This is a genomic window from Flavobacterium sp. DG2-3, from assembly GCF_030730925.1.
Lineage (GTDB): Bacteria > Bacteroidota > Bacteroidia > Flavobacteriales > Flavobacteriaceae > Flavobacterium.
On record NZ_JAVAMB010000002.1, the window covers coordinates 288,358 to 471,383 of the forward strand.

The following is a 183,026-nucleotide window of genomic DNA, read 5'->3' on the forward strand; positions in this document are numbered from 1 at the left end:
AAAGCAGATAATATACTAAATGAAACTTTTAAATATTTGGTTGGAAAAATCAATAAAGAATACAATACGCAGGAACTAAAAATTGAGAAGCAAAATCTAAAAAATGAATTGCAAAGAAAAAATTTTAAGTACTCGGTTTTAACTGGTTTTACTTCCCTCCTTTTCTTGTCTTTTGTCTTCATGACCTACAGATATTATAAAAATAGAAGAATATATCGTCAAAAATTTGATGAGCAGATGATACAGATTTCTACCTCCGAGAATAAAGCAAAGCCCAAACAAAAAATTGAAAAACCTTTATTATCGGATATAAATCCTGAAACTGTTACAACTATCCTTAAACAGTTGGATAAATTTGAAATAGATAAGAAATTTTTAGAGAAGGATTGGAGTCTTTCTAAGCTCTCAGCTGCATTTAAATCCAATCCAACTTATCTTTCATCAATTATCCGTCATTACAAAGAAAAGGGATTTAGTGAATATATAAATGATCTTAAAATTGATTACCTAATGTCATTGCTTTATAATAATAAACTTGTACGCAATTATACAAACAAAGCGTTGGCGGAGGAGGCAGGTTTTAGCAGTACCCAAAGATTTGTAAACGCTTTTAAGACTAAGACTGGAATGCCCACTGCTTATTTTGTTGAACAGATTAAAAAAGGGAAAAACTAGTAACTAATCGAATATTACAAATCAATTAATTTATGCTTATAGTTAATTTATAGAGTTCTACGCGGATTCAAATTTTAAATTGAAAATACTTTTTGAAATTAATTATACCCACGCCTCGCTATCTATTTTTAGAGACAATCTTGGCCAATGACTTGAAGCATATTGACTAAATTCTTCTTTTGTAAAATCTATTGTAAGGTTGGACATTTTTTGTCTATAAAATTCGAAATTCTGTACACCGTTATACTTTGTCAATGAGTTTCCAAAACTCTTTAAAAAAGCTACAATAGCAGTTGACGTCAAAATTCTGCCATTTTTATTATTAAGATCCCAAAACTCTTTATATTTTACTTTTACTCCAGAAAAAAACAAGGATATTGACGCCGCGCAAAATTTGATATATTCTTGATACAATTCGTCAGTCCAGTCATCACTTAGCAAATTATTTTTATCAATGTGATTCCAATACTTGAATAGACATTCCTTAGTAGCTGAAATCTCTACTACACCCTGCAAGCCATACTTTACAATAGTAGGGGTTCTAATTCCATTCTTATCTAATGGAGATAGTAAAAATAAATTTTTAAATGGTTCGCGATTATTCATTTTCATTAAAACATTACTAGCAACACCTAGTGGTGAGGTTGGAGATTTTAATGTTTCAATATATTGTAGTAGATCAGTTTTAACTTTATTGTGATTATTGTTCATCAACAAAAATAAACTACTTTCAAAAATTCGCTTTTCTGATTCTTTATAGATTTTTTTATCGTAAAAAATACCTGTAACAAACAAGTGTCTTCTATCTCTTTGTTTTTTTATATCTGCTTCTAAATTATCCGCACCGTGATAGTGTCCAAAAACACGATGTTGTCCATCAATAATTCCAATTGAATTTATTAAATAAGGAATTCTTATTTGAACATTTGATATTTTTCCTATTTCGCTAACATCAACTTCTACAAATTTATCATTTTCATTTTTCTGAGTGAATGATGTTCCCTCTGGTAAACTTACAACAATATTATCAATAAAAGTTCGTTGGGATTTGGCAAGATATGCCCTAATTCTATCAATTTTTGGCTTTTCAACAAGTCGTTGGTAGTATTGACCTAATTCACTTTCCCAACTATCCTTTCTGAATACATATGCACAGTCTAAAAGTTCTTGAGCTTTCATAACAAAAGATACAATTGACATTCCAGCTGGAAATCCTGTACCAGCTTCTGGTATTATTACAGCGGAATCAATATGTCTATCTTGTGTACTAGAACTATCTTCACCAATATCGCAATGTTCATATCCTAAAAATTTATAAAATTCATTTCGTGCTGAAAATCTAATACTTTTTGAAAGATGCAAAAAATATCGTAAAACAGATGGACCAAGATATTTTATTACTGGATACCTCTCTTTTACTTCATCATCAACCGCAGATTCTGATGCGTAACAATATGAAATTTTATATCGAGCTACTGGATACTCTAAAGGAATTTTAAATTTATCAACAGATATTTCTGCCACCCAATTCAGAAACAATTGTTTATTTTCAAGAATTTTTTCAAAATAATCAACCTTTTTACGCAAATGATCATTATCAGATGAAATAGTTTCTTCAATAATTACAATTATATTTTCTTTAAAATATAAACCATCAATATCTCCTGGTATTCCACCAAATTCCTTTGTTTTACCATTTGTAGAAATATAGTCAAAACCCATTGTTTTAAGCATACTAAGTACGTCACTATGAAGTTTTTTCTCACGTTTTAACTTCAATTTTTCCTCAGCTGAAAGTACTTTTCGCTTCTTTAGAGGTGTGCTTTTTTTCGATGGATTATTTTTTTTTTGCATAACTATTCATTAGGAACCTTGATTGAAATATTAGAATAAATATAATCGTATTTACTTTCTGATTTCAGTATTTTTTTATTACTGCATTTAGAAGTATATGCGAAAAACTTCCCCCTTTTATAACGAAATACATCCTCATTTCCAATCGATTGCAATAGTAAAGATTCATTCATAATTTGGATATCAACTTTAATTTTTGATTGATGAATTAATGATAATAAAGATTTATCCTCAATGTTAACATCTGGACTTACAGTACTCTTGTAGAAAATTAAATTTAATTCATTGTTAATACTATCTTGAGCGTACATTAAAAATTCGTAATTATTTTTCTTTGTTATATATTCGAAAATACCATTCGCTACTTTGAGTTTTCTTAATTTATTGTTTGTCTCTTTAAAGTTTTTAATTAAAATACTTGTCTCTCTTATTTCAACTTTTCTTTTAATCCAATATTTTTCTGCACCGTCTTTAACTTGATTAAAAAATCGATCCCTATAATCAGCATTTACATCGATTCCTGCAGAATTTCTTTCCATTAAATTTGCCATCGCTAACACTGCCCCTGATCCTGCAAAAGGATCAAAAACAAAATCATTTTTGTCTGAAGAGATGGAAATTATTTTTTCAACTAATGGAAACGGGAAAGGACAAAAATGCTTTTGTGAATTTTCACCCCATCCCCTAATAGGAGTTGTAAAATTCCAGACATTTGATGGAGCTTTTCCATCTGGATTGTATCTCTCTGGATATGTTTTCCACCATTTCTTAAGATCAGTTATTTCTCTAACACTATCAATATTAAATTTATAATTATCACTTTTAGTAAAAAATAAAATATATTCATGTTGATTTTTAAAATTACCTTTTTGGTTCCATGGCAAATTTTTCTCCTTGTCCCAAATGATAATATCTTTTAACTTCCAAGTATCTTCTTTTATATTTTTTAATTTGTTTACTATATCAAAAGGAAATAGCTTTCTCTCTCCCTCTTTTTTAAATGTGTCAGCAACAAGCCAAAATGTTGCATCATCAGTTGCAGAATTATAACATTGATGATAAATATCACATATAGTTTCTAAAAAATCTTCATAACTAACACTGCCGTGGCCAATTTGATTTTCATTGTCGTCATAATTAATTAAATCGTAATAAGGTGGTGATGAAATTATTAGATTAGGATTAGGTAGTTTATTCTTGATTATTATTTTAGAAGTGTCTACAGCGTTCCCAAGTATATAATTTTGAATTATGTTAGTCATTGATAAAAATTGAAGTAGCTTAATTAAATTGCCCAACAATAATACTATTTTTTTACTATAAAATACTCATGTATTTTGCTCTATAATAGATTTAATTATTAATAAAATTATGTATGATGATAAAATTATTTTTACATCACTTTATATTTAAAGATATACTACTGTGTCAAAAGTGAATATAAATCATTTTTAATGAAAAATAATTTGTCACTAATATTTAGATTCCTAAGTCAAAAGGAAAATCGAACAATTCTTTTGGTGAAATTTCTAGTCCCTTCGCAATAGAAATAATTGTCCCCATTGATGCACCATGTTCACCATTAAGAACACGATATACTTGTTTTGGTTCCAGTTTGCCAATAGATGCAATTGTCATAACATCTTTATTATGATCCGCTATTAACTTCTGCAAATTCTCGCCAAAAGCTATAAAATATTTTTTTCTAATTTCCTTCACAAAGTGAAATTGAGACAATTAAAAGAAAATAAATTGTCAAATTTGACAATTTTGTGATTTTTATTCATATATTTGATGCTTTAATCAATATTTAAACAAATTTTAAATATGATTTACTAATTTTGCGATTCTTCAATAAAAATATTTGAAGCATTCGCTTTGAATCTCGAACAGAAAACTGGCGTTTTTAAACCACGAGAGGATAAGTAAGATGCTCACGTCATTGGCGTGGGCTCACTTATTGTGGTTGGTGCCGCCAGTACCTCTGTTCGATAAGATGAGTTCCATGCCTTTTTTTATGCATAAAACTCTTCAGCTATTCTAAGCGATTGAATTCTCCTAAGTATATAAAGTTTCGCTCCAAACACCTAAAAGTCGAACCTATAAAATTATTTCTATTGAGTTAAAATTTTCTTTATGACTATTAAGCCGTTTACTTAATACATAAAAATGGCCCTCTATCTCGTCGCCAAACTAACATAGAGGACCTTAGCTAATCAAACTAACGTTTAAACTAACCAATCCAATATTATGAATAATTTTTCATTTTACAAGGGTGGAAGAGATCTTTATTGCCTAATTTTTATAGGTATTATTTTGTCTTTTTCATCTGTTCGAGCCAAAGATGCCAGACGGGATCTTTCTTCAATCTTGCAGCAAATGCAAATTCATGGTACAATTACTGATGGAACTAATCCACTGCCGGGAGTTACAGTATCAATTAAAAATAAAGCTAATGGTGCCACTATATCGGATTATAATGGTCATTACAGCATTTCTGCTTCGCCTGATGAGGTTTTGATTATTTCTTTTCTTGGATTTAAAACTGCTGTAATTCCAATACAAGGCCGCACTACGATAGATATTAGGCTGCAATACGATACCACAACGCTGCAGGAAGTAAAAGTCAATGCAGGATATTATTCCGTCAAACAAAGCGAACGTACAGGAAGTATTTCCAGAATTACGTCTAAAGAAATCGAAACACAACCTGTTTCAAATGTGCTTGCAACTATGCAGGGACGCATGGCAGGAGTGAATATTGTACAAAGTACAGGGGTTCCCGGTGGTGGTTTTGATATAAAAATACGCGGACAAAACAGTATTCGTTCTGATGGAAATGCACCGTTATATATAATCGATGGCGTTCCGTATGCTTCCGATCCTATCGGTTCAAATTATACCGGCACAACATTCCCTACTGTAACTAGTCCCTTAAACAGTATTAATCCAGATTCCATAGAAAGCATTGAAATCCTTAAAGATGCCGATGCAACATCCATCTACGGTTCAAGAGGCGCCAATGGTGTGGTTCTGATAACCACTAAGAAAGGAAAAGCAGGAAAAACAAATTTCAGCATAACAGCCTCAACTGGTGCCGGCACCGTGACCCGATTTTTGAAACTGATGGATACTAGCCAATATTTAGCCATGAGAAAACAAGCATTTATTAATGATGGCCTGACAGAATATAATTTTTGGGACTATGACGTCAATGGCACTTGGGATCAAAACCGTTATACCGACTGGCAAAAAGAACTTTTGGGAGGAACTGCCCAGATAACCGATCTGCAGGGCAGTGTTTCAGGTGGATCCGATAATACTCAATTTCTGCTCAGCGGAAGTTATCATACAGAATCAACTGTCTTTAAAGGCGATTTTCTATATAAAAAAGGTGGTGGACAGATTAATATAAATCATCATTCTGACGACCAAAAGTTCAGATTAACCTTTTCAGCAGGTCTGAATGCGCAAAGAAATGACCAGCCCTCCTATGATTTTTCATACGATGCACGCTCCCTTGCACCAAATGCACCCGCACTTTATCAGGCAAATGGTGAACTAAACTGGGAAAATGGAACTTGGGACAACCCTCTAAGAAACCTCAATACCAAATTCGAATCTGCGACAAATGATCTAGTTGCTAATACAGTCTTATCCTATGAACTACTGCCGGAATTAATATTTAAAAGCAATCTGGGATATACTGATCTTAGCAATAAGGAAACTCGTGTGATTCCTTCAACCATTTACAATCCTGCCTATAATGTCAGTCCATCCAACTCGGCTATCTTTCTCAATTCAACCGACCGGTCTTCGTGGATAATCGAACCGCAGATCAATTGGAAAAAGGAACTATGGAATGGAAAAATGGACTTTCTTGCCGGTGCCACCTTTCAAAATCAAACAACAGACAGAAACTTCCAGAGCGCTTCCGGTTTCAGCTCCAATAGTCTTATCTACAATTTTTCAGCAGCTTCAATAACGCGTATTTTATTAAGCGATGAAAGCCAGTATATATATCAGGCTTTTTTTGGAAGGCTAAATTACAACTGGCAGCAGCGCTATATCATAAATCTTACGGCAAGGCGTGACGGCTCGAGCCGTTTCGGACCGGGAAATCAATTTGCCAATTTCGGAGCCGTTGGCGTCGCATGGCTTTTTTCAAATGAAAGTTTCTTTCGTGACATCTCATGGCTCAGCTTTGGAAAAATCCGTTCCAGTTATGGCACTACAGGAAATGATCAGATAGGAGATTATCAGTTTTTAGATACCTATACTACATCAGGAGTACTCTACAATGGAACTGTCGGCCTTAGGCCTTCAAGGCTTTTCAACCCTGATTTTGGCTGGGAAACTAATAAAAAACTGGAAGTTGCAATAGAACTTGGCCTCCTTAAGGACCGTATTTTTACTACAGCAGCATGGTACCAAAACCGTTCTTCCAACCAGCTTGTTGGTGTTCCACTTCCAGGTACTACGGGTTTTACTTTATTACAGTCCAATTTGGATGCGACTGTTGAAAATACAGGACTTGAGTTAACGCTTCGTACAATAAATTTTAAAGGCGGCTCATTCAATTGGACGACAAATTTAAATCTGACATTCGCAAGAAATAAACTGCTGCGTTTTCCAGGACTTGAAAGCTCTCCTTACAATCAGCAGTACCGTATTGGTCAACCGTTAAATATTGAGTTGCTATACAGCTACAAAGGGGTTAATTCCCAAACGGGAGTTTATGAGTTTGAGGATGTAAACAAGGACGGCAGAATATCTTTTCCTGAAGACCAGCAGACTATAGCAGACTTAAATCCAAAGTATTATGGGGGGATGCAAAATCAGCTGTCCTATAAAAACATTACACTCGATTTCCTGTTTCAGTTTGTAAAGCAAAAAAACAGAACCTATCCCATGGGTGCTGCCGGTATGATGTCAAATCAACAGGCACGAATCACAGACAGCTGGACAAGGCCAGGCGATATAAAACCTTATCAAATCGCTACCACAGGGTACAACACTGATGCCTTGACAGGTGACTACTTGTATTCTGAAAGCGATGCTTCGATTACGGATGCATCCTTTATCCGTCTTAAAAACATTTCACTCACTTATAATGTGCCGTTGCACTTAAAGGAAATGCAATGCAAGATCATGTTACAGGGACAGAATCTTTTGACTTTTACAAAGTACGAAGATGGTGATCCTGAGTTTACAAGCTATGGTTTTCTGCCGCCATTAAAAGTTATAACAGCAGGGATACAATTAACATTCTAAATAAGTTATCATGAAAACAATATATCGTACCACAAAATTTATTCTGTTCCTCTGCATCACAACTAATTTTGCATCCTGCGATTCATTCGTAGAAGTAGATCTCCCAAAATCACAATTAACAAGTGTGGCCGTATTTGAAGATTATGCCACCGCAGATGCTGCCCTGACTGATATTTATTCCAAAATTAGGGATATCGGAATGCTTTCAGGATCCGGCTATGGCATTTCGAATCAACTGGGAAATTATACTGACGAATTGACCAGCAATGAAAACCCCGGCAATACAAGTATCCCCTTTTTCCATAATTCCCTTCTTCCTTCAAATACTGTCGTAGCAGGCTACTGGAATTCGGCTTATAATCAAATATATGCAGCCAATGCAATAATTGAGGGCTTGGAAGCAAGTACAACTCTTTCTTCAGAGCAGAAAAATCAGTTAAAAGGAGAAGCACTTTTCATTCGATCTTTACTGCATTTGTACCTTCTAAATATATTTGGCGATATCCCCTATATTACCCAGACTGATTATAAAGAAAATAGAGTAGTTACCAGAATGCCGTCATCAAGGATTTACGAAAGCATAATTCTTGATTTGCAGCAGGCTGTTATGTTATTGCCTGCTTCCGATAACCTCGAAAGAACACGACCAAATCAATCTGCTGCTAAAACTTTGCTTGCCAGAACATATCTTTACAATAATTCTTATCCCGAAGCAGCAAACATGGCATCGGCTGTTCTCAATGAACAGGATTCGTATCTCTTAGAAGATATTACCGAAGTATTTCTTATAAATTCTAAAGAAACAATCTGGCAGCTGCAGTCTGGTACAGCCGGAAGAAATACAGCTGAAGCATCCTTTTTCACTTTTACCTCTGGCCCTCCTCCTCAGGTGTCACTCAGTGATAATTTTGTCAATTCATTTAGAACAGATGATCTGCGAAAAACAAACTGGGTTAAATCTGTTACAGACGGAACGATGTTTTGGTATCATCCCTACAAATACAGGGAATATAATTCTACAGCAGTTTCAAAAGAATACTCAGTCGTTTTACGTTTAGGCGAATTGTATCTTATACGTGCCGAAGCCAGAGCTCAGCAGGGTGAACTTACCGGGGCAAAAGAAGATCTCGATAAAATCAGGCACCGCGCCGGCTTAAATGATACAGATGCAGTTACAAAAGAAGAAGTGCTTAATTCTATAATGCAGGAAAGAAGATGGGAGCTTTTTACCGAGCAGGGACATCGCTTTTTTGACCTTAAACGTTTTGGACAAATTGATAACGCATTGAATGCATTAAAATCAGGGTGGAATACAACAGATAAACTGTTTCCGATTCCTCAGACCGAACTGAGCACAAACCCAAATCTTCGTCCTCAAAATCCGGGATATTAAAAACAACAGTGCTATATGTTTATCGATATCAACATAATTAATATCAAAAGCTTCACATGTTTTTTATTGTCTAGCTTAACGGTTTTATTTTTATTTTTTATTTTGCCATTAGTAACCTGTCCCTCTTGGGGGCAGGTGGTGCAAAAAAAACAGCTTACTCCTGCCGATTATCACCTTTGGGGAGAAGTTCATCTGGATAAGATTTCACCTGATGAAAAATGGGCAAGCTATAATTTATCCTATGAAAATGGCAGGGACACTTTATTTGTAAGAAATGTAATCAGCAATAAAACATTTGCTTTTGCTAAAGGTTATAATTCCACTTTTACCGATGACGGCTTTTTTATTTGTCAAAATGACGAGGATCTTCAAATTCTAAATTTACGCAGTGCAAAGAAACAAAACATCAGTGCGGTAAGACAATACTCCTACTCTGCTCAAAGCAGTCATTTGATACTTTTAATGGGCGATGGCCCAAAAGAAAACACACTAATCATTCGTAATCTTAAAGATAAAGTTATTAAGGAAATTAAAGATGTTACTCAATTTTCACTCAGTCCGGGCGGTCAGCAATTGGCGTATTCTAGCTTGGTCAACAAAGTTAATACCTTGTCAATTATGGATCTTAATGACACCAATAAGACCAACCATATTATATTGCATCAAGGAAATCAGTTTAAGGGCATTACTTGGCAAAAAGATGGCCGATCAATGGCTTTTCTTACCAGTTCTTCAGATCTTCTAATAAATCAACTTTTTTATTATAAGGTGCAAGGTGGTAAGCTTTTTAAATTTGATTCTCTTTCGCATTCAAACTTTCCGCCTGAATCTACTATATGCTATGATGACTTTTACAAATTAGTAATCTCGGACGATGCTAAAAAAGTTTTTTTTTATATTAAAAATAAGGGGGCGACATCAAAATTAAAACCGGACTCTGATGTTGAAATCTGGAATGCAAATGATAAACTGATTTACACAGAACAAAAACGAAATGGTGATTTTAAGACAATTCCCAAAATTACCCTGTGGCAGCCGGATCTAGGCGCATTTAATCTCATCAGTTCTGAAAAACTTCCTTATTTTCAAATCTCAAGAGACTTTAAATATGCAATTTTATCAAATCCGACCGACTATGAGCCTCAATTCGATTATGAAGGCCCAAGGGATTATTATATTATGAATCTTAGCACAATGGAAAAGAAACTTTTCCTACAGAAACAGTCCAGTACTGACGGTGAAATAATATTTTCTGCTGCAGGGAAATACATTGCCTGTTTCAGGGAAAAGAACTGGTGGATTTACGATATTTATTCAGATTCACTCAAGAATATTACAGCCAATATTGATGTGAAATTTATAGCCAAAGAACGAACTCTTGAGCCAGAATCTGTTTGCGGAAGTCCCGGGTGGAGCCTTGATGACAAAGAAATTCTGATTTATGACCAATACGATCTTTGGTCTGTTTCCCCTAAGGGAGCTTCCGCCAAAAGACTGACCCGAGGCAGAGAATCAAATATCCGCTTCCGCATAGCCGATTATTCTAATAATTCAGTAACCAGTACGATATTTCACGGTCTTGATTCACGAAGCTTTGACTTAGAAAAAAATATGTTTTTGCATGCTACTGGGCAGGATGAAAAAACTGGTTTTTTTAAATGGAATAATAAAACTGGAGAAATACCAATTGTATATGGAAACAGCTTTTTGGATGAACTAAAATATAATTCAGAGGGAAGAAATTTTTATTTTCGAGAACAAAAATTTGATCAGTCACCTGTGCTTGTAGCAAAACAATTGACCTCTGAGGCAAAGCCTTTTTTTAAGAGCAACCCGCAGCAGCAAAATTATTTTTGGGGTAGGTCCGAGTTAATTGAATTTGAAAATTCAAAGGGGAAGAAATTAAAGGCTGCACTCTTTTATCCGGCAGGATATGATTCCAAAAAAAAATATCCAATGGTAGTAAACATTTATGAAATTGAGTCGGATCAACTTCATATTTATGATAATCCTAGTCTTTATAATGAGAATGGATTTAATATTTCTATTTTTACCACTAATGGCTATTTTGTCTTGTTACCTGATGTTACATTAGAAGAACAAAACCCTGGCTTATCAGCAACAGACTGTATAGTGTCGGCAACAAAAAAAGTAATAGAAAAAGCAATAATTGATCCTGATAAAATTGGACTGATGGGACACTCCTTTGGAGGCTACGAATCTGCCTTTATTGTTACCCAAACTCCGATGTTTGAAGCCGCTATTGCCAGCGGCGCTATTACCGATTTAAACAGCTTTTATCATACAGTGAGCCAGCATAGTGGAAAACCTGACATGTGGAGATTTCAGAGCGTGCAATGGAATATGAAAAACACACCCTATGAAGCTTTATCATTGTATAACGCCAATTCTCCTATTATACATGTGGATAAAATTACGACACCTCTTCTTTTATGGACAGGAAAGCAAGACAAAACGGTTGATACACATCAAAGTTTAGAGTATTATCTGGCGCTTCGCAGACTAGGTAAAAAAAGTATCATGTTATTGTACCCTAATGAAAGCCACCTCATTACCAAACCGCAAAACCAAAAGGATATTACAATTCGAATGCTTCAATGGTTTGATTACTTTCTTAAAGATGATCATACTGTTCAATGGGTAGCAGATGGAATAAAATAATTTATTTTAAAGGCTGATAGAGTTTAAAAAACTGTATCAACCTTAATTTTTTTTTAAAATTATTCAGCACGATACAATGGCTGGACACAATTATTCTGAGCATCTTTATCGTATGCAATTGGACCTGATGTGATACCCAAACGGCATAAAAATGGGCTGGGAAGATCGCTACAAATAACACTTACATCCGTACATTTACCCTGTGCATTTACAATATATCCTATTCTTGCTGATGCACTTTTTTTAGAAGTGTTTTGCATCGATGTAGTTACAAAAGCACCGGTAATTCCCAATACAGCGACAACAACTGGAACTATCTTTTTTAATAATACTTTCATGATTTTTGATTTTAAAATTTAAGGGATAAGTTTTAATTCAACCAAAAAACAATGCAGCTCCAAATGAAGCTGCATTGCCCGTTTGATCTAAATTCTGTAACACCATATTATGGACGATACAAAGGCTGTACACAATTATTAGTTGCTACATCTTTATCGTATGCAACAGCTCCTGACGTACCGCCAATACGGCAGAGAAAAGCACTTGGTGTATCATCACAATTCACAGGAGTATTTATACATTTGCCCTGAGAATTTGCAAGATAACCGATCTTCGGGTTAAATGCACTTTTCGAAGCACTCTGCATAGATGTTGTTACAAAAGCTCCGGAAATCCCCAATGCAATAACAGCTATGGGTACCATGTTTTTAAAATTTAACGTTTTCATGATTTTTCATTTTAAGTTATAATTTGATCTACTTTTTTTTACAGGTGTTCGATCTTTTTCCTGACACTTGCAAGTATATTTTAAAATCTTATTAAGCAATTTTAGTTGCCTTTCATTTCTTTTTTTAATGCCTCTTTCAGTTCATAAACAACCAAATTGTTGCCAATCAAAGCATATAAATGTGTGGGTGTTACAATAAAGGAATTAAGTTTTTTGTTGGTGGTATGGTAAACAGGAAAACTCATGATGTAAGTATTCTTGTTGAGGTCATAGACATCAATTATAAAAGATTGTTCCCAAAGCTTATTGTTCTCAAATTTTCCCTTTACTTCTGAGTGAACAAACAATAAATTTTTACACACAGCTGCATGTGCGTTCACTACAAAAGGAGGTGCAGACATCGCATACTCTGATCCGTTGTCCAGAGCTGAAACTTTTATTTTTACATGCTCGATTGTATCTATAGTGTGCGCTCTGTGATCCAATTTTCCTGTCTTATCAGCTATAATGAATTCATTACGGTAATAGTACAAGTAGACGATTTTTTTTAATCCTTCACTATAAAGCAACGTGCCGTCAGTATCAAAAATACCGTCTATCTGCCGCTGCAGTAAATCCCTGCTGTATTTTATTTTGGGCATATCCTGATCATTAAAAATACCCAGAACATTTGCCGCCTTTTTTGCATTATTAGATCGAAAGGCTAGCGTAATGCTGTCAAGGGGAACAAGAAGTGTAAAATAGGGAGCACCCTTGAGTTCTTTTGTAATTTTCCAGTCCTTCACATTTCCTCTAAATACAGCAGGAACATTGCCGTCTGCCAGATAAAAATAAGGTGCTTGCACTGAAATTTTAACCATTTTAAAAGGTATTTTTTTGGGATTAAAAGTAATCGTATGTATCGTGTTACTTTTTAGACTATTGTCCCAAGACTCCATGTGCAGAGGATTCGTATAATTTCCAAGATAGATTTTATGGGCATTGTAACCCGCCAGATAATATGAATTAAGCTTTAGATCTACTGCATTAGAGAAAACAACAGGATGTTGGGGATAACGTCTGATAAATGGATTCTCGTGATGCATTATATCTTCGGAACTGACAAACAAAATAATTACTATACAACTGCTGAAAAGTAATATTCCCGCAATCCATTTATATGATTTTGAAGCAAATAAGCCATACCGCTTTTCTCTATTTAAAGTACTGCCTGTAATAATAGCAACAATTGCCAAAATCATAAATACAATATTAAAAATAAGATGAGTATCCCAGCTCATTTTTTCAAGGATCCCCCCACAGGAACAAGGTACAAATGAACTGTAATTTAATATGATGAAAATATACACTGTGAACATAGTCATCATACCTAAAGATGCTTTAAGACCAACCTGACGGCACTTGGGAATAATCAATGCTGTTGCAATAACTAATTCAATAATCGGAACCAGCCAAGATACCCAAAAAGCGTATGCACTTAATAGCGGGGACTGTCCCAACTGAATCTGAAAATTTTCAAAATCAAGAAACTTAGAGATTGCTGCGTAAACAAATAATAAAACAAACAATAGGCTAACTGCTTCTATAAAAACACTTTTAAAATTGAATCGTAGTTTCATAATCAAAAAGTTTATTATTTTCCAATTGCACAATTGCCGGCAAAAGCAAAAAACATCATATACAAATGTAGAGGTGTAATTTAAAATAGCGGTTATTAAAAAGGTGCGAAAAGTTTTAGAAAAGATGCCGATTTTCATACTGAAACACTGATATAAAAAAGCGCTTAATAAACAGTTCTATTTATTAAGCGCTCATCATTTTTAAGATGCTAATTCTCGTCTTACAGACTTCCGCTGAGTGTTATCAGCTTTTGATTGAGTTCTACCAGGCCAGCTTTCTGCAGACACTCTTCAGAAAGTTTTTTCAGGTCCAGCAACCCTTCCTCAGAAATAGTGGACAGGATACTCGATTCCTCTGACTTTGGATCCAGCCCTTTACTGATAACATGGCTCAGCAGCAGTACATTTTTTCGCGAAATTTTCAAATCAATCTTCACCAGCTCACTCATTCCAGGGGTACTCAGTACAGTATCATATACCTTGGAAACTTCATTTTTTGTAATCATAATTTCTACGTTTTTAGATTAATACTATTTGATGTAAAAATAAGAAGCACCCTTGAGTTTATTCACGTCAAAATCTGGTGATGATTGCCCGGCATTTGTGGCTTTCCTACATTCGTACATTGATTTATAAAGGAAGAGCACTCTGTAGAATTATAATAAGTCCTATAACTCATAATTCTCTATGCAATTCTTTAAAGAATCTGAAAGACTGCATCGTTCCTGCAGTCGGCCAGATGTCCGGTTGTATCACAACCGCTCTCTGGCTGCCCAATGGCTCGAAACTCGCCGGCAGAGAAATTTTAGGAAAAATATGGTTTTAGAAATGAAAATGAAACAAGATGAAAGAGAAAAACACAAACCGTATCAAGTGGGTCCACCTTAGGCTTACGACAGAAGAAATGAACCTTCTTCAAAGAAGATTTGAAAAATCCCTATGTCCCAAACTCAGCGATTTTGCCAGAAAAAATATGCTGGGAAAACCAGTAATTCTAAAATACAGAAACCAGTCTGTGGATGATTTTATACTAGAAATCAGCAGGCTCAGAGCAGACCTTAATGCGGTCGGAAACAATTATAACCAGATGGTGAAAAAGCTCCATACCCTGCAGCAGATTCCTGAATTCAGGGATTGGATTTATGCATGTCTGGAGCAGAAAGAAATACTTTTTGATTCCATTGAAAAAATAAAAAACTGTGTATTAAAACTCGCTGAAAAATGGTTGCAATAATTAAAACAGGACAGTCGGTAAGAAGGATATTTCATTACAACGAAAACAAAGTTTCTCTTGGTGATGCCCTGTGTATTGGCGAGAGAAATTATCCTGCAGATCACAACCATCTGAGCAGTTCACTAAAAATAAATCAGCTGCTTAATCAATTGGAACTTAATGAAAATGTCAAGCGCGGAAGTGTTCATATATCCCTTAATTTTCATCCCTTGGAGAAAGATCTGAACCCGGAAAGACTGATGGATATCGCCAATACCTATATGACAGAAATCGGATTCAGCGACCAGCCCTTTCTGGTCTATCAGCACTTTGATGCAGCACATCCGCACATTCATATAATTTCAATAAAAGTAAAAGCAAACGGCAGAAGAATTGATATGCAGAATATTGGCCGCAACCAGTCTGAGAATGCCCGTATAAAAATTGAAAAGGATTTTAATCTCATAAAAGCGCAGGGCCGGGAAAAGCAGGTCGATTACAGCCTAGAACCTATAAACCCCTCGATAGTAAGTTATGGAAAAATCCAGTCTAAAAAAGCAGTTGCCAAAGTACTGGATTTTGTACTGAATACCTATCAGTATAAAAGCCTTCCGCAGCTTAATGCTGTCCTGAACTTATACAATGTAATGGCAGACCGCGGCTCTGAAAGTTCACGTATTTTTAAAGGCGGAGGCCTCGTTTACCGCATCGTGGATAAAGATGGAAAACAGATCGGTGTTCCTATTAAAGCCAGCGATTTTTATAACAAGCCAACCCTTAGGTTTCTTGAGGGAAAATTTGAAGAAAACAGGATTAAGAATTCCAGACCCGGTCTTAGAATAAAAAATGAGGTACGTTCAGTTTTCCAATCAGAAACCCCATCTCTGCAGGAACTAGCACTGGCTTTGGAATCCCACGGAATTACATTGGTTCAAAGGCTTGCCCAAAATGGTTCATTATATGGCCTTACGTATATAGACCATGTTTCAAAACAGGTTTGTAACGGAAGTGAGCTGGGAAAAGAATTCTCTGCAGCGGCTGTACTGCAGTGCTGCAGAAACACGAAAGCAGTTTTTTTAAATAGTGCTTTTACATCTGAATTTCTAAAAAATCCAGCGGTCAAAATCCTTTTGGAAATACATGACATTCTGGTGTCAAAGAACCTATCCCCACAGCCATTGCAGGAATTTATCAGCAGTCTTTTTGAAAAGGAATATCCTGGCATCTATCTTCCTGCGGCATTGAAGAAAAAAAAGAAAAGAAGAAAAAGAAAGGGTCTTTCAAATAATTAATAAATTCTAAAAATTACAGTTATGCAGACAGGAGAAAATGAACAGGCACTGAGAAAAATTTTGGATATGACCCGGCTGATAAGCATTATTATTTTGGGGGTCCATTTTTATTATTACGGTTACAGCTTTTTTGCTGACTTAGGACTGACATCGAAATTCAGCAACCGGATTTTGGAGAATATTTACAGGACTGGACTCTTCAGCGGCTTCCTTAAATCCAAGCTTATGGCTCTGCTGTTGGTATTTATTTCCCTAATGGGAGCTAAGGGCCGTAAGAATGAAAAATTAAGACTTAAGACGGCTGTATATTTTATTGCCTCGGGGCTTTTATTATATTTTGGAAGTCAGCTTATTCTGTTGCTAAGCTTTGTTAATTTATCTGCTTTTGGTGTATATATATGCTTGACCTCTTTTGGTTTTCTTCTGGTGATTACCGGAGGAACACTTATCAGCAGAATGATCAGCAGGACTTTAAACGGACGCGATATCTTCAATAGGGAAAATGAAACATTTCCGCAGGAAGAAAGACTTCTGGAAAATGAATTTTCAATTAATCTCCCTGCAAAGTATTATCTTAAGGATAAAGTGAGAAAAAGCTGGATCAATATCATCAATCCTTTTCGAGGTCTTCTGGTGTGCGGCTCGCCAGGATCGGGTAAATCTTATTTTGTTATCCGCCATATAATTACCCAGCATATCGCTAAAGGTTTCACGATGTTTGTGTATGATTTTAAGTTTGATGACCTTACCAAAATCACTTACAATGCTTATTTGAAATACAGACATTTGTATTTGATCGAGCCTAAGTTTTTTGTCATTAATTTTGACGATCTTACCCGCTCCCACAGATGCAATCCCCTTGAGCCTTCATCCATGACAGATATAACCGACGCAGCAGAATCTGCGCGTACTATCCTTTTGGGACTCAACCGCGAATGGATCAAAAAACAAGGTGATTTTTTTGTTGAATCCCCTATCAATTTTTTAACCGCTGTCATATGGTATTTGAAAAAATACAACAATGGTGAATTCTGCACTCTTCCGCATGTGATTGAGCTCATGCAGCTGGAATATAACAATTTATTTACGCTTCTTAGATCTGAAAAAGAAATTGAAGTTCTTATTAATCCCTTTGTCAGCGCCTATTTAAATGAGGCCTCAGAGCAGCTTGAGGGACAAATTGCTTCAGCTAAAATTGCCATGTCAAGGCTCTCCTCTCCTCAGCTTTATTACGTGCTTTGCGGCAATGATTTTACGCTTGATATTAATAATCCACTAGATCCTAAAATCGTGTGCATGGGAAATAATCCGCAGAAAATACAGACTTATGGAGCCGTACTTTCTTTGTATATCAACCGCCTTGTCAAACAGGTAAACCAGAAGGATAAATTTAAAAGCAGTCTGATATTTGACGAATTTCCAACCGTATATCTAAATAATATAGATAGTTTGATTGCAACAGCAAGAAGCAATAAAGTCAGTACCTGTTTGGGAATACAGGACTTTAGCCAGCTCAAAAAAGATTATGGCCGTGAGCAGGCCGATGTGATTATGAACATAACGGGAAATATAATCTCAGGACAAGTTTCAGGCGATACTGCCAAACAGCTTTCTGAGCGTTTTGGAAAGATCATGCAGGAACGTGAAAGCCTTTCAATAAACAGTTCAGATACTTCCATCAGCAGGTCCCGCCAGCTTGAATCTGCCGTTCCTGCCTCTAAAATTGCATCGCTGAGTTCTGGAGAATTTGTTGGTATGATAGCAGATAATCCTGACTGTAAAATTGAGTTAAAAACCTTTCACTCTGAAATTATAAATAATCATCAGTCATTAAAAAAAGAGCAGGATAATTATATGGAAATTCCTATTATAAAAAAAATAGATAATGCTATTGTACAACAAAACTATTTACAGGTGAAACAGGATACACAAGATATAATTTATTCTGAAATGGAACGCTTGCGAAATGATCCTGCACTAAGATGTATAGTAATAAAGAAATAGCTTAAGTGATGACATTAGGAAAATAATTATTTTAGGTCAAATTCGTAATATTTTCCCTCCGATAGATAGTGTATTTCGAATTGCCATTTTTTAAAAATATCATTTCCATCAATGGTAAAAATGCTGCGTAATATTTTATTATCATATGTGAAATAAAATTTATAGAATGATCCTTTTAACCTGTTTTTATTTCTTATTATCCTCGCCATTGATTCTTTTGTAGGCAAATAATCTTTATTTATTCCATTGACACTCATTAAATAGTTCTCGCAATCAATAAGATCATAAAGTTCATTAGAGTTATTTGCTTTGCTTCCATGATGTGTTACTTTTACCCAATCACATTTAATTTTATTTTTTTTCGAATAGCCCATAGCTGTTAGACTTTTTACAATATCCGAAGGATGTGAATCCGCAAGCCATAAAATTCTCTTTCCTTTAAATATAGTTAAGACACTTATACTACTTCCATTTTCTACAGATGTATCTTCAGACCAGACATCTAAATTAAAGTCTTCTAACTTAATATTGTAATCAAATGCTTTCGATCTTTTGGCTTCACTAATTTCGTTTGATTCATTTTTTTGAAATGGAACCGTTGGTAAACGATACTTCTCCCGAAGATTATTAATTTTTCCAACTGATGGTGAAAGTACTTGAAATTCCAAACCAAAAATAGTAGAAAGAGTAATTCCAGATATTATATCAAAGTTTTTTAACTTTCCAATTTGATTCAAATAATCATAGAGTTGATCTCCTTGTCCAATACTTTTTACTTCGCTGATTTTTTTTTCTTCAGTAACGACTTTTAAAGAAGGATATATTCGAGGGGGATTGTAATACCATTCTTTGACAATATCACTAAACTCTCCTCTTTTAATTGTAGTAAGATATTTTATAACTCCTCCAATATGATCATCATGGATATGAGAAATGAGCCATATATCAATGATTTCATTATTAGCTATAAGTTTTTCAATCTCTTCTGAGAGGATATGATTAAATGTTCTCTCGTATCCAGAATCAATAAAAATATTATGATTTTGGTTGTCATCTCCTTTATAACTGATTCGCGAAGCATCTCCGCATTCCGCTTGGTAAAAAAATATTTTCATATTAGTCTCTTTCATGCATAATCATTTCTCCTAAAATATTATCGTTTTCTAGATAGAAAACTCCACAAGGAACTCCAAAATCATATTTATGGCCTCCTAAATCTGAAATTTTTTCTCCTAATATAGTCCAGATTATTTCTAGATTATGTTTAGTAAGGAACTCAACCAATTTATCTTTCCGAACCAAAACTCCTTTAGGATTGATATTTGTAACAACAAGATCTCCCGTGGAATCAATAAAATCCCCATCATTGGATGCATACCGTAGCCCCAATCCTTCAAATAAAGTCTGACTGGGAATATTATAATTGGAATTTGCGTTCGATTTATCATCCTCTATATGCCCTTTTGCTGAAGTTGTAGCTACAATCAATTTATAATTTGTATCTCTAATAGAATTCCATTTCGATTCCTTTCCCTCATCCAAGTAAGCTGGTGACCAAAATTTTTCGCGATTAATTAAACGACTGAAAGAGTCATGATTTTCAGGCATCCAACGACCAAAAAAGTTTTTGTCCGATAAATAAGCAGTTATTTTCTTCTTGTCTTTCTTTTGTACTAAATAGCCTTGAATCATAAACCAAAGTCTCTTATTGGGGGCTAAATATTTGTCTTCTCCAAGACTCTTTGGCTGTCTCCATTCAATAAAATGTTCTAAATGAACCCACTCAACGCCATTCGCTTCTTTTTTAACAATAACATCTTTGGCAGTTGGGAGATCCTCTAGCTGAAGCGCCCACTGAGAAGAGGGCACGTTCCAGTGCATGTAATTTGGCTCATCCCACCATTTCCTTTCATTCAAAATAAAACCAAGTTCATCATCAGCTTCATCTTCGGGAATATTTTGGGTAGTAAAAGCAGGATCTATATTGCGCAGGTAAAGTTGCCAAGCTCCCTTATAGTAATTAGCTTTACGGGAATTCCTTCCTTTCTCCATTTCAAAATTATCTGCTACAATCGAAAGAATTTCATAATAAGCAATCCATTGATATTTTTTTCCAATTCTTTCTACATAATTATTAAGATGATTATTATATCTACTTGTGCTGGAGTCAAACTCCCCATGCCAATCTTTTTTATATCCCAGTTTAAATGCCCGTTCAACAATCCAATATTTTATTGGTTTTGTTGTAAATAATAGCCTGTTCTTGTGCTCGATATTAACTTTGATGCGGATATATGGTATTCCTATTGTTTCTATCCATTTTCTTTGTTGGGGATTAAAAGATTTAAGGAATCTATCTTGCGAACTTTCATATTTCTTAATTTGTTCTTCAATTTTTTCAGCGCTTTCATAAATTGCCATCAAAAGATGTTTCTCATGCCTATATATAAATATTAATTCAACATTTTGCGAAATGATTTTAAAAAGTTTTTTTTCAAGTTTATTAAGTGATTTATAAAATTCTTTTATTTCTTCATCCATACCTTTTTTTAAGGGTGAAAAGTAATGCAGAGAGGGATCTACAATCTTGTATCCAAAATCTCCATCTACCACTGAATGATGGATTTGATTAAATTCATGCTTGTTGGGAATTTTTTCAGTTTTCTTACTGTATTCAATCCTATATTTAGTCATATCTTTTTCTGTTGGAAAAAGCGGAACTTCACTCCTATAGGGAGGACATATAAGGGTACTATCAAACTTTACATTTGCTTTTTTATAAATAGCATATTCGCAAATGTTTCTTGCATAATCGCGAAGCAATATGTTTTTTGGGGGATTACCATTTTTAAAAATAGAGTTGTATGTATATTTTGCAATTATTGAAATGGATTCTTTTTTTGTTGTACGAAGAATACAACCATATGCAACAGCATACAATCTTTCAAATATATACATATCATTTGTTCTTCTAAAAGCCTTTAGTGTAGAAACCAATGCCTCCGGTTGATTTTCCAAAAGATTCACCATTGCTTTGGTTGTTCTGTCTCGCAAAGTTCTGTTTGTACTTGCCAAAAACCAGGATAAACTTTGGGCTGTAAGCCGGGTCGTTTCATAATCCAAACTAGAGGAAATATCTTTAGTCCATGCCCAATCTATAAGTCGCTTTATCGGATAGGCACTACCATAATCATCATAACCTCCAAAGCCTAAAAGGTAATTTTGCCAAAAGCTATCACGTTCCGCCATTGTGTATTTCTTTAATCCAAAATGTAAACGGTCACTATTTAAGGGATGGCCGGAAACAGCACTTAATTCTAAGAGCTTACAAATCCAATCATCATTTTCTACTAAGAAATCTTCACTAGATAGCCACTGATTTAATTTTTCAGAGTCAATACTGTCAATTGATCTCCAGGTAAGACTTTTAAGAAAATAGTTGCTTATCTCATTCGATTTTTCCCTGTATAAATCATGTGATTTTTCTTTTTTAATCACCCAATCAAGTACTTCGTAAATTTCAAGACTAAACTTTTCAGGTAATAGTACGGATATGGCTTCAATAATTCCGTCGTTATAGTAATCATCCAAAAGACTGGCAAGAGCCCCTTCTTTTCCAAATGCTAAAAGAATTTCTTCCTTTGATGTATATAGTTTCAACAAATCTTCAGCAATATAAAAATCACCAAATCTTTCATAAGCAAAATAAATACTCTCGTAATCTTCGCCGTCGTCATAATTATATGACATGTTTTTGACAAATACATTTTCTTGAATTAAATCATGTAATAGATTGGGGAATTTTGGAAATTCATCATCAAAAAGCTGTACCGCTTCGTCCAGAGTTAGTAGTCTTTTCTCTTTCTCAAAACAAAAAGAAGCTACTTTATTAATTGCCTCTCGTACAAGTGTTCTACGATTGGAATACTCAGTTTTAATTAATAATTTGTTGTTTAAAGCCCTAATGTAAAGGTCAAAAACTTTCTTTATTCCATGAAAACCCAAGGGAAAAGCCTTATCCAATGAATCTTTTACACCTATACAGACCAATTGAAGAAATAATGGGTTGGTAAATTCTGGAGCTAATATGGGGAAAGTAGGTTGTCTAAGACCGAAGAAATTGCAAAATAACCTTAGAGCAGCATATTCATTACCCCTGAAACCCTCGTGAGTTATAAAAGTTATTTGCTCATTTTTGATTAGACTTTCAGGAATTACAGATTTAAAGTAAGTGGAGCGTATAGTCACTACCAATCCAATAAAGGGATATTGAGAAATTTCCTTTATAAATCCAGCAAGACCATCTTTCCATAATTCAGATGTCTTACTTTCGTTTATAGCATCAATAAGAATCAAAACGCGGGAATTTATCTGATCTCCTATATCATTTAAGCTTGTCAAAAACTCGGCAAAAGTGCATTTAAGATCAAGTTGTTCAAGGATATTAGATGAAATACTTTTTGTGCTGCTAAAAAGCTGGCCAAGGAGTAAAAGAGTTGGGACATCTTTTTTTAATTTTTCTGTTGCAATATCTCCCAAGACATGCGACTTACCACAGCCAGCTTCGCCTTTTATAATAAGAAAAGGATTGGTAGCCAATTTTATATCTATATCATCTTCCAGTCGTCCTAAAAATTCTCTATTATGTTTTACAATTTCCCATAATCTTTCAATTTCCGAATCATACGGTGGGCGGTATGAATAATCTTTTTTTATATGCTTCAGTTCTTCTTCTTTTAGCCTTCTAAGTTTATATAGATCACCAATTTTATTATTAACTAATTCATTAAAAGTATTAACTTCTAAGAAAATCCAGTCCGGATCAAAAGGCTCATTGGCTCTAAAAGAAATATTAGACAGCCATTGTTTTACAGTCTCGCGCAGTTCCTCAAGTTTGATTTCGAATTCACCTACATGCTCGTTTTCAGAAAGAGTACGATAGCTTTTTTCAGTCAGCCAATCGTCAAATATTTTAAAGGTTCTAGATTTGAATGCGATGTCTTTCGATAGATTATCAAATTTCAATGCTATTGGTAATCTGAAATTTAGCCTTTCATTAAATCGAGGCCCGAGATTTACAATAGCCAATTCTGTTTTTTGGCGAAAAAATGCCGGTGTCATTCCTTGTTCTCCTAAATAAGAAAAGCCTATAGGAGACAAATAACAGCCATCAAGGAGCTCATTAATGGTATCTAAATATTGGCAATAAATTACCTTTCCAACGTCTTCAGGTCTGAAACGTGTAAAAAGACCAAAAAGGTACACCTCGTTATTGGCTTCTAAGAAAATGCCACTACCTGAAAAACCTTCAGTTGCCCATGAATTATAATCTTCATTAAGTTGTAATTGAAATTTATGAACTTCTGTCATTTCTTGTTTCCAGGTCGGAAAGATTACATCCAATTCTTTACCTTGGGTTGCGTTTGGGAATCCTTTAGTAATGAAATTGTTAAAAGACAATCTTTCTCTGACACAAAATATTTTAGGTATTTCCCCTATTAGAGTTTCAAGTTCAGCCTTATTAATCAAAAGTACCGCAACATCTTTATTTGTATCCTTAAAAACCAATCTTGGATCGATTATTTTAGTCATTGAGTAATACAAGTCGTCTTTGGGATTATAAAAATCAATATTAATTTCTTCTAAAGGGGTTTGAAAACCCTCACCATCTTGAAACAAACAATGTGCAGCAGTTAAAATATATACAGATTCCTTTAATTGTTCATTGTAGTATATAATTCCTGAACCTATACAATTCTTAGTTTCTTTATCAGTAATTCTTATTGTTAAATTAGATATGATCTTATCGTCTGTATTTTTCATTCTTTATAATCTTTTAATCTTTACTCTTTTAATTAATGATAAGAATTACTATAGATCATGAATTTCAAGTCCATTTAAACCGTGTTCCAAAATCCCAAATAGTGTTTGAGAGTAATATTGGGAAGTACCCTCAATAAGTGCCAATTCGCTAACATTTTGATTAACATCCGTTCTTATACTTGCCTGATGATTAAAGCGATCGTTATATGTTGCAAATTGCCTTAATTGCATTGGAAGTACATCAGTTCCTTTAAACAGTGTTTTTAAATGACCACAATAACCACTATCCAAATTAAAAGTTTTGACTGGCAAAACTACATTATGAAATGCTCCGATATGTTTTACTTTATTTAAGTCAATATGGGTTGACGAATACATAATACCGTCAAGGTTTTCAGAAACCCATTGCAGTAAAAGTTGTGGTATGATATATTCTGGTTTAAATGTGTCTTCTGAATTTTTAACTTTAATTGAACAGCAAGCCACTAATGGCCAAGTTAAGACCTTATATAAAGAAGTATTTGCATCTGTCCTTAGCTTATTATTTTCTAAATTGCTATTATATATATCTGTGGTTAGATCTAGTAATCGTAAATCACGCTGATTAACTAATCTAATAGCTTGAATCGAATCTACATTTGGCCTGCGCATTTCTTCCCAAGCGACATATATAGAATTTGCAGTGTAAAGTGATGGTAGCCCAGGAATACTAAATCTTTGTGATTTTACTATTCCACGTTTCTCAAATGGAATATGAAATAATTCGTCTTTGCTCAGTGGATAATTTCCATTGGCAGTTCTAATACGGTAAAGGTTATTTCCTGACTGCAGTCTTGAATTCTTATCAAGATATTCGGTTATATTTATTGCTTTCATTGTATTCCTGAAAGTTATATAAGCATGGGCCGGTTTACCTTTATAAAAATTATCAATTGTCTTAAGAAGCCCTTTAATTAGAACTCCAATCTTTTTTTTATACTCGCTTACATCAAGATAATTCAGATCCGGATCCGGATATGATGATATCATTTCTGATTTATCTACTAAAGTTTTAAAATCGGTTAATTTTGAAGCGATTGCATTTCGAAAACCTTCATTGTTATAATGTATTGGTACGTTGGTGATAGGATCATTTAATAAGGATAATAATTCCATAATAATTAAATTTTACTTTTTTGCAGTTGAACTAACCCTGGAATTTTACTTAAGTCCACAAAGAAATTTTCATTCTTGCGGTTTTTATCTTCTAAATCGGTATATCCCAGAAGACCTGCAATGGTTTGAACTGAAGGTTTACGCTTAGTAACATTATCTCTAATTTTACTGTGATAAAAGTGCTCTCTTAAACCTATAACAGCATTAACATAGAAATACATCGAACCTTTACCATCAGGATTTTTTGACAGGTTACAATATGTATCAAATTCAGGACTTATCATAATCATTTCAAATATAGAATAATCTGCTTTTCCCATATGAACAGACTGTGAATGCTCAGTGAAAATTTTATCTTTTGGTGGAATTTCATTTTTTAAGGCTTCTTCTATTTCTGGACTATGTAATAATAGAAAGATTACACACTTTTTTTCTTTCATATCATCCTCAGTAATGATTAAATCTGGTCTTTCGTGTAAGAGTAACAATAAAGATAAAGCAAGTTTTTTAGTAATAAGCTCATCTTCAAGGGTTTTAATTTCTAAATTAATCTTACCATTTATACTTACTAATATTAGAAATTCTTCGTCAATGGTTCTGCATGACAAAAAAGGGAGACATTTCTCAAGAAGAGAGAAGATAGGATCTAAATCCTCATGTGATAATAAGTCTTCAGATTGTTCGATTGCTAATCCTAGTATACTATACGAATATTTAGCTTTAAAACCGTTATCAATAATGATATTTAGGAATTCTTTAAAAAGTAACTTGCCCTCTTCCTTATTTTGCTTTTTACAAAATTCAACAAAAGATAAAAATTGCTGAATTATATTTGTTTGAACATCTGAATTAGAAAAATATTTTTTAAATAAAATTCTAAAATTCTCTACAACAGATTCATCTGAAGAATCATTGCATATAATCTCTTCAATATCATCAAAATCTTCATCAACAAATGCATTTTCGATTAATTTTGTAGTCAAAATATTGGCTTCATTATTTGCTCTGGTAGATTTATACAGAGTTATGGCTTTAGCTATATTACTTCTGTAATTTTGGTTGTATTGTTCCATTTTTGCATAATAATTAGCACAATCTTCATACGCCTGAGCCGCCTTCGTATTCTCTCCAAGTAATTCTAATATTTCTGCCTTTTCATTTAATGCATTAGCTATGCCATAATAATAATTTACTACGGAACATGCGGTAAAAGATTTTTCAGCATATTCAAGGCCAGCTTCTAAATTTCCATCCGCTGCTTCAACACTCGCCAAAATCCAATATATCCGGCCTTCATCTTTTTTTATATTATACTCAACAGTGTAAACTAATGCTTCCTTGTAAATTGCTTTAGCTCCCTCAATATTTTTCTCATCCCTTAAAATATTACCGAAATTAATTAAATTCAAAATTGCTCTGTCTTTCATCTCATATTTTTGACAAAGTTCTATTGCTCTCTTACAATATTTTTTTGCACTTTCAAATTCCTTCTTTTTTCGATAAATTGACGTTAGTGCATTTAAAACGATTACTTCAATGGAAAATTCAGTATCGTCATCTTTAATAATTTCCAATAGTTGCAAACCATATTTCTCTGCATCGTCATGATACAGATCATCATGAGCGAGGCTTGAAACTAAATTAGCTAAACTGCCGATCATTCCTCTTCGGTCTCCAAGATCTTCAAAAATTTCAAAAGCTTCCTTACTAGCTATAGCAGCTTTCGTAGTTTCGGACATATCTACATAAATTTTCGCCAGAGTAACTAATAATGGTGCTTTTACTTCTTTATTTTCTTCTTTTAAATCAGAAAAAATTTTATCAGCCATTTCTGTTGCTTCCGAAATATTTCCCTGTTCAACTAAATCAGCTGCTTTAAATATCAATGCTGCAGCAAGCATCTTTTTATTTTTTACCTTTTCAAGATAAAAAATTGAATAATCTAATTCCGTACGTGATTCTTTCTTATTTCCAAGCAGATGATTTGCATGACTTAAATGATAATATAAATATCCTTTTTCAATATTTTTCCGAACCTTACTAAGTGTTCTTTTTATAACTTTTACTGCAAAAGGAAGTTCTCCCCAATCTAGTAATCTTGGAAAAACATCAAATAAATATTTATCCACTTTTTCGGGAGCTATATCAATTAAGAGATAAGTTGCTTGTATTATTTCATTCTTGGATAAAAAGTAATCGCCAAGTTTTATCAAATAATGTTCAAGTAGTCCTTTATCTTTTATCTTATCTAAAATAAACTCTTTAAAGGTAGGATGAAAAATATGCAATAAGCCATTTACATTATTGACCAATGTAGATAAATTTTCAATTACTTTAGAAAACTCCAACGGTGATGCAAACGAAAGAGCTTCTGATAATTGAATAGTATTTATACTAAAATGAGAAGCTGAAATTAGTATTAAGATTTCTTGCTCAGATGTATTTAATTTGCTCCAAATTGCTTCTTGAAAAGCTATTAAACTTTTAGGCAATGAAGTGATTTCAAAATTAGTTAAGTAGAAGAGATATAAAGGATTACCTTTTGATGTTTTTCGAATTTTATTGAATTCTAAAGCACCAACTATCTTACCATGAGAATTCAAAAAAGTTTTTATTTCCGAATCGGTAAAAGCTTCGCACTCATAAGTTGCTATACCCGTTTGTGAAAAAAAATTTTTGTTTCGGGTTGCATACAAAAATTTATTATTGAATTTTTCGAGAGGTATAATTTTCGTTACAGTATCTGGAAGCTGCTCACAATCATCAATGATTATCGTAGCGCTCGTTTTTTGCAGACTACTTTGAAGCCATTCAACGGCTTGATCAACATCAACCACTTCAAGCAACTCCTCACCGTTTAGTTGGCGAATTTTGTTTAACAAATAAGAAAAGATACTTATGGGAGATTTATCTTTAACAGAAATATAGATAACCTTTTCAAGGTCTTTTGCAAACTGATACAATATGGTTGTCTTTCCCATACCAGGCTCTCCGTAAAAGATCAATTGATTATGTTCTTCTAAAACATTTTGAATTTTTGAAACTTTGTCTTTTCTTTCAATAAGTTTTTTTTTTGATAGTCCTTCGGACAATGCTTCAAAAAAAGGTGTGGAATATAATTCCTGAAGCTTCTCCTGTTTTTGCTTATTGAGAAGTTCAAGCATTTCAGGAGAATTATTTATATGCAAGCCTCCCGCTACATTATAGATAGTATGCGCGCGCTGTGAGGGTATATCAAATTTCATAAATTATTTCTGGTTTGGTTTATAATGTCCAGAAATATTTATGATATTTTTTTTGGCGTTTTGAACTCCAATATTAAAGCCATTGGTATTACTAAATTCAATTTTGGACACCTGTGTTAGGACAGATTCATTTTCTTTGATCCATCCTTTAATCTCTGTAAACATTTCCTCATTATATTTTTCTCCTGTTACTGATTCAAATACATCTTCAATATCTCTTTCTGGTTTTAAAGTATTTACTGATTCTTGGCTGCATATAGTTTCTAAATAGGTATCAATCTCCGTGTCATTTTTAAAGAATTTCCTAATTCTTTCTTTTAAGGACGAAAAATCAATTGTGTTTTTTAAAACATCATAGGTAGCACTGGCTATAACTTTAGTTGCGATATCAGCCTTATAAGCCAATACAAAAGCACTCACGGCTGAAAAAATTGTAAACATAGTTAGGGTTTGTTAAAATATTGTGTTAGTTCGTTTTTATCATTTTGGATTTGTTGAATTATTCTCTCTTCTGTATAAAAATCATCATCAGGATAATAGCTGTCAAATGATTCAAACGTAAATAAAAGATAATCTAAAATACGATTTGGATATCCCTGACCCGTAAAATCAGAGGAAAGATCAACGTTTTGTTTTAGCCTTTCAAATATTGTCAAATTACAAATAGCCTGAACTATTTGATCTTTTTCATATTCTTTCTCTAATTTTTCTATAATAATTTCCAGCCATTTATTTTGCAATCTGTTTAATGTTAAAGGAAGATATGACTTCATTTCCAAAAGTCTTCGCTTACCAAGTTCTTGTACTAAGTGTTCTGTGGGTTTTGGCCTGGGCTTTTTTACTAAATCAGATTGTTTTTTTACTGCATGATATACCGCCGCCATATTGTCTTCGGAAATATTGTTCTCTTCATAAAAATTAAATTCTGTTTTGAAAAAATGTTTTTCACCTTTTTTGATTATTTTTTCACCCTTAGCAATAACATATCCAATACATAAATTGTCTATATTATTTATATTATTTTTAAAGTCCAGATAACTTTTACTCAAAGTTGGAATTTCCTTGAATTGGGTAAATAACATAGCAACCGGAGAAACTTTTTCTTTATGACTCTTTGGAACCATTCTATCAATAAATCTTTTCCTATCTGGGGAAATTCCTAATGTATAACCTCCTTCATCTGTTTCAATAAAATCCATAGCGACAGCATTTCCATCTCCATTTGATTTATCAATCCAGTTTAATAATATCTTAAAAAAATCTTCAGCGGGTTTTTCATTTTCAAATATAAATGAAAGCGACTCTGGTTTGATTAAATCCTCTTTATCCTTTGAAAATTCATAACATAATCCAATGCATTTCCCAGCTAAGAATAATTTTGAAAATTCTGGATCACCAACTAGCATTAGATGAGGTTTTAATCCGTAATCAAATCCAATTTTTGAAAAATCCAATTTATTCATCATTATTACATTTTCGATTATTAACAAATATAAACAATATTAAGATTACAATTTTTCAAATTTAAAAATCTTAAGATATGAAAAGACAAGTATAAATACCCATTTTATAAAATTCCTCTATAAATTAAAGCCTTTAAATTTTAGTGCCGTAAATTCTGAATAAAGCATCAATATTGCTTTTTTCATCCACGACACAAATACTAAAAAATAAGAGGTTTAAAAAATTGTTGCTATTTATAACATATTAACACATTAAAAATGTTATTATCTGTACTAATTTTGATCTATATAAATGATATAGATAATGAACCGGGCAATTGTACATATCGATATGAACACGTTTTTCGTTTCCTGCGAAAGACTAACAAATTCTGAATTAAATGGAATCCCCCTCATCATTGGAGGTGGCGATAGAGGTGTTGTAGCATCATGTTCTTATGAAGCACGCCACTTTGGGGTGCGTTCAGCAATGCCGATTCACATGGCAATGAAACTTTGCCCGCAGGCTAAAATTATGAAAGGTGATATGGAATTATACTCCAGGCTTTCCCATGACATCACAGAAATAATTCAGGAAAAAGCACCTGTTGTGGAAAAAGCCAGTATTGATGAATTCTACCTTGACATCACAGGTATGGATAAATTTCATGGCAGTTATAAGTGGACAAATGAGCTTGCTCAGACCATTATAAAAGAAACTGGTCTGCCCTTGACATTTGCCCTATCCATCAACAAGACAGTTTCTAAAATTGGTACAGGCGAAGGCAAACAAAAACAGAACCTGGAGATACCTCAACATTTAGTTCAGTCTTTTCTGAATCCCTTGTCTGTTCAGAAAATACCCATGGTCGGAGATAAAACTTTTCAGCTTCTCTCACGTATAGGCATTCGCACTATTGAAACTCTTTCTAAGATGCCCTGCGAAGTTCTTCAGCAGATGATAGGGAAAAATGGTTCTGAGCTGTGGAAGAAAGCCAATGGAATAGATAACAATCCCGTTGAGCCATATACAGAAAGAAAGTCAATATCTACTGAACATACTTTTACCCAAGATACCATCGATATTCCAAAACTCAAAAGGATTATTTTAGGTATGGTAGAAAAACTGGCTTTTCAATTGCGCTCGGAAGAATGGCTGACCTCTACAGTAACCATCAAAATACGTTATGCAAATTTTGATACTGAAACAAAACAATGCCGGGTTCAATATACCTCAGCTGATCATATCCTTTCGAAAACTGTTACAGATTTATTTGAAAAACTATACCAACGCCGTATGCGGCTTCGCCTAATTGGAGTAAGATTCAGCGGACTGGTGCGAGGGACTTACCAGATAGACCTTTTTCAGGACACTGAGGAAATGCTGGCTCTTTATCAGGCTATGGATCGTATGAAAAGCCGTTACGGCTTTGATGCAGTAATGCGATGCGCTGGGGCATCGTTCAAACCCAATACTAAAAGTGAAATTTTAAAACGTAAATCAGATTAAATGTATCTCAACTGTCATTCTTTTCATTCTCTTCGCTACGGAACTATTCCACTCGAAGAGTTGATCTCGCAGGCCTCAGCTTGCGGTGTCACTGCAATGGCACTGACTGATATTAATACCGTAACAGGGATTTATGATTTCATAAAAGGATGTGAAGCTTTTGGAATTAAGCCTATTGTCGGAATGGAATTCCGCTCGGAACATAAACTGCGTTTTATAGGACTGGCAAAAAGCGCATCAGGTCTTGCAGAAATGAACCGTTTCTTGACCAAACATAATTTTGACAATACTGTTCTACCTGAATCTGCACCGGAATTTGAGGATGTATTTGTTATTTATCCTTTGGAGAATGCACCTCTTCTTTTAAGGGGAAATGAATACATCGGCATTCGTCCGGAACAGCTCCAGAAACTGGTTCTGTCTGATTGGAAAAACAGGCAGGAAAAAATGGTAATCCTCCAGCCTGTTACCTTCCGTACAAGAACCGAATACAACCTGCACAGGATACTTCGTGCTATTGACATGAACCTAATACTCTCCAAGCTGACTCCTGAAGATTACTGCCTGGAAACAGAAATAATGCGGCCTTTGGAATACCTCATTTCCTTTTATGCCGAGTATCCTCTGATTATTTCAAATACCGAAAAAATTATTGCTGAATGTCATTTTGAATTTGATTTTAAAACCCCAAAGAATAAGAAGTTTTACACTAACAGTAAAAAAGATGATATTATGCTGCTGACAACTCTGGCTCAGCAGGGATTGGAGTGGCGTTATGGCAAAAATAATGCAGAGGCTAAATCACGGATGTTCAAAGAACTCAAAGTAATTGACCAGCTGGAGTTCAGTGGTTATTTTTTGATTACATGGGATATCATAAGGTTCAGTAATTCTCAGGGATTTCTTCATATAGGTCGCGGAAGCGGGGCCAATAGCATCATTGCTTATTGTCTGGGCATAACCGATATCTGTCCCTTGGAACTTGATCTGTACTTTGAGCGGTTCTTAAACCTGAATCGTAAAAGTCCGCCCGATTTTGACATCGATTGGAGCTGGAAGGAACGTGATACTATTCTTGAATATATATTTTCTCGTTACGGCTATGATCACGTAGCATTCTGCGGTACAAATGTTGAATTTAAATACCGTTCTATTTTTCGTGAGGTTGGCAAAGTTTTCGGGCTTCCAAAAGAAGAACTTGATTCCCTTGCCAAAAATCCTATGGAACTGCATGCCTCCAATAAAGTGGTTCGACAAGTACAGCAGTATGGAATGCTTTTAGAGAAATATCCTAATCAGCGCAGTATGCACTCCTGCGGTATACTCATTTCCGAAGAGCCTATCACCAATTACACACCGCTGGAAATGCCCCCAAAAGGCTTTCCAATTGTTCTTTTTGATATGCATATAGCTGAAGATATTGGGCTTGAAAAATTTGATATCCTTAGCCAGCGTGGGATCGGGCATATTGATGACAGTGTAAAGCTTATTGAAAAAAACCGTGGCATACGCCTTAACATCCGTGATACTTCCATTTCAAAGAATGAAGCCAAGTGCAATGAGTTTCTTGGAATAGGAAAGACTATAGGCTGTTTTTACATTGAGAGCCCTGCCATGCGTGGACTGCTTCGCCGTTTGAATTGTGATAATTACAAAACTTTAGTAGCTGCCTCCTCTATCATACGTCCCGGTGTGGCGCAGTCTGGTATGATGAAAGAGTATATCTTCCGCCATAACCATCCAGACAAGTTTGAGTATTTCCACCCTGTCTTTCAGGAGCAGTTGGGCGAGACTTACGGTATTATGGTATATCAGGAAGACGTTATCAAAATTGCACTTCATTATGGCGGGCTACCAGCAGTTGATGGAGATATCCTGCGCCGTGCCATGTCAGGGAAAGGGCGTTCTAAAGCAGCACTGCAGAAAGTAAAGGATAATTTCTTTCTTTCTTGTGTACAACAGGGGCATCCGCTAAAGCTAAGTGAGGAAATATACCGCCAGATAGAATCTTTTGCTGGTTATTCTTTCTGCAAGGCACACTCGGCATCTTATGCAGTGGAGAGTTATCAGAGTCTTTATCTGAAGGTTTATTATCCTGTGGAGTTTATGGTGGCTGTCATCAATAATCAGGGAGGATTCTATCGCACAGAAGTATATGTCCATGAAGCAAAAATGTCAGGAGCTGCAATTCACAATCCGTGTGTAAACAAAAGTGAATTTGAAACCACACTTTACGGCACAGATGTCTATCTGGGCTTCATGCACCTTCAGAGCCTCGAATCCAAAATCGCTCTTCTCATACAGCAGGAACGTGAAAAAAACGGATCATACAAATCACTTGAAGATTTTATTAACCGCATTCCTATTGGCATCGAAGGAATACAGATCCTTATTTTCATCGGCGCATTCCGTTTCACAGGAAAATCAAAAAATCAGTTGCTTGTAATTGCTCGGCTTATTTTAGTCAACTTTAAGCCTGAGAACCGAAACCTGATGCTCATTCAGGAACCTGTAAAGGAATATGAGCTTCCAAAACTGGAACGTTCTGAATTTGAAGATGCCTTTGATGAAATAGAACTCTTAAGTTTCCCTGTATCTTGCTCCCCTTTTGATTTATTGCAGACAAAATTCAGAGGTGATGTAATGGCAAAAGATTTATTGATGTATCATAAGAAAACTGTCCGCATGCTGGCGTATCTTATCTCGCGCAAGCACGTCCCTACAAAGATGGGCGCTATGTATTTTGGGACCTGGATTGATGCTGATGGAGAATTTTTCGATACAGCTCATTTTACAGGTAGTCTGAAAGAATATCCTTTTCAGGGAGGGGGTTGTTATCTGCTGCTTGGAAATGTTGAGGTAGATTATCATTTTCCGACAATTACGGTCACCAAAATGGCTAAAATGCCCTTTATCCCTGATCCGAGATACAAGCATGAGAACGATTTGAAATATAAAATGCATCAGAAACTAAAAGAAGATGTCAGTATGACTCATCGTGCTCCTTATCCGCAGGAACATGAAATTAATATTCCGAGAAATAAAATGAAAATGTAATGTTTTATGCACTTATCATCTTTAAAGTTTTTGTGTGGGCTTCTATCCTCAAGTCATCTTCAATTTTTAAAACAAGTAGCACCAATAGCTTCAGCAGTATGCGATAGTCATTTTTTTGTGTCTCCTCATCATGGCTATTTGTTGCGTGTACATATTTATTTCTCAACCAAAGACCGTTAGAAAATCTGTTATTTAAATAGTAATTAAAAAAATCACGTTCAGCCAAAGTAAACAAGGCGCCGGAAAAAGCAACAATCTTTTGTTGTTCCATTCTATCTATTTCATTTCTGATATATTCGGGAAAGTGATAGTAGCTTATAACATCATTATTATCCAAAATTGCTATAACAGTGAAAAAAGTGTTGTTTGTAGGTTTTATCGCACCATTAGAATCAAAAATTAAATACCCTTCATTAATAAATTTATATATAATTTCTTTTTCATAACTGTCAAAATTTTTCAATACCAAATCTTGTGAAACAATCAGTTCATAGAAACAGCTGTATTTTTCACCATATTTCTGATAATTAAAAAGAATGCTGCTTCTGTTGAAAAAATAATTTCTGAGTTTTGAATATTCATTTCCGTGAGGATACACATATTTTTTCTTTACCCGAGAAGGTATCTTTTCAAAACCAGATGTTTTAGTAGTGACCTGCAACAGTTCATAGTCAATTTTACCATCAAGAATATACAACCGGTACTGCTCGATTAAAGATTCAAATTCAGGCACAATTAATCTAATCTTTTCCAGCGGTGTACCTGCGGAATTGGGAAGATACAATTTAAAAGTATCGACCTCAAACTCAGTATTAAGATAATCATTGACAAAATATCGAAGGAGTTCTTCTATACTTATATCAATAGATTCTAAAAAATGTCTGTAAATCTCAAACTTTAATTCCCCAGTTAAGGTTCTGTCACGAAAATCAAAACTGATCAAGAACTCATTTTTAGATTTCATAAAAATCCTGTCAAATGTATCGATTGTTGAAGATCTAGTGACCATATCAATACAACCTTGAAAATCAACAAACCCAAAAATATTTCTGTAATTCTTGAAAAGATCCTTTTTATCTGTTTTTTCTCTTAATCTTTTAGTACTGTACGAGTAAATCTGCCTTTCTCCTTCCATTATTACCTTTTCTATTTCATCCTGATCTTCACAAAGACTTGCTCCTTTCGAAACTGTCATGACATGTGCCGATTTAAAATGCTCATCATTAAGCTTTTTTGAAAGCCTTTTCGCTTTAAGTCTTAATTTATCACTTATCCTTAGAAACTCAGAATCTTTACTGCTTTCCACTAACCGGATGTAATTAAGATTCACATCCTCTGTATCGAGATACTTATCTATCAACAACTCCCTGTCATTGAGAGTAAGAGATTTTGGAAAATATTTTTCTTTTTGTTTATGGTCATGCTCCTGTTCATAATAACTTAAAAGATTTTCGGCATTTTTTCCATCTGCCAACAGATAAGTTCTTATTTCAGGTTCAAAAAAAAGTACAATTCTGCTGCAATAAAGAATATCATTGATATCAAATTTCTTTTTTGAGAATAAAATCTGGAGATCCGCATAAGTAATCTTTTCATAGATCTTAAACTTGTTTAGCAGAAGCCAGAATGATTCATGATAATCATATATAATATCATCATAAAATGAAGTAATCAATTCTGATGATAAACTTGCAAAATAAAGACTGATTTGTTTTTTAAATTCCTTAATCTGATCCTTATATTTCCTAATTGTCGCGTTATCCCAGTCCTGATGAGTAAATCCATTATCAAGATATTCACAGATATGATGAAGCTCAATGATATCATTAATATTATAAGAAACCTTGACGTATAGCCCATTTTTTTAGGAACTCATTTATTTTGTTCATCATAGGATATGATGCCAAATCTTGTTTTGAAAAAAATATTATTCGTTCCATAAATAATTTATTTTATAAGATTTATCTCTATTTTTTCTTATTACCCATTGGTATTTCAAAATAGGAAATATAATTAAACATCCTCAGTTCTTAAAGACTCTTAGTTATGTCTGTGCAGTATTAGGTTTTGCGTAATTGAGTATTATTGTAACAATTGTGGAAACTATTGCTTATAAACTTCAACTGACTGGAAAACTGGAAAATTTTCTAATCCGCTTTCAGCATGCAGCTCATGCATATCATCTACTTCGTCTAAACTGAAATTACGTTCTCCCCAGATCCCCCAAACTAATGTACAATTGTTTGAATTAAGGAAATGGTCTATTAGATCTTTTCGTAAATAAACTAAATTGTGGTTGTTATCATAATCCTCATAATACTTGATTTCTTGCGATGCTAAACGATTGTTAGAGTCCTTAAGATTAAAAGTATCAGGCGAATTAACTAGTTCAAGTTCTTCAAACAGCTCTTTTGAGATAACTGTTCGATGCCCCGAATAATTTGCAGTGCTATCGCTTGAAAATGAAAATTCCATAACAGGCAGAAGAATTTTAAACTTTTTCTTCACTTTTTTGGTAACTTCTATTTCATTTGGATATTCCATCTTTAATGTCTTAGAATTAAATTTTGGATAATAATCAGGATGCCCTTTTTTTACAGTAATTTTTTTAGTCTCAGCAACAAATGACAGGTTAACATAGTTATCATAAACTGCTCCATCAAAGAGATACATCTCACCAGCAAAACAATCATGGTTCTCCCGCTTCTCAGGAAGCCATCTTCCTCTGAAATCTTGCTTTTCTAGACGTGATAAAACTTTTTCCAGATCTTTATTTTTAACAATAAGTGCCCTAATAAATATAAACCTCTCTCTCTGAATTTCTTTATCCTCCTGGCTTATAAGCCCATCCATACAAATCCATTGACCACTTTGTTCATTTAAATCCGTTACCTCCAGATATTCTGAAACATCTGCACCACCTCCGTTTTTATACCATTCCATTAAGCTCAAATTCCTGTCGCCAAGATAATCGGTCTGAACAAACTTTGTTTTATTTTGTTTTACATCTTCAGGGAAACTTAGGTCTATGTCTGGATTGATTATCCTGAAATCTCCATACTCATTTTCCAACAGGCCAGCATCATCCCTTAATCCTGCCAATTCATAAAATGCAATCCATGAGTACTTTTTTCCATAGCGTTCAGTTTTGGCTCTTTGCCCTCTGCTCGAATATTCCAATCTTTGTATTCTGCTGTCCATTTCCTTGAATATAAGACCGTCCCACCCTAGCTGAAAAATACGCCAGTATATCTGGCGTCGCACCAGTTTTTTACTGTCTGGATCACTGTAATTTCTGCCGTCATTGACAATCTGTCCAATGGTATAGTTACTGAAATCCATATAAATTGGATCAGAGAAATTGCCTTTTTGTTTTTCATAATCAAATTCTCCCCAATTTCTGATGCCTCCTGTGGAATAAGGTGCTCTGATCATATCCTGTTCGGACTCGGTGAGAAGATCCGGATAGTACTTCAATGCCGTTTCTATACTCATAGTTGCATAACTTCGTGCTAGATAATGAGTCGTTCCATGCGGTGAATCTGCAGCAAACATTAAACTGTAAAGCATTTGCGCAATTGGCTTTAAATACAGTTCCCGAAATTTGGAATCCACGCTGTTATGCTCTGCAAGTATGACGCCATACATTGCTCCCAAAGTTCTTTCCCAAACATATGGATCGTTTATCGCAAGGGAATAAGAAACAAGATCAGCAAACTCCTTTGGAAATCTTCTTCCATAATAATAAAGCGCCCTAGTGGCGCGATCACGCATATCTCTGTTTGTAACGGTGAGCATCCACATCAGTTTCCGTGCAGCTATATGCACACGACCAGATACCTCACGATTTTCCCTGTTTACTTTTTCGATATAGCAGATATATCCGTAATAGTTACCATCTTGTTCCGGAAAGTAGCTATCCCTGCATTTCTCAGTCCAATAAATATCCCTAAAAGACACATTCATCGAAAGAAGAAGATCAGAAAGAAAAAGGAAATTAAGAGGATGTTCGATAACCAGCTCAGTGGTGTCAAAAAGATCAATTAAAGACCAAGTTCTGGAAGTATCATGAAAACTGTCAGTAACCATTTTTTTTGCCAACTCCTGATAAGGTAAAATAATATCAGCATTCAAATCAAATAGGGCTTCCACTGTATATTTTGAAAGTGTATAAGAATCACTAACTACGCATTCTAATCCAAAACGTTTAATTGCCAATATACAGAATGAACGCAGAATATCATCATATAAGGCATGCTTACGGTTCTCTCCAAGAAGTGATGTAGCAAATTTTCTGCTTTTTATAAGAAGCATCACTTCACTGCTGTCCTTGATCTCTTCCAAAACACTTTTGGCAATCAGATAGCCGTTAAGCAGGTCATAGGTAAATGCAACAACTTCTTTTCCATCCCAATCCCTGAAAATAAGCAGATCTTCTCCCTCAAAAGCTTGTAGTGTATCAGTATCAAGCATAGCAGGCACAACATCTTGAAGCGCTATATCCCTCTTATCGCTGTTCCAGAGCGCAGCAGAAATTTTATTTAGAATATCCTTTGTAAAAGATTTGCTGTAACGAAGCTCACGACCCAGTCTGCCAACGATATTTTCATTGCATTTCTGGAGATATTCTTCGAAAATATCAAACATATCTTCATTTTGAAATGAAACTGTCTCTCCTTTTTTGGCTTCGCAGAAAATCGTCAGATACAGTGGTTCTGTAAAATGATATATCCTCTCTGAATTATTTTGCAGGGTGATTCCATAATGTTTAAAATATCTTTCCGTTGCTTCATTTACATTGTAGTTTGTAAAACCGTCTACCTCTATCTTCTTATTCCATTTACCATCAGGATAGGAAAGGTAATTCTTAGGAAACAGTACCTCCTCATAAGAGCTTCGGTAAGTCGATAGTAAAAGAATATTAGAAAAATTTAATCTGATTTCATTAGCCAGCTCTTCTATACCCGATACCCATATTTCCTTCCAATAAGCCGACTCATTTAGTCCATCAATAGCAAATACAAGTTTAGTCTTATGCACACGTGCACAAATTTCAAGAGCTCCCAAAAAATCCTTTACAGTCCAGTCGCTTGGAATATCAAGCAGCTGCCTTATCTGTTCTTTTACTGGATGATTAGATCTGAAGTGACTGCCAAAAAGAAAGATTGCCGGTTTTCCACTATCTATCTGTTTGCGGACTGTATCAACTGCTAAATGAGTTTTCCCTTTTGAAGCATTTCCGCAAATATAGACTTCAGTCTCGTTTACTGACTGTAGAATCTCGAAAATATAAAGATAGGAATCAAATTTTCTAATAGTAAAATGCGGCCCTAACAGGCAGTCTCTGCATTCGCGTATTTTTTGTTTTACTGATTGATCCGTTTCTTTACGCTCAGCTGCCCAGCTGATATCAGCGACATCTTGATCATTGCTCAGGATAGAATATTCATCAGAATAAATTTGGTATTCCTCCACAAACTTGTCTATCTCTAAAAGCAAAAGCTGCAATTTGGAAAGTTCATTTTCTTGTAAAATAACACAAACTTTTTTTAGAAGCAGATTCCCTCTTTTTATTAGAGTAATATGACTCTCAGTCAGAACAAATTCTTTTATTTTTTTTGCTGTTTCTTCAAAACCACTACTAATATCGTAATCCCTGACTCTCTTAATATCTTCTTCATACTCAACTTTAAACCTATCTATATCAAGATTTCTTGTTCTCTCTGTGATAAGAGCAGCTAAAGAACTGCCTCCAATAAATTTTGAAATATCTTCGTCAGCTGTACCGATGATGTGGAGTTCTTCTAAATATTTTGATTTAATGACTCTGGACTCTCTTACTATTTCAAATTTATCCCTAAACCAGTCAAAATCAAGAATTTTATCTGTAAAGAAATATCGCTGTACATTTGGATACTTTCTTAAATAATTCAATATTTCACTCTCACCCCAGTGGATCAATTCTGGATTGCAGTGATGTGATAAAACTGGTTTTGCTTTATGCTTTAATATTCCTATGCCATCAAACCAGCTCTTTTCTGCTGGTGTCATTGACAGCTTACTACATAAAAACCATTTTTTTAGTTTGATGCCATGGACATCTGCTGCTTTTTGTAATGATTTTTTAATCTGTTCCTGTCTGCCGCTTTCGCTAAAGCGCCCAAAAAATTTGCACTGCCAGCCCCAGATGTCTCCATCAGGCAATTCTAAATAAAACTCAACGCCATCCCCGCCTCCACTATCATCAATAGAAGTTAGTCTTCCTTTACTCGAATATAGTTCAAAGACCAGCTGATAGCATAATTCTTCAAAACTTTTCTTTTTGTCGTCATCATATGATTTAAGGTTTTCCCAGTTGATCAGGTTACTCATTGGCAGTGTAATAAATTTAGGAGGTTATGATCTTTTCGTTGATTCTTTTTTGTAAACGATAATTAGCCACTTACAAATCTACAAAATTGGATTACAAAAAAAATTGATCAATAAAAAACACAGATGATTTTGTCGTTTCAGCTTTAGCTAACAGAAACTTAAAAGAATTTATATTGTCTTTTTCAATTCCAAACGGCATAAAAAGGCAGCCAAGATAGTGCCCGCCGTATGCTGCATGCGCATAATGGCGCCGCTTTCGCTTGCCACCCTTCGGGACTTATAGCACTCCGCATCCTCATAACCGGTCACTTGATTCTTGCTTTCTTTTTTCCCGTTTTTTCTTTTGAAAACAATTTTTGGGAAGTGCAGGGAGAAAGAAATTTTAAAAAATAGTAACGCTAAAATTTAAAATCATGGAAATCACAGGACGTATTACAAAAGATGCTCTAGCCCGTAAAGTGGGAAATGAAAAACAGGTCGTTAACTTCTCCATTGCCATCAATGATAGTTACAAACCCAAAGGAAGCACCGAGTACAAACACATTACAACTTTTCTCGACTGCTCCTATTGGCTGAACGCAAAACTAGCCGAGTGGCTTAAAAAAGGGGCGCTTGTTCAGCTCTTCGGGCGAGTGGGACTGAGTACCTACATCGGTCACGACGGCACGGCTATGGGGTCTTTGACCTTTCACATCAACAGCCTTAAAATTTTGGCTTTTGCAAAAAAAGAGGATGGGTCCGCGGGAGCTGTTTCTACGCCTAAAAAACAAAATTCCTCAGATGATCCCGATGACCTGCCTTTCTAAGGCAGGTATAGGATTGTATTTATAAACGCCAAAAAATCACATTATGAAAGCCTTAGACAAAAACGAGTACTCAGACTACGATGTAAGCCAGGTATTCAACGAAATCATTTTAAGCCATTTGGACAGCTATAGCGGAAAGAAAAAACAGCAGTTGAAGTCTTTCCTCGAAGACTTGGCTCGTGGGGGCTGTATCAGCGGTATGATAGGGGAATTTATCTACCACAATGACTGCAAAGCTTTTTACATCAAACACCTTGAAGATTTGGAAGGAATCAAGGATGATTTGGAAGAAGCATTCGGAGAGCCTGTAGCCAACCGCTACAAACTGCCCCACTACACTTTTTTATGCTGGCTCTGCTTTGAGGAGTACTGCTACGGCATTTACAGAGATGTCTTTGAACAATAGCTATTAATCAAACTTTTCCATCATGAAACCATCAGAGAACTTTAAAACCGCTATAGAGAATTATCTCAACACTACTGCACAGAAAGATACTGTTTTTGCCCGAAGCCTTGCCAAAGAAACCAAAAACATCGAAAGCTGTTTTAATTACATTTTTGGCGAGGTAAAAAAAACAGGATTGTGCGCCTTTGACAATCAGGAAATCTTTGACATGGCAATGAAATACTATACCGATGATTCCATCGGTATTCCTGCCCCTGTATCGTGCAGGGCTGTAGTGCAGACACCTGCAAAAACAGACCTGTTCTCTCAGCCTGAAATACACACGTTGTCAAGCAGTAGCGAAACCATACCTCAAGTAAAACAGGAAGTTAAACCCGTGCAGACCGCCTTAACACTTTTTGACCTATGATACCCAAAACCAGCATCGAAAAACAGCTCACGGCGTTAAGCAGTTCCCTTGCACCGATAACACCCGAGATGCAGTCTTGGGCTGAAAAAAATATTTTTCTGAAGTGGGCTGTTCTGTCAAGAGGAAAATTCTACTGCTTGGAATGTGCGCACTCTTGGAAACCCGACAATGTCAGTGCATGTTCTAAATTTACCAACTGCACAGCCTGTAAAGGAAAGCTCAAAATGCAGTCCTGTAATCAGGTACATTTCAAGGAAATAGAATATTTCTCCATATTGGAAACCTGTGCAGGTTATCAGGTCGTTAGGATAATAATAGCCTACAAGCACATGAAGAAAAATTTTGCGCCGACTTACTTCTGTAAAGAAGTGATGCAGCATTGGATAAGCCAAAAAGGGGAAGTCCGCAGTCTTTCAATAAGCACTAATGTATTTTCAAATGCAATAGATGCTTGGAAATTCTATTCCCCCCTTGAAATAAAACCAAAGGATTTTTTTCGCAATGCCAAATATTACATCAATCCCTACAAGGTATATCCAAAGATGAAAGTCCTCCCGATTTTGAAAAGGAACGGCTTTAAAAGTTCAGTCTATGATATTGCACCCCACCTGCTCTTTTCATCCCTTTTAGCCGATCCCATAGCCGAAACCCTGCTCAAAGCAAAACAGCAGAACCTCTTGCAGTATTACCTCGGCGCTTCACGTCAGCGTGTCAAATACAACTGGCAGGCGGTCAAAACTGCAATCCGAAACAGCTACAAAATCACTGATGTCCAGATTTGGGAAGATTATCTCGAACTGCTCCGATATTTCAAAAAAGACCTGTCCTGTCCTGCTTATGTCTGTCCCGAAAATCTCAGCATGGCGCACGACCATTTGGTGCAGAAAAAAAGGGAACTGCTCAGAAAGAAAAAACTGCAGGATCTGCGCCTTGAAATCGAAAAGGCGCAGAAACGGTATGCAAGTGACAAAAAACGTTTTTTCGGGCTGTTTTTCAAGGAAAAGGAACTCAGCATTTCAGTAATTGAAAACGTAAAGGATTTTATGCAGGAGGGCGACGATTTAGGGCATTGTGTTTTTACCAATGAATACTATGACAGAAAAGATTCACTGATACTGTCGGCTAAGATGGCTGAAAAATCAGTTGAAACCATTGAAATATCACTAAGCCGTATGGAAATCCTGCAATGCAGAGGCATAAAAAACAATGCTTCTAAGCATCACGAACGTATTCTGAGCCTGATGTCTAAAAATCTGTATCAGATTAAAGCCAGGATGAAACAAAAACATAAGAAAGTCTAAAGTATGACAAAGCCGGTATCTATGCCGGCTTTTTTTGTGGCGGCGCAGACACTTGAAGGTTTTGGATGCTATCTTAAATACAGGTTTTGTTTTTGAAATTCAAACCTTTACCTGCTTAAAAATATAATCATAAAATTTCTGTTCACCCCAAAATTTTTAGTAATTTTCTATCCAATCATGTAAACCCCAACAATATGGATGACAAAGGACAAATAGGTGAAGATTTTGTAAATGATCTGGCATACAGATCATTCCTTAAGTACTGGTGCTATCCTGGACCGAAACATGAAAATGGGGATAAAAAGGAAATATGCGACTTGATGATCATCTTCAATTCAGTTCTTATTATCATCTCGGTTAAAAACTACGAGTTTAAGGGAAACCATTTCAGGTACTTCAATAATACAATTGAAAAGGCAGTCAAGCAGATCCATGGCGCATGCCGTACTTTATTTAGTGCTAAAGAAGTGCATATTAAACATCCGGACAAAGAAATTGAAATCTTTCCCAGAGAACAGATAAAAAAAGTTTTCAGAATTGTAATAAATCTGGGAGAGGGCGTAAAGTTCTATCCCTTTAACCAAACCACAAAAAATGATGACTACGTAACGCTTTTTGATAAAGATTCATTTCAGACCATTATAGATCAGCTCGATACTATTCCTGACTTTATCGATTATCTGGAAAAAAGAGAGAAGCTTTTTAAAGGCAGAACCACTATCATTATGCCCGGCGATGAATTTCATTTTCCTGTCGAAACACAGAAAGAGTTCTTTGAGCTCAGAGATCAAATCACAAATAATTACATCTTGATCTCAGGCACTGAAAAGGATCTGCTCTCACACTTTTTTAAAAATACAAGAAACTTTCCCAAAGCCTTAAGTGAGGATTCAAATGGAATCTATCTTATTATAGACGGAGACTGGGATTCTTTTGCAGCAGAAGAAAAGGTGAAAAATAAAGCAAAAGCTGATAAGGCAAGCTATTTCATAGACGGTTTTGTGCAGAATGAAATATTAAAGAACGATCTTCTGAAAAGTTTAACTCCCATGAGGCTTGACCTTGCAAAAGCACTGCTTTCCTTTGACCGGCTTACCAGACGATCCATCGCCAACAGCTATTTTGAATTTCATGACCGCTACAAGGATGTTTCAGGACTGAATTTCGGAAGACGGTTCGGCGATTTTGACGGCGTAGGCGTGCTAATGACATTTTATACAGACCAGATGGACTTTGAAATGATCAATACTTTAAATAATCTGGCAATAGAAAGCTGCAACCTTTTTACAGCCTATAAAAGCAAGTCAATGATTCTGATTTCAGCTAATCGAAGCCACAGGTTCCTGTTTGCGTATATTGATAAATTAGAAAAATATAGCCCTGAGCATGAAGAAATGATAAGAAACGATGTAAAGACGCTCGGCTGGTTTACAAAACACACTTTTCTCCACGGCACAGAAAAAGAGTTTCCAAAATAAATTTTTTAACTGCTGGCACGTTTGGAATATTCTTCAATCAGCGCCTTTTCATCGCATTCGTCAGCATTCCAGACAAAAGAAGAATTATTAGCACCAAAATCAGTCGTGTGGTAATAATTCCCCATCACTGATTTCATTTTATTTTTATGTACACGATGTGTGGATACATTGGTTAATTCAAGGAAATCATCAACAGCATCAGGTTTCAGCACAATATTCTGCCCCTGATAGCCCGACTGCACACTCGGATACAGGATGCCGGGATGTCCTCCTTCATTCATCAGAATATCAGCATAGGCAGTTGAAATTTTATAATCGTGATGCGAACTTTTTTTTCTCGCAAATTCTTCACTGAAAAGCTGGAGCTGTCTCAGTGCAATTTCCCTCAACGGCTCCTCTTTTAAAAACTCGTACTGCTTTTGGAATGATGCTGCAGTATCTGGATTGTTTTTGATTGCCTCGTCGCTGAATACAACTTCAGGAACTAATAATTCTTCTTTTGTCCTCCATCTGCTCAGCGTGAAGAGTTCTCCTTCCAATAGTACAGCTTCAGTATCCAAAATTATCGATGATGTCTCAACATAGGCCGTTATTCTGTTCTGTTTTATTCTGGTGCTTTCCAATGCTCCGTAAAATAAAGGCTGATGCGGTTTATTGGCTCTTCCGAATTCAGTCATGTGATCCCTGATTACAACTGGATCGGTCACATATGACAATTGATCTTGAGACGTAAAGAACTGCGTATCCCTATTTAGCCTCACACGGTCAATTGCAGCTCCTTTATGAAGCTTGGCCAGACATATCGGTATTTGGCGTATGGAAGTTTTTATAAGGCTTTTAATGTCCTCATACTCTATCCTGTCCAATTTATCACGATAGCTTTTCAGCTCGTTGAGTGCTGCTTCCTGTTCAGTCATTGTATTGCTGTTTAATTTTTAAAAATATTAAATATTAACTGTCTACAGCAGGTGGAAATACCTGTTTTATCAAAATCCAATAAGCTGCCTGCTTCTGCCTTCACAAATTTAATGTACCCTTACAATCTTTGATTCAGGAAAATCAACATCAAGGTGCTTGCGGATAATGCCGGTGATAACATCTATTCGAGTTCCAATGATTACCCTTCTGTTTTTGATGGGCCAATCGGTCATTATTGCAGTGAGCGCGGGCTTTATAGTTCCTTCCGTTAAATGCAGAGGATCGGTGTACCATAAGCCGCAGCCGCTGATTCCATGCAGATCAGGCCCGGTTCCAAAAGTATTATTTTTACTGTTATAAGCTAGTTTTTTATTGTAAGATGTAATAACATTGACAGCCGGATTTCTGTCAGCCCTTGAATACTCCTCGTTATTTGCAGGAGAAGTAAAATAAAAAAAAGTGGTCGAATCGAAAATATCTGTCTTATATATAACTTTTGATTTTGTTGTAGGATATCCAAGAAAGGTGTAGCATTCACCATCTTTGAATATATGGTTGATAGCTAAATCTTCAGCCTGCAGAAAATTATACCTCCTTAAAATATGCGGCACACAATAATCATCTAATTTCAGCACTGCTACATCAATGCCGTCTTTCTCTCTGTTTACTGCATTATTATAAAAGGTTGTCCCTCCTGGCTTAATTATTTCATAGTCTTTTGATAAAAAAATGAACAAGTCCCGGTACCTGTCAAAAACATGTGCAGCAGAAACTAAAAAATAATGGTCTTGGATCTGAATGAATACCCCTGTCCCATGAACCTTATAATTAGAAGAATTGGTAAGAAGCATGCAGGTGCAGCTTCTCATCGCATTTAGGCTCGCTAATTGAAGCGCCCTGTATTTTTCAGCTGATGTTTCCATAAAACAAAAAAGTTTTTTTTATAAGCCATTAGAATATCTATATGCTTATCAAATTTACTTAAATGAACAATAAAAATAAAAATTGCTTTTTTTATTGAAAACAATATCGTAATATTGCAATATAAATATAAAACGATGGGAGCAACAAAAACAGATCACTTTACAGAAAGCCAGAATGAGCTGGCTGTTTTAGCCAAAGCATTAGGCCATCCTGCCCGTATTGCTATTATGGAATACTTATTAAAAGTGGATGCCTGCATCTGCGGAGACATTGTAAACGAACTTCCGCTTTCACAGCCGACAGTTTCACAGCATCTGAAAGAATTGAAAAATGCAGGGCTGATTAAAGGAAGCATTGAAGGAAACTCAATCTGCTACTGCATCAATGAACCTGGACTTGAAAAGATAAAAGGCTTCTTTCAGCACATATCAGATCATTTGGCAAAGAAGAGAAGCGAATGCTGCTAATCTATAAAAATATGGAAATCAGAAAACTTTCGGACAAACACTGGGATCAGGTAAAAATAATCTACCAAAAAGGGATAGATACCGGCAATGCAACTTTCCAGACCAGCGCCCCTTCATGGGAAGATTGGGATAATTCACATCTTAAGTCCTGCCGAGTTGTGATGCAAGAAGATGGTAAAGTAATCGGTTGGGCTGCACTTACACCTGTTTCTTCACGCTGCGTTTATGCAGGGGTTGCAGAAGTTAGCGTATATGTGGATCCCGCACATTCAGGAAAGGGAATCGGGCTTACCCTTTTAAATGAACTTGTCCGCCAGAGCGAAGCAGAAGGAATCTGGACGCTTCAGGCAGGGATCTTTCCTGAGAATACAGCAAGTATCCGCATCCATGAAAAAGCAGGTTTCAGATTACTTGGAACAAGGGAGAAAATCGGAAAACAGAATGGTATCTGGAGAGATACTGCGCTTCTTGAAAGAAGAAGCTCCGTTATTATTTAATAAAAATATAGTTTAACTAAATATAAAAAATTATGAAACTTTCAGAAATTAAAGAAGTGCTTAAAACAGTGGAAGCTGTAAATTTTGAACTGCCGGACGGCACATTTGTACCGGAATATTTTCACGTAACTGAAGTAGGCCTGGTTACCAAAAACTTCATCGACTGCGGAGGAACAGTAAGAAAAGAAACTGTTGTAAACTTCCAGCTTTGGGATGCCAACGACTACGAGCACAGGCTTAAACCACAGAAGCTGATCCACATCATTGAGCTTTCAGAAAAAGTATTGGGAATTGAAGACAATGAAATTGAAGTGGAGTACCAGAACACTACTATCGGCAAATACGATTTGGATTTTAACGGCAAAAACTTCACTCTGCTTAATAAACAGACAGCCTGCCTTGCTCAGGAGCAGTGCGGTATTCCATCTGATAAGCCTAAAGTAAAATTATCTCAGTTAAACACTGACAATGCTAATTCATGCACTCCGGGCGGAGGATGCTGCTAATCATTAAATAGATAATCAATAAACCTTTACAGCCAAAAAACTATGTTATATCCACAAATTGAGAATACCGTCAAATCATTTGATTTTAAGCAGATCTCCGAAGATCGCAAAACAGTCCTGCAGCCATTAATCGACTTCATTCAGACCAAAGTGGACAGCAATCTGGAAACCAGACTAAACCTAATCTGCACGCACAATTCCAGAAGAAGCCATCTGTCGCAGGTTTGGGCGCAGACTGCGGCTGCCTATTACGGCATCAAAAACGTTTCATGCTATTCAGGAGGAACAGAGGCTACTGCCCTTTTCCCAATGGCAGCGGAGACTTTGAAGGATTCAGGATTCAGCATAAAAACGCTTTCAGAGGGTTCAAATCCGGTTTATTCCATAAAATATTCAGCTGACGAACTTCCTGTCATCGGTTTTTCCAAAACCTATGATGATGATTTCAATCCTGAAAGCGGATTCGCCGCAATAATGACCTGCTCGCAGGCTGACGGCGGATGCCCGTTTATAGCAGGTGCTGAAAAAAGAATCCCGATTACCTTTGAAGATCCAAAAATTTCTGACGGAACGCCTCAGCAGAAAGAAACTTACCTGGAGCGAAGCCTGCAGATAGGAACTGAAATGTTTTACGTATTCTCACAAATAAAAAAATAAAATGTCAGCAAATAACTGTGCACCAGCCGTCGGACGCAAAAAGTTAAGCTTCCTTGACCGCTTCTTAACCCTTTGGATTTTCATTGCTATGGCAATAGGCGTGGCAATAGGATACTTTATTCCTTCCAGCGGAGATTTCATCAATTCTTTCTCCAGCGGAACAACAAACATTCCATTGGCAATAGGACTTATCCTTATGATGTATCCGCCTCTGGCAAAAGTAAAATACGAGCAGATGGGTCAGGTTTTCAAAAACACTAAAGTCTTAGGTGCTTCTTTATTCCTGAACTGGATCGTAGGCCCTGTCTTAATGTTTTTATTGGCGCTCCTGTTTTTGAACAGATATCCTGAATACATGATTGGAGTGATCCTGATCGGCCTGGCACGCTGTATCGCAATGGTTGTGGTATGGAACGATCTGGCAGACGGAAACCGCGAATACGCAGCAGGATTAATTGCCCTTAATAGTATTTTTCAGGTGCTGCTTTACAGTGTATACGCTTACATTTTTATAACCATTCTCCCTCCCTATTTTGGATATGATGGTTTTGAAGTAAATATCAGCATTGCACAGATTGCCGAGAGTGTCGGTATCTATCTGGGTATTCCATTTGCTCTGGGAATCATAAGCCGTTATGCTTTGATAGCCTTAAAAGGTTCTGAATGGTTTGAGAATAAGTACGTACCGTTTATCTCGCCAATTACACTTATTTCACTGCTTTTTACAATTATTGTAATGTTCAGCCTGAAAGGGGAACTTATTGTTCAGATCCCTATGGACGTTGTACGCATTGCAATACCGCTTGTGATTTATTTTACTTTAATGTTTATCATCAGCTTTTTTACAGGGAAATACTTTGGGGCAGACTATTCAAAAGCGACCTCTATTGCGTTTACAGCAACCGGAAATAATTTTGAATTGGCTATCGCCGTGGCAATCGGAGTATTCGGAATAAACAGCGGACAGGCTTTTGCAGGTGTTATAGGTCCATTGGTAGAAGTCCCTGCTCTTATAGCACTGGTAAACCTCGCATTCTGGTTCAGAAAGAAGTATTTCACAAAACAGGCATCTGCAGAAACTGCTTAAGAAAATATGAGAATTGCAATAATATCGGATATACATGCGAACTTCCCCGCATTGGAACAGACCCTAAAAAGTATTGAAGAGCAGAATATCGATGCTGTTTACTGCTTAGGAGATTTGGTTGGCTACAATTTATGCCCCAATGCCGTGATCAACGAAATCCGCAAAAAACATATTCCAACGCTTGCAGGAAATCACGATGTTAAAGCTGTCGAGATACACAATGACGGTTCAAATGACATTGAAAGCTACGCATATCAGATTGTGGGCAAAGAGCAGATAAAGTATCTTTCTGCTCTTCCTGCCCATATTAAACTTGAATACCAGACAGCTAGCAGACTTATAAAGATTTTGATGGTTCATGGCAGTCCTTACAGCAACAGGGAATATCTGCTTGAGGACAAAAATGAGAAAGATTTCACTAACATCTTTCTTGATTCCAATACAGACATTCTTATCTGCGGACATTCTCATTTGCCTTATCATCGAATACTGGAAAATCCCAATAAAAAAGGCAGTTATTTTCATGCTATTAATGCAGGCCCGGTTGGAAAACCAAAAGATAGAAATCCGGACTGCTGTTATGCGGTGATAACCATTGAAAAAAGCAGCAATCTTTCCAAAAAAGACGGCATTAAAGTAGATTTCATAAGAGTACCTTATGATATTGAAAAAGCAGCCCGCGCAATTGAAGAGAGTCCTCTTCCAGACATTTACGCGTTTATGCTTAGGAAAGCATATTAAAGTATTGAAATAAAATCTGCTATGGAAAGTTTTAAATTATTTTTAAAAAGCATTGTGCCTCTCAGCGATCAGGAATTTGAAAATTACAGTCCGTATTTCAAAACAAGGACATTATCCCGAAACAGTTATTTTGCAGAGATCGGCAAAACCTCACAAGAAGCCGCTTTTATTAAAAAAGGACTTCTAAGAACTTACTATGTAAATGAAAAATCCGAAGAAGTGACTTCCTGCTTCTGCACTGAAAATAATCTCACAGCTTCATATAAAAGCTTTATTTCGCAGCAGCCTTCGGAACTTTGCATTCAGGCTGTAGAAGATACGGAACTTATAACAATCAGTTACAATGACCTGCAGATTCTCTACCAAAAGAGTCCTCTTTGGCAGAATATTGGAAGGACGATTGCCGAGCGGCAGTACATAGTGATGGAACAGTATGCCAGTGTTTTGTGCAATGAAAGCGCAAAGGAAAAATACATGCGCATGCTTAAGGAACAGCCTGCAGTTGTAAACAAGGCTTCAGTAAATGATATTGCAAGTTATTTAGGGATTACACGCAGGACGCTGAGCAGGATCAGAAAAGAAATTGCCCAGTAAATTCGAGGACATTTGTCCTTTTTGCTAATTATACTTTCCAATAGTTTTGCTTTTATAATCAATTATAAATAAAATGGAAACAGCAATTATCATTTCATCCTTCTTTCTTGTCCTTTTTGCAGTCTTGGCCTTGTATGACGGCTTTTATCTGCATATTTTCAAATACCAGCTCCACAATCGGGAAGAAAGTAAAACCGAGCACATTACTCATACTTTGAGAGCTGTTTTCTTTCCAGCCATCCTTTATTTTTTGTTCTTGAAACAAGATAATCATACTAGTTTTGTAATAGGCTTAATCATTGTCCTTTTAGATATAATGGTACTCGGTTACGACGCTTTTATAGAAAAAGACAGCAGACAGTTTATGGGAGGCCTGCCACGCTGGGAATATATTGTTCATTTATTCGTAAATGGATTTCATTTTGCGTCAATTGCAGTGTACCTCTCCATCAGATTTACTTTTGAAAATGGGCACATAATGATTTCTAATATCAATCAATCTCCAGGCTTCTTTAATTTGTTAATTGTAAATCTTTTACCGGGAGCTATCGTAATGGCAATTCTTCATGTTTTCTTATGCATGCCAAAAACAGCCCATATCTGGAATAATTTCAGAGGCAAAATCAATTGTTGTTAATCCCGCTTACTTAATAAGCAGAACAAAAAATCTATGAGTTTGGAAATAAATAGTATTCATAATCAGTTTTATATCATCTTGGGCAAATATATTAAGGCACGTATAAATGATACGGGCGATGCATCTGATGTTTTGCAGGAAGTTTTTATTAAGATAAACGAGAATTTAGGATCACTGACTGATGAAAGTAAATTAAAAAGCTGGATTTTCACGATCACAAGAAATTCCATTATTGATTATTATCGAAAAAATTCCAATCTTAAGAAATCAGAACTGACCGAATGTATGATGCAAAAAATAATGCATGAAACAGATTTTGATAATACAGAAAGTCTGGACTGTTGTCTAATAAAGTTCATTGAGCGGTTACCGGAAGACTATCGGGATATTATCATGGATAGCGAAATTCACGGAATCAAACAGAAAGACTTGACAGAAAAATACAGCCTTGCATACCCTTCCATCCGTTCTAGAGTGCAGAGAGGCAGATCCAGATTAAAGGAAATGCTTCTGGATTGCTGCAGTATTGAATTAGACCGACGTGGGAATGTTATGAATGCTACCTCTAAAAAATCATGCAGTGGAGGAAAATGCTGATATCACCAAATCATTTTTGAAAACTTCATATATAAAAATTCAGGCTGTTAGAAAAAAAATCAGCAAAGTCTGCATCATTTTTAGATTAGCACGTCTTAAGTAGTATTAATCATTAAAAAATTAAAATTATGAAAAACAAAATGTACCTTACTCTTGCAGCATTGGTATTGTCTGCTGGAAGTATCTTCGCTTATGCGAACTTATCAAAAACTGATGCAAAGAAAAACTGCACTGAAAAATGTTCTACGCATTGCTGTAATGACGATTCGGGAACTTGTGCTCCGAAAGATTGCAAAAAGTAATATTTCACGTTACTACTTAAAAGACAACTCAAAAAGTTGTCTTTTTTTATGCGCAGGAATCATTCGTAAATTTAATTCAAATGTTTTGTATTTTAGCATTTGCTTAAATAAGCAAATGATATATATTTGCATTATGGAAGAAATAACTTGTATACGACAACAGGCAGATATAAAACAAATAGTCCGCTGTAAAGACAGAGTGCTAGAACTCAATGACTCTTTTGATTATTTATCCAATGGGCTTGAATTGGCTGGTAATAATATAAGATTAAGAATTCTCTTTTTACTTTATGAAGAAAAACAGCTCTGTGTCTGTGACATAAGTGATATTCTTGACATGAGTATTTCTTCAATTTCGCAGCATTTACGAAAACTAAAAGACAGAAAACTTATTGAAACTAAACGGGAAGCGCAAACCATTTTTTATTCATTGGCAAACGAATATGAAAAAATGCTAAAACCTTTCTTCGAAATTTTACTCCACAATGAAATTTTAGAAAAAATATGAAAACAGATAATAAAATAATTGGAGCTGGATTTTTCACAGCAATAGCAGCTTCATTGTGCTGTATTACTCCCATATTAGCACTCGCTGCCGGGACAAGTGGGATTGCATCCGCTTTTTCATGGCTTGAACCATTCAGGCCTTATTTCATCGTGTTGACAGTTTTAATTATTGGGTTCTCTTGGTACCAAAAGCAAAAAACTAAAAAGCAGACAGACTGTAACTGCGATACACAAGAAAAATCAAAATTCGTTAATTCTAAAATGTTTTTAGTAATTATCACCGTATTTGCAGCCCTTTTGCTTTCGTTTCCTTACTATTCAAATATTTTTTATCCAAATACAGAAAAGAAAATCTTAGTCTCCAATAAAACCAGCAGTCAAAAAGCTGAGTTTACAATTAGCGGAATGACTTGTGCCAGCTGTGAAAAACACGTGAATCACGAAGTGAATAAATTGATTGGAATAATAAATTCAAATGTAAATTATACTAATGGTAACGCAATTGTAGAATTTGATAATTCCAAAACTACTATTAATGAAATTGAAAAAGCAATTAATTCAACAGGCTATACAGTAACTAACAAAAAATTAAAATGAAAATCGTTCTACAATCAATAATAACCTGCCCCCTTTGCTCCCACAGTAAAGAAGAAACTATGCCAACTGATGCATGCCAATTTTTTTACGAATGTGAGAACTGCAAACAAACTCTTAAACCAAATCAAGGTGATTGCTGTGTATATTGCAGTTATGGAACTGTGCCATGTCCACCAATTCAACAAGATAAAAAATGTTGCTAAATTGAATAATTTCTAATGGACAATAGATTATCATGCACAAATTTTGATTAGAAAATTTTTAGAATAATAATTTAAATTTACTGATGACATTTTTTTTCGCTCTCCTCAACTTAAATCTATAAGTTATTATGACAGAAATCACATATATACTGAATTAACGATTTTTAACATTTAACCTTTACGATACATACAAACCGCTTCTCAATAAACTTTTAAAATAATTATCTTACAAATTCACTTGAAAATAAGCTAATTTCTTTAAATCGTTCATAAAATGATTTGTAAATTGTGAACTAAACGTCACTTCTTAAAAAAACGTTAATTCCGAGGAATTAGCGTTTTTTTTATGCTTTTAAATTGTATTTAACCAGACTTTTACCTATAAATATATATGGTTTGAATATTTTAAAAGGTGACTTGACAGAATACAAACCACTTTAATCCTTGTTATATAAGACTAGCACAATAATTTTATATTTATATTAACAAAAAAACAGAAAACTTAGCCGAAAGAAAAACAATTACATGAAATTACTAAGTAAAATATTTATAATTTTGACGCGTGAAAATATGGGTAACAATATTATCGTTCATTGTACTGTTTCTTTCGACAGTACCTTGCTCTGCGTTTGCTAAACACTCTGAGTGTAGAGTGGAAAAAAACTGCAAGGGTGAGTCTCATGACTGCGGTGATGAATGCAATGGAAAATGTTCGCCATTTTATTCCTGTGGAACCTGTATTGGTTTTACAATAAACTTTAATTCTTCAATTATTACCGAAAAATTAGAATTCACAATTGAAGAAGCTTCACAGACACTATCATACTATAAATTTGTCGATTCTTCTTTCATCTGCAAAATCTGGCAGCCTCCTAAAATTTCTTAATAAAATACCGCTTTTACCTGCTTAACTTCAATTAAGCGGGCTTATCACCTTTATTAACATTAAGAAATCACAAATGTTTAAATATATTTTATTGATTGTGGCAATAGCATCTATTGGCACTGTACAGGCACAGAATAAAATCACATTCCATATAAAAAATACATCAACCAATGAACCTGTAAAAGGTGCTTCAGCTAAAATTGAAGAAACCAATGAAGTTTTGTCATCAGATAATAATGGTAACATCATTATCGAAAACCTTAAAAATGGAGACTACACATTATCGATCTCAATAGAGGGTTATGCTCCCAATAAAACACTTTTTAAAGTGCCTGCAGCTGTCAATTTTATAGAAATTGCATTGCAAAGTGAAATGGAAGAAGAAGCCGAAGAAATGAAAGAAATAGTGGTAACTTCTACAAGAGGTACAAGAACAATCAGCAATATTCCAACCAGAGTTGAGTTTATAGCAGGAGAAGAACTTGAAGAAAAAGCAAATATGAAACCGGGGGATATCCGTATGATGCTTAATGAAAGTACCGGAATCCAGACCCAGCAGACTTCAGCTACTTCTGGAAATTCTTCAATCAGAATTCAGGGACTAGACGGACGATATACACAAATCTTAAAAGATGGTTTTCCTGTATACTCAGGTGCATCAAGCGGACTGGGATTGCTGCAGACTCCTCCGTTAGATTTAAAACAGGTTGAGATAATTAAAGGTTCTGCCTCTACCCTTTACGGAGGTGGTGCAATTGCAGGTTTGGTTAATCTTGTATCTAAAACCCCTACCGAAGAAAGAGAATTGCGATTTCTAATTAATGGGACTTCCGCTCTTGGTTTGAATATTAATGGTTTTTATTCCCAGCAGTTTGATAAAATTGGATTGACTGTTTTTGCATCTCATGACCGAAACGCTCCTTATGACCCTGCTGATATACAGCTTACTGCGATTCCAAAATTCGAACGCTTTAATTTTAATCCAAAACTTTTTGTCAATTTTAATGAAAACACTAAACTAAATTTTGGCATTAATACAGTTTTTGAAAATCGTATCGGCGGGAATATTGACTATATAAAAGACGAAAATAAATACCCTGACAGTTATTTCGAAAAAAATAAAACGCAGAGAATAAGCACTCAGTTCACCCTTACTCATAAATTTAATGATCAGCAATCTATTACCATTAAAAACAGTTTTAATAATTTCAGCCGCATTATAACTATTCCTGACTATATTTTTGATGGCCTGCAGAACAGTACTTTCTCAGAAATCAGCTATTCTAAAAATGGAGAAATTGCAGAATGGGTTGCTGGTGGAAATTTATATACTGACAAGTTTACTGAAAACAGCCAGACAGCTTTTCCATTAAGAAACTATAATCAGATCACTTATGGTGCTTTTGTTCAGAATACCGTCAAAGCTAAAGAATGGCTGGATATCGAGACTGGTCTTCGAGGTGATTATGTTGTTGATTACGGATTCTCATTATTACCTAGAATCTCAGCTTTATTTAAAATTAATTCCAAACTTACTTCACGACTTGGTGGCGGTTTAGGCTACAAAACACCAACTATTTTTACCGAAGAAAGCGAGCGTATTCAATATCAAAATGTACTCCCTATTAATAGTGATTTCAATAAACTTGAAAAAAGTTACGGACTTAACTTTGATGTGAATTATAAAACTAAAATTACCGAAGATATTTCATTATCATTGAATCAATTATTCTTTTATACAAATGTTGATAATCCACTGATTTTAACTTCGCTTCCTAATGACCTTTACCAATTTGTAAATATTAATGGATATTTAGATACAAAAGGAACAGAAACAAATGTGAAATTAGGCTATAAAGATTTTAAACTATTTGTTGGGTACACTTTTACTGATGCTTCGATAGACAACAATGGCATAAAATCTCAAAATCCTTTAACTGCTAAACACAGATTAAATAATGTTTTGATGTATGAAGTCGAAGATAAATGGAAAGCTGGTTTAGAAGCTTATTATTACAGTCCTCAAAAGTTAAGTGATGGTACAACTGGAAGGGAATATTGGATTTTCGGCTTCATGGTAGAAAAGCTTTGGGAAAATTTTTCAATTTTTGCCAATTTTGAAAATTTTACTGATACCAGACAGACAAAATTTGGAAGTATCTACACAGGACCAATTTCAAATCCTGTTTTCAAAGATATTTATGCACCGTTAGACGGATTTGTTGTAAATGCAGGTATTAAGATTAAAATATAGTCTTATGAAAAAAAGTATATATAATATAAGAAAAATGGATTGTCCCAGTGAGGAACAATTAATACGAATGAAGCTCGCTGGTTTAGAACAAATCAAACAGCTTGATTTTGACATTGCAAACAGAAGATTAAAGATCTATCATACGGACGACGACACTCTTATAACAAATGCAATTGATACTCTTAATCTGGACAGCACTCTGCTGGCATCAGAACATACATCAGAACATGTAGAGACAAACAGTGACTCACAGCAAAGTAAGTTATTATGGCAGGTTCTCATTGTAAACTTTTCATTCTTTCTAATAGAGATAATTACAGGTTTTATATCCAATTCGATGGGATTGGTTGCCGACAGTTTGGATATGTTCGCCGATAGCATTGTATATGGTTTAGCTCTGTTTGCTGTCGGGAGCACAGCTTCAAGAAAAGGAAGTGTAGCAAAAATAAGTGGTTATTTTCAGATTGGTCTTGCAGTTTTGGGACTTATTGAAGTTTTAAGAAGATTTGTAGACTCAGACCATATTCCTGCATACGGAACTATGATAATAGTTTCATTATTTGCACTTGTAGGTAATTCGTTATGCCTTTACCTGCTTCAAAAATCTAAAAGTAAAGAGGCACATATGGAAGCTAGTATGATTTTTACTTCGAATGATATTGTAATTAATATGGGAGTCATAATTGCTGGTATATTAGTATACTTTACTAATTCAATGGTACCCGATCTTATTATTGGTGTTTGTGTGTTTTTCATAGTCGCTAGAGGAGCATTAAAAATATTACAGTTATGATATTTGGTAATTTAAAAGTATAGAATGTTCTTCAAAATTATTTTTTTTATCGCTGCACCAATAGAGAAACCAAAAAAAATCTGTTTCACACAAATTGTGAGACAGATTTTGATCTTCTTTAACAGCGACGGGCAGTATTTTCCAGCTTAACATTGCTGCATGCATGGAGTATTGGTAATAATCATCGTTCAGGCTTTTGCATTTGTCATAGATTCTTTGGTAGAAGTGCCGGCTCTAATCGCATTACTGATTTAACAGAACAAATTATAAATGCGGATTATCAAACGTAATTATAATATTGTAAATATGAATACTATTATTACTTTTATACACTAATTCTATAGGATATTAGAAGTATGATAGTCAAAATACTTGCGAGTAAAAAAATCTTATTACTTTTTATTAATTTATGTGTATTTCAATTATACGCACAGCAAAAAAATAGCTTATCCCAACAGTTTCTAATGAATATTGAAATCAGACCAAGAGTCGAATATACTTCAAATTATTTTCTTCCTCCCAACGATTCAATTGATCCTTATTTTATTATTACCCAGAGAAACAGAATTTCTATGCAGTATGCTAGAGAAAAATGGCTTATTAAATCCGATTTACAGGAAATTCATCTTTGGGATGAAAACAGCAAAGCTTCCAAAGTTGGAAGCATTAATTTTTATCAATTGTATTTTGAGACTAAGATTAAATCTCTAAATGTACGATTGGGAAGGCAAAGTGTTTTATTAGATAATGGCAGATTATTTTCTGATGCTCCTTGGGCACAGCAAGGGAGAGCCCATGAAGGAATACGGATAATGAAATACTCAAAATATTTCTCTAATGATTTTTTCTTTTTGTTTACCAGAAACTACAGCACTGAATTTGAGTCAGCCTACTCTCCTGTTGCATCAAATAGGTATAAATACCTGTTGGTAAATAGTCTCAATTACAATAACAATCATGGATTTTCATTTAATTCATTGAATGCTGTTGATTTTTTAGAAAACTCAAGTTCAGGGAAATTGTATACTCGTGCAACAGCAGGCGGAAGAATAGAATTTAAAACGAAACAATGGTATTATACTTTAAATTCATATTGGCAGTTTGGACGTAATTCAAAAGGTCAAAAATTATTTGCTTACTATTTTCAACCTGAAGTTAAATTATCTCTATTGAAATCTACTTGGCGTTTAGGTGCAGAAATAATTAGTGGCAGCAGTCCTAATCTATCAGATAATAGTTCGGGAGATTTTGATGTCTTATATGGCGTGACATGGAAGTTCAATGGAAATATGAATGTCTTTACCCGTTTTCCCTCCGACGTTAACGGAAAAGGTTTAGTAAATCCTTATCTATTTACCGTAATTCCCTTAAATAGTAAACTATCTCTTCGTTCTGATTTTCACCTTTTTTATACTCGATACCCGCTTTTAAATAATTTGGGTCAAAAAATGACAAAGTTTCTTGGATATGAAAATGATTTTTCTTTGAAGTACTTACCTGTCAAAGAACTGGAAATTAATTATGCCTTTTCTTTTTATAAATCAACAAACGCAATGCAATATCTGCCAAAAATACAAGATGAAAATAAACTTGCTATTTGGAGCTACTTAATGATTTCATATTCTTTTAACGCGATCAATTTAAAGCATTATAAAAATTAAATAAAATAATATCCTGTATTAAATCTTACACAATTAAAAAATCTAAAGTTTGTTTTATCTGAAAGGTTGAATTATATCATCAACAAATTTTGATATTCATTTTCTTAAATAAATATTTTATTTTTAATCACTATATTTTATCTGGATATGCAAGTATCTACCCAACAAATAATTATTACAGCTAAAAGATAAAACCATAAAGTTATTTAACGTTTTTCAATACATACCCTAACGATACATGCAAACCGCTTCAAAACAAAAAATCAAAAAATTATCTTACAAATTCACTTGAAAATAAGCCAATTTCTTTAAATCGTTCATAAAATGGTTTGTAAATTGTTCAGTAAGGGTCACAAAAAGAGACAACTAGCAAATAGTTGTCTCTTTTTTTATATACAAATATATAGACTTTTCAAGCCTTCATAGCCTAACATTTATGGTTCGATTTTTTCACAAGAAATTCTTAATCTGTTTGAAATAAACTGACTTAAACTGACTTTATTAGAGGCTTAATCGGAGCTGGATGACGTTTGAAGTTTTGTAGGGATAGATTTTTTTTCTCTTTTGGTTTATCTTAATTTTTTGATATTAAATATTGTGATTTAACAGTAGAGAATAGAGTTGTTTTCATAATTTTAATTATTGTCGTTATTCTTTATTTCATAAAACACTTTATTTTGTGGTGTCACCAATACTGTTTTTCTACCTTTTTTACATTCAAAATACCCTTTCTCTATATATCTGATATCATCATAAAGAAGTGGAATAATTATGAAATTTGATAAATCTACCACTCCTTGTTTTTGTTCTTTGGAAACGATAGCGAAATTTGTCCTTTCAAGGATTTGATAATCATCGTAGTCTTTATTATTTCCCGATTTGCTTTCATCATTATCCTGATTTACAGTAGTGATTTGATACGGATTACGGTCATTATCAATTAGGTTTCCATAATAATCAATTCGTCCCTTTTTTCCATCTTTTATAAAAGTATAGCATATAAAAGGAAGATTTTTTTCTCTATACAATGTATCGCATTCAATTGAAAATTGTTTTTCTCCATATCTTCCATACATTGTGCGCGTTTTATTCTTTCGACCTTGGACACCTTCTGTTTCTGAAAAAATTAAATCATCTTGTTCTATCGGAATTATTACGCGACCGGTTAGAAAATCTAAGATTCCTTTTTTCTTATTTTTTGTAACGACCAATACTTTATGTTGTTCCATAGATCTCTTGTTAAAATCAATATCTTTAATACCATCGTAAACAAATTCATGAAGCATCTGATTTTTATTGGTAAGCACTCCATATTTAGTTCCTCTTTTAGCAATGAAATTGATATTGTCCGGCGTATATAAGCTATCATTTAAAAAGGGTATTACTATACTTTCGTTTGCATCAATTACCCCATATTTATTATTCCTTTTGACTATAAAAAGTGTAGTGCGTAAAAAAGGATCGTAATTACGATCATAATGCTCCATTACTTTTGAATCTTCAAAAATCAAGCGACCATATTTACTATATTTAATCATTTTCACAGTATGATCTTTATCGTCATATTGCCTATCTGAATAACCGCCGTCAATGTCGTCACTAAATTTTGTTGCTATAGTTTCTAAATCTATTTTTTGCGTTTTTAAATTCAGCAGTTTAATGGTGTTACCGTCCCTAAGTGTCAAATGATGATTGACGGTTATATCACTAAAATCAAATTTCCAATTGGAAGGCACTATAAACGAAACTATTTTTTTGTTTTCTGGGCCTATAATATCTACTTTGTCTTTGGTCTTGCAAATGAATATTTTGTTGACATATTCTAAAATAACATCTCTTTTTGCTTTGTTGCACCAAACACTATAATAACTTTCAAATGGAAAAATGATTTCCTCATATATGTTGTCTGCTGGCACTAAAACTTTTCCGTCAAAGTTGACTATACCGTATTTATCGCTTTTGGCATCGGTCTTAAACTTAAATAAACTAAAAATTATCTTTTGATTTTCAGAAACTTGATTTCTTTCTTTATCATTTTGATAATAATAATCTACTACTGGATACTTGAACTTGGCAATTTCCAATTTATCGTTAATAACTCCGTAGAGATCTTTATCTTTATAGATGAAAAATTTATTTTTATATGAAACTATTGGATATGGAATTTGATGCATATTCAAATCCATATCAAAAAATACTTGTCTTTCGTCGGCAGTGTTTGCGAAAATAAATTTTTGATCATTTTGTGAATAAGTATAATGTGCCAATATTTCTCCCGTATCCTTTCCGTTTTGAAGATTGTATAATCCATATCGACCTAATTTATCCTGATAACCAAGAATAATATTGTGGATATCAGTTCGGATATTATTGCAGTTATCCAATACTTTGGTAAGTGTGTCTCCTTGTATTTTCAACAGTGATATTTTGTAATCATAAATTTGTCTCCCATTATCAAAATAGGAAATGTTTTGATAATTTACTTTTTCAGAAATAATATAATAGTATGTTTTTTGGATACTCAATCTTTCTATTATATCCTGAATGATAAAAGGGTAAATACTTTGTCCTTTGCTATTATACAGACCATAGTTATTATCTTTATTTTTTACTTCAAAGACAAGGGATTCTTCTCTTTTTTCATTATAATTTGAACTCGGATAAATAGTAATACTTTCATATTTTATGGGCAAAACTTCTTTTCCATTAATATCCAGCAAACCTTCGAGCGATTTAGAATCTTTTATATTATTTCCAGCTAAAAAAATATTTTTATTAGCAGGAACTATATACGAATATTGAGCCTTGAGAATTTCTTTACCATCAACATCCGCAATACCATATTTATTATTTTGTTTAAATAATTGTCGATCTCTGTAACTATCATTCAGTCCGTCAAAAGGACTTTGGCTTGATACATATTCCTTAGGACTATTGTCCTTTGAATCGCGGTATAATTCACCATTTAGTTTATAAAGGATCTTTTTTTTGTTACGATAAGCTGCTATAAGTAAACCCTGGGCTTTAGTATTATCTATACATACAAAATCATACTGTGGTTTTTCTATTTTTTTATTATTCAAAATGGTAAACCCCCAATTGTTTTTTATCCTATAAAATAACACATCTTTGTAATAGGTATTACTGCTAAAACTTTTAATTTCATCATATTCATTATTTAATAACTTTTTTCCATCCAATAGTCTGGCGCCAAACTTATTTTTATTTTTAGTAATGAAAATATAGTATTTTGAATATTCTTTTCTTTCTAAAACAGGCTCAGTAAAGAAAAGATTCGAATGCTTGCTTTCTAAAAGTGTATTTCCGTAGTTTGAAATAGAATCATAAGCAGGTTCCTCGTAATACACAAGTTTGCTAAAATTATAAACCCCCGCTTTGTTGTCTTTCTTTACAATTAAATATTTGTTTTTATCTTTTAAAGGGATTTCGTCGGGTTGACTGAAATTTTCTTTGTCATTAATAATTTTTGACAGAATATTGTCATCCTGACTTTCTTTTTCATAAGAATCAAAAATATCCTTGATGAAAAGGTTGGTTTGGGGCTGGTAAATAGAAAGATGATTACCAATATGTAAAATAAAATATTTAGATTCCTTTTCTTCAGCATAATTTGGATACATTTCTTCATAAGAATCAATAGAATCAACTAAAACTTCATTCGTTTTTAGATTGATAAATTTCCATTTTCCATCTTTTTTAGCCAATAACAGGTTATTTCTATACAGTACAGCAGAAAGGCACTCAAAAACTAGTTTGCTGTTTAAATCATAAATATCAATATTTTCCTGAGTTTTTGAATTTTTATCCAAATCGGTTACAATAAAATATTCTAGCGTCCCATGCAAACCATTGTAATAAGTAAAATAATCTTCGCTGGTTGTAATTTTCTGATTTTTAAATGGTATTACAATTTTGCCAGTTTTATCAAGAAGTGCTTGCTGATTATTTTTAATGACCACAAAAAAAGTAGATTTATCATCGCAAAAAGTTAAAATCCAATCGTAAATAGGTGGAATAACATAACTATTTGTCTTTCTATTAAAAACACCTTCAGATACAATATTTACCGTTTGTACTTTAACTTTAATGTTCAAGGTATCTTTATCGGATATTCCATATTTCTCCGAAAAATTATGATTGAGAATCGAAGCAATATGTTCTTTCCAAACACCAATGTTGGTATTTTGTAAAAGTTCCTTATCTTTTATTTTATCAAATGTTTTAAGAGATTCATTAAATTTTCCTTCATTGTAAAACTGCATGGCTTGTTCTCTCAAAGCTTCACTATTTTGGGAGAAATTAATTAAAGGCAGTAAGGCAAATAATATTAGTAATATTTTTTTCATGCAGTTATAATAAATTAGTCACATTTTTTGAAATCCTTTTTTAGTTTTTGCTGTTCAATTTCAGTCATAATGCTGTCTATTTTTGTTTTTCTATTCTAACATAAAGTCTTTTACATCACTTAAAATTTCTCCTGTTTTACCATCAATTTTTATTGTTCTAGTTTCTCCCATTGAATTTATTTGTACTGCATAACAATAACTGGTAAACAAAAAAAGACGTTTATATGAAAATCTATCTATTAATAATGACTGATAATTCGTGTCGTTGATCAAGTCAATCTGCAAATCTTTTTTCAGCATCGGGATCAATTCATTTGCCGAAAAATCAAAGTTTTCATCATAATTTTTCCAGCTTATCAAAACTCCATTTTCATCATAACTTTTCCAGATACCAACTGGCATTCCGTAAAAATGACCAAATTGATTTACCAATAAATTAGTAGTTTTATCGTAAACAAAAATCTGTTTAAAACTATGATTGTCATAAATTAATTCTTTTTTATATAGATCTTTTCCTTCATATAACTTGATGATTGTATCCTGCAAAGCATATTCGTAAATACTGTCAATTTTATTGTCATTAAATTTTTTTAAATCAAATTTTTCTGAAGTCTTTGCATGAAATTTTTCAGAATAGATTGCTTTTTTATCATTACATGATACAAAACAAAATATAGTCATTATTATAATTATTTTTCGGAACATAAAACAGCATTATTTCTTTTTTATCTTTACTTAATAAATTTATGATCTAGATTTTTGGAACTAATTTTATAAACTTCAATATTACTTAAATCAACCTCTTTCTTATTGTAATTGCTTATATACAAATTATTAATTTCCTTTTTTGATTGTGATAAGTCAATAAAAAAAAATCCTTCCGCAAATTTCAATCCTTTTAAATACAAGAATTCTCCAAAATCTAAATCAAAGTTAATCTTTATGAAGATGCTCATTTTAATATCATCCTTTCTAAAAATATTCAAAATAATTATGTCATTTTCTCTAGGAAATGGGTTCCCCATATACAAATAAGCAAATTCATCATCAATCCTAATTCGATCTTTATAATTGTCCCAATAACTTTCTGTCAAGTAAGCATTTTTTGATTTTTTATAATAGTCTAACGAAGGGGAATGTATTCTATATTCACTTACTAAGTGATTTGAATCGGTATTTAGTAAACTATATTTTAATTTAAAGATGGCAGGAGGTTCTTGACTATAGCAAAGTAATGTTCCAAAAGACAAAATGATATAAATATAGTTTTTCATTATATATACTAATTAATTATTGAACATAGTATGGAATACTGTACAAACACCTCACTGGTTTTCCATCTTTAATTGCCGGAATCCAATTAGGAGATAATTTTAAAACTCTTTCTAATTCTTTTCCAGATCCGTAACCAATATCATGAAGCACTTCTATCTTAGACAAGCTTCCGTCCTTTTCAATTATAAACTTTGCAAAAACTCCACCTCTAGAAGATTCATCATCAAGTATTTCTTTAGGAATAACATAATTCTTCTTTATAAAAGCATAAAACTTTTGAATCCCGCCTGGATATTTCGTCTGAATTTGTACAGCTACAGCATTATAAACTTCATTATCTATTGTTTTACTTTTATTCTCGTTCTGTTCTTGTTTTACTTTTTTTTGAGGTGCAACTGTTCTATTATTCCCATACTTTTTGGCAAGATTAATTGCTTCAAAAGAGGGTTCCCATTTACGGTCAAATACTTTCCCTAAAAAACGATACGAAATCTTATCTGAAATTTTTACAAGCCAGAAACCTTCTGAATTTTTAAATAAATAAAAATCTGAAGTTGGTGTTGAATCAAGCCCACAAAAGCCGCCTCTATATCCAGAAAATGAAGCCAGTAATTCTATTCCTGCACTTTTAATAATTTTTACATTTTTACAGTATAAGAAGTTTTTATCAATCAGGAAAATATTGAAAGTGCGTGCAGAATTCACATCGATATCACTCATTTTTTTTATGTCACGAATTCTTTCATTACAATAAGAAACCACATTCTTATCTTTATAATATTTATCTTCAGAATATTGATCACTATTATCCATTGGTACAAATGTTTCAGCATCAAATGAAGTTCGCTTACCCCTAAAATAAATGCGATCATACATTTTGCAAAAATTATAATCGATAAAAACCTTATTGGAACCATCAAAATCGTCAACGTCATTTTTTTGTGCTTTTCCTACAGCAATCTCCCTTTGGGTTAAATCTTCATAGAAAGATTTTGTACGAGTGGCATACGCTTGGTTTTTATAAAAGATAATCCCGCTAAACTTATTGTATGAGATATATTTGCTGTTAATTTTTTCTTCGTTTTTAAAAGGTAATTTTTCGATAATCTCTTTTTTCGATTCTTGATTATACACTCTTTCATAAATTCCATTTTTATCATAAAAACAATAGGCACCACTAAGAAAACCGAAAGAAGGAAGATCTACTTTTTGGTCAATCTCTTTACCATCTTTAAAAATGCTTTTACCATCAGTAATGTAAAAGTCGTAGTTATCAGCAGTCCAAACTTTAACTTTACTAGAATTTTTAATTTTCATTGAAGTTTTATTACCTCTAAAATATACATCATTGTTATATCTGGTATAATGTCCCGACAGTGCTTTTAAATTATCTGGATGCATATCATCAACTAATTCTCCATTGCGAAAGACGTATTTTTTTGTTTTAAAAAAATCACAGTTAACATATTGATATGGTTCTCCTCCAAAAATAGCAACTTCACCTTTGAAATAAATGTAATTTTTATCGTGGCAAAAATCATAAGGATTGGTATTTGCCGTAGCTCCATCTGACCCTTTTGTTTTTTTGTCGAAGTAATAAATGAAATTCTTGTCTTTATAATATTGATCATTAACCTCTCCATTGTTACTCTTGCAAGGATTAGGCTGAAAAGTTGCCACATCAATATTCTTTAACTCTGCAGTGTTTTTGAAAACCTTGTATTTTGTCTTCCACAGGAAATCCATTTCTTTATTCATTCCTAAAAAGGTGAATCCAGAAGTATCAATTTTAATAAATTCACCTTTGACGTACATGCCGTTTTTATCAAATGCAAAAGCAGATTCTTCCTTATTCCTTGCCTTAAAAGAAGCTAAGTCTGGATAAATAACCATATGCGTACAAAAGTCCTGATAAACAACATAGTTTTTATTGACGATGTACGTTGGAGTTTCAACAAAATTGCAACCGCCTGATCCGTATTCTATTTTTAAAGCAGGATCTTCCAATGCGGAAATACTAGTATTTTGACAGCTAAATAACAGTGAAAAACTAAAAGTTATTAAAAAATTTCTTATCATAGGTTTTTGTTTTGTCGAGAGGACTTTTGTATTTTCAACTATATATAGAAGTAAAAAAACAAAATTTATTCCATTACTGGGGTAATAAAACATAAATCTTTAACTCAAATTTCATTCATATATACATAGATGCATAAAAATGAAAAAAGGTTGGGAACACAAAAAAAATAAACTCATAAAGTTATCGTTAACTCAATTCTTTTTTCATAGACAAATTTTGAAGTCAATAATTTAATAAACATTAAATTAATTAATACCACAAAATTCTCAATGCATATTCACTACTTAATTTCATGTATATCCCCAACAGGACATTCAAACCAAATTACTAAAGCCAATAAAAGACAGCGTTTACACATAGTAAGCCAATATCTTCAAATCTTCCATAAATTTTGTTGAAATTTGTCCCGTCGAGGTCACAAATTTTAAATCCCATTTCCAACGAAATGGGATTTTTTTATTCCCTTCTTATTTAATTAATCAACTAAAGCTTATTAAACTATAATTGTTTGTATTCTAACAAAGTTTCCACTGAAAGATTCAATCTATAGCATATTAATTTTCCTTATTTTTTAAAAAAAATTAATTATTAATTCAAAGGTTAGATGCAAAAACTTTATTTCAAGCATTAAAAAAATAGTTTATCTTCGTAAAAATCGAATGCTTTTCTATGAAACTATTTTTAAGTTTTTTTTGGACCGCCGTACTGCTATTGCCAATTATAATATCTGCTCAAACTGCAAACTCATACACCGCATTATTAGTTGAAAAGAACAATATTTACACTGCACTAAATTTAAAAGATTCAGTAAAATCTATTAACCTTAAATTCAATACTATTAAGCATTCCTTGTCTGAAGCCGAAAAAAGCAATGCAATTATGACAAATGGGATTAGAAATTGCATCTATATACATTTTGATGAACTGCAAAGAGTTAAAGCAAAAGCAAAATCAGTTTTCCCAAAAAGTGACTATGCAAATTTCGACCCTGAAAAAACTAATGAATATGAATATGATGAAAAAGACTGGGAGATAAAAAGTAAATATAGAACAAATCTAAAACAGTATTTTCCTGTCTACAATCAAAATCTATTAGCCAAATTAAATCAAACTACCGTTCCTAAAAAAGATGATGTTTTTGAAGAAGACGGTAAAATATGGCAAGATTACAAGGCAGAAATATATATTTATCATATTGATCGAGAGGGTAAAATACTTGAGGAATTAAATTATATTGTTCAAAGGATAGGTAAAAAAGCAAAAAATAGAGCCTATAAAAAAGAAGATCTTTTTACAAAAAAAACATTCTTATATAATGAGAAAGGACAAGTTATAAATCAAAAAGTTATTGGTGCAGGCCCTTTAGCAAAAAAAATGCCTTATACAGATATGGGCACTGAGAGTCCTTTTTGTGAGGACTTACAATTTCAATATTCCTATGACTTATCAGGTCGTATTACAAAAGTAACTATGTATGGCTGTGAAAAAATAATCTCCAAACAAGAATATACCTATCACCCAACCAAAGATTATGTAGAAACTGTAAATTATTATGTTACAGGGCCTGGCACAATTTCTAATCCTACAAGTAGCTTTATAAAGACATTCAACGAACAAGGTGATATGATAAAAAAAGAATTTATTCTTGATTATCCTAAACAAACTCTAAAGGTAAACAAACTCTACTACACCTACGAATATGACAGCCATAACAACTGGATAAAATGCAACATGTTTCTCGAAGGAACACCAGATGGAGAACCAACTTTGGTTGCCGAAAGAAAAATTGAATATTACAACAACTAACTTTTAAAAAATTGATATTTAATACTACACTTAAAGTTTTAGATTAACTAAAAGAAAAGTTTTCCGTTATAAAGACTGTCTCTTATCTTGTTTCAAAAAGATAACCCTTAAAACACATACAAACCGCTTACAAGTAATATCAAACTAATTAATTACAAATTCACATGAAAATAAGCCAATTTCTTTAAATCATTCATAAAATGGTTTGTAAATTGTTCAGTAAGGGTCACCAAAAGAGACACTAAAATAATAGTTGTCTCTCTTTTTTTTATGCAATAACATGCAGATTTCTCAATCCTTTTTACATGGAATTTTCTCTACCAAGTAATTTTTATATCATCTTCCTGCAAGGAATTTAAAAAATCGCTTGCTACAAACGCTTCTCCCAGTGTCTTTACCCCTTTTGAAGTTGCCTTTCCAGATAAAATTCTCCTCACAGCCTCTACAACTAAGGGAGCAGTTACAGCATAAATATCTTGGCCTTGAGCAGAAATTCTTCTTTCTTCATTATCTTTTAACGCAACGACTTCAAGACTGAATTGCTGTGAAGATCTATTTTTCTCATCTGTCGGTTTTGGCTCTGGCGTATTGTTGTTTCTAAGATCGTCTAAAGAGTTCTGACTCAAATATGTATTAACCGTATTCACGTTTAAATGGCTCGAAATCGTAATGATTTCTGAAAGAGGCAGACTTACCACTTCTTTGTTTCCTATTGGTTCTTTAAAATTCCATTCTTTTGAAGGAGTTGGCTCAAGTTCCTTTAAACGATGGTCTTTGAACGTTAACCTTTTGTAATGATTTCGATCTCCTGTCAATCTCGTCCCTTTTGTAGGATGCCAGGAATCCAAACCAATATATACGTTGATTTCATCTGTATGCTCCCACTCCTTTGTTAATTCAGTCGCCAATAAATCGGCCAATCCACCATAAAAGGCTGCTGCCGGAATAATTAAGATTTCTTTATTATTAGCTTCTTCCGAAAATTCATCAATGACATCCAACACTGGTTTTTGTTCTGCCGATAAATCAATATAATGACTTCCGAATCTTAAAGCTGATTTAATTATGGGTGCCGCAGTATCTAAATATGGACCAGCAGCGTTTATAATAATTTTAGTATCTTTAAAAGCTTCGTCTAATGATTTTGGATCATTGATGTCTGCCACTTTTATCTCTGAATCTGGAAAAAACGGAAGCAAAGCAGTCAATTTTTCCGAATCTCTTCCGGAGAGAACCAAATTTCTATAACCTTGTCTGTAAAGTTCTGCAACAATAAACTTTCCTGTATGTCCGTATGCTCCATAAATTGCAATAGTATTTTCCATAAGTTGTATTTTTTAGATATTATTCTATCGGATGAATATTAAATATTTGAAAGGTAATTTTTTATTGAATAAGCAATAAAGTATTTTGAATTGTGATTAATTGCAACATCGATTGTCTCAATTGGTTGCTCATTTCATTAATTAATTTTTGTTTTAATTGATACTCTTTTTTATTTTCAAAAGATGTAATGGAAACCAAAAGATTTTTGTCCTGAAAAGCTGGAAGTCTCGGGAAATCATTTTCTTGCATTTCACTGACCCAAAGTGTTGTATTTTTGATCTCTATACTTTCTAGAAATGGCAAATATTCAGCATTAAAAAGAGCAATTACTTTGTCCAGTGTACTGTTGCAACTATAAAAGTTCACCACAACAATTTTATGACTCGCCTTTAGAAAATTGGCAGAAATGCTTTTGGCAAGCGGACGCAGCAAATAAACGATGTCTGAATTGATCATCATGTCATTGGCATCTTTTCCAAAGTCTTTCCAAGTTTTACTGTCAACATAAAAATCATTTAAGAATTTTACTCTCGTTTCCATATTCTTAAAACCTCTAAACCAGACAAATCTATCATTTGCTCTATCAATTTTAAATTGTCCTAAAGTATAGCCACCAAGAGCATGCATTGGAGTAATAAAATAAGCATTGAAGTACTTTTTAAATCTGTCTGCTGTATTGGGCTTCAATAAATAATTGCGAAGTTCTAATACCGTAATTTCTTGATTATATGATTCTTGAGCGTTTGCCATAATTCTTAATTCTTTAAAATGATTAAAATGAAATAAAAACAATCTATCACGAGTGAATATCAGAATCCGTTTGATAAAAACCCTAATAATTCCTCAAACAAAGAAAACAATATAATATCTTTACCACAAGTACGCACAAAAAAGTACTCTACGTACCAAAACCATACTAATGCTGAAAATCAATATTTTAAAAATAAAAAAAATGGCAAAAAAAATAAACCTAAAAGCATATTGCCCAGTTGATTACGCTTTTCAGCGAATTGGAGGAAAATATAAAGGCCGAATTTTGTGGTCACTAAAAGATCGTGTCTTGCGCTATGGTGAGCTAAAAAAAACTATTGAAGGAATCACACCAAAAATGCTTACCCAGACTTTAAAAGAATTAGAAGCTGACGGATTGATTTTTAGAAAAGTTTATCTCGAAGTACCGCCTCGAGTTGAATATTCTTTGTCTGAAACGGGTAGTGAGCTGATTCCTTTCATCAATCAAATGAGTGCTTGGGCTGAAAAACAAATGGCTTTGATTTAGTTTTAAAATGTATAAAACAGCATTTAGAATTTGAAAGTTTCTTGTCATAATTATGCGAAAAGCTAAAACTTCTTTAAATCCTCCATAAAAATGGTTTGTAAATTGTTCGGTAAGGTCACTACTCGGGACAAAAGATAAGTATCATCTTTTGTCCCGATTTTTTTACTCATAATCCAGTATCTACCAAACATATGCGGTTTACCACTTCGTTAATTCAGTTTCTATCTGCATACCCATCCCGCGTTTGTCTTAAAAAATAAAGAAACCGGATAATTTTTGATTGCTCAATTTTACGCCTTTAAAGAATCAGCCCAGGCATATCTTAAAAAAATAACGTAATAGTTTGTAATTACGCACTAGATTAATTACAATTGTATCAGAAAATTACGGAGAAGATAGAGAATATTATTTTATACCCTTGAGTATGATAAAGGAGCTGCAGCCCATACTCCCAACAGAGTATATAAAGCTGTTGTCTATACAACGATTCAGCAATAGTTGCTTCTAAAGGCATACATGTAAACTCTAGGGCCAGCAAAATGAACCTACAAGAACTGCCATAAAAATATTACTTCTATCCACCCCACAACTGGACTGCTGGTAAGCAAGGATTTCCTGTTCGGAATATTAGCAGCAACAAAAGCGAAAATTGGCTTTACAGACGAGGGCTGACCGTATTTCTCTTTAAAAAATAAAGCATAATTGTTTATTTGAAATACGGCAAAAAAGTAAATCCGCAAACTATGAAAAGCAATACAGCACTATTTTTAATGTTCCTGTTCCTGACCATGTATACTGGGGCCGCAGCTCAGCAGCAGCCGCAACTTTCGAGAGACCAAGTCCGTGAGACTGTTCAAGAGCTGAGCAGCTCTCTACTGGCCAATTATGTTTTTCCGGAAAAAGCAACAAATGCATCAGTGCTTTTACATTCCGGCATTGATGGCGGTCTGTATGATAAAATACTTGATCCAAACTTACTTGCAAGCACTCTTTTCAAGGAATTGCAGCCTGTGCTTAATGATAAGCATTTTCGTATTGTTTACAATCCTGCGCTGGAAAAAGAAGTACTGAGCTACAATAGCAGGCCCGTGCAGTTGTCAGCTGATGTACAAAGTGAAAAGAACAAGAACTTTTACTTCAGGAAGATCGAAATTCTGCCAGGAAACGTCGGTTTCCTTGAGTTTAACGGATTTGCACTTCCCAATAAAGATTTTCGCAGAACTCTTGGTTTTGTGATGGGCTATCTTGCTAATTGCGAGGCACTGATTATTGATCTGCGTTCGAATCGCGGCGGCAATGGAAAAAGTTCAGAAGAGATACTTTCTTATTTTTTTGAACGCAATACATACATTGGCCGATCTTATAATAGGATCAGTGATCAATGGAGCAGCAGCTATGTTAAGGGATATAAATCTAATCGTAACAGTATACATCTTAATATGCCCATATATCTGCTCACTGGAAAAAATACCTACTCGGCTGGCGAAGGATTCGCTTATGCATTACAGCAGCAGAGAGACTCCAAAGTTGTGGGAACCAAAACTAGCGGAGCAGCACATCTTACCCGCAGCTTTAGTTTAGGCAATGGCTTTGTAGGGTATATACCTTACCAGAGAACAGAAAATGCAAAAACTGGAACTGACTGGGAAGGGACTGGAGTAATTCCTGATGTTACGACAATGGAGAACGCACTGATTATCGCTCACAATTTGATACTCGCAGATAAAATTGCTAAAACCACTGGAAAAGAAAAAGATGTTTTTCTATGGATGATCAACTACAACAAATCGATGCTTTCTTCGGGTAAACTCACGGATACTAATTTAAGTTGCTTTACAGGCAGGTTTGCCGAATTTGAAATTACTGGTAAAGATGGACAACTTTTCTTCAGAGATGTAAATCAGAAGAATACTGTTCCAGCTGTTATGGTGCCTATTGATCAGGATTTTTATCAAGTAAAGAAAGACTACCAGGTGCGATTTGAATCGCTCAAAAACGGACAGTACCAGGACCTAAGGGTATATTGGAGTGATGGATATTCTGAAAAGATCGAGCGACTGCATACTTTAGAATAAATAGCATCGATTTTTCAAGCCTTTACAGCCTAACATTTCATGGTTAGAAATTCGCAGTTTTTGATGTTAAATATAGAATAATTCCAAAATGGACTTCATACATTTTCTTTCACAAAAGCTAAGGTGAAATTTAAATAAATAAGCCATTCTGGAACTATCCATACATATTTTTTATCTCCGACATAACAAAGGTGCTTTGGGTACTCCCTATGCTTTCAACTGATCCCAATTTATTAAACACAAAATCTTGATAATGCTTCATGTCTTTGGCAGAAACCTTCATTAAAAAATCGTAATCTCCTGAAATATTATAACATTCCACAACTTCTTCGATTTTCATAATATCGCTAACAAACTGATTCCCTATGTTACGATCGTGCTGTTTAAGTTTGATATTACAGAAAACGATAAATCCTCGATTTAATTTTTCTGCATCCAGAAGGGCTATATATTTCTTAATATAACCGTTATTTTCCAATCTTTTAATACGCTCAAAAACAGGCGATGCCGAAAGATTTACCATCTTAGCAAGCTCTTTTACAGTGTATTTAGAATTATCATGAAGTATATTTAATAATTGAAGATCAATATCGTCTATCTGTTCCATAAAATATTTTGCTTTGAATTTTGTTATAATTTATTTCTAAATTAGAATAAAATTCTTCAAAAACAATTAAAAACAATATAAAAATCTTGTTTTAAACAAATTTCAAACATAACAATCTGTAAAACTTACTTTATAGTATAAAAATCCTAAAGACAATATTTATAGAATGACGCAGAATAAATCTACTAAATTGACTTTTAAAACTATTCTTCTTTTCGTCGAGCCATACCCTGAGCAATAATGCTGGCGGCAATCAATTGCAAGGCATGGTACAGCATGAGCGGCAACAATACGATTCCGGTGATAGTACTATGCTGAAAAAGTACTTTTGACATAACGGTGCCGTGTACCAATGACTTTTTAGACCCACAGAATAAGACGGTAATACGGTCTTCATCTGAAAAACCAAGCAGGCGGCTCAGTAGTGCGACACAAAAGAATACGGTAAAAAACAACGCCATCATCCCTGCCGCGAGTCCAGCAAGTTCAAGAGCGGTGAAGCCTTCAAAAAGATGTTCGGAAAATGACTTGCAAAACGAGGTGTAAATAATCGTTAGAATAACTGTCTGATCGAAATATTTGAGCTGTTTCTTGTATTTTTCGGCAATGGCGCCGAAACGGGAATTTAGGCTTATGCCGATGATGACAGGCAGCAAAACTTGCAGAATTAACTTTATGCCGATTTGAGTGACATCAAAATCGCCTGTTGCAGAAGCTATAAACAACCCAACCCAGAGCGGCGTAACCACTACTCCGATCAAACTGGAAATACTCGCATTGAAAATGGCTGCGGGAATATTTCCTTTGGCAATGGAAACCATGACCACGGAAGAGGATACTGTAGATGGTAAAGCTGCCAAAAAAAATACACCCAGCCAAAGCAACTCGAAACCGTTATTGACAAACAAGGGGCGAAATGCCAAAACAATGAGCGGAAAAAATAAAAAGGTTGTCAGCTGGACGACAATGTGCATTTTCCAGTTTGAAAGTCCGGCTTTTAGTTTCTCAACACTCAGTCGCATGCCATAAAACAAGAAAATTAAGGAAACGCCAGCATTGGCAATCTCCTCGAGCGAAACAGGTTCTTTGACCATGCCTGGCTTTGGTAAAAAATAAGCCATCAAAATCATGGTGGCTATCATGAACAGGAAACCGTCGAAACCTGCTTTTTTTAATACTTCTAATAATTTCTTCAATGTGTTTTAAATATTATTTCTCCGTAGAGTCAAGATTACAAAATACCTTACCGGATAAACGTAGATTTTCCAGATTCATTAGTCTGTCCGCAGAGTCGTTCTCTTAAATTCTACGGACAGCAAGCTTCAAACAAGGAAACTATATTTCTAATTAATAAATTGAGACTAAATCCCAAGTTCTTTACGTATAATTTCTGCTCCTGCGCTTAAAGCACTTAACTTGCCTCTAGCTACGCTTCGAGATAGCGGGGCCATACCGCAGTTTGTAGAAGGGTAAAGATTTTCGGCATCCACAAACTCAAGAGCTTTACGCAAGGTATCAGCTACTTCTTCTGGTGTTTCAATAGTATTTGTTGCCACATCAATAGCACCGACCATTACTTTTTTACCGCGAACAAGTTCCATTAAATTTAATGGCACATTGGAATTGTGACATTCTAAAGACACCACATCAATTTTAGATTTTTGAATTTTCGGGAAAATTTCTTCATACTGTCGCCACTCAGAGCCTAATGTCTTTTTCCAGTCAGTATTTGCCTGTATTCCATAACCATAGCAAATATGAACTGCAGTTTGACAGTGTAAGCCTTCAATGGCTCTTTCTAATGCAGCCATTCCCCAATCGTTTACTTCATCAAAAAACACATTAAATGCAGGTTCATCAAACTGGATAATATCTACCCCTGCATCTTGAAGTTCTCTTGCTTCTTCATTGAGTGCTTTCGCAAATTCCCAAGCCAATTTTTCTCGGCTTTTATAATGGTCATCATACAAGGTGTCTACCATTGTCAGCGGGCCTGGCAATGCCCATTTTATAGGTTTATTAGTCTGTTTACGTAAAAATTTAGCATCTTCAACAAAAACTGCTTTTTGACGTGCAACCTCACCTACCACCACTGGAACACTCGCGTCATAACGGTTACGGATTTTTACTGTTTTACGATTTTCAAAATCTACACCACTTAAATGTTCGATAAAAGTCGTTACAAAATGCTGGCGTGTCTGCTCGCCGTCACAAATGATATCTAGATCTGCCAATTGTTGTTCATGCAGAGAAATGCGCAACGCATCTTGTTTCCCTTCAAGCAGCTGATCGCCTTCTAATTTCCATGGTGACCAAAGTTTTTCGGGTGGTGCAAGCCAGGCAGGTTTAGGCAAACTTCCAACAATAGAGGTAGGTAATAATAATTTCTTCATAATAGTATAATATTAATGCGTTGTAATCAATTAAAGGGTAAAATTAGCAGACCATTGGTCCAGGAGACTTTTGTAAGGCTTAATGAAATGCTCTTCTGCATATTTACCCTGTTCAATAGCCAGTTGGCTGCGCTCTTCGCGGTCATAAACCACGCGAGTTAGCGAATAATCTTCGTGTTTAAGACTAGGTTGATAGATTTTCCCAGCCACTGAATTTGCATTGTAAATTTCAGGGCGATAAATCTTCTGAAAAGTTTCCATCGTACTGATTGAGCTGATTAATCCAAGATCAGTATAATCAGCAAGCAGATCGCCAGAATGATAAAAAGCCATGGGTGCCACACTATTCGGAGGCATGAAAAAACGAACTTTTAAGCCCATTTTAGAGAAATATTCATCCGTGAGAGAATACTGATCCTGCAGATACTCAAAACCCAGAACCGGGTGCTGATACTCAGTGCGAGTGTAAGTTTTGTTGCTCGATACACTTAAACAAATGATCGGTGACATCTTAAAGTGCTCTTTATAAGTAGCTGAACTGACAAAGCACTTATAAAGTTTTCCGTGCAAATCACCAAAATTTTCAGGAACGCAAAAATCAGATTTATTTTTGTTGTGCTCGATCAATAAAATACTGAAATCATAATCACGAACATAGGAAGAAAAATTATTCCCAGCAATACCTTCAATACGCTGACCCGTTTTACGGTCAAAAATATTTGTTTTTAAAACTTCAATCAATGGCAGATTGTTACTACCATTCTTATCATCAATACTCATCGTTACTGTGATGATTTCAAGTTCTACATGGTAACGATCAGCTTTGGGATTATCCAGATGAGCCAATGCATTGAATCGATTGTTAATCATATTTAATGCATTGCGTAAGTTTTGTTGGCGATTACCTCCTCTAGCCAAGTTTGCAAAATTGGTTGTCAGACGCGTTTCACTTGAGGGATGATAGTTTTCATCTAAACAGGTGCTCTTTAGTGTGAATGCAAAATCATTCTTGATTGTATTCTGGGTATTTTCAATATTCTGCTTTTCATTTATTCCTCTATCTTCTCGTATATTCGTTTTCATATGGTGATACTATTTAGATTTTTTACCTTGCAAATTTGAAAATAAAAGATTAAATATTTTTATTTATACTAAAAATCAGATAATAATTCTTTTTACACCTATTTATAAAGATTTTTAATCTTTTAACAAATATAAAATGGAAGAAAAACAGATAATTATTCTGTAGTGAACTGAGATAATTGATTTGAGTCTCCCTAGAGCACTCCAAAAACTCGAAAAAGAAAACAATATAATTTATCTTTGGCAAAATTTAAGATAGACATAGTAATGAATTTGATAGAAAATTTAAAATGGCGCTATGCCACAAAAGCTTACAATAATATTAAAGTAACAGAAGAAAAGGTCGATCAGATCTTGGAAGCCATAAATCTTTCAGCATCTTCTTGTGGTCTGCAGTCTTACCGTGTTTTTGTTGTAAGCAATCCAGAAATCCAAAAGAAACTAGGCGCTAATTCGTATAATGGACAGATTAGCTCTTGCTCTCATTTGTTAGTTTTCGCTGCATTTACTGACATGGCTTCGAGTTACATTGACGATTACATAGCAATGACAGAAAAACAAAGAGGCCTTGATGCTGGTGCCTTATCAGGATTTAAAAATGGACTTCATTCCTATTTCAGCGCTATAAACGCAGAACAAAAAGACATTTGGGCTTCCAAACAAGCTTATATTGCACTAGGAACTGCACTTATTGCTGCGGCAGAATTGAAGGTAGACGCCACCCCTATCGAAGGATTTAATGCCGACACTATTGATGAGGTTTTGGGTTTGAAAGAAAAAGGGTTGCATTCTACAGTTATCCTCGCTTTAGGATATCGCGATTCGGAGAAAGACTATATGGCAGCTGCGAAAAAAGTTCGTTTGCCTATAGATGAAATGATAACTAAAGTTTATTAGTACAAAAAGCTCAAGCTTAAAATAATTATGTTGCAAGTTTACTTGAAGACAAGCCAATTTCTTTAAATGGTTTGTAAATTATTCAGTAACCGTCACTAAAAAAGCTCATTTCAAAAAGAAATGAGCTTTTTTATGCCGTAGAATAAAGTATCTAATTTTAATTAATATCCAATGATTGAATATATTCTGCTTCAAACTTAAAATTATAAGTCAAAACTAAAGGACTTCCCGGAAAAGTCCCAGATACTTCCGCTTTTAAACTTCCTTTTTCCGCATCTCCTTCAAAGCTAATAGGATTCATTACCGCATTGTATTCTTTTGAAGATTTTTCGATCCATTTTTGTATTGCTTTTTTTCCCGTATAATTTTTCCCTTCATCAAATACTATAGCATTTTCTGAAAAACAATCAGCAAAATGAGCACTATTAAAATTATTCTGTGCATTTACTAAGTCTTGTACTACTACTGGTAAGTTCATAATTTTCTATTTTAGTATTAATAAATAAGTATTGCTTTATAATTTAAATTGTCGGGATGGTTCCGCCGTCTATTACATATTCAGTTCCCGTGAGGTAGCCCGCTCTTGGTGAAACGAGAAAACCTACCAATTCAGCCACTTCTTCGGGCTTTGCAGCTCTTCCGTATGGAATTCCTCCTAAAGCATTCATGACACTTTTTTCTGCCTCTTCGAGAGATACATTACTACTTTCAGAAATGCGTTCCATCATTCTTACTGATGCTTCAGTCATAATCCATCCAGGAGAAACAGTCAGAACACGTACGCCTTTTGACGAAACCTCTTTAGATAAACCCTTACTATAATTGATCAGCCCTGCTTTTGCGGCGGCATATGGAAGAGTAGAATCATATAAAGGCAATTTTCCTTGAATCGATGCGATATGGATAATAACGCCGTTTTTGTTTTCTAGCATTTGAGGCAAAAATGCACGATCCAATCGAACTGGAGCTAATAAATTTGCCTGAAGTGTTTCTTCCCAGTCTTTATTAGTCAATGCAGCAAATCCGCCTCCAGGAGTTTCAGATGCTCCAAGGTTATTTACGAGAATATCAAGTCTGCCAAATTTCTCCACTACTTCGGCAGCAACTTTAGCTGCGGCTTCGGGCTTACTCAAATCTGCTGAGATAAAATGCAAAGCGGCATCGGGTATTTCCGGTTGGTTTCTTGCACTGATGATCACTACAGCACCTGCCTCTTTTAAACGTTGGGCTATTGCTCTGCCCGCTCCTTTTGTTCCTCCTGTTACCAGAGCAATTTTGCCCGATAACTCATTCTGATAACTTATTTTTTGTTCCATATTAATTTCTTTTGTACAAATTTCAGAACTACGGAACTTTCTCACAAGTACGGAATTACGATTCACATAGGGATAAATTTCTCCCCTATTGTGAAAATCAATACATACTAGTATTTTTACAATATGTATGAGAGAAAAACAATGCCCAACTTAAATTGCGGACTTGACCTAATAGGTGAAGTATTATACGGCAAATGGAAAATACGCCTCCTTTGGTTTATTAATGAAGGACATAAAAGACCAAGCGAGTTACAGCGCAAAATTCCTGATGCTTCGCGCAGAGTCTTGAATATTCAGCTTAATGAACTGGAAGAGCATCAACTTGTGGTTAAAAAAATATATCCTGTGGTGCCTCCAAAAGTAGAATACACCTTAACAGAATTTGGCGAGAGTTTAATTCCTGTTATCGGAGCTTTAGGCCAATGGGGAGACAAAAATCAAGAAAGATTAAAGGCATTGATCGTTAAAAAATTTAACGACTTTCCGAATCTTTAAATTCATTATTTTCTCAAACTCAAATATATTCTTCTTGCATATTATTAGAATTTAACAAATGATAATTCAGCAATTTTTTAAAAAAATCATATAAAAAACATGAATCCGTAGATTGTAATTTTAGTATAAGCTAATTGAGATAATTAGACATATCGATATTATTTACTAAAAAAATTATGCAACATGATATCTGAAAATTTCTATAGAGAAAATCAGGAGCCGTGGAGTGATTTTACCTCCGAAGAAGAGCTGTTACTGAGTTATGAAGATTATCTGGCGGAAAGCTCCTCTTATTCGCTTAAAGCCGAAAATCACTATGATGTTGAACTCGATGATCTTAATGCGGAATATGATGAAAATGATTGGGAAGAAGAAGAAGAATAAAATAATGATTAATCATACTTGCTCCAAAATTTTGGGCTAGTAGTGAAATACAACATTGCGGATTGTTAAAATCTCTGCACTTCTGAAAGCATCATTCTTTCAGAGCATTTTTAAATTATTAGAAATTACTTTCTCAGATCTAGAGATTTGAAACTTAAAATGAACTAAACTTTCTAAATGTGATGCGAAAAATTTTACATATTCTGATTCTGCTGTTTTCGTGTGTATGTTTTCCACAGAAATACGATGCAAAAGTCGCATTTGCCATAGAAACTTATGCTTACATTCGAGGACAGAATGCCGCGCTTCAGAAAGTGGCGCGAGAGTTTCCGCATCTTAAACCCAAAATATCTGAAACGCAAAAAGACTTAAAAAATGTTTTTGGACGAACTGAAAAAAATCTTAACCAATTTTTTAAAGAAGAACTCAGCCGTTCGCAGATCGATTCGATACAGATACGTATTGATTCACTTCTTAACCAACAGCTTTCAAATCCTATAGAAAAAGAACAGTATGCGCACGATTTTCTTTTAAATGTAAAAAATAGATCTCATCACAGCAATCATGCGCTGCTTCCAAAGGGAATTCTTTCGTTTAAATATCACGATGCTCCTCATCAAGAAATTACCGATGGACATATTGACGTTTTTTCTTCAGAAAATCATCCAAAAGCAGAGAATACTTCTATAAAGATTCCTGTTCCAAAAAGTTGGCTTGCTCAAGAAGCTGAGATGCCAGAAACTATTCAGCAGTTTACTAGTTGTCATGGAAATGGAATGGAAAAAATGCTTATTGTAGTATATGATTTGCCCAAAGAACTACATGGAATTGGACTAAATGAAAAATCTGTTGCCACTTTTCTGTCACCGCAAACTAAATTGATTCGCACAGAAAACATAACTATTGATGACACTCCAGGTTTGATGATAGAAGTTGAGGAATTGATAAATTATCAAAACGAAAATATGAAAATAAGAATGCTGCAATTCATGTTTTTAGATCAACAGAAATTGTACTGCTTGCAAGGCAGTATCGGACCTACGGATACTGACGAAGATCTTGGCATCCAGATAAAAAAATATGAACCGCTTTTTCGCCTTATTGCTTCTAGAGCAGAACTGGACGATTAATAATTTTGCATTTTTAATTAGTCTTTGTTCTTCTTGCTCTTTTTGTATGCTTTCATTCTTTCGTCTGCTCCATCGTCAATACCACGCCCTTCTGGCATTGGCTTATATATGGAACCTTCTGTATTTGGAGTTGAAGGTCCTGTCTCGATCATGTATTTCTCAACCATATTGCCTCCGAGCCGTTCCGAGAAACGAGGAAATACATTAGCGCTAAATGATGAAACCTGAGCCTTCCAACCTACTGGCACTATTTTCTTTGGCCTAAGGGATTTTCTTAGAACAGCATTAACAACTTTTTCAGGCTCATCCATCATCGCCATTTTCGGTTCTACGCCTGTATAATTCGCAGCGTGCTTCCATATAGGAGTATCAACCGCCCACGGTTCGATTGTAACTACTTTTATTTTGTCGTAGCCATTAAGTCGCAATTCCTGTGAGAAAGCCAGATCTAAACTTCTTATGCCAGCTTTGGTTGCAGAATAACCACTCTGATAAGCAAGCGGAATCTCCCCCATAACTGATGCTACATTTATAAGCACACCTTCTTTTTGTTGTATAAATTGCTCAACCGCTATTCTGCTGGCATAGAAAAAACCTTTTAAATTAACATCTATCACTCGCATTTGATCCTCAATCGGAACTTCCCAAAACCGACCAATTGCCGTAATTCCAGCCATATTAATCCAAACATCAATTGTAGAATACTCTTTTAAGGCTACTTCTTTTACTCTTTGCACATCTTCCAGTTTGCTAATATCCATTGTAACAACAACTGCATGACCGCCAGATTTACGTATGGTATCGGCAACTTCTTCTAAGAGGTCGGTTCGTCGGGCTGCAAGAACAACATTGGCTTTATATTTTCCGAGCTGTTCTGCTATACCGCGTCCCATTCCGCTTGAAGCGCCAATAATAACATAGGTTTTAGCAGAAATTTTTTTCTGCCCCGAAGTACCCACTTTCCATGTTGTACAACTTGTCAACAGTACAGAAAACAAAACCAAAGTACAAAACGATTGTAGTATCTTAAAAATAGTATAGATTTTCATAAGCGCACGATGTTTAATTTTAAACTCTTCTTGGTTCAGTTCTTATTATGAAAATATTACTTGTTTTTCATTTTTATGTTATATGATTCAATTCATTAGTTTGCAAGATTTCAATTCTTAACATCGTATGGAGAATCTTTAAAACACCTTCCAATAAGGCATATTATATAAAACTGCATTAACAATAATATAAATTACTGATATTCAAGTTTATTAATTTTAAATTCATTAAGAATCAAACCTTTAAATGAATTAATTATGAGTGACAAAAAGAAAATATCCAGACGCACTGCTATAACAGGCATGGGAGCAATTTGTCTCACCACTGCCTTTACCCCTGTTTTAGGTGCCGATTTTAAAATCGATGAAAACGATTGTTCTACAATTCCTGAAGATCCGCAGACAAAATACCCTCGTCCGCCTTTTAAAGAACAAAAACAGCCTTGGCCAGGATTGGTTAGCAAAATGGATCCGAGACCCGACCATGGTGAAAAAAGCTATAAAGGCTCAGGCAGACTTAAAGGCCGTAAAGCACTTATAACTGGAGGCGATTCTGGTATGGGTAGAGCGGCTGCCATTGCTTATGCAAGAGAAGGTGCAGATGTAGCCATAAATTATTATCCTACCGAAGAAGAAGATGCTAAAGAAGTCATCCAGCTTATTAAAGCCGAAGGAAGAAAAGCGGTGGCTATTCCTGGAGATTTGCGAGATGAAAAATTCTGCATTTCATTGGTAGAACAAGCTGTAAAAGCACTTGGAGGTTTAGACATTTTAGTAAACAATGCCGCAAGACAGCAGACACACGATTCTATTCTGGATATTACCTCCGAAGATTTTGATGCTACAATGAAAACCAATATTTATGCTCCGTTTTGGACTATAAAAGCGGCACTTCCGCATCTTAAACCAGGTTCTTCTATAATTGGCACAAGTTCAGTTCAAGCATACACTCCTACTGAAGATTTATATGATTATGCACAGACCAAAGCGGCAACGACCAATTATATAAAATCACTTGCGAAACAATTGGCTCCAAAAGGAATCAGAGTTAATGGAGTTGCGCCTGGTCCGGTATGGACACCGCTTCAAGTTAGTGGCGGTGCCACGATGGAAAAACTGAAACAATTTGGAGGACAAACACCTTTGGGCAGACCTGGACAGCCAGTCGAACTGGCCTCTATTTATGTACAGCTGGCTGCTGAAGACGCAAGTTACGCGACTGGACAAATCTATGGTTCTAGCGGCGGTGAAGGAAATCCTTAATCACTTAAAACAATAAAGTCATGCCTTGGTACAATGGAGATTATCCGCCCTCTTACAAAAACCAGCCGAAAGCACTTAGAGAAAAAGCGGTTGAAATAGCCAATGCGCTGCTTTTGGATGGCGCCGAAGAGGGAATTGCAATTGCAACGGGACTTAAACAAGCCCGCGAGCTTTTGAAAAATCATAAAGAGAAAACAACTAAAAAAAATTAGTCATGAAAAATAATCAAAATGAATTAGAAAAGGACGGTAACGAAAATACCAATCAAAATGCAAACAGTGCCTATAGCGGCTCTGGAAGCATGCAACCTGGAGGCAGTACGGGCGAAGCTGGACGCCTCAATGATTATCCTGAAGAAGAAGCTGATGACAAAACAGCTAAAGACGATACCAGTAAAAATACGGAAGGAAAAAGTATAGAAGAAGCAACAGATCCTTCTAAACTTAGTAAACTTTAAAATATTGTAAATCAATTCTATTAACCCACTAAATTAAATAATTATGTCAAGACAAGATTATGATAACTACGATCAGGAAGATTTTAGTTATCACGCCGCAGATCACTCGGCAAGCGACTCAATAAATTCTGAAACTATGGAGAAAAAAGATCCAGCTATCAATCAGCATGAGGATAGTTCGCAAAGACACAAGTATTCAGAAGATCATTTTGAAAGTGACGACAATACTGTAAATCATCATTCAGAAGAAAATACAAATGACACTTCAGATCCTTTTTTTCAAAAAAATGCTCCAATAGCACAGGATCTTGATGAAGAATTAAAAAATGAAAAGGATGATGATTTTGACAATGATGCCAACAGAAGGACTTTAGATGAAGAAAAAGCAGACGAAGATGATGATGACGATTATTAAATCATTTCTTGTTTTTGAATTTTTAGTACTAAAGTTCCAAAAATAAAACCTGAAAGGAAGTTCTCTTCTTTTCAGGTTTTATTTTATAATTTGATTCAAATAATTAATCTGCAACGTATTTATTATTCCAATACAGCATTAATAAAAATGAAACGATAATGCAGGATGCCGTTCCTTCAAAAAACAAAGAAAGACAATAAGAAGTTACAGAAGGTTCTCCTCCAAACATGAAGGCTTCAGATAAAGATTTTACATATTGGTCGCCGCCTTTAGCATAACTGTAAATCATTAGCGCTACAATACTTACTACAACAGCTGTAAAGGAAGTTACCATTGCTGATATAAAGTTTGGAACGAACTCATTTTTTCCTTCGGCAAGATTCATTTGAAGGGTTCTGTTGACACCATAAAAGATGAAAAGAACATTTAAAAGTCTTAAATAAAATAGATTGGAAAGATTTAAAAGTTCCATTAGAACAAAGAACACTGCAATTCCTGCAAAAATCAAAAAGCCGTTTATTATTTCTTTGGGTAATTTCATAATTGTATTTTTAGTTAAACAAATAATCTTTTGTATTACAAACAATTACAAAATAACTAAACATAAAATAAGTACAATTTTACGATTGTGTTTATTCCTTATAAAATGCCCATTTTTAAAGCAAAAAACTCTCAACACAAAGTCAAGAGTTTTTTTTAATGTGGTTTGGAATATTATTTAATAGAGTCAGTTTTAATATTCTGATTCCCTTTTTGAGTAGATCCTGCTGTTCCAGAACCCGTTGATCCCTCACCTGTTGCGCCTGTAGTACCATTTTTGCCATTTTCATCTGAATTTAAAGTAGCAGACGAATCTAAAGCTGGACCAATTGTATCTACAGACATATTCATTGTATCTGTTTCAGTACCATTTGGATCTACAGTATTATTTTCATTCTTCTTGCATGAATACACAATTGCTGTTAGCATAAGCAGCATTGCTAATGTTTTCCAAATCTTTTTCATAATTTAAAATATTTCGGTTTATAATATTTCAAAAATAAAATACTGATTTACAGCATTCTTACATAATTTATTGAAGTATTTACAGAAATCAGAGAATGCAACTTTTTTTCACTCATGTAAAATCTGTAAATCAAATAGTTAATCCTGTAAAAAATAATTATGAGACTGTCGGAAATTTGTTAATGAGCTAAAAATCAGCAAAAATTGATATCTAAAATCTAACAAATTATACTATTTTAAATCAACAGCTATGAACACAACCGTATCAACGAAACAAAATCAGGCATCAAAGCCTTTTTTGAAAAACAATGTATCAACTTTAGAAAGGGTTTTAATGGTAACAAGCGGTGCTTACTTGCTTTACAACGCTTTATCTAAAGAAAATAAAAGCATCACTCAAGCAGGTGCCGGAGGTGCAATGCTTTTAAGAGGAATTTCAGGGTATTGCCCTGTATATGATGCCGCAGATCATTTGATGAATGATAAATCTTCAAACGTAAATATTAGAGTTACAAGTGTTATTGATAAACCTGTTGGCGAAGTTTATGATTTTTGGAGAAATCTGGAAAACTTACCAAAGTTTATGAATCATTTGGATTCTGTACGTACAATAAGCTCTACAATATCGGAGTGGACAGCAAAAGGTCCAGCTGGAATTGGAAAAGTATCTTGGAACGCCGAAATTGTCAGAGACGAGAAAAATCAGCTTTTAAGCTGGAATTCTATCGAAGAGTCTTCTATTAAAAATGCTGGAAAGGTAGTTTTCAAATCGAAAGGAAGAGCTACAGAAATTGATGTTACTATCTCTTATCACGCTCCGCTGGGAATTGCCGGTGAAAGTGCTGCCAAACTTTTAAATCCTTATTTTGAAAAAATGGTTAAGGATGATATTTCTAACTTAAAAGTATATCTGGAAACAGGACAAGCATAAAATGTATACTCTCATTTTTTTGTATTTTTTTTTAGATAAGACGTCTTCATTTTATGGAGGCGTTTTTATTTAAGCAAATTATGAAACTGATCTTCAATGCAAAACCTATAAAAACGGAAGAAAATCTTATAAAAAACACAACGTTATTTTTTTTGAAATTTGATATAAATAATAAAAACTATGAAGGCATTTTTTAAAAATAATGGTCTGGGTATTTGTTTTTTGACTTTGTTTATCGCGTCTTTAGCAGGACAAGTTTTATTAGGTTTTCGGGAACATAATAAAGAACTTATTTATGAAGGAGCAGCCGTAATATCCTTGGCTTCTTATTTTACATCTGGACATTTTTTTCAATCGACTTTTGAAAACTGGGAAAGCGAGTTTTTACAAATGGCCTTGTTTGTTGTTTTTACGATTTTCCTAAAACAAAAAGGTTCCTCCGAATCTAAAAAAATAGATGAACCAGAAGAAGTCGACCGCGAACCAGATCCAACCAAAAAGGATGCTCCTTGGCCTGTTAAAAAAGGGGGGGTTATACTCAAAATATACAAACACTCTCTTACTATTGCTTTATTAGCACTTTTTATCATATCTTTTATTATCCATTTTTATGGAAGTCTTAAAGACGAAAACGAACAGCTTTTAAGAAAAGGAGAACCATTGGAAACAGTATCTACTTACATCGGAAATTCAAGATTTTGGTTTGAATCCTTTCAAAATTGGCAAAGCGAATTTCTTTCTGTTTTCGCCATCATTATGTTGTCAATTTACCTTCGCCAGATTGGCTCTTCACAATCCAAACCCGTAGACGCACCACATATGGAAACTGGAGAGTAATTTTTTACTGGTCAGTGGTCAGGTTTTTAGTGATCAGTTATCTTCTAAATAACTTGATTACTTATAATCTCACCATGATTACCACAAAAAACTGAACGCTAAAACTCTGAATACTCAACACTACAAATTGAACACTAAAAATCTGAACACTGAACACTATGAACACAATTTCACCATGGACTGCAACAGTGCAAACTGATATAGACAACAGTAAACCGCTGATTACAAAACAGAAATCAGGATATACTTTTGAATTTTACAGCATCAGAGATTCTTTTTGGGTTGTTGCTTTGGGAACAAAAAAAGAACGAATTGCTTTTCGCATGGCGTATGCTTTAAACAGTTTTTTTGAAATTAATTCTATTACCGATTCAGAAAAAGAAATCAATATTAAGCTTCAGACAGAATTAGGAAAATATGAAATCACGTTCGATTTTCCAGAATCAGAATCGCATCTGTTTCATTATAAAACTTCGTTTGAAGCTTATCTCCCGCTTACAATTCCGTTTTGGCCGCGTGACATACTTCTTCTTACACAAAATGGAAATATAGAAAACACAGTTGGAAAAATCCATGTTAAACAAGTCGGCACGAGATCTGGATTGCTGTTTGCAAGTATTACAAAACCGAAAAAGTGTACGCTGTTTTACTTTCAAAACCTTACCGCACTTTCAGACTATTGCGAAGCAACGAAGACAACGGTAAATGAATCCGTAAACGGAGATTGGCCAGAAATAGGATTTCAGCTCCCACAAGCACTTGAAGAACCGCTTCCAGCTGGAAAAAAATTTATTATTTCTGATGCTTATGTTTTACTTGGAGATGAGACAAAAGAGGATCCTTCCAAATTGTGTATGGATTATTTAGAAAGTGTGGCGCAGATTTATAAGCTCATTCCACGTCCCGAAACAGAATATCATGACTGGCTCGAAATCACGCAGAAAACCTTATCGCATTTGGAATACAATAAAGGCTGCTGGACGCAAACCAATGGTATTCCGTATCTCAATGCCTATTTATGCGATTACGAAACACCAGCCGAGAGTATGGTGCAATTGGCTGTTTTAACACCGCTTAAGGAATACGAAAAATGGAAGTCTGAAACCTACCGTTTATCTGAAGATTTACGTAGCGGACTTTCTACTTTTTATGATGAAAAAATAAAAAGCATTACCCGTTGGCTTCCTGCGCTCCATAACAAACTAGATCAATCTGAAGAGCAGAAGAAAGACACGACAATGGATTCTTGGTACCTGCATCATCCGCTAATTAATTTGGCTAGACTTGCTATTTCTGGAGATAAAAATGCCGAAAAACTAGTTTTGGATTCTATTGATTTTGTTATAAAAGCGGCACACCATTTTGAGTATCAATGGCCTGTTTTCTATAACGTAGAAACTTTTGAAGTTATAAAAGAAGAAACTCAGCCGGGAAAAGGAGGCGAAAAAGATGTTCCAGGCGCTTATGCTCATTTAATGCTTTTAGTCTATCATTTGACAAAAGAAAAACGCTATTTAAATGAGGCAGAAAAGTCAGCGAAACAGCTTAGCCAGTGCGGATTTGATATTTTCTATCAGGCTAATAATACGGCTTTCTCTGCCAATGCTTTATTAGAATTATATAAAATCACGAATAAAGGAATTTACCTCGAAACGAGTTATATGTGTCTTGCTGGACTCTTCAAAAATGTGCAGCTTTGGGAATGTAATTACGGTTTCGGAAAATTCTATAATAATTTCTTTTCTATTTTTCCTTTAAATGATGCGCCATATACGGCAGCTTACGAAGAAATGGAAGTTTATACCGCGTTAAGAAAATACATCATTCAGGCGAAAGACGTAGATATTCTGCCTGGTCTTAGAATTCTGCTTCCTGAATTTGTAAAATATGCTGTAAACAGAATTCCGTATTATTATCCTTCTATGCTGCCCAAAGAAATGCTTTCAGAAGAGGTCAAAACAGGAGAAATCCAGCCTGATTTATATGCTCCTCTTGAAGACTTATATGTGGGTTGGGAACAAAGCGGACAAGTTGGTCAGGAAGTTTATGGCGCTGGTGCTGCTTTTGCGGTTGTGCCGAGACAATATTTTAAAGTAGATGATAATCTAATGGTTTTTACAGATTATCCGGTCAGCAGTTTTACGAAGAGAAAAAATGCTGTTTTTCTAAAAATAGACGGCAATGAAGAAATGCAATGCAGTTTAAAAATTATTTTAAAACAAAATATCAAAACACTGCAGGTATTTCAGAATGACGTACAGCTTTTATATCTCAGTAAAAATGCTAAAATGCAGGAATACAAAATTAAGGGAAAAGCTAAAATTAGAATAAACTGGTAATTATGCAGATAGAAAAATAAAGGCAAAGTTCTTTTTCATGATCAGAACTTTGCCTTTATGATTATTTCCAAGGATCTAAAACTACTTTTACGCAGTTGTCTTCTTTCTTTTTGAAAATGTCATAAGCATGTGCAATTTCGGATAACGGAAGTCGGTGCGTAATAATATCGTCCAATTTTACTTTTCCCTGAACAACATATTCCAAAAGTTTATCAATATGTTTGTGCGCTGGAGCCTGACCTCCTTTCAAAACAATACCTTTATCAAAAAATTGCCCTAACGGAAAATTATCATAATTCACAGGATATACACCTAGTACAGATACGATTCCATTTCTTCTTACTGCACTCATACAAGCTTCAAGGACTTTAATCGACCCTTTTTCAAAATTGATGGTAGCTTTAATGCGATCTCCTAAATTTCGGTCTGGCTCAAAACCTACTGCATCTATACAAACATCAGCACCGCGCCCGTTGGTCATGGCTCTAATTTGTTCAATCACATCTTTTGGGCCGTCTCCCCAAAGTAAAGTAACAGAATCTGTAGTGGCTTTTGCTTTGTCTAATCTGTATTGCAGTGTATCTACAATAATAACCAATCCTGCACCGCGAAGCCACGCACTTTTGGCAGCCATAATTCCTACCGGACCAGCTCCAAATATAGCCACTGTTTCTCCGCCTTTTACCTCTCCCCAATCGACTCCTGTATAACCTGTTGGAAAAATATCGGTCAAGAATAGCACCTGTTCGTCTGATAAATCTTCAGGCACCATTCTCGGACCATAATTGGCATACGGAACTCGCACATATTGCGCTTGTCCTCCATCATAACCGCCATACAAATCGGTGTATCCAAAAAGGGCGCCACCTTTTTGAGTAGCAATGCCGCCTTCTGGCCCATAATGTTCTGGATTACTGTGTTCGCAATTTCCTGGAGAATCATGCTCACAGAAAAAACAGTTTCCGCAGGCAATCGGAAAAGGCACTACAACCCTATCGCCTCGTTTTAAGTGTGTAACTGTTGATCCTGTTTCTTCTACGATTCCCATAAACTCATGGCCTAAAACCATGGGGCGTGGCTGCGGAAATCCTCCTGAATAAATATGAAGATCAGAACCGCAAATGGCCGTAGAAGTTACTTTTAAAATTATATCGTCTTTTTCTTTTAATATAGGATCATCGACTGTATCATATTTGATCGAGCCTGGTCCGTGTATCACTGCTGCTTTCATAAATAACTATTTTAAATTACAATCACTAAATAACTATATATTAAAAAGTTATACTTATAATACTTTAATCAATAATTACATAAATCAAACGCTGATCGCAGACCTTAATCCATTAAATCCTGTAAGTTCTCTCTAAAAAAGTATAATACTTATAAATCCCTATTTTATGAATTTTGTCATAAATCGTATAATCAATTATGGAAACAAAATTTAAGAAAGGACAAAATGTCAAACAGGAGTTTGGCGGTCCAATAATGACGGTAATTGGTTTTGAGCCAGAACTTATCGAAAATATTATTACCCAATGGGAAGATGAAGAAGGAACTATTATTACAGGAAAGTTTATGGATTCTGTTTTAGTAAAAGCTTGAAACTTATATTATCAACTCAGAAACTAATAAAAAGCCTTTAAGGAAATCGAATGAATTGAATGGAAAAGTTAAAAATAATAGTATCTTTAAACTTATGAATTACAAATTTTAGAGGCATTTTTTATCCCTATATTTGTAATGCATACTTTTTTCAATGCTAATGTATGATCTTGCAAAATAAATTTCAAACCGAAGATATTTCTCAAAATTTAATAATAACGGCTATAGCTGTTTCTACAGGAGATTTAGATGTTTTAAAAAAAATAACAGCACAAATACCTGAAGATTCGGATATGGCTTTTGTCATTATTCCGCAGCTATCCTCCTATCCGTCAGCTGAACTAGTTGAAGCAATAAGTCAAAATGCAAAAATTCCAGTTTCAGAAATTATAAGCGGAATCCATTTTCAGCCAAATACTATTTCTATCGTACCAGAGAATAATTATCTGTCTGCGGAAGATGGAATTTTGAAAATGCAGCATATAACTCGTATTGATAAAATTACGACGCCCATCGATATTTCCTTTGAAGCTTTAGCCAAAATATACAAGGAGTTTTCAATTGGTATTTTGCTTTCGGGAACATCGTCTGACGGCACGCACGGATTAAAGAAAATAAAAGAATTTGGCGGCACCGCCATAGTGCAAAATCCAGAAACCGCTGTTCATAAAACAACGGTTCAAAATGCTATTGAAGCCGATGCGGTCGACTTTGCTCTCACTCCAGAAAATATCATACCGCATTTAACGAGCATTCGTAAAAGTTATCTTTATAGCGATGAGATGGATATTCCTAAAAAAGAAGATGGGGTTCTAAAGCAGATTTTAAATCTTATTTTGCAAAAAACAGGAAATGATTTCCTTCATTATAAAAAACCAACTATTTTAAGGCGCATTAACCGTAGAATGGTGGCTTTAAAAAAAGAAAACATTAGTGATTATTACGACATCCTCCGCAACGATAAAAATGAACAGGAACTGTTAGCCAACGATTTAATAATTCCTGTGACTTACTTTTTTAGAGACGAAGATTCTTTCGATTCGCTTTCTAAAACAATTCTGCCTCAATTAATAGAAAACTGTACCGATAATACATTACGTATATGGACAGCAGCGTGTTCAACGGGAGAAGAAGCCTATTCGCTTGCTATAATTATCTGTGAATATTTCTCTCAGCATAACATCAAAGATATAAAAGTCCAGATTTTTGCTTCAGACATATCAGAGAAATCCATTGCCAAGGCGAGATCTGCCGTTTATTCTGCGCAAGATGTTCGCGATATTTCTGAAACCCGATTAGAAAATTATTTTACCAAACGCGAAGGACATTATCATATCAATAAAGTAATTCGCGATATGTGCGTTTTTGCGAGGCATAATTTTATAAAAGATCCGCCTTTTGCTAAAATCGATTTGGTTTCCTGCCGAAATGTGATGATTTATCTGGATTCATTTTTACAGGAAAAAGTGTTGGGTTCTTTTCATTATTCTTTAAAAGAAAAAGGATTTCTTTTTCTTGGCAAGTCAGAGTCGGCAAATACGGCTTCTCATTTGTTTGAAACGATTGTCAAACAGGATAAAATTTACGCTAAAAAATTTACTCCTGCCCGTTATGTTCCGCAGCCGTTTAAACCGATTTATAATACTATAAACCGCCAGACAGCAGTTCAAAGCGGTGAGGAAATCGATTTTAGAAAAATAGCCGACGATATTCTATTTTCAAAATATACACCAGCCAGTGTTATTATTAATGAACATTTAGAAATTGTTCATTTTCATGGCGATACTTCTCCATTTTTATTGCCTGCACCAGGAAGGCCTAATTTTAATGTTTTAAAAATGGCTCGCGAAGGAATTGGTTTTGAGCTTCGCAATGCGATTTCTGAAATTAAAAAAAATAGAGAAAATATACTTCACGAAAACCTTACGGTAAAAGACCAGAATTATCAGGCTTCTTTTGAGATCCTTACACTTTCTAGTGACCAAGATCATCTTATGATTCTGTTTCATAAATGTCCGCTTCCTGAAACGGATTTGGATGCGAAACCGAACAAAAAAAATGCAGATCAGCTTCGAATTGCTGAACTCGAAAAGGAATTATCGCAATTGCGTGATGATATAAAAAAGGTTACCGAAGAACAGCAGATTGCTTTTGAAGAACTTCAGACAACCAATGAAGAGCTTTTAAGCAGTTCAGAAGAACTTCAGGCGCTTAATGAAGAACTGCAGACTTCAACTGAAGAACTTCAGTCCAATAATCAGGAATTGATGTGCACCAATGACGAACTTTTGGATCGTCAAGAACAGCTGCTTTCTATGCGCGATTATGCAGAATCTATCGTTCAGACTATTCGAGAGCCTTTAATTATTATTGATAAAGATTACACTGTAAAAAGTGCCAATCCAGCTTTTTACAAATATTTTGGCACAACTGATAAAGAGACGGAAGGATTTTCTTTTTTTGAAATTGGAAACTCTCAGTGGGATATTCCTGATTTTAAGAATCTAATCTTACAAATGGCAGTTCAAAAACAGGCGATTGAAGATTATAAATTACAGATTTCCTGTCATGAAACAGATAAGAAAACCTTAATGGTCAATGCCCGTTTGCTCCAAAATGCGAAACAGGACGGAATGGTTCTTTTAGCATTTGAAGATATTACAGATTTACTAGAATCAAATGAATTGTTGAACAATAGAAATACAGAATTGCAGGTTTACAACGAGCAGTTAGAAAACTTTACCTCTGCGGCAAGCCATGATCTGCAGGAGCCTCTCAATAAAATTTACATGCTTTGCGAAAGGATTTTTGATAAAGAAAAAAGTTTATCAGAAAATGGAAAACACAATCTGCAGCGTGCGATGTATTCGGTAAAAAATATGAGTCAGTTAATTACCGATCTTATCAATTATTCGAGAATAAGTTTTAACGAAAAAAAATCAAAAAAAACCGATTTTACCCTTCTACTCAAAAAAACGCTCAATGATATCAAAGATTCTATTGAAGAAAAAGAAGCTGTAATTGAACTTGCTATTGAAGAAAACAGTATACATGCCATTAATTTTCAAATACAGCAATTGCTAACGAATTTGATTTTAAATTCAATAAAATACTCTAAAGAAGATGTTGCGCCTCAAATTAAGATTGAATCTGTAAAAGCAACGTCGGAAGAGATAACAAAACTAGCAGGAAATCCAGAAATCGAATACGTCAAAATTACTGTTAGCGATAATGGCATCGGAATCGGCAAAGATTTTGAAAATCGCATTTTTGAGCCGTTCTACAGGCTCCACAGTAAAGATGAATATTCAGGAAGCGGTCTAGGACTTACTTTGGTCAAAAAAATTGTTTCCAATCATAATGGTTTTATTCAAGTTGATAGCACCGTAGATGTGGGCACTGCTGTAAGTATTTTTCTTCCTTCTTAGTACTAGCTTTAGAGTCCCTAGTCTTCAGTCCTTAGTTCCCAGTCCTTGTTTTTTTTTAGCATTAGCGTTAGCCTAAACTAAGGACTAGAGACTAGGGACTATTGACTAACAGCAAAATGGGAATTATGAAAATCTTTATCATAAATATACAAGAAGCTCTCCAAAAGTAAGATTATATTTACTTGAAAAGATATCAAATCAATCTTATAAAACGATCTAATATAGAATGCTGTAATCAACCTCATAAATAAGTCCGGAGTGTGCATTTACAGTATCTATGACAGCAATTGAAAAAAATCAATAAAGTCTACTTTTAATCAAATAGACTTTATTGACGAAAAAATCCATTACGGTCTTGTTCTAATAGAATCTTGACTTTGTGGAGTCTTGTTTACATTTCCAGACTTGACCGTTTTTCCTTTTTTATCAGTACGCTGTCTGTTGATTGTATCTCCCTTTTTAGTAGTGGAGCTTTTTTGTGTTTTTGTAGGATGTTTACTTTTCGTGTGAGTAGTATCCGTACTTTGTTTTTTCTGTGCAGGAGTTTCCTGAGCTGATGCAAATCCGAAAAATAGGATCATACAAAGGCATGCAATTACATTTTTCATAGTTCGATTATTTAATTAATAATTTGATTTTCAAAACAATAACTTTTGTTTGTTGCAAATTTTAAAGTTTTAGAAGTCTGTTTTTTACACCAAACAACATTTTAAATTATAAGATTGCCATAAACCTTGTAAACAAATGAAAACTAATGAAGTAACATCAGAAAAAATTACTCAACATAATTTTCCCGTTGTAGCCGTTGGAGCAGCAGCAAAAGAAATTGATTTATTAAAAAATGTGCTTTCGCATTTCCCAGCAAATTCGGGAATGGCTTATATTATTTTTGAAGATTTGTCTTCGCCCCAATCAGAAAATCTTGCAGCGACACTTTCCGCAGATTCAAAAATGCCGGTTGTTGAAATTATTCATGATATTAATATTCAGCCCAACACTATTTATCTTATTCCTGAAAATAATCTCCTTGTTGTAGAAAACGGGATATTACAACTAAAATATACCAACCGAAGCAACAAAACCAACAATTGTTTCGATATCTTTTTTGAAGCAATAGGCGAAACTTATCAGAAATACAGTGTAGGTTTAATGCTCGCTTGGACTCCTTTTGACGGATCTACAGGTCTTAAAAAACTAAAAGAAGCTGGCGGCACTACGGTAGCCGTTGTTTCTAAAGGCGGATTTGTGCAAAATGAAACCACAACGGCCTATATCGATCATTTTGTTTCTGCTCATGAGGTTACAAGCCAATTACGAGACATTCATAAAAGTAAAATACTGACGCACTCTTATGAAGAAAACGAAGCTATACCAGACGAACAGGAGTTGTTTGAACAAATTGTTTCTATACTGCTGCAAAAAACAGGAACCGATTTTCAGCATTATAAACATACTACTTTGCGCCGAAGAATTGCAAAAAGAATGGTGGCAACTAAACAGGAAACTATAGAGCGGTATTTGAATGTATTGAAAAATAATGAAGCTGAGCAAGATTTGCTTTTTAATGATTTATTAATTCCTGTAACGTACTTTTTTCGCGATCAGGAAGCTTTTGACAATTTATGCAAAAATACATTTCCATCACTAATAGATAATATCACGAGTGGAACAATACGTATCTGGTGCGCCGGATGTTCTACAGGAGAAGAAGCTTATTCTATTGCGATCTGCATTCACGATTATTTGGAGTCTGTAAACAAAACAGCTGTAAAAGTTCAGATTATTGCTTCTGATTTATCTAAAAAATGCATTTCAAAAGCTCGTGCAGGAGTTTATAGTTTACAGGACGTAAAAAATATAAGCGATGCCAGACTCGAAAAATATTTTAATAAAAAAGACAATAGTTTTCATGTAAACAAAGTTATTCGCGATATGTGCATTTTTGCCGTTCATGATGTGACCAAAGATGCTCCTTTTGCAAAAATTGACTTTATTTCCTGCAGAAATGTATTAATATACTTTGATGCAGATTTGCAAAATGATGTCTTGGCGTCGTTTCATTATGCACTTAGAGATAACGGAATTTTATTTCTGGGAAAATCTGAATGGGCGCATCACGTTCCACATTTGTTTACAGCAATTGACAAAACAGATAAAATATACTCCCGTAAAAAAGTACCGCAGCTTCAGCCTAAAGAAAAATTTCATTCAGAATATCCTGTGAATATTAGCATTAAACAGCCTATTCAGACAGATTCAAATGAAAAAGATTATAAAAAAATCGCTTCAGATATACTTTTAGAGCAGTTTTCTCCTGCGACAGTAGTCATTAATGAAGATTTGGAAATTGTTTATTTTCATGGTGACACCAGCCCATTTTTACAGCCTGCTTCGGGAAAACCAAGTTTTAATATTATAAACATGGTGCGTGACGAACTCAAATTTGAACTGCGCAATTATATTTTGAAAGCCCGAAATGAGAAAAAGAATTTTTCTGGTGAATTTACAGCTATAAAAAATCAATCTTTTATGACCTCTTTTGAGGTAATTTATCTTCCTAATCATCCAGAATTGCTGCTCATTATATTCTGCAGAAAAATCAATAATCTAGATAAAACCGAACGGACGCAAGGCGTAGATCCAGATTATACCAAACAGATTGAAAAGGAATTAACACAGCTTAGAGGTGATTTTAAAAAAGTAACTGAAGAACAGCAGATTTATTTTGAGGAACTCCAGACTGCTAATGAAGAATTATTGAGCAGTACAGAAGAATTGCAAATCATCAATTATCAGCTTGAAAATTCGACTGTCGAACTTCGATCCAACAATGCAGAACTGTCCTGCATTAATGATGAATTAAAAGAACATAGAGAAGAACTGGCTTCTATGCGCAATTTTTACGAATCGATTGTTAAAACCATTAGAGAACCTTTGATTATTATTGATAAAAATTATGTCGTAAAAAGTGCCAATCCCGCTTTCTACGAGTATTTTAAAACTACAGAAGAACATACGGAAGGTTTTTCGATTTTAGAAATAGGAAAGTCACATTGGAATATTCCTGCTTTTAAGGAATCCATATTAAAAAAAACCACACAAAATGAAATTGTAAAAAGTTTAAAATTGCAGTTTGATTTTGATATAATAGGGAAAAAAACAATTTTAATCAATGCCTCACCTATCGTAAATTCCGCTCCAGCGGGAATGATTTTAATTGCGCTGGAGGACATTACCGAATTAGAGCAGAGCAATGAATCTTTAAAAACTAAAAACGCTGAACTGCAAGCGTACAATAAACAATTAGAGTCTTTTACTTCTGCGGCAAGCGAAAGTCTGCTGGAACCTATCCGTAAAATTTATATGTTTGGAAAAAAGGTTTTAGACAGCGAAAAAACAGTATCTGAAACTGGAAAATACAATTTGAACCGTCTCTTAAGTTCGGCCAATAATATGAATCAGCTTATTGTAGATGTTATCGAATATTCGAAAATAAATTTTAACCGAAAAGACAAAGACTTTAAAAGAACCGATTTAAATGTGGTACTGAAGAAAACCGTTAATGATCTTAAAACTGTCATAAACGAAAAGAAACCAGTTATAAATCTAGAGCCCTTGCCTACTCTTCACGTTATTCCTTTACAAATGCAACAGCTTTTTTCGCATTTAATCATCAATTCTATTAAATATGCAAAAGAAGATGCTGTTTCAGAAATTACAGTTGGAGCAGAAAATGTGGCTCCAGAAGAGATAGTAGATTTTGGAGCTAATCCAGAAGTAAATTATGTAAAGCTATTTGTAAGCGATAATGGCATTGGTTTTAATAAAGATTTTGAAGCGCTTATTTTTAATCCGTTTTATAAACTGCAAAGCAATGACGCACAATACGGAAGTGGACTCGGATTGACTTTGGTTCAAAAGATTGTCTATAATCATAAAGGATATATAAAAGTCTGGAGCGAACCCAATAAAGGAACAACAGTTTCTATTTATTTGCCTTTGTAAAAGCATTTTAAAAGATAATAATAAATCTGTTGGATAAAATTCAAGCCGTTTGAAATTTACCCAAAAGAATCCGAAGGATTCAAATATTTATAGAATTTGTGCTACATCGCGAATATGCCCCCTTCGGGGTCACATTGTACAGGCAAGCTTTTTTGCTATAAATATTTGAATCCTTCGGATCCAAACTTCTAAAAACTTTTTGATTTTTTATATCTATCATTTTCAGCACGCTAATTTATACAGAGTGCATTTCAGCATAATTCTAAAATCTTCACTTTTGAAGATTTTTTGTTTTGTGGCAATTGTAGAATAATGGTTTAAAATTCTATAAAAACGGCTCAATCTTAAAATTTAAATTTGAAATACCTGATAATTTACAGCCTGCAACTACCTACAAACCTGAAAGATAAGACTGTATTTTATTGTAAAGTTTTTAACTAATTCTAGAAACAACATGAAAAATTTTCAAGACGAAAAACAACGAGATTTATCCATCAATACCTCCGATGGAACAAACAAATTTTTAACCACAGATCAAGGTGTTCGAATTAACGATGATAATAATTCTCTTAAAGCTGGAGACCGCGGACCTTCTTTATTAGAAGATTTTATTTTAAGAGAAAAAATTACACATTTTGATCACGAAAGAATTCCAGAACGTATTGTTCACGCCCGCGGATCTGGAGCGCACGGATTTTTTGAAGTAACAAATCCGATTCCAGAATTGACAAAAGCAGGATTTTTACAAGAAAAAGGACAAATAACACCTGTTTTTGCTCGATTTTCTACCGTTGCAGGATCACGAGGCTCTACAGATCTTGCTAGAGATGCTCGCGGATTTGCCGTAAAATTTTATACTCAGGAAGGAATCTATGATTTGGTAGCCAATAATATTCCGGTATTTTTTATTCAAGATGCGGCTAAATTTCCAGATTTAATTCATGCCGTAAAACCAGAACCTCATAACGAAATTCCTCAAGCTGCATCGGCACACGACACTTTTTGGGACTTTATTTCTTTAATGCCAGAATCCATGCATATGATTATGTGGGTCATGTCTGATCGTGCGATACCGAGAAGTTACAGAATGATGGAAGGTTTTGGTGTGCATACTTTTAGACTAGTAAATGCGCAGGAAGAGTCGGTTTTTGTAAAATTTCATTGGAAACCAAAATTAGGAACACATGCCGTTGCTTGGGACGAAGCGCAGAAAATTTCAGGGAAAAACCCAGATTTTCACAGACAAGATTTATGGGAAGCCATTGAAATGGGAAATTTCCCAGAATGGGAATTAGGCGTTCAGATTATTCCAACAGAAGACGAACATAAATATAATTTTGATCTTTTGGATCCAACCAAAATTGTTCCCGAAGAATTAGTTCCGGTAACTATAGTAGGAAGAATGGTTTTGAACAAAAACCCTGAAAATTTCTTTGCAGAAACAGAACAGATCGCTTTCCATCCGGGACACGTTGTACCAGGAATCGATTTTACCAATGATCCGCTTTTACAGGGACGATTATTCTCTTATACCGATACTCAATTATCAAGATTAGGAAGTCCGAATTTTCATGAAATTCCGATTAACAGAAGCGTTGCGCCAGTTCATAACAATCAGCGTGACGGGCACATGCGACAGGAAATTAATAAAGGGCGCGTAAGTTATCACCCCAATTCATTAGGCGGTGGATGTCCGTATCAGGCAAAAATTGCAGAAGGCGGTTTTGCTAGCTTCAACGAACGTGTAGATGCACATAAAGTACGAGCAAGAAGCGAAAGTTTTACGGATCATTTCGGACAGGCAAAACTGTTTTTCAACAGCCAGACACCAGAAGAAAAAAGCCATATCGTAAAAGCATTGCGTTTTGAACTTGGAAAAGTAGAAACTACTGCCATTAGAGTACGAATGCTCGGGCTATTATCTCAAGTCGATACAGAACTTGCCGAAAAAGTAGCTGTTGGACTTGGCGCTACTGTGCCACCAATTTTAGAAACTCCAATTAACAAAGGTGTTTCTCCAGAAACAGAAGAAGCAGGAACTCAGGAACCGCAGCCTAATACTTCTGAAGTAGAATCTTCGCAGGCGTTAAGCATGGTTAATAATCCAACCAACTCGCCTACTATCGAATCTAGAAAAGTAGCCATTTTAGTTTCTGACGGCGTTTCTGAAGCGTCTGTTATGAATATCAAAAATGCACTCAAAAAAGCAGGTGCCAAAGGCTGTGTTATTGCACCGCACTTAGGTTCTGTTTTAACCGATTCTGATGGAGCGCTTGCTGCAGAGTTTAGTTTCCTTACTGCATCATCGGTATTATTTGATGCTGTTTATGTACCGCATGGTTTAGGCTTAAATGTACTAGCAGAAAACGACGATGTGATGGAATACTTAAACGACGCATATAAACACTGCAAAGTAATCGGTGCCGATGGAGAAGCTTCTGAAATTATCAGTGGAGCACCATTTGCTTCAAAAATCACCAATGAAGATGAAGGTATAATCCTTACCAGCGAAATCGCTACTGAAGCCTTTGCTCAGGATTTTATAAACGCAATGGCCAAACACCGTTTTTGGCAGCGTGAACCAAACTTATATATCTAATATCAAAAAAAACAAAAATGAAAAATTCAGAAAAACAAGGTCAGAAAAATGCGGCTCAACCAAAAGCGAGCCAAACAAAAGATATAAAAAATAATACTGCAAAAAATATTGTAGAACCAGCAGCAGATGCGGCTACAGAATTGAAAGATTTATTTATTGACAGTTTAAAAGATATTTATTGGGCAGAAAATGCCTTGGTAGGTGCTTTGCCTAAAATGGCGGCTAATGCATCTGCTGCGGGACTTGCGGGTGCTGTTTTAGAACATCTTGCTATCACTCAAAACCAAGTTTCAAGATTGGAGCAGGTTTTTGATTTATTAGGCGAAAAAGCCGAAGGAAAAAAATGCGAAGCTATGGCTGGTCTGCTAAAAGAAGGAGACAGCATTTTAGAAGAGACGGCTCCAGGCCCTGTTAGAGATGCCGGAATTATAGCAGCTTCACAAAAAATCGAGCATTATGAAATTGCTTCTTATGGAACATTGGTTGCTTTTGCAAAAGCAATTGGTGAAAATGATGCCGCAAAATTATTGACTCAGACACTTGCAGAAGAGAAAGAAGCAGATTGCATCTTAAATGATGTCGCGCTCAATCTAGTGAATTTTGCTGCAGTTGCTGAATAAGAATTTACTGTTACTACTTCTTACTTTGAAAACACCTGTGATTTTTTGCAGGTGTTTTTTTTAATGAAAATCTCGAAACTGATAATTATACAACTTGAAGTTAATCTATATGTAAAATAATGATTTATAGACGCTTTACATTTGGCTTATTAACAAATTTAAAGAATTATATTATGGCAACTTCAAACAAGAAAAGTGCTGATAGTGTTAAAGCATCAGACAAAAAAATGGATAAAAAAGAAAGCGGTTCTAAAGCTGCTTCAGGTTCTAAAAAAGAATCAGGGTCATCTAAAAAATAACATTTAAAAAATTGTATTATGAGTTTAGAAGAAAAAGAAAATTATACTCTGAGAGAGGAGAATTTTCAAAATAAAGAAAACTATCAAGATCCAGATATTGACACACCACCAGATCACTCGATATCTGACAATGCAGAACCTGATTATGGAAACGATTTGGACACAAACGAATTGGGAAGTCAAGAATTTGGTAATGAAAAACTTGGCAATGAGGAAAGTTACACAGACGAATTTGATGATGAGGATTTAGAAAGTGACGAACTGGATGATGAATTTGACAATGAAGACATCAGTAATGAAGATTTAGACAACGAAGATCTTGGAGATTTAAATGACGAAGATGGCACAAATCCTAATCGAAATTTATAAAAACTAAAACCCATCTAGTTTTTAGATGGGTTTGTTTTTTAGAAGTTTAAATTTTGCTTTTCGTTCTTTATCTTCTTTCGATTGGTCATTTTTTGCAGTCCAAAATTGAATGATAGTATACAATACTTGTTTGAATTTTTCTTCACTGTATGGACTTATGAAATAACTCTTTGCAGGAACAGAATACGTATCTATAATAAAGCAGTTTGGAAACAAAACTGAAAAAAACAAACAAGGACAATCTAGTTTTTGGCTGGTCATAGTATGATTTTCCAAATTCTTATGCTTGTTTTTTTCTTCAAATTGAAGAATATTGGCAAAAATCAGAAAAGGTTTGACTTTATTTGATAGTAATTCCTCGTATGATTCTTGAAGTGTATCAAAATATAATATTTTATTGCCTATCGTTAATTCCAAAAAAATCTGGGCAAATAAACGGCGATCTTCTATATTTTCTTCTATAATTATGATTGGCCCTCTTTTATCCATGATATTTCATTTTTGGGATTACACTTGAGAATCTTACAAAGATCAATAGAATTGAAGGGGCGATTTGTATAATTATCATCTCAATGTTACATAATTCCCATGTTTGATTGTTTTAATAAGCATTTAAAGCACAAATTAGCTTCTAAATTCAGCAAGAAAACAACGATAATCACCTTAATAAGTGGGAATTATATAAAATGCAGAATACAATTCTGTAAGATATACGCAAGCTTGAATTTATCTTTGTAAAAACAAATCAATCATAAAAATTTACATGAAAAAGTTTAAGATTCTATTTATCATTATTGTAGTTCTTACATCAGTTTTAAATTATGGCTGTGAACATCTTTGCGAAGATGAAAGTTCAAGTGCTACCCACAAAGAAGCATTCTTACACAAAACAGATACACTTAACGTATCTAAAATTGATTAATTCTTAAAATACTCAGTTATGGAAACCACCAAATCAACTCTTAGTAAAAATAAATGCAGTCTCTCTAGTACACGCATATTGCAGGGAGAAAATAATGAAATGATCTGCTTAAAGATCTATAATGGAGATTGGGGCGATTGGGATGAAAAACCATCAAACAACATTCAGCATATTAATCTTGAATCTGATACTACTATTATAGAAGCTCAATTTTAATGAGCCATAATTCTCACAACTTTACATTAAAAGGTATTGCATTAGAATTTTATATATCATCGATTTCAAATTAAACTCTCACAATATATACAACTGCTTCTCGATAAAAGAATTATTTTATCTGATGAAAAATAGACCGATTTCTTAATTATTTATAAAATGATTTTTAAATTGTAAACTACAGGTCACAAAGCCAAATGGCGCCAATTGTCTTCAATTGGCGCCATTTTTTTATTACACCCCCAATTGAATACAACTTCGTTTTTAATTTACATTTCTCCAAAGACAAAATTGGGCTTCCTACAATCCGTAATTGTTAATAAAAAGCAAAGGCCTTTGTTACATTGTAGTATTTTTACATACATTTGAAACGTATCAATATTTAACTATTTTATTAAACATTATCATTTTAAATAGTTAAAACTCACAAAACTAACAATCATAACCTTATTAAAAAATTATGAATTTCACAAAACCACGTCAATCTACTTCTGCAAAACTGTATAAAAAGGTAGTATTTCAATTTCTCTTGTAGCATCTACAATCTTCTTACTAAATAAACCACTCACAAAACAAATGCATTTTAATTCTATTTCTCAAAAAATAGAATAGAACTATTATGCCTTTTTTCAAAAAACCACAAACCAATTAATGAGACAAACAATTCTATTATTATGTTGCTTTCTTTTTTTATCAAATAATTTACAAGCACAAATATCCGGTACAGTTAAAGGATATGTAACAGATACCATAAACAAGTCTAATTTAGCGAAAGCATCAGTCTCTTTGTTAAGAGCACAAGATTCTATTTTAGTAAAATTTACACGAGCTAAAGAAAATGGCTCTTTTGAGTTGAATAATATTAAAGCCGGTAAATTTATTCTACTGGTTTCTTATCCCAAATATGCCGATTTTGTAGATCAATTTTCTGTTGATTCTACAAACTTAATCAAAGATTATGGCAAAATTAATTTGGCCGATAAGGGAAGATTACTAACCGAAGTAATTATAAAAGGCAATAGAGCCGCCATGAAAATCAAAGGAGATACATTAGAATTTGATCCAAAAGCATTTAAAATAGAACCCAATGCAAAAGTGGAAGATCTGATTAAACAATTCCCTGGAATACAAATTGATAAGGATGGAAAAATTACCGCTCAAGGCGAAACTGTAACCAAAGTTTTGGTTGATGGTGAAGAATTTTTTGGCGATGATCCCACTTTAGTTACAAAAAATCTACGTGCAGACATGGTTGATAAAGTACAATTGTACGACAAAAAAAGTGATCAAGCGGCTTTTACAGGAATTGATGATGGCCAGAAAACCAAAACGCTAAATGTTAAACTTAAAGAAGACAAAAAAAATGGCCACTTCGGGAAAGTAGAACTCGGAGGAGGAACTGATAATTATTACAAAGGCCAAGCCATGTTTAATAAGTTTTGGGATAAGAAAAAATTAGCTGCTTATGGCATTTTAGGCAACACTGGACAAGTAGGATTAGGATGGGGAGATAAAGATAAATATGGCCAAACCAGTTATCAGGTAACTGATGACGGCGGTATTTATTTTACGAACAGCGGAAATGATGAATTTGAAAGTTGGGATGGACAATTTAATGGTGAAGGGATTCCAGTAGTGCAAACTGGCGGAATACATTTTGACAATAAATGGAACGAAGATAAAGAATCGATCAATGCAAATTATAAAATTGGCGATATCAAACTTTCAGGAAATAGAAATGATATTAACCAGCAAAATTTAAGTTCTAGCAGCATTTATAATACTTCTGACAAGAGTTTTGAGAAAAACATGACTAAAAACAAACTTGATCTGGCTTATGAAATTAAAATTGATACTACTTTGACTTTAAAATTAAATGTTGATGGGTTATTTAAAAAAAGCAATTCAAGTGAAGCAGAGATGCGAAAAGGTACTGACGAACAAGGTAACCAATTGAATAATTTGAAACAGACAACTACAAACGATGCTGATGATAAAACATTTAATATAAATACTTTATTTACCAAAAGGCTTAAGAAAAAAGGTCGAACATTATCTCTTAATTTAAGCCAATCGAGCACCGATAGCAAAAGTGATGGTTATTTAAATTCTAGGGCTGAATTTTTTACAGCATCCGTAATTAGTCCAGATAGCACCAAAGTAGTCGATCAAAAGAAAGTCAACAATATTAGCAATACGGCTTTTAAATCAAATTTAATCTATACCGAGCCCCTATCCAAAAGTTTATCTGTAATTCTTAATTATGGATTCAACATTAGTAACGGAAAAGCGAATCGTAAATCTTTTAATCAGTCTCCAAATGGCGATTATAATGTTTTGGATTCTATTTTTAGTAATAATTATGAATTAGACCAAACGATAAACCAAATTGGAGCGATTTTTAATTACAAAAAAAATAAAACTGTTTTTTCTTTTGGTTCTAAATTTAGTGGTGTAAACTTTAAGCAATATGATGTTTATACGGATAGTTCTTTTACGCAAAAATTTATCAACTACATGCCTCAGATGAGCTATCAATATAATTTTAAACAAAGAGAAGTATTGCGTTTGTCATATAACGGAAACACGGAGCAGCCGACACTAGATCAAATACAGCCAATACGAAATAATCAAAACCCATTACATACGATTGTGGGTAATCCAAATTTAGATCCTTCTTTTAAAAATACTTTTAGAGGAAATTATTATTCGTATAAAGTACTAAGCAATCAATATTTTTCGGTTAATGGATCATATAACATTACGCTAAATCCAATCATAAGCAATGTGGTTACAAATGATAGAGGACAAAGTATTTCTCAATTTGTAAACCTAAAAAACAAAGCTGCAACAAGTTATTTTCTGAATGGTAATTTTGGCCAAACAATCAAAGCCATAGACATGACAGCAGGAATTGGTTTCAGCGCTAACAAAAATGTAAACTATAATTACATCAATACGCAACTGAATCAAACTAAAAATTCAACGTATTCCCTTAATTTAAACTTATCAAAGAATAAAGAAAAAAAATATAATTTTAATACTAGTTTCGGACCTACTTACAACGTGGCTGATGCAAGCATCAACGAAAATAGCGATAGTAATGGCTGGGGTTTTAATGGGAATTTCTGGGCCAGTATACAATTACCTTTCAAACTAGAAATTAGCACAGATGGCAATTATCAATATAATGGAAAAACGCAAGTGATTCAGGAAAGTTTTGAACGTTTTCTTTGGAATGCATCGATCACCAAAAAATTCTTAAAATCAGATAATTTAAGAGTTTCTATAACGGGAAGAGATCTTTTAAACCAAAATGTAGGATTTAATCGTTCTGCATTTAATGGAAATATCAATCAAAGCACTTATACCACTATTCAAAGATACTTTATGTTCTCTGTAAGCTGGGATTTCAGCAAAATGGGCGGAGGAGAAATTAAACAAAACTAAAACCATGAAAACAATATTAAATCGCATCTTAATTATAATAACTGTATTGGCAAGCTGCAATACTTTTGCACAAAATGACCACTTTGTAGAAAATGGCGTAATCGAATTTGAGAAAAAATCGAATATGTATGCTTTGATTACAAAAAAAATAAAAGGAGAAACGGACAGTTACTATAAACTAGCTTTTGAAGGTTATAAAAAAAACAATCCACAATTTAAAACTGTAAAAAGCACACTTAGCTTTTCCAAAAACAAAAGTTTGTATAAATGGAATGAAAGCACTGAACCGACAAGCAACAACAGTTGGATTGCAGATGACGCAATGGCAAATTTGAAAAATGTTATCGCCACAGATCTGGATACGAAAACCAGTATTACACAAAAAAATGTCTATGACGATTTATACTTAGTTAAAGACAGTTTGCGCAAAATTGATTGGAAAATTACCGATGAGACCAGAGAAATTGCGGGTTATGAATGCCGTAGAGCAAATGCTATAGTTCTCGATTCTGTTTATGTTGTTGCCTATTACACGATTCAAATTCCGTTTTCTGGTGGCCCCGAATCTTTTACAGGATTGCCCGGAACAATTTTAGGATTGGCCATGCCGCATGAAAACATGACATGGTTTGCTACAAAGGTTACCGAAATTCCAGTTTCTGACAAAGATTTAGCACCACCAATCAAAGGTAAACCTACTGACAATAAAGGACTAAACAAAATACTTCTAGATGCTTTGAAAGACTGGGGAAAATGGGCAAAAAAAACATTACAAGCTTATTCTTTATAAAGAATCACTAAAAGAGACAATTATAGTTGTCTCTTTTTTTATGCACAAAATGCAGATTTACTAAATTTTTACGGAACACTTTTAACTCGCTTTTCTAGGTAAGAATAAAAGTTTGCAACAGCACTCAAGCTAATTTTACAGGATGAAAAACACATGCAAAAAAGCCCATTATCTGTGAATAATCTACAAATGATTATAATAACCTAAGATTAAAAAAAGGTTTCGCAATTAATATTAGTTAAACTAATAATTCTTTAGTAATTATGCAGTATATAAGAAATTGAAATAGAATATTTTATATCCATTTAATCATAAATAATACTACTAAACAGCAATAATCTATCTCAAATCTTCCAGTTTAAGACTATCAACAAAACCGAAAATTATAGTATCAAATTGGCGACTGTTTTTTTTTCAATTTAGATATTATTTTTTCTTTTTAAAATGAATTACATGGAGATCAAAATACCAATGCTTAAAACACTGAATGAAATCTGCGATTGGTTTGGACTGCCTACTTCTGAGCTGATAAGCGAAGATTTTATGCTTCAGGAAATAGACCATCTGGATAAAAATAAATTAATTAAAGCTAGTAATACGTACAGAGCAAATTTCTTTACGATATTTATAATTAATGACGGAAGTGCTGTACATCTTTTTAATAACGAAGAGATACGACTAGAATCGTCCAGTATATTTGTAACGGGTCCTGGGCATTATCGCAATTATAAATTCGATCATATTTCAGAAGCTTACTTTATTTGCTTTACAGAAAAGTTTCTTGCCAATTACTGCATTTCTGACATCTACAAAGAATTTCCATTTTTACTTTCAGAATCCTTTATTTATACTACGATTGATCTGGAAAATTATCTTATAATAAAAAGTAATACAGATCAGATTAAGCACGAAATTAAAGGCAATTCAGAGGAGAAAATGATCTTAATTGGCAATATGGTAGAGTTTCTGCTCATTAAGATTAAGGAGCTTTTTCAAAATCAATTAAACCCTGTTATTGAAAAAAATAACAATTCAAACGTTGTGAATACGTTTTATAAAGATCTGGAAAATTACTTTAACGAAATATTAAATGGCGAAAAGCCCAAACAACTAAAAGCGAGCGATTTTGCCGAGTTGCAATTTTTAAACGAAGATTATTTTTCCCGAATTATAAAAGCTAAAACAGGCAGAACGCCAACCGCATGGATTAATAGCAGGCTATTGCGTGAGGCCAAAATGTTATTAACCGAAACAACTATGCCAATTGCAGAGATCGCATATATTTTTCAATTTACAAATAGTCGTTATTTTAACCGTTACTTTAAAAAACAGACTGCAATGACTCCTAAAAATTACAGAAAAAGTTTAGGGCATGATCCAAATCTTTGAATTTTATAAATTATTGCCAAAATTAACGGATTATAGGAAATGCACTTTGATATACCTTTGGTCATTGAAACCACTCAATCCATTAGCTAACAAATTTGCATAACCAAAATTCATAAACTATGATACCGCAACTAACCACAATTAGCACCTATAAAGACCAAATTGACTTTCTAAATCTTTCTTATCACGACTATATAGACAACGATGAGTTTTCAATTGTTAAAGTGCACGAATGGAATCTGACATTTCCCTTTCACTCCCCTACTTTTAGGTCTGATTATTATAGTTTCACCATTGTCACTAAAGCAAATGGCAGTTTTACGGTAGGTGATGATAAGTTTGAACTGCATCCTAATCATGTCGTTGTAGCTTGTCCAGATTCTTTCTTTAAAATTGATTGGACTGATATGGAAAAAGTGTACAATATAGCCTTCAAAAAATCTTTCATTCTAAAACACTTTCCGGGCGGAATTGACAATATATTAGAGTTTAATACCAAGAATGGTTTTTGTTGCTGCCTTACCGAAGATACAATGGAATACTTTGAAAAAACATGTCTTGAGATGCACAAAATAGCCGTTTCCGATTTATGTTATAAGGAAGAAATCATGGCAAACATGGCGCTTAACCTATTGTTTTTGGTCCAATTGCAGCAAGAAACTGAAACAAATACTAAAAACAGTTCTGAAAAAAACAATAAGATTGTAATTGATTTTCGTCAAAATATAGAAAACAATTTTAATGACTTAATTGAAGGCTACTGCACCTCAGTAATGCGCATAAAAGAGCACGCCCAATTACTAAATTTAGACGAGAATTATTTATCTAAAACTATAAGTAATTCAACTAAAAAAACTGTAAATGAATGGATTAACAAAAAACTTATAGATGAGATTAAATATCTCCTTAAACACTCCGAAAAGTCGATGAAAGACATTGCTTTTCTGTTTGGTTTTAATGATCTTAATTATTTTTACAGCTTTTTTAAAACACAAACCCAATTTGCCCCAGGGGCTTATAGAAAACAGCACCAAAACTCATAATCTCTTAAGTATTAAAAAATGAGTAAAGCAAAAAAGAAGGAAGTATATGAACTTTATGACAATGTAAAAGTCATGGGGACTGATTACTCTGAGGGACATATTGGTGATGAAGATTTTTCATTGATCATTTCAAAAATATTACATCCAAAAGAAAGGCTTCCGTGGACTTATTCGTTGTTTCGGTCGACTCTTTTTACAATCGGAATTGTTATTGATTCTTACGGCTCCATGCGATACGAGGATATAACAGTAGAAATTAGACCCAATATGCTGTTCATGAACAAACCCGGAGATCTGCAGGAATTAAGATGGGAAGAAGTAACGGAAACTTATGGTTTGTTATTTTCTGAAGATTTTATTCTAAAATATGCCGGAATTTCTATTTATAAAATGTTTCCTTTCCTGTTATTTGAAAGACATTTGCCATTGCATACCTCAGCAGAATTTCAGCAAGAACTCAGAGCAATTATTCTGCTGATTCATCAGGAATTAAAAAAAGATACGCCGCTTAAAAAGAAATTATGTGCAAACCTGCTTACCCGAATTTTACTTAAAATAAAGCAAGAATTCTGGGTTGGCTACAGCGTGCATAATGTACAATCTAAAAGTCCGGATATTTTGAACGATTTTGCTCAAAATCTGGAGTATCATTATGATCAGTTATTAAAGGGAAAAGTGAAACAGGTTCTGCATATAAAAGATTATGCCGAGATGCAGCAGCTTCACGAAAATTATCTGTCAACTATTTTAAAAGAAAAAACGGGAAAAACTGCTGGTCAGCTCATTGCCGAAAAAACGCTTGGTACTGCAAAGATATTAATTCAGGATTCTCAATATACTATGAAGGAAATTGCCTTTATGTTAGGATTTAGCTATACTTCTTATTTTAGCATTTTCTTTAAAAAGCATACCGGGATAACGCCACTAGATTATCGTAAACAGAGTTTGCGGGATTAAGAAAGTCAAAACATCAAAATTTTTACTATTCTTTTTCAGACAGTTTTTGTTGTAATTCTTTTATTATTTCTTCCAGTTTAGCAATATATTCTTTTTGAGGCTGAAAAGCCATTTCGATTTCTTCTCTGGTAAAACGTGGCGTTATGTGTTGCGGACAATTCCAATCGTAAGCCTGAATTTCAAACAGCATCATTCTTTCTGGTTTGAACTTATAATCAGAAGGTTTCAATTGATTGTATAACTCTTCATTGTCTTTCAAATCTACCACTTTAGCTCGAGCGTAGAGTTTCAATCTGGCTTTTTGAGAATAAGACATCATGAATAAAGCAACTTTATCATTATTAGAAATATTACCCACAGAAATGTATTGTCTGTTTCCTGAAAAATCTACAATGCCGATTGTTTTATCATCTATAACTTTAATAAAACCGACTGGCCCACCTCGATGCTGTATATACGGATATTCATTTTCTCCAAAACTGGCCATATAAAAACTATCTCTATTGGAAATAAAATCAATTTCATTTTCTGTCAGTCCATCTACGCTTGACATTTTTTCCATATTTTCATAAGCATTTCTGCTTCCGCTTTTTTCCTGAAGCTTTTTTATGGCATCGGTAAATGCTAGTTTTTGGTAATTCATAACTGATAATTTATATCGTTTCAAAAATTATTCTACTCTAATTTAAAATAAATTCGTCAATAGCAAGATTATTTATTACTAATTAAATTTTCGGCTGATATAATGATCCATCGAATATTTACCCGCACCAGTAAAACCTATTAGTAAGAAACAAAGACTGTAAACCAGCGGAACATCTTTTACCAAAATGGGATCATTAAAATGCAATACAAAATAACCTGTAAGCGTAACAGCTAAAATTGGCAAAGTGGCTAAACGTGTCATTAAACCTAAGATTATAAACAAAGGCATAACAAGATTTGCAGTTGTCGCAAACGCCTGATTGAAAGCTTCAGAAAGGCCTAAAGGATTTGGTACAACTTCTGCCATTGCGGTACCAACTCCAACTTTCTTTAAACCGTGAGCATAAATAAGCTCCGCAGAAATTGCAATTCTAAAAAAAAGCAAAGCCACATTGTTTAATTGGGTTCCTAAATTTGAACGCAATAGAGAAAAAAATAGATCTACCATGATTTTCATTTTATAATTTTATTGGCCTTTGTTCTAAATATCTTCTCTTGAGAAAAGTATTCAAATTCAAAAGGCCAATAAATTAAATTAATAATTACAATTGTATATTAGTGTTTAAGCATTGCTCTGCTGTATTGCACACCAATTCCATATGCCCCGCCATATTTCTGAACCAAGTCTGTCACAGCGGTATAAGTTTCTGCTCTTCCCCAGTCACGCTGCAATTCTAATAAATACTGCATAGAGGTAATCGGTCTTGCTCCTGCCTGAACCATACGAGTTACGGCTTGATTATGCGCTTCATCAGTAACATCACCACTTGCATCTGTAATTACGTAAACTGTGTAACCGTCATTTATAGCAGATAATGCAGGCCCTACAATACAAACCGAAGTCCATAAACCGCCCATTACGATCGTTTTATTTCCTTTGCCCACTACTTCTTTGTAAGCATTGGCATCTTCCCAGAAATTCATCGTGGTTCTGTCAAAATACTTTGTGCTCGATTTCGGATAAAATTCTAAAACTTCAGGAAAAACGGGTCCGCTGAAAGATGCTTCAGCTACGGTTGTAATTACCGTTGGCACTTTAAAAATCTTTGATGCGCCTGCAACCATTGCTGTATTTGTTCTTAATTGATCTACCGGAATATTACCCACCGCAAATGCCATTTGGCCTTCATGATCTACTAAAACCAGTGTGTGATTTTTAGGGTTTAACAATTGCGGACTTGGTTTTTGTGCAAATGCATTTAGAGACGACAATGCAATTACTGCTGCTAAAATTAAATTTTTCATAATTATTCTGATTTATTGGTTAAAATTTATTGGACCTTTTTACTTAAAAAATTTAGGATGAGTTTTGAAATTTCTGAATGGTGTTCTTCCAATGCAAAATGGCCTCCGTTTACGAAATGAACTTCTGCATTTGGGTTGTCTTTTTTATAGGCATTTGCTCCAGGAGCGATAAAAAACTGATCATTTTTGCCCCAGATTACTAATATTGGCGGTTGGTATTTCGCAAAATATTGATGCCATTTTTCATATAATGCGATGTTGGATCCATAATCTCGAAAGAGTGCCAGCTGAATAACATCATTTCCAGATCTGTCTAGATAATATTGATCTAAGCTGTAACTATCGGGAGCTATGGCTTCAGGATTTTCTGCACCGGTTAGATACTGCCATTTTGTAGCATCAATGGTCAGGAAAAAACGCGCTGCCTTTTCCGTTTCGGCATTTGGTTTTTCAATATAGGCTATCAAAGGTTTTAGAACATCACCTAATCCTTCCACATAAGCATTTGCGTTTTGAATAACAAGCGTCTGAATCAGTTCAGGTCTTCTGGTCGCTATTCTCATACCAATTGGCCCACCATAATCCTGAATATAAAAACTTGTTTTCTTTATTTTTAATTTATCAATAAAATGCTCCATCGTAACAGATAAATTATCGAATGTGTATTGATACTGCTGAGGAGTTGGCGCACTGCTTTGCCCAAAACCTGGATAATCAGGAGCAATTACATGGTAATTATCCGAGAGCTCATTGATTAGATTTCGGTACATGTGCGATGATGACGGAAACCCGTGCAATAAAACAATTGTAGGTTTATTTATTTCGCCTGCTTCACGATAAAATATACTTAAGCCATCAACAAGAACTGTTTTGTATTGGATAGGTTTATAAATAGTTGCTTTTGAAACTGGATTTTTTTCTATTGAAATATTTGCATACGATTTGAAGTGAGGCAAACAAATGATCAATAAAAACGATAGGATTATTTTTGTTTTCATTTTAATGGTTTTAGTTTTGATAAATGATTCTCAGGAAATTATTTTTGCTGATAACCTCCATAAAAATTTACCGGAGACCAATCTGGAATTGCTTTTTCAATTGCAGGATTCAGTTTTATATACTCTTTGTCACCAAAAACCACATTCCCACCGACTACAGTTAGTACCGCCGATAAATCTTTGATTTTACTTTCCTGCACAGTGAAATAATCGTCTGATAAGAGTATAAAATCGGCATACATTCCTTTTTCTAAAGTTCCTTTTACCGTTTCTTCTTTTGATACCCACGCACTGCCTTTTGTGTATAATGAAAGAGCTTCCTCTCTCGTAAGTAAATTGTCTGGAGCACTTAATTGCAATCCGCCTACCGTTTTACCAGAAACCATCCAGTATAATGCCGGCCACGGATTATAACTTGCTACTCTTGTTCCATCAGTTCCTGCGCCTACCGGAATTCCCATTTTAATCATTAATTTTAAAGGAGGTGCGTATTTCGCTTTAGCGGCTCCATATCTTTCAACAAAATATTCTCCGGCATAAGCCATTCTAGATTGAATCGCAACACCGCCGTTAAGCGCTTTAATTCTTTTTAACTGAGCTTCAGTAACGGTTTCTGCATGATCAAACAGCCATCTTTCTTTTGCTAATTTGCCATTTGTTTCTTTATTGACTTCTTCGATAACATCTAACAAATTAGCAATCGTTTCGCCATAGGTGGCATGAATTCTAAACGGCCAGCCACTGTCAACATGCAGACGAATTACTTTTTTGATATCGTTTCTCCAAGATGGTCTGTCCTCTAACATTGGCTGTGGCGCTAAAAAATTTTCAAAATCGCCTGCGCTCCAGGTTAGAAATTCACCTCCGCCCTCTAATTCATAGCCGTGATCCAAATGAATTTCTCCGTTATGGCCCACTTTGTTCGTTGCAATCCAATTTTGAAACTCTTCAAACTCTTTTCCTTTATTTTGAGGAAATAAATAATAAGACAACCGTAACGGCATTTTTCCTTGATCAGCCAATGATTTAGTTGCACTGTAATCTTTCGGAAATACATGTCCGCCGCCTCCTGCATCAATCCCGCTTGTAACACCATATTTGTTTAATTCTCTGTAAAACTGTTTGGTAGAATTTGACATTTGTTCTTCTGTCATTGGAGGCAGTGCTCCTATTCCGGCATACAAGATTGTCGGATTTGGTTCTGCTAAAAATACTCCGGTTAATTTGCCGTCTGGTCCTTTTTCATACGAACTTCCTTCTGGCGGTTTCGTATTCTCGTCAATTTTAAGCACTTTCAAACCGCTTTTATTCATCCAGGCACGACTGTATAAAAACAATACAAATGCTGGAACATCTCCCGTTGCATCATTTATTTCCTGAACTGTTGGAAATCGTTTCTCTTCAAATTGAAAAGGGCTCCAGCCACCAACTACACGCACCCACTGCCCTTTTGGAGTTCTGGCAGCTTGTTCCTTTAACATCTGTAAGGCTCTTTTCAAAGACTTCACTCCATCCCATCTTAATTCAGCATTATAAAAACGTCCTCCTCTGGTTAAATGCAAATGAGAATCATTCAATCCCGGAATAATGGTTCGTCCATTAGCATCTATAACTTTAGTTTTATCTCCTTTTAGCTTGAGCATATCTGAAGTCGTTCCAAAAGCTAAAACTTTACCACCTTCTACGGCTATTGCTTCTGCAATTGTATTGTTTTGATCCATAATGGCAATCTTACCATTGGTAACAATTAAATCGGCTGTTGTACTGTCGTTTCCTTTTTTGTCTTTTTGACAAGAAAGAAATACTAGTATGACTAGTATTAAAAAAATATGTTTCCTCATTTTGACTGTTTTAAATATTGGTTATATTGATGAATTAGAGAAATGACCTTTAGAAATTAATTCCATTTTTGGTGAAGGATATTAAAGCTGCACAAATGAATTCCTTACTTGTTGAAACAAAATTACAGCTAATGGAGAGGTTCATTTCTGTGAATAATTCACTATAAATTATAAAAAACTAAGATTTAAAAGTTTTATCGTCCTTACGCCCATTTAACTCATTTGTACTGGATTATGAAAAATTTGGTTTTGTCTCAAATTGTCTTCACAAACAGTATCAGATTCAAAAAACTGCACAAAAAAATCTGCTAGTTATAATTACAACTAACAGATTTTTTGATAAGAATATTAAAATCCTTTTATAGCATTATCAAGATTACTTGGCTTCTTGACCTAGAATCGACGCAACAACCGTTGGCTCTGAAAAGAACGGCGTATGGCTGGTTGGCAAAGAATATGTTCTCGTAATATTAGCATTCTTAGCCATACTTTTTTGTAAAGTCAAACCTATTGCATGATCAAATTCGGTAAAAATATATACCTTGTCTAACTTGCCAAAATTGGCATCCGTAAGCGTTACCGGAGTTGCAAGTGGTCCCAAAGGCTCTGGTTTAAAATTAGCAACGAGTCCATCAGCAATTTTCTTAGGCGCATCTGCAGCAAAAAAATCTAAAATACCATTCTTAGCAATTCCTACCACACCCGCTTTTTCATCTGGCTGTATGTACTGCCCAATATGAGTTTCTTTATCTGCTGCTGAAATTGAAAATAGGCTTTCTCCGTTTGCTGGTAAAAACGCGCAAAGGTAAATCAGCTTTTTGATTTGTCCTGGTATTTGCTCCGCAGTGGCGCTAATCACCATTCCTCCAAAACTATGTCCTACCAGAGTTATATTTTTTCTGGTTCCGATTGCTTTTTTTACTACGTCTACATAACCTTGTAAAGTTAAAGATGAAACAGGCGTTTGATCGGCTCCATGACCTGGCAAATTTACTGAGATTACTTCGTTACCGTCTTTTTTCAATGCTGTCTCAACATCTTTAAAATCTTTGGCCGAAGACCATGCTCCGTGCACTATAACAATTGTACTTGTACCTGCTGTACTAGCCTGAATTGGTGTTCCTAGAACAGTCATTAAAATTACTGCTGCTGTTGTAATTGATTTTCTCATTTTTAAAAATTTATAGTTTATTAATTGTTTATTTTATATTGTACTTTTCGTGTTTATAAAACCAAAGTGAGCGTTGTAGCTGTAAAAAATATGTCTTTGCCATTACTAACATCTTTAATGAAATTCCCGCTTTGAAACCATGTTCCTTCTACAGTTAAATTCAGATATTTATTAAAACTGTAATCAAAAGAAGCTCCTAATTGATTTCCGATTTTTCTTGATGTCGAATCTGAACTATTAAATAATACCGAAACATTGGGCTGATAGATAGCATCATTTATTGAAGCTCTCCAAAACATATCATAATCGATATTGAAATTTAATTTTTGTGTCAGCTGAAACTCAAGAAAAGGATGAACATCGATTAAATTTGAAGGTCCGATTAAAGCCGCTAACCCAAAATAGGCTCCTCTTGGAAAAAGTGGATTAAAAGTCTCTAAAGAATTATCATTCTGATTTTTATCTCCAGAAATATATTCTGCTTTTAACCCTATTTTTTGTTTTGTTTTATGAATGTTATAAGTAAAATAGTTATGAATTGAAAATGTCCAGGCGTTGATGTTTTTAGTGCCAAATTTTCCAAACTGATAAGCCGCTTCTATATCATAATTCCATTTAGAATAATTACCCCATATTCTTGAGCCAATAGTTTTTCTATTTTCCTGCCCTGATAAAGTATTGTAGGTACTCTCCGTTTTTTGAATATTTAAAAAATATATTTCTATGTTGTTTAAATACTTCACCTGATTTATACTGGCATACAAACCATAAAATTTTATGTTTGAGTCAATTTTGTCATTAAAGTTTCCAAATCGATTTTTCACATAAAAACTATAAAAAGCATCGACAGCTAGGTTTCTTTTTTGATAGGTTATTTTAATTGCGTCAAACGCTTGACGACTGTTTGGTCCTTCCCGAACTGAAATTAGTCGTTGCGATCCATAATACAATTCTTGTCTTCCAATCCTAAAATTTAAATTCTCAACCTTAAAATCGACAAACAGCTGATGCAGATCTAGAGGATTTTCTTCTAACGGATTAGGATCTATTCTACCAATTGAAGAACTGCTTTGCAATTGGCCAAACAATCGAAATGAATTTCCTATTTTTAAGTTAGCATAAAAAAGCGCTCTGTTAAGGATAAAACCATTATCATCTTTATAACTTTCGTCCCAATTTTCGTTTTTAAAAAGTTGGTATTGCGTTCTGTTTTCAGCTCCAAAAAAAAGAAATGTATTAGATTTTTTGGATAATGTAATTTGTTTGATTTTATAATAAAAACTTTGATTGGTGCTGTCTATCGAAACAACATCATTGTATCTTAAAAATTTAAATTCATTTACTTGTTGAGAATAAACTGTTGAATTAAAAATCATTATAATAATCAGAAAATATTTTTTGTACTGAAACATGTTGCAACTTTCTGAAATACTAGGAAAAGAAATATCTCCTATTTCCTATTCTCGAGTCTATAATGAACCATTTACAATAAAAAAATGCCAAAATACGTGATTTACAAGTTTTGTAATTCAGATGCGAGAATCCAACCTGCTCTGCATTTATTTCATCTTTTTGCTCTTTTAGATTTGTTTGTCCCAATAGAAATTGTCCTCCAGAAAAAATGGAATTTTCTATTCCCGATGAATTTTCAATTTCGCGGTCTAATAAAACAATGTATCGCCCTTCTGCTGAAATGTAAAAATCATGATCATAATTTTCAATGACTTTCCTCAGAATTGCATTATCAGCTTCAAGAGAATCAGATAGAAATCCTGTTGTTGCTTTACTTAGATAAGTATCAGTAGTTCCAAGATACTTCTCTTTTTTATGTTCTGATCGCAATCTTTTTATTTTAAATTCCATATCTAATCTTTTTTGATTTAATTTCCTTTAGTTACATTTTTCAATAACTATCTCATCTTCAATTTCTGAATCATTGCTGCATTCAAATTATCACTATAAGCCCCATAAGCGTCAACCAATAATCCTTTTACGCCGCATTGCGTATGTATTGCGTAAAGTATTGAGGAATCATCCGGATTAGAATCGCCTTCAAAGCGATAAAATGCATCCACAGTAAACTCACTTGGTTCAAATGTTTTGTTTAATGCTTTACAGCTTAATGTTGAATTACTAAGATTAAAATCATAAGTATATCCTTCCGCTTGTTTTGTATTTATAGCTTCCGTTAGGGTATCATAATTTGTCATTTTTTTTAGTTTTTTAGTTACTATTGGGATTGGTTTAATCGTATTGCCTGAGTAAATTATAATGTATTTAATTCTCAATTTCTCAAGCTTTTTAAATCTTAATTGTCAGATTTTGTTTTCGTTAGAGCAAAACTAATTCTAAGAACAAGATTAATTTCTATGGAAAAGTTATCAAGAATTATAAATATTAAAGATTTCAGTTATTTCATAAAATCATATTAAAAGCAGTAATAAAATTTTAGAATTCAATTGAAAATAGTATTTTTGTGTTATTCAGTACAAAAATAATTATGCGCGGAAGACCAACTATATTTAGTGAAGAAGAACTGCTTAGAAAAGCACAAACCGTATTTTGGGAAAAAGGATTTACTCCTACTTCACTTGAAGATTTGCTTGAAGCCATGCAGATTGGCGGCGGGAGTTTTTATAACACTTTTAAAGGCGGCAAAAAAGAACTTTTTTCTAAAGCGCTCCAACTTCGAAGAAATGATTTGAAAAATTTCAAAGAAGAACTTACTCAAAGCGAATCGCCTCTAGATGCCTTAAAGGATTTTTTTCGATCACTTGCAACAGCTGATCCGCATAGCCATTTGATGGGCTGTCTTATTGTCAACACGATTATCGAAATGACTTTTGTAGATACTAAATTTCAGGAAGAAGCCCTTGTTATACTAAGAGAAATGGAGCAACTCTATATTTGGGCAATTGACAAAGCGCAAAAAGAAGGAAAAATAAAAAACCAGACGGATCCTGAAATTTTAGGTCGATATCTTGTTACATTCTGGAGCGGACTGAATGTTCTCAGACGTATGTATCCGGATAAAAAAATACTCTCTGCTCAAATAGAAATGCAGCTTAGCATCATTAGCTAAGCTTTTTTTTAAATCATTTTTGTGTTAAACAACACAAAAATAAAAATGCACAATTTTACACAACAGATTACTAATTTAAAACAACATTCATGATTATTTACAAAAGGATTATTTTACTGGTTTTTACTGCCTTACTACTAACTTCTTGCAATAAAGAGGGAAATTCGCAAAAAGAAAATACAAATAAGAATACTTATTTAAAAGATACTACTAAAGGAATAAAAACAGGCGGTGTCAAAGTTGTAGAAATTACAACGCCAAAAGGCAAATTTAAGGTCTGGACTAAGACTGTTGGTAACAATCCTAAAATTAAAGTTTTATTGCTGAATGGAGGCCCGGGAGCTACACATGAATATTTTGAATGCATGGAAAGCTTTTTTCCTCAAGAGGGAATTGAATTTATTTACTACGATCAGTTGGGAACCGGAAACTCTGACAATCCAAACGATCCTGCGCTTTGGGATGTGAATCGATTTGTGGATGAAATTGAACAAGTACGTGTTGCTCTTAATCTCGATAAAGACAATTTTTATTTGTTAGGACATTCCTGGGGAGGTATTCTTGCTGCGGAATATGCATTAAAACATCAACAGCATCTAAAAGGTTTAATTATTTCTAATATGATGATGAGCGCCATTGATTATAGTAATTATTCTAAAAATGTTCTTGCTCAACAGATGGAACCAAAAGTTTTGGCGCAATTGAGGGAAATTGAAAAAAACAAAGATTTTAAGAATCCAAAATATATGGAACTATTGATTCCGAATTTCTATGCAAAACATATATTCGAATGGATATCAATTCATGGCCAGAACCGCTAAGCCGCTCTTTCGGAAAAATTAATGAATCGCTATACGTTACGATGCAGGGACCAAGCGAATTCGGAATTTCTGGTAAACTGGAAAAGTGGGATGTTAAAAATCAGCTTTCAAAAATCACAGTCCCAACTTTATCCATCGGAGCAAAATACGACACAATGGATCCTGAACACATGAAATGGATTTCGACTCAGGTTAAAAACGGAACTTATCTGTACTGTGACAAAGGCAGCCATATGAGTATGTATGATGATCAGGAAACTTATATGAAAGGTTTAATTAAATTCATAAAAGATACAGATAATAAGCTAAATAAATGATTGAAATTAAATTAGAAAAATCAATATGGATCGTATTGGTTTTCATTTTTACGAATGCATTTTACAGTCAGAATAATGTAAAACAGAATCTAAAAACGTTTACTGTAAGGGGAAATATTAAAAGTGATATCACCGATAATTTTGCTTATTTATATTATAATGACATACAAGACAGCGTCAAGATTATCAATAAGCAGTTTGAGTTTAAAGGCTCAGTAAAAGATACTGTGGTGGCTAAAATTTACTTGCCATCTGCTGCCAATGCTCCACAATTTTACTTAGAAAATAATACTATCAATATCAGCGTCAGTGTAGACAAAACAGTTAAAGATGGAAAATCTATACAGACCATGCACATTGATACGATTAAGGGATCACATTCTCTAGAATTACAAAAGCAGTACTTAAATTTTTATAAGTCAAATTCAGGTAAAAAAGATTTCAACTCATTACTGTATTCAGAATTAACTGTGTTTTTCACTAAACATCGTACTCATCCTTTTAGTGGTGCAATTTTGGCCGAACTTGCTTTCATGAATCCGATCTTGAATAAACAGCAGCTTACTAAACTATATTCAATTTTAGATCTTTCGAAACAAGACGATCAATACCTTAAACTCTATCAAAAGGGAATAGAAAAATTAGATGTTTACGCCGTTGGAAAACCTTTTTTGGACTTTAAATTGCCGAACCAAGACGGAAATTTAATCAATTTGAAAGACTATAAAGGAAAAATAGTACTCATTGATTTTTGGGCTTCGTGGTGTGCGCCGTGCAGGAAAAAAAATCCTGAACTTATTAGTCTAAAACAACAGTTTGAAAATGCTGACTTTGAAATAATTGGAATCTCCAGAGATAAAAATAAAAAGCAATGGATTTCTGCCATAGCAAAAGACAAGTTAGAATGGACAAATCTATTGGATGAAGATCAAAAGATGGAAAATAGCATGGGAATCGAAAACATTCCGTACAATTACTTATTGGATGAAAAAGGCATCATTTTGGGAGTAAATCTTCCTGTCGAAAAAATTACACAGATTTTAACCGATAAGGTAAAAACACAAAAATCATAATTGAAAACTATAAAATATAAAACCTCCAAAACTTGTGATTTTGGAGGTTTTTAAAAATAAAGTAAGATGATTTTATTAGTATTTACAATTCCTGAATTTGTCTGATCATTTGGTTGGTAAATCCCCATTCGTTATCGTACCATGCCATTACTTTTACAAGATCGCCATCTACTACGCGGGTCATTTCGAGATCTACAGTTGCAGCAAATGTACTTTTAATTAAATCTGAAGAAACCAAAGGTTCGTTGCTTACATCAACCACTTTTTTATATCTTTCAGTTTGTGCTTCCTCTGTTAGAATTGTATTTATTTCTTCTGCAGAAGTTGGACGTTCTGTAACAAAAGTAATATCTGATATGGAACCAATTGGAACAGGCACTCTCACCGCAATACCATCAAATTTTCCTGCATATTCTGGAAGTGCTTTTGTTACGGCAATCGCTGCACCTGTAGCCGCTGGTGCCGAATTTATCGCTGCCCCACGCCCCATACGAGGTTCTCTTTTTGAAGGTGCATCAACTAATGTTTGAGAGGCTGTATAAGCATGTGTAGTATTCAGAATGGCTTTTTTGATACCAATTCTTCGGCCTATTATTTCAATTATCGGTCCAATATTATTGGTTGTACAGCTGGCACAAGAAAATATAGATACTTTACCATCTTCTGTATTTACTCCGTGTACAATGGTTGGCGTATCTTTCGTGGGGCCAGATATGACAACAAATTTAGCACCTGCCGAAATGTGTTTCTCAGCATCTGGTTTATTAGTAAAAAATCCTGTACTCTCAATTACTATCTCAGCATTTAATGCTGCCCAAGGCAATGCTGCAGGATCTTTTATCTCAGTGTAACGGATTGATTTTCCATCTACAACAATAGAATCGCCATCAATTGTAACCGTTTTTTCAAATCTGCCGTAAATACTGTCATACTTTAAAAGATATGCTGCGTTCTCAATACTCATAAGATCATTGATCCCTACAACTTCCAGTTCTGGAGTGTCTAATATAATTTTTAGCGCTGCTCTTCCGATACGGCCAAAACCGTTAATTCCTATTTTTTTCATTTTCTAATTTTAATGGTTATCATTATTTTATAAGACATGAGTTTAAAGATAATAATTTTAAACTAAGTAATCTACACTATATCAAATGATTACATTTTAATAAATTACTAATTTATATCTAAGTGAAAGATTACATGGTAAAAAAGTAAACCGCTATTAATCCTCCGATCACTATAATTAATTTTCTGACCAGTTCCTGATTCATATGCCTTGAAAATACTGCTCCGTAATAGCCGCCAATGATTCCTCCAATGGTTAAAATAGCAGTTATTTTCCAATCTATTAAGCCTGAAAATATAAAACAAAGTGCCGCGATTCCGTTATTTACAGTAACCATCAACACTTTTAATCCATTCATTTCATTGAGTTCTTTCATCCCATACAAGGTAAAAAGTGTTAGAATCATAATTCCTATTCCTGCGTTGAAATAGCCTCCGTAAAAATTAATCAAAAACAAGGGTATCAGCTTTTTATGCGTATATTCAAAATGGCCGCTTCCTGTAGTTTTTTTTTGAAAATAGCTCAATATGGATTTACTAAAGGCAAAAGTGCCCCACGATACAAGGTGAAAATAAGGAACCAGAGACTTAAAAACTTCAGGATCTGTCATGACCATTACAAATGCGCCGCATAAACCTCCGATTCCGCTTATTACCAATAAAATTTTCAGATCTTTTGGCATTATTTGAATATCGTTTTTAAATGCCTTAACACTCGCCACATTACCAAACCACATCGATACGCAAGTCATAGCATTCGCTCTTATCGAACTTACTCCATTTAAAACCAAACTTGGAAATACAATAAATCCGCCCCCGCCAGCAAAAGCATTTACCGCTCCGCCTGCTATCGCAGCTAAAAATAACAACCCATACTGAAGATAATTTTCCATTTTTAGTGTTGTTTTATTGATTTATGATAACTGATAATTTCCCTGGAAATTTCTTCTCCAAATTCTTCTAAGGCGAAGTGACCAGTAGGATAAAAAACCAGCTTCGAATCCGGCAGATCATTATGAATCGCTAATGCTCCTTCCTTTTTAAACACTAAATCATTTTCCCCCCAAACGATCAATGTCGGAAATTGCGATTTTCTAATTCTTTCTTGCCATGCCGAATAAAAAGCGAGGTTATTTCCGTAATCTTTTTTAATTGCTAAATGAATCTCTTTTAAACCATTTCGCTGCATTAAAAACTGATCTAGCGTATAGGATTCTGGAGCAATCTTTGACAAATTGGAAACGCCTGTAAGATATTCCCATTTAATGTATTCGGATTCCACCAGTTTCTCCAATTTTGACTGATTTTCGGCTGTTTCATTTTTAAACAGCACCATAGCGTTTTTAATTCCGTCTCCAAGACCTTCTTCGTATATGTTCCCATTCTGAAAAATAAGCATATTAACTTCTACTCTGTTTTTCATAATTAAATGCATCAAAATTAGTGCAGAATAATCAAAAAGGTAAAAGCTTGATTTGGTAATATTTAGTTTGTCCAGAAAACCTGCTATGACTATTGCAAAATTTTCAAACGTATATTCAAATTCGTCTTTTGATGGAACAGCGCTAAATCCAAAACCGGGTAAATCGGGAGCAAGAATATGAAATCGTTCAGACAGCAACGGAATAACATTCCGAAACATATGTGACGACGAAGGATATCCATGAAGAAGCAATAGATTTGGTTTTGCCTTATCTCCTGCTTCTCTGTAAAAAATTTCCGTTCCGTTTACAGTAATACATTTATGAACAACTGATTTTTCTTGCTCCACGATAGATTTATTTGTCATTTATTGTAAATTCTAAATGCTTAATTTTTTGTTGTTTTTCTTTTAAGAAAATCTTTTATAAGCTCAGAAATTTCATCTCCAAAACTTTCTAGTGCAAAATGTCCTGTTGGAAATAAATGAAATTCAAGATTCTTCACGTCTTTTTTAAACGCTTCAGCACCTACACCCGGAAAAATATAATCGTCTTTTCCGTAAACGATCAGCATTTCTGGATTGTATGTTCTAAAATATTCCTGCCATTCTGGATACAAGGGTACATTGGTTCTGTAATCATAAAAAAGTGCCAATTGAATATCACCATTTTCTGGGCGTTCTAAGTGTCTTAAATCAATTTCCCAGTTGTCTGGCGAAACTACCGATGCATCTGGAACGTTGTGTGTATATTGCCATTTTAATCCATCAGGAGCATGGAAAGTACTTAATGTAGCCGCCGCCTCTTTGTCGTTTCTATCTTTCCAAAGCGCTCTAAACGGATCCCAGAAAGTTTCCAGACCTTCCTCATAAGCGCAGCCATTTTGTACAATCAGGGTTTCAATGCTGTTCGGATTTCTGCTTGCAATTCTAAAACCAACTGGTGCGCCATAATCCATTAAATAAAGACTGAATTTTTTGATCTCCAATTCATCCAATAAGGTTTTTACAATATTGCTGAAATTTTCAAAAGTATAATCAAAATTTGCCAATGGCGGCTGCTCGCTTCTTCCATAACCAGGATAATCTGGTGCAATTACATGAAAATCATCAGCAAGATAATTGATCAAATTTCGAAACATGTGTGATGAGGTTGGATAACCGTGTAATAATACTAAAGTTGGCTTTTGTTTGTCTCCTGCTTCTCTGTAAAAAATCTCCACTCCGTTGATTTTTCTTGTGTGGTAACTCGTTTTCATAATTTAAATTTATAAGGGTTAATTAATTATTTACTATTAAAAATCAGATTAACGTTCTGTCGCTATCACTTATAGGCAAATCGTTAATGCTGGCATATCTTTTTCTCATTAATCCATCTTCATCAAATTCCCAATTTTCATTTCCGTAAGCTCTAAACCATTGTCCATCTGCATTTCGATATTCATACACAAACCTCACAGCAATGCGGTTATCAGAATGTGCCCAATATTCCTTTTTCAGCTTATAATCAAGTTCTTTCTTCCATTTATTAGACAGAAAATCAATAATTTCTTCGCGGCCGTTTATAAATAAGTGACGATTTCTCCATTCGCTATTTATGGTGTAAGCCTGAGCTACTCTTTCAGGATCCCGGCTATTCCAAGCATCTTCGGCTAACTGTATTTTTTCCAGAGCTGTTTCTAGTGTAAATGGTGGTATTGGAAATTTTTTCATGTCTGAGTTATTTATTGGTTATTTGATATCGACGGAAGCAGTGCTTTATACATAAATTATTGAGGCTCAGAAATAATGAGCAACTCAAATCATTTATTTATCTGAAGCAAAATTATAGCTGTAGAAAGATTTACTAACTGTGAAAAAATCACTAAAAATTATAATAATCCAAGATTTGTGTTCTTTTTACAATTTTCAAGAAAAGGTTGTTTCCTTTTAGAAGTAATTAACTCACTTTAAAAAGATTAAAAAAATAGCAGAATAGAAATTACCTGATTTTTGCTTTATTTAAGAAACAGACTACAAGGGCTTTTGTATGTCTATTAAAAAAGTATCCACAGAGGTTAAAATCTTTAAATTTTATAATTTTAAGTCCGAATTGATACCTGCCTATCTTTATTTTTTTACGCAACTTTGAAAAAAATAACAACGCAATTTTCGGCTTAAAAAATTGTATATAAGCACATTAGAATGATACCGCAATTAACCACTTTAAGTAAACTAAATGATTGTCTGGCATTTATGAAGCTGCCGGAGAATTATCTCAACAATATAGACTTTGTTGTTTTGAAGTTACATGAAATGGGAATACATACTCCTTGCCAATCACCTACTTTTCGACCAGATTTTTATAATCTTACCATTGTTGTAAGCGGATCAGGCACTTGCATAGTTGGCAATGAAACTTTTGAACTTAGTTCTAATCATATATTTATTTCTAAGCCAGACTCCTTCTTATCCAGCAGCTGGAGCAATATAACCAAGGTTTACAATATCTGTTTTAGTAAAGATTTTGTTTTAGAATATTTACCCGAAGGCATCGACGCAATACTAGATTCAGATAAGAGTAATGGTTATATTGAGCCCCTAACAAAAGAAACTATGCTCTATTTTGAGGAAACCTGCCTTGAAATCCATGCGCTTTCAAATTCTGTTTTATCCTATAAACAAGAACTTATTTCTAATCTTACTCTTAATCTTTTGTTTTTAATACAATTGCAATCACAGGAAAGAAAAAAACAAGAAACCAGAACCAATAAATATCCCCCGATTGTAACCGCTTTTCGTCAGAACCTTGAAGAAAATTTTAATAGTCTCCTAAAAGGGAAAAATGCTTCTATCATGCGTACCAAAGAACATGCAAAGCTGCTAAATCTAAATGAAAATCATCTTTGTAAAGTAGTAAGCAATTCTACAAACAAAACTATTAATGATTGGATCAACGAGAAACTCATTGATGAAATAAATTATCTTCTCAAACATTCTGATAAATCGATCAAAGAAATTGCTGGATTATTTGCTTTTAATGATATCAATTCTTTTTACAGCTATTTTAAGTCTCATACTTTAATTGCTCCAAGTGCTGTTAGGAAAGAATTTTTAATAAATAATTCTAATCACAAAACATAGTTAAGACCAAATAAATCATTATAAAAACTATTTAAAAAAATTCATGACAATTCTTCCCTTTTCTAACCAAACTGCCTCACAATCTTTAATCTTTATACAATTATTAAATATTAAAATTATTTAGAAAATGGAAAAAGACAAAAAACCAAAATTCACTGATTTTTACGAAACTGTAGAAATCATGGGAAATGACGGGTTATCAAATGGCCATTTGGGAGATGAAGAATTTTCTTTTGTAAACTCACGTTTACTGCACAGAGACCACACCTTTCCGTGGAGTACTCCTTTATTTTATACTACCTTTTTTTCAATAGGATTTCTTATAGAAGCTCACGGACAAATTATTGTCGACAAGCAGCAGTTTACAGTCAAACCGGGAATGTTTTTTGTAAACAAGCCTGGTGAATTACAGCAATTAACGTGGTATTCGGTTCAGGAATCTTATGGCTTATTGTTTACCGAGGAATTCATTTCTAAATATGCCGGAATATCAATTTATAAAACGTTTCCTTTCTTGTTATTTGAAAGACAAGTTCCTCTGCAAACTTCTGTAGAATTTAGACTTGAACTTAAAAAAATTCTCCTTCTTATTGTTCAGGAACTAGAAAGAGATTCTCCTTTACAGAAAAAAATATGCGCTAATTTATTGACCCGATTCTTATTAAAAATTAAGCAGGAGTATTGGGAAGGATATAAAATTCATACTTCGCCAGACCGTAATCCAGACATTCTAAAAGATTTTACACAAAATTTAGAATATCATTATGATCAATTATTAAAAGGCAAAGTAAACAGAACGCTTTATATAAAAGATTATGCAGAAATGCAGCAGCTTCATGAAAATTATCTTTCTAGTGTGCTAAAAGAAAAAACAGGAAAAACAGGCGGACAATTAATAGCTGAAAAAACACTTAGCACTGCTAAAATTTTAATGGAAGATTCTCGTTTTTCAATAAAAGAGATTTCCTATATGCTGGGATTTTCATACATGTCTTATTTTAGTATATTTTTTAAGAAGCACACAGGGCTTTCTCCTGTGGAATATCGAAAAAAAAATCTCAAGATTTAAGAAAAAGAAGCTTTCAGTATTATTGAGTAATAGATTATCCCGCGCTTCGATTTAAATAATCATTCAAATTCTTTTTATTCTATTTTACCAACTCGGACGAATATTTACAACATCACCTTTATAAATATGTGTCAATTCATTTTGCGATGCATTAAAATCATTTCTTACTGAAATGGCTGTTTTACTAGTATGTTTTTTAAAAAAGCTGTAGAATTGTTTTAGTTCACGAAAACCGTACAATTGAGCTATTTCGCTCATCGACTTATCTGTATTTTTAAGAAGATAGGTTATTTCATCAATCAATTTTGCATTTATCCATTGATTAATGGTTTTGCCTGAACTTTTACTTATTATTTTAGACAAATTATTTTCAGTAATGTTTAATAATTCTGCGTGTTCCCGAAGTCTCAATACGACATCTGTTTCACCAGAAATAAGTCCGTTGAAATTCTGATCCAAATTTCTGCAGAAAGCAGTAAATATAACATCATGCTTTTCGTTCTGAATTGCCAATTCAACCGCATTTTGATGTTGTTGAATGAGCAAAAGAATATTGACAAGAAGGTTTGATATCATTTCGTATTTAAATGTAGTCATAGAAATTGCTTCTGCATAAATTTCCAGACAAATGTCTTCAAATCGTTTAATATCTTCTTGGTTAAATAAATAATTTAAGCCATTGCTGTTGTCCATTTCCAAAAATTCTTCCATTCCGAATGGCAGAATATCTGCAATAAATTCTCTGCTAAAACTAATATTATAAACAGTCTTCATTTCGGTCCAGCCACTGGAGAAATAAATATCTGGACGCTTCATGAAAACATTACCAGGTCCTACTTCAAAAACTTCGTTGCCTGATACTAAAGTTCCAGCTCCATCGAGTACGATCATTAAGGTGTAAAAATCAGGCCTAAATGTGGGAGTTAAATAAGGCATTTCTAACCCCATTTCATGCACTTTTAAAATAGCAAAATCATCTGTTTCATTATAAGAATAAACAGGTAAGTTCATAAAAGCGAGCATGTCGCGCAATTTTTTTAGATTTGTAAGTTCTGGTTTCATTTTATTCGTTTCATCACTTATTTGACAAAAATAAAAGTAGAATAAATGTACTAAAATAACAGAAAATTACAAATGAAATAAAATCCTTTTTCGGCTCTATAAATCAAGTCATTCGTTTGTAAAATAATGAGATTCACTTTAAATCTGAACAAACTCTATCCTTCTAAAAGTCTGATGAAATAATATGAAATCCAAAAGTTAGCTACAAAACAAACTTTTATATTTGATGTCTGATATTTTCAGTAGAATTTGTTTATTTCACAAATCTACTGAACATCTCTTTGATTTCATCAAAATTATCTGGTTTCGAAATGTATTCAACAGAGATATCATTTTTTTTAAGCCAGGCATACATGAATTCTTCAGGAGGAGTAGAAATTAAAACTACTTCTATCTGCTCAAATTTCTTTTCTGATTTCATCTGCTTTAGAAAATCGAGTCCGTTTATCATAGGCATATTATAATCCAAAAAGATAAGATCAGGAAGCTGTTCTGCATTTCTTAATTCTGCAAGAGCGATTTTAGGATTTGATACGGTACGATATACAGCATTTGTCTGCATTGAATTCAGAGCTTCTAAAAACAATTCGGTATCGTCAATATCGTCATCTACAAGAAGGATATTTTTGTAACGCATTTTATTCTTTTTATATTCTATAAAACTTATAATCAGGTTATTTACGTTTGTTTTTGTATAATGGTTTTTATTCTTATCCGAAAATTTTGTTAATCTTTTGGGTTTTGGTTGTTTGCGTAGTTTTTGTTAACGTATCGCTTGTGACCTATCCGTCTCGTCCTGAAAAAAGTTGTAATAATAATTACCGTTTTCTTTAAGAACTTCCTGGTCAAAAATTTACTTTAAGAACCCTTTAATAATTCTATCTAATTCTTCTTTTTCTTCTATATCTCCATTAACACTGTCCATTTCTCTTTTTAATTTAAACCAATGAGGATCAGTAGCTCTAGTTGTGTAATTCCATATCATTTCCATGTCGTTTACGTATTTAAACTTAATGTAGATATTCCCATTTTTCATAATATATTCTTGCCCCGATCGCTCTAAAACATATCTTATATTTTTATAATAATTTTGTGAGACTTCATTAGGACTTGCAATTCTATACAATTGATTATGAAATAAATTTGAAAAAAAAACAGGACGATTTATGACCTCCCTTGGAAGAACTGGCCGAAGTTTTACATATCTATTTTGCCAATAATAATGAGCTGAAAATAAAAAAATAACGCTTCCTAAGATTATATATATCTTTTTTTTCATTTCTTATCTCAATTTAAGATTTATCTCTCCAGAAGAATTCATTTGAAAAGTTTTATTGAAATTTTGTTGCCACTCTCCTCTCATTTCATAAGGTCTTGCCCCGCAGTATTTTTCTACTAATAAGGCATCTGAATCATTAATAAACCCAATACTTGGCACGTAAGCATTAGCTCCCTTATGCCAATCATATCTGTCCCACCATTTGTGGATTATCTTTCCAGATAAAATAAAACTATTTTTTTTCTTCGTCACAGTAAAATAACAGGTTGAAGTTATTGTACTTGTTCCGCACACATAATACAATTCACGAAAAATGCCTCCTGTAAATATTTTATCAAAATGAGTAATATATGTGCGAGCTTTTTCGCTCGTTAAGGTGTTAAGAAAAATCACAAACTCTGGATCATTTTCGAAACGCTCCAGATTCGCTCTTTCCGCCACAATAACTTCATTATTGCCTCTCAGCCAATGAAAATCTATATTTTTTGTAAAACCACTGCCATCCAACCACCACTGAAGACAATCTGCAGCCATATTGAAATTTCGTTGTCTAGCTTTCTCAACCATTTCAAGATAATTCTTTTTTAACATGAAGGCTTTGTCTCTTTCATTTAATTGTATATAAAAAGCTTTTGCATGTGGGTTTCCCTGCTGATTCCAAAAAGGATCTCCAAATAAGTTTTTATATTCCGAAGGCTCTAAACTGTTTTTTGTTTTAATTATTTTATTGTCCATGAATCAACTATTAATGCTGTGATGTTAAACATAACAAATAAAACTAAGAATAAAGCTGTTAAAAAAATAATTTAACACAACTCGAAGAAAGAATGATGAAAAAAAAATCCCATTTCTAACGAAATGGGATGTTAAAACTACTTATCTTTTATTTTTAAAAACCTTATAAAACACAAAAAGAATTACCAGCCAAATCGGAATTAATTCTACAGATATTTTCATATTAGTCATCCACATAATGACTAAAATAGCTAATAAGAATATGAAACAGATATAGTTGCTTACGGGATAAAATATAGAAGCAAACTTCGTTTTGGTGTTTTCTCTGTCTTTTGCACGTCTAAATTGCAGATGCGTATACGAAATCATAACCCAATTAATAACCAGACAAGACACTACTAAAGACATTAAAATACCAAAAGCTTCTTCTGGCATTATTTTATTAATTAAAATACAAATCGCGGCAAAACAAGAAGAAATTAAAATAGCATTAACGGGTACCGAATGTTTGTTCAGTTTCTTTAAAAACTTAGGCGCACTCCCCTGATCTGCTAATCCAAATAGCATGCGCGAGTTGCTGTAAACACTACTATTGTATACTGATAAAGCAGCGGTTAGTACAATTAGATTCAAAACATTGGCAATGAGACTTGTAAAAAATATTTTGTTACCAAAAAGCTCAAATTCCATTCCGTTTAAATTTTGAAAAACCATTACAAACGGACTGCTGTCTGTTGTAATTTGCTGCCAAGGTGACAATGCAAATAAGATAACCAATGCGCCAACATAAAATATCAGAATTCTATAAATAACCTGATTGGTTGCTTTTGGAATGTTTTTTTCTGGGTTCTCAGCTTCAGCAGCGGTAATTCCGATTAGTTCTAAACCGCCAAAAGAAAACATAATTAAAGCCATGGCAGACAATAAACCTTGGAAGCTTCCATTTGCATTTTTTTCGAAGAAACCTTTCGGAAAGAAACCTCCATCGTTATATAAATTATGGATCGAAGCATGCTCTCCTCCTGTTCCGCTTATCAGCAGATATGTTCCAAAAAGAATCATGGCAATAATAGCAACCACTTTTATGATGGAAAACCAAAATTCAGTTTCTCCGTACACTTTTACCGACGCAAAATTCAACGCATTAATAACCAGAAAGAAAAATAAACTGGATGCCCACAGCGGAATTTCAGGCCACCAAAACTGCACATAAACCCCAATCGCTGTAAGTTCGGCCATACTGACTAAAATATACAGAATCCAATAATTCCAACCCGATGCAAAACCTGCAAAAGAACCGCAATACTTATAGGCAAAATAGCTAAAACTTCCTGAAACAGGTTCTTCAACCACCATTTCGCCAAGCTGTCTCATAATAAAAAAAGCGATAATTCCGGCAATGGCATAGCCTAAGATAACAGATGGTCCCGCTAATACGGCTGCTGGACCAATGCCGAGGAAAAGACCTGTTCCTATAGATCCGCCTAAGGCAATTAACTGGATGTGACGGTTCGTTAGTCCGCGTTTAAGCTGATTCTCTTCTGCAGCATCATGATTATTTTTCACAGATTAGATTTTTAGGATTTAAATGTATTTGGAAATGTATAATCAGCGAAGATAAGTTAAAAAAGGAATCGCGCAAAGCATCATTTTGTCGGATCTATCAGAATTGAATATAAAAATTGAAGTTTTCAGGGTTAATCTGCACTTTTATAAAAAAATAAAACCACTCCTAAGAGTGGTTTTACCAATAGAAAGAATCATACTAATTACTCAATTCAAAAAATAACCTATCGTTATTTGAAAAACTCTATTTTTCATATCGTTATTGATAAAATAACTAACATCACTTTCTTTAAAAACATTTGAATACGACAGATTATATCTTGCATCTGCATAAAATTTATCTCTGAATTGGTATCCCAAACCGAAGTTTACCGAAGTATCTATTCCACTTGAGTATTTTTTCAGATTCATATTCTCTTTGTTATCATATCCTAAGAAATTATCTTGGTATTCATTATTTGCTTTTAAAAGAATGCCAATTTGAGGTCCCGCCTGTACGCTTAAACCTTTTGCAACATAATATTTCAACATTACAGGAATGTTTAAATAGTTTAGTTTAATCGTACTTTTAAAATTAGAATTGCTTACCTCTGCATCAGAATAAGAAAATTTAGATCCCTGCTGGCTGTATAATAATTCCGGCTGTACGGAGAATTGCTTTGCAAGTGGAATTTCAACCATTAAACCTGCGGTAAATCCTGTTTTGTCTGATGAATTTAATTCGCTTTCATCAACGCTAAGGTTTGCCATATTTAAACCCGCTTTTATTCCTAGTTTCACTTTTTGATCCTGAGCTATAGCTGCCCCGCTTAGGAATAATGCGCATAAAACTAACATTGTTTTTTTCATAGCCTTTTTGTTTTAAGAATGGTAACTCCCAAAAAGAGAGTTACCTAATCTGTCTCTTACTTTTTAATAATTTTAGCAGAATATTTTTTGCCCGATGTAGTGCAATCTAAGATATAAACACCTGGCGTTAATCCGCTTACACTTATGCTTGACGGCATGGCAGCATAGATTTTATCAGAAACTGTGCTTCCATTCATGGCATAAACTTTAATCTGTACTTCTCCTTCTACTTTTTCTGTTAAAAAGACATTTACATTGTCAACTGCAGGATTTGGAAATACTCTAAAAGGATTTGTTATTTTTCCTAAAAGCATTCCTTTAGAATCAAATGCGGTCGACATGCTATTACAGCCATTAGCATTGGTAATCTGTAAGCTGTATTCTCCTTCCCAAATAGTAACAACTGATTTTTCTGTAGCATTTGGAATGGCCTGACCATTTAAAAACCATTGGTAAGAAACCGCATCAGCCGAAGCTGTTAGTTTTTTGTCGCTAAGCACTTTAATTTCAGGAACTACATTATTTTCAAGAATCGAAATAGTGGTAGATAAGATTCTGCCCAATCCATTTTCGTTATAAACCGTCACATAATAATCGCCACTTTCTTTTGTCGTAAAAGTTGGTTCTGTCGATCCGTCAAACCATTCGTACGATTTATAATTTCCTGGATTTAAAACTACTTCTGGCCCACAAACAGCACCGCTTACTAATTCAGATTCGAAAGTATCAAATACAACTTTTACGGTTTCAGTAATAATACAGCCATTTTTAAGCGCTGCAGTTACAGTATAATCTCCTGCTTTGTTTACATCAATATCATAAGAAGATTCACCCGTATTCCATTTGTATGAAGTAACATCCAATTCCTTGTCTAAGAAATTAGTTTCAGCATTTAGGTATGCTGCAGTTCCTGCATAGGCATGAATTTCAGGTTTGTCAAATATTTTGAAATCTGATGATACATTTTGATACACATAATTCTTAACGATATTGTTTTGTGCTATCAAATCTCCTTCAAGTTTTGCATTTACAGTAAACACATGAGAATCTCCAGAATCATCCAATTTAGGCTGTTTGATAAAAGTATATTCTATGCTTCCGCCAACAGGAATTCCCGATGCAATGGCTTCTGAAATTTTTTCTGATGTATTGTAATATTCTAAATCTAACTGAATCGAATTTTCTTTAATTGCAGTTTGCCCTTCGTTGGTAAGCTTAACTTTTACTTCGCTATTGCCGCAGATATCTTTTGGTGACAAAATTTGAGTCGATACATCTAAAACAGCTTCCGTTTTAATATTTAGATCATCTAACACCAAATAAGAATATCCATCCGATTTAGCGTGTCTGAAACGGAACATCACAGACTGACCTGCATATTTGGTTATATTTAATGCTGCTTTCTGCCATTCTGTATCAACGTAAGTGCCTTGGCTGGTAGCTCTCCATATTTCTTTCCACTCACCGCCAATTTCTTTAATATCTACCAATAAAGCATCATTAACATTACTCTGCAATGCGTAATAGAACTCTAATATTGTAGTATTTCCTGTTACTTTATAAAGCGGAGAAATTAATTCGCCATAATAAGAATTGCCTTCTAACTGACTGTATAATAGTTTTCCTCCTGTATCTCCAGTACGATCATTCTTCGGAAGAGTCAAATTGATATTGTCAGTTGTTGGAACTGCTCTCCAAGGATAATTTTCGTCACTTTGATTCGAAACAAATCCTTTTGATCCAAATAGTGAACCTTGTGTTAGATTCGAAAAATTCTCACTACTCAATTCTGGTGCTTTTGCAATAACCTCAAAAGCAGCAGTCAAACTTTTTGCGTTAGCATTTGTTTGTCCGTCAGCGCTTGCTTGCACTTTAATCTCATAAGTGCCCGCTTCTAATTTAGGAAGTCCGTCTATTTTATAAGCAAGAGTTTCGCCCATTCTGATGGCAGCTATTTTTTCAGATGAAACTGGTTCACCAACAGCATTTCCATTTTGAAGAATTTGATATTTAATAGTGATTTTAGCAAGCTCTTTATAACCGTCATTTCTAGCATTGATAAAAAATTCATGAGTCGGTGCATCTTGATATACGCTTTCTGCCACAACCAAATTTGATAACTTTAAATACTCTTTGGTTGGTGTAATTTCGATATTATCAACAGCAAAACCATTAGCAAATAAGCCATTGTCTTTTTGTACAAATGCAACCGTTACACACGATTTTCCTGCATAAGCACTTAAATCAACATTATATCCAAACCATGCACCATAATAAGGCATGTGAAATACTTCCTGCCATGTTACTCCACCATCGGTACTTACTTGCACGTAACCGTCTGAAAGATGCTGGCCATCTCCAAAACCATCAAATGATAAGTGTGCTTCTTTGTAATTAGTCAAATCAAATACGGGAGAAACAAGCATGTCATTTGCAGCATCGCAATTGCATTTATCGTCATTACTTGCCATAAATTTGGTATGCTCTTCTAAGAACCATCCCGGAGAACCTAAATCTGGGCGTGTTCCGTGTTTCCAGCCTGCAGATCCTTTGTTTTCAGAAGTTCTCCAGCCTTTGTATTTAGTAGCATCTTCAAAATCCATTTTGTACGGAAGAACAGTTACTTTTTGATCTTCATTATTCCAATTATCGTAGGTAAAAACATAAGAATTGTTGGCTGGTTTTAGATCTGTAGCCATATCTTCTGGGAAAACAGAAACCGAAATAGTGTGCTCTCCAATATTTTGTAAATTAATATTTGGAATAGCGTAATTGATAGTATCTTTAAATTTAGTAAAGTTTAATGTTGCTTTTTCTGTTTTTGAAAAAACTTCATTCTTTGCCGCATCAAGAATTTTTGTTGTAACATTTACGATCTGATTTTCAGTAGCAAAGTTATTCGTTATCGTAGCTTTTACGGTAGCATTATTGTTATTAATAGTACATTTTCCAGCGTCTAGTTTTGCCGAAAGAATTTCTAAATCATAAGGTGCATTACTTACCAAAATATTATCTACAAATCCGCCGATGAATCCATCATAATAATTGTCTGATTTTACGTGGAAACGAATCGCCACTTTTTTTCCTGCAAGTTCGTTTAAACGAATTTGATAAGGATCTTTTCTCAAAACCGTATTTACTCCTGTAAACCAACCTCCGGTTTCTGTTTCATCAGCATGAATTGTTTCTGGGTAATTTACACTTTCAATTTTTTTCCAGTTTTGACCTTTATCTTCAGAATATTCTACAGTTAAACCGTCGTAACCTTTATGGAAAAGATAGTATAAATCGAACTCCACGTACGGAGACACCACATTTGTAAAATCAAAGATTGGAGATTCTAATACAAAATCAGAATTAAGCCCCATTTTTTCATTCGTTTTAAAATCTACCATTCCCCACATATATTGTGATTTAGTAGTTCTGAACGAAGCTGCAAAATTCTGGAAAATAAACTTTTGTGTTCCTCCTAATGCTTTAGTGTTCCATCCGCCTGGTGTTCTTTCAAAACCTTCAGCATATGGAAATTGAGCTACAATACCGCTATAAGAGGCATTTAGTATACTATTGTTTGTTGTAACTGGATCTTGGCTGAATGTCACATAACCTTCATAAGTATGAAGACCTGCAGCAGACAAATCTACAGTTTCGTCAAAAGGAATTGTAATTTCTGATTTTCCTTTGAAAACCGTTTGCAACGTAACATCCTTCCAAATAGTTGCACTTCCGGCTTTTGTGTTAGCGTAACCGACTTTTAGCTGCGTTCCTGCTGGAATATCCTGACAGCCTAAATTTAAAAGCGTAATTTCTAATTTATGATTTGCTGTCAGCATATCTCCCGTATAATCAGGCATATTTAGAGCCGTTACTTTAAGATCAAAATCTTTTTCAGCAAGCGGAACTACAATTTGCGAAACAAAAGAATAGCCGTCTTGTTTGTCAAAATCAGTAACTGAATTAAGATCTATTTTTATCTCAACATAATTGATAGGGCCTCCAACTTGATAAGGTATCTTGCTTTTAATTGCTAATGTTGTTTCTGCGCCAACAGCCAAATCTTTAGCAAAAAGAACCGTTCCTTCATCACTGTAAATAGTGCGCAGATTTCCAAGGGCATTAGCCAAAAGCCTCAATTTGAAGTTTAAAGTTTCATCTGCTTTGATTACGGTAGTACCTGTATTTTTTATGGTTACATAAAAAGGTTCGTCTCCTTTTAATTGCCCGCATGGTAAAGAAGCTTGCTCTACGCTAACCAGTGAAAATTGTTGATCTGAATACGCAGATCCTACACCAATAGCATACCAAGCGTTTGTTACTTGTTTATATTCTTCAGAACCTAAACCATATAAATCTTCTGTAGCCATTAAACTTGCTCTGCGCATGTCTTCAAAGTTTGAAGATGGCGACAAGTATTCTGTGAGCGTTACATAAGCAATTTTTTCTGCTTTGGTCAAACCGATTGGTTTAATGCTATAACTGTTGTTAAGGTCATTTACACCTTCTCCACCTTCTACTAAAAGATAAAACCAGTAATTGGTAATACCGCTATTAATGTGCACACCGCCATTATCATAAGCTGTATTTGATGGATTTGCCCAGTTCGTTCCTCCGTAAGTATCCGGCTGATTTTGCGCTTTCGGATCAGACATGCTTCTTAAACTTCCGTGAGAATATAACTCATCTCCTAGAAGCCAAATATCATTTTTGCTGTCTTTTCCCGCATAAAATTCAATAGAAACGCCAAATATGTCACTAAAAGACTCGTTCATAGCGCCCGATTCTCCCTGATAAATTAAATCTGCCGAAAACTGCGTTACAGCGTGCGTTAGCTCATGTCCCGTAATTCCTAAACTTACATAAGGAGTATTATTTCCATCTCCAAACTGCGCCCAACCGCCTGTCCACGAAGCGTTTTCTACATTTGTACCTAAATGCGCAATACCAAAAATGGTCATTCCTTTGTCATCTACACTATTTCGGTTGAATTTTTCTTCGTAATAATCAATTGTTTTCTGCAATCCCCAATGAATGTCGATCGCTGCTTCATCGTGATCTTTGTTGTATAAATCATTCCAGTTGTTATCCTCATCAATGTATTCTGTAAGCACATCATCTGATGGAAAATCGGCATGATTCATATTTAAAGTATAAATTGGCACGGCAAATTTACCTTGATCTGTTTCCAATCTATAACCATCAGCATATTGTTTGGTTCCAAAAGTTACATTTCCGGCGTATCTCGCTTTTGCTTTTCCTATAGCTGGCGAAACACCTGCTGTTTTTACTTTATCGGTATGCACATCTCGGCTTAAGTCGATTTTTAAAATAACTTTTCCTGTGTTTGCGTCTACATAAATCGTCTGGCTTGATTGCGGATTGGTAGCAAAAATGTCATATTTCCAAGCTAAATGATATTCCATTAATTCAGAAGAAAAATTTGGACCTACATATACCAGTTCGCCTTGCGGTTTTTTACTGATTTTTTCATGGACTAAAGAAGATAATTTTTTGCTCTGCCAAACATACTCCTTCGCATTTACCGTATTTAAAGCATTTTGTAATGCGGCCGACGCATTTACTTTATAGCTGCTGTTTGCTGGCAGTTTTTTACTGATGTATCCAAAAGCATCAATTTTAGTTTTATTGTCTCTTACTTTATAAATCGCTCCTTCTACGGGAATAGAATTATGCACTTGCTGATAAGTTGCTAAGTTTCTGCCGTGCTTAGCCGAAACTGATTTTAACTGCATTTTGTCTTTACTTGACAATTCAAAGTCTGTTTTTTTAACCTCAAATATATTTTGAATAGTCAAATTAGCAGATTTGGCAAAAGATTTCACTTTTGTAGTGTCTGCACTCTGATCATTTTTTGCAGTTGAAGCACTTTGGCTTTTGCTAAAAAATTTCTCGCTCGTCTGCGCTCTTTTCATAACTGCTTTGCTTTCGTCCTCAGAAAGAGCAGTTCCTTGTACGCTTTTCTGAGTCAAAAGAGGATTGGCAGAAGCGTCTTCCTGATCCTTATTCTGCTCTGTGTTTTTTTGAGAAACTTGATCCTTTTTTTGAGCTGTAAAAGGCGATTGTACCGCTGTCTGCACATTCGCTGATTTGTTTTTTGGTAAAGGTGACTGAGCCATTCCGACGGAACAGACTAAGAAACCTAATAAAAGAAACAAATACCTGGTTTTAGAGTAAATCTGGTTCATTTTTTTTAATTTAAAATTAGTATTAAAGGCTGCTTTAGTTAATAGTGTAAATGCTACAATGGTTAGCAGAAAACCACAAAAGCAAGCCCTAAAAATCAATTCGGCGGTTGATTTTTGGAACTTGCTTTTGTTATTTTTTGTAGAATTTTTAAGAGTGCGCTCTTCTTTGTTTTTGTTTCTTCTAAAAGCTCATCAAGACTTTTAGAATGTTCTTCTTTTTTCTTTGTATTCATCAAACGTATTTATTTCAATAGTTTGATAAAAGTAAATCGATGAGATAAGCTTCGGAAAAAAAGGACTAATGCAAAAACACTCAGTGCCAAAAACAGGACACTTAAAAAACACTCATTTTAAAATAATCATAACGTTATCAAATAGTTAGCTTTACAATTATTTTACATTAAATCACCTTTAAAACTATTGAGATAAGTGGACAGATTTACTTTTTCGTTGGTTAAATCGAATTTTTTTCGAAGTCTGGTTCGGGCATTTTCTATTGATTTAAACGATTGCCCCGTAATTTGAGAAATTTCTTTTGTAGTTAAATCCAAATAAAGAAGCGCACAAAGACGTCGCTCTTTTGGAGTAAGTAAAGGGTAATCGACGGAGAGTTTATCAAAGAAAGATTTGTGGACTTGTTCAAAACTGATTTCAAATTCTTTCCAGATATCGGTATTTAAATCTTTTTCCAGACGTTTTAAAACGATATCAATTGCTTGCTGCAATTCTTTATTGACCGTTTTAAGTTTAATCATTTTAAGATCGGTCAAGATTTCGTTAATATTATCGGTACGATGAATTTCTGACATTGCTTTTCCAACCAAAACCATATTTTTGGCTTCTAAGCTTTGTTTTAATTCTTGCTGTTTAGCTTTTAGTTTTTCTTTTTCTAGTTGGTTTTTAATGTTCTTATTTCGATATCGAATCAGTAAAATAATTAGAATAAGAATGCCAACAACCAATATTAAACCAACCACATAGTATTTAAATCTTGTTTTTTCTTCTTCTAACGTTCGTATTTGACCTCGAACTTTGTAATCCTGCTCCAGCCTGATTCTTTCTAGATTTACAGCTTTTTGTTCGATATTAATGCTATCGCTTATTTTGTTGTATTGTTCAAAATAGTAAACCGCATTTTTGTAATCTTGTTTCTTCAGATAGGCATCATAAAGCATCTTATTTAATCGCATGCCAGAAAAGCCGAAAGATTTGTTTTTATTTAATTCTAAAGCCTGTTTTGCATGTGTAATTGCCACGTCAAGATTATTCTGCTTCAGATTATAATCAACAAATGTTTCGTGCGCAAATGATTTTAACGAATTGTCAGAAGTAGAATCAGCGGCAGCAAAAGCTTTTTCAAAATAGAGTTCTGCTTTTGCATTATCTTTCTTAAAAGAATAAGCTCTTGCCAGATTCGTATAAATGTAAACCGTCAACTTTTCATTGCGCAGTCCTTTGATTATCGAATATGCTTTTTGATAATAATGTAAAGAAGAATCAAGATTTTTTTCGAGATAAATTGTCCCGATATTGTTTAAGATCTTTGCCATTTTAGTCGGATCTTTTTTTATTTTCTGATACTTGTAGACTTGCAGAAAATATTTTAAAGCTTTTTCCTGATTGTTGCTCTTTGCATATAAAATAGCAAGATTATTCTCGACCCTTTTTACTTCTTCTGTGTTATTTTTTTCTTTATAAATATCATAAGCCTTTAGATAGTATTGCAAAGAAATATCCAAAGCATCTTTTGCATCATATAACTCACCAGAAGTTATGTACACCGCTGCTAGAGTTTCGTCTGGATTCGATGTTTTTTTTGCTTCAATTTCAGCCTGTTCTATGTATTTTACAGCTCGTTCCCAATCTGAATTTTGCAGTCGTACCGCAATCTTTTGGCACAATTCGACCTTCTTTTCATGATTATCAATAGTATTTAATTCGTCTATTAATTCTTTTGTAGAAGACTGAGAATAAACAGATAAAGAAAATAAAAGAAAAAGCTGAAATAGTAATCGTGATGTCATTGCCAAAAGGTCTTAAAAGCTATGTCCAAAATTAGTTAAAAATAGCAGAGCTGAAACACGAAAAGCTCAAGCCTTTTTCTAATTATGCCTGCAATGATCAAAAACAATGAAACTGCTCTTAATTTGTTTCCAAAGAAAATTAAAAGAAATATACTGACAGTACTTTGAACTCAAAGCATTCTCTGATTCGCATTATTACTGATAAACATAGCGTTGCGGTGTTCGGAGATGATTTCGACAAAGCGGTCAAAATGTTTTAGCACATCACTGATCAGTTCGTTTTTGGTAAACAGACGAACGTCATATCCTTCTCTAGCGTCGCCAAAATACGATTCAGGATAGAAACTGTCAGCGCTCTTGTAATCAGGAAAATTTTCTTCTGTTACCACATAATCCGATACCGCTCTGGACTGAACTCTCACGCCATAGATAAAATTATTTACTTTATCATAATGGATTTCAATTTCCATACCTACTGGATTGCTGGAAACATGCAATTCTGCTTGAATATTATTGGCTTTGAATTCTTCTTTGAGTTCCTCAAAAGCCTCCCGCACATGAGAATTGATAAAGTCTTCTGCAGCCGATTTATCGCCAGAAGATACAATTCCCTTGAGTCTGTCTTTCCAGAATTCCCCTGACCAAGGAACTGTTGAAACCGAAAATTCACGTTCATAATATTCCAGATCAATGGTAAGCGCTTTTACAAGACTGACCATAAAAAAGAGCATTATAATAGAAAAAGGAAGTGCCGTAATCAATGTCATGCTTTGTAAAGCGCCAAGCCCTCCTGCATTTAAAACCATAAGCGCCAGCACTGCAAGCAAAATTCCCCACCCAACTGACTGCCATTTAGGAGATACTTTTGCATTTCGTGTTGCAATTCCGTTCATTACAAAAATGCCCGAATCTGCAGAAGTTACAAAGAAAATGATGATAATAAGAATGACCAATACACTGGCAAAACCCGAAAATGGAAAATAGTCTAAAAAGCGGAACATTAAAACATCAGGATCTGATGAAAGTGCACTTAATGCTCCTCCTGCACGGTTTTTATCCATCCAAATGGCACTGTTTCCGAAAACGGACATCCAAATAAAATTAAAGACAGTTGGCAGTACCAGCACCGCAGCAATGAATTCTCTTATCGTGCGTCCTCTCGAAATTTTGGCGATAAACAGTCCTACATATGGTGACCATGATATCCACCAAGCCCAGTAAAGTATTGTCCAGTTATAAAACCACGGCAGGGTTTTCTCCTCGTAGACGTGTGTCGAGAAAGTAAGGTTAAAAAAATTGCTGAAATAATTCCCTATTCCTTCTGTAAAACTTCCAATGATAAACACTGTTGGTCCAGCAAACAAAATGAAAAATAGCAGTACCAGCGCCGCAATAATATTAATATTGCTCAAAATGCGCACTCCTTTGTCTACTCCGCTTACCGCAGAAAAAATAGAAATAGACACTAAAACAGCCACAATAATAATCTGATAAACAAAACTGTTTCCCGGAACAATATGTAGTATGCTCAGTCCCGAATTAATCTGAACTACACCAAATCCTAACGTGGTTGTAATACCGAAAAAAGTACTGCAAAGGGCAAAAACATCGATGACATTTCCCCATCTCCCGTTAATTTTTTCTTTTAAAAGCGGATACAAACAGCTTCTAAGCGATAGCGGTAGTCTGTAACGATAGGAAAAATAAGCAAGAGACAAACCGACAATACCATAAATTGCCCAAGCATGAATGCCCCAGTGAAAAAAAGTATAAAGCTGTGCATTCTTTGCTCTGCTAATCTCCCCTGCTCCCTGAAATACCTCATTGGAATAATGCTGAATAGGTTCTGCTACGCTAAAATACATTAATCCTATTCCCATTCCTGCCGCAAAAAGCATCGAAACCCAAGAAAAAAAAGAATATTCTGGCCTGCTGTCGTTTCTTCCGAGTCTTATATTCCCGTATCTGCTGAACATGAGACACAGCAGAAAAATAACTACCAGTGTAACCACCCAAACATAGACCCAGTTTAAATTGACAAAAATTGAATTTTTAACAGTGTCCAGAAGATCTTCGGTTAATGAAGGAAATAAGGCCGCAACAACACAGACTCCGATTATAAATAGTAGACTGGGTATAGTAACACCTTTGCTTAAAGTATGTTTCATCTTATTCTTTTAAGGATTAATAAAGCTTCACACAGAAATAAGGGGCTGAAAACTGCGAGGAAATAAATAAAGAAGCGTAAATGCTCAAATTGCTGCAGATTTGCAGCGTGATCTCACAAAGATAGCTAAATTATTTTAGGCTCAAAAAGTTTTAATAACCAGCAAACCCAATGAATTTTCAAAATTATAGCCAAAGTATACTTCTAAAAATATATTTTACGTATACGTTTTCTTAAATATAAAGACTATTAATTTATCTGGGATTTTTTAATCTTTATTCAAAATCTAAAAAATACAGTTTAGTAATTTTTATTCAACTCATCATACAAAAAAAGCTTTAAATCTTTCATTTAAAGCTTTTTTTGATATTTTTTGTCCTATCTAGATCCTATTTTTTAGTAAGCTGAGGCAGTTTATAAGTTCCGTTCAGCGCTTCTTCTTTTGGCTGATACATTCTCAATATCACATAGAATGCGCCATTTGGAGCCGGAAGCCAGTTATCTGTGTTTTTAGGCTTCACATTCTGAATGATAATTTCAAAAGAGCCGTCATTATTTCTTTTTAAGCCTTTTGAATCTCCTCCAAGTTTATATCGATTTAAATCATTTTGCACCAGCAATTTATTATTGGCATCGTACATCGTAAGAGACCAGAAAGCATTTACAGGAGGATCTTTTTCAAATTTTATAGAGTAGCTGTTTTTACCGTCAAGCACATTTCCGTCGCTGTCTGTATATCGTATTGGGTACATGGCTTCTTTTTCTCCCTGCCCTCCTAGATACGGACCTGCAATCATGGAACGAAGTGCATAATCATAACCAAAATCATCCAATTTGGTTACCCACATCCATCCGTTTACTATTTTGGCACTTGACTGGACAGAAGCAATGGTTGTAATCGGCCCTATTAAAGCCGCTTCTTTAAGTCCTTTGAGCTGTGATTTGTTTAATTTTGAGGGGTCAAATTTTCCTGGTGTAAGACCAATTTTTTCAAACTGCCCTACTAATGCTTTGTCCTGCTCAAAAATCGGGTTTTGAGTCATGACAAAAGCCAGTTTTTTATAAAATCGCAAAGAATCATTTTTTTCTAAACTTGGCATTGAAGGTAGTGCAGCAGGTGTGCTTTTATTTTTACCGCTAAACTCGCTCAATGATTTTAAGTGAAACTGATCCTGCAGCGCATGAAGCTTATTTAAATCATCATCTTCAAAAACTCTCAGCCTTCCCCATAGCCAAACTTTTGATGTTGTGCTTTGTATAACTTTGCTAATGCCAGACGGAAGCGTTCCTTTCCAGCCTGGTGGTACTATAGCAAATTTTCCTGCTTTGGTTCCGGTAGTCCGTCTTCCGATATAACTGATTAAATTCTGGTACATATCAAAAACATCGACCACATAATAGCGGTCATTAGTATCTGGAGTTTCTAGAATAAACGGTTCTTTAAGATCCAAAACTGCACTCAGATAAAAAGTATCATTGTTCGCTGTTGGCATATCAGCATCTTTTGCTGTTGGCAGCGCTCTCGCCCATCCTATTTGGTTTAAAGGCGCTCTATAGCTTGTTGCTGGCTTTGGATTCGGAACATTCACATAATCTCTCATGGTTTCCTCCATACGAACTACAGCATATCCCCACTGGAAAGCGAGAACTCCGGCAGTCTGCGAACTATAATAGTCGCCAAAATCTTGAACCTGTGGAGTTGTAGGGATTTCTACTACAGGATCATTCTTTGACGCTACTAAAGCCAATATGTCTTGAGTTTTTCCATCTTTTTTCTCAGACGCGGGATCTGAAGACTGTTCTGTTTTTTTATCGCACGAGACAATTGATAAAAAAAGTGCTGCAATTAAAATAAGATTTTTCATGGAGATTTTATTTTTAATTAAAAGTAACTCAATTAAGAAAATTTAAAGTAGTGGAATTCTGGTAATTGTGTTTCATATTATAACTTGCAACATGAAATCTGAGGAATTTGTGCGATTTTAAAGTTAAAAGCAACAAATTTAGTGTCAGAAGAATTAATTTTTGAATATTAGATTTTGAGTTGAATACTCTGAGAACAGATTGTCTCTTTCGTTAAATATCACAAAAAATGTAAGCGATTTACGAGATTAAACAAATGTCGCTTACGCCAAAGCCGAAAAATCCTTGATTTTCATTGTTTCTTTATAGAGGTATAAAGATTGTAATTCAAAAGAATACGAAATAATAAATTTTTAGAATTATGAAAACATCAAACAACACAATTCTCATAACAGGTGGAGGATCTGGAATCGGTCTAGAAATGGCCCGATTATTCTTTAAAGACAACAAAGTAATAATTACGGGAAGAACAGCCGACAAACTCCAAAAAGCTGCCGAAGAACTACCAAACGTAACCTCAATCGTTGCTGATATTAATAATGCGGCAGATGTTACCAATTTAGTTGCAGAACTTAATGCAAAACATTCCAGCTTAAATATTGTGATCAATAATGCCGGTCTTGCTTATTCTTTTCAGCTTACAGATCAGAATGCTGGTGCTTTCGAAAAAGCAAGCGAAGAAATCATGACGAATTACCTTTCGATCGTTAGACTGACCGAGAAACTTCTTCCGTTATTGCAGCAAAAGCAAGAAGCGGCGTTTGTGAATGTTTCTTCTATCGCTGCATTTTCACCAGGAATTGCTGTGCCTGGATACGCAGTCAGCAAAGCAGCTCTGCATTCTTATTCACAGGTGCTGCGCATTTCTCTTGAAAAGCAGGATAAAAAGCCTATAGTTAAAGTTTTTGAACTGATGCCTCCTTTAGTAAATACATCATTTTCAAAAGATATAGGTGTTCAAAACGGCATTAGTCCGCAAGAAGTTGCTTTGGAGCTGAAAAAAGCACTAGAAAGCGAAACTTATGAAATTCATGTGGGAGCCACGGCAGATTTTTACAAGTTATATCTTTCATCTCCAGAAACAGCCTTACAAGTAATGAATGGAGGAAAATAATAGTATATAAAAAAAGAGCCAAACCACATTGCAAGTTTGGCTCTTTTTATTTCCTAATTCGATTTCTATTACTGTTTCCTTCCAGACGGCCTTTGGTTCTACAAGTTATATTTATTTAACACCTACAGACCATCTCAGTTTGACATGCCCCTAAGGACCATATAATTAAGCTTTAACTTCTTCCATTGAGGCACCGAAGTTAATATGCAGCACATTTCCATTTGGCGTAACCAAAGCAGGAACAGATTTAACACCAGCATTTTCAGCTTCTCCAATTCGGCTTTTATCGTTTCCGAAATGAACCACCTCTACATTTTCTTCTCCAATAAGAGCAATAATATCTTGCTCAGCGCTTACACATACAGGACATCCTGCGTGGTAAAAAACAGATTTTTTCATTTTTTTTCTTTTTAATTTTTGACTTTATTGTCAGGACAAATTTAGTTAGGACTCGTAACGGACAGCTGATCCAGAATGGAGTTAAATCATCCCAATCTGGATCATTTTAAATTCCATAATTTAGAATTAATTTTTGCCCGTAAGCAGCATTCGGGCTAGCTCGGCTGTTTCTGTTTCGGTCAATGGCTTTAATGGATTTCGTAAATGTCCTCCGTCTTCCCCAAGAATGTTCAGCCCTGCTTTAACGGCCCGAGGAAGCCCTTTTGCTACAATGAATTTTAGCAAGTCCAACTGCTTGTAGAAGATCTCACGCGCATTTTCAAGATCATTTTCTTGAATTGCGTTATACAAACTAATATTTAATTCGGGAATCAAGTTTGGAGCGGCAGTGCACCATCCTGCAGCACCAGCAGTAAAAGCAGCTAAAGCCAGCGGATTTGATCCATTATAAAATGCAACCTCTTCCCCTAGCTCCCGTCTTAGATAATGCATGCGCTGTACATCTCCAGTGCTTTCTTTAATCATGGTGACATTAGGGATTTCTAATAATCTTTTAAGCAGTGCTGGAGACATATCGACACCGCCTGTTGCTGGATTGTTGTAAGCCATAATCGGAATACCAATTTTTGAAGCTACTGCATCGTAATGCTGCACGATTTCATCATCGGTAAGTTTCCAGTAGCTCATTGGTATTATCATAACAGCATCAGCGCCTGATTTTTCAGCAAATTGCGCATGATAAATTGTTTTTTCTGTAGTAAGATTTGAAACACCAACTAATGTCGGCACACGGCCAGCAACTTGTTTAATAGTAGTTTCGGTGATATTTTCTTTTTCTTCGTCACTCAAATAAGGAAGAACGCCTGTGCTTCCTAATGGTGCAATGCCATGAGAACCGCTTATAACTAAACGTTCTACAAGGTTTTTAAAAAGTGTAATATCTACTTTCTCATTACTATCGAATGGTGTAATCGGATAGGCAATCACGCCTTTAAAAGGAACTTCTTTCATTTTATGGATTTAAGTAAATGGCTTCTGCAAGCCGTAATAATAGATTAAAGGTCTCTTCCTTCTTCTTCACGAAGTGCCACACCTAGGTTCTGAAGCTGCGGTGCATTTTCACAAGCAATATATTTGGCAGATTCTGTACTGCTCAAATTTTTATGTCTGTGCCAAGCCCAAGAAGGAATATATACTGCATCGCCAGCTTTCCATTCTACGCGCTCGTCTTCTACTTCTGTATATCCTTCGCCTTCTATAACATAAAGCACGGTTTCGTAAGTATGACGGTGTCGGTTCGTCATTTGGTCCGGAAGCAATCCGCCTATTGTAAGACTTACGTTCTTACTTGGCAGATCTACAAAAAATACGGGATGTTTGCGTTCTGTCGAAAATTGGTCGTGTAAACCAGCAGTTTCTACATTTTTATGAATAAGATGCGAAGGTCTGTGGTATTGCGGTCTTGCAAAAGTCTGGTGGAAATCTTTTGAACTAAAGTTCTTTTGTTCGCCGTGAATAGTTCTAACGGCTTCTGTGTTTTCATCTAATTTTGACATGCTTTATATATTTATGTTAGTGCATTATTGCATGGCAAAAATATATCGCAACTGGATCTTCATACTGGCACAGTTTTAATTAATTGAACTAGTCCAGATTAAATTATACATCAGAGATAATTTTAAGAAATGGGATAAAACAGATTCTTGAAATACGATAATAGCTGAAAAAAGACATTCTTTATAAAGAACAACTGGAATAGTCACATACTTAAAAAAACATCTTTTACTTTCGAAAGAATCTCAAAAACAGGTAATTGTACTTATAGTCATACTGAATATTTTCGATACTTTCACATCGGCAAAGGAGAATTGAGACTGTTTAGATATCAAAAAAATATACTTTAAAATAGCAATATATGAAAGTAGGAATTATTGGAATCAGTACCGCAACTCTTGATCTATGTACAAGGGCAGCTGAGGCAGGATTTGAAGTATCAGTAAATGATCCGAGAGGTCATGCCTTGTTTTCACAAGTAATAAGCAGTATCAATGGTAATGTAAAACTATCAGTAATAGAACAAACAGCAGATGCTGATATACTTATCGTATCTCTACCATGGGAAAACCTTCAAAAAACATTGCAGCCACTAAACAAAATAGACAATAAAATAATTCTCCACACTAACAATTATCTATTCAGCAGTGAAAGTTCTGCTATAGAACCGGCAAAAAAGACGGCGGCTCAAATTATTAGCGGTTTATTTCCACAAGCCCATATCGTTAAATTGTTTTCTACTTTTAATTTTAACGTTGCCATAGAAAGCAGATTGAGCAAAAATGCACGAATACTATTCAGCGGCGGGAATATAGAGGTTAAAAAGAATGTACGCTTTTTTTTGGACAAACTTGGTTTTTCTAGTACTGAACTTGTTGAATATAAATCAATTTGAAATACTTGATGGAAAACCCGAAAATCTTAGTATCAATTACAAAGCTTCTTCATATTTCAGATTTTTACTAATCTTTCCGTCCTTAATCACATAAGGATGAGTACGCAGTATATCTTCAAGCATTTCTGGACTGAAACTGTTGGTATCGTACATACAGATTAATGAGCAGGAATGTTTTGGAGTAAGCTGATTTAGGCTAGCCTCATATTCTAATAGTTCATCGGTTCCTGGTAGGTTTTTGAGAGCCCAGACCATATCTCCACATGCTCTAACACTTTCATAACCAGCTCTTGAAGCTGACAATAAATTGCTCTCTAGCATTTTATACATCTTTTCGGCAGCAAAAACGCCATCGCTTGTATAGGTGTTTTCTGAAGCAAGCACTTCTAGTTGGCCACTTAACAGTTTTTCAGTTAGAGAAATTCCATTATCAGTCAGACAGCGGCAGTGCTCACCATGGCGGCTGCCTTCCAAAATATTTATAACTTTTTCATTCGCTTCCAATCCCTCCATAATATAAGGAATGATTACTTCATACTGCTGTTCTTTGGAATCGAAAAAACCGCAAATATGCATTGGAGCTGGCATTGTTTCTCCACATACCGAAAAAGTCGTTTGTCTGTTCATAGCTCAAATATACGTAATACCTATTTTATCACAAAAACTTAAGAATAGGATTTTACATTTTTTTATCTGTTATATTTTATTTTACGTTCTTATTTTGGCATATTCATCCAAATTGCATTAAAATTTAGTTGAATTAAGAGCTGTTCTACCTTATCTCTCACTTTTATATCATTAGTAGCATAAAAAACAGATCGCTTCGATTCATTTTTAGATGTATTTATTTCAAAGGGAGTAAAAATATCAACGATTGTAGCACTAGGAACTATACCAGCCAATACTTCTGATGATGTATTACTAGAACTATTTTTAAGAACTACATTTCCATTATCGACAAGATAATTGTGGTAAAAGACTATTTTACCACTCGTTTTAGGAATTTCACTAGCCACCTCTAGCATCTTTTCTTTACTTATAAAAAGAATAATTATTTCGCAGCCAGCGGCCTCAGAAAGTGAAACAGATTTGATTTTAGGATGCAAAAATTTAGAAAAATCTCTAAAAATCATAGGGCACCCTGTCGTGCTTAACAAAACTTCAAATCCAGACAAAACTAGCCTCTCTGCAAAGTCCAAGGAAACTGAATTTAACCCGATAATGCCAATACACTGCTTTTTAACCATTTATAAATTTAAATTTTTCAACAATAAGTTTGCCTTTGTAATAGTTATAGTATTAATGCCTTGTATGCAGTATTTCACCAAACTATTTTAGCTTAAATTTCAAATTTAAAGACTAAACAATTGTTAAAAAATACCCATTAATGAGTATATTTAGTAAAATTATTTATCTAATTTTATCAAAAAAACAGCAATGAATCGTGATCCATTACCTGAGTTAGAGCGAATATGGGGAACTGTGGCAAGGTCTAATGTTTCTGCCGAACCAAATTACAGCATAGACTACATTAAAAAAATAGTTGATATTTTTTCGATTGCCGACTATTATTACCTCATCTTTAATTTGGTAACCTCCACCATTGAATATGTTCAAGAAGATATAACGAAGGTTTTAGGATGTTTGCCAGAGGAATTTACAACTGAATATTCTTTTGTGAATATTCATCCCGATGATGTTTCTTTTTTCTTAAATGTGCAGAATACTGCTATGAAATTCTTTTCTCAAATTCAGCCTGAGAAATCATCAAAATACAAAATGAGATACGATTACAGGCTTAAACACACTGATGGAAGCTATAGACGCATTTTGCAGCAAGTTTATAATATTCAGTCTTCTCCAGAAGGAGGCGCATTAAGAGTTTTATCTGTTCATACTGATATTACCCATTTAAAGACCAGCACCAAATCGGTTCTTTCCTTTATTGGGTTAGACGGTGAGCCATCGTTTATTGATGTAGAATTGCAATCTGCTTTTAAACCTACAAAGCCCATATTAACCAAGAGAGAAAAAGAAATATTAAAAAATCTGATTGAAGGGCATAACAGTAAAACGCTATCAGAAAAACTATTCTTAAGCGTTGAAACCATCAACACACACAGACGAAATATTTTAAGAAAAACAAAAACAAAAAACACTTCTGAAGTTATTTGTAAGGCACTAAGGGAAGGCTGGCTGTAAAATTTACTTTAAATTAATTTATCTTTTGAGATTCTCCCTTGGATTTTTTTAGTTAGCTTATCTATTATTCCATATTATTTTGTGCTAGCCAATTATAAATTTCGGTTTGTGCACGCCTTGGTTTGACAGTGCTCAAAACTTCCAATTCATTGTTTCCTTCCTTATTTATGGTTCTTCTTTTTGTATTATCTTCCAACTGCAATTGAATGATGGCATTAATTTCTTCAATCTGTTTTTCGTCATACAACGGAAAAGCCACTTCAATTCTCCTGTTTAGATTTCGGCTCAACATATCAGCAGACGACAAGTAAATTTTTTCTTTACCATTATTCGCAAATCTGTAAATTCTAGAATGTTCCAAAAACATATCTACAATTCTGTATATTTTTATGTTTTCAGAGATATTTTCAATTCCTGGCAACAGGGTGCAAATTCCGCGCACGATCAATGTTACTTTCACACCTGCCTTTCCAGCTTCAATAAGTTTATCAATAATTTCTCTTTCATCCACTCCATTTACTTTTAAAAATACAGCGGCCTCTTTTCCCTTTTTCTTGTTTTCTATTTCAGTGTTTATTAGTTCTAGCAACCTTTCTTTCATATTAAAGCCCGCTGCCAGAATATGTTTGGGTTCTCCTGTTTTCTTCTTGGTTTTTAAAAACGCAAATACCTTTTTTAGATCATCTGTATATTTTTTTTCTGAGGTAAAAAAGCCAAAATCAGAGTAAACATTGGCAGTGCTTTCATTAAAGTTCCCTGTTGACAAATAATTATAGTGCTTTTTATTTCCGTATTTATCTTTCATTGTCACCATGGCCACTTTAGCATGAACCTTTAAATTGGGCATGCTTTGAATAATTTTTATGCCGGCATTTTTCATTTCTCGCGACCAGAATAAATTATTATACTCATCAAATCGTGCTTTTACCTCCACAAAAACGGTTACTTTTTTGCCATTCTTTGCCGCACTTATTAAAGCATTTGCAATTAAGGACTGCGATGAAATTCTATATAAAGTAATTTTGATCTCAAGAACGTTTTTATTAATGGCTGCTTGATTAAAAAACTGAAGCACATAATAATACGATTGATACGGAAAATGAAGCAGCTGATTTTGCTTGTCTATCACTTCAAAAATTGATTTCTTGCTTTCAAAAGGCAAATGTTTGAGTCCTGGATAATTTGTTCCCTGAAGATTTGGTTTAACAGGATTTGGGAACTTGAACAAATCATACATATTATGATGGGTTCCGCCTTTTATCATTTCTTCTTTTTTAAGACGGAAAGCTTTTTTACATACAGAAATGGTTTCTGCATCCATGTTGGAATCATACAGAAATCTTGTTGAAGAACCTCGTTTTCGTTCTTCGATTTTGGCTTCAATTTTGGCTATTAAATCTCCTGAATTTTCATCTTCTATCAAATAATTTTCATCTCGGTTCAGCTTAATCGCATTGCACGAAACTACTTTTCCAGAAGGAAAAATCAGAGACATACAATTCTTTATTATAGTATCAATTGAAATAATATAATGGGTATCTCCCAGACTTTGCAATTGTTTGTATCGATCCAATTTGTCCGAAGGAATATTTAAATAAGCATAATTATAATTTCCTGAAGCATCCTTTAGTTTAACCAAAAAATATAAGCTTCGGTTATTTAGGAAATAGGTTTTAGGCTGGTTCAAAGAAATATAAACCACCTGAATATAGGATAAGATTATGCTTTTAAAATAATATTCGATCTCTTGAAGATGTTCTTCTGAAAGTTCTTGATTTTCATAATATACAATATTATTTGCGGCCAATTCTGGCAATATTGAATTCTTCCAGATGGCTCCAAATCTATTTTGCTGTACGTTTACTTCTGTTAGAATTTTATCTAGCAAGTCTTTATTTTTCTTAGAATTTTTGATCAGCAGTTTTCTGATTTTAACCCTGAAAAATTCGTCCAAATTAGAAGAATGAATGGCTAAAAACTTGATTCTTTCGTATAATGAATTATTCTGGTCATCGGCTTCTTCCAAAATACAATTATTGAAAGAAAGCCATGAAATTTCTGAAGGTATAAGATAGTTTTGCACGTTTACTAAAATACTTTTATGTAGAAAATAAATTGGTTTTGGCTGTAATAAGCCTCTCTGTAAATTTGAGAAATTATTATTTTAAAAAACACTACAGACAAGTAGTTAACTATAATTTAATTTATGGGTAACAAAACCTAATTCATATTAGACCACTTCTCTATTTTATAACATTTGCACGTATCAAGGTACGATGTTCTCCGAAATGCATCATTTTCTTTTTTACTTCCCAACAAAAAGCAATCCTAATCCTGTTAACTTTTTGTTAACCATATTATAATACTGACAGATAGTACGATTTCTCTTTTCTGGTACTTACTACTAGTAAAAATTATAATTCAAAAATAATATCAGAATATCTCTAAGCAAAATGTACAGGAAACAAGTTTTTTAAAGGGAGATTATTTTTCTCAGTTGACCATTGCTCTCTATAATTTATCAAAATCAATGAATTTAAATATGTTATAAACAATTAAAACTAGAATTATGAAAAAACAGAATCTAAAAAAAGTATTAAGCAGCGTCTTAATCATTTTGCTAACTGGAATTACTTTCTCCTGTCAGGATACGACAATGGAAGAACAAGAAACGGCCGTTGTGGCAAAAGAGCAGCAAAACTCCACAAAAAAATTCGTTGCGTCTGCAGTATCTGATTTGGCAAGAAGATGGGCTCCTATTCATTATAGAGATGTAGATGCCACAGGAACTTATTCCGAAGGTGGAAAATCAGATTACATTACTGCTATTAATTATGATAATGACTGGAATGCAGAAAACAATTGGAACAATCTTCCTGCTTACGCTAATTCTTTGGCTGCTCATTGCTACTATTCGATAGTAGAATCAAAAACGCATTGGTTTATTACTTATGCCTTTTTTTCTCCAAGAGACTGGACAGACAATCCGTTTTTATACTCATTAGACCAGCATGAAAATGATTTAGAAGGAGTTTTAATGATTATTGAAAAAGATGGCTCATCGTACGGTGCCTTAAAAGGCGCTGTTACTGTAAGCCATTCTGATTTCTTTTCGTACGTTCCAACGAGCAGTTCGTTTGTAAGCGGTTTAGAAAGTATTGATGGTACTTTGCAAATGAGAGATTTTAATGGAGAATTGCATCCTGTTACTGCGCAAGACGCTAAAGGGCATAGTCTTAAAGCTTGGCCGCAACATGATATCGATGGAGATGGAATTATCTACTACCCTTCTGCAAACGGAGTGGCTGAAATACCTGCCGATAATTATGATAATCATGTAGAATATAAACTTGTCGATATTTTTGAAAGTGGAGGTTTGTGGGATCAAAGATTTAATACAGAATTGTTTTCTAGTCCAGCTGGAGGATTTAAAGGAAATGATTTTAAAACTGGCGGTGCAAATGCTCCATGGGCATGGGATGATGGAAATGATGCGATTGTACAAGGAGGCGAATTTGCTACAGATCCTGCAAAATTAGCCGATAATTATTTTGATGCTGTAGGCAATTTTTCACGCACTTATGTTGACAATAAATACAATGCTTCTGCTGGAGGCATCGTAACTGTTTATCAAAACTGCAATTACACTGGTTACGCTATTGCTTTGGCTGCTGGCAATTACACATTGAATCAGCTGAAATCGTACGGAATCGTAAATGATGATTTATCTTCTGTTCGCCTGGAAAATGGATACAAAATTACAATGTATCAGAACGATAATTTCGGTGGCGAATCTGTTGTAATAACTGGAAACAATAGCTGTTTAGGAAATTTTAATGATAAAGCTAGTTCTGTAAAGATTAGTGCTTTGTAAGCTTTCTTTTAACTATATTCAAATGAAAGTCCTAATTTTTAATTAGGGCTTTTTTGTTTTTTTGGTTACTTGCGAAATTTTCCACCATACACACTATAAACAACTGATTATCAAGACAAGAATCCTATTTAATTATTTATTCAGATGTTAACTTTTTACAATTATACGATTTATTAGCATCTTAAATTCGTAAAAAAATAAAAAAATGATGTAAAATACTGATATTCAATATTTTATTTGTTAAAAATATCTTACATAAAGTTTTAAGTCTTTTTAATTCTTAATTTTAATGGAAATTAAAAAATTAGAACTTATTATAATTTAAGCTGCAGAAAACATACTCTAATAATAATTAAAAATCACAAATTATGAATGAAGATGAATTTTACACAAATGCAGAAGAGAGCACTTTAATTAGTGGTTCTAGTAATGAATTGAGCAATAGCAGAAACGGATTTACTGATGAAATTGAGATGTCGTCTGAAATGGATGCCGACGAATATACTTCAATTTGGTCGTATTATAAGTGGGTCTAAAAGTAATCTGATATTAATGGTGGACTGCAAACATCATACAAAAGAGCAAATTGCTCAAAACAAAGCTGCAGAATAAAAAATACTGAAATACTTGCTTTTTGTTAAGCTTAGTATTTATAAAAATCCGATTACACCAGTAATCGGATTTTTTGCTTTTTAAAGTTTTAAGGAATAATTTTAAAAGTACAAAAGTAATATCCGTAAAGCGTTTTATCATCAGTAACTGCACAGATGTACTTTTTTAAAGTCTTTGAAAGATGCAGTATTTTTACGTTTACTTTAAAAACGGTATCAATCGGCATTGCTTTACTTAAAGCTATTTCCATATTATCTATTTCCATATTTAGATCAGGAGTCATTTCAAAAATAACTTTAAGAATGCTTCTTCCGATATGTGTGGCGGCAACAATTTCATAATGGTCAAAATGGCCAGCACAATGATTGCGGGTAAACTTATCAACCGTTATATTAAACTCATCTTTGCTTACAGGTTCAATTGATACATTTGGCTCCGTATCTGTATAGCCATTGGCTTTTTCAGCAGAATAATTCAGTTCAAATATTTTCTGAAATGAAGGTTCGTCTATAATGAAATAATCAATTTCCATGTGATATACTGTAGTTTTATCATCTACTACTTCAATTAAAGATTTTCCTTTCTGATTATTCTCTAAATACGATCTAATTTTGGCCCTTAATAAACCAGAAGGCGGAGTAAAAGAAACTTTTCTAATTCGTGCTTTTTCGGCAAGAAAGTAATTTTTCTTATTTGTTTTTAACTCTCGCGCCAAACTAAGGCTTGACAAGGTAGAAAGCGTTTTCAAAAGTTCAATGAAGTTTTCCTTCTCATAAGACTGAAATGACTTAAAAAGCGGAATTTCTGTAGTACCTTCATTAAAAACAATTTTATCTGCATTTTCAAAAAGATAAGGAAAAGACTCTCCTATTAGTTGTGTTCCAATATTCTGATGATTTGCTGTCATAATATTACAGTTGTTTGACGTTATACACTGATTTTATATTGAAATTATTATCCGTTTTTTCAAAAGTGTAGCTTATTTCACAATCGATATTTACGATTTCTTTGATTCCTTCTACAAATGGCAAAAAGGTTGGAATTGTTACATGCTTTTCGATTCCTAACTGAGTAAGTATTTTTAAATATCGGTCTACTCCCGTTAGCTCTATTGTGCTATCTTTTGGAGAATATTTTAAAATTTTAAAATTGTACTCTGGACTCGAGTTGTATATCGAATAGATTACTACTGCTGCAAACGCTCTCGTATCTTTCTCCAATTTAGGATTTGCCGCAAATGCCTGCATTGTTTTTAATTTGCCTAATTCGTAAAATAACTTTTTAGAATGTTCATCAATTTTATCATAGCCATACGTTTCTCCTATAATTTTTAATTGTAGTCCGTAAAAAGCGCTCGTGACCTGAGACAAATTTTGGGTTAGTACAAATGTGTTTTCTGGAAAAAAAGTATTGACAATTTCTTCTTTTAGCTCTAATGAAGGAAAAACATCTTTACTTCTTGACTGCTCTAAGTTTTGTAATAATAAATCTTTCATATTGGTAGTTTTGTTAAAAGGGTTTACTGTTGAATGCGAGATAGGGAATCACTCGTTTTCAAAAATGTTATTTAATTTTTAAGGTGTTAAAAACCATAATAATTAAGAAAACACATCGGCATTTAAAAAAAGAAGCTATCCGGCAAGAACAGCTTCTTATTTTTAAATTCTCCAATTCTTAGCTCTTTATATCCTATCTCCGCCTATACTGCTGGAGCTAGAGCTAGAACTACTTGTCTGTGCGCCTCCAATTGAAGTCCCTCCTAAAGATGAACCACCTACACCTCCTTGACTTAAATCTCCACCAACTGCATTACCTGAAGGTATGCTGCCTATTATACCTATATTACTCTCTGAAGTCTCAGCTGATGAAGATAGGTTGCCTACACCTCCTTGACTTAAATCTCCACCAACTGCATTACCTGAAGGTATGCTGCCTATCTGACCGATACCAAATGAAGATGATTCGTTTGAAGATGAAGCTCCTGAAGCTGCCCCCCCACCTATCTGATAAAAATCCTCATTGCTTTTGTTTGTTTCTTCTGTACTCATAATTTCTAAATTTTAAAGTTATTATTTATCTCATTTTTATTATTTCAATAGAGTATGATGCCTATGATCTCTTGATCATAAAATCTAAAGAATTTTGCTAAAATAGAATGGGCTTATAAAGAGAAGTTCTTTCGGAGTGAAGAAATTATATTTCTTATTTTTCTGACATAAAAGTAATTAAATTATAATAGCAATTATAGAAAAATCTCACTTTTAACATTTTTAACAAATTGAAAAACAGGCACTTATAGTAAAAAATACTTAAAAACCCAGTAAAACAGCACTTTTAAGGACTTTCTTTCAGTATCAAACTTTCAATTTTTTCAAATATGTCCTAATGTTATAGAATCTAAACTTATTGTATCTCAGACACTTTGTTACTTTGCCCCGTAGATTACGAGTGATTTTTTTACATCGCAAGAATCGTAATCAAATGCATTTTTAATAATAAAAACTGTTGTCATGAAAATACTTTGTTTTTTTTTAATGCTGAATGCAGGTTTGTTTTCTCACTCGAAAAAAGAAACCGACAAAAACCTTTCTGAACTTGACGCTGAAAGATTTAATAGTCGTTTAAGTAAGGTTAAAGCAATGATACGTTCCAATTCAAAATACCATTCTAAGATTGCTTTTTTTGTAGACATGAAAATTAAATCTGGCAAAAACCGATTTTTTGTCTATGATCTCGAAAATGATACAATACTAGATCAAGGATTGGTAGCACATGGATCAGGATCTGAAACTGAAGTGAAAGGGATTTTAAAGTTTAGCAATATTCCAAATTCTAAATCAACTTCTTTAGGGAGTTATTCTATTTCTAATAAATACAAAGGAATGTTTGGAAAAGCCTACAAATTAATTGGTTTGGAAGACAGCAATAACAACGCCTTTAAAAGAGCTATCGTACTGCATCATTATTCTGCTGTTCCGCATGAAGAGCAGGAATATTACATAGCCCGCAGTCAGGGCTGTCCAATGGTAAACGAGCTTTTTTTTAAAAGAATAGAAAAAATAATTGACAGTTCTAAATCGAGTATTATTCTCGATATCTATTACTAAATCTGAATGTTTCTTATTCAGACTTTAATACAATTTTCTAAAACAAAAATTAAACATTAATAAATACTGAAAATCATGAAAAAAACGATTTTATCCGCTATAGCAGCATTCGCTTTACTGTCTTTCACTACTTCTTGTGATAGTGACGACAGAGAAAAAACAATAACTCCTACAGACTTGCCTGCACCAGTCGATGTGTTTGTAACACAACATTTTCCTAATGCGACTTATGCACGCGTAACAAAAGAACACAAAACAGAAAGAGACGGAAGTCTTTATGATGTATTGCTTACTAATGGTTTTGAAATAGAGTTTGACGCTGCAGGAAACTGGGTAGATATTGAAGGACATTACCAACCGGTTCCTGTGGAATTAATTCCAGAGAAAATCAATGCTTTTGTTACTGAAAACTACAAAGATTCTCATGTTACTTCTATTGATAACGAACCAGGACATACAGAAATTGAGCTTTCAAACCGACTTGAATTAATTTTTGACCCTAATGGAAATTTCGTTGGAATTGATCGTTAATTATAATTAAAGTTTCTATACTAACAACAGTAGAAACTGCCTTTTACATTTTTACATTCTTACTAAAAAACCTGTTTCTAGACGAAACAGGTTTTTGATTTATATACTATTCTCAATTCTAAACTTTGAATCTGCTTAGATAATTTTTCACTTATAAAGAGATGTTTTAAAGTGCTATTTTTTCTTAACTATAAAATCTTCAGCAGGTTTTCTTCCAAAATTACTGAAGTATTTACGGGTAAAACAATCCCTTCTTTTAAAATTTAATTCCTGTACCACATCATTTACCGTTAAATAACATCCGCCAGCAAGAAGCTTCTTTGCCAAGTTCATTTTTTGTCTTCCAAAATAGACACTTGGACTTGTTCCTTCTATTTTTTGAGAAAGCAATTTGTATTTTGAGACTGACATTTCTGCTTTATTAGCTAAGAAATCTACGCCAGGAAACCTGCCTTTTAAATTTGCCAGCATGTATTTTTTAGAAACATTAAAAGCTTCCAGATCTTTTTTCTTTACTCCCCTCCTTATTGCTGTTTCGGCATTAGACGAATATCTATTGCCAAAATTAGCCAGTAATCTTAGCGTGATTCCTCTCAAATACAAATCAAAAGATTCTTCCTGAATTGATTTGTTTTTAATCGAATACATTAAAATCTTACTATTGCTGTCGATGTAATCGTAGAAAAACAATTCTTTATCATCAAATTTATTGTCTTGTATCGAATTGTCTTGCAAGTTGTTTATTAGAGGCATTAAAAGTTTTTCATCAATAATAAGCCTCACTGTAAATACTCTCTTGCCAATAACAGGCTGATAGGTATTTTCTATATTATTGCTGGTAAAGGCAAAACCTAAGTTGGCTTTATACCCAATTTTATAAATCGAATTTTGAATCTGAATGGAATTAACATCATCGCTAAAATCAAAATGAATGATCCGTAAATTATTATCATTTCTAAGCCTTTTAAGCTTTATCGGAGCAGAAGCTACAAAGTCTAATAGTAACACAGACATGCCCGGAATAACCTCTAAAAATAAAGAATATCCTTTTCCGACTGACTCCGGCATATGCATTAATTTGCCATCTTTTATAGTAGCACCGATATTTTTTGCCAGCTCATTATGCCACTCAGGAGATAATGTATAATAATGTTCAAATTCTTTCATAATATGATAGTTAATGTTATAATGCATTCCGCCTCGTTCTTCAAAATTTCAAGCGGTTAAAGTTTAGTATACAAAAACAAACTATCAGTCACTTAGAAATTCTTACAAAACAGTATATGCAAAGTGACAGATTATCAGCAATATTATACATTTAAATAGTAAAAGATTAAGACACTTTTCTTGCATTTTTACTAATACTTAAAAAATAATCTTAAATTTTCATACTATTGACAAATCACTTAATAAGTTACAATTTTTCTGCAATAAATTCTCAACTTTGTTTCTATCGAAATGAATACGTTTGTCTGTAAATTGATCCAACTGCAGCTCAGTATGAATATCGGTTCCTGTAAAATCATACAAATCATTTCGAATTAAACATTCTGCCATTTTCTGTGCTCTTTTGCCATAATAGCCTGTTAAAGACATTAAATTAAGCTGGAAGCTAACTCCAAATGCTTTTAATTTTTCGATGTTTTTTATGTCTTTATGCAAATACAAGTATCTTTCTGGATGTGCCATTATAATGCTATAATTTTTACATTTTAATTCAAACAGCATTTCAAACAAATTCACAGGATAATCTCCATGTGAAATTTCTACCAATATATAATTGTTCCAAACACACAAAAGCTCTTCATTTTGTACCCGCTCTATCAAGCTGATATCCAGCATATATTCGCTGGCATAGCCTTTTATAAAAGATTTATTAAATTCTGTTTCAACAGCAATATTATAGGCTTTTTTTATAGTCTTAACGCTATTGTTCCAGTACTTTGTAAAAGTATGAGGCGTTACCACAGCTCCCTGTATATTGATTTGAGCCATTTGTTTTATAAGCCTTGAAGTTTCTGCAAGACTTTGAGATCCATCATCTATCCCCGGAAGAATATGATTGTGAATATCAATATAACCGTCTGGTATTATTTCTTTTAATGAATAATGAGATTTGAATAATGATAACATAAAAATGAATTAATAAAAGCCTACGCTTTCATTTATAAAAGAGTTTTACAGCAAAATTGTATTGCTTTACTATTGCATCAGTTTGGTTTAAAGCCAAATTTAATTAGATGATTCAGCCAAGATTTTTTTTCTTCGTACCTTCCATAACTGTAGCCATAGCCATAATTGTAGTCGCTTCTTATATCAATGTCATTAATAACATATCCCATATTTTTAAGTTTATGTTCTTCATGAAGTCGGGCCGAATAAGAAACCAGTTTTTTTTCTGTCACGCCAGAACGTATGACAAACAAGGTTACATCTGCAAATTTGGATATAATGAGAGTATCAGATACCAGCAGTGTCGGAGAAGTATCAAAAACAATGGCATCATACTCTTTTCTGGCTTCTTCAACCAGAGTACCAAATTTTTGGTTTGACAATAAAAGCATTGGTTTTGGCGGAATATCTCCAGCCAACAGAATGTCAATACTAAAATCATCATCTTTATTTCTAAGAATCATATCCTTCCATTGCAGAGCACTATTGTACAAATAGTTTGAGAGTCCGCGATTTCCTTTTGTTTGATCGATATGTTTATGTAACTGCGGATTTCTTAAGTCAGCACCTACGAGCAATACTTTTTTACCCAGCTGAGCATAAGCATTGGCCAAATGATAAGAAACAAATGTTTTTCCCTCACCCTTTATAGAAGAAGTAACAAAATACACTTTGCCTAATTTATTGTCGGTTTCTGGGGTAATAAATTCGGTATTTTGAACCAATGTTCTAAAGGCTTCAGATGCTTCTACATCTTTTTCTTCTTGAATGGTATGTTCTTTTGCAGACGGTATTTCTCCTAAAACAGCTATTTCATTATTTATCTTTTCTACATCAGTACCGGTATACACTTTAAGATCAAATATCACTAAGAGAAATAAAATACCGAAAGGAATAAAAAGCCCTGCAACCAACGCTATCATCAAAATAACATTCGTTTTTGGAGCAATAGGCGTATCTTGAGTTATGGCATAATCTATAATTTTTGTATTAGGTACAACCACTGCCAAATTTATAGAAGCCTCTTCTCTTTTTTTAAGCAATAATAAATATAGACTTTCCTTTAGATTTTGCTGACGCTCAATACTTCTTAATATAGTTTCTTTTTCTGGTAATGCGGCAAAAGATCCTTCTGCTTTTTTATGCGCTATTTTATCCTGAGAATGAGTAACTAGTAATTGCTGCTGATAGCCTTTTACAGAATTTAGAAGATTCCTTTTTTGATTATTAATTGAATTTACCAGAACCGTTAAACTGGGGTTATTCATTCCCGCACTTGTTTTTAGTTTCTGATATTCCAAAACGGAGCTATTATATCCTTCAACCAACTGATTAATGCTTTTATTGCTAACTCCGATATCGGCTGGCAAAAGTTCAATACCTGATTGACCTGACAAACTATTTTGCAGAAGCTCTACTAAAAGTAGCTGAGAATCCATCTCAAAAAGCGATTGCTCTTTAAATGATTTCTTTCTGATACTCTCTTCTATATCTCCCTGAATAAAACTTAAATTGTTGTTCTTTTTAAATTCCTTTTTTGAGGTTTCTATTCTATCTAATTCTTGCTTTAAAAAAACAAGCCTGTCATTCACAAAATCGATAGTTCTTCTCGAAATCTCTTGATTGTCACCTACACCGTCCTCTTCAAAAACCTTAATCAGATTATTCAATATTTTTTGTGCATGCTTACCATTACTGCTTTTTAATGTTAGTGATATGATATCACTATTTTTGCCGATAGAGGCTAAATTAATTTCATTACTAAGTTCAAACGCAGCTAAATTCAAAGGCTTTAGAATAACTTCATAATCATTATACTTATCTATGTTTTCTTCTGGTGAAAGCTGAATGTTTATAGGAAAATCTGGAAGTCTGCCTTTAAACCAATATCCTTCTGTGTTTATTGCTTTACCGGATTCTTTATTTATAACTTTATAACCTGTTGGGGTTAGGCTAACATCAAATTTTGCAACTGTTGACAAACTACTCTCCGGTAAAATATAAGTAACCCAAAAAGGTGGATTAAATTGTTGTTTTCGTTTCATTCCATCTTTTGAGAAATAGCTTATGTTTAGTTTTAGATTTTCTACTACTTTTTTATTGAGTCGGTGCGATTTTAAAACTGCTTTTTCACTTTCCAAATTAATTACGGACTTGCTAAATGCTTTAGAAATATCCATTGAAAAATTAGAATTTTTTCTATCATCTATACATTTCACTTTGGCTTCTGTAATGTATATCTTATTTGAATATTTTAAATACACCACCGCAACCAATAAGCAACAGAATATGGAGACTAAAAACCAAGGCCAGCGGCGTAAGCATTTATTTAGTAGTTGAACAATATCAATGCTCAATTCCTGCTCTCTAATTTCAAAAGAACTTTTCTTATTTTCATTATTAGTCATAGCAAGGTTATCTCGTTAATAAAATAATTGAGCTCAGTGCTAATGACACTATAGTTAAAATAGTGCTTGCGTTTCCGATATATCCGGAAGTCTTAACTTTTGTACTGTTAGGATTTATTATCAGCACGTCATTTTGCCTGATGTTGAATGAGGAATCGTTCATCCAGTTCACGGATGTTAGATCAATATGCTTAATCGTGCGTATTCCTTTCGACTCCCTGATTAGTAATATGTCTTTTCTTTGTCCATTAATCGTTAAATCGCCTGCATAACCTAAAGCTTGCGGTATAGTCAAAGTTTGCTCAGAAAAAGAGTAAGTGCCAGGTTTATTTACTTCTCCTAAAATGGTCACTTTCGAATTTAAAATCCTGACCCTCACTATAGGATCTACTAAATGCCCCTCTGTTTCCAACTTCTCTTTTAGATCTGATTCTAGTTCTGATGTTGTTTTTTGCAATACCGAAATTGTTCCTAAAACAGGAAATGTAATTGTACTTTGAGGTGAAACTAAATACCCCTCCAGTCTAACAGTTTCTGCATTAGCTATATTATTATTTCCCAAAGATTGTATATTATAAGCCATCGCTGCTTCAGGAATTTTTGTTCCAACTGTAATACTTAAAATATCATTAGGCTCGATACTTGCCACAGCATTCTGAATGGAGATTGCTCCATGAATATCATTATTCTGAAAATATAAAATATCCTTTTTTGAAGCACAGGATTGTAATAGCAAGACCGTTATCACAATTGCATACATAAATTTATTCATAACTTTTTCTGTTACAACATTATCATTAAATTTCTTCTTCATTTGTTCTTTTCAATTAAAAAATAATACTGTATCGCCCGTATAAATTCAGCTACGTGCTTTGCATTATATCTGATAATGGCTTTTGAATGTTATAGGCAAGTATCCCATGATAGTGAGAATAACAATTAAAAACATACTCAGGTTAATGTTCAATTCTTCCATAAGAAAAGCACAAAAAATTATAATCAGAGTTATGGTGCTAATGACAATTGTAGTTTCTATATGTGTTGCACCTGAATCTAAAAAACAAGTATGAATGTGATTTTCATCTGACTTAAAAGAGTCTTTACCATTTTTGATTCTGATAAAAAATAATCTCAATATATCCAGTAAAGGAAAAGAGAGCATAGCTATAATAAAAACAGGACCATTATTAAAACTGAATATGGTATTTTCATCATTGTTTACATTTAAAAAAATTATTGCTTGGTATACGATGACAAAACCAATTACCATGCTTCCGGTATCTCCCATAAAAATTTTTCGTTTATGTGAGGTATTGAATTTTAAGAACGCTATTAACGAACCTAATAAAGCAAACGATATTAGCACTTGGGTAAACTCTTTATTTGCTAAAAAATAAATTCCGAAAAATAGACAAATCATGGCTGCAATAATACCTGCTAATCCATCTATTCCATCAATTAAATTGTAGGCATTAATAACTAAAACGAAAGTCAAAAAAGTAAAAACCAATGACGGCAGATAAGGCAAACTGTATATACCTAAAAAGCCATTAAAAGTGGTAATGCGAATGCCTAAAAAAACAATTACAATTGCAGCGGCCAAAAGCTGAGCCATCATTTTTTTTAATGGCGAAATAACAAGCAAATCGTCTTCAATACCGATAACAAACATGATGATAAGTGAAGCTCCTAAATCGAATAGGATATTCATTTCTAGATATTTGCTCAAAATAGCCCCTATAAAAGCAAAGGTTAAGGCAAAACCAAAAAAAATTCCCACTCCTCCCATAGTGGCAGTTTTAAAACGATGCGATCCTCTTTTTTCTGGCATTTTTGAAAGCTTTTTCACATAGCTTAAATAAATAATTACCGGATACAATTTATACGAAACCAAAAAGGAGAAAAGAACGATTAAAAAAGCGCTCAAAAAATAATATTGCTGAAGGTATGATAGTATTATCTGCATAAAGTTTATATTAAAAATTCTCCCTTGTAAGGGCGATTAAACTGTTATCTCAACTGCTGTTTTTAAACAGCTTCTGCCGTTTCAACCCGAAATTAATTTGTTCTTTAAAAGCCATTTATGACCATAAGACGCCCTAGCTTATGATCATAAATGGACTGTCCATCTATTTAATTCTAAAGAATACCCAAAAACAAAAAACTTATTAAAACCAAACTCTGTGATAGACAGCCTTTCTGCTGTAAAAGCAAAAAACTTTAAAAAAAATAAAACTAGATTACGTAAATATTGCTGGGTGAAAATTGGATCAATTCTGGTTGTAATGCCTTAGATTTTGAAAAATTCCATTCGGTAGCACTGGCTCATCAAAATCATTTTTTTGATTAAAATAAGCTTTTAAATCTTTTATAATTTCTGTCTTAGCTTTAGAGCCGTCCAGCAGCATCAAATTTCCCAATTCTTCTAAAAAAGATACGCTGTTATACAGTTTTTCATTGAACAGATAGACCAAAACATTAGTTCCTTTTTTATCCAGTTTTAAAAAGTCAATAAATTCTACATTATCGTACACTACATAAATACAGCGGTCAAAATCACTAGGTTCTTCCTTAGTGTTTATTAAAGATGGATTTTCATTAAATTCAAATTCCTCTTTAAATTTTCTTTTAAACATTTTCAAAAATGCCCCTTTGTTGTCTCGTACCAATACTTTTTCCTTCTCCATATCTTCTATTATTTAGAAATCATTTACTTCCAAAACTGTTTTAAAAATTCATTCTCAATCTTGCAAATGCCATTAATCCATATTTATGATAAACTCACTGCGTCGATTGACCTGATGTTGTTCCTCTGTACAAGGAACGCCATCGCCACAATCATTTAATAATTGCGATTTTCCGTAGCCTTTAGCTGTCAATCGGTTTTTACTGATTCCTTTTTTAACCATGTAATTAAAAGTTGCCTGTGCTCTCTTTTCAGACAAGTTGTTATTGTATGCTTCGCTGGCACGGCTGTCTGTGTACGAACGAATATCAATTTTCATGTTTGGATACTGTTCCATAACCGCAATAACTTTTGCCAGATTCTGTTCTGTATCGGGCTTGATGTTGTATTTGTTTAAGCTAAAAAGCACATTTTGAATTCCAAAAACTTTAGCCAAATCATCGCCTGTAGTAACTCTTTTTGTTCTTTTGTTTACTTTGATATTGTGCTGCATTTTAGAAGCATTCTTCAAGTCTAAAAGACGCATTTCGCTTGTTTCAAACTCTTTACCGTCAGCTTGTAAAACACGAACAAAATATCCTTCATGACCTTTAACATCAAAACTATAATTTCCGTCTTTGTCGCTGGTTACGGTTTGCAATACATTAGATTTTGAATCTAATAATTGAATCGTTGCATTTGCAAGCGGCTTTCCGTTTTCGTCGGTAACAATGCCTGTAACTTGAGAAGCCAATACCAGTTTTGCTTCTTTTTTTGACGCTAATGTTCGAACATAGTAGCCTGCCTTTGCTTTCACATCAAAACTGTATTTTCCGTCTGCATCACTGGTTACCGTCTGCAATAGATTATGTTTCGAATCGAATAGCTGCACTATTGCATTTGCCAATGGTTTTCCGTTTTCATCGGTTACAATTCCTGTAACTTTTGAAACCAACATCTGATTTTCTTTTTCTGTACGGATAAAATAGCCCTCTTTTGCTTTCACATCAAAACTATAGTTTCCGTCTTTGTCGCTGGTTACGGTCTGCAATACATTAGATTTTGAATCCAATAATTGAATCGTTGTATTTGCAAGCGGCTTTCCGTTTTCATCGGTTACAATTCCAGTTACTTGAGATGCCAAAAACTGGTTTTGATCTCTTTTTGATGCAGCTGTTTTAACATAATAGCCTGCCTTTGCTTTCACATCCAAACTGTATTTTCCGTCTTTGTCGCTGATTACAGTCTGCAATACATTATGTTTAGAATCGAACAATTGAACAATTGCATTTGCCAGTGGTTTTCCGTTTTCATCGGTTACAAATCCTGTCACTTTTGAAACTAAAACCTGATTTTCTTTTTCTGTACGAATAGAATAGCCATCTTTAACTTTTATATCAAAAGTATATTTTCCTTCTTTGTCGCTGATTATCGTCTGCAATACATTCGAATTTGCATCGAATAACCGAACTGAAACATTTGCCAATGGTTTTCCGTTTTCGTCGGTTACAATTCCGGTTACTTTAGATGTCAAAAACTTGTTTTCTTCCCTTTTTGATGTGGCTGTTGTAACATAATAGCCTGCCTTTGCTTTCACATCAAAACTGTATTTTCCGTCTGCATCACTTGTTATAGTCTGCATTACATTATGTTTCGAATCGAACAATTGAACAATTGCATTTGCTAAAGGCTTTCCATTTTCATCGGTTACAATTCCTGTCACTTTTGAAACTAAAACCTGATTTTCTTTTTCTGTACGAATAGAATAGCCTTCTTTCGCTTTTATATTAAAAGTATATTTACCGTCTTTGTCGCTGATTACGGTCTGCACTACATTGGAATTTGCATCGAATAACTGAACTGGAACATTTGCCAATGGTTTTCCGTTTTCGTCGGTTACAATTCCTGTAACTTGAGAAGCCAAAAACTGGTTTTCTTCTCTTATTGATGCAGCTGTTTTAACATAATAGCCTTCCTTTGCTTTCACATCAAAACTATATTTTCCGTCTTTGTCGCTCGTTACAGTCTGCAACACATTATGTTTCGAATCGAATAATTGAACAATTGCACCTGCTACTGGTTTTCCTGTTAATGGATCCGTGATAACACCTGTAACTTTAGAAACTAAAACCTGATTCTCCTGTCCCGCCGATTGCGCTGTACGGACATAATAGCCATCTTGGCGTCTTACATCAAAACTATATTTTCCGTCCTGATCCGTTTTTACAGTTTCTAGCAAATTGAACTGTGAATCGAATAACTGAATCGTCATATTCGCCAACGGTTTTCCCGTTTCTTCATCTATTACAATACCTTCCACATTTTGCCTGTGATTATAGGTAATCGCATTTTTTTCTTTAAATTTAAAAATATCATCAAATCCTAAACTCGCGTCTCTATTGGTAGAGAAAAAACCTTGCTGTGTTTTAGGATTAATCCAAAAAGCAAAATCATCAGAACCGCTGTTTACGGGAGCTCCCACATTATACACTTCTTCATAAGCGTTGTTTTTTTCTAATGGCGTGATAAAAATATCCAATCCGCCTAATCCTGGATGACCGTCTGAAGCAAAATACAGCTCATTAGACTCCGAAATAAAAGGAAATGTCTCTTTTCCTTCTGTATTGATTGGAGCTCCTAAATTCTCAGCAGGTCCAAATCCTCCATCACTCAAAATAGCTACTTTATAAATATCTGACTGTCCAAACGTTCCAGGCATATCAGATGTAAAATATAGCGTTTTATCATCAGGACTTAATGCTGGATGTGCTGTGCTGTATTCATCAGAATTAAAAGGCAGCTCTTCTACATTGGCCCATTTGTTATTTTTAAGAGTGGCTCTATAAATCTTCAGATGCACCGTATGATCTTTTCCTTTTCCAGGTTTTCTGGACAAAAAGTTATTTCTGGTAAAGTACATCGTCTGTCCATCTTTTGTAAAAGCGGGAGTCGATTCATTTACTTTTGTATTAATATCGCTCGAAAATTTCTTGGGAGCACCCAGATTTCCAACACTATCCATGGCAGCAGCATACAAATTGGTAAATGCCTGATTGGTCCAGTTATCCTTTCTTCTCACAAATCCAAGTGTATCTCTAGCCGACGTAAAAACAAGCAGATTTCCTAAAAAAGCCGTTCCGTAGTCTGTAGCAGGCGAATTAATTCCGGCATTCTTTACTTCGTAACGTCCAGAATTTTTCTTGATTACTTCTAGATAATTTTTATTTTTATTGTATGCTTTTGCCCTGCTGTCCTTGGTAGCAAGCTGCGTGAATTTTTCCATTATGACAGCCGCCTTTTCATAAGACTCTACTGCTTTTAAGGTCTGGGCATAACGATAATAATATTCTGGCTCTAGTTTTTCATTCATTTCAAAAAGAGCCGTATACCATTTTTCCGCTTGCTGAAACTGACTTCTGAAATAATAGGAATTCCCTATTTTTTGAAATAAGTCTGCTGACTTATATCCTTTATTGGCTATATTTTCATAAATTTTAATAGCATCAATATAGGCGTAACGATCGTAATTTTTGTCAGCAATTTTAAGTTCACCTTCTTGGGCTATAACACTGCTAATTGTAAATAAAAATGGTACAATTAATTTTGGATTCATACTGGCTTTTAAATTAATAGATTTTTAAAAATATCTTGGTGAAACAATTCTTTCGTAATTATCAAAAAGTTCAAAGCGCAGGAAAATCTCATGCGATCCTGAATTATAATTGGCTAATTTGGTTGTTTCAGCGTCATACGAATATCCTATAAGCAAACCGTCGCTTACCTGAAATCCTACCATAGCGCTAAGTGAAGCGCTCCATCTATACGATAAACCTGCTGTAAACTTTTCGTTAAACATTAAATTGGCCGCAATATCGGTTTGTACCGGAGCACCCGAAGCCACTTTTGCCAGTAAAGACGTTTTTAGTTTTATGTTATAATCAATATCAAAAACAAGTCCTGTCATCAGATAGGTATCCATACGGCTGTTTACAACAAAATCTTTCGCATCTTCTCCAGCCATTTTATCGTAATAACTGGTTCTTAACATTCTGGGAGCCGATATTCCCGCATAAAAGTTATCGGAGTACAAATAAACCCCAGCTCCAATATTCGGGGAAAATTTATTATCTATATCATGCTGAAATCTAGGATCGTACGGATCATAGATATTCAGTTTTGTAAAATCTACGTTTAGCATATTAGCTCCAGCTTTTAAGCCAAAAGCTAATTTGTAATCGTAGTTAATATCAACAGTATAAGATAGGTCAGCAGAAATGTTATTATCAACCATAGGACCTATTCTGTCATTTAATATTGACATTCCTATTCCTAATCTGGTATCGTTAAGTGGTGCATTAAAAGCCGCCATATTGGTAACTGGCGCACCGTCTATACCAATCCATTGATTTCGATGTGATCCGAAAATACTCATAACACCACGAGATCCTGCATAAGCCGGATTAAGATTGGTGGTATTGTACATGTATTGTGTAAATTGTGAATCTTGCTGTCCCCAGCTAAAATTGCAGAAAAATAATACGAACGATGTAACTATTAATTTGATCCTTTTCATATTGCAAATATTTTATGGTACAAAGGGACACAATATCTGCGACACATTATTATCAGATTCTATCAGATTAGGACATAGTTCATTTTTCAAATAAATGAAAATCAACACTTAACACCTTATTAATTCATCTATTAGAGGAGTTTTTTATTAAAAAATCCGCTTTGAAATCTAAAGGATTTCAAAGCGGATTTGTATGTTTTTTATAAAAAAGATTCTTGTTTTAAAATGCAGTTTAATAGTCTGCTTTTACAAAATCTTCGTACGGATTCTTTTTATAGGCTCTGTAATATTTCTCTGAGAGATATCCTAATTTGATATTGTCCAAAACTTCTAATACTTCAGATATACTGTCGAATCTGCCACTTTTGAGAAGTTCGTTGGTCAGGATAATCTTTTCTCGCCAGAAAAAACTATTGGGCGTGGTGGTATACATTTTTTTAAACAAAGACATGTACTTCGACATAGACATTTCTGCCATGTCGGCCAGAAAAGCAACTCCGGGAAAACCGGTTAGTAAGTTGTTTAGTAAATATTCTTTTGTTTTATGCAAGGATTCTGCTTCTTTCTCTGAGATCGAATGCAGTAGCGGAATTAAATTGGTATAGCGATCTACAAACTTGCCTAATAACTTTAAGGCAATTCCTCTTATAAACATTTCAAAACCTGGGTCCAGAAAATTTTTATCTTTTGCTCCGCGCATAATGATTTTGCTTTCGCTGTCAATATGATCGTAAAAAAACAGTTTGTTTTTACTTTTTTTGATCCTGCGTTTGTCTGAATTACGAGCAAATTCTTTGGCAACCGAAAATTTCAGCAACTCTTTGGACACTAATAAACGTAAAGCATAAATTCTTTGCCCGATAGCCGGTTGAAAGTTGTTATCCGTTGCATTATCAAATACTGCTAGACCTAAGTTGGCTTTGTACCCTATTTTGTGTTTGACATCTTCTACATGAATCAAGTTCATTTCGTCGCTAAAATCATAATGGATGATGTATAAATCCTCGTCAGATCTCAATCTTCTTACCAATACAGGCACTTTGCCCGTAACATCTACCACAACAACTGAAAGTCCTTCCATTACTTCTGTGCAGTAAAACGAGCCATCGGCAATGCTTTCAGGAAATTTAACGACATTTTCATTAATAACTTCCCCGCCCATTTTAACAAGATCTTTTGCTAATGTTTCCTGCCACTCCCGTGATAAAGAATACGTATGACTAAACTCGACCATTATGTAATCTGTTTGATAAAATCTTTAGGCGACATTCCGTAGAAGTCTTTAAATTTTGCAGTAAAGTAAGAATGACTTGTAAAACTCAATTCGTCAGAAACCTGAGCAATTGTCAAATGAGTTTCCATCAGCAGCCTTTTGGCTTCCTGAAGTTTATTGTTCAGAAAAAAGCTGTTCGGAGTCAATCCTGTCACTTTTTTAAACAGTGTTTTATATTTTGATCCCGACATATTAACGTCTCGCGCCAGTGTAGTAATACTTGGAAAAGAACGATTTAAATTGTCCATCAAAAAAGCCTGAGATTTTACAATTCCCAAAAAATCGTCATTATTAACCTTATCGATTACCAGATCATCAAAAGACATGCTCTGCACATATTCTGCCAAAAGACATTGGACAGCGCCTCTTAAATGAAAATCAAAAGTAACACCTCCTACTTCTCTAGAACGCAATTCATTTAATAGATGAATGCTTTCATTGCTCATTCTAGTTATTTTTAAAATCGTATTCTGCTTTGGGTCTACAATCTGGTCAACATGATCCTTTAAGGTCGGATTTCTCTCAAGATATACTTTTATAATTTCTTTTTTTATAAAAATACAAAGCGTAAATACTTTGGTGTCTTTATCTACAATATAATTGTGCGTTAAACTGCTATCAATAAAACTTAGGTTATAATTCCATTTTCCGATCGAATTGTAAACATTGTCAAATACTGAAGTTGTCTGACCGACTTCGGTAAGATTGTAATAGATGCCTACAAAATCATCCAGTTTATTTTCTTGTGTAAAATGGAGTTTGGTATTAGCGGTAAACTCTTTATAAAATGCCGAAATCCCGAAATCGCAATTCAAAAAATACCGAACACCTGTAGAAATATGATCTGGAGTTACGATAAAATTTCCTTCAACGTGACCTTCCAGCTGTTCTGCGTAAGATTCAACCCAATCTAGTTCTACGCCGTAATGGTGCTTGATTTCTTTCATAAAAGTTATTAGCTCTGATTTTGGTTAACTTAAAAAAACGGAAAACAGAAAAGCAATGCCATAAATGTAGTAATTTTATCATAATTTTCCCCAAAAAACTTGCCCCCAAGCAAAAAAATGCTACACTATCAGCATTGCTTTTCCTAAAATTTAAAGAAATCTGTTTTCCTCGTCACTGTATTGCCCCCCAACAAATACAGTTAATTATCCTGACTCAAATATAAGTAGCCCGCTTTTTCTCTATATCCAGTTCCATTTTTAAACCTTAAAATATAAAAATAGGTTCCCGTTGGCACTACTGCACCTTGTTTAAAAGAGCCTTTCCCATTTCCTTCTCCTCTAAAAACACGCTCTTGTTCATTATATCCATTAGCCTGATATACTTTTATTCCATAACGGTTATAGATTTCTAAAGTATTGTCTGGAAAATTATTGATCCCTTCAATTTTAAAGAAATCATTCATTCCGTCTCCGTTAGGCGATACGGCATTGTAAACTATCAAACCATCTTCCAGTTCTCCTGGTCTCGCCGTTACACGTGCTACAGTAAAAATACCTGTTTTGGACACTCGCCCCGTAACCATTTTCTGCTCTGCATCAACAATTCCACCTTCTGCTTTCCATTGCTGCGTAGGAATATCCCATCTTACGATCTGAATACTAGTCCCTGCTAAAGCATCGTAAATATAAGAAGCCGTTGTAGCTGGATCTAAAGTAAGACTTAGTACAATTTTGTCTTCCTTATTTTCTTTTGTTACTTTCCAGTACTCTTTATTGTCAATTAATTTTATCTGATCCTGCTTCTGATTGTGCGGAAACTGCAAATCTGAATTTTCAAGAAAGTAATGTACCACATAAGCAGCATCTTCTGAGACAGCACCGTGCAGCATCGGACGATAGTAGTTTTTATCTCCGCTAGGAAACTCAAATTCCTTTGTTCCTATTTTTTTTAATTTGCCATCTATAAAACTATTTTTACCTGCATTCTTATGACTACTGTTTTTATCAAATGTAACGGTACTGTCATAAGTATCAGCATCTACAATTCCGTTTTTAAAATCGGCATTTCCTGAAATGCTGATTTCTCTTGCCAATATAAAAGGCACTGTTTCTGACTTATTATCGAATACTACATTTTTGAAACGGGTGTACACATTTTGCGAAACCACATCTCCATCTATAATCTGTTCCTGCCCGCCTATGAAGTGCGTAGTTCCTTGCTCTGATTCGGTAAAACTGATTTTACCATCATTGCTCCAGTGCTGTTTAACCTCTAGCTGACCGTCATTAATAACTTCGCCCAAAGGCGTATTATTAAAATCTGAACCTAATGACACAATAGTGCCTGGCTTGACTTTTAAAGTCGTTTTGTTTACAATCTGCGCTTGTAAAGTGCCAGCACAAAAAAGGCAAAAAAGACCTGTTTTTAGCATCTCTTTATTATAAAAAGATTGATTTTTCATATCATTTTAATTTCCACTCAAAAGCAGTTCTAAAAAATTGAGAAATACTGCAGCTGACTTTATTATTTTTCTCTATTGTTTTGGTTTGAATATTTTTTTTTCGCTCTTTTCTTTTCGAAGAAAAAGGCAATTACTTCAAAAAAACTGAAAGCAATTATACCCCAACAATTACTTTACAAAGAGACAACTAATTATAAATAAGATATATTTAGATTCTGTCAGATTAAGACATTTTTAAACAAACCATTGAGAAGAACAAAAGCATTATTTTATAAATCAACATAGTAAACAAACTCATAAATGGAACATAAAAAAAACTCCAATCTAAACGATTGGAGTTTTTAGCTGTTTTTAAATTATGTGTTATACAATAAAATGGCATTTTTTCACCGTCTATTGTCTTATTATTTTTTTGACAACAAATCTTTTACCATTTCTTTCAGTTCATCAATTTGTTTTTGCTGTTCTTTAATTTCATTCTGCTGTTCTTTAACCGCTTCGATCAATACTGGAATAATAGTAGTATATGTTACAGAATAAAAACCGTCACTTCCTTTTGTAACCGCTTCTGGTAAAATTGGTTCCAAATCCTGTGCTATAACTCCTAAATCATGAGTTTCTTTAAAATTTTTATCCTTAAATTCATCTGTTTTCCAGTTGTACCCGACACCGTTCATTTTCATGATTTTATCAAGTGCATTACCAATAGGTGTAATATCCTTTTTAAATCTTCTATCAGATGGACTATTCCAAGCAGTAGTACCTCCTGCACTTCCTCTTACATATAAACGGTAATCACCACTATAAGAATTCCCTCCTCCAACTGTTAACTGTCCTTTATCATTAAACCATAATCTATTTAATATATCACCAGAATCAAAAACCAAACTTCCGCTAAGTACCGATATCTCTTTTCCGGCTACATAAAGACTGTTAGTTCTCAAAATATTAGCCTCCAAAGAACTACTAAATTTAGCGTTTCCAATAACATCTAATGAATAGTTTGGATTAGTGGTTCCAATTCCAACATTTCCGATTGCCGAAATATGCATTCTTGTATAATTATTAGTTTTAAAATTCAATGCCTGATTATTGGTAGTTCCTATAAAATTGGAAGGTGTCGCAACATTTCCATTTAACTTCCATCCTGAAGAAGAACTAATTAAGTCAGCCATCGAAACCGAAGTCGTACTCACTAATCCTGTAGCGTTTTGTACTAGTGGATAAACTCCAGAAAGCGATGTACCTGTTGCTACTGGCAAACCTGTAACATTTAACGTATTTGCTGCCGAAGTTTCAATTGTTGTTGGTTTTGACAAAACACCTCCTAATTGAGCAGCTCCATTAACACGCGTCAATCCATTATTGGCTGCATCTACAATAGCAACACCTGTACTTGCAACACCATTTACTCTTGACACTAAACTTCCGTTTGTAACCGCCAGAGCATTGCTATTTACTGCTGGTGCTGTTGCCACTTTTCCGTTTACTGTTGAAGTAATCGTATTTACCGAACTAGCTAAAACATTTGTTGTTGCTCCGCTCATAAGAGAAGTTACTGGAGTCTTTTTCAACACTCCCGTTCCTGTAGTTGCCACAATTACATCATCTGTTCCTAGTGTTGTAGTCGCTGCTAAACCCGCAATTCTTAGCGTATTATTGCCATTAGTTGTAATTAACGTTGCTTTTGTTAAAGTTCCTCCTAATTCTACATTACCCGTATTAGAACGCGTAAGTCCATTGCTGGCTGCATTTACAATTGCAACACCTGTACTTGCAACACCATTTACTCTTGACACTAAACTTCCATTTGTAACCGCCAGAGCATTGCTATTTACTGCTGGTGCTGTTGCCACTTTTCCGTTTACTGTTGAAGTAATCGTATTTCCAGAAGTTGACAGGGCATTTGTTGTAGAAGCAGAAATAATCGTTCCTGACACTGTAATTCCTGTGCCTCCTGTATAGGTTTTTCCTACTGATGTAGAAGCTATTTTTTTCAAATTATTATTGGCATCTACTACAACTACCTGTTCACCATCTGTACCGGCAGGAAGTGTTTTTATAATTACACTGCCATCAAGATTAACTTTACCAGTACCTTTTGCTGAGATTTTAAAATCACTATTAGCATTACTTCCTACTTTTACTAAACCGTCAAAATTTATCGCAACGCCCTGAGTTTTGTTGTTATGCTGAAAGCTTGCCAACGTATTTTCGCCAGCTAACCCTACAACATCTAACGTATGACTTGGTGATACCACTCCAATACCAACTTTTCCCCCTGAGCCAATCACCATTCTCTCTGTACTACTAGTTTTAAAACGCAGCGCCTCATTATTCGTTGTTCCTAAGAAACTTGTCGATGTACCTGTGTTTCCGGTTAAACTCCATCCTGATGTACCTATTAGATTTGCTACTGTAGTCTTTTTTAATACTCCTGCAGTACTTGCTATTACCACATCATGTCCCGATAGGTTTGTAGTGGCGGCTAAACCTTCAACTCCCAGTGTGTTTGTTCCTGAAGCTCTAATCATCGTTGCTTTTGTTAAAGCTCCTCCTAATTCTACATTCCCCGTATTAGAACGCGTAAGTCCATTATTAGCTGAATTTACAATTGCAACACCTGTGCTTGCAACACCATTTACAGTAGAAACTAAACTTCCACTATTTACCGCTAAGGCATTTGTTGTATTGGCACTAATTTCTAGACCATTTACTGTAATGTTTCCGATTCCTCTATACGTTTTTCCTACTGAAGCTGATGCTATTTTTTTCAAATTATTATTGGCATCTACTACAACTACCTGTTCACCTGCCGTTCCAGTACTAAGAGTATCTATTCTTACTGACGAGGCAACTAATCTAATTACTGAATTTCCTTTTGCTGAAATATTAAAATTACTGTTTGGAGAATCTCCTATTTTTCTAATTCCTGAGTAGCCAATTGCAATTCCGTGCTTTCCTCTACCTGCCGTAAAAGTTGCCATAGACGCATCATCATCTATAGAACTTTTCACCTCAAGAAATGAAGCTGGTGTTGTAGTTCCTATACCTAATTTACCATCTGTTGACAGTGTCATTTTCTCCGTATTATTACTTCTAAAACGTAAAGCAAAGTTACCTGTTGTTCCCAAGAAGCTCGTTGCTGTACCAGTGTTTCCGGCTAAGCCCCATCCGGTAGCTGCCGCAGCGGCAGGCGCCCAATTTGTTCCATTATAGGTCAAAACTTGACCTGTAGTTGGTGGTGTTGCCACTACTCCTGTGCCTCGCAATTGGTTGGCATTCCATAAAGCTTCATCAGTTTTTGCTGAAACTTTATTATCATTTGTTATTTCAATTCCTGTACTAGCGGTATAGGTTTTTCCTACTGATGATGATGCTATCTTTTTAAGATAATTATTGGCATCTACTGTTATTACATCCTGACCCGCTGTTCCAATATTAAGAGTATCTATTCTTACTGATGAGGCAATTAATCTAATTTCTCCACCTCCTTTTGCTCTAATATTAAAATTACTATTGGATGATCTTCCTATTTTACTAATTCCTGTGTAACCGATTGCAATACCATGCAGTCCATCTTTTTGAACGAAACTAGCCAACGAGTCCTGGTTTGTCGGGTTTACGACCTCTAGACCATATTTTGGTTTTGTTGTATTAATACCGACATTTCCTTCATTTGTAATAGACATTCTTTTTTGGCTTCCTGCCCAAAAATCCATCCCCAGCACATTCCCATTTTCTTCATTATCACGGTTGGAAGTAATTCCTTCACCCGTTGCGGCGCTTCCGAAAGATAGTCCACTTCTAATCGTTCCATCAGCTACATTCTTACCATCAATACGCAATGAATTCTCTGCCCTAACCACAGGTGCATCTAATACAACACTTCCTGTTCCTTTTGCTTTAATATTAAAATCACTATTTGCATCAGTAGCTATTTTACTAATTCCTGAATAACCTATTGCAACACCCTGAGTTTCATTAGCAGGAAGAAATCGAGCCAATAATTCATCATTTGCAGGGCTTTTCACGTCTAAGGCATAAGCTGGAGATTTAAGTCCAATACCCACTCTTCCAGATGTTCCGATAACCATTTTTTCTGTATCACTAGTTATAAAGCGCAGTGGCTGAGCATTTGTAGTTCCTAAGTAACTGTTTGCTGAACCTTCATTTCCAGTTAGGCCCCATGCTGAATTAGTAACAGTCGCAGGCCCCCAAGCTGTACCATTCCAAGTCAATACCTGATCAGCTTTTGGATCTGTTGCACTTACTTCTTTTCCTCTTAATTGGTTAGCATTCCATAAAGCTTCAGTTGTTTTTGCTGCTATTTCATTGTCTGTTATTGTTACACCTGTACCAGCTGTATTTACTGGGGCATCGGCTCCATTGTCACCTTTATCACCTTTATCACCTTTCTCTCCTTTTGCTCCGTCCTGACCGTTTGCACCGTCAGCACCGTTTGCTCCAGTATCTCCTTTTTCTCCCTGGTCACC

152 protein-coding genes (1 of these 152 running past the window's edge) are annotated in these 183,026 nt (G+C 34.2%); 71 read left to right on the forward strand and 81 right to left on the reverse strand.

Translation table 11 applies throughout. The features are described 5' to 3' along the window. On the forward strand, positions 1 to 675 hold the 3' portion of the coding sequence (locus Q9Q97_RS05280; RefSeq protein ID WP_306155321.1) for a helix-turn-helix domain-containing protein. The gene continues 1,008 nt to the left of window position 1, outside the view; only the last 675 of its 1,683 coding nucleotides appear in the window; the start codon falls outside the window, past its left edge; its stop codon occupies positions 673 to 675. A gap of 102 nt (positions 676 to 777) precedes the next feature. Here the strand turns inward: Q9Q97_RS05280 and Q9Q97_RS05285 are convergent, their stop codons facing one another. The 3 genes from Q9Q97_RS05285 to Q9Q97_RS05295 all read right to left on the reverse strand — a co-directional run bounded on the left by Q9Q97_RS05285 (position 778) and on the right by Q9Q97_RS05295 (position 4,248). After that, positions 778 to 2,529 carry a DGQHR domain-containing protein gene (locus tag Q9Q97_RS05285; RefSeq protein ID WP_306155323.1) on the reverse strand — a complete coding sequence of 584 codons (1,752 nt, stop codon included), beginning with the start codon at positions 2,527 to 2,529 and terminating at the stop codon, positions 778 to 780. 2 nt (positions 2,530 to 2,531) lie between these two features. After that, positions 2,532 to 3,791: a site-specific DNA-methyltransferase gene (locus Q9Q97_RS05290; RefSeq protein WP_306155325.1), complete on the reverse strand. Its 1,260-nt coding sequence runs from the start codon at positions 3,789 to 3,791 to the stop codon at positions 2,532 to 2,534. Between the two features lie 217 nt (positions 3,792 to 4,008). Next, on the reverse strand, positions 4,009 to 4,248 hold the full coding sequence (locus Q9Q97_RS05295; RefSeq protein ID WP_371878204.1) for a helix-turn-helix domain-containing protein: 240 nt from the start codon (positions 4,246 to 4,248) through the stop codon (positions 4,009 to 4,011). A gap of 531 nt (positions 4,249 to 4,779) precedes the next feature. Between Q9Q97_RS05295 and Q9Q97_RS05300 the strand changes: the two genes are divergently transcribed. From Q9Q97_RS05300 to Q9Q97_RS05310, 3 genes are read left to right on the forward strand one after another with little or no spacing between them, the layout of a single operon-like run. Then, the gene (locus tag Q9Q97_RS05300; protein WP_306155327.1) at positions 4,780 to 7,803 is read left to right on the forward strand and encodes a SusC/RagA family TonB-linked outer membrane protein; all 3,024 of its coding nucleotides are present in this window, start codon (positions 4,780 to 4,782) and stop codon (positions 7,801 to 7,803) included. A gap of 10 nt (positions 7,804 to 7,813) precedes the next feature. Further along, positions 7,814 to 9,196, forward strand: coding sequence for a RagB/SusD family nutrient uptake outer membrane protein (locus Q9Q97_RS05305; protein WP_306155328.1), 1,383 nt, complete (start codon positions 7,814 to 7,816; stop codon positions 9,194 to 9,196). A gap of 15 nt (positions 9,197 to 9,211) precedes the next feature. Next, a complete protein-coding gene (locus tag Q9Q97_RS05310) occupies positions 9,212 to 11,878 on the forward strand; it encodes a prolyl oligopeptidase family serine peptidase (RefSeq protein WP_306155329.1) in 2,667 nt (888 codons plus the stop codon). Positions 11,879 to 11,937: 59 nt separating this feature from the next. Here Q9Q97_RS05310 and Q9Q97_RS05315 read toward each other — a convergent pair whose 3' ends face one another. From Q9Q97_RS05315 to Q9Q97_RS05330, 4 genes are all read right to left on the reverse strand, one after another. Beyond that, positions 11,938 to 12,216, reverse strand: coding sequence for a hypothetical protein (locus tag Q9Q97_RS05315; protein WP_306155331.1), 279 nt, complete (start codon positions 12,214 to 12,216; stop codon positions 11,938 to 11,940). Positions 12,217 to 12,323: 107 nt separating this feature from the next. After that, positions 12,324 to 12,605 (reverse strand): hypothetical protein, encoded by a 282-nt coding sequence (locus Q9Q97_RS05320; RefSeq protein WP_306155333.1) that lies wholly within the window; start codon positions 12,603 to 12,605, stop codon positions 12,324 to 12,326. Positions 12,606 to 12,706: 101 nt separating this feature from the next. Then, on the reverse strand, positions 12,707 to 14,224 hold the full coding sequence (locus tag Q9Q97_RS05325; RefSeq protein ID WP_306155335.1) for a MauE/DoxX family redox-associated membrane protein: 1,518 nt from the start codon (positions 14,222 to 14,224) through the stop codon (positions 12,707 to 12,709). 221 nt (positions 14,225 to 14,445) lie between these two features. Next, positions 14,446 to 14,730, reverse strand: coding sequence for a hypothetical protein (locus tag Q9Q97_RS05330; RefSeq protein ID WP_306155337.1), 285 nt, complete (start codon positions 14,728 to 14,730; stop codon positions 14,446 to 14,448). Between the two features lie 338 nt (positions 14,731 to 15,068). On the opposite strand from Q9Q97_RS05330, the gene Q9Q97_RS05335 reads away from it, so the two are divergent. The 3 genes from Q9Q97_RS05335 to mobC are packed head-to-tail and all read left to right on the forward strand — an operon-like array spanning position 15,069 to position 18,733. Next, complete coding sequence (locus Q9Q97_RS05335) at positions 15,069 to 15,458, forward strand: plasmid mobilization relaxosome protein MobC (RefSeq protein WP_306155339.1); 390 nt, start codon at positions 15,069 to 15,071, stop codon at positions 15,456 to 15,458. Further along, positions 15,446 to 16,729, forward strand: a complete 1,284-nt coding sequence (locus tag Q9Q97_RS05340) for a relaxase/mobilization nuclease domain-containing protein (protein ID WP_306155342.1) — start codon at positions 15,446 to 15,448, stop codon at positions 16,727 to 16,729. The genes Q9Q97_RS05335 and Q9Q97_RS05340 overlap by 13 nt, the downstream gene beginning before the upstream one ends. A gap of 21 nt (positions 16,730 to 16,750) precedes the next feature. After that, positions 16,751 to 18,733 carry a conjugal transfer protein MobC gene (gene mobC, locus Q9Q97_RS05345; RefSeq protein ID WP_306155344.1) on the forward strand — a complete coding sequence of 661 codons (1,983 nt, stop codon included), beginning with the start codon at positions 16,751 to 16,753 and terminating at the stop codon, positions 18,731 to 18,733. A 26-nt stretch (positions 18,734 to 18,759) separates the two neighbouring features. On the opposite strand, the gene Q9Q97_RS05350 is transcribed toward mobC, so the two are convergent. The 6 genes from Q9Q97_RS05350 to Q9Q97_RS05375 are packed head-to-tail and all read right to left on the reverse strand — an operon-like array spanning position 18,760 to position 30,422. Next, positions 18,760 to 19,863, reverse strand: coding sequence for an MBL fold metallo-hydrolase (locus tag Q9Q97_RS05350; RefSeq protein WP_306155346.1), 1,104 nt, complete (start codon positions 19,861 to 19,863; stop codon positions 18,760 to 18,762). Next, entirely contained in the window at positions 19,850 to 24,556 is a 4,707-nt protein-coding gene (avs2, locus tag Q9Q97_RS05355) for an AVAST type 2 anti-phage system protein Avs2 (RefSeq protein ID WP_306155348.1), read from the reverse strand. The genes Q9Q97_RS05350 and avs2 overlap by 14 nt, the downstream gene beginning before the upstream one ends. A gap of 48 nt (positions 24,557 to 24,604) precedes the next feature. Next, complete coding sequence (locus Q9Q97_RS05360) at positions 24,605 to 25,711, reverse strand: RES domain-containing protein (protein ID WP_306155350.1); 1,107 nt, start codon at positions 25,709 to 25,711, stop codon at positions 24,605 to 24,607. A gap of 5 nt (positions 25,712 to 25,716) precedes the next feature. Continuing rightward, positions 25,717 to 28,956 (reverse strand): NB-ARC domain-containing protein, encoded by a 3,240-nt coding sequence (locus Q9Q97_RS05365; RefSeq protein WP_306155352.1) that lies wholly within the window; start codon positions 28,954 to 28,956, stop codon positions 25,717 to 25,719. A 3-nt stretch (positions 28,957 to 28,959) separates the two neighbouring features. Continuing rightward, on the reverse strand, positions 28,960 to 29,397 hold the full coding sequence (locus Q9Q97_RS05370) for a hypothetical protein (RefSeq protein ID WP_306155354.1): 438 nt from the start codon (positions 29,395 to 29,397) through the stop codon (positions 28,960 to 28,962). Between the two features lie 2 nt (positions 29,398 to 29,399). Then, positions 29,400 to 30,422 carry a hypothetical protein gene (locus tag Q9Q97_RS05375; RefSeq protein WP_306155355.1) on the reverse strand — a complete coding sequence of 341 codons (1,023 nt, stop codon included), beginning with the start codon at positions 30,420 to 30,422 and terminating at the stop codon, positions 29,400 to 29,402. Between the two features lie 301 nt (positions 30,423 to 30,723). On the opposite strand from Q9Q97_RS05375, the gene dinB reads away from it, so the two are divergent. Both dinB and Q9Q97_RS05385 read left to right on the forward strand, forming a co-directional pair. Continuing rightward, positions 30,724 to 31,908: a DNA polymerase IV gene (gene dinB, locus Q9Q97_RS05380; RefSeq protein ID WP_306155357.1), complete on the forward strand. Its 1,185-nt coding sequence runs from the start codon at positions 30,724 to 30,726 to the stop codon at positions 31,906 to 31,908. Next, positions 31,909 to 34,965, forward strand: coding sequence for a DNA polymerase III subunit alpha (locus Q9Q97_RS05385; protein ID WP_306155359.1), 3,057 nt, complete (start codon positions 31,909 to 31,911; stop codon positions 34,963 to 34,965). 4 nt (positions 34,966 to 34,969) lie between these two features. Here the strand turns inward: Q9Q97_RS05385 and Q9Q97_RS05390 are convergent, their stop codons facing one another. Together Q9Q97_RS05390 and Q9Q97_RS05395 are read right to left on the reverse strand one after the other, a co-directional pair. Continuing rightward, positions 34,970 to 36,640, reverse strand: a complete 1,671-nt coding sequence (locus Q9Q97_RS05390; protein WP_306155361.1) for a hypothetical protein — start codon at positions 36,638 to 36,640, stop codon at positions 34,970 to 34,972. A 428-nt stretch (positions 36,641 to 37,068) separates the two neighbouring features. Beyond that, positions 37,069 to 41,337, reverse strand: coding sequence for a hypothetical protein (locus tag Q9Q97_RS05395; RefSeq protein ID WP_306155362.1), 4,269 nt, complete (start codon positions 41,335 to 41,337; stop codon positions 37,069 to 37,071). 413 nt (positions 41,338 to 41,750) lie between these two features. On the opposite strand from Q9Q97_RS05395, the gene Q9Q97_RS05400 reads away from it, so the two are divergent. From Q9Q97_RS05400 to Q9Q97_RS05420, 5 genes are all read left to right on the forward strand, one after another. Next, positions 41,751 to 42,143 carry a single-stranded DNA-binding protein gene (locus Q9Q97_RS05400; RefSeq protein WP_184162617.1) on the forward strand — a complete coding sequence of 131 codons (393 nt, stop codon included), beginning with the start codon at positions 41,751 to 41,753 and terminating at the stop codon, positions 42,141 to 42,143. A 43-nt stretch (positions 42,144 to 42,186) separates the two neighbouring features. After that, the gene (locus tag Q9Q97_RS05405) at positions 42,187 to 42,549 is read left to right on the forward strand and encodes a hypothetical protein (protein WP_306155366.1); all 363 of its coding nucleotides are present in this window, start codon (positions 42,187 to 42,189) and stop codon (positions 42,547 to 42,549) included. A 22-nt stretch (positions 42,550 to 42,571) separates the two neighbouring features. Further along, entirely contained in the window at positions 42,572 to 42,958 is a 387-nt protein-coding gene (locus tag Q9Q97_RS05410) for a Cas9 inhibitor AcrIIA9 family protein (RefSeq protein ID WP_306155368.1), read from the forward strand. Continuing rightward, positions 42,955 to 44,259, forward strand: coding sequence for a PcfJ domain-containing protein (locus Q9Q97_RS05415; protein WP_306155370.1), 1,305 nt, complete (start codon positions 42,955 to 42,957; stop codon positions 44,257 to 44,259). Before Q9Q97_RS05410 ends, Q9Q97_RS05415 begins: the two co-directional genes overlap by 4 nt. 194 nt (positions 44,260 to 44,453) lie before the next feature. Then, a complete protein-coding gene (locus Q9Q97_RS05420; protein ID WP_306155372.1) occupies positions 44,454 to 45,737 on the forward strand; it encodes a hypothetical protein in 1,284 nt (427 codons plus the stop codon). Positions 45,738 to 45,742: 5 nt separating this feature from the next. Here the strand turns inward: Q9Q97_RS05420 and Q9Q97_RS05425 are convergent, their stop codons facing one another. Continuing rightward, on the reverse strand, positions 45,743 to 46,498 hold the full coding sequence (locus Q9Q97_RS05425) for an RES domain-containing protein (protein WP_306155373.1): 756 nt from the start codon (positions 46,496 to 46,498) through the stop codon (positions 45,743 to 45,745). 264 nt (positions 46,499 to 46,762) lie between these two features. Continuing rightward, positions 46,763 to 47,578 carry a hypothetical protein gene (locus tag Q9Q97_RS05430; protein WP_306155375.1) on the reverse strand — a complete coding sequence of 272 codons (816 nt, stop codon included), beginning with the start codon at positions 47,576 to 47,578 and terminating at the stop codon, positions 46,763 to 46,765. A 135-nt stretch (positions 47,579 to 47,713) separates the two neighbouring features. Here Q9Q97_RS05430 and Q9Q97_RS05435 point away from each other — a divergent pair, with 135 nt between their 5' ends. The 17 genes from Q9Q97_RS05435 (at position 47,714) to Q9Q97_RS05515 (ending at position 60,565) form a co-directional block, all read left to right on the forward strand. Beyond that, complete coding sequence (locus Q9Q97_RS05435; protein WP_008463735.1) at positions 47,714 to 48,046, forward strand: helix-turn-helix transcriptional regulator; 333 nt, start codon at positions 47,714 to 47,716, stop codon at positions 48,044 to 48,046. Further along, positions 48,037 to 48,543: an N-acetyltransferase family protein gene (locus Q9Q97_RS05440; RefSeq protein WP_371878205.1), complete on the forward strand. Its 507-nt coding sequence runs from the start codon at positions 48,037 to 48,039 to the stop codon at positions 48,541 to 48,543. Before Q9Q97_RS05435 ends, Q9Q97_RS05440 begins: the two co-directional genes overlap by 10 nt. A gap of 32 nt (positions 48,544 to 48,575) precedes the next feature. Continuing rightward, the gene (locus tag Q9Q97_RS05445) at positions 48,576 to 49,049 is read left to right on the forward strand and encodes a DUF6428 family protein (RefSeq protein WP_008463724.1); all 474 of its coding nucleotides are present in this window, start codon (positions 48,576 to 48,578) and stop codon (positions 49,047 to 49,049) included. 42 nt (positions 49,050 to 49,091) lie between these two features. Continuing rightward, entirely contained in the window at positions 49,092 to 49,706 is a 615-nt protein-coding gene (locus Q9Q97_RS05450) for a low molecular weight phosphatase family protein (RefSeq protein WP_306155386.1), read from the forward strand. 1 nt (position 49,707) lies between these two features. Continuing rightward, the gene (arsB, locus tag Q9Q97_RS05455) at positions 49,708 to 50,793 is read left to right on the forward strand and encodes an ACR3 family arsenite efflux transporter (protein WP_306155388.1); all 1,086 of its coding nucleotides are present in this window, start codon (positions 49,708 to 49,710) and stop codon (positions 50,791 to 50,793) included. Between the two features lie 6 nt (positions 50,794 to 50,799). Then, the gene (locus Q9Q97_RS05460; protein ID WP_306155390.1) at positions 50,800 to 51,534 is read left to right on the forward strand and encodes a metallophosphoesterase; all 735 of its coding nucleotides are present in this window, start codon (positions 50,800 to 50,802) and stop codon (positions 51,532 to 51,534) included. A gap of 21 nt (positions 51,535 to 51,555) precedes the next feature. Beyond that, a complete protein-coding gene (locus tag Q9Q97_RS05465) occupies positions 51,556 to 52,128 on the forward strand; it encodes a Crp/Fnr family transcriptional regulator (protein WP_306155391.1) in 573 nt (190 codons plus the stop codon). A 73-nt stretch (positions 52,129 to 52,201) separates the two neighbouring features. Continuing rightward, positions 52,202 to 52,765, forward strand: a complete 564-nt coding sequence (locus tag Q9Q97_RS05470) for a hypothetical protein (protein WP_041515699.1) — start codon at positions 52,202 to 52,204, stop codon at positions 52,763 to 52,765. 33 nt (positions 52,766 to 52,798) lie between these two features. Next, the gene (sigZ, locus tag Q9Q97_RS05475) at positions 52,799 to 53,362 is read left to right on the forward strand and encodes an RNA polymerase sigma factor SigZ (protein WP_306155393.1); all 564 of its coding nucleotides are present in this window, start codon (positions 52,799 to 52,801) and stop codon (positions 53,360 to 53,362) included. Between the two features lie 128 nt (positions 53,363 to 53,490). Beyond that, positions 53,491 to 53,664, forward strand: coding sequence for a hypothetical protein (locus tag Q9Q97_RS05480; protein ID WP_274256627.1), 174 nt, complete (start codon positions 53,491 to 53,493; stop codon positions 53,662 to 53,664). Between the two features lie 133 nt (positions 53,665 to 53,797). Further along, positions 53,798 to 54,172, forward strand: a complete 375-nt coding sequence (locus Q9Q97_RS05485) for a metalloregulator ArsR/SmtB family transcription factor (RefSeq protein WP_306155394.1) — start codon at positions 53,798 to 53,800, stop codon at positions 54,170 to 54,172. After that, the gene (merTP, locus tag Q9Q97_RS05490) at positions 54,169 to 54,768 is read left to right on the forward strand and encodes a mercuric transport protein MerTP (protein ID WP_306155395.1); all 600 of its coding nucleotides are present in this window, start codon (positions 54,169 to 54,171) and stop codon (positions 54,766 to 54,768) included. Before Q9Q97_RS05485 ends, merTP begins: the two co-directional genes overlap by 4 nt. Beyond that, a complete protein-coding gene (locus tag Q9Q97_RS05495) occupies positions 54,765 to 54,971 on the forward strand; it encodes a GDCCVxC domain-containing (seleno)protein (protein ID WP_012025078.1) in 207 nt (68 codons plus the stop codon). Before merTP ends, Q9Q97_RS05495 begins: the two co-directional genes overlap by 4 nt. 562 nt (positions 54,972 to 55,533) lie before the next feature. Next, complete coding sequence (locus tag Q9Q97_RS05500; RefSeq protein ID WP_012025079.1) at positions 55,534 to 55,857, forward strand: DUF6660 family protein; 324 nt, start codon at positions 55,534 to 55,536, stop codon at positions 55,855 to 55,857. A gap of 73 nt (positions 55,858 to 55,930) precedes the next feature. After that, on the forward strand, positions 55,931 to 58,111 hold the full coding sequence (locus Q9Q97_RS05505; RefSeq protein ID WP_306155396.1) for a TonB-dependent receptor plug domain-containing protein: 2,181 nt from the start codon (positions 55,931 to 55,933) through the stop codon (positions 58,109 to 58,111). A 4-nt stretch (positions 58,112 to 58,115) separates the two neighbouring features. Next, complete coding sequence (locus Q9Q97_RS05510) at positions 58,116 to 58,904, forward strand: cation transporter (protein WP_035691042.1); 789 nt, start codon at positions 58,116 to 58,118, stop codon at positions 58,902 to 58,904. 464 nt (positions 58,905 to 59,368) lie between these two features. Next, positions 59,369 to 60,565, forward strand: a complete 1,197-nt coding sequence (locus tag Q9Q97_RS05515; protein WP_073414691.1) for an alginate export family protein — start codon at positions 59,369 to 59,371, stop codon at positions 60,563 to 60,565. A 635-nt stretch (positions 60,566 to 61,200) separates the two neighbouring features. Here Q9Q97_RS05515 and Q9Q97_RS05520 read toward each other — a convergent pair. From Q9Q97_RS05520 to Q9Q97_RS05535, 4 genes are all read right to left on the reverse strand, one after another. After that, a complete protein-coding gene (locus Q9Q97_RS05520) occupies positions 61,201 to 64,932 on the reverse strand; it encodes a WG repeat-containing protein (protein ID WP_306155398.1) in 3,732 nt (1,243 codons plus the stop codon). A 90-nt stretch (positions 64,933 to 65,022) separates the two neighbouring features. Continuing rightward, on the reverse strand, positions 65,023 to 65,613 hold the full coding sequence (locus Q9Q97_RS05525; protein ID WP_306155400.1) for a hypothetical protein: 591 nt from the start codon (positions 65,611 to 65,613) through the stop codon (positions 65,023 to 65,025). 50 nt (positions 65,614 to 65,663) lie between these two features. Continuing rightward, on the reverse strand, positions 65,664 to 66,206 hold the full coding sequence (locus Q9Q97_RS05530) for a hypothetical protein (RefSeq protein WP_306155401.1): 543 nt from the start codon (positions 66,204 to 66,206) through the stop codon (positions 65,664 to 65,666). A gap of 16 nt (positions 66,207 to 66,222) precedes the next feature. Next, positions 66,223 to 68,286 carry a DKNYY domain-containing protein gene (locus Q9Q97_RS05535; protein WP_306155402.1) on the reverse strand — a complete coding sequence of 688 codons (2,064 nt, stop codon included), beginning with the start codon at positions 68,284 to 68,286 and terminating at the stop codon, positions 66,223 to 66,225. Between the two features lie 670 nt (positions 68,287 to 68,956). Here Q9Q97_RS05535 and Q9Q97_RS05540 point away from each other — a divergent pair. After that, complete coding sequence (locus tag Q9Q97_RS05540) at positions 68,957 to 70,093, forward strand: hypothetical protein (protein ID WP_306155404.1); 1,137 nt, start codon at positions 68,957 to 68,959, stop codon at positions 70,091 to 70,093. Positions 70,094 to 70,410: 317 nt separating this feature from the next. Here the strand turns inward: Q9Q97_RS05540 and Q9Q97_RS05545 are convergent, their stop codons facing one another. Together Q9Q97_RS05545 and Q9Q97_RS05550 are read right to left on the reverse strand one after the other, a co-directional pair. Beyond that, on the reverse strand, positions 70,411 to 71,418 hold the full coding sequence (locus tag Q9Q97_RS05545; RefSeq protein WP_306155405.1) for a saccharopine dehydrogenase NADP-binding domain-containing protein: 1,008 nt from the start codon (positions 71,416 to 71,418) through the stop codon (positions 70,411 to 70,413). Positions 71,419 to 71,479: 61 nt separating this feature from the next. After that, positions 71,480 to 72,169, reverse strand: coding sequence for a hypothetical protein (locus Q9Q97_RS05550; RefSeq protein ID WP_306155406.1), 690 nt, complete (start codon positions 72,167 to 72,169; stop codon positions 71,480 to 71,482). Between the two features lie 202 nt (positions 72,170 to 72,371). Here Q9Q97_RS05550 and Q9Q97_RS05555 point away from each other — a divergent pair, with 202 nt between their 5' ends. Both Q9Q97_RS05555 and Q9Q97_RS05560 read left to right on the forward strand, forming a co-directional pair. Further along, the gene (locus Q9Q97_RS05555) at positions 72,372 to 72,698 is read left to right on the forward strand and encodes a helix-turn-helix domain-containing protein (RefSeq protein WP_306155407.1); all 327 of its coding nucleotides are present in this window, start codon (positions 72,372 to 72,374) and stop codon (positions 72,696 to 72,698) included. 743 nt (positions 72,699 to 73,441) lie between these two features. Then, positions 73,442 to 74,773 carry a S41 family peptidase gene (locus Q9Q97_RS05560; RefSeq protein ID WP_306155409.1) on the forward strand — a complete coding sequence of 444 codons (1,332 nt, stop codon included), beginning with the start codon at positions 73,442 to 73,444 and terminating at the stop codon, positions 74,771 to 74,773. A 154-nt stretch (positions 74,774 to 74,927) separates the two neighbouring features. Here Q9Q97_RS05560 and Q9Q97_RS05565 read toward each other — a convergent pair whose 3' ends face one another. The 4 genes from Q9Q97_RS05565 to Q9Q97_RS05580 form a co-directional block, all read right to left on the reverse strand. Continuing rightward, the gene (locus Q9Q97_RS05565) at positions 74,928 to 75,380 is read right to left on the reverse strand and encodes an Lrp/AsnC family transcriptional regulator (protein WP_047775354.1); all 453 of its coding nucleotides are present in this window, start codon (positions 75,378 to 75,380) and stop codon (positions 74,928 to 74,930) included. A gap of 203 nt (positions 75,381 to 75,583) precedes the next feature. After that, the gene (locus tag Q9Q97_RS05570) at positions 75,584 to 76,576 is read right to left on the reverse strand and encodes a bile acid:sodium symporter family protein (protein ID WP_306155416.1); all 993 of its coding nucleotides are present in this window, start codon (positions 76,574 to 76,576) and stop codon (positions 75,584 to 75,586) included. A gap of 165 nt (positions 76,577 to 76,741) precedes the next feature. Continuing rightward, the gene (locus Q9Q97_RS05575) at positions 76,742 to 77,773 is read right to left on the reverse strand and encodes a methionine synthase (RefSeq protein WP_306155419.1); all 1,032 of its coding nucleotides are present in this window, start codon (positions 77,771 to 77,773) and stop codon (positions 76,742 to 76,744) included. A gap of 30 nt (positions 77,774 to 77,803) precedes the next feature. Next, the gene (locus Q9Q97_RS05580) at positions 77,804 to 78,856 is read right to left on the reverse strand and encodes a DUF1852 domain-containing protein (RefSeq protein ID WP_306155421.1); all 1,053 of its coding nucleotides are present in this window, start codon (positions 78,854 to 78,856) and stop codon (positions 77,804 to 77,806) included. 267 nt (positions 78,857 to 79,123) lie between these two features. On the opposite strand from Q9Q97_RS05580, the gene Q9Q97_RS05585 reads away from it, so the two are divergent. Continuing rightward, a complete protein-coding gene (locus Q9Q97_RS05585; RefSeq protein ID WP_306155422.1) occupies positions 79,124 to 79,753 on the forward strand; it encodes a nitroreductase family protein in 630 nt (209 codons plus the stop codon). Between the two features lie 157 nt (positions 79,754 to 79,910). Here the strand turns inward: Q9Q97_RS05585 and Q9Q97_RS05590 are convergent, their stop codons facing one another. Next, entirely contained in the window at positions 79,911 to 80,231 is a 321-nt protein-coding gene (locus tag Q9Q97_RS05590) for a nuclear transport factor 2 family protein (RefSeq protein WP_306155424.1), read from the reverse strand. A gap of 43 nt (positions 80,232 to 80,274) precedes the next feature. Then, positions 80,275 to 81,069 carry an SDR family oxidoreductase gene (locus Q9Q97_RS05595; protein WP_306155425.1) on the reverse strand — a complete coding sequence of 265 codons (795 nt, stop codon included), beginning with the start codon at positions 81,067 to 81,069 and terminating at the stop codon, positions 80,275 to 80,277. Positions 81,070 to 81,210: 141 nt separating this feature from the next. Here Q9Q97_RS05595 and Q9Q97_RS05600 point away from each other — a divergent pair, with 141 nt between their 5' ends. From Q9Q97_RS05600 to Q9Q97_RS05610, 3 genes are all read left to right on the forward strand, one after another. Further along, entirely contained in the window at positions 81,211 to 81,564 is a 354-nt protein-coding gene (locus tag Q9Q97_RS05600; protein ID WP_306155426.1) for a helix-turn-helix domain-containing protein, read from the forward strand. Between the two features lie 183 nt (positions 81,565 to 81,747). Beyond that, positions 81,748 to 81,948 (forward strand): hypothetical protein, encoded by a 201-nt coding sequence (locus Q9Q97_RS05605; protein ID WP_306155429.1) that lies wholly within the window; start codon positions 81,748 to 81,750, stop codon positions 81,946 to 81,948. A 182-nt stretch (positions 81,949 to 82,130) separates the two neighbouring features. After that, positions 82,131 to 83,078 (forward strand): hypothetical protein, encoded by a 948-nt coding sequence (locus tag Q9Q97_RS05610; RefSeq protein WP_306155431.1) that lies wholly within the window; start codon positions 82,131 to 82,133, stop codon positions 83,076 to 83,078. A 17-nt stretch (positions 83,079 to 83,095) separates the two neighbouring features. Here Q9Q97_RS05610 and Q9Q97_RS05615 read toward each other — a convergent pair whose 3' ends face one another. Beyond that, positions 83,096 to 84,127, reverse strand: a complete 1,032-nt coding sequence (locus tag Q9Q97_RS05615; protein WP_306155433.1) for an SDR family oxidoreductase — start codon at positions 84,125 to 84,127, stop codon at positions 83,096 to 83,098. Between the two features lie 258 nt (positions 84,128 to 84,385). On the opposite strand from Q9Q97_RS05615, the gene Q9Q97_RS05620 reads away from it, so the two are divergent. Genes Q9Q97_RS05620 through Q9Q97_RS05635 form a run of 4 tightly spaced genes read left to right on the forward strand, consistent with a single transcriptional unit; the run spans position 84,386 to position 86,262 of the window. After that, complete coding sequence (locus Q9Q97_RS05620; RefSeq protein WP_306155435.1) at positions 84,386 to 85,390, forward strand: SDR family oxidoreductase; 1,005 nt, start codon at positions 84,386 to 84,388, stop codon at positions 85,388 to 85,390. 20 nt (positions 85,391 to 85,410) lie between these two features. Next, positions 85,411 to 85,602 carry a hypothetical protein gene (locus tag Q9Q97_RS05625; RefSeq protein ID WP_306155437.1) on the forward strand — a complete coding sequence of 64 codons (192 nt, stop codon included), beginning with the start codon at positions 85,411 to 85,413 and terminating at the stop codon, positions 85,600 to 85,602. 2 nt (positions 85,603 to 85,604) lie between these two features. Further along, complete coding sequence (locus Q9Q97_RS05630; protein WP_306155439.1) at positions 85,605 to 85,847, forward strand: hypothetical protein; 243 nt, start codon at positions 85,605 to 85,607, stop codon at positions 85,845 to 85,847. A 43-nt stretch (positions 85,848 to 85,890) separates the two neighbouring features. Continuing rightward, a complete protein-coding gene (locus Q9Q97_RS05635; protein WP_306155440.1) occupies positions 85,891 to 86,262 on the forward strand; it encodes a hypothetical protein in 372 nt (123 codons plus the stop codon). A gap of 103 nt (positions 86,263 to 86,365) precedes the next feature. Here the strand turns inward: Q9Q97_RS05635 and Q9Q97_RS05640 are convergent, their stop codons facing one another. Both Q9Q97_RS05640 and Q9Q97_RS05645 read right to left on the reverse strand, forming a co-directional pair. Further along, entirely contained in the window at positions 86,366 to 86,803 is a 438-nt protein-coding gene (locus Q9Q97_RS05640; RefSeq protein ID WP_306155442.1) for a hypothetical protein, read from the reverse strand. Positions 86,804 to 86,976: 173 nt separating this feature from the next. Next, positions 86,977 to 87,267: a hypothetical protein gene (locus Q9Q97_RS05645; protein ID WP_306155446.1), complete on the reverse strand. Its 291-nt coding sequence runs from the start codon at positions 87,265 to 87,267 to the stop codon at positions 86,977 to 86,979. 250 nt (positions 87,268 to 87,517) lie between these two features. Between Q9Q97_RS05645 and Q9Q97_RS05650 the strand changes: the two genes are divergently transcribed. From Q9Q97_RS05650 to Q9Q97_RS05660, 3 genes are all read left to right on the forward strand, one after another. Further along, positions 87,518 to 88,198 (forward strand): SRPBCC family protein, encoded by a 681-nt coding sequence (locus Q9Q97_RS05650; protein WP_306155448.1) that lies wholly within the window; start codon positions 87,518 to 87,520, stop codon positions 88,196 to 88,198. Between the two features lie 180 nt (positions 88,199 to 88,378). Then, complete coding sequence (locus Q9Q97_RS05655) at positions 88,379 to 89,035, forward strand: DUF6766 family protein (RefSeq protein WP_306155450.1); 657 nt, start codon at positions 88,379 to 88,381, stop codon at positions 89,033 to 89,035. 158 nt (positions 89,036 to 89,193) lie between these two features. Continuing rightward, entirely contained in the window at positions 89,194 to 91,374 is a 2,181-nt protein-coding gene (locus tag Q9Q97_RS05660) for a hypothetical protein (protein WP_306155452.1), read from the forward strand. Positions 91,375 to 91,435: 61 nt separating this feature from the next. Here Q9Q97_RS05660 and Q9Q97_RS05665 read toward each other — a convergent pair whose 3' ends face one another. Beyond that, on the reverse strand, positions 91,436 to 92,605 hold the full coding sequence (locus Q9Q97_RS05665; RefSeq protein ID WP_306155454.1) for a zinc-dependent alcohol dehydrogenase: 1,170 nt from the start codon (positions 92,603 to 92,605) through the stop codon (positions 91,436 to 91,438). Between the two features lie 197 nt (positions 92,606 to 92,802). On the opposite strand from Q9Q97_RS05665, the gene Q9Q97_RS05670 reads away from it, so the two are divergent. Then, positions 92,803 to 92,976 carry a hypothetical protein gene (locus Q9Q97_RS05670; RefSeq protein WP_306155456.1) on the forward strand — a complete coding sequence of 58 codons (174 nt, stop codon included), beginning with the start codon at positions 92,803 to 92,805 and terminating at the stop codon, positions 92,974 to 92,976. A gap of 164 nt (positions 92,977 to 93,140) precedes the next feature. After that, a complete protein-coding gene (locus tag Q9Q97_RS05675; RefSeq protein ID WP_306155458.1) occupies positions 93,141 to 96,404 on the forward strand; it encodes a CheR family methyltransferase in 3,264 nt (1,087 codons plus the stop codon). 347 nt (positions 96,405 to 96,751) lie between these two features. Here Q9Q97_RS05675 and Q9Q97_RS05680 read toward each other — a convergent pair whose 3' ends face one another. Then, positions 96,752 to 97,012 carry a hypothetical protein gene (locus Q9Q97_RS05680; RefSeq protein ID WP_306155460.1) on the reverse strand — a complete coding sequence of 87 codons (261 nt, stop codon included), beginning with the start codon at positions 97,010 to 97,012 and terminating at the stop codon, positions 96,752 to 96,754. A gap of 136 nt (positions 97,013 to 97,148) precedes the next feature. Here Q9Q97_RS05680 and Q9Q97_RS05685 point away from each other — a divergent pair, with 136 nt between their 5' ends. From Q9Q97_RS05685 to Q9Q97_RS05705, 5 genes are all read left to right on the forward strand, one after another. Beyond that, positions 97,149 to 100,409 (forward strand): CheR family methyltransferase, encoded by a 3,261-nt coding sequence (locus Q9Q97_RS05685; RefSeq protein WP_306155462.1) that lies wholly within the window; start codon positions 97,149 to 97,151, stop codon positions 100,407 to 100,409. A gap of 454 nt (positions 100,410 to 100,863) precedes the next feature. Further along, positions 100,864 to 103,008, forward strand: a complete 2,145-nt coding sequence (locus Q9Q97_RS05690; protein WP_306155464.1) for a catalase — start codon at positions 100,864 to 100,866, stop codon at positions 103,006 to 103,008. Between the two features lie 17 nt (positions 103,009 to 103,025). Further along, a complete protein-coding gene (locus Q9Q97_RS05695) occupies positions 103,026 to 103,628 on the forward strand; it encodes a ferritin-like domain-containing protein (RefSeq protein ID WP_306155466.1) in 603 nt (200 codons plus the stop codon). Between the two features lie 173 nt (positions 103,629 to 103,801). Further along, positions 103,802 to 103,927 carry a hypothetical protein gene (locus tag Q9Q97_RS05700; RefSeq protein ID WP_306155469.1) on the forward strand — a complete coding sequence of 42 codons (126 nt, stop codon included), beginning with the start codon at positions 103,802 to 103,804 and terminating at the stop codon, positions 103,925 to 103,927. An 18-nt stretch (positions 103,928 to 103,945) separates the two neighbouring features. Next, positions 103,946 to 104,296 (forward strand): hypothetical protein, encoded by a 351-nt coding sequence (locus Q9Q97_RS05705; RefSeq protein ID WP_306155471.1) that lies wholly within the window; start codon positions 103,946 to 103,948, stop codon positions 104,294 to 104,296. Positions 104,297 to 104,317: 21 nt separating this feature from the next. On the opposite strand, the gene Q9Q97_RS05710 is transcribed toward Q9Q97_RS05705, so the two are convergent. Continuing rightward, complete coding sequence (locus Q9Q97_RS05710; protein WP_306155473.1) at positions 104,318 to 104,785, reverse strand: hypothetical protein; 468 nt, start codon at positions 104,783 to 104,785, stop codon at positions 104,318 to 104,320. Between the two features lie 451 nt (positions 104,786 to 105,236). Here Q9Q97_RS05710 and Q9Q97_RS05715 point away from each other — a divergent pair, with 451 nt between their 5' ends. The 6 genes from Q9Q97_RS05715 (at position 105,237) to Q9Q97_RS05740 (ending at position 113,063) form a co-directional block, all read left to right on the forward strand. After that, positions 105,237 to 105,434 carry a hypothetical protein gene (locus tag Q9Q97_RS05715; protein ID WP_306155475.1) on the forward strand — a complete coding sequence of 66 codons (198 nt, stop codon included), beginning with the start codon at positions 105,237 to 105,239 and terminating at the stop codon, positions 105,432 to 105,434. Between the two features lie 651 nt (positions 105,435 to 106,085). Further along, a complete protein-coding gene (locus Q9Q97_RS05720) occupies positions 106,086 to 108,884 on the forward strand; it encodes an outer membrane beta-barrel family protein (protein ID WP_306155477.1) in 2,799 nt (932 codons plus the stop codon). Between the two features lie 4 nt (positions 108,885 to 108,888). Then, positions 108,889 to 109,674, forward strand: a complete 786-nt coding sequence (locus Q9Q97_RS05725; protein WP_306155479.1) for a GLPGLI family protein — start codon at positions 108,889 to 108,891, stop codon at positions 109,672 to 109,674. A gap of 453 nt (positions 109,675 to 110,127) precedes the next feature. After that, complete coding sequence (locus tag Q9Q97_RS05730) at positions 110,128 to 111,063, forward strand: helix-turn-helix domain-containing protein (protein ID WP_306155482.1); 936 nt, start codon at positions 110,128 to 110,130, stop codon at positions 111,061 to 111,063. 119 nt (positions 111,064 to 111,182) lie between these two features. Beyond that, a complete protein-coding gene (locus Q9Q97_RS05735; RefSeq protein ID WP_306155484.1) occupies positions 111,183 to 112,106 on the forward strand; it encodes an AraC family transcriptional regulator in 924 nt (307 codons plus the stop codon). 18 nt (positions 112,107 to 112,124) lie between these two features. Continuing rightward, entirely contained in the window at positions 112,125 to 113,063 is a 939-nt protein-coding gene (locus Q9Q97_RS05740) for an AraC family transcriptional regulator (RefSeq protein ID WP_306155486.1), read from the forward strand. Between the two features lie 25 nt (positions 113,064 to 113,088). On the opposite strand, the gene Q9Q97_RS05745 is transcribed toward Q9Q97_RS05740, so the two are convergent. From Q9Q97_RS05745 to Q9Q97_RS05785, 9 genes are all read right to left on the reverse strand, one after another. Continuing rightward, a complete protein-coding gene (locus tag Q9Q97_RS05745; protein WP_306155487.1) occupies positions 113,089 to 113,706 on the reverse strand; it encodes a pyridoxamine 5'-phosphate oxidase family protein in 618 nt (205 codons plus the stop codon). A gap of 78 nt (positions 113,707 to 113,784) precedes the next feature. After that, positions 113,785 to 114,216: a DoxX family protein gene (locus tag Q9Q97_RS05750; RefSeq protein WP_306155489.1), complete on the reverse strand. Its 432-nt coding sequence runs from the start codon at positions 114,214 to 114,216 to the stop codon at positions 113,785 to 113,787. A gap of 107 nt (positions 114,217 to 114,323) precedes the next feature. Then, positions 114,324 to 115,013: an isochorismatase family protein gene (locus tag Q9Q97_RS05755; RefSeq protein WP_306155491.1), complete on the reverse strand. Its 690-nt coding sequence runs from the start codon at positions 115,011 to 115,013 to the stop codon at positions 114,324 to 114,326. A 26-nt stretch (positions 115,014 to 115,039) separates the two neighbouring features. Next, positions 115,040 to 116,011 carry an alpha/beta fold hydrolase gene (locus Q9Q97_RS05760; protein ID WP_306155493.1) on the reverse strand — a complete coding sequence of 324 codons (972 nt, stop codon included), beginning with the start codon at positions 116,009 to 116,011 and terminating at the stop codon, positions 115,040 to 115,042. A 38-nt stretch (positions 116,012 to 116,049) separates the two neighbouring features. Beyond that, the gene (locus Q9Q97_RS05765) at positions 116,050 to 117,852 is read right to left on the reverse strand and encodes an amidohydrolase (RefSeq protein ID WP_306155496.1); all 1,803 of its coding nucleotides are present in this window, start codon (positions 117,850 to 117,852) and stop codon (positions 116,050 to 116,052) included. A 376-nt stretch (positions 117,853 to 118,228) separates the two neighbouring features. Beyond that, a complete protein-coding gene (locus tag Q9Q97_RS05770) occupies positions 118,229 to 119,023 on the reverse strand; it encodes an alpha/beta fold hydrolase (protein ID WP_306155498.1) in 795 nt (264 codons plus the stop codon). A gap of 53 nt (positions 119,024 to 119,076) precedes the next feature. Continuing rightward, the gene (locus Q9Q97_RS05775) at positions 119,077 to 120,435 is read right to left on the reverse strand and encodes an alginate export family protein (protein WP_306155500.1); all 1,359 of its coding nucleotides are present in this window, start codon (positions 120,433 to 120,435) and stop codon (positions 119,077 to 119,079) included. 19 nt (positions 120,436 to 120,454) lie between these two features. After that, complete coding sequence (locus Q9Q97_RS05780) at positions 120,455 to 120,886, reverse strand: hypothetical protein (protein WP_306155501.1); 432 nt, start codon at positions 120,884 to 120,886, stop codon at positions 120,455 to 120,457. Between the two features lie 47 nt (positions 120,887 to 120,933). After that, on the reverse strand, positions 120,934 to 121,233 hold the full coding sequence (locus Q9Q97_RS05785; RefSeq protein ID WP_306155503.1) for a phosphoribosylpyrophosphate synthetase: 300 nt from the start codon (positions 121,231 to 121,233) through the stop codon (positions 120,934 to 120,936). 266 nt (positions 121,234 to 121,499) lie between these two features. Here Q9Q97_RS05785 and Q9Q97_RS05790 point away from each other — a divergent pair, with 266 nt between their 5' ends. The 4 genes from Q9Q97_RS05790 to Q9Q97_RS05800 all read left to right on the forward strand — a co-directional run bounded on the left by Q9Q97_RS05790 (position 121,500) and on the right by Q9Q97_RS05800 (position 124,316). Next, on the forward strand, positions 121,500 to 122,105 hold the full coding sequence (locus Q9Q97_RS05790; protein ID WP_306155504.1) for a TetR/AcrR family transcriptional regulator: 606 nt from the start codon (positions 121,500 to 121,502) through the stop codon (positions 122,103 to 122,105). 89 nt (positions 122,106 to 122,194) lie between these two features. Next, positions 122,195 to 122,926 carry a proline iminopeptidase-family hydrolase gene (locus Q9Q97_RS05795; protein ID WP_371878206.1) on the forward strand — a complete coding sequence of 244 codons (732 nt, stop codon included), beginning with the start codon at positions 122,195 to 122,197 and terminating at the stop codon, positions 122,924 to 122,926. Further along, positions 122,896 to 123,243, forward strand: a complete 348-nt coding sequence (locus Q9Q97_RS23260) for a hypothetical protein (protein WP_371878207.1) — start codon at positions 122,896 to 122,898, stop codon at positions 123,241 to 123,243. Before Q9Q97_RS05795 ends, Q9Q97_RS23260 begins: the two co-directional genes overlap by 31 nt. Then, on the forward strand, positions 123,240 to 124,316 hold the full coding sequence (locus Q9Q97_RS05800) for a TlpA disulfide reductase family protein (protein ID WP_306155505.1): 1,077 nt from the start codon (positions 123,240 to 123,242) through the stop codon (positions 124,314 to 124,316). The genes Q9Q97_RS23260 and Q9Q97_RS05800 overlap by 4 nt, the downstream gene beginning before the upstream one ends. 82 nt (positions 124,317 to 124,398) lie before the next feature. Here the strand turns inward: Q9Q97_RS05800 and Q9Q97_RS05805 are convergent, their stop codons facing one another. The 5 genes from Q9Q97_RS05805 to Q9Q97_RS05825 all read right to left on the reverse strand — a co-directional run bounded on the left by Q9Q97_RS05805 (position 124,399) and on the right by Q9Q97_RS05825 (position 128,514). Then, positions 124,399 to 125,382: a type I glyceraldehyde-3-phosphate dehydrogenase gene (locus Q9Q97_RS05805; RefSeq protein ID WP_306155506.1), complete on the reverse strand. Its 984-nt coding sequence runs from the start codon at positions 125,380 to 125,382 to the stop codon at positions 124,399 to 124,401. 130 nt (positions 125,383 to 125,512) lie between these two features. Further along, positions 125,513 to 126,274 (reverse strand): sulfite exporter TauE/SafE family protein, encoded by a 762-nt coding sequence (locus Q9Q97_RS05810; RefSeq protein WP_306155507.1) that lies wholly within the window; start codon positions 126,272 to 126,274, stop codon positions 125,513 to 125,515. 2 nt (positions 126,275 to 126,276) lie between these two features. Then, complete coding sequence (locus Q9Q97_RS05815) at positions 126,277 to 127,170, reverse strand: alpha/beta fold hydrolase (RefSeq protein WP_306155509.1); 894 nt, start codon at positions 127,168 to 127,170, stop codon at positions 126,277 to 126,279. 20 nt (positions 127,171 to 127,190) lie between these two features. Beyond that, on the reverse strand, positions 127,191 to 128,060 hold the full coding sequence (locus tag Q9Q97_RS05820) for an alpha/beta fold hydrolase (protein ID WP_306155511.1): 870 nt from the start codon (positions 128,058 to 128,060) through the stop codon (positions 127,191 to 127,193). A 43-nt stretch (positions 128,061 to 128,103) separates the two neighbouring features. Next, positions 128,104 to 128,514 carry a nuclear transport factor 2 family protein gene (locus tag Q9Q97_RS05825; RefSeq protein ID WP_306155512.1) on the reverse strand — a complete coding sequence of 137 codons (411 nt, stop codon included), beginning with the start codon at positions 128,512 to 128,514 and terminating at the stop codon, positions 128,104 to 128,106. A gap of 471 nt (positions 128,515 to 128,985) precedes the next feature. On the opposite strand from Q9Q97_RS05825, the gene Q9Q97_RS05830 reads away from it, so the two are divergent. Beyond that, positions 128,986 to 129,924 carry an AraC family transcriptional regulator gene (locus Q9Q97_RS05830; RefSeq protein ID WP_306155513.1) on the forward strand — a complete coding sequence of 313 codons (939 nt, stop codon included), beginning with the start codon at positions 128,986 to 128,988 and terminating at the stop codon, positions 129,922 to 129,924. A 127-nt stretch (positions 129,925 to 130,051) separates the two neighbouring features. Continuing rightward, entirely contained in the window at positions 130,052 to 130,993 is a 942-nt protein-coding gene (locus tag Q9Q97_RS05835) for an AraC family transcriptional regulator (protein WP_306155514.1), read from the forward strand. Between the two features lie 84 nt (positions 130,994 to 131,077). Here the strand turns inward: Q9Q97_RS05835 and Q9Q97_RS05840 are convergent, their stop codons facing one another. From Q9Q97_RS05840 to Q9Q97_RS05890, 11 genes are all read right to left on the reverse strand, one after another. Then, complete coding sequence (locus tag Q9Q97_RS05840; RefSeq protein ID WP_306155515.1) at positions 131,078 to 132,055, reverse strand: AraC family transcriptional regulator; 978 nt, start codon at positions 132,053 to 132,055, stop codon at positions 131,078 to 131,080. A 253-nt stretch (positions 132,056 to 132,308) separates the two neighbouring features. Then, the gene (locus Q9Q97_RS05845) at positions 132,309 to 132,692 is read right to left on the reverse strand and encodes a response regulator (RefSeq protein ID WP_306155516.1); all 384 of its coding nucleotides are present in this window, start codon (positions 132,690 to 132,692) and stop codon (positions 132,309 to 132,311) included. A 216-nt stretch (positions 132,693 to 132,908) separates the two neighbouring features. After that, on the reverse strand, positions 132,909 to 133,334 hold the full coding sequence (locus Q9Q97_RS05850; RefSeq protein WP_306155517.1) for a hypothetical protein: 426 nt from the start codon (positions 133,332 to 133,334) through the stop codon (positions 132,909 to 132,911). Positions 133,335 to 133,337: 3 nt separating this feature from the next. Further along, positions 133,338 to 134,069: a hypothetical protein gene (locus Q9Q97_RS05855; protein WP_306155519.1), complete on the reverse strand. Its 732-nt coding sequence runs from the start codon at positions 134,067 to 134,069 to the stop codon at positions 133,338 to 133,340. 141 nt (positions 134,070 to 134,210) lie between these two features. Beyond that, the gene (locus Q9Q97_RS05860) at positions 134,211 to 135,635 is read right to left on the reverse strand and encodes an amino acid permease (RefSeq protein ID WP_306155520.1); all 1,425 of its coding nucleotides are present in this window, start codon (positions 135,633 to 135,635) and stop codon (positions 134,211 to 134,213) included. Between the two features lie 207 nt (positions 135,636 to 135,842). Continuing rightward, the gene (locus tag Q9Q97_RS05865; RefSeq protein ID WP_306155521.1) at positions 135,843 to 136,484 is read right to left on the reverse strand and encodes a porin family protein; all 642 of its coding nucleotides are present in this window, start codon (positions 136,482 to 136,484) and stop codon (positions 135,843 to 135,845) included. A gap of 56 nt (positions 136,485 to 136,540) precedes the next feature. Beyond that, the gene (locus Q9Q97_RS05870) at positions 136,541 to 142,687 is read right to left on the reverse strand and encodes a M4 family metallopeptidase (protein ID WP_306155523.1); all 6,147 of its coding nucleotides are present in this window, start codon (positions 142,685 to 142,687) and stop codon (positions 136,541 to 136,543) included. A gap of 95 nt (positions 142,688 to 142,782) precedes the next feature. Beyond that, entirely contained in the window at positions 142,783 to 142,920 is a 138-nt protein-coding gene (locus Q9Q97_RS05875) for a hypothetical protein (RefSeq protein WP_306155525.1), read from the reverse strand. Between the two features lie 162 nt (positions 142,921 to 143,082). Next, entirely contained in the window at positions 143,083 to 144,711 is a 1,629-nt protein-coding gene (locus tag Q9Q97_RS05880) for a tetratricopeptide repeat protein (protein ID WP_306155526.1), read from the reverse strand. Between the two features lie 170 nt (positions 144,712 to 144,881). Further along, positions 144,882 to 146,879: a BCCT family transporter gene (locus tag Q9Q97_RS05885; RefSeq protein WP_306155527.1), complete on the reverse strand. Its 1,998-nt coding sequence runs from the start codon at positions 146,877 to 146,879 to the stop codon at positions 144,882 to 144,884. A gap of 388 nt (positions 146,880 to 147,267) precedes the next feature. Beyond that, positions 147,268 to 148,743, reverse strand: a complete 1,476-nt coding sequence (locus tag Q9Q97_RS05890) for a DUF1254 domain-containing protein (RefSeq protein WP_306155528.1) — start codon at positions 148,741 to 148,743, stop codon at positions 147,268 to 147,270. A 359-nt stretch (positions 148,744 to 149,102) separates the two neighbouring features. Between Q9Q97_RS05890 and Q9Q97_RS05895 the strand changes: the two genes are divergently transcribed. Continuing rightward, complete coding sequence (locus Q9Q97_RS05895; protein WP_306155529.1) at positions 149,103 to 149,855, forward strand: SDR family oxidoreductase; 753 nt, start codon at positions 149,103 to 149,105, stop codon at positions 149,853 to 149,855. Positions 149,856 to 150,020: 165 nt separating this feature from the next. Here the strand turns inward: Q9Q97_RS05895 and Q9Q97_RS05900 are convergent, their stop codons facing one another. The 3 genes from Q9Q97_RS05900 to Q9Q97_RS05910 form a co-directional block, all read right to left on the reverse strand. After that, positions 150,021 to 150,254: a thioredoxin family protein gene (locus tag Q9Q97_RS05900; protein ID WP_306155530.1), complete on the reverse strand. Its 234-nt coding sequence runs from the start codon at positions 150,252 to 150,254 to the stop codon at positions 150,021 to 150,023. A gap of 126 nt (positions 150,255 to 150,380) precedes the next feature. Continuing rightward, positions 150,381 to 151,265 carry a dihydrodipicolinate synthase family protein gene (locus tag Q9Q97_RS05905; RefSeq protein ID WP_306155531.1) on the reverse strand — a complete coding sequence of 295 codons (885 nt, stop codon included), beginning with the start codon at positions 151,263 to 151,265 and terminating at the stop codon, positions 150,381 to 150,383. A 44-nt stretch (positions 151,266 to 151,309) separates the two neighbouring features. Further along, positions 151,310 to 151,810 (reverse strand): cupin domain-containing protein, encoded by a 501-nt coding sequence (locus Q9Q97_RS05910; protein WP_306155532.1) that lies wholly within the window; start codon positions 151,808 to 151,810, stop codon positions 151,310 to 151,312. A 359-nt stretch (positions 151,811 to 152,169) separates the two neighbouring features. Here Q9Q97_RS05910 and Q9Q97_RS05915 point away from each other — a divergent pair, with 359 nt between their 5' ends. After that, positions 152,170 to 152,703: an NAD(P)-binding domain-containing protein gene (locus Q9Q97_RS05915; protein WP_306155533.1), complete on the forward strand. Its 534-nt coding sequence runs from the start codon at positions 152,170 to 152,172 to the stop codon at positions 152,701 to 152,703. Positions 152,704 to 152,739: 36 nt separating this feature from the next. On the opposite strand, the gene Q9Q97_RS05920 is transcribed toward Q9Q97_RS05915, so the two are convergent. Together Q9Q97_RS05920 and Q9Q97_RS05925 are read right to left on the reverse strand one after the other, a co-directional pair. Then, positions 152,740 to 153,330: an MEDS domain-containing protein gene (locus Q9Q97_RS05920; RefSeq protein WP_306155535.1), complete on the reverse strand. Its 591-nt coding sequence runs from the start codon at positions 153,328 to 153,330 to the stop codon at positions 152,740 to 152,742. An 89-nt stretch (positions 153,331 to 153,419) separates the two neighbouring features. Further along, positions 153,420 to 153,950: an NAD(P)-binding domain-containing protein gene (locus Q9Q97_RS05925; protein WP_306155537.1), complete on the reverse strand. Its 531-nt coding sequence runs from the start codon at positions 153,948 to 153,950 to the stop codon at positions 153,420 to 153,422. Between the two features lie 190 nt (positions 153,951 to 154,140). Between Q9Q97_RS05925 and Q9Q97_RS05930 the strand changes: the two genes are divergently transcribed. Next, complete coding sequence (locus Q9Q97_RS05930) at positions 154,141 to 154,905, forward strand: LuxR C-terminal-related transcriptional regulator (protein ID WP_306155539.1); 765 nt, start codon at positions 154,141 to 154,143, stop codon at positions 154,903 to 154,905. Between the two features lie 64 nt (positions 154,906 to 154,969). Here the strand turns inward: Q9Q97_RS05930 and ppk1 are convergent, their stop codons facing one another. Further along, positions 154,970 to 156,988 (reverse strand): polyphosphate kinase 1, encoded by a 2,019-nt coding sequence (gene ppk1, locus Q9Q97_RS05935; protein ID WP_306155540.1) that lies wholly within the window; start codon positions 156,986 to 156,988, stop codon positions 154,970 to 154,972. 486 nt (positions 156,989 to 157,474) lie between these two features. Here ppk1 and Q9Q97_RS05940 point away from each other — a divergent pair, with 486 nt between their 5' ends. After that, positions 157,475 to 158,779, forward strand: coding sequence for a hypothetical protein (locus tag Q9Q97_RS05940; protein ID WP_306155542.1), 1,305 nt, complete (start codon positions 157,475 to 157,477; stop codon positions 158,777 to 158,779). A 368-nt stretch (positions 158,780 to 159,147) separates the two neighbouring features. After that, positions 159,148 to 159,315: a hypothetical protein gene (locus Q9Q97_RS05945; protein WP_306155544.1), complete on the forward strand. Its 168-nt coding sequence runs from the start codon at positions 159,148 to 159,150 to the stop codon at positions 159,313 to 159,315. A 164-nt stretch (positions 159,316 to 159,479) separates the two neighbouring features. Here Q9Q97_RS05945 and Q9Q97_RS05950 read toward each other — a convergent pair whose 3' ends face one another. The 3 genes from Q9Q97_RS05950 to Q9Q97_RS05960 all read right to left on the reverse strand — a co-directional run bounded on the left by Q9Q97_RS05950 (position 159,480) and on the right by Q9Q97_RS05960 (position 161,439). After that, a complete protein-coding gene (locus tag Q9Q97_RS05950; protein ID WP_306155546.1) occupies positions 159,480 to 160,298 on the reverse strand; it encodes a hypothetical protein in 819 nt (272 codons plus the stop codon). A 4-nt stretch (positions 160,299 to 160,302) separates the two neighbouring features. Continuing rightward, complete coding sequence (locus Q9Q97_RS05955) at positions 160,303 to 160,887, reverse strand: hypothetical protein (protein ID WP_306155548.1); 585 nt, start codon at positions 160,885 to 160,887, stop codon at positions 160,303 to 160,305. A 186-nt stretch (positions 160,888 to 161,073) separates the two neighbouring features. Continuing rightward, positions 161,074 to 161,439, reverse strand: a complete 366-nt coding sequence (locus tag Q9Q97_RS05960; protein ID WP_306155549.1) for a hypothetical protein — start codon at positions 161,437 to 161,439, stop codon at positions 161,074 to 161,076. A gap of 462 nt (positions 161,440 to 161,901) precedes the next feature. Between Q9Q97_RS05960 and Q9Q97_RS05965 the strand changes: the two genes are divergently transcribed. After that, the gene (locus Q9Q97_RS05965) at positions 161,902 to 162,498 is read left to right on the forward strand and encodes a murein L,D-transpeptidase catalytic domain-containing protein (RefSeq protein WP_306155550.1); all 597 of its coding nucleotides are present in this window, start codon (positions 161,902 to 161,904) and stop codon (positions 162,496 to 162,498) included. A 75-nt stretch (positions 162,499 to 162,573) separates the two neighbouring features. Further along, positions 162,574 to 163,029: a PepSY-like domain-containing protein gene (locus Q9Q97_RS05970; protein WP_306155551.1), complete on the forward strand. Its 456-nt coding sequence runs from the start codon at positions 162,574 to 162,576 to the stop codon at positions 163,027 to 163,029. 174 nt (positions 163,030 to 163,203) lie between these two features. Here the strand turns inward: Q9Q97_RS05970 and Q9Q97_RS05975 are convergent, their stop codons facing one another. The 12 genes from Q9Q97_RS05975 to Q9Q97_RS06030 form a co-directional block, all read right to left on the reverse strand. Further along, entirely contained in the window at positions 163,204 to 164,196 is a 993-nt protein-coding gene (locus tag Q9Q97_RS05975) for an AraC family transcriptional regulator (protein ID WP_306155552.1), read from the reverse strand. A gap of 219 nt (positions 164,197 to 164,415) precedes the next feature. After that, positions 164,416 to 165,162: a tyrosine-protein phosphatase gene (locus tag Q9Q97_RS05980; RefSeq protein ID WP_306155553.1), complete on the reverse strand. Its 747-nt coding sequence runs from the start codon at positions 165,160 to 165,162 to the stop codon at positions 164,416 to 164,418. 77 nt (positions 165,163 to 165,239) lie between these two features. Beyond that, positions 165,240 to 167,609 carry a tyrosine-protein kinase family protein gene (locus Q9Q97_RS05985; RefSeq protein ID WP_306155555.1) on the reverse strand — a complete coding sequence of 790 codons (2,370 nt, stop codon included), beginning with the start codon at positions 167,607 to 167,609 and terminating at the stop codon, positions 165,240 to 165,242. A 7-nt stretch (positions 167,610 to 167,616) separates the two neighbouring features. Next, positions 167,617 to 168,423, reverse strand: coding sequence for a polysaccharide biosynthesis/export family protein (locus tag Q9Q97_RS05990; RefSeq protein WP_306155557.1), 807 nt, complete (start codon positions 168,421 to 168,423; stop codon positions 167,617 to 167,619). A gap of 63 nt (positions 168,424 to 168,486) precedes the next feature. Then, positions 168,487 to 169,440 carry an MraY family glycosyltransferase gene (locus tag Q9Q97_RS05995; protein ID WP_306155559.1) on the reverse strand — a complete coding sequence of 318 codons (954 nt, stop codon included), beginning with the start codon at positions 169,438 to 169,440 and terminating at the stop codon, positions 168,487 to 168,489. Positions 169,441 to 169,879: 439 nt separating this feature from the next. Continuing rightward, positions 169,880 to 170,296: a hypothetical protein gene (locus Q9Q97_RS06000; RefSeq protein ID WP_306155562.1), complete on the reverse strand. Its 417-nt coding sequence runs from the start codon at positions 170,294 to 170,296 to the stop codon at positions 169,880 to 169,882. A gap of 72 nt (positions 170,297 to 170,368) precedes the next feature. Next, entirely contained in the window at positions 170,369 to 173,887 is a 3,519-nt protein-coding gene (locus tag Q9Q97_RS06005) for a carboxypeptidase regulatory-like domain-containing protein (RefSeq protein WP_306155564.1), read from the reverse strand. Positions 173,888 to 173,911: 24 nt separating this feature from the next. Then, complete coding sequence (locus Q9Q97_RS06010; RefSeq protein WP_306155565.1) at positions 173,912 to 174,847, reverse strand: type IX secretion system membrane protein PorP/SprF; 936 nt, start codon at positions 174,845 to 174,847, stop codon at positions 173,912 to 173,914. A gap of 232 nt (positions 174,848 to 175,079) precedes the next feature. Further along, a complete protein-coding gene (locus Q9Q97_RS06015; protein WP_306155566.1) occupies positions 175,080 to 176,081 on the reverse strand; it encodes a hypothetical protein in 1,002 nt (333 codons plus the stop codon). Next, complete coding sequence (locus Q9Q97_RS06020) at positions 176,081 to 177,067, reverse strand: AraC family transcriptional regulator (RefSeq protein WP_306155567.1); 987 nt, start codon at positions 177,065 to 177,067, stop codon at positions 176,081 to 176,083. The genes Q9Q97_RS06015 and Q9Q97_RS06020 overlap by 1 nt, the downstream gene beginning before the upstream one ends. Positions 177,068 to 177,267: 200 nt before the next feature. Then, positions 177,268 to 178,530, reverse strand: a complete 1,263-nt coding sequence (locus Q9Q97_RS06025; protein ID WP_306155568.1) for a gliding motility-associated C-terminal domain-containing protein — start codon at positions 178,528 to 178,530, stop codon at positions 177,268 to 177,270. A gap of 404 nt (positions 178,531 to 178,934) precedes the next feature. Continuing rightward, positions 178,935 to 183,026, reverse strand: a 4,092-nt coding sequence (locus Q9Q97_RS06030; RefSeq protein ID WP_306155569.1) for a tail fiber domain-containing protein, incomplete at its 5' end; no start/stop codon positions are given.

What these genes read in the sequence shown, in the direction of transcription:
- Q9Q97_RS05550 (WP_306155406.1), bottom strand. Translation starts at nt 72,169, where the DNA reads ATGGCAAACGCTCAAGAATCATATAATCAAGAAATTACGGTATTAGAA.
- Q9Q97_RS05510 (WP_035691042.1), top strand. Translation starts at nt 58,116, where the DNA reads ATGAAAAAAAGTATATATAATATAAGAAAAATGGATTGTCCCAGTGAG.
- Q9Q97_RS05910 (WP_306155532.1), bottom strand. Translation starts at nt 151,810, where the DNA reads ATGTCAAAATTAGATGAAAACACAGAAGCCGTTAGAACTATTCACGGC.
- Q9Q97_RS05925 (WP_306155537.1), bottom strand. Translation starts at nt 153,950, where the DNA reads ATGGTTAAAAAGCAGTGTATTGGCATTATCGGGTTAAATTCAGTTTCC.
- Q9Q97_RS05555 (WP_306155407.1), top strand. Translation starts at nt 72,372, where the DNA reads ATGGCAAAAAAAATAAACCTAAAAGCATATTGCCCAGTTGATTACGCT.
- Q9Q97_RS05605 (WP_306155429.1), top strand. Translation starts at nt 81,748, where the DNA reads ATGATATCTGAAAATTTCTATAGAGAAAATCAGGAGCCGTGGAGTGAT.
- Q9Q97_RS05880 (WP_306155526.1), bottom strand. Translation starts at nt 144,711, where the DNA reads ATGACATCACGATTACTATTTCAGCTTTTTCTTTTATTTTCTTTATCT.
- Q9Q97_RS05560 (WP_306155409.1), top strand. Translation starts at nt 73,442, where the DNA reads ATGAAAAGCAATACAGCACTATTTTTAATGTTCCTGTTCCTGACCATG.
- Q9Q97_RS05765 (WP_306155496.1), bottom strand. Translation starts at nt 117,852, where the DNA reads ATGAGGAAACATATTTTTTTAATACTAGTCATACTAGTATTTCTTTCT.
- Q9Q97_RS05335 (WP_306155339.1), top strand. Translation starts at nt 15,069, where the DNA reads ATGAAAGAGAAAAACACAAACCGTATCAAGTGGGTCCACCTTAGGCTT.
- Q9Q97_RS05685 (WP_306155462.1), top strand. Translation starts at nt 97,149, where the DNA reads ATGAAAACTAATGAAGTAACATCAGAAAAAATTACTCAACATAATTTT.
- Q9Q97_RS05535 (WP_306155402.1), bottom strand. Translation starts at nt 68,286, where the DNA reads ATGATAAGAAATTTTTTAATAACTTTTAGTTTTTCACTGTTATTTAGC.
- Q9Q97_RS05890 (WP_306155528.1), bottom strand. Translation starts at nt 148,743, where the DNA reads ATGAAAAATCTTATTTTAATTGCAGCACTTTTTTTATCAATTGTCTCG.
- Q9Q97_RS05340 (WP_306155342.1), top strand. Translation starts at nt 15,446, where the DNA reads ATGGTTGCAATAATTAAAACAGGACAGTCGGTAAGAAGGATATTTCAT.
- Q9Q97_RS05485 (WP_306155394.1), top strand. Translation starts at nt 53,798, where the DNA reads ATGGAAGAAATAACTTGTATACGACAACAGGCAGATATAAAACAAATA.
- Q9Q97_RS05780 (WP_306155501.1), bottom strand. Translation starts at nt 120,886, where the DNA reads ATGGAATTTAAAATAAAAAGATTGCGATCAGAACATAAAAAAGAGAAG.
- sigZ (WP_306155393.1), top strand. Translation starts at nt 52,799, where the DNA reads ATGAGTTTGGAAATAAATAGTATTCATAATCAGTTTTATATCATCTTG.
- Q9Q97_RS05725 (WP_306155479.1), top strand. Translation starts at nt 108,889, where the DNA reads ATGAAAACAATATTAAATCGCATCTTAATTATAATAACTGTATTGGCA.
- Q9Q97_RS05625 (WP_306155437.1), top strand. Translation starts at nt 85,411, where the DNA reads ATGCCTTGGTACAATGGAGATTATCCGCCCTCTTACAAAAACCAGCCG.
- Q9Q97_RS05315 (WP_306155331.1), bottom strand. Translation starts at nt 12,216, where the DNA reads ATGAAAGTATTATTAAAAAAGATAGTTCCAGTTGTTGTCGCTGTATTG.
- Q9Q97_RS05445 (WP_008463724.1), top strand. Translation starts at nt 48,576, where the DNA reads ATGAAACTTTCAGAAATTAAAGAAGTGCTTAAAACAGTGGAAGCTGTA.
- avs2 (WP_306155348.1), bottom strand. Translation starts at nt 24,556, where the DNA reads ATGAAAAATACAGACGATAAGATCATATCTAATTTAACAATAAGAATT.
- Q9Q97_RS05675 (WP_306155458.1), top strand. Translation starts at nt 93,141, where the DNA reads ATGATCTTGCAAAATAAATTTCAAACCGAAGATATTTCTCAAAATTTA.
- Q9Q97_RS05530 (WP_306155401.1), bottom strand. Translation starts at nt 66,206, where the DNA reads ATGAAAAACTATATTTATATCATTTTGTCTTTTGGAACATTACTTTGC.
- Q9Q97_RS05370 (WP_306155354.1), bottom strand. Translation starts at nt 29,397, where the DNA reads ATGTTTACAATTTTTTCAGCCGTGAGTGCTTTTGTATTGGCTTATAAG.
- Q9Q97_RS05645 (WP_306155446.1), bottom strand. Translation starts at nt 87,267, where the DNA reads ATGAAAAAGATTTGGAAAACATTAGCAATGCTGCTTATGCTAACAGCA.
- Q9Q97_RS05375 (WP_306155355.1), bottom strand. Translation starts at nt 30,422, where the DNA reads ATGATGAATAAATTGGATTTTTCAAAAATTGGATTTGATTACGGATTA.
- Q9Q97_RS05575 (WP_306155419.1), bottom strand. Translation starts at nt 77,773, where the DNA reads ATGAAGAAATTATTATTACCTACCTCTATTGTTGGAAGTTTGCCTAAA.
- Q9Q97_RS05285 (WP_306155323.1), bottom strand. Translation starts at nt 2,529, where the DNA reads ATGCAAAAAAAAAATAATCCATCGAAAAAAAGCACACCTCTAAAGAAG.
- Q9Q97_RS05665 (WP_306155454.1), bottom strand. Translation starts at nt 92,605, where the DNA reads ATGAAAGCAGCAGTGATACACGGACCAGGCTCGATCAAATATGATACA.
- Q9Q97_RS05855 (WP_306155519.1), bottom strand. Translation starts at nt 134,069, where the DNA reads ATGGACAATAAAATAATTAAAACAAAAAACAGTTTAGAGCCTTCGGAA.
- Q9Q97_RS05900 (WP_306155530.1), bottom strand. Translation starts at nt 150,254, where the DNA reads ATGAAAAAATCTGTTTTTTACCACGCAGGATGTCCTGTATGTGTAAGC.
- Q9Q97_RS05610 (WP_306155431.1), top strand. Translation starts at nt 82,131, where the DNA reads ATGCGAAAAATTTTACATATTCTGATTCTGCTGTTTTCGTGTGTATGT.
- Q9Q97_RS05825 (WP_306155512.1), bottom strand. Translation starts at nt 128,514, where the DNA reads ATGAAAAAATTTCCAATACCACCATTTACACTAGAAACAGCTCTGGAA.
- Q9Q97_RS05905 (WP_306155531.1), bottom strand. Translation starts at nt 151,265, where the DNA reads ATGAAAGAAGTTCCTTTTAAAGGCGTGATTGCCTATCCGATTACACCA.
- Q9Q97_RS05885 (WP_306155527.1), bottom strand. Translation starts at nt 146,879, where the DNA reads ATGAAACATACTTTAAGCAAAGGTGTTACTATACCCAGTCTACTATTT.
- Q9Q97_RS05305 (WP_306155328.1), top strand. Translation starts at nt 7,814, where the DNA reads ATGAAAACAATATATCGTACCACAAAATTTATTCTGTTCCTCTGCATC.
- Q9Q97_RS05745 (WP_306155487.1), bottom strand. Translation starts at nt 113,706, where the DNA reads ATGAATTACCAAAAACTAGCATTTACCGATGCCATAAAAAAGCTTCAG.
- Q9Q97_RS05800 (WP_306155505.1), top strand. Translation starts at nt 123,240, where the DNA reads ATGATTGAAATTAAATTAGAAAAATCAATATGGATCGTATTGGTTTTC.
- Q9Q97_RS05870 (WP_306155523.1), bottom strand. Translation starts at nt 142,687, where the DNA reads ATGAACCAGATTTACTCTAAAACCAGGTATTTGTTTCTTTTATTAGGT.
- Q9Q97_RS05710 (WP_306155473.1), bottom strand. Translation starts at nt 104,785, where the DNA reads ATGGATAAAAGAGGGCCAATCATAATTATAGAAGAAAATATAGAAGAT.
- mobC (WP_306155344.1), top strand. Translation starts at nt 16,751, where the DNA reads ATGCAGACAGGAGAAAATGAACAGGCACTGAGAAAAATTTTGGATATG.
- Q9Q97_RS05495 (WP_012025078.1), top strand. Translation starts at nt 54,765, where the DNA reads ATGAAAATCGTTCTACAATCAATAATAACCTGCCCCCTTTGCTCCCAC.
- Q9Q97_RS05450 (WP_306155386.1), top strand. Translation starts at nt 49,092, where the DNA reads ATGTTATATCCACAAATTGAGAATACCGTCAAATCATTTGATTTTAAG.
- Q9Q97_RS05360 (WP_306155350.1), bottom strand. Translation starts at nt 25,711, where the DNA reads ATGGAATTATTATCCTTATTAAATGATCCTATCACCAACGTACCAATA.
- Q9Q97_RS05845 (WP_306155516.1), bottom strand. Translation starts at nt 132,692, where the DNA reads ATGCGTTACAAAAATATCCTTCTTGTAGATGACGATATTGACGATACC.
- Q9Q97_RS05990 (WP_306155557.1), bottom strand. Translation starts at nt 168,423, where the DNA reads ATGAAGAAGAAATTTAATGATAATGTTGTAACAGAAAAAGTTATGAAT.
- Q9Q97_RS05385 (WP_306155359.1), top strand. Translation starts at nt 31,909, where the DNA reads ATGTATCTCAACTGTCATTCTTTTCATTCTCTTCGCTACGGAACTATT.
- Q9Q97_RS05460 (WP_306155390.1), top strand. Translation starts at nt 50,800, where the DNA reads ATGAGAATTGCAATAATATCGGATATACATGCGAACTTCCCCGCATTG.
- Q9Q97_RS05405 (WP_306155366.1), top strand. Translation starts at nt 42,187, where the DNA reads ATGAAAGCCTTAGACAAAAACGAGTACTCAGACTACGATGTAAGCCAG.
- Q9Q97_RS05945 (WP_306155544.1), top strand. Translation starts at nt 159,148, where the DNA reads ATGAATGAAGATGAATTTTACACAAATGCAGAAGAGAGCACTTTAATT.
- Q9Q97_RS05995 (WP_306155559.1), bottom strand. Translation starts at nt 169,440, where the DNA reads ATGCCAGAAAAAAGAGGATCGCATCGTTTTAAAACTGCCACTATGGGA.
- Q9Q97_RS05865 (WP_306155521.1), bottom strand. Translation starts at nt 136,484, where the DNA reads ATGAAAAAAACAATGTTAGTTTTATGCGCATTATTCCTAAGCGGGGCA.
- Q9Q97_RS05540 (WP_306155404.1), top strand. Translation starts at nt 68,957, where the DNA reads ATGAAACTATTTTTAAGTTTTTTTTGGACCGCCGTACTGCTATTGCCA.
- Q9Q97_RS05835 (WP_306155514.1), top strand. Translation starts at nt 130,052, where the DNA reads ATGGAAAAAGACAAAAAACCAAAATTCACTGATTTTTACGAAACTGTA.
- Q9Q97_RS05705 (WP_306155471.1), top strand. Translation starts at nt 103,946, where the DNA reads ATGAGTTTAGAAGAAAAAGAAAATTATACTCTGAGAGAGGAGAATTTT.
- Q9Q97_RS05760 (WP_306155493.1), bottom strand. Translation starts at nt 116,011, where the DNA reads ATGAAAACAAAAATAATCCTATCGTTTTTATTGATCATTTGTTTGCCT.
- Q9Q97_RS05635 (WP_306155440.1), top strand. Translation starts at nt 85,891, where the DNA reads ATGTCAAGACAAGATTATGATAACTACGATCAGGAAGATTTTAGTTAT.
- Q9Q97_RS05400 (WP_184162617.1), top strand. Translation starts at nt 41,751, where the DNA reads ATGGAAATCACAGGACGTATTACAAAAGATGCTCTAGCCCGTAAAGTG.
- Q9Q97_RS05830 (WP_306155513.1), top strand. Translation starts at nt 128,986, where the DNA reads ATGATACCGCAATTAACCACTTTAAGTAAACTAAATGATTGTCTGGCA.
- Q9Q97_RS05655 (WP_306155450.1), top strand. Translation starts at nt 88,379, where the DNA reads ATGAAGGCATTTTTTAAAAATAATGGTCTGGGTATTTGTTTTTTGACT.
- Q9Q97_RS05895 (WP_306155529.1), top strand. Translation starts at nt 149,103, where the DNA reads ATGAAAACATCAAACAACACAATTCTCATAACAGGTGGAGGATCTGGA.
- Q9Q97_RS06015 (WP_306155566.1), bottom strand. Translation starts at nt 176,081, where the DNA reads ATGGTCGAGTTTAGTCATACGTATTCTTTATCACGGGAGTGGCAGGAA.
- Q9Q97_RS05965 (WP_306155550.1), top strand. Translation starts at nt 161,902, where the DNA reads ATGAAAATACTTTGTTTTTTTTTAATGCTGAATGCAGGTTTGTTTTCT.
- Q9Q97_RS06025 (WP_306155568.1), bottom strand. Translation starts at nt 178,530, where the DNA reads ATGAAAAATCAATCTTTTTATAATAAAGAGATGCTAAAAACAGGTCTT.
- Q9Q97_RS05310 (WP_306155329.1), top strand. Translation starts at nt 9,212, where the DNA reads ATGTTTATCGATATCAACATAATTAATATCAAAAGCTTCACATGTTTT.
- Q9Q97_RS05720 (WP_306155477.1), top strand. Translation starts at nt 106,086, where the DNA reads ATGAGACAAACAATTCTATTATTATGTTGCTTTCTTTTTTTATCAAAT.
- Q9Q97_RS05920 (WP_306155535.1), bottom strand. Translation starts at nt 153,330, where the DNA reads ATGAACAGACAAACGACTTTTTCGGTATGTGGAGAAACAATGCCAGCT.
- Q9Q97_RS23260 (WP_371878207.1), top strand. Translation starts at nt 122,896, where the DNA reads ATGGATATCAATTCATGGCCAGAACCGCTAAGCCGCTCTTTCGGAAAA.
- Q9Q97_RS05620 (WP_306155435.1), top strand. Translation starts at nt 84,386, where the DNA reads ATGAGTGACAAAAAGAAAATATCCAGACGCACTGCTATAACAGGCATG.
- Q9Q97_RS05785 (WP_306155503.1), bottom strand. Translation starts at nt 121,233, where the DNA reads ATGACAAATTATGATACCCTAACGGAAGCTATAAATACAAAACAAGCG.
- Q9Q97_RS05615 (WP_306155433.1), bottom strand. Translation starts at nt 84,127, where the DNA reads ATGAAAATCTATACTATTTTTAAGATACTACAATCGTTTTGTACTTTG.
- Q9Q97_RS05435 (WP_008463735.1), top strand. Translation starts at nt 47,714, where the DNA reads ATGGGAGCAACAAAAACAGATCACTTTACAGAAAGCCAGAATGAGCTG.
- Q9Q97_RS05805 (WP_306155506.1), bottom strand. Translation starts at nt 125,382, where the DNA reads ATGAAAAAAATAGGAATTAACGGTTTTGGCCGTATCGGAAGAGCAGCG.
- dinB (WP_306155357.1), top strand. Translation starts at nt 30,724, where the DNA reads ATGAACCGGGCAATTGTACATATCGATATGAACACGTTTTTCGTTTCC.
- Q9Q97_RS05520 (WP_306155398.1), bottom strand. Translation starts at nt 64,932, where the DNA reads ATGAAAAAAATATTACTAATATTATTTGCCTTACTGCCTTTAATTAAT.
- Q9Q97_RS05915 (WP_306155533.1), top strand. Translation starts at nt 152,170, where the DNA reads ATGAAAGTAGGAATTATTGGAATCAGTACCGCAACTCTTGATCTATGT.
- Q9Q97_RS05815 (WP_306155509.1), bottom strand. Translation starts at nt 127,170, where the DNA reads ATGACAAATAAATCTATCGTGGAGCAAGAAAAATCAGTTGTTCATAAA.
- Q9Q97_RS05715 (WP_306155475.1), top strand. Translation starts at nt 105,237, where the DNA reads ATGGAAACCACCAAATCAACTCTTAGTAAAAATAAATGCAGTCTCTCT.
- Q9Q97_RS05670 (WP_306155456.1), top strand. Translation starts at nt 92,803, where the DNA reads ATGGAAACAAAATTTAAGAAAGGACAAAATGTCAAACAGGAGTTTGGC.
- Q9Q97_RS05700 (WP_306155469.1), top strand. Translation starts at nt 103,802, where the DNA reads ATGGCAACTTCAAACAAGAAAAGTGCTGATAGTGTTAAAGCATCAGAC.
- Q9Q97_RS05970 (WP_306155551.1), top strand. Translation starts at nt 162,574, where the DNA reads ATGAAAAAAACGATTTTATCCGCTATAGCAGCATTCGCTTTACTGTCT.
- Q9Q97_RS05795 (WP_371878206.1), top strand. Translation starts at nt 122,195, where the DNA reads ATGATTATTTACAAAAGGATTATTTTACTGGTTTTTACTGCCTTACTA.
- Q9Q97_RS05420 (WP_306155372.1), top strand. Translation starts at nt 44,454, where the DNA reads ATGGATGACAAAGGACAAATAGGTGAAGATTTTGTAAATGATCTGGCA.
- Q9Q97_RS05595 (WP_306155425.1), bottom strand. Translation starts at nt 81,069, where the DNA reads ATGGAACAAAAAATAAGTTATCAGAATGAGTTATCGGGCAAAATTGCT.
- Q9Q97_RS05545 (WP_306155405.1), bottom strand. Translation starts at nt 71,418, where the DNA reads ATGGAAAATACTATTGCAATTTATGGAGCATACGGACATACAGGAAAG.
- Q9Q97_RS05875 (WP_306155525.1), bottom strand. Translation starts at nt 142,920, where the DNA reads ATGAATACAAAGAAAAAAGAAGAACATTCTAAAAGTCTTGATGAGCTT.
- Q9Q97_RS05960 (WP_306155549.1), bottom strand. Translation starts at nt 161,439, where the DNA reads ATGAGTACAGAAGAAACAAACAAAAGCAATGAGGATTTTTATCAGATA.
- Q9Q97_RS05980 (WP_306155553.1), bottom strand. Translation starts at nt 165,162, where the DNA reads ATGTTATCATTATTCAAATCTCATTATTCATTAAAAGAAATAATACCA.
- Q9Q97_RS05985 (WP_306155555.1), bottom strand. Translation starts at nt 167,609, where the DNA reads ATGACTAATAATGAAAATAAGAAAAGTTCTTTTGAAATTAGAGAGCAG.
- Q9Q97_RS05660 (WP_306155452.1), top strand. Translation starts at nt 89,194, where the DNA reads ATGAACACAATTTCACCATGGACTGCAACAGTGCAAACTGATATAGAC.
- Q9Q97_RS05680 (WP_306155460.1), bottom strand. Translation starts at nt 97,012, where the DNA reads ATGAAAAATGTAATTGCATGCCTTTGTATGATCCTATTTTTCGGATTT.
- Q9Q97_RS05365 (WP_306155352.1), bottom strand. Translation starts at nt 28,956, where the DNA reads ATGAAATTTGATATACCCTCACAGCGCGCGCATACTATCTATAATGTA.
- Q9Q97_RS05690 (WP_306155464.1), top strand. Translation starts at nt 100,864, where the DNA reads ATGAAAAATTTTCAAGACGAAAAACAACGAGATTTATCCATCAATACC.
- Q9Q97_RS05465 (WP_306155391.1), top strand. Translation starts at nt 51,556, where the DNA reads ATGGAAAGTTTTAAATTATTTTTAAAAAGCATTGTGCCTCTCAGCGAT.
- Q9Q97_RS05755 (WP_306155491.1), bottom strand. Translation starts at nt 115,013, where the DNA reads ATGAAAAATTTAATTTTAGCAGCAGTAATTGCATTGTCGTCTCTAAAT.
- Q9Q97_RS05940 (WP_306155542.1), top strand. Translation starts at nt 157,475, where the DNA reads ATGAAAAAACAGAATCTAAAAAAAGTATTAAGCAGCGTCTTAATCATT.
- Q9Q97_RS05695 (WP_306155466.1), top strand. Translation starts at nt 103,026, where the DNA reads ATGAAAAATTCAGAAAAACAAGGTCAGAAAAATGCGGCTCAACCAAAA.
- merTP (WP_306155395.1), top strand. Translation starts at nt 54,169, where the DNA reads ATGAAAACAGATAATAAAATAATTGGAGCTGGATTTTTCACAGCAATA.
- Q9Q97_RS05565 (WP_047775354.1), bottom strand. Translation starts at nt 75,380, where the DNA reads ATGGAACAGATAGACGATATTGATCTTCAATTATTAAATATACTTCAT.
- Q9Q97_RS05975 (WP_306155552.1), bottom strand. Translation starts at nt 164,196, where the DNA reads ATGAAAGAATTTGAACATTATTATACATTATCTCCTGAGTGGCATAAT.
- Q9Q97_RS05395 (WP_306155362.1), bottom strand. Translation starts at nt 41,337, where the DNA reads ATGAGTAACCTGATCAACTGGGAAAACCTTAAATCATATGATGACGAC.
- Q9Q97_RS05480 (WP_274256627.1), top strand. Translation starts at nt 53,491, where the DNA reads ATGAAAAACAAAATGTACCTTACTCTTGCAGCATTGGTATTGTCTGCT.
- Q9Q97_RS06010 (WP_306155565.1), bottom strand. Translation starts at nt 174,847, where the DNA reads ATGAAAAGGATCAAATTAATAGTTACATCGTTCGTATTATTTTTCTGC.
- Q9Q97_RS05740 (WP_306155486.1), top strand. Translation starts at nt 112,125, where the DNA reads ATGAGTAAAGCAAAAAAGAAGGAAGTATATGAACTTTATGACAATGTA.
- Q9Q97_RS05750 (WP_306155489.1), bottom strand. Translation starts at nt 114,216, where the DNA reads ATGGTAGATCTATTTTTTTCTCTATTGCGTTCAAATTTAGGAACCCAA.
- Q9Q97_RS05430 (WP_306155375.1), bottom strand. Translation starts at nt 47,578, where the DNA reads ATGGAAACATCAGCTGAAAAATACAGGGCGCTTCAATTAGCGAGCCTA.
- Q9Q97_RS06005 (WP_306155564.1), bottom strand. Translation starts at nt 173,887, where the DNA reads ATGAATCCAAAATTAATTGTACCATTTTTATTTACAATTAGCAGTGTT.
- arsB (WP_306155388.1), top strand. Translation starts at nt 49,708, where the DNA reads ATGTCAGCAAATAACTGTGCACCAGCCGTCGGACGCAAAAAGTTAAGC.
- Q9Q97_RS05350 (WP_306155346.1), bottom strand. Translation starts at nt 19,863, where the DNA reads ATGAAAGAGACTAATATGAAAATATTTTTTTACCAAGCGGAATGCGGA.
- Q9Q97_RS05440 (WP_371878205.1), top strand. Translation starts at nt 48,037, where the DNA reads ATGCTGCTAATCTATAAAAATATGGAAATCAGAAAACTTTCGGACAAA.
- Q9Q97_RS05630 (WP_306155439.1), top strand. Translation starts at nt 85,605, where the DNA reads ATGAAAAATAATCAAAATGAATTAGAAAAGGACGGTAACGAAAATACC.
- Q9Q97_RS05410 (WP_306155368.1), top strand. Translation starts at nt 42,572, where the DNA reads ATGAAACCATCAGAGAACTTTAAAACCGCTATAGAGAATTATCTCAAC.
- Q9Q97_RS05930 (WP_306155539.1), top strand. Translation starts at nt 154,141, where the DNA reads ATGAATCGTGATCCATTACCTGAGTTAGAGCGAATATGGGGAACTGTG.
- Q9Q97_RS05955 (WP_306155548.1), bottom strand. Translation starts at nt 160,887, where the DNA reads ATGAAAGATTTATTATTACAAAACTTAGAGCAGTCAAGAAGTAAAGAT.
- Q9Q97_RS05320 (WP_306155333.1), bottom strand. Translation starts at nt 12,605, where the DNA reads ATGAAAACGTTAAATTTTAAAAACATGGTACCCATAGCTGTTATTGCA.
- Q9Q97_RS05590 (WP_306155424.1), bottom strand. Translation starts at nt 80,231, where the DNA reads ATGAACTTACCAGTAGTAGTACAAGACTTAGTAAATGCACAGAATAAT.
- Q9Q97_RS05950 (WP_306155546.1), bottom strand. Translation starts at nt 160,298, where the DNA reads ATGACAGCAAATCATCAGAATATTGGAACACAACTAATAGGAGAGTCT.
- Q9Q97_RS05580 (WP_306155421.1), bottom strand. Translation starts at nt 78,856, where the DNA reads ATGAAAACGAATATACGAGAAGATAGAGGAATAAATGAAAAGCAGAAT.
- Q9Q97_RS05775 (WP_306155500.1), bottom strand. Translation starts at nt 120,435, where the DNA reads ATGTTTCAGTACAAAAAATATTTTCTGATTATTATAATGATTTTTAAT.
- Q9Q97_RS05820 (WP_306155511.1), bottom strand. Translation starts at nt 128,060, where the DNA reads ATGAAAACGAGTTACCACACAAGAAAAATCAACGGAGTGGAGATTTTT.
- Q9Q97_RS05525 (WP_306155400.1), bottom strand. Translation starts at nt 65,613, where the DNA reads ATGACTATATTTTGTTTTGTATCATGTAATGATAAAAAAGCAATCTAT.
- Q9Q97_RS05515 (WP_073414691.1), top strand. Translation starts at nt 59,369, where the DNA reads ATGAATATTGAAATCAGACCAAGAGTCGAATATACTTCAAATTATTTT.
- Q9Q97_RS05505 (WP_306155396.1), top strand. Translation starts at nt 55,931, where the DNA reads ATGTTTAAATATATTTTATTGATTGTGGCAATAGCATCTATTGGCACT.
- Q9Q97_RS06000 (WP_306155562.1), bottom strand. Translation starts at nt 170,296, where the DNA reads ATGGAGAAGGAAAAAGTATTGGTACGAGACAACAAAGGGGCATTTTTG.
- Q9Q97_RS05735 (WP_306155484.1), top strand. Translation starts at nt 111,183, where the DNA reads ATGATACCGCAACTAACCACAATTAGCACCTATAAAGACCAAATTGAC.
- Q9Q97_RS05730 (WP_306155482.1), top strand. Translation starts at nt 110,128, where the DNA reads ATGGAGATCAAAATACCAATGCTTAAAACACTGAATGAAATCTGCGAT.
- Q9Q97_RS05600 (WP_306155426.1), top strand. Translation starts at nt 81,211, where the DNA reads ATGCCCAACTTAAATTGCGGACTTGACCTAATAGGTGAAGTATTATAC.
- Q9Q97_RS05770 (WP_306155498.1), bottom strand. Translation starts at nt 119,023, where the DNA reads ATGAGAAAATCAATTACAACAGCAGCAGTAATTTTAATGACTGTTCTA.
- Q9Q97_RS05850 (WP_306155517.1), bottom strand. Translation starts at nt 133,334, where the DNA reads ATGAAAAAAAAGATATATATAATCTTAGGAAGCGTTATTTTTTTATTT.
- Q9Q97_RS05840 (WP_306155515.1), bottom strand. Translation starts at nt 132,055, where the DNA reads ATGAAACCAGAACTTACAAATCTAAAAAAATTGCGCGACATGCTCGCT.
- Q9Q97_RS05585 (WP_306155422.1), top strand. Translation starts at nt 79,124, where the DNA reads ATGAATTTGATAGAAAATTTAAAATGGCGCTATGCCACAAAAGCTTAC.
- Q9Q97_RS06020 (WP_306155567.1), bottom strand. Translation starts at nt 177,067, where the DNA reads ATGAAAGAAATCAAGCACCATTACGGCGTAGAACTAGATTGGGTTGAA.
- Q9Q97_RS05415 (WP_306155370.1), top strand. Translation starts at nt 42,955, where the DNA reads ATGATACCCAAAACCAGCATCGAAAAACAGCTCACGGCGTTAAGCAGT.
- Q9Q97_RS05290 (WP_306155325.1), bottom strand. Translation starts at nt 3,791, where the DNA reads ATGACTAACATAATTCAAAATTATATACTTGGGAACGCTGTAGACACT.
- Q9Q97_RS05300 (WP_306155327.1), top strand. Translation starts at nt 4,780, where the DNA reads ATGAATAATTTTTCATTTTACAAGGGTGGAAGAGATCTTTATTGCCTA.
- Q9Q97_RS05640 (WP_306155442.1), bottom strand. Translation starts at nt 86,803, where the DNA reads ATGAAATTACCCAAAGAAATAATAAACGGCTTTTTGATTTTTGCAGGA.
- Q9Q97_RS05470 (WP_041515699.1), top strand. Translation starts at nt 52,202, where the DNA reads ATGGAAACAGCAATTATCATTTCATCCTTCTTTCTTGTCCTTTTTGCA.
- Q9Q97_RS05330 (WP_306155337.1), bottom strand. Translation starts at nt 14,730, where the DNA reads ATGATTACAAAAAATGAAGTTTCCAAGGTATATGATACTGTACTGAGT.
- Q9Q97_RS05325 (WP_306155335.1), bottom strand. Translation starts at nt 14,224, where the DNA reads ATGAAACTACGATTCAATTTTAAAAGTGTTTTTATAGAAGCAGTTAGC.
- Q9Q97_RS05650 (WP_306155448.1), top strand. Translation starts at nt 87,518, where the DNA reads ATGAACACAACCGTATCAACGAAACAAAATCAGGCATCAAAGCCTTTT.
- Q9Q97_RS05810 (WP_306155507.1), bottom strand. Translation starts at nt 126,274, where the DNA reads ATGGAAAATTATCTTCAGTATGGGTTGTTATTTTTAGCTGCGATAGCA.